Source organism: Sphingomonas sp. R647, from assembly GCF_020177055.1.
Classification (GTDB): domain Bacteria; phylum Pseudomonadota; class Alphaproteobacteria; order Sphingomonadales; family Sphingomonadaceae; genus Sphingomonas.
Genome location: NZ_JAIQXT010000002.1, coordinates 108,818 through 339,503, shown reverse-complemented (window position 1 = coordinate 339,503; position 230,686 = coordinate 108,818). Strand labels below are relative to the sequence as shown.

Genomic DNA, 230,686 nt, shown 5'->3' with positions numbered 1-230,686 from the left:
ACAGCTCCGGCCCCATATTGTCGAGCAACAAGTGGGTCGCTCCCGCCCCCAGCGCCGGTGCGATCTGGTCGATCCGGTCGACCTCGACGATGATCTCGCCGATCCCGGCGCGCACCGCCCGCGCCACCGCTTCCTCCACCGATCCGGCGACGGCGACATGGTTGTCCTTGATCATCGCCGCGTCCCACAGACCCATGCGATGGTTCTTCGCTCCGCCCATCCGCGTCGCATATTTCTCCAGCCGTCGCAGGCCCGGGATCGTCTTGCGCGTGTCGAGCAATGTCGCGCCGCTCCCCGCCATCGCATCGACATAGGCACGCGTCATCGTCGCGACCCCGGACAGATGCTGGACGGTGTTGAGCGCCGAGCGTTCGGCCGTCAACAGCGCACGTGCGTTGCCGCGCAACCGCATCAGGTCGCTCCCCGCCGGGACCGCCTCGCCCTCTGTGGCGAGCAATTCAATCTCGACGGCGGGATCGAGCGCCCGGAAAAAGGCGGCGGCAATCGGAAGTCCCGCAACGATGACCGCATCGCGGCTGTCCATGACCCCGTCGAACACCGCGTCCGCCGGGATCACCGCCGTCGCGGTGACGTCGCCCGACCCGACATCCTCGGCCAGCGTGGCGGCCACGAATGCGTCGAGGTCGAACCCTTCGAGCTGAAAGACGGACATGGCAACTCCTGAACCCTGATGTCCCGCCGCCTACCGCCCCGCCCGATCCGGGGCAATGTCGGTCGCGCTGCGGCGGACCCGTTGCCATGCACGCGGGCCGCGCCTATCTCCCCAACGAGACAATTTTAAGGGTGACGCAGATGACAACCTTTGATGATCGCGAACGCGCGTTCGAGGCCAAATATGCCCGGGACGAGGAAATGGCGTTTCGCGTGACCGCGCGCCGCAACCGCCTGCTTGGCCAGTGGGCAGCAGAAAAGATGGCGCTGACGCCCGAAGAGACCGATGCCTATGCCAAGGCCGTGGTCCAGGCCGATTTCGAGGAATCGGGCGATGACGACGTGATCCGCAAGCTGCTCGGCGACCTCACTGCCGCCGGCATCGAGATCGACGGCACCGCGGTACGTGCAGCGGTCGAAGAGAAGACCATCGAAGCGCGCCGCCAGTTGATGGAAGCGCAGTAAGCATGCCGATGGCGGCAAGCGAGATCGAGGCGCTGATCCGCGCCGGCATCCCCGATGCCGCGATCGAGATCACCGACCTCGCCGGGGATGGCGATCATTATGCCGCCCGCGTGACCAGCGAGAGTTTCCGGGGGCTGCCCCGTATCCGGCAGCACCAGGCAGTTTACGCCGCCCTTGGCGGTCGGATGGGGGGCGTGCTCCACGCCCTCCAGTTGACCACTGCGGTTCCGGCAGGGAGCGAATGACCATGACCGACGACACCAACGCCCGCCTCCAGTCCCTCGTCGATTCGAACGCGGTGCTGCTGTTCATGAAGGGTACGCCGCTGTTCCCGCAGTGCGGCTTTTCCAACCGCGCGGTTTCGATCCTCAGCCATCTCGGGGTCGAATTCGAAAGCGTCGACGTGTTGCAGGATCAGGAAGTACGCCAGGGTATCAAGGCGTTTTCCGACTGGCCGACCATCCCCCAGCTCTATGTGAAGGGGGAGTTCATCGGCGGCTCGGATATCATGATGGAAATGTACGAGAGCGGTGAGCTCGCGCAGCTACTCGAAGACAAGGGCGTCAGCGCAGCATAGGCCGCGTCACGGCGCGAACGCGCGCCGCCGTGGCCGCGCGGGAGATGGCGGCGACAAGTGTCCGTTTTTCCTGCCAGCGTTCCTGAACGGGAAAGGGCGGGTGGCCCGAAAGCCACCCGCCCCTGAAGCGTCACACACGAGGGTGAACACATATGCCGATAGTGTTGCACCGCCCGTGCCAGTTCCCACAATCCACGCAAAACCGCCGATAACCGTGGTTAACCCGATTTAGCCTTTCGCAAAGCTGTCAGAATTTCCGACAGGCGCGCCACCCGATCGCCGCCTGAACATCATTCATCGAGCGTTCAGCCCCTTGACTACAGATGTGATCGTAACGATTACACCCGTAGTCAAAGAGGGACGCGATGACCGAGCGAATCAGCGATGCCGAGCACGCCGTGATGGAAGTGCTATGGGAGGAATCGCCCCTGACGGCGCAGGACGTGGTCGAGCGGGTGACACCCGCCCGCGCATGGAGCGCCAACACCGTCAAGACGTTGCTTGGCCGCCTGCTCGCCAAGAACGTGATCGCCGCCGAAGAGGATGGCCGCCGCTACCAGTACCGCCCGCTCGTCGCGCGTGGCGACTATGTCGAGGGTGAATCGCGCCGCCTTATCGACCGCCTGTTCGGGGGCAAGCTGACCCCGCTGGTCGCGCATCTCGCCGAACGCGATGCGCTGACCGATCAGGACATCGCCGAGATCGAAGCCCTGCTGAAGGAGATCAAGCAATGATCGCCTGGATGGTCGAAACCTGCATCGCCACAACGCTGCTGATGCTGGTGGTCCTCGCGCTGCGCAAGCCGGTGCGCGAGCAATTCGGGCCTAACATCGCCTATGCGCTATGGCTGTTGCCGGTGCTGCGTCTGCTGATGCCGCCGCTGCCCGGCGCGTGGAGCTTCACCGAGTTTCTGGGCGGCCTGAACTACGCTGCCGAGGCACCCGCAGCCGCCCCCAGCACTCAGGCGATCATCGATCAGGCGCTGATCCAGGCACATGCAGATCTCGCGGCCAGCACGAGCGCTACGGTCACCGAGGCAAGCGTCGTGACGGTGAGCGGGCCGAGCCTGTTGCTGGTGATCGGCACCATCTGGGCCGTGGGCGCGCTCGCCTTCCTGCTCTGGCACGTCGTCTCGCATTCCCGCTTCTGCGCCAATCTGATGCGCAAGGCCGAGGTGCGCCGCACCGTCGCGGATGGGCGCGTCCATGTCATCGAGACCGATGCCGCCACCGGGCCGCTCGCCTTTGGCATCTGGCGCAAATATGTCGCGTTCCCGCGGGACTTTGCGGAACGCTACGACCCGGTCGAGCGCAACCTCGCGCTCGCCCATGAACTCGGGCACCATATGCGTGGTGACCTGATTGCCAACTGGATCGCGCTGGTCGTGCTCGCGCTCCATTGGTTCAACCCGGTCGCATGGCGGGCGTTCCGCGCCTTCCGCGCCGACCAGGAACTGGCCTGCGACGCCCTTGTGCTCTCAGGCCGCGCACCGGCGCTGCGCCATGCCTATGGCCGCGCCATCGTCAAGTCCGCGCATGGGGGTGCGGTCTCGGCGGCATGCCACCTACACACCGTCAACGAACTCAAGGGGAGGCTCAAAATGCTCTCGAAACACAATCCCAAGTCGCGTGCCCGTGTCACCACCGGAATCGCCGGCGCCGCGGCGCTGACCCTCGCCGGACTTGCGCTCACAGCCTCTGGCGCGGGTGCTGCCATCAGCCAGCCCGACGCCCCGACCCCGCCTGCTATCCCCGCCGCGCCGCCAGTGCCGGCAGCGGCCTGGATGCCCGATCTGCCGCAGGTGCCGGAAGCGCCGGCCGCACCGGAAGCACCCGAAGACGCCCAGGAAAAGCGCGTCCATCGCATCGTCATGGTCGAGCGCACCGGCAGCAAGGACAAAGACGCCAAGGGCAAGGTCGAAGCCCGCGTCATCCGCCTGAAGGGCGAAGGCAAGGACATAGTGTTTACCGGCGACATGGACGTCGATGTGAAGTCGATGAAGTGCGGCGGATCGAAGGATGATTCGGTCAAGATCGAGAAGCGCGATGGCGACAAGCGGATTGTCGTGCTCTGCACCGACCGCATCGAAATGCGCGCCAAAGCTGCCGACGCGCACGCAAAGGGTGCCGAAGCGCTCGCGCGCCGCGCCGAGGTCTTCGCCATTGCCAGCGCCGACATGGGCAAGCGTCACGCCGTGATGGGCCTCAGAATGGCCCGGCGCTCGATCGAGGAACAGACCGACCTCGGCGCCGAGCAGAAGGCCGCCGCGCTCAAGGGCATCGACGATGCGATGCGCGAGCTGGAAACCGCCGACAAGGACTGATCGCGACGCGGACCATCGCGCGGCTAGTCCATCGCCGCGCGATGTCTCCTCCAGGGCCGGCCGCGACCCCTTCACGCGGCCGGCCCGTTCGCGTGCGCGTCGTTGGCCCGTCTCGCGCAGCGTTCGGGGTTGTGCCCGCGCCGATGAATCGCCATTTCAACACGATGGATGAGGCGACAACCGGCGTGGCGATGCAACTCGAACCGCTGGTGGCGCGGGTTCTCGCCGCCAACCCCTCCCCTTTCACCTATACCGGCACGCAGACCTATCTGGTCGGAACCAGCGATGTCGCGGTAATCGACCCCGGCCCCGACCTGCCCGAGCATCTCGATGCGCTGGTTGCCGCGATCGCCGGTCGGCCAGTGCGCGCAATCCTGTGCACCCACACCCATCGCGACCATAGCCCGGCCAGCCGCCCGCTCGCCGCAGCGACCGGCGCGCCGATCATCGGCTGCGCCGCGCTCACGATCGACGATGATGGCCCGCGTTCCGACGCCGCATTCGACCGCGATTACGCCCCCGACCGCGTGCTGGCCGATGGCGAGCGCGTGTCCGGGGATGGCTGGACCCTCGAAGCCGTCGCGACCCCCGGCCACACCTCGAACCATCTCTGCTTCGCCCTGCTCGAGAGCGGCGCGCTGTTCACCGGCGACCACATCATGGGCTGGTCGACCAGCGTCGTCGCGCCGCCAGACGGCGACATGGGCGCGTACATGGCCAGCCTCGACAAGCTGCTCGCGCGCGATGACCGGGTCTATTACCCCGCCCATGGCCCGGAAGTGACCATGCCCCAGCGGCTGGCACGCGGGATGATGGGCCATCGCAAGCAGCGCGAGGGTCAGATATTGCGCCTGCTCGGCCAGCAGATTGGCGCGATTCCCGACATGGTGACACGCATGTATGTCGGCCTTGACCCGCGCCTGACCGGCGCAGCCGGGCGGTCGGTGCTGGCGCATCTGATCGACCTGCAGAACCGGGGTCTGGTGAGCGAGGAGGCAGGAACATGGCACAGCGCAGCATGACCGACCGCCCCCTGCGCATTCTGCTGGCGACCGCAGCGCTGGCGGTGATCGCGGCGGCCGCCTGGATCTCTTGGGATCGCTTTGCGGAGACCCGCCTCGAAACCCTGCCTGCCGAGGGCGGCGATCCGATCACGCAGATCGTCACCGCGCGCCTCGATGGCGCCGGCACGCTCAAGGTCGCCGAACTCACCGGCACCGTTCAGGCGACCGCCTCGGACACCCGCGGCCTCGGCCTGTTGCGCAGCGATCAGGTCGTGAAGATGCCTTATTCGGTCAGCTATTTCGTTGACCTGTCGCGGCTTGGCTCGGGCGATCTGCAATGGAACGCTCAGACCCGGACGCTGATCGTCGATGCCCCGGATGTGACCGCCGCTCCTGCCAATACCGATGAAGGCCGTCGCACGCTGATCGAGACCAAGGGGCTGTTCGTCACTCGCGACGCCGCCGAGGCGCTGAGCAAGAGCACCTCCGCCCGTGCCACCACCGTCGCAGAGCGCGAGGCGAAGAGCCCTGAGCGTATGGCGCAGGCGCGCGAACTCGGCCGCGCCGCCATTGCCCGCTTGCTTGCCCAGCCGCTGACGGCCGCCGGCATGGGCGAAGTGCGCGTCGTCGTCACCTTCCCGCCCGAACGGACGCTGCGCGACGGCGAACGCTGGGACATGTCCAAGCCGGTCGATCAGGTAATGCGCGAACGCGAACAGCGCGAAGCAGACGCAAACTAGGCGTTCACGCTACGACAGCAATATGGTATTGGCGCCCCACAGACTGGTTGCGGGGGCAGCTTATGGCGACTTTGGCTAACGACGCGGCGTTTGCGCGCACGCGCGATTCGCGTTTCTTTGAAATCAGCGCAATCCTCATGGCGCTTATCCTGGTTTCAGGGTTCAGCATCCATTTGGCGATGGGGCGATCCAACTTCGGCGCGCCGCTGTTCGTCCATGTTCATGGCGTCATCTTCTTTGGCTGGGTGGTACTCTATGTCGCCCAGACCTTTCTCGCGACGCGCGGGTCGCTGGCACTGCACCGCCGGCTCGGCTGGCTCGCGGCTGGCTGGGTCGCGGCGATGGTGGTGGCCGGCTTTGCCGTCATCATCTGGCGTATCCAGCTGGCGCAGGCGCCGTTCTTCTTCCGCCCACAGCACTTTTTGATCGCCAACCCGCTGGTCGTGCTGCTCTTCGCGGGTCTGACCAGCGCGGCCGTCGCGATGCGCAGGCGCACCGACTGGCACCGCCGCCTGCATCTGTGCGCGATGGCGGCGCTGCTTGGGCCGGGCTTCGGGCGACTGCTTCCCATGCCGCTGATGATCCCCTGGTCGTATCAGATCGCGATGGTCTGCGGCCTCGTGTTTCCCATCGCCGGGATGATCCGCGACCTGCGCCGGACCGGGCGCGTCCATCGCGCATGGTTGTGGGGGATCGGAACGATCCTGGCGGTAATGGCGGGGACCGAGGCGATCGTCTATTCGCCAATCGGCGACGCGATCTATGGCTGGGTCACCGCAGGCACGCCGGGCGCAGCGGTTGCACCGCTCGAGTTCGGGCCGATGCCGCCAATGGGTTGAACCTCAACCCCGACAAGGCCATGTGAGGCCCGAATCAGAGGGCATCACGATGAACGCACGCACCGACCTGTCCGGCCTCGACATTCGCGCCGAGATCGACCGCCTGCGCAAGGAGCGCAACGCGGTCATCCTCGCGCATTATTACCAGAAGCCGGAGATTCAGGATCTCGCCGATTTCGTCGGTGACAGCCTTGAGCTCAGCCGCAAGGCGGCGGAAACCGATGCCGAGGTGATCGCGTTCTGTGGCGTGCGCTTCATGGCGGAAACGGCCAAGATCCTCTCGCCCGACAAGACCGTGATCCTGCCCGACATGAACGCCGGGTGCAGCCTGGAGGACAGCTGCCCGCCCGACCAGTTCGCCGCCTTCCGCGCGCAGCATCCCGACCACATCGCGCTGACCTACATCAACTGCTCGGTCGAGGTGAAGGCGCTCAGCGACATCATCGTCACCAGCTCGTCGGCCGAAACGATCCTCAGCCAGATCCCGCAGGAGCAGAAGATCATCTTCGGCCCCGACAAGCATCTCGGCGGCTATATCAACCGCAAGATGGGCCGCGACATGCTGCTGTGGCCGGGCGTGTGCATCGTGCACGAAGCGTTCAGCGAAACCGAACTTCTCAAGCTCAAGGCACAGCACCCGAAGGCCCCCGTCGCCGCGCACCCCGAATGCCCGCCGCACGTGCTCGACCACGCCGATTATGTCGGATCGACCAGCGGCATCCTGCAATATGCCAAGGATTTCGACGGCGACACGCTGATCGTCGCGACCGAACCGCACATCATCCACCAGATGGAAAAGGCGGTCCCGGAGAAGACCTTCATCGGTGCGCCCGGTGCGGACGGCAACTGCAACTGCAACATCTGCCCGTATATGGCGCTCAACACGCTGGAAAAGCTCTACATCGCGCTGCGCGACCTCGAACCGCGGATCGAGATCGCCGAGGATATCCGGCTGAAGGCCAAGAAGAGCCTCGACCGGATGCTGGCGATGGCGAGCGGCACGGTGGGCCTGGGCGACCTGGGGCCGCTGCGCGTCACCGGCGACTGAGCCTCACCGCCAGTCGCGGTGGACCGTCAGCGCGGGCGAATAGAAGTTCACATATTGCGCCATCCGTGGCCGCGTCGCGCGGTTGGGGCTGGCGCCGTGGGGCAGGTCCTGTCGCCAGATCACCAGATCCCCCGCCCCCGCCGCGATCGGCATCGCTTGCGGGTCGAGATGGACCATGCGCGGATCGGTGTCGCCGATCTCCTGCAGCCACGCATCGAGCCGGTGGTGAAAACCGGGAAGCAGCGCGAACGCCCCCTGATCCGCCGCCGTGTCGGTCAGATAGAGGATGCCCTGCGTCGCAAACGGGATCGGCCGGGCGAGGCTGACGTCCCAGTGCATCTTCGGCCCCTGAAACGGTCGGCCGGGGATTTCGGGCGGGTTGAAGCTCATCCGGTCGACGATGCACCACAGGTCGCTGGTGCCCCATAGCTGCGCGAACGCCTTGTGCACGCGCGGCGAGCGGCGCGCGATCTCCAACGCCGGATCTTGAAAATGCTGGACCATGATACCGTTAAGGTCCTGGCCGTACCAGCTCTCGGGCTGCGCCGGATCGGCTTTCAGCAACCGCCACAGCAACGCCTCAACCTGCGCCGCATCGTCGCGCGAGATCGCGCCGCGCAGCGTCACCCAGCCCTCGCGCTCCCAATGCGCCAGATCCTCGGCATCCAGCACATCGGGCATCGCGTCGATCGCATCGAGCCGCGCCTGAACCTCCTCAGGCAGCGGCGCGCCGTCCAGTGCTGCATGGTAGCGCGCCACCGTCAGCGGATCGGGCCGCCCCGCCGTCGCGATCACCCAATCCTCGAACGCATCGAGCTCGGGCCGTTCCCATCCCAGATACTGGATCAGCTGCTCCAGCCCCAACCCGAGCGTGTCGATCAGCATCCGCTCGCTCTGGTCGCGCCGAACGACGCGCGGCGCACGGAACGTCAGCTCCGCCCACAGCGTCTCGAAACCACGGATATCGCGAAGGCTGGAATAGGTCTGCATCGCCGCCACCCTTTCCGGCGCGGCGATGCAGGTCAATGGTGCAATTACCGCGTCAGCTTCTTGTACGCCAAACGCGTAGGACGATCCGCAGCATCGCCCAGACGACGCCGCTTGTCTTCCTCATACGCTTCGAAGTTCCCCTCGAACCATTCGACGTGCGAATTGCCCTCGAACGCGAGGATGTGCGTCGCGAGACGATCCAGGAAGAAGCGGTCGTGGCTGATGACGACGGCGCAACCGGCGAAATTCTCGATCGCTTCTTCCAGCGCGCCCAGCGTTTCGACATCGAGGTCGTTAGTCGGTTCGTCGAGCAGCAGTACGTTGCCGCCCTTTTTCAGCATCTTGGCGATGTTGACGCGGTTGCGTTCACCACCCGACAGCTTGCCGACATTCTTCTGCTGGTCCTGGCCCTTGAAGTTGAACGCGCCGACATAGGCGCGGGTCGACTGGTCGTGGCCGTTGACCTTCATGTAATCGAGCCCGTCGGAGATTTCCTCCCAGACATTGTTGGCCGGATTGAGGTGGTCGCGGCTCTGATCGACATAGCCGAGGCGGACCGTGGTCCCCATCTCGATCGTGCCGCTATCCGGCGTTTCCTGCCCGGTGATCAGCTTGAACAGGGTCGACTTACCCGCGCCGTTCGGCCCGATCACCCCGACGATGCCACCTGCGGGCAGCGTGAAGGACAGGTTCTCGAACAGCAGCTTGTCGCCATAGGCCTTGGACACATTGTCGAGTTCGATCACCTTGCCGCCCAGCCGCTCGGGCACCTGGATGACGATCTGGGCCTTGCCCGGCGTGCGCTGCGATTGCGCTTCAACCAGCTGTTCGAACTTCGAGATACGTGCCTTGGACTTGGTCTGGCGGCCCTTCACGCCGGCGCGGATCCACTCCAGCTCGTCCTTGATCGCCTTCTGGCGACCGGTGGCCTCGCGGTCCTCCTGCTCCAGGCGCTTGGCCTTCTTCTCCAGATAGGTCGAGTAGTTGCCCTCGTACGGGAAGTACTTTCCGCGATCGAGCTCGAGGATCCAGTCCACCACATTGTCGAGAAAATAGCGGTCGTGGGTGATCATCAGCACCGCGCCGGCATATTCCTTCAGGTGGTTTTCGAGCCACTTGACGCTTTCGGCGTCGAGATGGTTGGTCGGTTCGTCGAGCAGCAGGATCGACGGCTTCTGGATCAGCAACCGCGTCAGCGCGACGCGGCGCTTCTCACCGCCCGACAGGCTGTCGACGGGCCAGTCGCCCGGCGGGCATCGCAGCGCTTCCATCGCGATCTCGAGCTGGTTGTCGAGGCTCCAGCCATCGACCGCGTCGATCTTGGTCTGAAGATCGCCCATCTCTTCCATCAGCGCGTCGAAATCGGTGTCGTCCTTGGGATCGCCCATTTCAGCGGAGATCGCGTTGAAGCGCTCGACGAGGTCGGCGGTTTCGCGCGCGCCGTCCTTGACGTTCTCCAGCACCGACTTGGTCGGGTCGAGCTGCGGCTCCTGCTCCAGATAGCCGACCGTGATGTTCTCACCCGGCCAGGCTTCACCGGTATAATCCTTGTCGATGCCCGCCATGATCTTGATCAGAGTCGACTTGCCCGCGCCGTTCGGGCCGACGATGCCGATCTTCGCGCCCTGATAAAATTGCAGGCTGATATTGCTCAGCACCGGCTTTTGCGCGCCGGGGAAGGACTTGGTCATGTCCTTCATGACATATGCGTATTGGGCGGCCACTTGTGGTCTCCGTTCGATCGAACTGGTGGGTCGGGATTTGACGCGCGATGTAGCGATGGCGCGCCCTCAAGGCAATCAGCGCAGCCAGCGTACCATTGCGGGATAGACTGGGTCACTTTCCGGCGCGGTCAGCGCGCTGTGCGCCATGCCCGCCGCAACCAGTTCCGGAAGGCCGATATACAAGCCCATTGCATAAGTCTGCGCGAGCCCCGGGCCGCCGCCTTTGTAGCCGCCTTCGTGAAACACGATTGCAGGATCGATCTTGAGTTCGATCGCCGCCGCATAGGACCACGCCATCGCCGCCAGCTCGAGCACACTGTCATCGGGCACTTCGCCACTCCGCGCTGCCGGCTCCAGCACCGCCAGGTGCCCCGCTTCATGCAGGATATCGCCCGGCCATTGCAGCCGCGCACGGTCCACCACCACGCCACCGCCCGTGACCGTGACTGCAGGCAGAAACGAATCGCCCGCGACCGCATCCTCCGTCACCGGAATGCCGATGCCGCGCACGAATGCGATGATCCGATCAAACATCTCTGAATCGCCGTCCATCGCCATGACCTACCCCAGTTTTTGTCGATCGGAAGGGGTTTCGGCCCATGACGAATGCGTTTCGTGACTTTAGGACGGCGTGCATGACGCATCGCCTCACCCGCCTCGCCGCCGCGACCGCCCTGTTCGCGCTCCCCGCCACCGCCTTTGCGCAAGGGATGGACCCGGCCGCGCTTCGCGACGCCGCGCTCAAGGACGATCTGGCCTATGAGATTACCGAAGGTCTGACCACCGAAGTCGGGCCGCGCCTTGCCGGGACCGAGGCTGAAGCGCGCGCGCGCGCCTGGTCGCTCAAGAAGCTGGCCGCGCTCGGCTTCAAGAACGTCCGCAACGAACCGTTCCAGATGAAAACCTGGGTGCGCGGCGCGGAAACGCTGGAGGTGCTCGCCCCCTTCCCCCAGCCGCTCCACCTCACCGCCCTCGGCAATTCGGGTGCCACCAGCGCCAAGGGGCTTGAGGCGGAGATCGTCTATTTCGCCGACCTCGCCGCGCTTAACGCTGCGCCCGATGGCAGCCTTAAGGGCAAGATCGCCTTTGTCAGCCACGGCATGACCCGCACCCAGGACGGGTCGCAATATGGCGCGTTCGGTGCCGCCCGGCGCAGCGGACCGACCGTCGCGGCACGCAAGGGCGCGGCGGCGATCCTGATCCGGTCGATCGGCACCGACTATCACCGCAACCCGCATACGGGCGTCACCAACTTCGCCGATGGCGTGACGCCGATCCCGGCCGCCGCGCTGTCGCTCCCCGATGCCGAGCAGCTCGAACGCATCGTCAAGCGCGGCCAGCCGGTGAAAGTGAAGCTGACCCTCACGCCGCGCCAGATCGGCACCACCGAATCGGGCAATGTCATCGCCGAAGTGCCGGGCAGCGATCCCGCGGCCGGCATGGTAGTCGTCGCCTGCCACCTAGACAGCTGGGATATCGGCACCGGCGCGTTTGATGACGCCACCGGCTGCGGCATCGTCGCTGCGGCAGCGAAGCGGATCATGGACGCGGGGACCCCGCGCCGCACGATCCGCATCCTGTGGGCCGGGGCCGAGGAAGTCGGCGTGTTCGGCGGCAAGGCCTATTTCGACGCGCACAAGGACGAGAACCACGCCCTCGCCGCCGAATCGGACTTTGGCGCGGACCGCGTGTGGCGGGTCGATTTCAAACTGCCCGACAGCGCCAAGGCGGTTGGCGATCGCGTCGCCACCGCGCTCGCGCCACTGGGAATCAGTCGTGGCCGTGAGCGCGCGGGCGGCGGCGCGGACGTCGCCGCGCTGGTCGCGTCCGGCGTTGCGGGGATAGACCTGCAACAGGATGGCAGCCGCTATTTCGACCTCCACCACACCCCCGACGACACGCTTGACAAGGTCGATCCGGTCCAGCTGCGCCAGAACGTCGCGGCATGGACGGCGATGCTTGCGGTCGTCGCGAACGCGCCCGAGGAAATCGGTCCGGTCAAGTGATGCGCTGCACCATTTCGGCTCGCCGCAAACCTTGCTGACAGATGAATTTCCATTGACGGACGCGTAACGGGCGCTATTCCGACTAACTCGCACGGCAATCGGGCCGGGGCGAACCGAAATAGCTTTGCTTGGGAGCAAACGAATGAAGAAGATTCTCATCGTCGCTGCCGCGACCGGCCTGATGTCGCTCGCTGCTTGCAACACGCCTGCCACGAACAACACCGCCGAGAACGTCGCTGCCGGCCTCGAAGAAGCTGCCGACAACATGGAAATGGTTGCTGACAACGCGACCAACGAAGTCGTCGAAGACGCAGCTGAGAACGCTGCTGACAACCTGGAAGCAGCTGCCGACAACGTCGCTGGCTAATCCGGTTCGTTCTTCGCGGGCCCATGCGGTCCGGTAGAATTGAAAGGGCGTCCCTTCGGGGGCGCCCTTTTTTCATGCCCGCTGCCCGGTGTCGTTCGCCGTCTGTCGACGACGAACGGCGGTTGATGGCCGCGAACGGGCCTTGTCGATGCGACATCGATATCCGTCGAAGGGAAATGGCACCCACGCCGCATGGCGCGTAGCTCCGGACCAGCGTTCAGCCCCCGAACGCATAGAACCCAAAGAGGTCCGTGATGTTTGCCAATCTCGCTCGAGCAGTCACCCTTGGTGCCGTTCTGCTCGTCTCGCTTCCCGCTGCTGCCCGCACCGGCAAGTCGATCGAAGTGTCCTATGCCGATCTCAATCTGTCCGCTGTAGCGGGACAGAAGGCGTTCCAACGCCGGATTTCCCGTGCCGCGATGGCAGTGTGCGGTACTGCCGATATGCGCGACCTGGTCGCGACCGGCTATCGCAACCGCTGTGTCGCCACAGCCCTCGAATCGGCCCGCCCCGCCATTGAACTGGCTGTTCGCAACGCCGCCACCCGGCAACTTGCCGCGCGCGATCAAAGTGTCAGAGTAGCTCCCTGACGATTACCTGCCCCGCCTGGCATAGTGCCGGGCGGGGCTTCTTTGTCGGTTTGGGCCAGGGTCTAGCGGGGCGCGAGGATCGCCTTCGCCGCGGCCTGATAGGTACGCCCGATCCGCACGCTTTCGCCATCGGCCAGCTCGGCATGCCAGGCGCCTAGTCCGTCGTGGCGCAGTTTCACGATGCGGTCGCGCCGCACCATCGTCGACCGATGCAGCCGAATGAAGCGCTCCGGGTCCAGCCGTCGCTCCAGGTCCGTGATCGTCTGGTGGATCAGGTAGCTGCGACCAGCCACGGTCAGCCGCATATAGTCGCGCTCGGCATCGACCCGCTCGATTTCAGCAGCGCCGACCCGCACCATTTCCGACCGGTGCGGGACCCAGAATTCCTCGGCCCAGCGCGACGGCGGTTGCGGCGGCTCGCTCGTCCCCCTTCCGATCGCCTCCGCCGCCCGTCCTACTGCCCGCGCAAGCCGCTCGGCGCTGACGGGCTTCAACACATAATCCACCGCCGCGACGTCGAATGCCGCTACCGCATGCTGGTCGAACGCGGTGCAAAAAATCACCGCCGGGCCACCCGGCGCGGTGGCAAGCGATGCCGCCACCGAAATCCCGTCACAATGCGGCATGGCGATGTCGAGCAGCACAAGATCGGGGTGAAGCGCATCGATCATCCGCAACGCCGCCTCGCCATCGACTGCCGTGCCGATCAAGTCGACCTCCGCGATCCCGGCGCACAGTATCTGCATCCGCTCGACCGCAAGCGGCTCGTCATCCACGATCAGTGTACGAATCCGCTTAGCAGCCATGCGCAACCACCGGGATCCGGATTTTCGCGGCGAAGCCGCCTTGCGCGCGTGGACCGGCCGCAAGCGAGGCCGCATCGCCAAACCGCACGTTCAGCCGATCGCGGACGTTGCGCAAGCCGACACAGGTGCCCTTCGTTTCCTGCGCGGCGTCGCCATCGTCGATTACCTCGATCACCAGCTGGAGGCCGTCGATCCACGCGCGGACCAACACCTCCACCGGTCGCCGCGCCGGGGCAACACCGTGCTTGATCGCATTCTCGACCAGCGGTTGAAGCAAGAGGCCGGGGATACAGGCGCGCTCGGCCTCCGGCGCGATGTCGAACACGCTGCGCAACCGCTGGGGGTATCGAACCGCCTCAATCTCAAGGTACAGGCGCTGCAAGGCAATCTCGTCGGCGAGTGGCACGTCTTCCGTCGGCTCGGCGGCGAGGCTGGTACGGAAGAAGGTCGATAGGTTGAGGATCATCGCCTCCGCATCTGCGTGGCGGCCGCTCATCACCAGTGACGAAATGGAATTGAGCGCGTTGAACAGAAAATGCGGATTCACCTGATACCGCAACGCGCGCAGCTCCGCCGTTTGTGCCGCAGCGCGCAACCGCGCCCCCTCCCGTTCGGATGCGCGCACCGCGCCGGCATAGGACAGTGCCAGATAGAGCACGGCCCATGAGGTAATGAAGAAATACCAGTGGATCGCGTTCTCCGCGATCATATGGCCTGGCCCCTTCTCGATCTTCTTCACCACCTCCGCCTTTGCCGTTGGCGGACCCGGGGCAGGCTCGTGCGGCGTTGGATCATAGACGTAGAAGGACAGGTAGTTGACGCTTGAATAGGCGGTCGCCGCCACGATCGAGAACAGGAACGCCGCCGCAACCCGGATTCGCAGGCTGCGCTGTTCCAGCGGGCGCAGCGCGCGATAGAGCAGATAGGTGAAGCCCACCCCGAACAGCGATACCCAGGCGCGGTTGTCGAGCATGTCCAGATGCCCGGAATAATCCATGATCCACGCGCGCAGCGTCACGCTGGCAAAGTAAAACGCCCAGAACCCGATGATCGATAGCACCGCGACGCGCGGCGACACCGTGAATCGCGATGACAGCGCGTGGGCGGGATCGGACATTTCTGAACCTAACGCGCTCGACCGCCAACAAACCACTCACGACAGCCCCGCTTGTCGAAGCGGATCGACCTTTAGTCGAAAACGGGGCCTTTGCGCGCTATTCGGGCGCGGTCGCGTCGATCGGCGGCTGCCCCTTCATCGACCGGGCGACCGCCTCGGCCCGCTCCATGACGCGCAGCACATTGCCCTGCGCCAGCTTGGCCAGATCGGCATCGCTCCAGCCGCGCCGTGCCAGCTCGGCAAACAGCAACGGATAGCTGTCGACACCCTTCATCTGCACCGGCCCGGTGCCGCTGATCCCGTCATAATCCCCGCCGATGCCAACATGGTCGCGCCCAGCGATCTTGGCGACATGATCGACATGATCGGCAACGTGCGCGACGCTGACCACCGGTTCGGGGTTGGCCTGCTCCCACTCCGCCAGCACTGCGGGGGTCTGGCCGCCATAGAGATTCGCCGGCACGCCGCGTTCCTTGGCAAAGTCGGTGCGCTTGCGGTCCCACGCGCTCCACTCCTGCGACAGAAATCCGGGGTAGAAGGCGATCATCACCACCCCGCCATTCTTCGCGATCCCGCGCAGCAGCGCGTCGGGGACGTTCCGCGGCCGGTCGGTCACCGCGCGCGCAGAAGAGTGCGATGCGATCACCGGCGCTTTCGACACTTCGAACACCGCCGCCATCGTCGCGTCGGAGACATGGCTGACATCGACCAGCATCCCCAGCCGGTTCATCTCGGCGACCACCTGCCGTCCGAAGGGCGACAAGCCGTTGGCGCGCGGTGCATCGGTCGACGAATCCGCCCAGCTCAGGCTCCTGCCATGGGTCAGCGTCATGTATCCGACGCCCAGCTCATGGAACTGGCGCAGTACCGCCAGCCGCCCGTCAATCTGGTGCCCGCCTTCGACCCCGATCAGCGACGCGACCCTGCCCTGCCGCGAAATGCGCCGCACATCGGCGACCGTGCGCGCCATCGCGAAGTCCTGCGGGTAGCGATTAACGATCCGGCGGACGATGTCGATCTGCTCGATCGTCGCCTCCACCGCCTTTGGCCCGGTCATGCTCGCCGGGATATACACCGACCAGAATTGTCCGCCGACCTTGCCCTTGCGCAGCCGTGGAATGTCGGTCTGGAGCGGATTGGCGAGCGACGCCGTATCGGCACCCAGTTCCACGCCCTCGACCCGGGACTCGTGCGAACTGCGGAGCTCCCATGGCAGGTCGTTGTGCCCGTCAATCACCGGGGCACGGGACAGCACCTTGTCGACCCGCTTTTGTGTCGCGGAGTCGGGTGCGGGGGGCAGCTGCGCCTGACCGGCGAGCAGCAGCAACGAAGCGAGGGTCAACATCGACATGGCCCCAGCCTAGCGCGGCGGGCCAGCGATGAAAGGGCAATCAGGTCAGAGCCGCTCCACCGCGCGCTCGATTTTGCGCAGCACCGCGCGGTCGCCCGCAGGCGCATCCGCCGCATCCTGTGCCAGCGCCATCAGCCGGATCGCGCCAAAGCTTGCCGCCAGCCCCTTGAGCCGCAGCGCGGCACCGCGCCACGCCTCGGGATCATCGGCCTTGGCCAGCCCGTCCAGCGCGCGCTTTGCGCTTTCGAGGAACGCCCCGCGAAGCTCCGCGATCAGGCCGGGCTCATCGCCCACCGCCGCCGCCAGAGTCGCATCGATTGCACCGGGATCATACGCCATGCCCGACCCTAGATTCCACGTGCTTAATGAGTGGTTTCACAATGCTAGGCGGCGATGGGGCGATTGTGCTAAACCGGGACAATGAACGGGGGAACGAACAAGATCGGACCGCGTCCGCTTGACGACGAGGACGACGAACTGCTGCTCGTCGAAGAGGCGGGTGAGCCCTTGGCAGCCGCGCCCGAAACGGCGCTTCAGTCCGAAGAGGAGCCGCCGCGCGTGCGCAGCGCATGGCTCGCGGCGACCTTCGCCTTCGGGCTGGTGCTGGCATGGATCGGCGTCGCCGGCTGGCTGCTCCAGCCGGTCTTCGCCGCCCCGCCCCCGCCCGCTGACCTCATCCAGCTGATCGCAGCCTTGTGCATCCCGCCCGCGCTGATCGGCATCCTGTGGCTGCTCCTCCGCCGCAGCAGCACCGCCGAGGCCCGCCGGTTCGGCGACACTGCCCGCGCGATGCGTGCCGAGGCCGCGAGCCTCGAGCGTGTCGTCGCCACGCTGTCGCGCAAGATCGAAGCGAACCGCGCTGAACTCGCCGACCAGACCACCGCGCTTATGGCGATGGGCGACCGGGCAGCCGAACGGCTTCAGGCGATCTCCAACGGCATGGCCGCCGAGGCGCGCGCCGTGTCCGACAGCGCGCAGAAGTTGGTCGATAGCGGTGCCTCTGCCGAGAAGAGTGTCGGCATCGTCCTCGCGTCACTGCCGCGCGCGCATGAGGAAATGACCGGCATGGCCGCGACGCTCGATGCGGCGGGCATGAAGGCGAGCGAACACGCCTCGGCGCTCGACGCGCAACTCGTTGCACTCGGCGAACGCGGGCGCGAGGCGGACAGCATCGCCGGCGGCGCCGCCCAGCGGCTCGCCGCACACATCTCCCGGATGGAAGCGACCAGCGAATCCGCCGGCACCCGGCTTGAAGGCGTCGCCGCCAGCATGTCCGAAACGGTCGACGCCATGCTCGACCGCGCCGCCGCTGCGGTGGACGAGGCGCGCAAGGGCATCGCCGCACAGGGCGAAGCGATGCTCGCCATGCTCGCCGCCAATCAGGCCTCGCTCGACAAGGCCGGGCGCGACAGCATCGACACCGTCGGCACCCGGATCGGCGAGGTCGAAGAGACGATCGGTCGCATCGCCGACCGGCTGGGCGAAGAGCAGACGCGAGTCGATATCCTGCTCGCCTCAGTCACCGGCGGCATCGCCCAGGCCGATGGCCAGTTGGCGTCGCTGCACAGCCACGGCATGGAGCGCACCCAGGCGCTGTCCGCCTCAATCAGCGCGCTCGACAGCTCGGCCAGTGCGATGAGTGCGACGCTGCGCGATGGCGACGAAACCGCGCGCCGCGTGATCGCGACTGCCGAAGAGCTGCTGACCGCGCTCGATGCCTCGGCGCGCGAGATGGACGAGACGATGCCCGAGGCGCTGGTGCGACTCGAACAGCGGATCGGCGCGACCCGTGGCGTCATCGCCGCGTCGAAGCCCGAACTGCTCGCGCTCGTCACCGCCGCCGAAAGCACCCACGACGCGATTGAGGCCATCGCCGATGTCGTGCGCACGCAGCGCGACATGCTCGCCAAGACGCAGGCGGCGCTGCTCGATTCGCTGGAGGATGGTCAGGCCAAGACCGCGCAGCTTGAGGATGTGGTCGACCGCGCCATCGCCAATGCCCGCCGCTTCGCCGAAGAGGCCGCGCCCGAGCTGGTCGATGCGCTGCTCCGCATCCGCGAAACCGCCAACGCTGCGTCGGATCAGGCCCGCGTCGCGCTCGCCAGCCTCGTCCCCGAAGCGACCCGCCAACTCGAGGAGGCGGGCTCCGCCGCGCTGCGCCGCGCACTCGACGCCAGCGTCCGCACCCAGCTGATCGAACTGGGCGAAGTGACCCAGGGCGCGGTCAATGCCGCCGCCCGCGCCAGCGAACGGCTCGCCCACCAGATGCTGTCGATCAACGACGCATCGGCCCAGGTCGAAGCACGCATCGACGAAGCCCGTGCCGAACGCGAAAACGCCGACCGCGACAATTTCGCGCGTCGGGTGTCGCTGCTGGTCGAAGCGCTCAACTCGGCCTCGATCGACATCTCCAAGGCGTTCGCGCACGAAGTGTCGGACAGCGCCTGGGCGGCGTATCTGAAGGGTGACCGCGGCGTCTTCACCCGCCGCGCCGTCCGCCTGCTCGACAGCGGTCAGGCGCGCGAAGTCTCATCGCTGTACGAGGGCGATCCCGACTTCCGCGAGCAGGTCAATCGCTACATCCACGATTTCGAAGCGATGCTGCGTCAGGTCCTCGCCCTGCGCGACGGCGCCCCGCTGGGCGTGACGCTGCTCTCGTCCGACATGGGCAAGCTCTACGTCGCGCTGGCCCAGGCGATCGAACGGCTGCGGGGCTGACGCCTTTCGGACGGGCCGCTTCAGCCGCACTCAATCCTCCCCCTGGGGGAGGATAAGTAACTACTCCTTCACTGCCGCCTGCACCTTCATCGCAAACGCCATCCGCGCCGCCGACAAATCGCGGTCGCTCGCACGCGGCCACGCAGCGCTGGTGACCATCACTAGCTTGTTCGCCGGATCGACAATGATCGATTGCCCAAAAATGCCCTGCGCCGCGAACACACCGCCCGCTGGCACCCACCATTGATAGCCATAGCCGCCGCCGGGGAAGGTCACCTGCGCCTTGGTTGCGTCCGCAAACCAGCCGGCGGGCACGACGCCCTTGCCGCCCTCCAGCGCCATCTGCCCGATCCGCCCATAATCGCGCAGCGACACCGACAGGCAGCATCCCGACACTTCAGCCCCGGTCTGATCGGTCATCCAGAACGCATCACGCTCCATGCCGTATGGCTTCCAGATCTTCTCTTCGAGATAGGCCGAGAGCGACTTGCCCGTCGCCCGGCGCACCAGCACGCCGATCAGATTGGTCTCGCCCGTCTTGTAGACGAACTTGACCCCGGGATCGCTCTCCCGCGGTAGTTTGCGCATGTAGAAGACGGTCGGGTCCACCCCGGCGGGCACCGCCTCGGCGAACATCCGCGCAACGTCGCTATTGGGGTTGGTGTAATCCTCGTTCCACTTCACCCCCGACGTCATCGTCAGCAGCTGGCGGATCGACACCCCGTCATAGCCAGCACCGGCAAGGTCCGGGATATAGCGCGTCACGGGATCGTCGATCGACTTGATATACCCGTCCTTGATCGCCGCCCCAACCAAAGTCGACGTCACCGACTTGGCCACCGAAAAGCTGGTCCAGCGCCCGTCCGGCCCATAGCCGCGCGCGTAACGCTCCAGCCGCACCTTGCCATCCTGCAGCACCAGCAGCCCGGTGATATTCTGCGCGGCCATGAATGCCGACACGTCCGCCTCGGCGATCGGCAATGGCGCGCCCTTTGGCAGCGCGCGGACCTTGCGCCCGGCGCGGGCAGTGGTGCCCGGGAAGACCTTCTCCATCGCCGGGAAGTTGCGGTACCGCTCCTCCTGCGACCAGAACAGTATAGCGGCACCGACCTGACGCAGCTTCGCGACATCGTGCGGAGCGGCTTGAGTGGCGGGCGGCGGCGTCCCTGCTCCTGCTGCGCAGCTCGCCAATGCCAGCGCGCCCAGCGCGACTCCAAATGCCCGCATCATCGCTCTCCCTCAGTCTTTTATCAGCGTGACCTGCGCGACATGGATGCCCCCGCCGCGAAACCCGCCTTCGCAATACATCAGGTAATAGCGCCACAGATCGACGAAATGGGAATCAAATTCTGCGGGCAGTCGCCCCTCCGCCACCGCCGCATCGAACGCCTCGCGCCATATCTTTAGCGTGTCGGCATAATCGACGCCGAAATTCTGCTGATCGCTCCAGCGCAATCCCTGCGCCTGCGCAATCGCGCGGAACCGGCTCTCAGAAAGCAGCATCCCGCCCGGAAACACATAGGCCTGAATGAAATCGACATTGCGCGCATAGGCGTTGAAGATCGCATCATCGATCGCGATATACTGGATCGCCGCGCGCCCGCCGGGCTTCAGCACCCGCGCGATCGTCGCCAGATAGGCAGGCCAGTAATCCTGCCCCACCGCTTCGACCATCTCGATACTCGCCACCGCGTCGAACACGCCCGTCACGTCGCGATAATCGGTCAAGCCAACGGTGACGCCCTTCAGCCCCGCCCGCGCCATCCGCGCCTCGACATAGGCTTTCTGCTCCGCCGACAGCGTAATGCCGTGCACCTGTCGCCCGCCGCGCGCGGCGAGTTCGGCGAAAGATCCCCAGCCGCACCCGATTTCAAGGATCCGGTCGCCCGGCGCAGTCCCGGTCCGCTCCAACACCGCCGCCAGCTTCGCCGCCTGCCCCTGCGCCAGCGACACCACGCCCGGCGCGAACAGCGCGCTCGAATAGGTCATGCTCGCGTCCAGCCACGGCGCGTAGAAGTCATTCCCCAGATCGTAATGATAGGCGATGTTGCGGCGCGAACCCTTGCGCGAATTGCGCTGGAACCAGTGCCACGCGCGCTTGGCGATCCGCCCCACGCCCCCCGCGCGTCCTGCATCGCCCAACGTTGCGCGGTTGCGCACGAACAGGTCGAACAGCGGCACCGGATCGGGGCTGGTCCACTCACCCGCCGCCCACGCCTCATACCAGCCCGCTGACCCGCCGGTCGCCAGTCGCCACAATGCGCGCCAGCTGCGGATCACCACCACCGCCTCCGGCCCCGGCGCCCGCCCGCCCAGCCGACGCTGCATGCCGCCGGGCAAAGTCGCCGCAATCGCGCCCTCGGCCAGCCCCGCATCGATCCGGTCGAGCAGGCGGTGGAGCCACGGCTCGGCAATTCCCGCAATCATCGCGCCGACCGCGCCACGGAGGTTCGATCCGTCACGACGGCCACGGTTGCGGGTACTGGTCTGGGTCACGCGCGCAACAACCATGCGAACCGCGAGTCGGGCAAGGTGCAATTGGCGGGATTAAATCCCCCGCACCGCCGCCAGCGCCCGCTCGCGCGCTTCGCGATGCCCTATGATCTTGCGCGGATAGTCGCTTGGCCGCCGCCCATGCTCCTCCGGATCGTGGATCACATCGTCATGCAGCCGTGCCAGCTCGGGCACCCACTCACGAATATAGCCCGCCGCATCGAACTTATCCGACTGCGACAGCGGCGCCATGATCCGCACGAACATGTTCGAATCGATGCCCGTCCCCGACACCCATTGCCAATTGACCGCATTGCTCGCGTAATCGGCGTCGACCAGCGTATCCCAGAACCAGCGCTCGCCCTCGCGCCAGTCGATCAGCAGATGCTTGATCAGGAAACTCGCCGCGATCATCCGCACGCGGTTGTGCATCCACCCGGTCGCCCACAGCTGCCGCATCCCGGCATCGACGATCGGATAGCCGGTCCGCCCCTTCGTCCAGGCCTCGAAATCCGCGCGGACTGCGGCAGACCCGGTGTCACGCCACGGGATCGCGTCGAACTTCTCCCGCGCATTCTTGGCGGCATAGTCAGGGAATTGCAGGATCACATTCTGCGCATAATCACGCCAACCGATCTCGCTCAGAAACACATCGACCGACCCGCCCGCATCGGCGACCCGGTGCCAGATCGTGGCGGGCGAGACCTCGCCGAAATGCAGATGCGGGCTCAGCCGCGAGCTGCCCTCGATCGACGGCAGGTTGCGCGTGCGGTCATAATCCGCCGCCTTGTCAACGAACGCATCGACCCGCTTGCGCGCGCCCGCCTCGCCCGGATCCCACTCAGCAAAGCCCGTCGCCCAGTCAGGCTTCGTCGGCAATAGCCCCCAATCATCCAGCCGGTCCGACTTCGGCCAACTCGACGGTGCGGGTATCTCGCGCGGCCGGTTTGCGGCGGCAGCGGGCGGCATCCGCCCCTGCAATGCGCGCCAGAACGGCGTGAAAATCTTGTATGGCTCCCCCGCACCGGTCGTCACCGACCCCGGCGGCGCGAGATAGTTTCCGTCATGGCACACCAGCTCCAGCCGCTTGGCCACCGCCCGCTCGGCATTGCGCCACCATGGCTCGTAGTGACGCAGGCAATGCACGCGCCGCGTCCCGACTTCCTCGGCCAGCGCCGCCAGTACCTCGTCCGACTTGCCCCGCTTCAGGATCAGCCGCGATCCCTTCTCTCGCAACGCTGCATCGAGGCTGGCCAGGCTATGGTGCAGCCACCAGCGCGACGCCCCGCCCATCGCGCGATGCTTGGGCGTCTCGTCGTCGAGGATGTAGACCGGCACCACCGGCCCCTCGCCCGCCGCAGCAATCAGCGCCGCCTGATCGGACAATCTCAGGTCACGGCGAAACCACAGGATGCTCGTCATTCAGTTTCCCTGTCGGGCGGGATGCGGACGCTGAATCGTCCGCGCGCCAGTTCGTTGCCGAACCGCTGATCCCCGATCACGATGCTGCCGTCACCCTGTCTCTCGGTGTAGGGCATGCGCGACCAGAACAGGAAAGCGCGCACCTCCGGATCGCGCGCCGCCGCCGCCGCGATGCGCGGATCGTCCATCCCGATCGGCAGCGGCCCGCGCTCCGGCTCGGCGAATAGGCTGGGCAATAGCCCGCCGGTCAGGTTGAGCGACCCGCTCCCGCGCTGTCCTTGGCCGCGCCACAGCGTCTCGCGCTGCCAGAAGGCGATCGGCATCGGATTGGCGACGACCAGTTCGGGCGTGATGCCATAGTCGGCCCGTACCCGCTCCGCCGTCCGCGCTTCGGCGAAACCCGTCAGAACACCATTGCCCAGAATATAGGCGCTCACCGCCGCCACCACGATCCCGCCGCGCCGCCGCCAGTTACCCCCGCGCCGCTCCGCCCGGCGCGACCACAGAAACCCGCCGATCAGCATCGCCCACATCCACACATCGATGATGAAGATGCTGTCGCCATAGAACCAACGCGACGAAAACGGCTCGAGCAGGCGAACGCCATAGCTGTTGAGCCAGTCGAACGCCGGATGGCTGAGGGTGCCGATCAACGCCAGCAGCAACAGATGCCATGGCCGCACCGGCGCGCGCGCCTCAGGCCGCTTGCCCCGCCGCGTTTGCCACCGGTCGAACCCGACCATGATCGCGGTCAACAACACCGGCAGCACCAGCATCGCGATCGGCCCATGCGTCAGCCCGCGCCGCATCTCCAGCGACTGGATGCCATAGACGGTGCAGGCCGCGTCCAGATCGGGAATGTTCGCCGCGATGATCAGCGTCGGCATGCCAAGGCCCGACAGCTTCTTGAGCCCCGCCTGCCCCAGCGCAGCACCGATCATGCTATGAGTTAGGTTATCCATAAGGCAGGTGCCCTATGCTTCGCGCGGTTCCTTGTCGACCTGCCAGGTCTGGCCCTTGCTGACGAGCTTTTGCAGGTCTGGAACCTTGCCCTCACTCGCCGCCCGGTTCTGGGCCACCACCGCGCTTTCGAACGTCGGCGCGGGATCGTCATAAATCACGCCCAGCGCCATCGGGAACGGCCCGAACGGCATCTCGACCAGCATATGCGCAAGCCCGCGATTGGTCTGGTCGTGCACCACCACGCCCGACACATCGCCATCGACAATGTCGATCACCTTGAGCGTCAGTCGCTCGACATCCAGCGCCAGCCCCTTGGTCCCGCCCGCAAACACCAGCGGCTTGCCATGCTCGACCCACAATTGGTGCCCGGCATTGGCCTTGTCCACGAACGACGCGAACACATCGGCGTTATAGACGATGCAGTTCTGGAAAATCTCGACGAACGCCGCGCCCTTATGCGCGTGCGCCGCCTTCAGCACCACGGGAAGATTCTTGTTCACATCGATCCCGCGCGCAATGAACCGCGCGCCCGACCCAAGCGCGAACGCGCACGGCTTGGCCGGGTGATCGACCGACCCGAACGGCGTGGAGGGCGAGCGCGTCCCTTCCCGGCTGGTCGGCGAATATTGCCCCTTGGTCAGGCCGTAAATCTCGTTGTTGAACAACAGGATCTGGCAATCGAGGTTACGACGCAGCAGGTGCATCGTGTGGTTCCCGCCGATGCTCAAGCCATCGCCGTCCCCGGTGATGATCCAGACGTCCAGGTCCGGATTGGCCAGCTTCACCCCCGTCGCCACCGCCGGCGCGCGGCCATGGATGGTGTGGAAGCCATAGGTTTCCATATAATAGGGGAAGCGCGACGAGCAGCCGATACCGCTGACGAACACGGTGTTCTCCGGCGTCGCACCGATCTCCGGCATCGTCCGCTGCACCGCCTTCAGGATCGCATAGTCACCGCAGCCGGGACACCAGCGGACCTCCTGATCGGTCTCCCAATCCTTCGGCGTCGACGGGCGGATGGTGGTGATCTCGTTCATGCTTCTGCCTTCACGCGGATCGGAAGCGCCAGCGCAATGCCCAGCGCGACGCCTCCCAAATAGGTTACTAGAATGTACGAATTTGCGCCGCCGCTCACAGTGCGCCAGCCGCTGATAGGCGACCAACGTACAGCGATCAGATCAGGCGCGAGTTGCGCCATCGCCACTAGCGCGCAACCTGCCACGGCGACCAGTGCCTTGATGACGAGCATGAAGCGCGCTTTGTGACGCGACGAAAGCGCCCACTTAGCCTGAAAATTCGGAATGTTCGCGCGGAGCGCAACGGCACCGATAGCGAACCCCAAAAGAGTGGAGACGTCGTCCCGTCCCAGTACCAGATAGCTGAACACGCCACCGGCGATAACTGCCACAAATGGCCACAGCAGAGGCGCTCCTTCTACTGATCCATTTGGCTCAGACATTACGGTCCCTCATAGCGGCCAGCACTGGTGTTCATTGCAAATCCCTCAATTCGCCTCAGCCGGAGTGACTTGTGCAGTCATCTCGGCACCGCCAAGCAATTGTCGGCGAATGGCATCGAACACCCTGCGGCGGTCATCGGCGGTGTAAATGCTCGCAACCACTGTCGTGCGCACGCCGCCATATTCGGCGACCCAAACCTGCTTCACGCCGTCTTTGGTCAGATAGTCGCCAAAATACGTTCGTGCGTCCGGATCGGCAGGTACGTTGAACTTGCCCTCAAACAGCGTTTCGATCAGCCCGGCTCGCTCAGCCTCGCCCCGTCCGACCCGAGCCAGGTTACGCCACTCGGATGGCTTGGCCACGTCGGCAAACGCTACGGCAACGATCGGCGAAAGGTTCGATCGGCCGAGATAAACGAAGAGCGGATCATTCCGATGATGCGCACGTGTGCGCTCCAATCCTGCCAGCTGGCCTGGCAGGGCAGTCATCCGCGCTTCAGTAGGTCCGACAGCCTCTCCGGCGCCCGGCATCGGCGTCAGCACGAAAGCACTCAGCAGCGCCAGAAGCAATGTCATGCCAGCGCCCCTTCGATCGCCGCCTCAATCTCATGGATCCGGAACGGCTGCCCCGACACCTTGTTCAACGGCCGCGCATCGACCAGAAACTGATCACGCAGCACCGTCTTGAGCTGCCCGGTGTTCATCTCGGGCACGAGCACCTTCTCGTAACCCTTGAGCAAATCACCCAAATTTCCCGGCATCGGCCAGATATGGCGGATATGGATGTGGCTGACATCCAACCCCTTGCGCCGCGCGCGCCGCACCGCCTGGGTGATCGGGCCATAGGTCGATCCCCAGCCGACCACGACCAGTTTTCCGCCCGCCGCGCCCTGCTCGATCACCTGATCCGGGACATCGATCCCCGCCACCTTGTCACGGCGGATATTGGTCATCGCCTGATGGTTGTCCGCCGAATAATCGAGGTTGCCCGTGCCGACCTGCTTCTCGATCCCGCCGATACGGTGGAGCAGGCCCGGCGTCCCCGGCTTCACCCATGGCCGCGCCAGCTTTTCGTCGCGGGCATAGGGCATGAACTTCTCGCCCTCGGCCGGCGCATCCGTCTTGAACGTCACCGGGAACGGCGCATAGCCGCTCATGTCCGGCACCTTCCACGGCTCGGCGGCATTGGCGATATAGCCGTCGGTCAGGATCATCACCGGGGTCATATATTGCGTCGCGATCCGCACCGCCTCGATCGCCACGTCGAAGCAATCGGCGGCGGAGCGCGTCGCGATCACCGGCATCGGCGCATCGCCGTTGCGGCCATAGACCGCCTGATACAGGTCCGACTGCTCGGTCTTGGTCGGCAAGCCCGTCGATGGCCCGCCGCGCTGCGAATTGACGATGATCAGCGGCAGCTCGGTCATGATCGCCAGGCCCATCGCCTCGCCCTTCAGCGCGATGCCCGGCCCGGACGATGAGGTAACGCCCAGCTGCCCGGCATAGGACGCGCCCAGCGCCGACGCGATCGCCGCAATCTCGTCCTCCGCCTGGAAGGTCGTGACCCCGAACTCCTTCAACCGGCTGAGATAATGCAGGATCGCCGATGCTGGCGTGATCGGATAGCCGCCAAAGAACATCGGCAACCCGGCCAGCTGCGCCCCCGCGACCAGCCCCATCGAAATCGCCTCAGCCCCGGTCACCGTGCGGTACAGCCCCGGCTCGACCGGCGCGGCGGGAACATGGACCTGTGCAATCCCCAGCGCGCCCAGCTCCGCCGTCTCGCCATAGGCATGGCCGGCATTCAGCGCGGCGATATTCGCCTCGGCCAGCTCGGGCGCCTTGGCGAACTTGGCCTTGAGCCAGTCGATCAGCGGCCCGCGCTCACGGTCGAACATCCAAAGCGCCAGCCCCAGCGTCCACATATTCTTGCAGCGCAGCGCTTCCTTGTTGCCAAGCCCGAACGGCTTCACGGCATCCAGCGTCAGCTGCGAGATATTGAGTTTGAGCAGCTGCCATTTGGCGAGGCTGTCGTCCTCCAGCGGGTTCGCGGCGTATTTCGCCTTGTCGAGGTTGCGCTTGTTGAACTCACCCTCGTCCGCGATGATCAGACCACCGGGCTTGAGATCGCCGACATTGGTCTTGAGCGCCGCCGGGTTCATCGCGACCAGCACGTCGGGCGCATCGCCCGCGGTCTCGATCGCCGCCGACCCGAAATTGATCTGGAAAGCGGAAACCCCGAACAACGTCCCCTGCGGCGCGCGGATCTCGGCGGGGAAGTCGGGGAAGGTGGCGAGATCATTGCCCGCCAGCGCGGTCGACAGGGTGAATTGCCCCCCGGTCAGCTGCATCCCGTCTCCGGAGTCGCCGGCAAATCGGACGACGACCGCCTCGGGTGGCGGATTGGCGGAAGCCTCTTCGGGCGTGACCTGATGGGCGGCAGTGGCCATTCAGTCTCTTCCTGCAATGTCCCACCCTCTTACGCCTCGGGGTGGGTTGCATGGAAGGTAGAAGGATGCCGGACGGTTGCAACCGGTTCTTTTAGGGGGGGCCGCCCAGCGCCAGGATCGACGCAACATGCCGCGCCGACACCTCCATCGCATCGACGCCATAGCCCCCGCCCAATGCGCTGGCGAGCGGGAGCCCATGCCGCCGCGCCAGCGTCGCGATCCATGAATCGCGCACGACCAACCCCTCCAGGCTCAGCGCCAGCCGCCCCAGCCGGTCGCCCTCCCATGGATCGACCCCGGCCTGATACAGCAGGATCGTTGGCTCAAACGCATCGACCAGCCCCGGCAGGCTAGTGGTCAGCGCGTCCATGTAGCCCGCATCATCCACCGCATCGGGCAGCGCAACGTCGAGCGTCGATCGCGCCTTGCGCACCGGGAAGTTCTTGTCGGCATGGATCGAATAGGTCGCGATGTCGGTGCGCCCGGCGGTCAGCGCCGCGGTGCCATCGCCCTGATGCACATCGCAATCGACGATCAGCACCCGCTCGCCTTCCTCCGCCAGCCGGTGCGCGGCGATGGCGAGGTCGTTGAACACACAGAACCCTGCGCCCGTCGCGTGCAGCGCATGATGGCTGCCCCCGGCGGTATTGGCGGCAAAGCCCCGCTGCTGCGCAATCTTCGCCGCCGCATAGGTACCGCCCGGAACCGCCAGGGCCCGCGCCGCAACCTCCGCCGTCACAGGAAAGCCGATCCGCCGCTCCTTCTCGCGCGGGACGCGGCTCTCGATCACCTCGGCGACATAATCGGGATCATGCACCGCCTCGATCCACTCGCGCGGCATCGGCGCGGGCTCATGCCACTCCAGCGCGTCGCCCAGATCGCGCAGCAGGTCGCGGACAAGGCCGTTCTTGTTCCACTGATACTGGCTGCGCGCAGGAGCCGGCGCGACGTAGAGCGGGTGGTGAACGACGGCGATGGTCACAGGCAGCCCTTAATCCGTTTGCCCTGAGCTTGTCGAAGGGCCGCAGCCCGAACCGTCGAGAAGGTGCTTCGACAGGCTCAGCACAAACGGAGCTCGGCCTATGCCGCCATCCCCTCCAGCGCCTCCTGCGCCTCCATCCACGTCATCTCTGCCGCCTCGATCGCCTTCACCACCGCGCCGCGCTGCTTCATCAGCTCGGTCATCGTCAGTTTGGTGAACTCCGGCGCAGCGCTCGATGGATCGAACATCGCCCGGTCGATCGCACTCAGCTTTTCCTGCAGCTTGACCAGCTCCGCTTCCGCCGCTTTGGCGGCCTTGCGCATCGCATTGCCCTTCTCGCGCGCCTCGGCCGCCTCGCGCCGCGCGTCCTTGCGGTTGCCGCCCTTCGCCGCGCCCTCGGCCTTGGGCTCCTTGGCCAGCACGAAGGCGATGTAATCCTCGATGCTCCCGTCGAACGGCGTCGCGGTCCCGCCATCGACCAGCACCAGCCGGTCGGCGGTCATTTCGATCATATGCCGGTCATGGCTGACGATCACGACACAGCCCTGATAGGCGGTCAGCGCCTGGATCAGCGCCTCACGCGAGTCGACATCCAGATGGTTGGTCGGCTCGTCGAGGATCAGCATGTGCGGCGCGTCGCGCGTGATCAACGCCAGCGCCAGCCGCGCGCGCTCACCACCCGACAGCTTGCCGACCTTGGTCATCGCCTTGTCACCGGCAAAGCCGAACCGCCCAAGCTGGCCGCGCACCGCCGACGGCTTCTCGCCGTCCATCAGCCGCTGCATATGGTCGAACGGGGTCTCGTCGCTGTGCAGTTCCTCGACCTGATACTGGGTGAAGTATCCGACCCGCATCTTCGCCGACGCCGCCTTCTCGCCCTCGATCGGGGTCAGTTGCGCCGCAAGCAGCCGCGCCAGCGTCGTCTTGCCATTGCCGTTGCGCCCGAGCAGCGCGATGCGGTCATCGGGATCGATCCGCAGGTTCAGCCGCGACAGGATCGGCGTGCCATCATAACCGACGCTGGCATGATCGAGCGTGATCAGCGGCGGGCGCAGCTGGTCGGGGTCGGGAAAGCCGAACGCCAGCGTCGGATCGTCCATCACCGCCGCAATTGGCTGCATCTTCGCCAGCGCCTTGGCACGCGACTGCGCCTGTTTGGCAGTCGACGCGCGGGCCGAGTTGCGCGCGACGAAATCCTGCAACTTCGCGCGTTCGGTCATCTGCTTTTCACGCGCGGCCGCCTGCTGCGCCTGTCGCTCGGCGCGCTGCCGTTCGAACGCGTCATATCCGCCGGGATAGAGCGTAAGCTTGCCGCGCTCGAGGTGCAGGATATGGTCGACGACGTTGTTCAGGAAATCCCGCTCATGACTGACGATCACGATCGTCGCGGGGTAGGAGATCAGGAAATCCTCAAGCCACAGCACCGCTTCAAGGTCGAGGTGGTTCGACGGCTCGTCGAGCAGCAGCAGGTCCGGCTGGCTGAACAGCAATGCCGCCAGCGCCACGCGCATCCGCCACCCGCCGGAAAAACTGTCAAGCGGACGATGCTGCGCCTCTTCGTCAAACCCCAGCCCGACCAGAATCCGCGCCGCACGCGACGGCGCGGTATAGGCGTCGATCGCCCCCAGCCGCTCGTGAATCTCGCCCAGCCGGTGCGGATCCTCAAGGCCCTCGGCCTCCGCCATCAGCGCCGCGCGCTCGACATCGGCTTCCAGCACCGTTTCAAACGGCGTCGTCTTGCCCGCCGGCGCCTCCTGCGCGACATAGCCCAGGCGCGCGCCGCGCGGCATGTCGGCACTGCCCTCGTCCGGGTCGATCATCCCGGCGATGACCTTGACCAAAGTGGACTTGCCCGCGCCGTTACGCCCGATCAGGCCGATGCGCCCCTTTGGCGGCAACGCCGCGCTCGCACGGTCGATGATGACGCGGCCACCAAGGCGCACGGTGATTCCGGAAAGATTCAACATGCGCGCCGCCTATCACCGCAGCGCAGCATTCGATAGCCCCCGCTCGATCGCCAGCACACCGCAAGCGGCAGTTACGACAGCCGCCCCTCGAAATCCGCATAGCCGAACGACTTCACGATCCGCAGCTCGTCGCTCCGGCTGTCCCACAGCGCGATGCTCGGCAGCGGCACGCCATTGAACGTCGTCGTCTTGACCATCGAATAATGCGCCTGATCGAGGAACGCGAAGCGCTGTCCCGGCACCGGCCATTCCGGAAAGCGGAAATCGCCGAGGATATCGCCGGCGAGGCACGATGGACCGCCCAGCCGCACCAGCACATCGCCCTCTTCGCCCAGCATCGCGGGACGATAGGGCGCCTCGATCACATCGGGCATGTGGCAAGTGGCGGAGATATCGACGACGCCGATCGGCATGCCGTTGGTGAACACATCGACGAACTCGCCGACCAATATGCCGGTATCGAGCGCGATCGCCTCGCCCGGCTCCAGGATCACCTCCAGCCCGGTCTCGTCGCGCACCTGTTTGAGGAAATCGACCAGATCGTCGCGCTGATAATCGGCGCGCGTGATATGATGCCCGCCGCCGAAATTGAGCCATTTCAGCTGACCCAGATACGGCGCGATCCGCGGCTTCAGCGCCTCCCAGGTCCGGCGCAACGGCGGGAAGTCCTGTTCGCACAGCGAGTGGACATGGATTCCGTCCACGCCCTCCAGATGCTCGGCCTTCAGCTGATCCGCGGGGAAGCCGAGCCGCGAATGCGGCTGGGCGGGGTCGTATTTCTGGACCTCCCCCTCGCTGTGCATCGGGTTCAGGCGCAGCCCGACCTCGAACGTCTCGCCGCGCGCACGCGCCGCCGCCAGCTCGCTCTTCATCGCCGCATGCTGGAACGGCGTGTTGAAGATCACATGATCGGAAATCGCGCAGATCTCGACCATGTCGGACTTTTTGTAACCCGAGCAATAGGTCGCGATCTCGCCATGATAATGGTCCCGCGCGAGCCGCGACTCATACAGGCCCGAGGTCGCGACCCCGTCCAGATAGCGCCCGACCAGATCGCCCAGCGACCACATCGAAAACGCCTTGAGCGCCAGCAGGATCTTCACCCCCGCGCGATCACGGACATCCGCAATGGTCGCCAAATTGCGCTCCACCGCCGCCGCATCGACGACGAAGCAGGGCGACGGTACTCGCGACAGGTCGAACCCGGCGAACGCGCCCGGATCGCCGGCCTTGGTGGACATCACGGGCGACGCTGCACGGGTATCGGCCAAGGGACTAAACTCCGTTTGCCCTGAGCTTGTCGAAGGGCGGTCTTGTATCTGGAAAAAAGGAGCGGTGCTTCGACCCCGGATCAAGTCCGGGGACAAACGAAAGAAGGGAGCCGAAGCCCCCTTCCCCATCAGAATTTGAGCGGCTCCGCCAGCTCATGCACCTGCCACGGCAGACCATGCTGGTTCAGCATGGCCATGAACGGGTCCGGATCGAACTGCTCGATGTTGAACACGCCCTCGCCACGCCACTGGCCATTCAGCATCAGCGCCGCGCCGATCATCGCCGGAACGCCGGTGGTATAGCTCACCGCCTGATTGCCGGTCTCCTCGAACGCGTCCTCGTGGTCGCAGACGTTATAGACGTAGAAGGTCTTCTCTTCCCCGTCCTTCATGCCGGTCGCGATGTCGCCGATATTGGTCTTGCCCTTGGTCGTGGTGCCCAGCGTCGACGGCTCGGGCAGCACGGCCTTGAGGAACTGCAGCGGCACGATCTCGCGGCCTTCGTACATGATCGGCTCGATCGAGGTCAGGCCGACATTCTGCAGAACGCGCAGATGCGTCAGATACTGCTCGCCGAACGTCATCCAGAAGCGGGCCCGCTCCATTTCGGGGATGAACTTGGCCAGGCTCTCCAGCTCCTCATGGTACATGAGGTACATGTTCTTCGCGCCGACCTGATCGAACTCGAACACCTGCCGGGTCGACAGCGCCGGGGTCTCGACCCATTCGCCATTTTCCCAGTGCCGCGCAGGCGCGGTGATCTCGCGGATGTTGATCTCGGGATTGAAGTTCGTCGCGAAATGCTGGCCGTGATCGCCGCCATTGCAGTCGAGAATGTCGAGCGTGCGGATCGTGTCGAGCAGGTGCTTCTTGATGTACATCGCAAACACGCTGGTCACGCCCGGATCGAAGCCCGAACCGAGCAGCGCCATCAGGCCCGCATTCTTGAAGCGATCCTGATAATCCCACTGCCAGCCATAATGGAACCGCGCCTCGTCGCGCGGCTCATAGTTCGCGGTGTCGAGATAGTCGGTGCCGGTGTTCAGGCACGCGTCCATCAGGTTCAGGTCCTGATAGGGCAGCGCCAGATTGACCAGCAGGTTCGGCTTGACCTGCTCGATCAGCTTCGACGTCGCGGCGACGTCGTCGGCATCGACCTGCGCGGTATCGATCGTCACGCCAAAGCGCTCCTTGACCGATTCGGCGATCGCATCGCACTTGAACTGACGGCGGCTGGCGAGCGTGATCTTGCCGAACAGCTCGGGATTCTTCGCCATCTTGTGCACCGCGACCGACGAAACGCCGCCTGCGCCGATTACGAGAACGTCCTTCACGCCTTTGTCCTTCCTCATATGTCCCGGGGGAATGCCGCCCCCATATGGGAGCAACGCCCCGGATGCAAAGGGCGTTGCGCGGGCTGGCCCTTCGCGCCCTCATTCCCCTATGACCGCGACATGAGCATGACGATCGGACGCAGGACATTCATCGGCGGCGCTGCCGCATTCGGGCTTACCGGAACTGCCGCGGCGCAATCCGCGCCAAAGGTGTTCGCCCCCGCCCCGCCCTGGCCCCCGCGCGAAACGCTGATGCTGTGGCCGACCCTCCCGCCCGGCACCCCGCCCGGCATCGCGCCATCGAAACAGCCGGTCCCCCTGCCGCTCGGCACGCCGCAGCGCTGGGAAAAGGGCATCCGCCACCCCTATCTCGGCGTATTCCGCCCGCAACGGCCCGACGGGCGCGCGGTACTGGTGATGCCCGGCGGCGGCTATGTCTTTGTCAGCCTGATCAATGAGGGCGTGAACGTCGCGCGCGTGCTCAACCCGCTCGGCATCACCGTGTTCGTCCTCGCCTATCGCCTGCCCGGCGAAGGCTGGTTCAACCGCACCGACGTGCCGCTGCAGGACGCCCAGCGCGCGATGCGGCTGATCCGCGCCAATGCTGCGCATTATCGCATCGACCCCGCCAAGCTCGGCATCCTCGGCTTTTCCGCCGGCGGCCATCTCGGCGGCACGCTGACCGTCGGCCATGCCGATCCGGTGTACAAGGCCCGCGACACCGCCGACAGCCTGTCGGCGAGGCCCGCCTTTTCCGGCCTGATCTACCCGGTCACCCAGTTTGCCAGCGCCGGCCCCAACAGCCGCTCCGGCCCGAACCTGTTCGGCGGCCCGCCGCCCGCAGGCGCAGCGTCCGCCCGCTTTGACGTCCTCACCCGTGCCAGCGCAGCGATGCCGCCGCTGTTCCTCGCCCACGCAATGGACGACGGCACCGTTTCGGTCGGCCAGAGCATCGCGCTGGTCGAAGCCGCCCGCCGCCACAAGGTTCCGGTCGAGGCGCACTTGCTCGAACGCGGCGGCCACGGCTTCGGCGCGCTCTCGCTCCCACCGACCAACCCCGGCCACAAATGGCTGGAGTGGTTCGCCACCTGGACCGCGACGCATGTAAAGTGATCCAATGCTCCCCGGAACGTGGAGGAGTTGGCGCTAGTTGCACCCCCGCAACAAATCCGTCACCCTCCCACTCAAACAAGGGGGAGGACACACCATGCACAGCGCCATCTTCGGCCCAGTGATCGCACTGATCGGCTGGACCCTCATCATTTGGCTATGGATGTACTTCACCCGCATCCCCGCGATGAAGGCCGCCGGGATCGACGTCGCCAATCTGACCGGCGGCACGGGCAGCGATCTCAAAAAGGTAATCCCGGCCAAACAGCAATGGCCCGCAGACAATTACAACCATCTGCTCGAACAGCCGGTGCTGTTCTACGCCATCTGCATCGTGCTTGCGCTGATGGATCAGGGTGACAATCTCAACGCGCAGATCGCCTGGGCCTATGTCGCGCTGCGCATCGCCCACAGCCTGATCCAGGTCACCACCAACCGCGTCATCATCCGCTTCTCGCTGTTCTCACTCGCGACGATCGTGCTGATCATGCTGACGGTGCATGCGGCGATGGCGTATTGGGGCGTGAGCCTCCACTAAACCCATCGTCGTCCCGGGCTTGACCCGGGACCGGGCTTCTTCTTAATCGGCCCGGAAGGCAGCCCAGCCCCGGCTCAAGGCCGGGGCGACGGGCTAAGGAAACAGCCGCGCCAAACTCCGCTCCAGCATCATCAACTGCCACAGCGTCCGCCCATGCTCGGCGCGCCCGCTGCGATGCTCCTCGGCCAGTCGCGCAATCGCCTTGGGTTCGAACCACCCGCTCCCCGCCAGCACGCGCGACCGCGCTAGCCCCACGGCCTCCTCCGCCAGCGCCTTGCGGAACCACGCCGACACCGGCGTCACGAACCCCATTTTGGGCCGGTACAGCACCTCTTTGGGCAGATACGGCTCCAGCGCCTTCTTCATCAACCACTTGCCCTGCCCGCCCCGGATCCGCATCGATGCGGGCAAGGTCGCGGCGAACTCCACGAAGCGGTAATCGAGCAGCGGTTCGCGCGCCTCCAGGCTCACCGCCATGCTGGTGCGGTCCATCTTGGTCAGGATATCGCCGGGCAGCCAATGCTTGAAATCGGCATATTGCGCGCGGTCCAGCCCGTCACGCGCGGGCGCCTCCCGCATCGTCTCGACATAGCGCGTCTCTGCACGATGCTCCCCCAACGTCGCCCGCGCAGCGTCGGTATAGAGACCAAACCGCACCCCCGGCGTCGTCACCCCCACCGCCTTGGCATAAGCCACCCCGCCCTCGTCCGCCAACGCCAGCAGCGTCGTCTTCGCGCGCAGCGGCCGCGGCGCCCAATCGGCCTTGGGATAAACCCGTCCCAGCGCCCCGAACATGCCGCGCACCGATTCCGGCAGCACCGAGCGCACCCGCTCCTCCGCCGCGTGGAACTTGTACCGCCGATACCCGGCCAGCGCCTCGTCCGCGCCATCGCCCGACAGCGCCACCGTCACGCTTTCCCGCGCCAGCTCGCACACCCGGTACGTCGCCAGCGCCGACGCATCCGCGAACGGCTCATCGAAATGATGCACCAGCGTATCGATCAGCGCATAATCATCCGCCGCGACAGTCTGCACCCGGTGCTGCGTCGCAAAGCGCTCGGCGACCAGCGCAGCATGCGCGGTCTCGTCATAGCCCGCCTCATCGAACCCGATGGTACAGGTCTTCACCGCCGCCCGGCTCGCCTCGGCCATCAGCGCCACCACCGCGCTCGAATCCACCCCGCCCGACAGGAATGCGCCCAGCGGCACATCGGCGATCATCCGCGAGCGCACCGCGCTGCGCAGGTGGTGGATCAGCTCCGCCTCCAGATCGCGCGCAGAACCCTTGGCCCGCTGCGAAAAGTCGATGTCCCACCATTTGACCGGCGCAGGTACGGGCTTGCCGCGCTCCAGCAACAGATAATGCCCGGCAAGCAGCTTCTTCACCCCCGCCAGTACGCTCGCATCGTCGGGGACATAGCCGAGCCCCAGAAAATCCTCGATCGCCGTGAAATCGGGCGTCCGCCGGAACAGTGGATGCGCCAGCAGCCCCTTAATCTCCGAGGCAAACGCCACCGCCCCGTCCGACAGCTCGACATAATGGAGCGGCTTCACCCCCATCCGGTCGCGCGCCAGCAACAGCGACTGCGCGCGCGCATCGTACAACGCGAAGGCGAACATCCCGTTCAGCCGCGCCAGCAGCCCCGGCCCCCAGGCGCGCCAGCCATGCAGCAGCACCTCGGTGTCGCTATGGCTGACAAATGCCGCGCCCTTGGCTTCCAGCTCAGCGCGAACTTCCTGGAAATTATAGATTTCGCCGTTGAAGCTGACGACGACATCACCCTCCGGCGTCGCCATCGGCTGCGCGCCGCCGGCCAGGTCGATGATCGACAGCCGCCGATGCCCGAGGCCAACGCCCGGCGCGGTCCACACGCCGGCTCCGTCCGGCCCGCGATGCACCAGCGCGTCGGTCATCGCCCGCACCCGCGCAGGCTCCACCGGCTTGGGCGTTCCCGGATAGTAAAGGCCAGCTATGCCGCACATCGTGTCGTGAACCCCGCCCCATCAGCCGTCACCCCGCGAAAGCGGGGGCCCATCTCCGGCACTCTCCCAACTTACCACGGTTGGGCTTGTGGCACGTCCGGGAGATGGGCCCCCGCTTTCGCGGGGGTGACGAAAGGTTGCAAGCCCAGCCCGACGAACCGCCTCTATTTCGTCCCCGCCGCCCGATCCGCCAGCTCATCCACCGGCGGCATCGCGCCGAGAAACCGCTTGATCGCCGCCCGAGTCGGCAGATCGGTCTTCTCCGCCGACACCATCACCGCCACCGCGCGCTGCCGCCCACCCAGCAGCTTCGCCCGCAGCGTCTCTGCCTTCACCCGCGACGGGCTGCCCGTCACCGCATCACCGACGCGGTACCAGGTCACGACCTCGCGCTCGACTGGCCCGGGAGCCGTCATCCGCAGCGCGCTTCCGCCCTCCAGCGCCGGCAAATCCTCGATCCGCACCCAGCTGTCATTCTCGCGGATCGCGCCCTGCCCAAATCCGACCAGCTCCTTGCCCTCGCGCTGGCTGGAATAGACCGTCAACACCAGGTCGACCTGCGCCCCCATCCCGTCGGAATAGCGGGTCATCACGAAATGGTCCGCGCCGGGGAAGTTGGGCTTCCACACCGCACGCGTGCTCAGTGGCACCTGCGTCCACCCCGCCACCTGCGGCGCAACGACCCGTGCGGGCAGCGTATCGGCGCGCGCTGCGATCACCCCGGCCCAGGCCATGAACAGGCTCACGATCGTCAGCGAAACCAGCGCCACCACCGCCGGCATCTGCGCCGTCCCCGGCCAGCGCGCCTGCAGCTTCGCCGGATCGAACCACGGCGCATCCGGATCGCGGTCGAACCATTTCCACCCGATCGCCAGCACGCCCGCCATCACCGCGCCAAAGAACACCCAGCCATAAAGGATATGGTCGAACCCCGTCGCCGCCTCGACCGACGTCAGATACGCGGCATAGACCGTCCCGAACGCGCGCACGCCGTTCGCGACGATCGGCACCACCAGCGCCACCGCCATGAACGCCACCCGCCGCGGCCAGCTCGTGTAACAGACATTCGCCACCAGCGCGCCGTACGCGATCATCGCGATCACGAACTTCGCCCCCGAACACGCCTCGGCCACCTCGAAATAACCATTGGGCGTCGTGATCAGCACGCCATCGACATGCGCCGGCACCCCGAACAGGTCGAGCAGCGGCACCAAAATCGCGACCGTCAGATCCTGAAGCGGCTTTTCCAGCCCCTCACCGAACGGCACGAGAAAGATCATATACGCCAGCGGAAACGCCAGCGCCCGCACGACATTCGGCCCCAGCAAGGCAACCACCGCGCCCTGCAGCATCACCACCAGCCCCAGATGCCGGAACAGCGCCACACCCGCCGCATCGCCCAGCAACCACGCCCCAGCGCCGCCCGCAACGATCACCAGTCCCGGCCACCACGCGACCGGCGGCACCTTGGCCAGATCCACCCGCCGCTGCCACACCAGCCACCCGACGACCGGCGCGACAAACAGGCAATGCCCGAACGTCGTGTTGGTCCAGTAAATCGCGGTCAGGTCACCGACATCGCCCCGGAACAGCAGCAACAGCAGCGCCCACACGCCCGCCAGCATCGCCGCATGCCGCTGCCAGCGCGCATCGAACAGCCGCTCTGCCGCAACTGGAATCGCCGCGCTCGCCATGCTCACGCCGCCGCCGGGCGTTCCAGCCGCCGGTCATTGCGACCGCGCAGGCCGATCAGATCGTCCAGCACCGACAGGCGCGCGTCCCAGCTATAATGGTCGATCACCCGCTGCCGCGCGAGCGCACCGAACTCGGCGCCAGTCTTCGGGTCGGACAGGATGCGCGTCACCGCGTCGGCGATCTCGCCCACCGTCTCGCCAACCTCGATCGTACCGCCATGATCGATGCCGGTCGCCGCCGCCCGTGAAGCCACCACCGGCCGCGCCATCGCCATCGCCTCCAGCACCTTGTTCTGCACCCCGCGCGCCAGCTTGAGCGGCGCGACCACCACCGATGCGGCCTGCAGCCAGGGGCGGACATCGGCCACCTCGCCCGTCACGCTGACTCCCGGATGTTTCGCCAGCGCCCGGACCGCATCGGTCGGCTTACGCCCGACAATCGCAAAGCGCGCATTGGGATGGCGCAGCCGGATATGTGGCAGGATCGTCTCGACGAACCAGGTCACACCCTCGATGTTTGGGCGATAATCCATCTGGCCGGTGAACACGATCAGGTCGCCCATCGTGTCGATGCGCTTGAACTGCGCGCCCGGGTCGAACTTCTCGGTGTCGATCCCGTTGCCGACCGCATGGACCCGCTCTGCACCCATGCGCTCGCGGAACAGCTGCGCTTCCTCTTCGCTGACGAACAGGCTGGCATCGGCGCGCGCGGCAACCGCCTTTTCATGCGCGCCGAGCAGCCGCGCCTCGCGCCGCATCATCCACCCGGTAAAGCCCCGGCTGGTCTCGCCGTAACTCGCGAACTTGGCCGAATCCATATCGACAAAGTCCATCACCACCCGCTGACGCGGGCGCAGCGGCACATATTGCGCCATCTGGCTGGAAAAGACGTAGATCGTGTCGATGGCATGCCGCGCCAGCATCGATTCCACCGCACGATGCACCTCGGCATTGTCGAACGCGGTCAGCGACACCGGGCGATGCGACAGCAACGACTGTACCCCGGCCAGCACCTGCGGCTTGCTGCGCCACACGATCTGACGGTTGCCGGTCAGCTTGGACAGTCCCGACTTGCGCTTCAAATCGGCAGGATCGTCGGCGAACGCCACCAGATGCACGCGCTTGCGCTCGCTCAGATAGCGGATGATGTTGAACGCGCGGATCTTGTCGCCACGGTCGGGCGGAAACGGCACGCGATGCGACAGAAACAGGATGTCGCCCATCAGCCCAGCCCCCGCGAAATCCAGGGGCCGACGCGATTGGCGATGGCGAGTGGCAGTTTGCTCCACACCGCCACCTGCATGCGGTACTTGGGGTTCAGCGGATTGGCGTCGCGGATCGCCGCGCCATCGGCGACGCGATCATAATAGGTCAGCGGCTGGGCCTCGAACCCCCAATTCTTCTTGAACGCCGCAGCGCCCGTGCCGACCTTCGACCGGCCGAAATCAAAGCGGGTGCAGCCCCGGTCGCGCGCATGGTGCATCAGGTCGAAATACATGCGGTCATTGGCGCGCAGCCGACGCGCCTCCGCCGTGCCGCCACCCCAATAGGGAAACACCGTCCGCCGCCAATACAGACTCAACACCGCGGACACCGCCTTACCTTCACGTCGCACAACCAGCACGTCGGCGGCGCTACCAAATTCGTGCAACACTTCCGTGAACAGTGCACGCGGAAACACCGGAGTACCCAGATTGCGCACCGATTCCGCATAAACGGCATAATGCGCCGCGACATCGGCCGGGTCGCGCCCGATGGAGACGTCCAGCTCGGTGTCCAGCGCCTTGCGCACCTCGGCGCGCTGCTTGCGCGGGATGGCGAGCAATTCGGCGGCGTCATCCTCAGCCAGCGGGCGGGCAAAGCCCAGATAATGGCTGTCGTCGACGGTCCATTCCGGTCCCGGCCGCGGCCCGCCGCGCACCTCGACACTCGGACAGCTCAGCCGCTCTGCCAGCGCCCAGCACGCCTCCGCCAGCGCCTCTGCCACCATCGGCTTGTCGGCCAGGATACCACCGCCCACGCCAAACCCTGCCGACGCCAGCACCCGCCCGAACAGCGGCGAATGCAGCTCGGTCAGCGGCATCACGCCGACAATCCCCAGCTCGCCGCGCTCGGCGATCAGATAATGGCTACGCTGCCCACACCCCTTGGCCACCGCCGCGCTCCAAGCGGGCAGGTGAAACGGTGTCGCATCGCGATGCTCATGAACATAGGCGCCGATCCGCGCGCGATCGATCGTATCGCCAAGATCAGCGACGCGCAGCGTCAGCGGGCGCAGCTGGATCGGCGCGTTCACGCCGCCGCCTCCAGCACCGGCGCACGATCGAGCAACGCCGCTTCCGCCGCCGCCACCCGATCGGTGCGGTCCCAGCGATGCGCGGTGAACAGCGTCCGCAGCTTGCCCGCCATCGCCCCCAATCGGCTGTAATGCCGCAGCTTCGACTTGAGCGGCGCATTCGCCACGCGCGGCTGGCCGGGATCGACTTCCCACGGGTGGAAGTAGAACACCGCCGGCTGGCCGCCCGCGTTCATCTCGCGGATCGCGCCCTGCACGACGCTGCCCGGCAGCAGGCGGAAGAACCCGCCACCGGTCGTCACTTCACGCCCCAGGAATCGCGCGGTCGTTACCGGCAGCTCGATCAGGCCGCTCCCCGCCACCGGACGATAGGCGCGGCGCGGCGCATCGGCCCAGCCATAATGATCATGCCCGATCGGCGCGACGCTCGACGAGTAGGCATAGCCTTCCTCCGCCAGCACCTGATGCGCCCAAGGGGTGCGGACATCGATCGAAAAGCTCGGCGCGCGATACCCGCTCACCTTCTGCCCGGTCGCATCCTCCAGCACCGCGCGGGCGCGGCCGATATCGGCGCGAAACTGCTCCGGCCCCATCGTGAACACGCGCTGGTGGTCCCAGCCATGGCTGGCCACCTCATGCCCCGCCTCGGCAATCCGCCGCATCAGCGCGGGATAGCGCTCGGCGACCCAGCCCAGCGTGAAGAACGTCGCCTTGACCCCGCCTTCACCGAACAGCGCCAGCACCTTGTCGGTATTCGCCTCGACGCGATGGTCCAGCGCAGCCCAATCGTCGCGCGCGATCACCGTCTCGAAAGCGCCGACCTGGAACCAGTCCTCGACATCGACCGAAAGGGCGTTGGCGACCATCGTCAGGCAGCGGCTCCCCGCCGCGTTGGCCGGGCATCCTCGACCTCGATGAAATCGACCATCAGCGTCAGCACGCGGCGCAGCGCCGCATCCTGTTCCTCGATCCGCGCCTCCAGCCGCGCGAACCGCGCCGCCAGATCGGCATCCACCACCGGCGCGGGCGCAGGGGGCACAGCTCCCGCAGCAGGCGCAGCCGGAGCCGAAACCTCGCGCCGCAACGCCTCACGCGCCGAATGCGCAGCCTCGGCCGGAGCCGGAATCGGTGCCGGACGCGCCGGAGCCGAAGGCGGCATCGCCCCGGACAGATCGCCCTCGAGGTCGGCAATCACCGCCTCGACGTCAGCGCCGGTAAAGCTGGTAATCTCTTCGATCGCGCCGAGCAGCAGCACCCGGCCGGCGAGCAGATTGACCTTGCGCGGGATGCCACCCGACCAGCGATACATCGCCGCGACCGCATCATTGGTGAAGCGCGGCTTGCCCCGCCACCCGACGCACGACAGCCGGTGGATCAGATACGGCTCCAGCTCGTCCGCGCCCATGCCGTCGAGCTGGTGCATCGCGATCACGCGCTGGCGCAGCTGGTCCAGCCGCGGATCGGACAGGCGCGCGCGAAACTCGGGCTGGCCGAGCAGGAAAATCTGCAACAGCGGATAACCACCCGCCTGGAAATTGGAGAGCATGCGCAGCTCTTCGAGGCTCTCGATCGGCAGCGCCTGTGCCTCGTCGGCGATCAGCAACGTCCGCCGCCCCTGCCGCGCCACCGCATGCAGTTGCTTCTCGATGCCGGCGAGCATCTGCGCCTTGGTCAAATGCGTCGCGTCGATGTTCAGCCCCGCCGCAACCATCTGCAACAGGTCTTCGGCCTCGATCTGGGTCGTGACGATCTTGATGACGTGCAGCCGCTCGGGGTCAATCGTCTCCATCAGGTGACCGACCAGCGTCGTCTTGCCTGCACCGGGCGCGCCGGTGATGACGATGAATCCCTCACCCTGGCTCAACCCATAGCCAAGATAGGCCATCGCCTTTTTGTGCGTGGCGGTATCGTACCAGAACGCCGGGTCCGGCGTCAGCTGGAACGGTCGCCCGCTCAGTCCATAATGGTCGTCGTACATCATGCCATCCCTGGACCAAAAACCTTCAGAAACCGTAGCGAAGGCCAAGTTGTGCCTGCGCCTGCGTGTTGCTGCCTTCCCCATCGACCTCGAAGCTCGAGATACCGAGCGACGCGACCGCGCTCAACGGACCGAAATTGTGGTAATAGGAACCGGCAGCGCCGCCGCCCATTACGCCCGGCGCACCGGCAATCCCGCTCTGATAATAGTTCAGGAATACGTTGCCATTGACCCCCGACCGCGCGCTCAGCTCCCGTGCGGCGAACAGCTGCGCATAATAGGTGTCGTCGCTGCTGCCGGCCAGCACCGAGCTGCCCGCCGGGACCAGATAGCGCCGGTTGGCATAGCCCGCGCCCAGCCCCAGCGTCGTGCGGCCCGCATTCATCGCCAGCACACCCGAGACACCGCGCGCGCGGTAATTGGCGCTGGCGACCGATCCCAGCGCGTTGGTCAGGCACCCGCCCGCCGCCGTGCCGCTGTCGCCGAAGATGCAGCCGTCGAACGCATCGCCGAACGAATCGGTCGGAACGTTGAAGCTGGTCGGCAGCGCGGCAAGGTCGCTCGCCAGCTGACGGCCAAAGCTCTGCACCGAATCATACACGCCGATCTGCAGCCCCGACCGGCTCGACATCTGCCACTGCAGCGACCCGGTATAGCTCATCGAATCGTACCGGCGCCCCGCCCGCGCCTCCAGCATCAGCCGCGCGCTCGGCTTGTAGATCACGCCCGCGTCCCAGAAGATGCCCTCGATCTCATAGGCAAGGCGCGGTGGCGATGCCGGATCGGTGACAAACCGCCCCGCCCCATCGCGCACGATCGCGCCAGTCCCGTCGCGCAGCGCGTCCTTCTGCGTAATCTCGATCTTCTCGTAGCCGACGCCACCCACGACCGCGAGCCCGCGACCGATCGGCAGCACCGCATCGACGCGGCCATATTTGCCGTCGAACTTCTGGTCGAGCTGGCTCATCTCCTCGCGCTGCCACGCCCCAGCGACGCTCAGCCCTACCGGCAGGATCGTTCCCGCCTTCACCCCCGCGCGGACCTGCGCGAGGTGGTTGGTCGAGCTGTCGAACACATCGACCGCCGGCGCGGCCGGGTCGATCGACGAAATCGTCGGCGCCTCGACCTTAGTATAGCCAAAGCGATAGGCGGCGCTCAGGCTCGCCGGACCATTACCGGTGTGGAAGGTCGGCCCGCCATAAACCGAATAGACCTGCGCCACGTTGCGGACATTGCCCGCCAGATTGCTCGGCGCATCGCCACGAATGTCGCTGCGCGCCCGCGTCGCCAGCGCCCCGCCCTCGACCGTCAGGCCCGGCGCAACCTTCACCGCCGCGCGCGCAAGGCCGCTATGCGTGTCCTGATCGGCGACGTCATTCTGCCAGTCGAAGCGCCGCTCATATTTGTACGAAAGCTGCACCTCGACCCGGCGCGTCTGGATCGACGCATCGACCCCCGCGCCGATGGTCGAGTAGGTCAACACCTCGCCCCCGCCCGAAAGGTCGGCGACCAGCACCTGCCCCGCATCGACATAGGGGGTGATCGACTTGCTCTTGTCCTTCGCCAGCGCGGGCGCGGAGATCAGGGCAGTGGCGGCAAGTGCCGCGGCGAACAGCCTCATTGGTCGGGCTCCCCGTAATAGGCGCCATAGCTGCCAAAACGGCGCCCGCCCGGCTGGATGGAAACGCTGTTGAGCAACAACTGGATATGGTCGCACCCGTCGAGCAACCCGACCGCGTCGCGCAGCTCGTTCTCACGCGTGCGGTCGGCGCGAACCACCAGCATCACCTGCCCGACATGGCTGGCGAGCGCGCTGGCGGGCGATGCGGCGAGGATCGGGGGCGAATCGAAGATCACGATGCGACGCGGATTGGCAGCCGCCAGCCCGTCGAGGATCGCATGTGCCCCCGCACTGGCGAGCAGCTCGGTATCGGCAACACTGCGCGTTCCGGCGGGCAGCACCGACAGCTGCGGCACATCGGTGTCGATCACACAGTCCTCGGCGCTCGCCACCGCGCCCGCCAGTACATCGAGCAGACCGGGGCCGTCCGGCGCGCCGAGCCGCGCCAGCACATCGGGCTTGGCGAAATCGGCATCGACCAGCAGGATCTCGACATCCTTCTCCGCCGCCATCGACAGCGCCAGGTTGATCGCGCAGAAGGTCTTGCCGTCATTCGGCTTGGCCGAGCAGACCAGGATCATCCGCGAACGGTCGTCAGCGCCCTCGCCACCGCCTGCGCGAATCTGACGCGCAGTGGTCAGCAACTGGCGCTTCACCAGCCGGAATTCCTCGGCCAGCGCAGTCACGGTCGCGCCGGGGACCAGCATGCCATGCTCGGCGAGCTTCTTGCGGTCGATCGCAATACGGCGACGCGCACTCGCCGGCTGTTCGGGCGGGGCAACGGGTGCGGCCTCCGGACGCACCAGCGGCGCGCGCGGCGCCTCAACCGCACCGAATACCGGAAGATCGTGACGCGGCTTGGGCGCAGGAGCCACAGGCGAAGGAGCAGCCGCCTGCTGCGCCGGAGCATGTTGCTGCGCAGCTTGGCGCTGCACGAACGCCTGATGCGCCGCCGCCCGCTCCACCAGCGATCCGCCAAGGCGTCTGGGAGTCTGGTCGTTCATGGCCCTACCCTCACGCGCTCATGCCGCGCTGGAGCATTTCGAGCCCCAACAGCGCCACCCATGCGACGACCAGCCCTGCGGTCGCCGCTGCAAACATCTGAAACCGCTTCCGACGCAGCGCGGTCTGCGCGCCCGTCACGACTTCGCCGATCGATCCGATCACCGGCATCCCGCTCATCTTTTCGAGCCGCGCGGTGGTCGGGAACGTCCCCGCCAGCTGGCTGAGGCCAAACGCCACCGCCAGCCCGCCACCCAGCCCGACAATCAGCACGCCGGTCAGCAACAGCGGCCGGTTGGGCGCAGTCGGCGAACGCGGCGCGGTCGGCGGGTCGATCACGTTGAACTTCACCGCATCGGCCTGGCCCGCAGCCTGACTGCGCAGCTTCACCTGCTCGCGATCGGCGAGCAGCTTGTCGTACGCCGACTTCATCACCTGATAATTGCGGTCGATCTCGGCCTGTTCCTGCGCCGCCGCGGGATCGCCCGCGATCTTCTGATCGATCGCGCCCATATCGGCCTCGATCTGCGCCTTGCGGTTGGTCAGCGCAGCAACTTGCGCCGCCTTGTCGGCCTGCATCGCGCGCAGGCTCAGATACAGCGGGTTGGCGCTCGCGCCACCGCCGCCGCCCGAATAGACCGGCTCGCGCTTTGCCGCGCCCTGCGCCGCCGAAAGCTGGCTCTTGAGCGCGATCACATCGGGGTGACTATCCGTCCACCCGCGCGCCCGCGCTTCCGTCAGCTGTCCCTGAATCGCCGAAAGCCGCGCCCGTGCCGGCCCGGCAACCCCGCCACCGCCGCCCGGACCCGCGACCGTTGCCGAGGTCCCCGCCATCTGGCCATTCACCGCAGCAAGTCCGCTCTGCGCCGCCGCCAGCTCCTGATTGACCTGCGCCAGCTGCGCGCGCGCCGCCGACAACCGCTCCGACAGCGTCCCGGTACCGGGCAGCGAGCCGAGATACCGGTCCTGGAAATCGGCCTTTTTGGCTTCCGCCTCCTGCAGCGCCTTTTGCCGCTGGGCGAGCTGCTGGTCGAGGAACTGGAGCGACTGGCTCGCCTCGTCGCGGATCGTGCCGAGATTGTCCTCGACGAAAATGTCGATCAGCTTCTGGACGATCGTGCGCGACAATTTGCCATTGTCCGCGGTCGCGGTGATCTCGAACAGATTGTCCTGCTGCGCGGTGATCTTGATCTTCTTCTGCAGCCCCGCGACCCGGTCCGCGACATCGCGGTCGGTGGCGACGGTGTTGGCCAGGTCCGTGCCGCGCACCACCTTTTCCAGATTGGTCGCGCTCGCCAGCGTCGTGCGGACGCGGTCGATGTCCTTTTGCTGCTCCTGCTGGGTCGCAATCCCCTCGCCGGGCAGGATCTGGCGCAGCTGCACGAAGATGCGCGCGCGGCTCTCATATTGATTGGGAATCTGCGACACGACGAGCCAGCCCGCCAGGCAGATCGCCCAGGCGACGGCCACGGCGATCCACCGGCGTTGCCACACGCCGTGAAGTGCCGTCCTGATCTCGTCCCACAATCCCCCCACCGGGCGGTCTCCGTCTGGTTAGAACATGCTTTCGGGAATGATGATCACGTCGCCCGGCTCCAGCCGGACGTTCGCGCTCGTGTCCCCGTTTTTGAGAAGGTCCGACAGGCGCACCTTGTATTCGCGCTGCTTGCCCGTCGCCTTGTCGTAGCGCACCAGCCGCGCGCGGTTGCCCGCCGCAAACTCGCTCAAGCCCCCGACCGCGATCATCGCGTCGAGCAGCGTCATGTTGGCGCGATAGGGCAAAGACGCCGGCTTTTCGGTCGCACCGACGATGCGGATCTGCTGGCTGAACGTGCCCGAGAAGCTCTTGACCACGACCGACACGATCGGGTCCTTGATATACTCACCCAGCGCATATTTCAGGTCGTCGGCCAGCATCGCAGGCGTCTTGCCCACCGCCGGCATGTCGCTCACCAGCGGCGTGGTGATGCGGCCATCGGGGCGCACCTGCACCTCCGCCGACAATTCCTGGTTGCGCCAGACAAAGATCTGCAGCGTGTCGAGCGGGCCGATGACATATTCCTCGCCCGGCCCCTCACGGCTCGCGACAAAGTTGGTCGATGGCAGCTCCGGTCGACTTCCGCCGCCCATACAGCCCGAAAGCGCCCCCGCCATCATCAGCGGAAGCGCCACCCTCTTGCCGACCTGTCCCAAACGCATCACTCTCAAACCTCCTGACGTTCGCGCAGTCCCGGCGTCCCGGGACGACATGCACGAACAACCGCTTTGCTATGGCGGCGGGAGGTAAAGATATTGTTAGGAACGACGCCGCTGGCGGCGTGGCGTCAGGGTTTGGAGCGCCTCCGGCGCCGCGGCACCAGCCCGCTCCCCCACCCGGCCACCTAAACAGCGTATCCTAGATGGGTGGCCGAGTGGGGGGAGCGGGCTGGTGCCGCTTCGGCGAAGCTGAAAACGACTCAGGCGACGATTTCCGACGCGGGTCTGTGACCCAGAAAACCAGCCGGACTCGCACTAGCGCCATAGGCTCCGGCGAGAAAAACCGCGACAACATCGCCGACCTGCGCTTCGGGCAGAGCCACCTTGTCGCCCAGCCGGTCGAGCGGGGTACACAGCGGCCCGACCACCGAAACGGTCTCCTCGGGTGCCGCTCCCATCTGCCCTGCAATCGCGATCGGATAGTTGCGCCGCACCACGGTCCCGAAATTTCCCGACGCGGCAAGCTGATGGTTCAGCCCGCCATCACAGATCAGGAAGGTCTCGTCCCCGCTGACCTTCCGGTCGACGATCCGCGTCAGATACACGCCGCATTCCGCCGCGATCCACCGCCCCAGCTCGATCGCATAGGCCTGATCCGAATCGAGCACGTCGCCCAGCCGCGCGCCGACCATCCCGATGTCCACCGGCGTATCGCCCGAGAAATAGGGCACGCCAAGGCCACCGCCGATATTGACCAGCGGCGCCCGCGCGCCGACCGCATCAGCCAGTTCGCGCGCCAGCCCGACGGTCGCCGCCTGCGTCTCGCAGATCGCTTCGCTGTCGAGCGCCTGCGACCCGGCAAAGATATGAAACCCGCGCCAGTCCGCGCCAGCGGCAATCAGCCGTTTGACCAGTTCGGGCACGCGCGCCGCATCGATCCCGAACGGCGAAGGCCGCCCGCCCATCTTCATGCCCGAGCCCTTGAGCTCGAACGACGGATTAACCCGCACCGCCAGCTTCGGCGTCACGCCCAGCCGCTCGCCAATCCCCAGCGCGCGATCCGCCTCGCCCTCGGATTCCAGGTTCAGCGTCGCCCCGGCTACGATCGCTGCCTCCAGCTCGACGTCACGCTTCCCCGGTCCGGCAAAGCTGATGTGCCCCGCATCCTTGACTGCCAGCGCCGTCGCCAGCTCCCCCCCGGACGCCACGTCTAGGCCACCGACCAGCGGAGAAACGATTTCCAGAAACGCCGGCAACGGGTTGGCCTTGATCGCAAAATGGATCTCGACCGCATCCGGCAACGCCGCCCGCAGCTGCCCCAACCGCTCGCGGACGATCGCCGTGTCATAGACGAACAGCGGCGTCCCCGCCTGCGCCACCCACTCGCGCGCGGCGCGTCCGGCGATGTGCAACTCCCCGCTCTGCCCCGCAAAATAGGGGGGGATCGGCCCCATCGGCTTCATGCCGTCATCTCCGCCTTCAGGCCCGACCGGTCGAGCTTCCCGTTCGCATTGCGCGGCAAATCGTCGCGCCAGACATAGCGCGTGGGCTGCATGAACGCAGGCAACTCGCGCCGCAACCGCTCGCGCAGCGCCGCTTCGGCTGTCTCCGCTTCGGCCCGCGCTACCGCGATCACCACCACCGCCTGCCCCAACCGCGGATCAGGGACGCCCAGCGCCACCGCCTCACGCGCCTCGCCGCCGGACAGCACCGCTTCCTCGACCTCGGTCGGACTGATCCGGTTGCCCGAGGATTTGATCATCTCGTCATCGCGCCCGACAAAGCGCAACAGCCCGTCCGCGCCCTCGACCACCGTATCCCCCGAAAACACCGCCATTCCGCCATAAGACGATTTCGCCGGCGCAGGCTTGAAGCGCAGCGCTGTCCGCTCCGCATCCTGCCAATATCCTTGCGCGACCAGCGGCCCGGCATGCACCAACTCCCCCGCCTCGCCCGGATCGGCGCGCGTGCCATCGGACCGCACCACCATGATCTCGGCGAAGGGGATCGCCCGCCCCATCGATTCCGGATGCGCATCGACCAGCGCCGGATCGAGGTAAGTCGACCGAAACGCCTCGGTCAGCCCATACATGGGATACAGGTCAGCCCCCGGAAACCGCGCCCGCAACCCGCGCACCATGCCCACCGTCAGCGCCCCGCCGGAATTGGTCAGCCTCTTCAGCTTCCCCGCGACCTCGACCGGCCACTCCGCCTCCAGCAGCTGCGTCCACAGCGGCGGCACCCCGGCAATCGTGGTGGCGTCATGCCGGTCCACCGCCTTGATCACATCGCGCGCGGTCAGATAATCCAGCGGGATCACCCGCCCGCCTGCGGCCCAGGTCGACAGCAGCTGATTCTGCCCATAGTCGAAGCTCAACGGCAGCACGCCGAGCACGCGGTCGTCCGGCGTCACCTTCAGATAATGCGCCACGCTGATCGCGCCGAGCCACAAATTGGCATGGCTCAGCATCACCCCCTTGGGCCGCCCCGTCGAACCCGAGGTATACAGGATCGCCGCCAGCGCCCCGGGATCGCGCTCCGAAAACGCCAGCCCCTCGCCCACCAGCGGCGCATCCGCATCGAACACGACGCGGCAGCCTGCGGGCACATCGCCATCCTCCAGCGTCCCTGCCCGCGCGCCCTGCGTCAGCAACAGCCGCGCGCCGCTATCCGCTAGAATATGCGCCACCTGCGCGCGCTTGAGCACCGGGTTGACCGGCACATGCACCAGCCCCGCCCGCGCCGCCGCAAGCGGCATCACGCACGCATGCCGCGTCTTGGCCAGCCAGGTCGCAACCCGATCGCCGGGCTCCAGCCCCTGCCCACGCAACCACTGCGCCAGCGCCGCGACCGCGCTCTCAAGCTCGGCATATGTCAGCGTCCCCGCACGATCCTCCAGCGCGACTGCATCGGGCGCACCGCGCGTCGTCAGCGCATCAATCGGGTAAGGGGTCGGGTCGAGTTCCACCATCGCGCCTGCATATCCCGCATCGGTTAACGATCCAGTGTCTATTATCGCTTAGCAGGTGCAGCACTTGGCATCGCGGCGTCCAGCGCGTAACGGGCGCAAAACAACCGGGGATTTGGGGCCGTGCAGCCTGACGGATACAGTGAAGTCGAAGAAACCGTGCGCGGCGTGCTGCGCGACGTGCTGGGGATCGACGCCGCCCGCGCCGCGACCTTCGACGAAGCGACGCCTTTGTTCGGCGCGCTCCCCGAACTCGATTCGATGGCGGTCGCCGGCGTGCTGACCGAGATCGAGGACCGCCTCGGCATCATCATCGACGATGATGAGGTGGATGGCGACATGCTCGAAACGTTCGGCGCGCTGGTCCGCTTCGCCGCGTCCAAGGCGCTGACCTGATCCGCGCCGACGCCTATGACTGGCCGGGCGGCCGCGAAGCGATGCTCCGCTTCGGCCCCGGCACCGGCCCGGTCGTGGTCGTAGCGCTCCCCCTGTTCGAAGAAGCCAACCGCACCCGCGCCTTCGCGGTCACGATCCTGCGCGCGCTCGCCGATCGCGGGATCGCCGGAATACTCCCCGACCTGCCCGGCCAGGGCGAAAGCCTGCTGCCCACCCACGAAGCCACGCTGGCCGGCCTCAGCGAAGCCTTCGCCGCCGCCGTCTCCAGCCTCGGTCGCTCCGCATACAGCCTCGCCATCCGCAGCGGCACCCTGCTCGACGGCTCAGCGCTCGTCGTCGCACGCTACCACCTCTCGCCCGCCACAGGAGCGGACCTGCGCCGCGAACTCATTCGCGCCCGCCAGGCATCCGCGCGCGAATCCGGCGAGCCATTCGACCCGGCGAGCATCGACACCGCGACCGATCCGGTCGAACTCGCCGGCAACCGCATCGCGCCGCAATTGCTCACCGAACTCGCCACCGCCACCCCGGCGACCACCGCCGTCCGCACCGTCCGCCTCGAAACCGAAGCACGCCCCGCCGACGCCAAGATCGCCGGCAGCCCGCTTTGGCGCCGCGCGGAGCCAGATAACGACGCCGATTTCGCCGCGCGCATCGCCGCAGACATCGCTGATTGGGTCGCGACATGCGAAGGCTGACACACTTCCGCTGCGCCGACGAAACCCTCGCCGCCACGCTCGACGAAGCGCCCGGCACCACCGGCCTGCTGATCGTCTCCGGCGGCAATGAAATCCGCATCGGCGCGCATCGCGGCATGGCCGAACTCGCCGCGACCGTCGCAGCCTCGGGCCATCCGGTATTCCGCTACGACCGCCGTGGCATCGGCGATTCAACAGGCGAAAACAACGGCTTCGAATCGACAGCGCAGGATATCTCTGAAGCCGCAGCAGCGTTCCGCCGCGCGGCTCCCCACCTCACGCGCATCGTCGCGTTCGGCAATTGCGACGCCGCCAGCGCGCTCATCCTGTTCCACGCCCAGGCACCAATCGACGCGCTGATCCTCACCAACCCCTGGACGATCGAGCCAAGCGCCGACGGCAACGACCTCCCCCCCGCCGCCGCGATCCGATCGCGCTATGTCGAGAAGCTCAAGAACCCCCGCGAACTGCTCCGCCTTGTCACTGGCGGGGTCAATATTCGCAAACTTGTCAGCGGCTTGGCCAAAGCATCAGGCAAACAATCTCACCCAGCGAGCGGCCTCCCCGCCCGCCTCGCCACGGCGCTGGCAGCCACCAAAGCCCCCACCAAGATCCTCCTCGCCGAACGCGACAACACCGCCCTCGCCTTCGCCGACCATTGGAAAAGCGAGACCTTCGCCCCCGCTCGCACCCGCCACACCCTCATCACCTGCCCCACCGACAGCCACAGCTTCGCCCGGCCAACGGACAAGGCATGGCTGACCGACCAGGTGGGCGCCGCCCTCGCGCCCGAATAAATTAGGGCGGCCCCCGCAAGGGTGCTAAGATCCTCCCGGGCAGCTTTGCCCCACCTTCAATCGTCTGGACGTCGCTACCCGGGGATGGATCGCTCACCGCGAACCTCCGGCCTTTTTGGGCCATGCCAATGAGTTCCGCGCCGTCATCGCTCCCCAACAGTCTGGGGATCGCGCTCGTCATCTCGTCTGCAACGCCGTTGCTGTTGCTGGACAAGGATCTGTGCGTGGAAGCCGCCAGCCGATCCTTCTGCACCGCGTTCGAACTCGACCCGGCAAAGGTGGTCGGCGTCGAATTATGCGCACTCGGCAACGGCGAGTGGTCAGCGCCCCAGCTACGCTCGCTGTTGCGCGCAACCATGGCCGGCAACGCCGCGATCGAAGCCTATGAAATGGACCTGGTCCGCGCTGGCCGCCCCACCTTGTGCCTGATCCTCAACGCCCACCTGCTCGACCATGACGGCGCCGACCAGCGACGCATGGCGCTGGCGGTGCTCGACGTCACAGACGTCCGAAAGGCCCGAAAGGCATGGGCCGCCGCCGAACGCGAAAAGGACGTGCTGCTGCGCGAGTTGCAGCATCGTGTCGCCAACAGCCTTCAGATCATCGCGAGCGTGCTGATGCAAAGCGCCCGCCGCGTCCAGTCGGATGAGGCGCGCCTCCACCTGCACGACGCCCACCACCGCGTGATGTCGATTGCCACGCTGCAGCGCCAGCTGTCGGCGGGCACGCCGGGTGACGTCAAGCTGGGCTCCTATCTCAATGACCTGTGCGAAAGCATCGGCGCATCGATGATCTTCGACCATAACCTGACGCGGATCGACGTCATCGTCGATGACAGCAGCACCAGCGCCGACGTCTCGGTCAGCCTCGGCCTGATCGTCACCGAACTGGTCATCAACGCGCTCAAACACGCCTTCCCCGATCCCGCCAAAGCCGGTTGCATCACCGTCGAATATTGGAGCCGCCCGACGGGGTGGAAACTCACCGTCTCCGACAACGGCATCGGAATGCCGCCCGACGACGAGGCGAAGAAACCGGGCCTCGGCACCGGCATCGTCGACGCCCTGTCCAACCAGCTCGACGCGACCGTCATCGTCACCGACACCGCGCCGGGCACGCGGGTGGCGATCACGCATCTGCAAAAGGTCTAGCCGCCTACCGCGCGCCCGCCTCCGCCGCCGGAATCACTCCCTCCGCCAGCAAGCGGTGCAGCGCATCGATATGCCCGCCCTCGCGCGCCGCATCGGACTGCGACGTCATGACGACCGTCAGCTTCAGGCTCGGCACGATATACAGCATCTGCCCGCCATAGCCCCAGCCATAGCGAACCGCGTGCCCGCCCATCTCGCCGACAAACCAGCCATAGCCATATTGCCCCCCACTCCACGGCGACACGGCGCGCGGGGTCCAGCTTGCCGCGATCCATTCGGCGGGCAGGATGCGCTTGCCGTCGATCACCCCATCAAGGCGGTAGAGCTCACCGAACCGTGCGAGGTCCCGCGGGCTCATCAGCATGTCGTTGCCGCCGAAATACACGCCCTGCGGATCACGCGGCCATGGCGGGATGGTGATGCCCAGCGGCTCGCCCAGCCATTCGCGCGCCAGCTCCAGCGTGCTGCGTCCACTCGCCCGCGTCAGCATCGCCGAGACAAGGTGACTGCTCCCGGTCGAATACAGCATCCCCCCGCCCGGCTCATCGACGAACGGCCGTGACAGCGCAAAGCGGACCCAATTGGGGCTGGTGACCCAGCGCCCGTAATTCGGGCCGGATGTCCGCTCCAACCCCGCCTGCATCGACAGCAAATTGCCGAGCGTCAGCCGTGCTAGCCGCGGATCGGGGTTGGCGGGCGCGTCGGCTTTCAACACCGACACCACCGGCTGATCCGCGCCCGTCAGCACCCCGCGCGCAATCGCAATTCCCGCCAGCGCCGACAGCACCGATTTCGACGCCGATTTGATATTGACCGCCCGGTCCAGCGGCGGACCGCCATTGAAGCGATGCTCCGCCAGCGTCTGCCCATCCCGCAACACCAGCAACGACCGCAAACGCGGCAACCGCTCCGCCGCCGCAACCGTCTGCGCCATCCGTACCGGATCGAGCCCGGTCGTCGCTGGCTGAGCCTGTTGACGGGCATCCCCGGTCGGAGGTTCTACCGGGGCAGGCGCGGCATTGCAGCCGATCAACAGGATCGGGAGCAGAGCCTGCGCGGCAAGCGAAAATCGGGTGCGTGAAGGCATGGCGGTCCAACGCCCCGCTGCCAGACTTGATCCTGCCGGCATCCTCGACGCCCTTTCAGACCTGCTCGACGCCACCATCATCGCCCCGACACGCAGGTCGTGATCACGCATCTGGGCAAGGTTCCGGCGGGCTGCATCTACTGGCCCGGAGAGCCTCGTCCTGGCGGAGATGTTCGATCAAGCGCTGCCAGGCGCGCGTCGTCGGCCATGGACAAGTCAGCCTCACCGATCGCCCAATAGGCGTCGGCGCGCATCAATAACGAAAACCGGTCGTCCGGATCGAGCGTCAGCGCTTCAGACAGATGCGCGATCACACGTCGCTGATCCTTCCGATGTCTCGCAAGAATCGCCCGGCCACGCAGAACGACGATCCAGGCGGGCTCACCCTTCGCAACGCGCGCAAAGTCCGCCTCCGCACGCTTGGGGTCATTCTGCCAGGCATAGGCGATCCCTCGGTTGGCCAGCGGGTATGGGTCGTCGCGTTTGCGTTCATGCGCGATCGTGAAGTCGGCAACTGCCGCCGGCAGGTCGCCCGCGTCCAGCTTTGCAAGTCCGCGTTGGAGATAGGCATCGTCGTCATCTGGACGGAGTTTCAGCGAAGCATCGAAATCCTCGATCGCGCGCCGATAGTTCCCCATCTGGGCGTAGATCAATGCGCGGTTGTAGAGCGTGTAGGAATCGCGCGGGGCTAGCTTGAGTGCCGCCGAATAGTCGGCCAGCGCCTCGTTATTTCGCTCCAGCCGCGCATGCACGCGTCCGCGCGCGGCCAGAATGTCCGAACGGTCTTCGGGGTCCAGGTCCTTGTCGGCGAGCATTGTCGTACAGGTCGTCAGGCTGTCGACCCACTCGGATTCCACATCCGAATCGTCACACCGGGGCGTGATCTTGTCGTGATACAGCGCACCCGACGCCAGGAACATCAGGCCGGCCAGGATGGCATTCCATGTCATCGAGGACCAGTAAGCGATGGGCTGTTCAGCGCGGTCATAGCTGAGCGAAACGCCGCGGAGCAGCGGCTCGGCCCGGCGCTCGCGCCAGCCCTGAACTAACCTGCCCAGCGCAAAACTGGCGAAAACGCCGAGCACGGTCGGCGCGAACCCGGCCCACGCGACCAGTCGTGGTGCCAGGGGCGTGAAACTGAACACGCCAACAGCCAAGATCACGGTAAGAACAAGTACGCTGACCAGCAACTGCCTGCCCGAGCGCCAGCTCAGATCCGGCGCCGGAGCCGTGACGTCACGCACGCTCGTTCCCGCCCGGATATGCTGGACGACATAGGTGGCTGGCCCGACCCCCGCAGCTACAAGAAAGAGAATAAGCCCAGTCTGGGCCGGCAGATCGTCGAACACACCCTGACCGTGACGCAACTTGCCATTTTGGGCAACCGCCACCAAGCGTACGGGACGAGCGCACCCGCCAAAGCGGAGGCTTTCCTACAACACCCCGAAAAGCGCATAAACTGGTCGATGCGCAGCCGACTCGCCCAGCCCTGCAAAAGCCGCCGCGAGCGCCGCCGCGCCGCGCCACATCGCCCCGACAGTATCAGGCGACTGTCAGCTTCGGCGCACTACGCACGTCAGACACCCCGATTTTTGTCAGTTTCGTTAGCCGAAGCTGACAGGATCGCACGCATTGCCCAAAACTTCGTCAGTTTCTCCGGATCACTCCGCGGCCTGTGCAACCGCCTCGAAGTCCGCCCCGGCCAGAAAGCGCTCAGCATCCAGCGCGGCCATGCAGCCGGTGCCCGCTGCAGTAATCGCCTGGCGATAGACCTTGTCCATCACGTCGCCACACGCGAACACGCCGGGCACGCTGGTACGCGTCGTCCCCGTCTCGACGGTGATGTAGCTGTCATCGTCCAATTCCAGATGCCCGCGGAACAGCTCGGTCGCCGGGTGGTGGCCGATCGCGACGAAACCGCCCTCGACATCGATGCGCGATTCCTCGCCAGTCACGCGATCCTTCAGGTTCAGCGCCACCAGCCCCTCGGGGTCGCCGCCGCCGACGAACTCGACCACTTCCTTGTTCCACAGCACCTTGATCTTGGGATTGGCGAACAGCCGCTCCTGCAGGATCTTTTCGGCGCGCAGCGTGTCGCGGCGGTGGATCAGCGTCACGTCATGGCTGTGGTTGGTCAGGTACAGCGCCTCTTCGACCGCAGTATTGCCGCCGCCGATCACCGCGACCTTCTTGCCGCGATAGAAGAAGCCGTCGCAGGTCGCACAGGCCGACGCGCCCTTACCCTTCATCGCCTCTTCGCTCTCCAGCCCCAGCCACTTGGCCTGCGCACCGGTAGCGATCACCAGCGTGTCGCCCGAATAGACGGTGCCGCCATCGCCGATCAGGCGGAACGGGCGCTGCGACAGATCAACCTCGACGATCGAATCATACATCATCTGCGCGCCGACATGCTCGGCCTGCGCCTGCATCTCTTCCATCAGCCAGGGGCCCTGGATCACTTCGCGAAAGCCGGGATAATTTTCGACATCGGTCGTCGTGGTCAGCTGGCCGCCCGGCTGCACCCCCTGCACAACGATCGGGGCAAGCCCCGCGCGCGCGCCATAGATGGCGGCGGACAGGCCGGCAGGGCCGGAACCGAGGATCAGCATGCGGGTCGAGTGGGTGGCGGTCATTCTGAAATCCTGTTGAGCCCCGCAATTGGGGTGGCGGTGCCGCATCTAGGGGTTCGGCACCGCCGATGGCAACATGGGTGGTGTGCCCCGCTCTGCCAGCAAAGCGATTCTGTTGTGGACGAAAGCCGGTTGAAGGGCAGCGCCCGGCTGGGCAGACTGGCGGCATGACACTTCGCCGCACCCTGCTCGCCGCAGCCTTGCTGCTCCCCCTCCCCGCGCTCGCGCAGGAAGCCGTCCCAATGGTGGCACCGCCCCCGCCCAAGCCAGCGACGCAGCGGGTTGCGATCGACACCGGCATGGGCCGCATCGTGCTGGAGATCGAAACGCAGCGAGCCCCCATCACCGCGCGCAATTTCCTGCGCTATGCCGATCAGAAGCGGCTCGACGGCATCGCGTTCTACCGGACGGTGAAGGTCGCGGACAAATTCGGCTTCATCCAGTTCGGGATCGACAACGACCCCAAGCGCATCCTGCCGCCGATCAAGCATGAGCCGACGACGCTGACCGGGGTGAAACACGTCAACGGCGCGATCTCCACCGCGCGGCTGGCGCCGGGCACGGCGCGGGGTGAGTTCACGATCAGCGTGGGGGACCAGCCTTCGCTCGACGCCGACCCGACCAAGCCCGGCGACAATCTCGGCTATGCCGCCTTCGGCAAGGTGGTCGAGGGGATGGAGGTGGTGTGGAAAATCCTGGACGCCCCGACCTCACCAACCGCGGGTGAAGGCGTGATGAAAGGGCAGATGCTCAGCCCGAAGATCCGCATCCTGAAGGTGAGCCGAGTGCCTTAAAACGCACTAAACAGCAGGAGGACGAACAGCCAGAACAGCAACGATCCGCACACGACCATCAGGAAGCCCGAACCCGCCGGCAGCGCATCGTCCATCGCGATCAGGTCGCGGTCATCGGCGCTGGCAATCTCGTGGTAAGAAGACATGGCAACTCTCCGGTCGATGTTGCCATATCTGCCATGTGCCCAACGGGTTGCCCATATCGGGAAAGCCCGATCGGGATTCTACGGATGTCGGGGTTAACCCTTCGGATCACGGCGCCGGCGGGTATTTCTCCGCCAGCGCGGCGCGGACATCGGCGACCTTGATCGCCCGCCACTGTCGCGAAGGCTCCTCCCCGGCGGCCAGACTGATCGGTCGGATCAACAGGCGATACTCGAACCCCTGCGGCGTCCCGCCCCCGGCGCTGTAACCATAGCCATAGGTGACCGTGCGCTCGACCAGCAACGCGCTCTCGATGATGAAGGCATCCTTGCCGAGGCCGCGAACATGGTCCGCCGCGACTAGCATCGCCGCCTCCTCGACCATAGCCGGGCTGGCCGACAGGCTGCCCATCCGCAGATTGACCAATTGGGGATCGTCGCCCTTCATGACCCGATACCCTTCCATATCGGTCCGCCAGAAATTGCTCCCCTCGTCCCGCATCCTGGGCTTCGCCTCGGCATGCTCGCCGCGCGGAAGAAGTTTCACCAGATCATCGAAACCCATCTGCAGCATCTTGGTGGTCCCGACGTCCTGCATCCGCCGGATCTCTTCGATCGTCGCATCAATGGCACGTGCTTCTGCCGGGCCATCGGCACGCAGCTGCGCGATCAGGTCCGACATGACCACCAGTGCCTCGCCGCGCGGCCGCTCGGGCTCGTCGGCGAGCGACTTCATCGTCATCTTGCCGGCACGCAACCGCAACGCGATCGCCCGCGACCAATCGTCGAGCACCTCGGTCGCCTTATCCCCCGCGGCGACGCGCCGCCGAAAGTCCTCCTCGACCCGCTTGGGCTGCTTGCGTCCATCAGGGCGTGGCGGCGGCGGCTCCACGGCAAACGCAACCTCGTCCCGCGCGCCCTTCAGCTCGATCGCCGATTGCTCGGTCTTGCCCGCCGCCAGCAGTGCATAAGCCCGGGCGCCCCGGATCGCGGCACGCCCCTGGATCTCTTCATATTTACGATCCGCATCGCCGCTCAGCGACCATCCACCGCGGTTCTTCGGCAGGTCGAAACTGATCTGTTCGGCGTAGAGTGCGGCATTCTCGAAATCGCCGGTCTGCAGCGCGATCATCAGCATCAGCCGTAGCATGACCGGATTGTAGGAGGCCTGCTCGCGCAACTGGGCGATGCGGATGCCCCGATCGGTATCGAACAACAGCCGGATTGCCGACGCCAGCCGCCGCACACTCGCCGAATAGGGCCGCCGCGCGATGATCGAATCGAGCATCTTCTGCGCGTCGGCAGCCTTTTTGGTGCGGTAGAGCGCGACGGCGCGCAGGGCGTCACTGCCAAGGCGGGTCGCGGCGAGTTCTTCGCGCGTCGCGTAGGTGGCGTGGAAGGCGTCGAACTCGTCGAGCGTCGCCATTGCGGTTTCGTCGCTCTTTTCGGCGAGTTCGTGCAGGGCGCGGGCGCGGAGGAGCGAAAGGCGGCGGTTGCGGAACTCCGGGACCAGCATCGGATCGGCAAGGGTCCGTTCGCACGCCGCGCTGCCCTGGACGCCGAACGATCGCAGGCGGATGCCGTAGTTCGGACCCAGTCCGCCCCAGCCACGGTGTTCGGGCTGTTTTTCGCCGGGCTTGAGCTTCTTTTTCGGGTTCGGGACGGGATAGCCGTCACAGGTCGGATAGTCGGCGGCGACTGCCGGCTGGGCAGCGACCGGGGCCGGCGGTGGCGGCGGGGATGGCACTTCGACCACGTTGGCCTGCCCCGCCTGTGCACCACCCATTGCCCCACCGGTCGCCAATGCGCCGGCCAGCACCGTCCAGAATCCGTTCACCGAAAGCCCCCTTGCGATTCGCAGGATGATAGCTTCGGCAACCGGGGGCAGGAAGCGGCGACGAAACGATCCGCCGCCCTGCCCCGGAGCACAATTTACTCGACCGGCTTCACCTCAAGCCCGGTCCACTTCGCCGCGAAGGCGTAGAGGTCGGACGTCTCCTCGATCACCTTGTCGGTCGGCTTGCCGGCGCCATGCCCGGCCCGCGTTTCGATGCGGACGAGGTGCGGCTTGGGGCCGATGTCCGCCGCCTGCAGCGCGGCGGTGTATTTGAAGGTGTGGCCCGGAACGACGCGGTCGTCGGTGTCGGCGGTCGTCGCCAGGATCGCGGGATAGGTCTTGCCCGACTGGATGTTGTGGTACGGCGAATAGGCGCGCAGCCGCTTCCAGTCAGCTTCCTTCGACGGGTAGCCATAATCGTCGACCCAGTAGCGGCCAGCGGTGAAGCGGTCGAAGCGAAGCATGTCCATCACGCCGACTGCGGGCATTGCCGCCGCGAACAGGTCAGGCCGCTGGTTGACCACCGCGCCGACGAGCAGGCCGCCATTCGACCCGCCCTGGATCGCCAGACCGTCCTTCTTGGTGACGCCCTGAGCGATCAGATATTCGCCAGCAGCGATGAAGTCGTCGAACACATTCTGCTTGTTCGCCAGGCGGCCGCCGTCATGCCACGCCTTGCCATATTCGCCGCCGCCGCGGATGTTGGCGAGGACGAACGCCCCGCCCTGCTCCATCCACGCGACCCGCGCAGCGGAGAAGGCCGGCGTATAGGCGATGTTGAACCCGCCATAGCCCCAGAGGATTGTCGGTGCAGGACCGGTCGTCGTCTTCTTGCGCACCACGAACATCGGCACGCGGGTGCCGTCTTTCGACGTGTAGAACTTCTGGTCGACCACATAATCGGTCGGGTTGAACGCGACCTTGGGCTGCGCCCACACCGTCGCCTTGTCGGTCGCGACGTCGTAGCGGAAGATGGTCGTGGGATAGTTGAAGCTGGTGAAGGCGAAGAACGTCTCATTCTCGTCCGGCTCACCGCCAAAGCCCGATGCCGTACCGATGCCCGGCAGCGTCACCTTGCCCAGCAGCTTGCCGTCGAGCGCATGGCGACGCACTTCGGTCTTGGCATCGACTAGGTAAGACAGGATCAGCTTGCCGCCGACGATCGACGCCCCGCCCAGCACGGCGGCATCCTGCGCCACGATTTCGCGCGGGGTCAGGTCGGCGCTGGCGACGTCGATGGTGACGACGCGGCTGCGCGGCGCATCCTTGTTGGTCGACAGATAGAAGGTCGATCCGACATTGCCGATCACCGACCAGTCATGGGTCAGCGCGCCGATGATCGTCTTCGGCTTGGCGGCCGGGTCCTTAAGGTCGATGACGTGCAGCAGGTTGCGGTTGTCGGTCCCCTCGCTGGTGTAGATCACCAGCCAGCGACCATCGTCGGTCAGGCCCGAATAATGGCTCTGCTTGGGCTGGCTCGGGGTTTCATAGACCAGCCGATCGGCGCTCTGCGGCGTGCCGAGCTTGTGGAAATAGATGCGGTGATTTTCGTTCAGCGCCTGGAACTTGGCGTCCGCAGGCGGCTCGGGATAACGCGAGTAGAAGAAGCCCGATCCGTCCTTGGCCCAGGACGCGGCCATGGTGAACTTGGCCCAGTCGATCTTGTCGTCCAGCACCTTGCCCGTCGCAACGTCGAGGACGCGGATCGTGCGCCAGTCGCTGCCGCCATCCTGGATCGAATAGGCGAGCAACTTGCCATCTTCCGACGGCAGCCATTCACCGAGCGCCGTCGCGCCATCGGCCGCCCAGCTATTGGGGTCGAGCAGAACGCGGCCTTCGCCATTGAGACCATCGCGGACATACAGGACCGCCTGGTTCTGGAGCCCGGAGTTGCGCGAGTAGAAATAGCGCGTGCCCTTACGATACGGCATGCCGAAGCGCTCATAGTCGAACAGCTTGGTCAGGCGCGCCTTGAACGCGTCGCGCCCGGGCAGCGTGTCGAGATAGGCGTCGGTCACCTTGTTCTGTGCCGCGACCCATTCGGCCACTTCCTTGTCGTTGCGGACGTCGTTTTCGAGCCAGCGATAGGGATCGGCGACCTTTTCTCCGAACGCCTCGTCGACGACATCGACGCGGCGGGTGTCGGGATAGGAAAGCGGTGCGGTCATGGTCGGCGCGGACTCCGGGCTGGCAACGGCAATGGGCGAAACGAACAAAAGCGGCAGGGCGAGAATCGACGCGCGACGCATTGGTATCTCCTGAAACGGAAGCGCCTTACCCTATTGCGACACTGCGCAGGGTCAAGCGGGCCGTCCGACGAAGCTGACAGAAAAGCGGGGGTTTTCGGCCGACGCGCCCGGTTTGCGACCGTGACGGCACGCCAACGCGACCGCCGCGACACACCGACGCGACACTCAAGCGCCGTCCGGGCGACAGTGTCAGGCACGGCCCGTGGCGGGCGATCGGGGTTGGAGCGGCGGGGCATCGACCAGTGTAGATCAGAGGAAATCCAACATTTGAAGCCCTGAACGTCACGCGAACGAGATCAGCGCGCTTTCATAGGCCACCCAACTCATCACCATCAGCGGGAGCATTGCAAAGGCGAGTGCCACTGCGTTGCCAGCCCCATGTCCACGCGCATTTTTCATCTGATCCTCCTGCGCCGCAATGTTTGCAGGGCGCGTGCCAAATCGGCGATCGGCGGATTTCCGTCGGTTCTTCCGTTGGGCATTAGATGGGGAGCCGCACTGCGCACCAAAGTTTAGCGATTCTTACGGGGGCGCAACATTAGCTTGGGGCGGCGTACCGTGGCAGGAGGGGGTAGATGATCCTATTTGCCTTGATCCTTGCAGCCACGCCGCAGACCGACCGCGCCGCGGATGCCAGCGCGTGTATCCGCGCGGTGCCACCGGCCAACGGTACGATCGGAACGCTGGAGAATCGCTGCACCGATCGGCTGGTGGTGTTCATGTGCGTGACCGGGCCGCCTTTGCCCGAGCGCGAGACCTATTTCGACTGCGCCAAGGGGCAGGTCGGCAGCTACGACGTCAAGGCAGCGGGCAGCGCGCCCGCGATCTTTGCCGGGGCGCGGCGGTTGCATCTGTTCGCGTGCCGGTTTCCGCAGTTCCTGCCACGTGATGTGCGGTACCATCATGGGCGGGGGTTGAAGGGGGTTTGTCGGTGAAGTGAACACCCCTCTTTCGGGATCACGCTGCGCGTATTAGCCATCGTGAATGAATGAGGAAATGCCCGCATCGCATCTTAGCACTGCATTGGGATGCATCGCGGCCACCCTGCTGTTCATCTCGGTTGGCTTTGTGGTGCTATTTGTCTGGGCGTGGAGCGGCGCGCATTGTCAACCTGCCCCCCAATGTCAGCAGGGCGCCGGGTACTCTGCGCTGGGTGAGGTCGCCCTCCTGCTCGGCATTTCCACGCTGTTGGGCTTCCTTGTGCGGTGGCTGGCGAGAGCAATCGGTCGGGGCAATTCTGAGAGCCCTGCATTTTCTGCAGTCATCAGCACCGTCGTCATGCTGCTCCTCGTGTGGATCGCCTTTAAGGGTACATTGCATCTGATGGTGTATCTGATGGAGCACATTCGCTAGCGACGCTCAGGTGCCATGCCGCAAGGCAGCGCCCAAACGAGAAGGGGCGGCCGCACCGTCGTGCGACCGCCCCAGCTCTGGTCGATGAAACGCCCGAAATCAGGCGGCTTCGTCGAAATCCTCGTCGGTCATCACCGGACCCGAGTCCTGGCCCTTGGCCGAGACGTCGCGGTCGACGAATTCGATGATCGCCATCGGCGCGGCGTCCGAAGCGCGCGGGCCGGCCTTGATGATGCGGGTGTAACCACCGTTGCGGTCGGCGTAACGCGACGCAAGCACGTCGAACAGCTTCACCAGCTGCGCATCGTCGAGCAGACGGGCGTGCGCGAGACGGCGGTTCGAGAGACCACCCTTCTTCGCCAGCGTGACCAGCTTTTCGACGTAAGGACGCAGTTCCTTCGCCTTGGCGACGGTGGTGGTGATCTGCTCATGCTTGATCAGCGCGGCCGACATGTTGCGGAACAGCGCGATGCGATGTGCCGAGGTGCGCTGAAGCTTACGACCGCCGTATTTATGACGCATGGTATTTCCTTCGTTCGTTAAGGGGCCGTCTTACGGAACCCCAGACCAGGCAGCACTTGGGGTGGCTGCCCATCGACCCTTCTTCCAGGACGCCCGCCGCGGCAAAGCCGCGGCGTCAGACGGAGCCTTCGGCCCCGCTGGCCGGGCTGGCGCTGTCTCCGGGTTAGCCTGCGCTAACCCGGTGCAGCTTAGCCCATGATTTCCTGCTCGAGCTTCTTGGCCATCTCTTCGATGTTCTCAGGCGGCCAGCCCGGGATTTCCATGCCGAGGCGCAGACCCATCGACGACAGCACTTCCTTGATTTCGTTCAGCGACTTGCGGCCGAAATTCGGGGTGCGCAGCATCTCGGCTTCGGTCTTCTGGACCAGATCGCCGATGTAGATGATGTTGTCGTTCTTGAGGCAGTTCGCCGAACGGACCGACAGCTCCAACTCGTCCACCTTCTTGAGCAGGTAGCGGTTGATCGTCGCGGTGTCGCTGCTGCCCTCGGTCGTCGTCGACTGGGCTGCAACGCCGACCGGCGCGCTGCGGGTGATTGCCGAATCGTCGAAGTGGACGAACAGCGCCAGCTGGTCCTGAAGGATGCGCGCGGCATAAGCGAGCGCATCTTCCGGCGTGACAGTGCCATCGGTTTCGATCGACAGGCTCAGCTTGTCATAGTCGAGTTCCTGCCCAACGCGGGTGTTCTCGACCTTGTAGCTGACCTGGCGGACCGGCGAGTAGAGCGCATCGACCGGGATCAGACCGATCGGCGCATCGGCCGGACGGTTGGCACTGGCGGGGACATAGCCCTTACCGGTGTCGGCGATGAGTTCCATGTTCAGCACCGCACCATCGTCGAGATGGCACAGCACCAGTTCCGGGTTCATCACTTCGATGTCGCCCGACACGGCGATGTCACCGGCCTTGACTTCCGCCGGGCCGGTTGCGCTGAGCTGAAGGCGCTTGGCGCCCTCACCCTGCATGCGCAGAGCGATCTGCTTCACGTTGAGCACGAGATCGGTGACGTCTTCGCGCACGCCGGCCAGCGAGCTGAACTCGTGCAGGACGTTTTCGATCTTGATCGACGTGACCGCGGCGCCCTGAAGCGACGAGAGCAGCACGCGACGCAGCGCGTTGCCCAGCGTCAGGCCAAAACCACGCTCAAGGGGTTCGGCGACGAACGTCGCCTTGCTCTTGCCGTCACCGCCCTTTTTCTCAAGGCCGTTCGGCTTCTTCAGTTCCTGCCAGTTCTTTGCATTGACAGACACAGGCTTCCCCAAGGTTGGGCAGGATGAGGGGTGCATCCTGCCAGTAGAGAGAACCGCTCCACCCCGGCCCGGCTTCCCGGACCGCAGGCGACGCGGAAAGGTAAATCAGACGCGACGACGCTTGCTGGGGCGCACGCCGTTGTGCGGGATCGAGGTCACGTCACGGATCGACGTGATCTGGAAACCGACCGACTGGAGGGCGCGCAGGGCGCTCTCACGGCCCGAACCGGGGCCCTTCACCTCGACTTCGAGCGTACGTACGCCGTGTTCGGCAGCCTTGCGGCCTGCGTCCTCGGCAGCGACCTGGGCCGCATACGGGGTCGACTTGCGCGAACCCTTGAAGCCCATCATGCCGGCCGACGACCAGCTGATCGCGTTGCCCTGGGCGTCCGTGATCGTGATCATGGTGTTGTTGAAGCTGGCGTTCACATGGGCGACGCCGGAGGTGATGTTCTTGCGTTCGCGACGGCGAAGACGCTGCGGTGCTTGTGCCATTGTTCAGTAATCCTTCGAGTTTCGAAGCAGGCGGGCCGCTGCGAAGCGGCCCAGCGGCTTACTTCTTCTTGCCGGCGATCGGCTTCGCCTTGCCCTTGCGGGTGCGCGCATTGGTGTGCGTGCGCTGACCGCGGACAGGCAGACCCTTGCGATGACGCAGGCCGCGATAGCAGGCGAGGTCCATCAGGCGCTTGATGTTCATTGCGGTTTCGCGACGAAGATCACCCTCGACCGTGTGGTCAGCGTCGATGGTTTCGCGGATCTGCAGCACTTCCTGATCGGTCAGGTCCTGCACGCGACGCTCGAGCGTGATGCCGAGCTTTTCGGTGATCTGCTTGGCCTTTGCCGGGCCGATGCCGTGGATATACTGAAGCGCAATCAGAACGCGCTTGTTGGTGGGCAAGTTAACGCCCGCGATACGTGCCATGAAATAGGTTCTCCCAGCTCCACGGGGCGTGCATGGCAGCATGCCCCATCTCGTCGCGTTGACCCGGAACGCAAGCGCGCGGCAGACATGCACGCACGCCGCCGTTCACCGGTGTTTCGGAAGATGGGCGACATATTGACCGCGGCCCGCACTGTCAAGCGCCGGGTGCGGGGAAAATCTGGTTCTGGTGACATACACCAAATCAGACCCCCGGCCAAGCATGCCGGCCACCATCCGTCTCATTGCCGGACGGACAGATCCCAGGCGGCGGCAACCTGACCGGTGAACAGATCACGCATGCCGTCGATGCGGCCGCGCCCGTCCGCGCTGGTCAGCTCCACCCCCTTAAGGTCCGCCAGGGCGGACCGACCGGCATCGCGAAACAATGTGCGGCGTTCGGCGGGGCTGGTCCACCGCTTGTGCAGAATGCGGGCGAGGTCGCCGCGCAGATCGGCGGCCCATGGGTGACCGGGCGGATAGGCCGCATCGCCAAGCGTAACCGCCTTGCGCAAAGCCGCTTCAGCTTCGACCGGGCGGTTCGTTCGCCCCAACAGCACGCCGTAGTTGCCATAGTCCGATGCCAGATCCGCCCGATCCTCCGCCGTATGCGCCCGCCGTTCTTGTAGCGCGATGGTCTCCAGCAGCAGCTTCTCGGCTTCGCGATACCGATTCTGTTCGATCAATATCGACGCATAGTTGGACATGGCGCTGGGCTGCGCAGGTCCGTTCGGGTCGCAATGACGGCGGCATAGATCGAGCGCACGCGTCATGGTGGCGTCCGCCTCCGCGCCGCGCCCGATCAACCAAAGTGCACCGGCGAGGTCATTCAGCGCCACACGCAACCGGGAATCGTCGGGCGGCAAGGTCCGTTCATACAGGGCGACGAGCTGACGCAGGACGACTGCAGCCTCGCCGGGCCGCCGCTGCATGTTAAGGTTGCGGCCTACCAGGCCCAGCGCCTCCCCGATTGATGTCGGGTCGGCCTGCGATGCCGCCTCGCGGATGGCGAGCGCGCGGGCGAAGATCGCCCCCGCCTCGGTGAACCGCTCCTGCTGGGCGAGCACCTTGCCGAGCGCGATTGTCCGTGCGGACAGGCTGGTCGCATCGGCCGGCGATGCCGCCTCCAGCAGCGCGATGGACCGCCGATACATCGCCTCCGCCTCCGCAAAGCGCCTTTGCTCGTCAAGAACGACCGCCAGCGCATCAACCAGCCCATACAGATCGGCTTCACTAACCTTGGCCCCCGCCTCAACGACTGCCATCGCCGCGCGCAGCTCGATTCCCGCCTCCTCCAATCGCCCCTGACGGTAGAGATTGGTGCCAAGGGCGTAGCGGATCGATACGAGCTCGCGATGACCGGGCGGATAGTGCACGCGGGCCAGCTCCAGCGCTTCGCGCTGTAGCTCCTCGGCTTCCATCCGTCGTCCGATCAATTCGACCGGATAGGCAAGCGCCACCCGCGCGCGGGTGCGGCGGGGATCATTCGAGTTCTCCAGGCGGTCGGCGGTGGCCCGCGCCTCTCGCCCGGTCGCGACCGCCGCGACCAGCTGCGCCGCACGCGTCTGCGACCTGGCGAGCGCGAGCATCAGGTCGAGACAGGGCGCTGGCTCCGGCTCGGCTGCGCGACATGCAGCGAGTGCCGTCGCGGTCTTGGCGGCCGCAGTAACATGGTCGCCCCGCGCGGTAGCCGCGCGCGCTTCCGGGGGCACGCGCAGATGGCCGGTGTCGGCGTCCGCAGGCGTCTGCGCGGTCAAGATCAAAGCGGCAAGCGCGGTAATCATCGCGATGTTATGCCAGTATCACGACCGCGCAACAGCAGACGCTTTCCGACAGATGCGTCAAGGGCGCTCCCCCGCCGCCTTGAGCCCCGGCATCTGCGCGGCGATCACGCCATCGACCGGCGCAGCGAGCGTGGCGAGGCCCGCGGGATGGAAGCCGCCGACGACATAAGTGACCGTGAGCGCGGTTCCGTTCCCCTCCGGCTTGAGCGAAAAGGTCATCGTCGCGGTCACCGCGCCGCTCTGCAGCGGGCCGAACGCGCCCGACAGGCGCAGCGTCTTGCCGCGCACGGCGTAGAGCGTGCGGCCATGTTCGACCGCGCCGCCAGCCAGCGTCTCGCACCAGCAGCCGCCGGGCCGCGTGTCCCAGCTGATGTTGGCGCTATCGCCCGAATAGGTGTGGTCCCTGCTCCACCACAGCGATGGCCGGGCGATGGTGTCCCACACCTTTTCGGGCGGGGCGGCGATGAGCAGCTTGTGGGTCGAGACGAAGGCGGTGGCGTCCGACTGCGTCAACTCCGCCGCTGCGGGTCCGGCGGCCAGCGTCAGTGCGAACGCTGCTGCAACCAGTGCCTTCATGCTCCCCCTCCCCGCCAAATCAGACAGGGAGGGTGCGCCGCCGCCGCAGGGCGGTCAATTCATTTCGCAGGCGGCGCGTCCTTGCCCATGTGCCGGTCGAGGAAGTTGAGGATGGTCGTCCAGAGATGCACGCTGATCCCCGGACCGGCAACGCGATGCGTCTGGCCGGGGTAGAGCATGGTTTCGAACGGCACCGCCGCACTTTGCATCTTCGCCATCATCACGGTCGAGTGCTCGAGCACGACATTGTCGTCGGCCATGCCGTGGATCAACAGCAGCGGATCGGCGATCCTGGTCGCGTCGGCCACGGTGTTGGCCTTGTCATAGGCCGGCTGCACCTGACGCGGGTCGCCCATGTAGCGCTCGGTATAATGGGTGTCGTACAATTCCCACTTGCTGACCGGTGCGCCGGAGATGCCCGCCGCGAAGGTGCCGGGGGCGGCCTGGAGCATCTTGAGCGTCATATAGCCGCCGTACGACCAGCCATAGGTGGCGATGCGGCCTGCATCGACGAAATCGAGGGTCTTGAGATACGCGGCTCCGGCGAGCTGGTCCTCGACCTCGACCCCGCCCATCGCCTGATAGAGGTGATCCTCGAACGCCTTGCCACGATTGGCCGCGCCGCGATTGTCGAGGACGAACCAGATATAGCCGCGATCGACGAGATACTGCTGCAGCGCGCCGCCCCAGGCGCGGCTGACCTGCTGCGAATGCGGGCCGCCATAATGCTGGAAGAAGACGGGATATTTCTTGCCCGGCTCCAGCTTGGGCGTAATCATCTCCCAGTGCAGGATCGTGCCGTCGGCGGCCTTGATCGTGCCGAAGCTCTTTTGCTGATGGCTGGCGAGATAGGGCGCATAGGGGTGCTCGCCCGCGACCGTGTTCTCGTTGACCCAGGCGAGGCGCTTGCCCGCCGCGTCGGTGAGCATGATCTGCGCCGGCTGGTCGGACTTCGAGCGGGTAAGGATGATCTTGCTGGCGGTGCCGTTCGCGCTGGCGCCGTGCCACCAGCCGGGTTCGGTGATGCGGGTGACGACGCCGGGCTTGCCCAAGTTCACCGTGTAGAGGTGGCGTTCGAGCACGCCGTCCTTGTTGCCGGTGAAGGTGATGCGACCGCTGGCCTCATCCACTCCGACGATGTCGGCGACTTCCCACTCGCCCTTGGTCAGCTGAGTCCATTTGCCCGATTTAAAGCGGTAGAGATGGCCATGGCCGTCGCGTTCGGACCACCAGATCAGGCTGCCGTCCTTGAGCGCGCGATAGGCGTCGGACAAATTGACCCAGCTGCGTTCGCCCGACTTTTCGCTGAACAGCACGCGTGACGCGCCGGTGGTCGGATCGACCGCGAGCATGTCGAGGACGGTCTGCGCGCGGTTCTGGCGCTGGACGAGCAGGGTCTTGCCATCGGGCGTCCAGTTGACGCGGGCGAGGTAGATGTCGGTTTCGGTGCCAAGGTCAACCTTGACCCGGCCGGAGCCGTCAGGGTTCATTACATAGAGGTCGACCAGCACGTTCGCGGTGCCCGCCTTGGGGTAGCGCTGGTCGTAGATCTTGGTGCCCTCCGCCCCGATCGCGGCGCGGCTGACAATGCCGACCGGGCTTTCGTCGAAGCGCTGGACGGCGATCCGCTTGTCGTCGGGCGACCACCAGTACCCGGTGCGGCGGCCCATTTCTTCCTGCGCGACAAACTCGGCCTCGCCGAAATAGACGGTCCCCTTGCCTTCGGTCGTCGCCTTCATTTCCTTGGCGGTCGCGAGGTCGAGGACGAAGAGATTCTGGTCGCGGACGAAGCTGGCAAAGCCGCCGCGCGGGCTGATCACCGGGTTCAGCTCGCCGCCCTCGGTCGCGGTCAGGCGGCGGACATTGCCGTCGAGCGTGGCGAGATAGAGGTCGCCGTCGAGGGGCACGAGGATCGACTTGCCATCGGGTGCCCAGTCATAGGCGACGATGCCCTTGCTGCCGCCGATGCGCGCCCGCTCGCGCTGCATCTTTTCCGCTTCGGACAGTTCCGCGCCGGTGCCGAGTTTCAGACTGTCGACCAGCATCCGCCATTGGCCGGTTGCGGTGTCCATCGCCCACAGGTCGAAGCGCTGATTGTCGTCGGGACGGTTGCGCAGGACGGTGACGAGCGTGCCGTCGGGCGACAGGCGGAGCGCGCGCGGGGTAGTGCCAGCCAGATCGGGGCTGGCAAAGACGCGTTCGAGCGTCAGGTCGCCGCCAGCCATCTGCTGTGCCTCAACCGGCATGGCCACACCCGCCGACAACAACGCCATCGCACCCAACGCCGCTTTCCACATCCTGCAACCCGTCCATCATTATGCCTGTCCGCCAGCCTATCGGGCTTCCGAACGAGGAGGTAAAGTCTCATGCGCGACCGCCTCGCTCAACACATAGCGCGGTCCTGCCCCGCTCGCGCCTGCTTCATCGCCGGGATTGTAGAGGCTGCATTTGCGCAGCGACAGGCAGCCGCAGCCGATGCAGGCGTCGAGCTTTTCACGGGTGCGCTCGAGCAGCGCGATGCGGCGATCGATCTCGGCGCGGAAATGGCGGCTGATGCGGTTCCAGTCCGCCAGCGTGGGCGTGCGGCCCTGTGGCAGGCGGTTCAACTCGGTCGCGATCTCCTCAATCGTCAGCCCCAGTTTCTGGGCGATCAGCGCGAAGGACAGGCGGCGGATGTCGGAGCGCAGGAAGCGCCGCTGGTTGCCGCTGGTGCGGATCGGCGCGACCAGCCCCCGCCCCTCGTAGAAGCGGATCGCCGAGACGCTGAGCCCCGTGCGCGCCGCGAGATCGCCGATGGTGAGAAGTTCGTCGCCGCGCATTTTCCGTTTGACCTCAACTTAAGTTGAGGTTGTAGCGGAGCCGGGCAATCACGCAAACCGCAAAGGAACCGCGATGCCCACGACCTTTATCGAACACGCCAACCTCACCGTCACCAGCCCCGCACGCACCGCGAAGCTGATCCAGCACCTGTTCGGCTGGCACATCCGCTGGCAGGGCGCGGCGCGCGATGGCGGGACGTCGATCCATGTCGGCGACGACCGCAGCTACCTCGCGCTCTATGCTCCTCCGGTCGATGGCGAGCGGCGCTATCCCAAGGGACAGCCGCTCAACCATGTCGGCTTCGTGGTCGATGATCTCGATGGCGTCGAGGCCAAGGTCGCAGCGGCGGGGCTCAAGCCGTTCGGGCATGACGATTATGAGCCGGGGCGGCGGTTCTACTTCTTCGACTTCGACGGGATTGAGTTCGAGATTGTGAGCTATGGGTAGGTGCTAATCCTCCCTTCTTCTTGGCCCTCTCCCGCTTGCGGGAAGGGTTGGGTGAGGGTCGTCTTCTTCTGCCTTCTGGTCGGCGGGTTGGAAGGAACAAGAAGAAGAAGGCCCTCCCCTGCCCCTCCCGCAAGCGGGGGGGGTTAGAGTAGGAGAAGAGGGAGCGGGTTTACGTCCGCGCTGCTCTCTGTGCGCACAGGCTGAGCATGCGGCTGGCGATCTCGCGCTCGCCGACCACCACGTCGCCTGCGCCCTTGGCTTCGAGATGCTCGACTTCGGCATCCGAATGCGCGCGGGCGACGATGGCGATGCCGGGGTTGATCTCTCGCGCCGCTTGGACGACGGCACCGCCCTCGAACCCCTCGGGAATCGCGATCAGCAGCTTGGCGGCGCGATCGACGCCGGCAGCCTTGAGCGCTTCGGGATCGACGCCGTTGCCGCGTACGACGTCCAGCCCCGCTTCCTTCGCCGCCTTAGCGATGTCCGGCTGATCCTCGATCAGGATGAACGGGCGTTTGCGGGCCAGCAGGTCGCGCGCGATCAGCTTGCCCACCCGGCCATAGCCGACGAGCACGATATGGCCGGTGCGGTCGCCGGTATCCAAGGGCGGCTCGATCGGATCGGTCTGTTCCTGCCGGCGCGGGACCAGCCAGGTGAAGATGAACGGGTTGGCGAGGATGGACAGCAACGCGCCCGCGAGCACCAGATCGCGACCCTCGGCCGGCAATATCTCGAGCGACACGCCGAGCCCGACGAGAATGAAGGAGAACTCACCGATCTGCGCCAGGCTCGCCGCCGCGGTGACCGCGATGCGATGCGTACGGCCAAGCGCGCGGACAATCGCGTAGGCGACAAGCGACTTGCCAACCACGATGATCAGGAAGGTCGCGATCAGCGGCAACGGCTGCTCGATGATCACCGCCGGGTTGAACAGCATCCCGACCGACACGAAGAACAACACCGCGAACGCATCGCGCAGCGGCAACGTCTCTTCCGCCGCCTGACGGCTGAGCTGGGTTTCGCCGAGGATCATGCCGGCGAAGAAGGCGCCGAGTGCGAAGGACACATCGAACACAACCGCCGCGCCGAACGCGACGCCCAGTGCGATCGCGAGGACGGCAAGGCGGAACAGTTCGCGTGAGCCGGTATGCACGACCCAATGCAGCGCCATCGGGATCAACCGGCGCGCGACGAGCAGCATGACGACCAGGAATCCCGTGACCTTGAACCCGATCTGGGCGAGCGGGACCAGCACCGCGCTCCAGGTCATCGGCCCGTCACCCTTCATGATCTGCGCCAGCACGGGAAGCAGGACGAGCGCCAGGACCATCACCAGATCCTCGACGATCAGCCAGCCGACCGCGATCCGTCCGCGTTCGGTATCGACGATGCCGAACCCTTGCAGGCCGCGCAGCAGCACCACGGTGCTCGCGACCGACAATGCGAGGCCGAAGACGAAGCCCGCAAGCGGATCCCAGCCCAGCATCCAGGAGAGCCCCATCCCCATCACGACGGCCGAGGCGATCTGGCCGATCGCACCCGGCACCGCGATCTTGCGAACGGAGAGCAGGTCGCGCAGCGAGAAATGCAGGCCGACACCGAACATCAGCAGGATGACGCCGATCTCCGCCAGTTCGGCAGCAAGGTTGCCGTCGGCGACGAAGCCGGGGGTAAACGGCCCGACCATGATGCCCGCGAGCAGATAGCCCGCGATCGGCGAAACCTTCAGCTTGTGGGCGATCGACCCCATGATGAAGGCGATGACGAGCCCCGCGACGATCGTGGCGATAAGGGGGGTGTGGTGCATAGGCTGGCGGTCGTCCCTGTTGTGGCCCGGACCGCAACGTGCGGCCCGGGCGATGCGGCTATCCCGTCGTCCCGCCGATCACGAGGGCAGCAGCGGCAGCACTTGCCGCGACCCCACCCCAGACAACCGGCGCGAACCACCAGGGTGGCCGCTTTTTCTTCTGATCCATGACAAAACTCCAAAGACGCCAGGATTGGCGAATTGGCGAAGGGTCAGGCGAGCGGCGGGCCACGCGGGCTGCCGTCGAGGACGGAATGCGGACGAAGGGGAAGCGGTTCCGGCGCCGCGTCGTGCGCGGCGGGAATCCATCGCGGTGCTGCGATCGGCACGACCGCCAGCGATGCCACCGCGATGTCGCTGGCCCCGGCGGCGGGGCCGTCGTCGCGGCGGACGGTTTCGGCCATGATCCGGGGCGCCGGGCGGATCGGCCTGAGCGCGACGACGGTGGTCGCCGGGTTGAATGCCGAACCATAGGCGATGGTGCGCGGCGGGCCGCTGCTGAGCAGCGACGAGGCCAGTGCGACCAGCAGCGCGATCCACAGCGCCGCTGCCCGGACTGGCCGGGCGTCGAGCGCGGATGGGATGGAGCGGGCTGTCACCCGGTCAACTTAGTGTCGCGAGACGCAGAATCAAACGGGGCGCGGAAGCTTTCGCCTCCGCGCCCCGTAGATGTCTTGCCAGCGGGCCGATTACTCGGCGGCGGTGGTCGCCTTGGCCGGACGCGGGTCGCGGCGCTCGGCGATACGCGCCGACTTGCCGGTGCGGCCACGCAGATAATAGAGCTTCGCACGACGCACGACGCCGCGACGGACGACTTCGATGCTGTCGATGTTCGGCGAGTAGAGCGGGAAGACGCGCTCGACGCCCTCACCGAACGAAATCTTGCGAACGGTGAAGTTGCTGCCCATGCCCTTGTTGGCGCGGGCGATGCAGACGCCTTCATAGTTCTGAACGCGGGTACGCTCGCCTTCGACGACCTTCACGCCGACGCGCAGCGTGTCGCCGGGGCGAAATTCGGGGATCGTCTTTTCGGCCAGGAACTTCGCAACGTTCTCGGCTTCGATCTGCTGAAGCAGGTTCATGGATCTTCATCCTTCTGTTGCCGCGCGCCAGAGGGAGACTGGACCCGAGCGCCCTCATGGCGCTCCCAAAGATCCGGCCTCCTTAGCCGTGTATGGGTCTCGGCCTGTTGCTTTCGCCAGGCCGCGATCCGCGCATGATCCCCCGATCGCAGCACTTGCGGGATCGTGCGCCCTTCCCAGTCGACGGGTCGGGTGAATTGCGGATATTCGAGGAGGCCGCTTTCGAAGCTTTCCTCGACTCCGCTGGAAGGCGCGCCCATTACGCCGGGAAGCAGCCGAATGCAAGCGTCGAGCAGGACCAGCGCGCCCATCTCCCCGCCCGACAGGACATAGTCGCCGATCGACACCTGTTCGATCGGCCGCGCGTCGAACAGTCGCTCGTCAAACCCCTCGAACCGGCCGCACAGGATCGACACGCCGGGGCCGGCGGCAAGCGCGCGCACCCGGTCCTGCGTCAGCGGCGCGCCGCGCGGGGTCATCGCGAGCATCGGGCGGTCATAGCCCACGCTGTCACAGGCGGCGGCGAGGATATCGGGCTTGAGCACCATCCCCGCCCCGCCCCCCGCCGGTGTGTCATCGACGGTGCGGTGGCGGTCGGTTGCGAAGTCGCGGATCTGGACGGTGTCGAGGCTCCACTTCCCCTCGTTCAATGCGCGCCCGGCGATCGATGCGCCGAGTGGACCGGGAAACATGTCCGGGTAGAGGGTCAGGATGGTGGCGGCGAAGGTCATGAGAGCCAGTTCTCAACCCGCAAACCGGGCAAATCGGAAAAGTGCCGTACATTGTGCGAGACCAACGTCAGATCGAGCGACAACGCATGTGCCGCAATCAGCCGGTCATAGCTGGCCCGTACGAACGGGAGCGCGGCATAGGCCAGCGCCGCCGCTGCATCAAATGGCAAGACGGCGATATCCTGCAACGCCGTATCCAGGACGTTCAGCGGAGGCGGCTTGCCGTGCGACGATCCGTGCGCCACTTCGGCGTAGACGATCGCCGATGTCACCAGATCGCCTTCGTCGCACGCCTCCAGACGCTCCAGCAGCGTTTCGCTCGATCCCAGTATCGCGGCAATGATGATGTTGCTGTCCAGAAGGTACTTCATGGTTTGCCGTCAACCGACGCGGGCCAGTCTGCATCATCCAACAGCAGCGGACGCCGTTCGAACACGCGGTCGTCATCGGCGATCGGCTTGAGATCCAGGTCCTTGCCGATCCCCCAGATTTTCCCGACATCGAACTTGCGCTTTGGCTGATCGACCGGTTCTATCTTGAAGCCCGAACGCTCCTCGCGGACGATCCGCATCTCGGTGCCCTCGGTAACGCCGAGCGCCTTGGGCAGCCGAAGCGCCATCGAATTGCCCGACTTGAACACTTTAGCGCGATATTCTTCGCTCATCACGGCCTCCGTATATACTTGGTGTATATACACCCCCGGATACAGTCAAGGAACGAACCCGCCCCCGCCGCGCTATGCCGGTCATGGAAGACTGTATCATCGTCGGCGCTGGGCCGGCCGGACTGACGGCGGCGATCTATTTGGCGCGCTATCACCTTTCGATCCGGCTGTTCGATTGCGGGTCGAGCCGCGCCGCGCTGATCCCGCGCACGCATAACCATGCCGGCTATCCCGAGGGGATTGAGGGGGTCGAGCTGCTTCGGCGGATGCTGGCGCAGGCCGAACTGTACGGCGCGGTGCGCGAGCCAGCCAAGGTGACGCGGGTCGAGCCGGTGGCGGACGGCTTTATCGTCCACGCGGGCGAGCGGCGGGTCGCGACGCGGTCGGTGCTGCTGGCGACCGGGGTGGTCAATCACCGGCCCGAAGGGCTGGAGGATGCGGTGCATGATCCGGCGCTGGCACGTGGACTGCTGCGCTATTGCCCGGTGTGCGATGGCTATGAGGTGACCGACAAGCGCGTGGGCGTGATCGGGACCGGCGATCACGGGATGCGCGAGGCGCTGTTCCTGCGCGGCTTTACGCGCGACGTGACGCTGATCGCGCCGAATGTGGAGCATCGGCTGGATGCTGCGTGTGTGGCGGCGCTGGAGGAAGCGGGGATCGCGCGGGTGGATGGCCCGTGCGGCGGCTATGCGATCGTAGGGGATCGGATGGCCGTGGACACCGCGCAGGGGCGGATGGCGTTCGACAGCATCTACCCGGCGCTGGGGTCGCGCATCCGATCCGATCTGGCGGTTGCCGCGGGCGCGGCGGCGACCGACGAAGGATGCCTTGAGGTGGACGACCACCAGCGCACCAGCATCCCCGGCCTGTTCGCGGCGGGCGATGTGGTGAAGGGGCTGGACCAGATCAGCAATGCGATGGGTCAGGCGGGGGTGGCGTCGACGACGATCCGGAATATGCTCAGCGAACAGCGGGCGATTTGGCGGTAGCTGCGCGCAGAAACGCTCCCAGTGGCCGCTCCGAGCGACAAATCAGCAGGTAAGGGGCTTTCCTCCGATCTCGTCGGGCATGTTCCCCGAGAAGTCCAGTGAGCACAGCGCTACGAGTTCGTCCGTCGGCCATCCGGACGTGTACCACACTTGCATGTCTCTACACCCAGCATCATGAATTTCTGGCAATGTGCTGGCGTCAGTCAACCACTTTATCCCCGCACGCTCTCCTGCATCTCTATCAGGCTCGCGGTAGCGGCCGACCAGCAACTCGCTAACGCCAAGACTATTCGAACCACCGAGCAGCCCTTCCAAATCCTTTCCGCGTACAACCGTGTAATATCTTGTATAGCATCGCAGGGGCCCCGCCCCTTTCGGGAGTTTCACGTGCTTCTCGACGGTATCGATCAACGCCTGTTCTTTCGAACTCGGCTGTTGTGTGCAGGCTGCGCACGATACGGTGAGGGCTAACGTAATGAGGCGCATATAGTTGGGGTATCGGCGATAGCTCTGGTCCGCAACCGGCTTTCCAGTTGGCAGCCTGCCCCTAGTTGAGCCCTTCCCTCAGTCGGGTCGCGGCAAGAACCGCAGCGCCTGGATCGTCGGCGGGTTGGTCGGGGCCATCAGGATCTGGCCGTCGAGTTTGCCCTTGGCGCAGTTCCAGCGGAAATTGACCGAGAGGTTGCCGGTCGGGGCGAGCGGTTCGGTGGTGGGGCAGTCGCCGACCACGCCCTTGATCCGCGCGAATTCGGCCCGCCAGTGCGCGGCGTCGCGGTCCATCAGGAAATTCATCGCGAGTTTGCCGTCGAGCGGCTTGAGGTCGCCTGCCGCATAGGCGGCGCGGGCGGCGGCGTGCATTTGCGCCAGTAGCGGATTGAGCGGGGTCGCGCGGGGCTCTGCCGCCCCTGCCCGTGCGAGCGACCACAGCGACTGCCACACCGGCACGGCGGGGGCGGTATAGGTCTTGTTGGTGAAGGCGAAGGCGGCGACGCCGCGCTCCGGCGCCAGCACGACATAGCTGCCATAACCGGGATAGCCGCCGCCGTGCTCCAGCGCGACGCCAAGGTCGCAGTCGCTGGTGATGCGCATGCCCATGCCATAGGCGGTGCCGTGGCGGCAGGTGTCGCTGTCCGGCGCGCCGCGACGCGGGCCGACGCGGACGAAGTTCAGGCCCTGCACCATCTCCCGCACCGTGGCGCGCTTGACCGGGCCGGTCTCGGCACCGTCTCGCGGCGGCCAGGCCGAGAGCAGAAAACCGACCCACTTCGCATAGTCATTGGCTGTAGTGATCATGCCGCCCATCGCCCCGAACGCGCCGTCGCGCATCTCCGGTTCGGCCACCCACTTCTCATCCTCCCAGCGATAGCCAAGCGCGAACTTGTCACGCGGCACCTGTGCGATGTCATAGGTGGTCGCGCTCATGCCGAGCGGCTGTAGGATCGTGCGCGCGATATAGGCCTGATAGGGCTGGCCCGAGGCGTTGGTGATGATCCGGCCGAGCAGCGCATAGCCGTAATTGGAATATTCATGCGCCATGCCGCCGGTGCGGCTCCACGGCACGCCCTTCGCAATCATCGCGCTGAACTGCGCCTCGCTCAGCACCTGTTGCCGGTCGCCCCACGGATCGTCGGTGACCATGCCGCCGACATGGGCGAGCAGGTCGCGGATGCGGATGCGCGGGCTGTCGGTCGTGGGATATGTCCAGCCGCGCATTTCGGGTATGTGCTTTTCGGCGAGGTCGTCGAGCACCAGCTTGCCCTCATCACGCAACCGAAGGATCGCGAGCGCGGTGAACGCCTTGCTCATCGATGCGATGCGGAAGCGGGTGTCGAGTGTGACTGGCGCGCCGCCGGGGGTCTGGGTGCCGACCATTGCGGAGAGCGCGGGCTTTCCGTCCTTGATCACGATATAGACCATGCCGGGGGTCGGGTTTGCCTGCCGGTAGCGGGCGAAATGATCGCTGATTTCGGTGACCTGCGCGGGCGGGATCTGGGCCGCTGACGTCTGGGCGAGGGCGGGCAGCGGGGCGAGCGCGAGGGCGGCGGCGGCTAGGTGCAGCTTCATACGCACAGGCAATCAGAGATTGGCGGCGATGGGAAGCCTAATCCGGTGCTAACCCGGTGCGCAGCGCCAAGGCCCAGTCGTCGCGCCCTTCCCGCTCCGCCTTGGCGGCGGCGGTGGCGTGGTCATAGGCGATGGCGCGCAACTCCACCTGCATGCCGCGCACCAGCGCGTAGCGGGCGCGCGGGTCGCCGGTCTGGACCGCATGGGGAAAGGGCAGATCTTCGCGATAGGCCTGAAGGCCGACGCTTCCGGGATTGGCGGCGGTGCGACCATCGCTCAGCACGCGGACGCCGGGGAGATGCGAGTGGCCGCACAAGGTGAGCATCGCGGGATCATCGCCCAGCCGCGCGGCAATCTCGGCATCGGTGGCCGCGCGCAGGCAGGTCGGCTCGACGGTTTCGAGCAGCTGTTCGACATCGCTGCGGGCGGTGCCGTGGACGAGGCGGATGCCATCGAGGCTGAGTGTCCGGGGCTGTGCAGCAAGCCAGGCGAGCTGCGCATCATCGAGCGCGGCGCGGGCGAAGCGGTCGGAGGCGTTCATGCGCTCGGGCGAGTCGGTGAGCAGCTGCCGCTCATGATTGCCGGCGATGGTCGGCCAGTCGAGGCGCATCAGCAGCGCGGCGGCTTCTGATGGCCAGAGCGGGCCGGACAGGCTGTCGCCGAGGTTGACGAAGCGCGTCGCCCCCGCCGCCTGCGCGTCAGCGATCACCGCTTCGAGCGCAGGGAGATTGCCGTGGATGTCGGACAGGACGGCGAGCATGCCGCCTGCGCTCACCCAGCCCAGCCGTCGGCGATGGTGAGCGTGGTGTCGTCCCAGACGGGCACCGCTTCGGGGCGCATCGGGACCATGAAGCGCTTGGCGCTTTCTGCTTCTTGGGCGGGCTTCTCGATTTCGATCACATCCCCCGCGCCGAAATTCTCGATTGCGACGACGGTGCCGATGGCGTCGCCGCCTTCGGAGACGGCGGTTAGGCCGAGCAGGTCGGCGTGATAATATTCGCCCTCGCCCAGCGGCGGGAGTTCGTCGCGGGTGACGGTGAGTTCGGTGCCGCGCAGCGCCTCGGCCGCATTGCGGTCGGCGACTTCGGCAAAGCGCGCGATCGCGCCATTGTTGCCGGGGCGCACCGATTTGAGCGTCAGCGCGCCGCCGTTGAAGCGGCGGTGCGCGGACAGGTCTTCGGCGAAGACCTTGAGGCGGACCTCCCCCGTCACGCCGTGCGCGCCGATAATGACCGCGAGCGTGACGGGGGTGTCCTTAGCCAAGGATCAGCCCTCGGCCTTTGCTTCGCCAGCGTCGGCAGCCGGAGCTTCCTCGGTGGTCGCTTCTTCGGCAGCAGGCGCTTCTTCAGCGGCGGGCTCTTCGGCCGGCGCAGCGGCGGCGGCTTCGGCAGCGGCCTTGGCTTCGGCGGCGGCTTCCTCGGCGGCCTTCAGCTTCTCGGCCTTCTCCTCGGCGCGCTCGACGGCCTTCTCGCCCGGCTTGCCCTTGTTCGGGTTGCTCTTGGCGGCGCGCTCCTTGACGCCAGCGACGTCGAGGAAGCGGGCGACGCGGTCGGTCGGCTGCGCGCCGACGCTCAGCCAGTGCTTCGCGCGATCGGCGTCGAGGATGATGCGCTTCTCGTCGTCCTTGGCGAGCAGCGGGTTGTAGGTGCCGATCTTCTCGATGAACTTGCCGTCACGCGGGCTACGCGCATCGGCAACGATGATGCGGTAATAAGGGCGCTTCTTCGAACCGCCACGCGACAGACGCATGCTGAGAGCCATCTAATTTTCCTTCTATAAATTCAAAGCGTTGAAACGATTACTTCTTCTTGTTCAAAAACTTGGCGAGTTCAGGCGGAATGTCGCCGCCGCCGCCGGGAAGGCCCGGAAGCCCGCCACCGGGACCGCCGAGCTTGCCCATCATCTCGCCCATGCCCGGGCCGCCCAGCGCATTGCCGAGGCCACCCATGCCGCCCTTGCCGAGCATGCCCAGCATCCCCTTGAGGCCGCCCATCTTCTTGAGCCGCTTCATCGCGCTGGACATTTCCTGGTGCATCTTGAGCAGCTTGTTCACGTCCTGAACGGTCGTGCCCGAGCCCTTGGCGATGCGGATCTTGCGCTTGGCGTTGATCAGCTCGGGCTTGGCGCGCTCCTTCACGGTCATCGAGGTGATGATCGCGTCCATGCGCAGCAGGATCTTGTCTCCGCCGGCCTGTTCGACCGCGCCCTGCGCCTTCTTCATGCCGGGGATCATGCCGGCGAGCGCACCAAGGCCGCCCATGCGGCGCATCTGCGCGAGCTGGCCGCGCAGGTCGTTCATGTCGAACTGACCCTTGGCCAGCCGCGAAGCCATCTTCTCGGCGTCTTCCTGCTCGATCGCCTGCGCGGCCTTCTCGACCAGGCTGACGACGTCGCCCATGCCGAGGATGCGGCCCGCGACGCGCGAGGGGTGGAAGGGTTCGATCTGGTCGAGCTTTTCGCCGACACCCGCGAACTTGATCGGCTTGCCGGTGACGGCGCGCATCGACAGCGCCGCGCCACCGCGCGCATCGCCGTCCATGCGGGTCAGCACGACGCCGGTCAGCGGCACCTGATCGCTGAAGTTCTGCGCGACGTTGACCGCGTCCTGACCGGTCAGCGAGTCGACAACGAGCAGGATTTCCTGCGGGGTCGAGATGTCGGCGACCGCCTTCATCTCATCCATCAGCTGCTGGTCGACGTGCAGGCGGCCCGCGGTGTCGAGCATCAGCACGTCGAAGCCCTGCAGCTTCGCGGCCTGCATCGCGCGGCGGGCGATGTCGACGGGCTGCTGGCCGACCATGATCGGGAGGGTCGTGACCTCGATCTGGGTGCCGAGGACGGCGAGCTGTTCCTGCGCGGCCGGGCGATTGACGTCGAGCGACGCCATTATCACCTTTTTGCCCTGCTTTTTGAGCAGCTTGGACAGTTTGGCGGTGGTGGTGGTCTTACCCGAACCCTGCAGGCCGACCATCATCACGACGGCGGGCGGGGTGACGTCGAGGTGTAGCTCGGCCGTGTCCGGGCCCAGCATCGCGACCAGCGCGTCGTTGACGATCTTGACGACCTGCTGCCCCGGCGTGACCGAGCGCAGCACCTTTTCGCCGACCGCCTGTTCGGTCACGGTCTCGACGAACTGGCGCGCGACTGGGAGCGCGACGTCAGCCTCGAGCAGCGCGATTCGCACTTCGCGCATCGCGGTCCGCACATCGGCCTCGGTCAGCGCGCCACGGCCCTTGAGACGGTCGAATACGCCGCCAAGCCGCTCGCTCAGACTGTCAAACACTCGCTTCTCCCATTGCTCTCAAGTCCGAAACGCATAAAACGCCGGCGGACGAAACCTCGTCAGCCAGCGTTGCCCGATGGGCATATGTCGTCGCGTTCCTGAGAACGGTCGGAGGCGCGCTTAGCCGCAATTAAAGATAAGTGCAACCGCGCCGTTCTTTAACCCCTTCTACACGGTCCGCATGGGATAGCTGCCGCTCGTATGAAGGGGAGCAATTCCGGCATGTCGCTGGACAACGACCACGATCAGCCTGAACGCAACGGAGCCGGATCCGACCTGATCACCGGGGCGATCAGCGTCGCTGCGATCCTGATGTTTGTCGGGACCGGCAGTTCGGTGCTGTCCAAGACGCTGCGTCATTATCTGGAGGGCGCGGCTCCGGCGGACCGCACGTTGGTGATCGCGCTGCTGCTCAACGTCGCGCTGATCCTGTTCGGGTGGCGGCGCCATCAGGGGTTGAGCAACGAAGTGCGCATCCGCACCGCAGCGGAGGAACGCGCGCAGATGCTCGCCAGCCGCGATCCGCTGACCGGATTCCTCAACCGCCGCAGCCTGGCCGAGGAAGGCGCGGCGATGTTCGTGCGCGGGCAGAAGCGGCGCAAAGCGATGGCGATGCTGATCATCGACCTCGACCATTTCAAGACGGTCAACGACATGCACGGTCATGCGGTCGGCGACGCGCTGCTGCGCGCGGCGGCCGGTGAGATCGCGGGCGCGATGCCGCCGATCGCGCTGACCGCGCGGTTGGGCGGCGACGAATTTGCCTGCGCCTTCCTGTTCGATCCTCAGCACCCGGACATGATCGAGCGGATCGCCGAAAAGCTGGTCGGGCAGATGTCGCAGCCGTTCGAGGCCGAGGGTCTGCGGCTGCATGTCAGCTGTTCGGTCGGCATCGCGCGATCGGACTTTGACTGCCAGTCGGTGGATTCGCTGATGCGATCGGCGGACATCGCGATGTATGTCGCCAAGAAATCGGGCCGCAACCGCTATGCCTGGTTCGACCATTCGATGGAGCGCGAACTGCAGACGCGCAACGAGCTGGAGAATGGCCTGCGCACCGCGATCCCGCGTGGTGAGATCGTCCCCTATTTCGAACAGCAGATCGATCTGCAGACCGGCAAGCTGATCGGGTTCGAGGTGCTTGCGCGCTGGGAACACCCGACGCGCGGCCTGATAAGCCCCGAATTGTTCATCCCGATCGCCGAGGAAACCGGCCTGATCGCGGACATGTCGATCGCGTTGATGCATCAGGCGTTCAACGCTGCGCGCGACTGGGACAGTTCGCTGACCCTGTCGGTCAACATCTCGCCGGTGCAGCTGCGCGATGCGTGGCTGGCGCAGAAGATCATCAAGGTGCTGACCGAAACCCGGTTCCCGGCGAGCCGGCTGGAGATCGAGATCACCGAAAGTTCGCTGTTCGACAATCTCTCGCTCGCCCAGTCGATCGTGGGGAGTTTGAAGAATCAGGGCGTGCGGCTTGCGCTCGACGATTTCGGGACGGGCTATTCGTCGCTGGCGCATCTGCGCGCGCTGCCGTTCGACCGGATCAAGATCGACAAGAGCTTCGTCATCTCATTGAACGAGAGCGCGGATTCGGCGGCGATCGTGAATGCAATCGTGTCGCTGGGCGAAAGCCTCAACCTGCCGATCACCGCCGAGGGCGTCGAGGACGAGGCGATCGCTGCGCGGCTCAAGGCGCTGGGCTGTGCCAAGGCGCAGGGCTGGCATTATGGCAAGCCGCTGTCGGTCAGCGGCGCCCGCCGCCTGCTCGCCGAGCGGCGGATGCTGGTGCAGGCTCCTGCTGAACCGACGATCGAGAGCGAGCTCCCGATCGAACGCCCGGGCCGGATGGCGGGTTAAGCCCTACCAGCCTGCATCCGGGCGCTTCAGATATTCCAGCTCTTCCGGCGTCGACTCGCGGCCCAGCGCTTCGTTGCGGCTGGGGAAGCGGCCGAATTGTTCGATCACCACGGCGTGCTCCATCGCGAAGCGGAGATTTTCCGGGCGGCCGAGCGCGGTGAATTTCTCCAGGCACATCCGCTGCGCCTCGACATTTTCAGCGTGCATCAGCGGCATATAGAGGAAGGTCGCGCGCTCCGGCGCCAACTCGCGGTCCCAGTCCTTGCCGATCGCCTCCAGCGTCAGCGCGAGTGCGAGCGGGTCGGCGGCGAACGCGTCGGGCGTCCCGCGATGGATGTTGCGGCTGAACTGGTCGAGCAGGATCACCGCGGCGAGCAGCGTGTCGGCGTCGTCGCGCCACCCCGCTGCGCCGCCCGCGAGTACCATGTTGCGGGCATCGCCGAAGCGGCGCGCAATCTCCGCATCGACCGCATCGTCCTTCGCGAATTGCTGTTCGGGTTTCAGTTCGTCGAACCAATAGTCCAGCACCGCTTTCGCGCATGCATGGACTTCAACCCCGTGCGTCTCTAGATCGCCTGCCATGTCGTCCTCCATTGCCGCACCAGAGGTAATCAGCCTCGGCTGTCGGCTCAACCTTGCCGAACGCGAAACGATCCGCGCGCTGTTGGGGTCCAGCGACGTGGTGGTCGTCAACAGCTGTGCCGTGACCAACGAAGCGGTGCGCCAGACGCGCCAGGCGATCCGCCGCGCGCGGCGGGCGCGGCCATCGGCGCAGCTGGTGGTGACGGGCTGCGCGGCGCAGATCGATCCGGCATCGTTCGGCGCGATGCCGGAGGTGGACCGGGTAATCGGCAATGCCGAAAAGCTGATCCCGGCCTCTTGGGCCAGCGATGACGCGGCTTTGGTGCAGGACATCATGGCCGTGCGCCAGACCGCGCCGCATCTGGCAGCGAGCTTTTCTGCGCATGTCCGCGCCTTTGTCGAGGTGCAGAACGGGTGCGACCATCGCTGTACCTTTTGCGCGATCCCGTTCGGGCGCGGCAACAGCCGGTCGGTGCCGGCGGGCGCGGTGATCGATCGGGTGCAGGCGCTGGTCGATGCGGGGCATCGCGAGATCGTGCTGACCGGGGTGGACCTGACGAGCTATGGCCCCGACCTGCCCGGCGCGCCGTCATTGGGGCAGCTGGTCGAGCGGGTGCTGGCGCATACGGCGGTCGAGCGGCTACGGCTGTCGTCGCTCGACGGGATCGAGATTGACGACCGGCTGTTCGCGCTGCTGACGCAGGAAGCGCGGGTGCTGCCGCATGTCCATCTGTCGCTGCAGGCGGGTGACGATATGATCCTCAAGCGGATGAAGCGGCGGCATTCGCGGGCGCAGTCGGTGGCGCTGGTCGAGCGGCTGAAGGCGGCGCGGCCGGGAATCGCGATCGGCGCGGACCTGATCGCCGGGTTTCCGACCGAGGATGAGGCGATGGCGGCGAACACGCTGGCGCTGATCGACGATTGCGACATCGTGCATGCGCATATCTTTCCCTATAGCCCGCGCGAGGGCACGCCGGCGGCGCGGATGCCGCAGGTTGCGCCGGCCATCGCCAAGGCACGCGCGGCGGCACTGCGCGAGCGGGCGGCGGCGCGGCGGACGGACTGGCTGCGCGACATGGTCGGGACGACGCAGCGGGTGCTGGTCGAGCGACCGGGCGACCGCGGCCATGCGGAGAATTTCGCGGAGGTCATGCTTCCGCAGAGTGACATGGGATCGATACAACAGGTGAAGATCACGGACGTGCAGAACGGCAAACTGATCGGAGTGCCCGCATGAGCGGCCCCAGCTGGCGCGAGCGGTTGCTCGGCGGGTTCAAGAAGACGTCGGACCGGCTGGTCGGCAACCTTGCCGGGCTTGGCACCGGGCGCCTGGACGAGGCGACGCTCGACGAGATCGAGGAGGCGCTGATCGCGTCCGACCTGGGCCCGGCGACGGCGGCGCGGATTCGCGAGCGGCTGGCGGATGAGCAGGTCGAGCGCGGGATGGAGGAGCTGGGCATCCGGCTGGTCGTCGCCGACGAGATCGAGAAGGTGCTGACCAAGGTCGCCAAGCCGCTGATCACCGACAAGGCGCGGCCGCAGGTGATGCTGGTGATCGGCGTCAACGGGTCGGGCAAGACCACGACCATCGCCAAGCTCGCCGCGATCCTGAAGGATCAGGGGCTGAAGGTGATGGTCGCGGCGGGCGACACGTTCCGCGCGGCCGCGATCGGCCAGCTGCGCACCTGGGCCGAACGGATCGGCGTGCCGATCGTCGCGGGGGCCGAGGGCGGCGATGCCGCAGGGGTCGCTCACGAGGCGCTGCGCCGCGCGACCGCCGAGGGGATCGACCTGCTGATCGTCGACACCGCCGGGCGGTTGCAGAACAAGCGCGAGCTGATGGACGAGCTGGCGAAGATCCGCCGTGTGCTCGGCAAGCTCGATCCCGACGCGCCGCACGATGTGCTGCTGGTGCTCGACGCAACCACCGGGCAGAATGCGCTCAACCAGATCGCGGTGTTTCAGGAAGTCGCCGGCGTCACCGGCATGGTGATGACCAAGCTGGACGGCACCGCGCGCGGCGGCGTGCTGGTCGCGGCGGCGGAGAAATATGGCCTGCCGATCCACGCGATCGGCGTCGGCGAGAAGGTCGACGATTTGCGCGGGTTCGACCCGCGCGAAGTGTCGCGGATCATCGCCGGGGTGGAGGCGTTAACCAAGGGCTGACCGCCCCGCGTCCAGTTTTCTTCGACAAGCCCGGCGCCATTTGTAGAGTGAGTGCATGACCGAATCCACGACGTCCCAAAATCCGGGTAAGCCCGCCCCTACCCCCGGCCTGCGCATGCTGATCGATTTCGGTCCGCTGGCGGTGTTCTTTGCGGTCAACAGCTTCATGGGCGGGCCGCAGCTGACCCGGATGCTCGCGGCGACTGCGGCGTTCATGGTCGCGATCTTCCTCGCGATGGGGCTGTCGCTGTGGAAGACCAAGCATATCTCACCGATGCTGTGGATTTCCGGCCTGCTGGTGCTGGTGTTCGGCGGGCTGACGCTGTGGTTCCATGACGAGACCTTCATCAAGGTCAAGCCGACGCTGGTTTATGCGATGTTCGCGATCGTCCTCACCTACGGCCTGATCGCCAACAAGCCGCTGCTGCAAACGCTGCTCGAAAGCGCCTATCCGGGACTCACCGCGCGCGGGTGGAAGCTGCTGACGATCAACTGGGCGGTGTTCTTCGCAGTGATGGCGGTGCTGAACGAGATCATATGGCGCACGCAGAGCTGGGATTTCTGGGTCGCGTTCAAGCTGTGGGGCGTGGTGCCGCTGACGCTGTTGTTCGCGATCGGCAATGTGCCGTTGCTGCTGCGCCATGGGCTGAAGACCGATGGCGAGATCGTCGACAAGGCGTTGCCGCCGGAGCAATAAGCTCACTCCTGCAACTAATCGTCACCCCGGCCCTGTGCCGGGGTCCACTGTGCGGCACGCGCATCGCTCCAGCCTCTTGCTTCGCGCCTGCGGGACCGTGGACCCCGGCACAAGGCCGGGGTGACGCGGGATTGAATCAAAACGGGCCGGAGTTTCCCCCGGCCCGCTTCTTCAATCGATGATCGGTTCGATCAGCCGGCCTGGTCGGCGCGGCTGACGCCTTCGCCGTCGAGGTTGGCGGCGACGAAATCCCAGTCGATGATCTTGGTGATCGCTTCCAGATAGCCCGGACGCGCGTTGCGGTAGTCGATGTAGTAAGCGTGCTCCCACACATCGATCGTCAGCAGCGGCTTGTAGTCATAGACGACAGGCGTGTCGGCGTCGTGGAGCGAGGTCACCTTGATCTCGTCACCGTCGAGCACCAGCCAGCCCCAGCCGTTCGAGAAATGCGCGGTGGATTCGGCGATCAGCTGCTTGACCAGCTCTTCCTTCGAGCCGAACTTCGCTTCGATCAGCTCGGCGAGCTTGCCGGTCGGCTCCTTGGCTTCCGGCGTCAGGCCGAACCAGTAGAAGCTGTGGTTCCAGATCTGCGCGCTGTTGTTGAACAGGCCCTTGTCGCCGGTTTCCTTGGCGTGCTTGATGACCTCGACCAGCGACTTGCCTTCAAGGCCCTTGTCCGCGACGAAACCGTTGGTCTTGTCGACATAGGCCTTGTGATGCTTGCCATAGTGGAAATCGAGCGTCTCGGCCGAGATCGTCGGGGCGAGCGCGTCCTTGGCATAGGGGAGCGTGGGAAGTTCGAACGCCATGGGATGTCCCTCCGTTTTTTGGTTCGCGACCGCCTAACGCATGATCGACGCGAATGCCGCACAAATTTTTCTGCGGATGGGATCGAGTGGGGCGATCAGCCGCCAGCGTTCAGCAGGTCGTGGCGCTTGAGGGCGTGGCGGAGCTGGTCGTAGCTGAGGCCCAGCGCATCGGCGGTGGCGCGCTGGTTGTAGCGGTTTTCGGACAGCGCGCGGCTGAGCAATTCGCGTTCAAAGCGGTTGACGCGGCTCTTGAAGTCGCCGGACAGGTCGTCCTCGCGGCGCGGAAGCGGGCCGGGTTCCTCGGTGGTCAGCTGAACCGGCGCGGCGTTGCCGGGGATGCCGTGCGGCATTGGCCGCGGGCGATAGGGTGAGGCGAACGGATCGACCTGGATCTCGTCCACCGGACCCGACCGGTCCCAGCGATAGACCGAGCGTTCGACCACGTTGCGCAGTTCGCGGACATTGCCCGGCCAGTCGTGATTGGTGAGGCCATCCAGCGCCGTCGGCCCGAACCCTTCCCAATCGCGCCCCAGCTCCGCCGCCATGCGCCGGCCGAAGAACTCGGCAAGCACCAGCACGTCGCCGGCGCGCGCGCGCAACGGCGGCAGCGTCACCACCTCAAAGCTCAGCCGGTCGAGCAAATCGGCGCGGAACGTGCCGCGCTCGACGCGTTCGGGCAGATGTTCGTTGGTTGCGGCGACGATGCGGACATCGACCCGCATCGGGCGCGAGGCGCCGATCCGGGTAATCTCGCCATATTCGACCGCGCGCAGCAGCCGGTCCTGCGCCGCCATGCTGAGCGTGCCGAGTTCGTCGAGGAACAGGGTGCCGCCATCGGCCTCTTCGAACCGGCCTGCCCGCCCCTTGGTCGCGCCGGTGAACGATCCGGCCTCATGCCCGAACAATTCCGCTTCGATCAGCGTCTCGGGCAAAGCCGCGCAGTTCATCACGACGAGCGGCTGGTCCCAGCGCGGGGACAGTCGGTGGAGGCGCTCGGCGACCAGTTCCTTGCCGGTCCCGCGCTCGCCGATCACCAGCACCGGACGGTCGAGCGCCGCGGCACGCGAGGCGTGTTCGAGCGCATCGAGAAAGGCCCCCGACTGGCCAACGACATGGGTGGTCCGCTCCATGCGCGAAGTCTTGGGATATTTTCCCAACCTTTGGCAAGAGTAGAGTTGGCCGATCGCGCGCAAGAGTTAGAAAATGGCGGAAATCTGCGGAAAAATCGAATTGGCACGCCCCGTGCAAAGTTCCTGGCAAGCCGCGAAGGGCGGCGAACGAAACGACGAAAACGAGGGACGGAAACAATGTACAAGGGCAACAACAGCTTTCGCACGACGATCGCGGCGCTGGTCTGCACCCTGGTCGTGAGCACCACCAGCCTGGCAACCGTGGTCGGCCCCGCCGTCACGGCGACCGACGGTGTCACGGTTTCCGCCCCAGCCATCGCGTAAGCGATCCCGCCGGGCGGGCACCCCCTAGCCCGCCCGGCGGCACGAGTTTCCAAGGAGTTAAGTTCAGATGGGCATTTTCTCTCGCACCCGCGACATCATCGCCGCCAACTTCACCGACCTGCTCGACAAGGCGGAAGACCCGGCGAAGATGATCCGCATGATCATCCTCGAAATGGAGGAGACGCTGGTTGAGGTGCGCGCCAGCGCGGCCCGCACCATCGCCGACCAGAAGGAAATGCGTCGCCACATCGCTAAGCTGGAAAATCTCCAGATGAGCTGGACCGAAAAGGCCGAACTGGCGCTGAGCAAGGACCGCGAGGACCTGGCCAAGGCGGCACTGGTCGAGCGCCAGAAGGCGTATGACATGTGCGATCAGCTGAGCGCGGAGATCGCGGTACTCGACGATGCGCTGCGCGCGTCGGAAGAGGATATCGCCAAGCTGCAGACCAAGCTGCGCGACGCGCGTGCCCGCCAGAATGCGATCATGACTCGCCTGGAAAGCGCCAACAACCGCGTCAAGCTGCGCGAGATGACCCACGGGTCGAAGGTCAGCGACGCATTCAGCCGCTTCGACCTGCTCGAGCGCCGCGTCGATTTCGCCGAGGGCCGCGCGGATGCGCTGAACCTGGGCGCGCCGAAGAAGACGCTGGAGGAGGAAATCTCCGAACTCCAGTCGGCCGAGAAGGTCGATGCCGAACTGGCCGCGCTCAAGGCGCGCCTGAACAAAGGGAATTAAGCCATGGAAGAGATCCTGGTCCCGATCGGCGTCGTCGGCATGCTCTTCATCGGCATGCCCTGGATCATCCTCCACTATGTGACCAAGTGGAAGCAGGCCAAGTCGCTCACCGGCGAGGACGAAAGCCTGCTCGACGAGCTGCACTATACGGCGCGTCGCCTGGAGGATCGCCTGCACACCATCGAGCGGATCATCGCCGCCGATAATCCCGAGTTCCGCCTGCGCGGCAATGACACGCCGCCGGCCCGCGAACTCCCCGACTATGAACGCGCACGGAGGAACTGAGATGTCTGTCAGCCGCACGCAACTGTATCGCGACAAGGTCAACGGCAAGTGGCTCGGGATCTGTGAAGGTCTGGGCGAATATACCGGGGTCGACCCATTGTGGATCCGCCTGGGCTTCCTCGCCCTGCTGGTCGCTACCTTTCCGCTGATGTTCTTCGTCTATATCGGCCTCGCCATGGTCGTGTCGCAGAAGCCGATCGGCCTTTACGACAATGCCGAGGAAGCGAAATTCTGGCAGGGGGTGCGCGCCAATCCGCGTCGCTCGACCCAGGAAGTCCGCTCCAAGCTGCGCGACATCGATCGCCGCATGGCCGACATCGAGACCTTCTACACGAGCCGCAACACGCAGCTCGCCGACGAGATCGAGCGCCTCCGCTAAGACCGGGGGGCTCAACAGGAGGGAAATGTTATGAGTTGGGGTGGACCGGGCTTCGTCATCGCCATCATCGCGATCACGACCTTTGGCTGGCTCGCTTCGACCTGGATCCGCGCAAAGCACGGATACCCGATCGAAAACGAATGGATGGGGACGACCACCAAGGAAAATCCCCAGGCGGATCGCAAGATCGAACTGCTGACCAACGAAAATGCGCGACTGACCGGGCAGGTTAGCCGGCTGGAAGAGCGGATCGCGGTGCTTGAGCGCATCGCCACCGACCCCGCCGAGCGGACCGCCCGCGAGATCGACAGCCTGCGCTGAGAAGGACAAGAGAGATGGAAAAGCTGCACTTCTTCACCGCGCTGGCCCCCACGATCGCGATCGTCGGCGTCGCCGGGATGATCGGATGGATGTTCACCACCTGGCTCCGCATCAAGAATGGCTACCCGCTGGACGGGGCCTGGGGTCAGGCGGTCTATCCGCAGAAGAATGACGAGATGGTCGAGCGCATCAAGCTGATCAGCCAGGAAAATGCCCAGCTCCGTGCGGAACTGGGTTCGGTCAAGGACCGCCTGGCCAATGTCGAGCGGATCGTGACCGACAGCAGCCACGCACTCGATCGCGAGATCGAAGCCCTGCGCGTCAGCAAGAACTAAGGGGCAGGACGATGGAAAAAGCGCCTTTCGTAATCGCCTTCTTCTTCATCGTCGTGGGGATCCCGGTGATCCTGGGGGTCGGCGGCGAGATGTTCAAACGCTGGCTGAAGCACAAGGAAAAGATGGCCGAAGTGCTCACCGCCCAGACCGCCGAACGCGCCGCGCAATATGCGGCGCACACCGAACGGCTGGAGCAGCGGGTGCGGGTGCTGGAGCGGATCGTCACCGACCGCGGTGCCGACCTGGCGAACGAGATTGAACGGCTGCGCGACGACCGGCCGGTGAACTGAACGAATTTTGTAAGGGAGTATCTACCATGTTGATCGGATTGTTCGCGGTGCTGGGCGTCATTGGCGCGATCGGCGTCACGATGGCCGAGATGCGCGACCGCCCCGTCCGCCGCGCCGCGCGGCTGGCACGCGAAGTCGCCGTCCAGCCGGCCGAATAGCCCCTCAAGGGCCGACACAAGATCATACGAACAGGAGACAGGTGATGGATTGGGCGTTCATGGTGGTGATGATCGTAGCGATCGTAACCGTCGGCAACATCGTCCGCGCCAAGATGGGCATCCAGAAGGATGGCCGCGGCAACGACTATGTCGCCAACGATCCCGCGGTGAGCGCCGAAGCCCGCCGCCTGGAGCAGGAAGTACGCACGCTGAAGGACCGCATCGCGGTGCTCGAGCGGGTGATCACCGACAATCATTCGACCGTCAGCCTCGACCGCGAGATCGAGAAGCTGCGCGACGGTCGGAACTGAATTCTAACGCAACTGAAGTCCGGCGGGAACCGGAGGAGGATGTGATGACCGACCCCAATTTCTACATGGCCATTGCACTGGCGACCCTCGCGGGGCTGGGCATGGTGACCGGAGCGGGCCTCGCAGGATGGCGCGGCTGGCTGGCACTCAAGCGGCAGGAGCTGTCGCTGGTCCATCAGGGCGACACCGCCCATGCCGCACCGACCAATGCCGGCGCGCGGATCGAGATCGCGGACCTCAAGGAACGCATCCGCAAGCTCGAAGCGATCGCCGCAGGCGTGGATTTGTAAGAGCCCCCGGAGCAGCGGCGGACGGTTGGGAGGCCACCGCCACTGCACCACGGGAGCGGCAGCTGCAGACGCCGCTCCCACCCATCTTCTAAATAAGTTCAGTCGATCACGCGGTGACGCTTCAGGAAGGTCACCGCATCGGCCAGCAGGCGATCCTGCACAACGGGATCGAACTTTCCATGCACCCCGCCGGGGACGACATGGAGTTCGGTCGGCACCTTCGCCCGCTCGAGCGCGGCTTTTAGCGCGATCGATGCGGCGACCGGGACCACCGGGTCGGCATCGCCATGGACGATGAAGACTGGCGGCTGGCCCGGCTTGATGCGGGTGATCGGCGACATGCGGGCGGCCATCGCGGCGCCCGCCTCCCCCTCCCCGACCCATTTGCCGATCGACGGACTGTTCCACGCGCCGAGCGATTGCGGGCGAAGGTCAGTAGGGCCGTAAAAGTCGATCACCGCAGCCGCGCGCGGCGCGGGTCCGCACCCCGCCGGGTCCAGCCCCTCGCTTGCGTCCACATAGGCAGCCATCAGTGCAAGGTGCGCACCCGCCGATGTGCCCATCAGCACGATCCGCTTCGGGTCCAGCCCCTCGCGCTCCGCCGAACGCGCGATCCAGCCCATCACGCAGCGGACATCTTCGACGGCGGCGGGTGCGCGGGCCTGTCCCGACAGTCGATATTGCATGCTGACCACCGCAAACCCCGCCTCGACGAAACGGCGATAGCCGGTCCAGCCCTTAGGCCGCTCGCCCCGCGCCCATGCCCCGCCATGGATCACGACCAGCACGGGGGTGCGTTTGCCCTTCGCGGTGTTCGGGCGGTGAAGGTCGAGGTGCAGCGGACCGGTTTCGGCGGTGCGATAGACGATCTCGCGCTGGCTGGAGACGGCGACTGACGACGAAGGCGCGGACTGCGCGCTTGCCATGCCCGGCGCAGCGAGCAGGGACAGGGCCATACTGAACGTGGCAAAGCGTGACATGGCAATTCCCGAAGCGAAGACGAACACGTTGTGCCGTGCCGACGGCCCTGCGCGCAAGATCAGGTGACGGTGCGCGCCGACGCCGCTAAACGCCCGGCCATGACCAGCCTGTCCGACCTGACCGATGAGTATGAATTTCTCGACGCCGATGACCGCTATCGGCTGTTGATCGACCTCGGCAAGGCGCTGGAGCCGATGCCCGATGCGCTGAAGACCGATGCGACATTGGTGCGCGGGTGTTCGGCAGCGGTGTGGGTCTATCCGACGGTGCGTGACGACGGTGCGCTCCACTTCCTCGCCGACAGCAACGCCGCGATCACCAAGGGGATCATCGCACTCGTGCTGCTGGCGGTGCAGGATCGGAGCCCGGTGGATATTCTCGCGAGCGATATCGAGGGGGCACTGGCGCCGTTCGACCTGCGTAACCAGCTGAGTTCCAACCGGACGCAGGGCATTCCGAACATGATCGCGCTGATCCGATCGACGGCGGAGCGCTACGCCGCGTGAGCCAGGGCCGGTGGCGGGTCGGTCAAACGACCGTACCCGCCCGGCCTGAGAGACAGTGGCCGGGCGGGCGGTAGTCCCGCCGATGGTTAAAGAGGGAAACAACACCGGCGGGGTGTCGCGCGGGGCCGGGTAAAAACCCGCGCGACGGGGGTCAGATCAGGGCAGCAGTACCGAGTCGACGACGTGGATCACGCCGTTCTTCTGCGCGACATCGGCGATGGTGATGTTGGACGTTCCGCCCTTGGCATCGGTGACGATCCAGCCCGAACCGCGCATCGACAGGGTGATCTTTTCGCCCTGAACGGTGGTCAGGTCCAGCTTGCCGCCATTCGCCTTGGCCTTGGCCGCGATATCGCCAGCCATCATCTTGCCGGGCACGACATGGTAGGTGAGCACGGCGGTCAGCGTACCCTTGTTCTCCGGCTTCAGCAGCGTGTCGACGGTGCCGGCGGGGAGCTTGGCGAACGCGGCGTTGGTCGGCGCGAACACGGTGAACGGTCCGGGCGACTTCAGCGTGTCGACCAGGCCCGCAGCCTGCACTGCGGCGACCAGCGTGGTGTGATCCTTCGAATTGACGGCGTTATCGACGATATCCTTGGTCGGATACATCGCGGCACCGCCGACCATCTTGTTCTGTCCGGCGATCGCGACCGAACCAGTGGCCAGCGCGGCACCGGCAAGCGCCAGTGCGAAATGCGAGGTACGAAACTTCATAAATCCTCCTGCTTTCGTGGCAGTGCCCGGACCACTTGGGGCCGGGTTGCGCAGGAGATACGGCGGCGGATGCGCGCCGGATGTCAGATGCCGAAAATTTTTCCTGCAGCCACGCGCGGTCCGGTCGGCGCAGGGTGCGGCGCGGTCGCGCGCGGCTCCATGGTGATGGCCAGCGTCGCGCCATCATGCAGCATCGATCGGTGCCCTTCGGCCACGGCAAGCTGGGTGTCGCCTGCCGGCTGAATCACGCCGAGCGAGCGCGGGATACCATCTTCGGGAATGATCCACAGCTCCGGCACGCGCGGGTCCTCGCCCATGTCCTGCGCGACCAGCCGCAGCTGTGCCGTCGACGGATCATAGCGCGCGGCAACCAGCGGCCCCTCCCCCTCGCCGCGCAGTTGCGCGACGATTGCGGGCTGGGCCGCGGCCTGCGTCGGCGGCGGGATGGTCAGCGGATCGGGGCGCGGGATGACCAGCATGACCGCAAGCGCGGCAGCGACCGCTCCGGCTGCAGCGGTGCCGAACTGCCACCGCCGCAACTGGCGACGCGGCACCAGATCGACGACCGGCGCGGGGCCGGTGCCGTCGATCGCGCGCTCGATACGGCTCCACAATTCGTCCGGCGGCGTTTCGTCGGGCACGTCGAGCGCCATGCCCGCCAGCCGATCGCGCCACGCCTCAACCTCTTCGGCGAAGGCCGCGTCGGTCAGCAGGCGACGGTTGGCCGCAGCCAGCGCGTCGCCCTCCAGCACGCCCAGCGCAAGCTCGGCGGCGAGCAGTTCGCGTTCGTCGGGAAGGTCCATCGGGTCAACCATCGCCCAGGCACGTCCTCAGCTGAAGCAGGCCACGGCGGATCCACGTCTTCATCGTGCCAAGCGGCACCCGGTCGCGCTCCGCCAGCTCGGCATAGGTCAGCCCGCCGAAAAAGGCGGCGCGGATCGCTGACGACGCGCGCTGCTCCAATGCGTCGAGACAGGCGCGCATGCGGCCCTGCTCCTGTGCATCCTCGATCGCGGTATCGGCGGCGGGGGCATCATCGGCAACATAGGCAGCAGCCTCGATCGGCGCGGCGGCCATCGCTGGCCGGGCGCGCAGCCGGTCGATCGCGCTGTTGCGGGCGATGGCGGCAAGCCAGGTGATCGGGCTGGCGCGTTCAGGGTCGAACCGCCCCGCCCGCTGCCACACCTTCACATAGACTTCCTGCACCACGTCCTCCGCTTCCTCCCGGCTTCCGCAGATACGCAGGCAAATGCCGAATAGCTTCGCGCTGGTGAGATTATAGACCTCTGCGAGCGCGGCGCGGTCGCCGCGGCCGACGGAAATCAGCGCATCGGCCAGCCGCTTGCGCGCGAGAATTGCGGAGGGCGATGACGGCGTCACGCGGCGAACCGTAGCGAAGCTGTGGTCCGGCGCAAGCGGGGACGATCAGGAAAGGCCGAGTTCACCGGCGACGGTATCGAGATCGGCACCAGCCGGGACCAGCAGCCACTCCCGACTCGCCGCGCCATTGACCACCGTGACCGCGCCGCGCGGGCACACGCCCAGGCATTTGACGTCGAGGACCCCCGCCGCAGCCTTGCGCCCCTTTTTGAGATGCAGCTGTTTGCGCAGCGCCTTGCCCAGCGACTGCTTGCCCTTTGGCCCGAACCCGCCATCCAGCTTTTTCGAGCATTTGGCGCAGACGAGCACGGCATTCGACCAGTTGGACTGGACGCGGGTCTTCAATCAGGCCGCCACTGCCGCCGCTCCTCGGCAGCGCGCAGCACTTCATAGGCGGTCTGGATCGCCTGAAACCGCTTCGCCGCATCGGCATCGCCGGGGCGGACATCGGGGTGGTTTTCCTTGGCGAGCTTGCGCCACGCCGCACGCACTGCCTCGAAATCCGCATCGGGATCGAGCTTGAGCACGTCGAGCGCGCGCATCTCGTCGCGCGAGCGGCTGCCGTCGCCGGGTCCGGCCCATTCATTGTGGCGGCTTTCGGAGAAATCGCCAGCGTCGCGGCGCTCCTGCGCCTCGCGCTCGGCCGCTTCCTCGGCGGTCAGCCCCTCGAAGTAATTCCAGTTGCGGTTGTATTCGCCGGCATGCGTTTCGCAGAAATACCAGCGCTCCGGGCTGTTGGGCGATTTGGGCGCGGGGCGGTCGCCCGGCAGCTCGCAGCCATGCCGGTCGCACAGGCGCACCTTCACCGCTTCGCGCTCGCTGCCATAGGCACGCCAGCGGGGGAAGCCCCAGTCCATCGATCGGGTAGAACGCGCCATTCGAAGCCAGATAGGGCGCGAATGGCGCGAACGCCACCCCGCCATTTGTTTTCACGCCCCCCGCTTGACGCCCCGCCCGCCCCCCGATAAAGGCGCCGGTTCCGCTCATATGGCCCCTTCGTCTAGCGGTTAGGACGTCGCCCTCTCACGGCGAAAACACGAGTTCGATTCTCGTAGGGGTCACCAGCGATTTCAATGACTTACCGGCACCCAATCTTTATCAGTTTGCAATTTGCTGCAAATTTACTGCAGAACCGTGGCTGGAAATCGGCGAATTTTCATGGATTGTTCCGGACCTGCGGTCCAGTTTGTCGATGCGTGGTCAACGTACTGCGAATGTCTGATTCGCGCCGTAAGCCCAGTTTTTCCTAGGACACACACCTCCAGTCCCAAATGTCGCCATTTCGCTCACGCGGCGTCAAACGGACACCATTGGTGGAAATCAGGTGGACCGATTTGAAGAAGTGGGATCAACAAGCAGCTGTTTGTGCACAGGAGCGTATCACGCTGGAGTGAGCCATCACGGGAGATTGTCTCGGCGACTGCCGTGGCGTCGGTGATCGATGATTCGCTGAAATCGAAGGTGGAGGGCTGCGGCTGAGGTGCGCATCAGGGGGATCAGCTCTATCGCCCGGTGTCATCATCGGATCAAGGGGCCGCATGCCTTCCTCTACTCTCGCAGTCGCCGTGGTCGGACCGTGACCGTAAGCCTAGGAGCCTTATTCGAAAGCTGCCCGTCTAGTTAGTTAGATGACGGCAAAAGATCCCAATCAGGATCTTGCCACCGCCCGGCACGCGATCAGGGTTGAAATGGATCCGATCTCGGTCTGGTTCAATTTTCGTATGCCACCAGAACAGTATCTCTTGACCGTCGATTTCTCGTGCACGCTCTTTCCGCGCAACCTTGTTCTGCTTGGTCTTGCCGTTCTCGTCGGAGAGACTGACCCCCCTCGCGCCGAAGCTCGCCTCCGCGTCGATCCAAGCCGCCTGAAACACTGCCTGCCCATAGTCGGACAACGCCCCCAGATGACGGACAATGTCTGGAGCGATCTGCGGCAGCCCCCGGCTCATGCTTTTGATGCCCGCGAAGCTCCCGTTAACGAACGCCAGTTCCGGGAACGCATCACTTGCGAGCAGCTCGAGATCGGCTGGTGCCCCTGCATGAACAGAAAGCAAATCGCGGAAAAAATTCCGGACGCCCGCCATATCGTTGACGAACCAAATTTTCTCGAGCCCCCCCCCAATCAGCTGAACATCGTTTAACCCGAGGGGCCTTGTCGCAGCGCAGGAGATGCAAGCCGCCGCGCTCAACTTCAGCGACGCACGAGTATGCGCCCACGCGAGCGTTCCAGAGGTCTCCATGGGACCGCCGGATACCGATACGTCGAGCGCGGCCGGCGCCGGACCATTGACATCGTCCCATCTAACGATCGTGGCAAAGTAGGTGGTCGCTGCGATCTGATCCTCAACCGAGAGTCCGACCGTTCCGGCCGTGAACAGCTCATAGAAGCTGAGACCGCCCCAGATCGGCATTGTGAACATGTCTGGGTCGAAGCACACCCTGTGGCCGGCGTTCGTCACTTCGCGCAGCAAGTCTATCAATGCCTTGATAGCCGGCGCGACTTGATCGGCCGGCAAACCAGTAAGTTGAAATGATCGCTCGTCGATAGCGAACCGGAACACGGTCACGGCAGACGGGGGAGCTGGGTCAGCTTAGCGACGTCGATCCGGTACTGGTCAAAGAAACCCGAAGGCCAGTCCAGAAAGCTGCCGCCCCGCGTGAAAGTGAGCTTCTGAGGGGCCTGTTCCCCGTCAGGGAAATAATGGACCACCGCTTGGTCGGAAACAAGCGAAGCACCTCCGCCGATCGCCAGGCGGATGCCGTTCAAGACATGATCCGAATGCGTCTCTACGATTACTTGAAGGCCGCTTGCTGCCATTTGGGCAAGGAAGCGGCCCATCTCGGATTGTCCGCCGGGGTGAAGATGGGCCTCGGGATTCTCGACGATCAGCAGCCCGCCGTCGCTCGCGGTCAGCGCCGCGACGATGATCGGGAGCGCATAGCTGACGCCGAACCCCATATTGGTCGGGCGCACCCAGTCACCTTCCGGAGTTTTAAAGCGCAGCGCGATCACATCGGTGCCTGCGAGTTCGCTGGTATCGAGAGCCGTAGGGCGCACGATATCGGTCAGCCAGAACTCGGTCTGGTCCTTGAGGAGCGTCGGCCCCCTCGATTTATCGCCAGCCAACCGCGCCACCGGGACGCTGTAGGGAATGAGTCGCTCGATGACTTGCGCGACATGTGCGCCGGTATGGCCGACCTCAAGCAGCATTGCAGGCTTTGCCGACGATCGTTGGGTCAGCCGAGGGCCCAAACGTTCAGCGGAAATATACTGAAAGCTGCGAGGGTTAGTGGAAAAAGAAGGGATTCGACCTTCACCGGATCGCTTGACGGCGGCGTAGAGGTTCGTGTCGCCCTTACTGAAGGTCCACGTCGTTTCACCCCCGTCGGCTTCCAGACCGATAACAAACTCCGGGTTCGTGCCAAAGCGATTGATGTTGACCAAATCCTCAAACCAGCCAAGCTCGAGATCATAAGGCCCGTTTAGCTGAGCCGTACCGTCATTACGCCGGATTGCGTTCTCAACGAGAAGCAGGGAATGGATCAGCGATGTCTTACCAGCGCCGTTACGTCCGGCGAGAACGGTGAGGTTGCGGAACTCGAATTCTTCGTTCTCGAAGCGCTTGAAGCCGTCGATGATGACGCGATCGATCATGCGAGTATCATCTCGATCGTCGCCTTGGTGATCCCAAGCCGTCGCTCGATCTTACGCGGGTCGCCCGTCCCGAAACGTACCGCGCTGTCATATTCCTCCAAATCGAAGAGAGAACGGAAGGCGTCCTTGATCACCGCGGCATGGGGGAGCAGTTCGTCTAGCGTATAGTCCGCCAAGGCCACAGCCTGCGATTCGAAAACGGCGCGATTGATAGGGCCTCGACGCGGGGCCGCGGGCCTCCACCGGCGAAATGCGGCATCACCTAGGATTTCCTTGCAGTTCGTCATCGCTCGTTCGAACGCTGCGCTCAGCGCGGTTCGCTCCGCGTCCGTAAGTTCGAAGTCTATCCGGCGCGTGAAGTCGAGGAGAAAACCATCGAGGCTACTCGCGTCTTCGTAATCGGCGATCGTGGACGTCCGGAAGGCGCAAAAGCGAAGGGCAAGCTCCCGATCAGCCATTCGCCGATTGTCCCTGATCCGAGCCCCGGATGGATCGCGTGAAAAGAAGAAATAGCCTGTGGCGGCGTCGAAACTGGGGCGCGTGATGAGATCGTTGAGCAGCAGGCGCGACGGCTCCTTGCTCATGCAATGCCGTATCTCCTGCGGCGAGAGTGGCTCGCCGCCCGTGTTGACGCGATTGAAGATATCGAACTTGAGTTCCGCAGGCGTCTGCGGTTCGATCACGTGAGCAACGATTTGGGTGGCTGAGAAACGACGTTTGATTGGCGCTTCGAGGCTGCCGAAAGTCTGGCCCGTCAAATCCTTCAAGTACGCAAGGTGCGTTTCTTCTAGCGACAGCTCATTTGCCATGAACAGGCGGATCGTTGTCAACCGCTGGACGCCGTCGATGACCTGATAGGCTCCAAATTCGTCCTGATTGAAATAAAACGCTGGCAGCGGGATGCCAAGAATGATCGACTCGATCAGAAGAACCTGCTTCTTCGGCTTCCATACAAAGCTGCGCTGAAAGTCAGGAGCAAGATCGATCTCATGCTCCTCGATCTGATTGAATATCTCGCGGATCGTAAAGGTCTTGGTTGTGATGCGAATCTGCTGCGGATCCCATGGTTTCAGCAGATCAGGCGCGTCGGCGACCTCGTTCTCGAGACCGGAGATATCCTCAATGTCAGGCTCTGCTTCAATCACAAATGGTTCGCTCATCGCCGCTGGTGTCGTTCATCAGTACCGCACGAAACGCCCACACGAAAGTACCATCACGTGAAAGGACCGCCGAGACATAGTGCGGCGACGGACCCGCGAGGGTTGCAATGGATTGAAATGCCCGCTCGTGGGCTGCAACTCAGCCGACATTCCAGACGAGTCGCGGCGTGCGACCATCGTCATAAAGCCTTTGAGCATCGCCGCGGTGCACGGATGGCCGGTTTCGCGCAGCGCGCTACGCCTGAACGAACGTGCGCTTTCGTCAGGCAGCTACACGGCGTTCAACGACCGCATGTGGGGCAACGCGACGCTTGAGGTTTCTTATCGAGCGTCTGCTTCGTGCTGCTGACCGCCCAAAAGCGCTCTGCCCGCAGTCGGCCCAGAAGCGATCATCATTCTGCGCTTGGCCTCGACGGCAGAAAGTAGGCCGGAGGAGAGTGTCGGGTTAGAGGTCGTAGCAAGATGAAAGCAGCCGTCCCTCTCGCGAAGTTGCGCCACAACGGCCGCCACCGGACAGCCGCGAGTTGCACTCCTAATTCCGTTCACAGCGAGGCCTGCGCAACAAGGATGGTTGCCTCCGTAACGAGGGCGTCTAGCACTGCTTCGAGCTTCGAAATGTCGTAGCCTCCGGAGCGCAGCTGCCCATCCGACTGGTCGAAGAAGTGCTTAGCGTACGAGCCCTTGTGCTCCAGCGCGCCTTGCCAGGCATCCACCTCTTTTTTGTAGTTGCTCCAGACGACCTTTGCCGGCGGATAACTCGGAAGCGCCAAATCCAGATAGCATTCGATAGCCGCCGCCCGCCCGTTGATGTCGCCCGACGACATCCCCTGCGGCCCCAGCGAAGGGAAGTCGCGGAGCGACGGATGATCCGGGAGCACCATGGCGCGCATATTAGTCGGCATGCCGAGCGCTTGCAGCCGCCGTTCGGCGTCTCTGCCTTCCGTATCGTTGTCGAGAAGGAACAGGATTTGGTTCTGAACGTCGATCCGGACCAAGCCTTCGGCAAACTTGACAAGGCTCCCGGTCCCCCAGAACGGGTGACTCTCGTTCACATCGATGAAGCGGAAGAAGTCGGCGATGTCGGGACGCAGTGCATCAAGCCCCCGTCGGACGATCCTGGCATCGGACGCCCCCTCTGTCGCGACTAGCACACGCTTGTGGCGAGGTGCCCCGGCGACGAACGATGCTTCCTCCTCCCATCCGTTGTCGACTAGTGTGCCGTAGAGCCACACGAGTTCGGCATCGGCGTTGCGCCCGTCCGCACCGAGGACCTGAAGCATCGAATAAGAATCTAGGATGCAGAAGGTGGTCCCGAAGAAATCCCGCTCCGATCGACCGCCCTCTCTCATCCAAGGATAATAGTCGGGTTCGGAGGGGATGCGGCGGATTTCCTCGGCATGCGCCGCGAAACGCCCGGGCAAGGCCAAGGGCCCGTCTGCTGACTTGATGACCTGATCGCCGAGACTGGCGAGCGGAAATCGACCGCACAAGCTCACGAATTCTTGGAACGACATGAGGTCCGTCGGCAATTCAACCGATGTGATGTCTCTCGCAAGCTCAAGCGCCCGACGAACGGACTCCTCGTAGGCGACCCGCGCACCGGCGATTCCGTGACCGAGCATGTCTAGTCGCGGCAGAACGCGGGCCAGCGGCCGCACGAACGCTCTCTCGGCAGACGTCGTGTCAATGTGGTTTTCCGCGCAATACGCGTAGTCGATCTGACCGGACCGACGATGGGCAAGGTCCCCGGCCTGAAAGAGCGAACCGTAGTCAATCCCCATTGAGTTCTTAGCCCAGTCGAGGGTGATCCCGTCGATCGCCAAGTCAATTTCTGTTCCCATGTCACCCGTCAGCAGCTGAGCGTCGCGACGAGGAAGCGCCCGAGCCTCGTCCAGTAGGTCCTCAGCTCGTTCTCCATCGGCGCGAAGTCCGGCGAGTGGATGTAGCGCTGCATGCTAGCGACCGAGACGAGCTGATCATTCAGCCTAATACGCTCCAACTCGTCGAAGTAGGCTCGATCGATAATCTGACGCTGCAGCAAATCTGCAGCCACCGCACCGACCTTGCGAGAGAGATTGTCCGGGACGTTGAGACCGTGCTCAGCGATGTAGCTCTCGACCGCGAGCTCGAGGAGAATGCGCATCAGCGCGGAGGTGGCGTTTGGATGCTCGCGCAGGGTCACAGATTGCAACTCCTCCCAGATCGCCCGAACCCGTTGCTGCGCAGCGGTCCACTGGATTCGCGGCGCGTCCGCCGGGACAAAGGTCGCCTGAGCCGGGCGTGGCGGAGGCGCGTTTCGGCGGGGACCGCGAGGCGCGCGCGCCACATCGCGGGGCTCGACCAAGCGCTCGTTCTCGACCGGAAGCACTCCTTCGTCCTGAAGGCGGTTCAAGTAGGCCCGCTTCCCTTCATTGTTCCAAAGGTCGCCGAGAGTAACCACTTGGTTCGCGAGGTCGCTGGAGATGCGCTGCAGCGCATCGGCGACGGCCGCATGGTCATGGGTGAGACGAAATCTTCTCCCTGCGGTGCTAATGCCAGCCCGATTTCGGAACTCCTCTGAGGATAGAAGCCGAGTTAAAGTCGACCAAGGAATGACGCCTTCCGGCAGGCGGTCGGCCTCCGCTAGTAGGCGTTCTACCTCGGCTGCGACGTTGATGCCGCCGCCTTGTCCCGTCCGCTCGACGAAATTGAGCTTCGCCCGGTTGTTCCATCCGAGCTGACCGACACCTCGTTGCGAGCCAGTGTGCCGCCGGTAGAGGATACTGTCGATGACGTTCCGGTCTTCCTCGACCTGGCAGGACAGCCGATCAGGGATCGCAGCGGCCGCTTCATTTCTGAGCGCCATGAAGTGCGCGCGCAGATCAGCCGTCGGTGCACGCGCGGGATCCAACAGCAACTTGAGGCACGTCACCCGCCGGTTGCCGTCGAACACAACGAAACCACCATCACTGGGCATGACCAGCGGCGGGTCGTAGACCGCGCCGACAGCTGCTATGTCTGCTGCAAGATTTCGCATCTGCGAGTTATGTAACCTGAACAGCTCCGCGATCGCGAGGTTTTCGCTACCTACTTCGCCATGGCGATCATTCGCCTGGTTTACGCAAAGCTGACCCACCTCTACTTCATCGTATGCCAAGCCGCCCCTCCCTGATTGTTTAGGGGACAATGCACCTCTCTACGGGCGGGCGGAAAGCCCGAATCTGAGGCATGAGAATATAAGCTTAACCCGGCACTGCACCGCTGAACCAGCGACTGCCCTCGTATTGATTTCAGAACAAGGCAAGCGACTGGGACTTGGTGGCAAGGGAGCCCTCAGCAGATTTACAGTTCCGAGGCATATAGCGCTTTGACGATGCAGGCGACGATTGCATCCTCAGCTTTAACTCGCGTCTGTTCGTGCAACGATGAAAGATCGCTCCGGATACCTTGGGGTAAGTTCGTCAGGGCGGCGGTCATGATACCGCGTGCCAGCGTGGAATGCATCGCAGCCTCCAGCCGCCGCGAGAACGCGCTGTCTTCGACTGAACGACCGCGATCAACCAGCGCCCGGATACCGTTAAGCGGGATAAGCGTAATCGCCCCCACCTTGATCGTCTCAATCTCGCCGGCGGCAATGAGCTCATAGAGTTTGGACCGTCCGATCCCAGTGATCCGGCACGCCTCTGCAATTCGGACGGTGAGCGGCTCCATGTCAGCGATCCGCTCGCTCTGAACTTTTGCCATGAGTCTATCCTTCTTTTCGGGGATTGCGGCCGCTCAGGCGCGCATCGTCGCGTGCCAGGATTTGACCAACGAGCTGCACAAACTGGTCGTAGCGAAGCTGGCCGAGTTGCCGCGTCTCCGCGTCGAACGGCGGCTGATGGGCCGTGAGCGTCAGCTGGTGGCGGACAAAAAGGCCGATCACCTCGGTCATGAAATCGACCTTCTGCTCGATGCGATCGGCGCTGCGGCTCTGGCGGTCGAGGCGGGCGCCGAACCGATCGTCGAGCTCGTGACTGGCCCGGCGCTCGAACCACGCGGTGAGCGCGTCCGTGAGGATCACGGTCTTGGACGAGCCGGGCTGCGCCGCCAGCGCATCGAGCTTCGCGGACAGGTCATCCGGGAGATAGAATTGGTGGCGTGTCTTGGCGGTCTGCATAAACGCAGACTCGGCTTTTAGAGGGCGAGCGAACAGGGCCCCTCTGGTGCCAGAGAGTACCTTTGTGGGGCCATTCAGAGCGAACCGACCTCCGGCCCGGCTCGCCCGCGTCCAAACGTCCAGCTGATCGACCCAGCACGGTCGATGCCGGAGACAGGACGCCCAAGCTGCTTGTCGAGCACTGGCCGCCACGGCACGAGCGTGAACTCGCGCGACTTCTCGATCACCGCAAACCTGGCGGAGCCGATCTGCACGGGCTTGCGATAGATGCCCTCGACCCGCCCGCCGCGATGCTCGACAAAGTCGAGACCCAGTTCCCGCGAAAGCTGCGCAGCGACCTGCCGTAGCTCACGCTGACGTAATTCCGCGACCAATCCGGGGTGGAATTGCACGCCCTCCCCTTCCCTCGACGCCAGCCCCTGCTCGATCAACCACTGTTGCCGTAGCGCCAGCGCCTTACGAACTTCGGCTCCGAACCCCGACCCGAGCTTCTCCGGAACCGGGGCGACCAGTTGCTCATCGAGCCAGCTCGCACCTTCGCGGCTCGCCAAGTGGGCGAGCGGCTCAGTCGAAAGCGCGTCGATGCTGACAGGTTTGGCGGCGGCGGCGGCGTGCTCGAAAGCCAGCGCGCGATCGAGATGATCTGGCGCGATGGTCCAGCTGCGGTCCTGCTGACGCTCGACACCTACGCCGGCACGGCGCATCGCTTCGAGCCGCCGCACATGCGCTTCGGCAAAGCGCCGCGTCGCGGTCGGATCGTGGAGCAAGTGCTGCTCCACGCTGTAGCTCCCGCCAGTGCTGGCAGCGACCTCTGCGATGACCCGGTCCGCCGGGCGGAGGGCGACAACTGCCGGGTTCACCCGAACAATCCCCGACGGCTCGGGCATCGACGAGAACACTCCCTCGCCCAGCTCGACGTAATGGCTGCGCCCATCGGTCGCGGCGATAATCGCATACATGCGATCGCTGTGCTCGTCGGCCAGCCCGCGGGTAACGATCCTCCCGATCAACGGCTCGCCCTTCGTAGGGTCGTAGATCGCGTAATCCTGCGGCTGACCTTCGGTCGCATCGCGCTTCATCTGTTCATGCATCAGCGCGATGATATCGCCCCGCCGGCCCATCGCGCGCAGCGTCGGTTCTAGTCCCGCGTCGAGCCGGTAGCGACCGCGTTCCTCCTCGATCGCTAGCCCCATTCGCGCAAGCGTGGCCAGCCGCCCCGCGCGCAGGCTCTGCTCTATGCTGTCGGGATGCCACGCCGTCACGAACCCGTCGGCGTCGCGTGCACGCAGCAACGTGCGATCGATGCCGGTGAATCGCTCCTGGTCGATCTCACGGCGGCTGGCTTCGAGGATTTCCCGGTCGGTGCGGGGACCGAGATCAAGGTTGACCAGTTCGGCCGCGCGCATGGCCAAGCCCCGGCTCATATACTCGCGGGCGATGATGAGATTATGGCCGCGCTCATCGATGCCACGCACCAGCACATGGCTGTGCGGATGACCGGTGTTGAAGTGATCGACCGCGACCCAATCGAGCCGGGTGCCAAGGTCGGCTTCAACCTGCTTCATCCAGCGCCGCACCAGCGGCTTCAAATCCTCGTATTGGGCGCCGTCTTCGGGCGCGACGATAAAGCGGAACTGATGACGGTCCCCCGCACCGCGATCGAGGAACGCCTTGCCGTCGACGGCATCGCGATCGGTGCCGTAGAGTGAACCACGACCGCCCTCGCGCGTCGTGCCGTCGCGCTGGAGATAGCGCAGGTGGGCGACCGCCGCGCTCCCCTTGCCGGCGAGCTTTACGAAGCGTGCCTTGACCACAACGCGGCGCGCGCGCGAACCTGCATAACGATCGGACGAACCGAGCACCCTGCCGATGCCCGAGCCGCGCCCAATCCGGCTGCCGTCGAACCGGCGGCTTCGGGTGTCACCAACGCGCTTGATCCCGCCCGCCAGATTGACAGCCTTGCGCAGCCGGTGCGCGAGCGGCCGATCATGTCCTGCCCGACCCAACCATAGCTCGAATTCATCGTCGGCCATCACCGCTGCCCTCATGCAAAAACAAGCGATGAGGGAGCAGCGAACAGCCAGTTCAAGGGCCTCCAGACCTGTCTCGCGCCAAGGCCCCGCAAATGCTGGCAAAGCGATCGATATGTCTCGCGAGTGGAGGCTAAGCCGCAGTCCGGGGGACGCCTGCCTCCACGAAAAACGACGTGCAGACGCCACTTTGCGCGCCTCTTAGAGGCAGCGCCTTTATCTTGCCTTACACACCCTGCTCGCCCCTTCTGCCCATCCCTGTCCCGGTCGATCCCCGGCACGCAACACGCAGACCGGGCGACCCGGCGGCGAGAACCCGTTTACACGCTTCCAAGCTGGCGGCCCAACTCGTGGTTGCGTGGCCGGAAAATCCGATCACGCACCTTGCTGCAGACTACGTCTTGCCGTTCGCGAAACCGTCAATCATGTCGTGATTGGCCTCGAAAAAATCCGTTTCTGCGCTTCAAATGCGCTCCCGAATCCACCGCAAAGTAGGTTGATCAGCCCGCAATATGCGGGCAGAAATCGTTCGGGTGATGTGCTGCACTGCCGGTGCCAGGTCATGAGCGGTCGGAGGGATATCATCCAATTGCAGACACCGGGTTGGCATCCTTAGAAGAGCAATGTGGACCTGAACTTCGAACATATTCTTGAGCTGATTGACCGCGCGCGGCGGCATTCTCGTCAGGTGTTTGTTGCAATCGATGGGCGAAGCGGTGCGGGAAAATCGACCTTCGCCGCCGCTCTCGCAGCCGCAAGTGGCGCTACCATAATCGAAGGCGACGACTTTTACGCCGGGGGGATCGAGGTCAGGGACGACGCGGTCGAGCAACGAGCGGACGCCTGCATCGACCGCCAAAAACTCTTTGGAGTGCTGCGACAACTTAACTCGGGACTAGCGGCGACATATCGCCCGTTCGATTTTTGACGGAAGCCTGAGGGCGCCAGCTGTGACCGTGCACCCCTCGAATGTCATTTTCGTCGAAAGTGCCTACTCCGCCCACCCGGACCTGCGTAATCTGATGCACGTCAAGATATTACTCGCTGCCCCGGACGATCTTCGAATGCGGCAACTCCTCGAACGGGAAGGTTCAATCGGGCCGTGGGAGGCTAAGTGGCACGAGGCGGAGGAGTGGTATTTCACTCACATATCGCTGCCTACGCACTTCGACGTGATCATCGACTAAGCGGATTGTTTGCCGCCCACTAGGCTCAGTCATTTTGTCGCCAATGCCGGTGAGCCATGCCCGGATTCGGAAACGATCTCTAAACCCTTTCAAAGACCGCATGGCCGAAAGCGACCGTTAGTGGCATCCGCTGTCTAAATCGAAGGAACGGTCAAGGGTAAGCACTTGGCACTGGACATTCACCGATCCAACCGATTTGGTTGCTTAATTTGTTGATCAATACCTCTGCAGACTTAGTCTGGGCTAGCGTTGCGTAGTGCCACGCGAGAAGGTCGAGGGTTCGAACAATGATGAAAGTGACGTGCTTAATTGCTGCAGTATTGGCGTCACCAATTGCGATATTGCCGGCATCTGCTCAGCGCTATCAAGACGAAAGCCCAGTCGGAAATGACTCTTGGGAAGCTGCTCAAGCGTGGGCGGAGGCTTTCTGCAATGTCAACTCACTCGAAGTCACCGGTTATGCCTCAGTCGCCGAGTGTGTCGCCGACGTCGCTATACAGGCGTTCCCTACGGGCGAACCGAACCCGGACATTGGCTATTTAATCGAGTTGCCGAGTGGTGGCCAAGCGTGTCGCTACTATGGTTCGCCAGGAAGGCTTGGTCTGGGTGGTTGCTGAAGAACCATCGCCGAGACTCAACCTCCGATGAGGTTGTGAATCAGGATCGAAGGGGCGGCTGGAAATCTCACGGTTCGGCAAGCACGTCGCGTGAATTTCGGCACTGAATCTGCGCGTTACAGCTTGGGTAGGTCGTGGCGTTGGTGCCGTCAAAACGCGCTGTCTGCATTTTCGTCAAAAGCCGCAAGGCAGCATTCCACCCAGAAGCCGTCGCCCCCGCATGTCCGCTTCGCCGGGTCAGCTCGCGGCGACGGCCTTTTCAAGGTCACCGATATGGCGCTCGCACGATTCCGTGACCAGCTTTTGAAGCAGTTCGATCCGCTCCGCGAGCCATTCCAGTTCCTCCGTCTTGATCCGGTAATGCGGCGAGTAGCGGGCATTTACATAGGCCTGCCGAAGTAACTCGAAACAACGGTTGGCGAAGCGCGTATCGCGTGGCCAAACGTTGATCAGCTCGGGCACCAAGGGCTCAGCCTGGCTGCGAAGAAAGCTCAACTTGTGCGACTTCGGGCTGTAGAGCGACAGCGTCAGCAAGACAGTATGATAAAAGCGTTCCGTTGCTTGATGAAGCTCAAATGCTGCCTTGTTGTCCCATCCTCGATCAGCAGCCTCTTTGCCCTGAACCATGAACTGACCGGCACTTCCGGACCACATGGTGAAGTATGCACGCGCCTCCTTAAGCGCCGCCGCGGGCGTAAGCGGGCGCGGATTATCGAACGGGTGTCCGTCGGCTTCGTACAGCACGATCCCATCGCGCACGATGTCCACGAAGAACGGGCGGCCACGCTGAAGCTGCTCGTTCACGTCCCGCAGGCTGTGCACTATGAAGTTGACGGGCGCTGAAATGCGCTTCGCGATCGTCACCTCGCGCGTGAGATGCTCGTCCGCCTTGGCCCAGAATTCCAGCGTGTCGGTGAGGCGCTCGTCACTCGCCACGACGAGGATGTCGTAGTCGGAGAAATATCCGCCAGCCGGATCCTCGACCCAGTCACCGCGCGCATGCGAGCCGTAGAGAATGATCTTGAGGATGCGCCCCTGCTTCTTCCACTTCTGGGTGGCGAGCGCGGTCGCGTCCTCGAACTCGGCAAACAGAATCTGCACGACGCGTTCGAGATCGCGGCGCTTGCGGTCCGGGAGATGATCGAGGTCGGTCCTCATACGTCCTTCCTAGCGAGCGAGCGCCCGTGCGCAAACACGGACGCTCGACAGGATTACCGAAAACGCCACCAGCGCCTTTGCTGCCGATTGATGCGGCGGGCGATGCTCACAAGCGCCCGCGCAATCTCCCGCTCGACCTGCCCAACAGAGAGGCCGGTGCGCTCGGCGATTTCGACATAGCTCATCTCATCGAGCCGAGCGGCAAGGAAGATTTCGCGCTGTAACCGGGGCAGCTTGCGAACGGCTCGCTCCAACCGCTTCACGGGCGCCGGATCAAGATCATCGGTCATGACGTCCTCCAGCAACAGGGAGGGAAGTCTGGCGACACGGTGCCGCCAGACAGTCAGGCTGCGCGACGCAGCGGCTCGGGTTCGGGCGATCCTGCCAGTTCGGCGACCTTGGCCGCTCGGCTGACGGTCGCGACCCCGCCGCGCTCGGTGTAGGCAGATGGGGGGAACGCCATCCACCTCGGCACCCAGCTTGTCACCTTGGCGCGTCCGTTCTCGCCGGTCAGGCAATCGCGGATGATCGTGCGCTTGACCTTGCCGGTTGCGGCCTCATTCGCTTGCGAAGCGCCCTCGCCCGCCACATCTGTCAGCACATGCTGTAGCACCTCGCGGTCGCGGATCAGATCGAGCAACGCGTCGTCGCTGTGCCAGACCCTGGCCATGTCGGTGCCAAGCACCGGCCCCAGCAGTTCGATCAGCGCACTGCCCGCCTCGAGCGTCTCGCCCATCACGATCGCGAGAATGTCCATCACCGCAGGATCGGGAAGCGCGATCAGCCGCACGAACAGGCCCGCCACACCATGCTGGCCGTCATAGCCGCCCGTCACGGTCAGCGTCTCGGGATCGAACCCGAGTAGCGCCAGTACCGCACGCCGCTTTTCGTCAAACGCAGCTTCGGATGCGCTATTCTCGACGCTCTCGGCAATCGCATCACTGGCGGCGCGCTGCGCTTCGATGCGAACATTCCACAGCGGCGAACCGGCGATGATGTGCGCCACCATCAGGCGCAGTGCGAGCGAAGGACGGCTGGCAAGGTCCGCGCGCACCGCCGCATGCCGGTGCAGATCGATGTAGTTCTGAAGCGGCGCGCTCACCTCGGGCCGGATGGGCTTCTCGACAGCTTCGCCGCGCTCCAGCTTTCGCGCTTCCTTGGTGGGGACGTAACCTTCGTGGAAGGTGACATCGCCCCTATGCCCGACGCTGATGAACACCCTGCCGCCCTGCTTCTTGGACCGGCGCTCATGCTCCCAACTATGGAAATAGTCGCCGCGCTCCAGAACAACTACCTCGCTCCACCCGGCCTCGCGATACGCCTCGACCCGCGCCGCAATCGCCGCCTCCTGCGCGGTCCAGAACGTCTCGATGTTCGCGAAATAGCGCTGGTCGCCGAACAGGTCGGACACGATCTCACCCTTGTAGTCGGCAAGGTCGAACAGTGCCGCTTCGCACAGAATCGACGTGCCCCCGAACAGCCATGATTTGAGCTGCTGCCCGACCGGCGCGCGCTGCTCGGGATCATCGACCAGCGCCAGCCAGTCGCGCTGCTGCGCCTTGCTGGCAAGGGTCAGGTGCCGCACCGTCACCGCGTCGATCTGCTCGTGGCGATAGAGATTGCGGATGCGAGGCAACAGACGGCCGAGCGCCAGCGTCCGCTTCACCTGCACTTCGGTCAGCCCGAAGGTGAGTGCGATATCCTCGGGGCTGCGGCCTTCCCGGATCAGCCGGGTGAACGTCTCCCAGCGCGTTACCTCGTCGGGATCGAGCCGCGCGATGTTCTCGATCAGCGAGGCTTCCAGCGCCGCCGCGTCGTCTCCGGCCTCCATGATCGCGCAGGGCAGAGCGTCACTTCCCCCGCCCTCCTCCGCAACCGCAAGCGCGGCATGATAACGCCGCTTGCCCGCGACGATCTCATAGGTGTCAGCGCTGCCGTTCTGCCGCACGATCAGCGGGACCAGCACCCCGCGCGCACGTACAGACGGCAGGATATTGGTGAGGTCGGGCACCTTCTTCACGCCCCGCATATTGGCGGTCGAGACAGACAGGTTGGCGAGTTCGATATGCTTGAGTTCCATGTCACTGCTCCTTCTTCCTGAACCGCACCGGCCCCGGCGAAGGGGGGTGGGCGGCAAGGAGCGGACTGGCAGTCCCGCCGATCGGAGGCGGGGTGCACCCGCAGGGCCGTAACACCGTGAAGGACCGGCAACGCCGGTTGCTGCCCGCCGCGGCGGGACTAGAAGGCAGCGACGCCCACCCCCCTTGGCCGCGGCCGAAACCAGCAACGCCAGCGCGCAGCGCTGACCGCAGCCCACAAGCGCCACGCGCTTGCCGATCCGCCAGGAGCCCACAAACACGCACTCTCGAAACCGGTCGGCCGTCGCGGCGGCGTGCGCGCGCAGCTGTGCGCCAGCCGCCGCCGCGCCCTCCGGCCGGATCGAGTGTGCCACGCGGCAATCACAACACGCGGCCTCTGGCGGCTCCGCAGGATGCGGCCAGTGTACGCCCCGCTGAACCCGCGTTCCGCGTTGGGCGGCATGCCGCCGCCGCTCGCGTTCGCGATCATCACCCGGAAGGGCCGAGGCACGTCAGGGCCTCGGCGGAGCGCAGCGAAATAGAGCGCGGTCGCGCCGCCCGCGCGGAACGCTGTTCAATCGCTTTGAGTTACCCACTGCTCATCGTCGGACGACCGCAGCTCATGTCCAAGAAATGTGAGGGCAGAAGTATATCGGGCCAATGAATCTGGTGAGCCCGATACCACCACCAAGCTCGCCAACTGGCCGATGTCGGCCCCCGAGAATATCATGCGTAGAGCATCACTCGGATCGCGCGCACGCGGCGCTTTGTGTTCGCTCTTCAAACCGCTCAGCAAATAGGTCGCAAAGTCGACGCTGTCCTCGAGAACGTTGGTTCTATCGTACGTCGTCACTGCCTCGACGGGCTTGACCAGTGGCGGAAGCGGAGCCGGAATCGCACGATCCCCATTTTCGTAAAAGATATAGGCGGACGCACACTCATTCGAGGCGAGCAGGTCGCGCTGATAACCCCTCCGGGAGTTATGCTGCGACACGCTCGCATATGGCCGCTCATACCGTTTGGCCTGAAAGATGAATGGCACAATGCGCTCACGCGCTGAACCTCGTTCGGGTGGTTCGACAGTTCTTCCATCGACCTCAAGGATCAGGCCGAAGTCGCCGCCAGTGGACTGCTCGCCACCAAGCAGTTCAAGGTCGATTTCATGTACCGCAAGCCTGCTTCTGGTCCTCTCTTGGAGCCGAGCCAATAGGGCACCCCAAGTCTTCCCGTGCGACGCCAAGGATTGAAGAAGGTGGCCGGTCAGCCGGTTTTCCCGGTGTGGGCTTACCGAGACCCCGAGCTGAAAATCGATAGACGTCGCGAGGGTCGTGAATAGAAGCCACCACTCGGCTGCATCGCGATGGACAGGAGGCTCGGCAAAAAGCCGGTCGAGCAGCGCGGGCCAAGATTGCAGCGGCGAAGGCTCGCTTCGCCCGGCAAGCACCAAGCTGTATTTTCCCGCTTGAGACAAACCACCCGCGAATGATTCACTTAATAGTGTCTGGCAAATGCGCGAGATAGTTTCGGGCGAGGTCTCTTCCAGTTCGCCGAAAGCGCGCCGCGCGCGTGCACTTGAGACCAGCGCCCTAGCCACCGCCGGAAGCTGCACCAACTCGTCCACGGTGAAGCCAAGCGTTTCAAGTAGAGTGTCCCCCACGTCCTGTTCCTCGTCCGCCATCACAGCCCTTTCTCAAATACACCGCTCTGCAGATCTACCTTTTGTGAGGCGGTCGTTCTTCTGCCAAAGGCCATGTCTGGTTGGTCCTTCCGAATCGCAAACGTCGCGTTTCCCCTATGTTCCGAAAAATCATTGATGGTGAAACACGAAACGCAGATAAGATGCCTACTCGCCGCATCGCGCAGGAGAAGCAGTTGGCTACACTATTCTTTTCATATTCGCACAAGGACGAGGCGCTCCGCGACCAACTTGAAACTCAGCTGGCGATGCTCAAGCGACAGGGTGTCATCGACACTTGGCATGATCGTCGCATCGACGCCGGCCAGGAGTTGCACGCTCAGATTAGCAGTCACGTCGAGAATGACGACATCATCCTTCTGCTCGTCAGCCCTGACTTCCTCGCTTCCGACTACTGCTATGACCAGGAAATGCTGCGAGCTATGGCGCGCCATGATGCCGGGGAGGCAATTGTAATCCCCGTAATTCTGCGCCCATCGGAAGGTTGGACAGGAGCACCTTTCGGGAAGTTGAATGCGGTCCCGGCCGACGGCAAGCCAATTACGCTGTCGCCCGATCGCGATCAGGCCTTCGTCGAAGTCGCCGGGGCAATCCGCAAGGCAGCGGCACGCCTTTTGCCCAAGCCCGCCCCTTTCACTCCAGCGGCCCCACAAATGCGCAGCGTTGCGCAGCCCCCCTCTCTCAGCGTCCCCGCAAGACAAGGCTTTGCACCTCGCTCGAGCAATTTGCGCCTCGCGAAAACATTTTCCGAACGAGACCGCGATCGATTCAAGGACGAAAGCTTCGAGTATATCGCGCGCTTTTTCGACACATCGCTCGCAGAACTGGGGGCCCGTAACCCCGGAATCGAAGGGAGCTTTCGCCGCGTCGATGCGAACCGCTTCACCGCGTCGATCTATCGTGCGGGTCAGGCGGTCTCCCGTTGCACCATCTTCATCGGTAGTTCCATGCTCAGAGACGGCATCGCGTTTGCGTATGGCGAAACCAACTCGAACAACTCTCTGAACGAGAGCCTCTCCGTCGTGGCGGATGACCAATCCATGTTTCTGCGTAGCATGGGGATGGCGAGTTATTCACGTCAGCAAGATGAGGCCGCCAAGCTGTCACAGGAGGGCGCCGCGGAGCTTTATTGGGGATTGCTGATCGCGCCCCTACAGCAGGGACAGCGATAGAAAGTGAACCAGATGCTTTTTCCGGACGAATTTTCGGTCGGCCCGCTGGCCGATGCTTTGCCGCTGACGCTGTTGCTCCCACGGAGCCCGTTCGAATATAGTTTCCTTATAGGCGGCACTTTGGAAGAACCCGTCGCCGTATGTCTCTCCGAGGCACACAGATATGGGGCATTCCGCAGTTCTGGGAACGACGCTCACAAGGGAGTGTTGATTCCGAATGTGGGAATCGAGGTCGATCCTGCCTCGGCGTTTGACCCCAACAGTTACGACGTGCCCCTCGGCGCCATGGTCCGGCGCAACACAAGCTTGGGCATTGCGGCAAAGCTGGATGGGCACGCGTTCTATTCCAGGCAAGTCGTACCTCTCATTTCCGGTTTGGCAGAAGCACGCGAGGACTATGCGGTGGGATTTCGACGTTGGACCGTCACACTCGGCACTGGCGAGAACCGCAGGGTCCTATTCGAAGTCGATCTTGTCCAAACGCAGGATCGCGCCATCCCAGCTCAATGACCGCACCTTAACTTGAAGCACCCCCAACAAAACGGCAGGCTTCAAGATATTGCTCTCGCAGGAGACCGAAGTGATGGAGATAGTCAGGCATAAAAATGGGCACGCTGGGCGGATCGAAGCTCATCTCGTGATGACACGCCGGGGTGACTGGATTCACGCGGTCGTCTCGGTTAAATCGCCAATGCAAGCAACAAGCGAATTCGCGGACCACGACGCGCTGGAGAAGGCGGAAGAATACGGAATTAGGTTCGCCCAACGTCACCACGCGCATATACTCTATATCGACGACCGAACCTGATGCGCTCGCGAGACCGCACTGATCGGGCCGACGCCAAAGATTAGTTCCTGTCAATATTAGGCGCAACTAAATCCAGATGCCCCATTCGTCAAAGTACCTTCAGTGCTTTGCTATTGCGAAAATTCTAGATTCTTTCGATGTGCCGGGGTTCGGTAAATTTTAAGGCCAGAATGAGTACATAGGTAGGGATGTCCGTTGGAGCCAAAGTTCGATCAATTCGCAGGGCGTTTACCTAACGAGACGCAGCCCGACTTGCTTCTGAACAATTCCATAGTCCCCCAGCCCTGCCCGCACCGCATCGCGAACGTAAGACGGGCATAGATGGGCGTAATGCTTGCGGGTAATCCGCTCATCTGCATGCCCGAGCGCTTCCGCGATAACCGCCATCGGCACACCAGCCATTGCCAGCCGTGACCCGTAGGTGTGCCGAAGGATGTGGAAGCCTGCATGCTCAACACCCGCCGCATCGCAAGTCTCGCGCATCGGCCTGATCTGATGCGAGGTGCCAAGCTCCCGGTCATGCTGGTTGAGGAACACGAGTTCGTCGGTTCGCTTGCCCGTGCAGAGCCCTCGCAAGAGCGCGATGCCTTCATCGCTCAGATGCACAAACCGCGGCCGCCCGTTCTTGGTATCTGGGAATGCCAGCACGCCGCTCATCAGATCGACGTCCCGCACGCGCACGCGGTGAATTTCCGACCAGCGCGCGCCAGTTAGCAGCGCGGCCTGGATCAGCGGCCGGAACCAGTCGGGCGCGTGCTCGATCAGGCGATGGATCTCAGGGCCCGTGAAGTATCGAATACGGGGCGCACTGACCTTGGCGTAGGGCTTCACCCGACGCCACGCGCTGTCGTCCGCAACCTTGCCCAGCGCGAATGCGCGATTGAGCGCGGCGCGAAGCGGGGTGAACGCGCGATTGGCGTTCGCCTGTTGGACGCGTGCGGCATCGTCCCGAACTGGCCGCTCTTTGCGGACACCCCTCTTGTTCGCGCGGTAGACCGAGCGCCGCGACGCGATCTTCTCCATGAACGCGCGCAACCGCTCGGTGGTGAGGTCGCTCACCTGCACGTTCAGGAACTCGGGCCGCACGAGCCGGTCGATGACATAGCGGGTCTTATCGAGCGACTTGCCGGAGAAGTTGGCGATATAGTCGTCGAGCGCGTCCTCGACGGTGTAGCGCGGACGCCTTCTGCCCGCGTCCCGATCCAGCGCCTCGAACCAGTCCCGCGCCTTGGCCTGCGCGGCAGCGAAGGTCAGCACGTCGGAAGTCTCGCCATCAAAGGCGTCGTCGGCAGCGCCGAGCAGCAGTTGCTCACGCTTGCCGTCGGCGGTGCGATACTTAGCGATCCAGATCCCGCCCTTTGCTCCTTTACGATAGCCGAGCGCCCTGCCCCGCGTCAGCGGATGCCAATAGGGCGCGTGGCGCTTCGGGAGCAGCGCTCGCGCACTCCTGCTGTCGAGCCGTTGGTTGCGGATGATGCGCGCCATGCTCTGCCTCGCGGACTTACTGCAAATTTACTGCAAAACCGTAGCAGAAATGGGCTGGACGCGGAAGGACGGAAATCTCCATAACAGATTGAATTACAACGGATACATAGTCGTCCATGCGGACCAAAACACCCCCCGTTGCGTGTACTCTCACGGCGAAAACACGAGTTCGATTCTCGTAGGGGTCACCATCGTCAAGCGGAAAATGGCAGAACTGCGCCATTTTCGAAGCTTGGCACTGAAGAGCGCCCACATCTGGTCCCACATTTCCTAGCGGATTTAGTGGCACGTTTTGGCATCTTTCGAATCGCTTAAGCGATCTCGTCGGTTTGGCCGGTTTGCGAACCGCATCCGCTTGCGAATATCGATTGTCGTCTATCCGCACTGTCAGGGCGTGCGAGAACCTGAAAGCAGGAACCGCCATCATGAAGCTCACGGTTGGATCAGGCTGCCCCCTCCAAGCCGCGCAGTCACCTTTCGGGAAAACGTGAGATTCAAACGGAGCAGCAGACGTTCGAAGTTGCGGTCAACCTCTGCAATCAGCTATGTTTGCGCGTGGCGCGACAAGCATTGATCAAGAAGGCCGCCATCGTTCGAGCGGGATTTGACTATCAGGACCTTGCTGGGCTTGAGGTCCTGATCCGACACTTCCGTGATCCCAACCTCTACGCTTGGGTCGAACTCGAAGCAGAAGACCCACAGGTTCAATCGCTGGATGATGTGATCGCCTTTCGCCAAGACGGCCGCATCGACTACGTCCAAGTCAAATTCACGGCGGATGCCGAGAGGTATCCGTTAGATTGGGAGTGGCTGCTTGCGAGCAAAAAGCGAGGTACTTCGATGCTTGCCAAATGGGCAAGCGCCTTCTTGCGCGCGCAATTGCGCGCGCCAATCGCCAGCGCCGGGTTGCGTACAAATCGTCGCCCATCACCCGAATTCGCGGAGTGCCTCAATTCGCACAATGTAGACCTCGATCGCCTCGAAAGCGATCTACGAGCTAGGGTCGAGGATGAGTGCGGCGGCAAGGAAAATGCTCGCGCATTCTTCGACGCCTTTGACTTTGTCAGCGCCCTTCCAGACCTCGCAAAATTTGAGCACTCTCTCCGCGACCAACTTATTCCGAGCGACACCGACGAGGCTGGTTGGCTTCGCTTGCGCGACGAGGTGCGTCGCTGGGCAACGTTTCGTGGATCACCGGCACCCGACGGTAAGATTCTACGTGACCATCTGATCCAGCTCATCACACGCAAACGGCCTTTGCCGATTCGGCAGGATTTTTCTGTCCCCGAGCACTACGCTCCCCCTAGCGTAGCGTTCGATCAGCGTTTGCGCAGGCGTACGGAAACCCCAAGTACCCCACTCACGATCATTTGGGGCAGTCCGGGGCGGGGAAAGAGCACCTATCTAAGTTATCTTACTGCCGAGCTTCATGCGGCGAAAAGCGTCGTGTTGCGCCATCACTATTTTCTGCCAAACGATCAGGCCGGGAACCGTACCTCCTTCTTTGAAATCGCGAACTCTCTCCTTCACCAATTGGGAAGCCAGCGACGCGATTTGCTGAATGACAACGAAGACGCGAGCGCGCTGCGCGAGACGCTGGAACGGGCTGCAGAAACACTCAAAGCAGAGGGCGCGAAACTCTACCTGATTATCGACGGACTTGATCACGTCTGGCGCGATACCGAGCGCGTCGATCAGTTGAACCATCTATTCAACATCATCCTTCCGCTGCCTGACAATGTGGCCATGCTGGTGGGTACTCAGAAAGTACCCGACGCGCAGCTCCCAAAGTCGCTTCTTGAGCGAGCTAACGTAGCCGATTGGCTTGAGATCCCGTCGATGGATGAGGCCGCTGTTCATCGCTGGGTCCGCCACCAGGACTCTGATCGACCCTTGCGACTTGCCTATGAGGCAGGGGACCGGGTGGCCGAGATCGATGCAATCGCCGGCGCGTTGTTCAAGATTAGTGCTGGCCATCCGTTGCATCTGATCTACTCACTTGAGAACCTGCGCCTTACCGGACAGCCGCTCCGCGCCGACTTGGTCGAGGCGCTTCCTCCGTGCCCGGACGGCGATATACGCAACTACTACCGATGGCTTTGGCTATCGCTCAGCGAGAGCGCGCGCGATCTCCTGCACGGCCTCTCCGGTTCCGATTTTTACTGGCCGAGCGAAGGAGTCCGCAGTTGCTTCGGCAACTATTACGAGATCGCCTTCCTTCTCGAACCGCGCGCCTCCGGTCTATCACCATTTCACGCGAGCCTCTTCGCTTGGGTGCGTGAATCCAGCGACCATGACGAAGCGTATCGAGCGTTGCTACCGCGCATCGTTGCGTGGCTGGACCAAGAAGCACCGGCTTATTGGCGCTGGGGCTGGCTCTGGCTGGCGAGAGCGGAGCTAGGCGACGCGACCGATCTACTCGCCGGATGTACGCGGGATTGGGCGGTCGCTTCGCTTGCTGAGGGATGGTCCGAAACTCAAATCGAGAAGATAATTGCAGCCGCTGAACGGGCCGCTTTTAATAGTTACGATTTTGCGCACACCGTGACCTTGCGGGCAATTAGACATCGAGTGACCAGCGCGCGACGGTTTCAGGCGCGTGCTTTTGGCCTTTTCAGGGCGATTGGCCTCGCCGCGCACGGCAATTCTCAGCAGATTGAGAATCTTATCGATGCGCCCGTCGAGCTTGAAGACGACGAATGGACGCAGCTTGTGCTCTATTCGTTACCTGAGAAACGTGGCGCGATCGTCGAAGCGGCGGTTACCGAACTGTGGCGGCGGATTGATGCTTGGATCGTGCTTCGTCACAAGCCGGGCCAAGATTTCGATCAGTTGTCGGCCAGCCTTATCCGATGCTCGGCGCGGGCAGGAGCAGAGGGCTTACCCCAAGTCCTGCGGTTCTTAGCTCGCTATCGAGATCCCCATCCCCACTACGCGCGATTGGTTCAGGCCTTAGGTGCGGCGGGAGAAATCGACGGACTGAAAGAATTGCGGCGGACTCTTCGTGGGAAAGCTCATGGTGAGACGCGCCGACGGGCCCAAGAGGAAATGCTGCGCGCTGCTTGGCGCCAAGGAGGCGATCCGAGGCAGCTTCTTGGTCGCATGCAGGTCCTTTCGCCTTTGCTCGCCGCGCGGGCAGTGTTTTGTGATCCCGCGGCGAAGCCCCGGCTTGACCGGCCGCCAGCTCCGAGTGACATCGTCAAGCGTCGCTATCGAAGTGAGAAAAGCCCAACCTTGGAGCACTTTTTCAGCGACTATTTTTGGACGCGGATTGTACAGCTTAAGACCGACAACGCCGGGAACGGCTATGAAGACCTCGACCGTACTGCGCTTGGATGGGCGGCGACCGCACTCGCCACACTCGATCAGGTTGCCCAAGAAATTGTCGGTAGCAAAGTGCCCCTGTCTTTTTCGACGCCTTTCGTGGCAATGGCCGAACTCGCGCCGGTCACCTTTAACAATGATACCGAGCAAGACTACTTCCAATACATCGCGTTCCGGAAGGCGATCAATCAGATCGCAATCGATCTCAATCACATCGGCTCCGAAGACAGCCGCGAGTGGCGAATTCCGTTTGACGAGTTTGAGATCGCACGGGGCTCCGCACACTGGGTCGATGAGGTTTGGCTTAGTGATAACGCCCACGATGGCGTTCCGTATCTCAGTGCAAATGCGGCAGCGCGGCTCCTAACCGACCTCGCCGAGAAGTTCGCTTCTCAAGTCAGCGATTTTGCAGAGCGTGGTGAAAATTGGACTCAGCTTGCCGCGCTCGCCTGGCTCTATGGCATCCCCGATTCGAAGCAGTGGATCAGCCGTGCGGCCGATTGCTTGCTCGGATACGGCAACCATAAAGATCTGAGCGCCTTGCAAATGCTCGAGGCCATCGATTTCGTGCATTCGGCCGACCCGCTACAGAGCGAGCGCTGGATCCGAGCTGTAGCACCCATCATAGAAAAGATTACTTACTTTACCGATGGCGACGAGACTGACCACGTCCGTTCGTGCCTGATTGATACCGTTGGCATCACGATGCCAGTACGGCTTGGTGCCCTCCACGCGCACCACTTGCACCGGAACGAGTGGCGTTATGCGGATGAATGTGTCGAAGCAGCATTTGGCGCGATCGACTTCGAGACACCGGAGGCGCGGGCTCTTTCGCGCTCGCTGATTGACCGTAAACTCCTGATCCAATTGGAGGCGCGCGGAGCAGCGAGCCTCGCAGCGAAAACGCTCCACGCTGAGCAACTGCTTTATTTGGGCGGAGAGCCGCTCGAAGGGTTAGACCGCCATTCCTCAGATAGCGATTGGGCCGACCGCGAGCCAAATCGTGCCGTGAATCCAACTCGCTTCGCGCCAGCCCGCTTTGAAGCGTTCGTTGAAGAGATCACCAAAGCCGACGTCGGTTACCGCAGAAGGCCCGATCTTTTGCGACAGTGGCTCGATCACTGGGCATCCCAAGGTCGCGCGCTCCAAGCGCTCCGCGCGTTTCAGACCTATCTTGAGGTTAATGATAATGTCTGGTCGATTGAGGAGTTGCTCGACCACGCTTTCCAGATCAGCCTTGCAGCGGAAGGAAAAGATCGAGCCTATAGCTGGTTGGTCCGTGCCCATATCCAACGCCACGGCTGGTCGCGTTTCTTGTCCGGCCGAAAAGATGTCGAAAACCGCCTTGAGATGGCCGCCCGCTACTATCCGGAACGCTGGCGGGACTATATTCGCGACACAAGCGAGCAGACCCTCTACCGCCAGCGTTCTGGCTTATGGTTTTCGATCGGATCGGAGTATTTAGTTCGCTTCCTTGTGCAGGCTGGACAGGTCGAGGAGGCCGTGCGCGTCACTGACGCGCTGGTCCAAACCTTTGTTGCTGAGACGCGCGACCAACCCATTGGGGAGGTGGCATGGCTACCATAGCGCTTCCTACAGATCGCGCTCTGGCGCTTGAGCTATTGCTTAATCGGCTCCTCTGGCCAGTACCGCTCGCGCGTTGGAAAGCTGCGCGAGGTGTCAGGGACCTGATCGAAAATCCCGAAACCCGCGCCGCCTCGACCGATGCGCTTCTCGCTGCTCTCGAACGGGCTGAGTTGGAGTCGGATGTTTGCACTCTCCTGACGATACTGTTGATGGTGGGCAAAGCAGCGCTGCCCGATCTTGCAAGGGTGCGAGAACGAATCCAGCATCCATCAATCTTAGCCGAGGTCATGCTTCAGGCTACGTATGATGAGATCGGCGGGACCGCTTGGTGGCGTGCCCATTCCGGACCGGTGTCGTCAACTTTTGCACCAAGCTCATACTTCGAGCGCCATCAGACACATCATGTCCCCGTCGTCCTTTCGAGCAATCTGGCTAGTCTGGAACGGAAGAGCGGCCTCCCGTTCGTGCGGCAATGGGCCTATGAATGGCAACAGCTATGCGACCGCATCAAGGCGGAGTTTACTGAATACCCGTATTATTTCGGCGATTTTGGTGACGTGCGCGATGGGATAATTGGTCAATTTTCCCCGCGCCAAAGTGAAGTGTATCGGTCAGCCTATCTACGAACCTTCTCGATCGCGGTGGCTGAGTGGGGCTTCGAACAGCGTGAAGCCGGCTTCTATGTAAGCGAACTGTTGCCTTCCATTCGAGGACTGTTTGAGCTTGATCCCCTCGGACGCCCGCCGTGGTTGAAAGATTCGCCTGAGCTTTGCGTCGAGGATCCGGATCAATTCGAATCTATCCTGCGCGCGATGATCGCCAGTCAGCCCGACAATGATCAGGCTCTAGTATCGCTATATGTACCTCTGGACGCCACGGTGGAGCGCTACGGTGCCTTGCGCTTGTCCGCTCATTTGGTCACCACCGACTTTTCGCTGGGAAGCGAATTTCCGCGCGAGCCGACTGATATTTTGCTGGCTCATCGTTCCTTCGCTATCGATCAAGAGCGACCCGACACCCCCATTGAGACTTCTCTGCAAGCAGGACAGACCGGGGACGCGCTACCGGTATGTAGCGCGATTTTTCCAATCCCCTTTGGTTATTGGCAAGCGCATCTACACTCTGCCGGTATCCCGATTCCTGCCAGATATATGTTGCCTGGATATGCCCGGGTCCGTGGAGAGCGGGACCGCATCGCAGTCGATTCGGATCACCGAGAAGTGGCGGCCACTCGATATTGGCAGGACCATTGGAGCCCAAATTATCCTCGTAACGAGGGGCATACTCGATGCGGAACCTGGACCCTTATGGAGCGGCAGCTTCTCGAGAGTCAGGCCTCAGTTTTGGGACGAAAAATTGCGTGGTCCGCTCGGCTGCAAACTTGGCGTCGTGAAAAGGACTATGGGGAGTTTATGCATGCCGAGCGGTCACTGTTTTTCATGATGTGAGATGGCCTGCATTACCGACGCTTCCGTATAAGGAAGCGACATGAAGGCCAGCCAAAGGGCGGCCATCAACATGACAGCCGTCGCCTCCCTCTCTGTATTTACTCGACATTTTTGCTTGGGCGACGGCAGCGCCATTTGAGCGACGGCGCAATTTCTCTATGTTTGACAACCAGATGCACCCAGAGCGACGGCGGTGCTTTTATCTCGCCATCGTAATTTCGCTGCCCCCGACGCGAGGACCGACCATACCATTCTGAAGCTGAGAGCCGTGCCTAGCCAGCGGCCAGCCGACGTTCGCAAACGGCCTTCACGAGGGTCTGTAGTCCAGCGACACGCTCGGCCAGCCAGCGCAGTTCCTCGTCGCTGATCTCGTAGTGGGGCGAGTAGCGGGCGTTCACATAGGCCTGGCGCAGCAGCTCGAAACAGCGGCGGCTGAACTTGTCCGCACGAGGCCAAGCGGCGATCAGTTCCGGCGCGATTTCCTCGGCGTGCGAGCGCAGGAAATTCAGCTTGTGAGATTTGGGGCTGTAGAGGGTCAGCACGAGCAGCGCGCAGTGGTAGAACCGCTCAGCGGACTGGTGCAAATTGAACGCCGCTTCGTTCTTGTCGCCGCGATCGGTCAGAAAACTGGCGGACGCCAGAAATGCGTCGGCGCTCGGAAACCACTTGTCGAAATGCTGCTGAGCCTCGGCGCGGGCTTCCTCCGGCGGCAGGTCGCGCGGTTGCGCAAACGGAAACCCCTCCGCCTCGCACAACGCGATCCCCTGGCTCACAATATCGACGAAGAACGGTCGCCCCTTCTCAAGCTGGGCGTTCACATCGGTCAGCGAGTGGACGATGAAATTGACCGGCGCACTGAGTGCCTTGGTGATGGTCGTATCGCGCATCAACCGGTCCTCGGCCGCCGACCAATATTCGAACTCGGCCAGCCGCTCGTCGTTGACCACGACGAGGATGTCATAGTCGGACTGATACCCCCCGACCGGATCGTCCACCCAGTCGCCGCGCGCGAACGATCCGTAGAGCACGATCTTGAAGATGCGCCGGGCCTTCTTCCAGTCCTTGGTGCCGATCGCATGCGCGGCCTCGAACTCCTCGCACAGCACGCGCGTCACATGGGCAAGCTCGCGCTGCCGGGAGGCTGGAAGATGGTCGAGAGACGTCCGCAACATTGGCTAAACCTGTGGCATGCGCGGACGCGAAGGCAAGGCCTATCGCGTCCGCGCCATTTCAGTCTTCGGCGTCGGCCTCAACAAGCACGACCATCGCCTCGGCAATCCGCCGCTCGACCTCGGCCACCGCGATCCCGAGACGCGCGGCGATCTCGGCATAGCCAAGGCTGTCCAGCCGATGCATCAGGAACACCGCCCGCGTGGTGGCATCCATGCGCCGCACCCGACGCTTCAGCCGGACCAGCTCGGCGTCAACGCCGGATGCCCGCTGCCAGAACTTCCACCGCATCGTCATGCCTCCTTCCTCAAACCGCATTGGCCCCGGGAAAGGGGGTGGGCGGCAAGGAGCGCACCGCAGGCCCGCCGATCGAGGCGGGCCGCACCCGCAGGGCCGCAGCGCAGCGGAGGACCCGGCGCAGCCGGGTTGCGGCATGCCGCGGCGGGACTAAGGGCAGCGACCGACCACCCCCTTTGCCGGGGCCGCAAACAGCGCCGTCGCGCAAAGCGCGGCGTCCGCAGATCCTGCGCGCCAGCGCACGGCTCCAAGGGAGCCCAACCAACACGCACTCTCGAATCCGGACGGCCGTCGCGGCGGCGTGCGCGCGCAACTGTGCGCCAGCCGCCGCCGCGCCCTCCGCCCGGATTGAGTGAGCCACGCGGCAAAGCAAATATGCTGCGGACCCTGGCGGCTTCGCAGAAGTCCGCCAGCGCACGCTCATCCAAATCCGCGTTCAATTTCCCGGCAACGCCGGCGCGTCAGCGATCGCAACCCGGATGGGCCGAGACGCACAGCGACTCGGCGGCGCGCATGCGCCGTAGAGCGCGGCCGCGCAGGACGCCAGGACGCAAACAGTCAACGATCAGCCTACGCCAGAGCCGGTATTCCTTTCCGCTAGTTCGATCACACGGCTCAGGTCTTGCGAATTCCCGCTCGCACGCGCGTGATCCCTGAACGCCACCAGAAAGCACCCACCATGACGGAACCCATCGACCGAATTCTCCGCCTTCCTGCGGTCCTCGACGCCACCGGTCTCAGCCGTGCGACCCTCTATCGGAAGATCAATCAGGGGACGTTCCCCAAGCAGATCGCGATCAGCGTGCGATGCTCTGGCTGGCGCGAGTCAGCCGTAGCGGAATGGCTGCGGAACCCTATCCACTACAGCTGTGCCAGGGAATAATGCCCGTCTCCCGGTCACCTTTGCAACTCGCGAGGTCAAGACGATGACTGACGCAGGTACATGCTTATGGTGACACTTCATCCGCACCCATCCCGTGGACGATGCTCCAGTAGGTTGCGCGCCGATCACCTCGAGGGAGGCGACACCTAATCCAAAGTTGCGCCGCCGCCTTAATACCGAATTTTCAGCACCCATGATCAGAACCCGCCTTAGTTCGCGCCCTCGACGAAGCGAATAAAACGCGCTGTCGCGATGGCGCGCGGCAGCGTGAGTTCGATCGTCCCGACGCCAAATCGGTCGCCACCTTGTCCTGGAGACCACCCTTGAAGCGCTTGCTTGAGACGTGGCAGATCCATTCGATCCCCTAGTTCCGAATCGCACGCAAGCGCGTCAAGCTCCGCCACCAACGCCTCGTGATCCCGCCCCAGCCGCAGCGGTAGATCGGCAGCCTGCATTCCGCGCCGCTTTTCGTTCAGGACCATGGCGGGTACGCGATCGCGCAGCATCCGTCGAGCGAGCCAGCGTGACTTACCCCCGCGGAGATACTGATCGTCGGGAATTCCGATGCAGAACTCGACCAAAGGCCTGTACGCAGTCGGGTCGCGCATGGGCATGCCATGGATCAGCTCCATCGCTTGTCGGATGTCGCCAGCCTCGGTCATCGCGTTGCCGATCATCCGTGCCCGGATGCCTCGCGTCGAACGTGGCGAGCGAAACGCGTTTTCGTGACCCATCGCAATGGCGCGCTCCTGCACCTGCATGCGCTCCGCATATTCGGCGCGGAGCGGGCACCAGCTCTCGAACGGGCGCAGCACGGCGCCTGAGCGCCGGCCAACCCAACGCCGATAGATCGCATCGGGCAGCAGCGGGAGCAGCGCGCGGGACCAGAGCGCACGCGCGAACGGACGGGAGGCGCTCTGAGCACGCAACTCTCGTGCAAGGCGCAGCCAGTTCCCCCCCGCGAGCCAGCCTGGCAACGCCCCAGCGCCGTTGAAGCTGAAGCTGATATTGCCCATCGAGCCCGACAGCAGAACGTCACAATCCTGCGCCTTCGCGCGGGCGCGGAGCGCATGGATCCAGTGCAGGTTCATCGCGTTGCGTGGTACATTTCCGCCCATCAGGAACATCGCGTTGAGCCGATGATCGAACGAGAGGCCGGCAGCGTCGATCGTCTCGGTAGCAAGAGTAGGGTACATCTCGGCCAACGCCGCCACATGGTGTCGCTCATCACCGAAATAGCCGGGCGGGTCCTCGCCTTCCCACCCGGTTTCTGGGACGCCAGTCAACCCGAGCAACGGTCGATCAGGTCCCAGTGCTGCGATGGCGAACGCCGCCACCGCCTGGGAATCAAGGCCTCCGCTGAGGCTAACCGCCGGCTTCGAAAAGCCGGCAAGCGCGGCGTGCGTCCCTTCGGCGAGTAGCGCGTTCGCTGCATCGACATAATCAGCGTCGCGTTTGAGACGGACCGACGGCAGGGTGGCAGGATCGTAATAACAGTGTGAGGTAATGCCGCCAGGATTGATCACGACGCGGTGGCCGGTGGCGACGCGCGTCACACCCCGGTACCAGCCCCGTTCGGCATCGGCATAATTCAGGTAGAGGCTGTCTGCGATCTTCTGTTCGTCGATTTCAGCAGCAACCTCACCGCTCGCAAACAGCACGCGCGCGAGTGAGGCGACGATCATCCGCTTGCGATCGTGCCAGATATGGAGCGGCGGAGCATGAAGCGGCGAGCGGGTGCAACGCACCCCATTCGCATTGGGCAGCAAAAGGATCGTCGCGAACTGGCCGATAACGCGCAGATCGACCGCGTCGCCCCATTGCGCGTAGCCGGCCGCATAGAGCTCCGCCGGGTCAAGGGCGTCGACCCCAAGCTCGCGGCGCAATGCCGGGGCATTGTCGATGAACCCGGTGAACAACAGCCGTCCGCCGGAAGCAGGTTCGGTCGCCCGCCAGCTCCGCGCCGCCGCCTTCGTCGTGCTTAGTGCTGCGAGCAAAGCGCCCCTGATGCACTCATGACCCACCGGTTTGTCGACACCGACGCCAAGCGAGGCCGTGACCCTGCGGGCGACCACGGGATCGACAGGGCGGCCATACCAATTGAGATAAAGTCCGATCATGCGGTTTTGGCCAGCTCTCGCTACGTGACGACGAGTAAGCGCGCCTTCTCAAGTTCACTGATGAACTGGTCCACTTCGCGGGTGCACGTCGAGGGATCCACCGCAAAGCGGTCCGACAGAATTGCCTTGATCGCGGCGAGGTCCGGCTCGCTGTCGAGCAACTTCCAGATCGCCAGCCCAACACCGCGCAGGCCGTGAAACTGGCCAGTCGCGATATTCAAAAGCACCAGTTCGTCATCGATTTCCGCTTCGCTATAGGCGCTGGCATTCTTGGAAAGGTTCATTTGATGGCCCCGGAATTGGCGCAACAGGTCCGCTCTGTTCCGGATGTCGCGCGGGTACGTGCTCTAGGCGGCGGCACGAATATCCGCCGAAATCATGTCAATACCCGCGTTAAAGCGGGAGTGGTCCCGCGACCGGTTAAATCGCCGCATTTCGACACTCCTGCTCAGCCGCACGCCCATCTGAAAATACCCGGCCTGTTCGGCGATCGCGGTGAACAGCCGTGGCCGATAAAAAGCGGAGCGCATCCAGTTGAAGCGCGAGGCCCCTTCGATTGCCGTGAAGCCCGTGGCGGCCTCCGCTCTGCTCTCCAGGAAGTAGAGCCGCCGGACCGGATGCGGCGTGCACGCGAAGGAGAGCCCCGACACATAGAATTTTCGAATGCCCGGGCGAACCGGATGCACTGACCGATGGCCCGTCAACGTCAGCGCATCGTCCCACAGCTTGATTCGCTCAGGCCCGGGCAGCGCGATGATCTGTGCCGGGTCCGCGACGTCCAGCAGCAATACATCATCCGAGCATAGGGTCATCCCGCGTTGCGCCAACGCGGCGGCGAGGGTGGACTTACCTGCCCCCGAATGACCGGTGAACGCAAAGATCCGCCCGTCATGCAGGACGGCGGACGCATGCAGCGGCACATACCCGTTCAGCCACGCGATCGCGCCGACGACCCACCCGTCGAAAAACAGTGCGATTTCATCATCGGTCGTTTCTGCTGAGCGACGATAGGTGGTGCCAATTCCGCGACGATAATAAAATGACAAGCCGCTGGGAAGCGAGAGCAGGAAGGCGTCATCGGAGATCTGATAGGCACCCGCAATTGCCGCCGGGGCGTCCAGCATGGCGGGTACATCGCCCGCGAACAGGTCGAGTTCGTCGCGAAGTCGCGGCAGACCGTAGAAACCGCCACACTCCCCGAGACCCGGACGACGCGACCGCGCGCTTCCAGGCATCATGACGCAGGATCGCTGGGGTCGAACTCGAAGTCGGGGCCGCCCTGAGCGCCACCGGACTGCACATCGTTCATCGTCCCCAACTGCTCCAGTTGGGGCGTGACCCAGGCGAGCTTCTCGCCGCTTTCGGGATTATCATAGGCCGTCATCGTCACGTTCCTCGGTTTCGGTTGCGATTGGCGAGGAACCGCGTCCCTCTTGGGCCAGTCCCGCTGGCAGAGGGTCGGCATCCGGCGTTGGCGCGATCATGCGACCGGCATTCAGCGTTACAGGAGCCAGCCCGCTGCTGGGGGCGCTGGAACCGGTCGGTGCGACCGTACCGCCGCCGACGATCTGTCCGACCAGCCCACCTGCATCGCGCGGAGCCGTCGCGGTTCCGCTCCCGGTGCTGCCGACGATCACACCGCCATCCTGCTTCCCGACCAGCGTGCCGGCCGTGTGGGTCGATGCCGTCACGTCGCCCGTCGCGGTGCTGGACGACACCGATCCGCGGTAGAGATAGCCGAGCAGCCCGCCGACATAGCGGTTGCCCGAGACTGCGCCGGTTGCGTAGGAGCGATCGATGCTCCCCGCCGCATAGCCGATCAGCCCGCCGACATCGTCGGTGCCGGCGACGGTCCCGGTGGCGGTGCTGCCGATAACCGATCCGGCGACCTGATTGCCGACCAGTCCGCCGACCAGCATTGTGCCGGAGACATTCACCGAACTGGTCGAATCGAGGATCGTCCCGTCCTTCTGCATGCCGACCAGCCCACCAATGCCGCTGGCGCCGATCACCGTGCCGCTGACATTCACGCTGTCGATGATCCCCGCCGACACGCCGAACAGGCCGGCATTCTTGATCGTGGCGCGGTTGATGTAGAGGCCGGTCAGATCGTACCCGCCGCCATAGAGCGCGCCGGTAAAACCATAGATCCCGCTAGTGATGCTACCGATGCTGCGGAAGTTGCTCCCGCCCCAGACGTTGCCCGCGCCATCGATGCCGAGCGGAACCCAGCCGCTTGCGCCCCATATGCCCGCCGAGCCGGCAGTGCTGTTGGTCGCCGACAGATCGATGTCGTCGAGCAGCGTGTAGGTGCCCGATAGATTAGCGTTGATCAGCTGAAGCTGGCGCGCGTTGAACACGCCGCTCGTGCCGTCGCTCAGCGTGACGGCTTCGCCGCGCAGGATCGGGCGCATGTCGGCGCCCTGATACCAGACGGAGTTGAAGTTGCTGAAGTTGGCGTAGCTGGCCGGGTTGCGCGCCTGCGCGGTGATAAGGCCGGTGACCAAGAAAATGGAGCCTGATCCAGCGCCCACCGCGGTGGATTGGCCGGTGCTGGTGATGTCCCAATAGGAGAGCGCAAGCGAACCGCGGGATGACTGGTTGCCCGCCAGGCCGCCGGCTTGTTGCGCTGCCGTCACGGAGCCGCTCGCCCAGACGTTGGTTATGGCTCCACTGTCAAGGGTACCGACAATGCCACCCGCGGCGTTTCCGGTGGCGGTAACCGACGCCGTCGAGAAACTCGCGCTCAGGATCACGCCGTTGTCCAGCTGACCGATCACCCCCCCGATCGCCCCAACGCCATTTACCGAGCCCGAGGCCGACAGCAGGCTGGCGTGCGCCCCGAGGCTGCCGAAGATCCCACCAACGTAGTTTACACCCGCGACGGACCCGTCGAAATGTACATTACGTACATTGGTCGCCGCTCCCCCGTAGGCTTCGCCTCCGACGCCGCCGGTCAATGCGCCGCTTGTGCCGACCACGCTCCCACTGACCCAGATATTCGTCAGGGCCTGGGTGGAGTATCCGATCAGGGCACCAGTGGTGCCCCGCCCGGTGACGGTGGCATTGATCAGGCGCAAATTGCTGATCACGGTCGGCGAAGCGCTTAGCTGCCGTGAAAACAGGCCTACATAATCGGTGCCGGGGCGATAGATCGTCAAATTGCTGATGGCGTGATAGTCGCCGTCGAAATTGCCACTGAATGAACTGCCGAGGCCGATCGGGACGAAGCCGCCGCTTCCCCAGATGCCCGACGCGTCCGCCCCGTTTGCCGCCGCTGCGTTGATGTCGTTGGCGAGCCGATAGTTCGCCCCAAGGTTGGCGGACACCAGTTGCAACTGGTTGAGGGACGAAACCGCGATATATCCGTCTGTTCCTGCTGCACCCGCCTCGCTGCGCAGGATCGGTCGCATGTCGGCGGCCTGGAACCAGGTGTCGGTGAAGTCGAGCGCAGCATAGGCCGCCTGGGTCCGGGCCTGCGCGCTCGTCAGACCGACGGCGCCATTGACGCCGAAAAAGACCGCGTCAGTGGCGGTCGTGCTATCGATGTCCCAGTACACGTCGGATCCGATCGTCCCATCGGCCGCGCCGATGACGATAGCGGCCTTCAGACGCTGCGATGTCAGCAACCCCGAAACCCAGGCCGAGTCGATCGACGTGTCGGCATAGTTGACATAGACAATACCCGCCGCCCCGTTGTTGGCGGTGGCCGACGCCGTGACATAGGCGTTGCGGATGGATGACGTGCCATCCAGAATATAGACCATGCCCGCCGCAACGTCGGTGGCCGAAATCGATCCCTGAACCGAAACATTGGTAAAGGTTGCGTTCGTGGCGGTGTGCGCAAGCCCCGCCGCGATCCCGGATTGCCCGCTCGCGGTAAATCGGCCGTCGATATGGACGTTGTCGATGGTGGAATCATTGATGATCGGGGCAAGGCCCGCCACGTGACTGAAGCTCGCTCCACCGGAGTCGATCGTCGTACCGGTCAGCCGCAGGTTACTGATCGTGGCGTTCTGGAGCCTCGTGAAAAGGCCGGAGTAGTAGTAAGAAGGCTGGCGTATATACAGGTTCTCGATTGCGAAACCCCGACCGTCCAGCGTTCCGCCGAAGAACGCCTCCGGAAGCGTGCCGCTTGCCCCGGCGATCGGGCGAAACCCTGCACCACCGTTCCAGTTCACCGTTTCACTGGCGTCGATCGTATTGGCGAGCGCGTAACTCGAGAAACGGCGCGACGTCATCCCCTGCACGCCGTAAATGTCGGTCAACAGCCACGGCGAAGCCCGCGACCCGGCCCCGCCGATAGCACGGAGGTAGCTGCCCCCGTTGATCGCGAAGCTGCCCGCCTCGAAATCGGGAAGCGTGGCTGCCACGGTGCTGAAAAAGCCGCGCGACAGCTCGAAGCTGCCGATGGCGATCGCACCGGTCTGGCTGATCGTCCCCCCGGCCGAGAGGATCAGTCCGCCCGTCCGTGCCGTGATCGCCGAATTGAGTGAAATGTTGTTCGCAGCATCGAGTGTCAGTGTCGCGCTGCTCAACCAGGTAAGCGGAGCGGCGACCGTGATGTTGCCGGCCTGCGCGCCGCCGCTGCCGGTCTGCACGACGACATTGGCCGTCGCCAGCGCGGCGGTGAGTACCGAAGCGTTGAGTACGCTGTTATCGGCGCCCGCCGTAAACCCCGTCATGCCGCTGCTTGGCGCGTTCGAGATGGTGATGTTGTACGGATCGAGCAGCAAGGTGCCGAAGCTGGACCCGGTTAGATCCGCCGAGCCGGAATAGCCGAGCATCCCCTTGGACGAGACCTCGACTTCACCGCCCTTGGCACCGATGCCCCGCGCCGTGATCGTACCGGAAAAGTCGGTCGCCGCGTCCGACCAGAACACGATATCGCCACCGGTGCCCGCACCCGTCGCATCCGCCCGCACGACGGAGGCGGCATCGACCCGCAGCGTATCGGCATGCGCGGTGGTCCCCAGACCCTGGCGATCGCCTCCCACCTTGACCAATCCGCCGCCGTGCGTCCCCGACACGTCGATCGTCGCGCCGGTCAGGGCAATGTCGCCGCCTGTCAGCGTCACGCTCCCGCCTCTCGTCTCAATGCCCCGCGCTTCGATCACGCCGCTGAGGTTCACCGTACTCCGCGCGGCCTCGCGTGCCTGCGCCGCGCTGAGGATCACAGCGCCACCGTCAACTGTGATCCGACCCGACATCGCCAGGTCGGCGCTCTGGCCGGCACCGATCGCGACCTTCAGGAAGCCGTCGCTGGAAAAATCCAGAGCCGCCCGGGTCCCTGCGCCCATCGCCACCTTGCCCAGCGGTGCCAGGATCAGGCCGCTGTTATCGATCCTTCCGCCGATCAGCGCGGCATATCCGCCGCGTGCGATTTCGATGCGGCCTGCGTTGACCACGCTTCCGCCGTTACCGGCGAAATCATATCGGCCCGCGAGGAAGTCCGCATCATCAATGTCGAGCGTCGATCCGACGAAGCCAGCCGCCTTTACGCCGCCGCTCGCGGTGATCAGAATGCCGTTGGGATTGATGATGAACACGCGACCGTTGGCGTTCACCTGCCCCGCGATCGTGCTCGTCGTGTCCCCGGTCACCCGGTTCAGCAACACGGCGGTGCTGGACGGCTGCGCTATGTCCACGCGGTTGCCCTGATCGACGTTGAAGCTCTGCCAGTTGATGATCGCCGAGCCGCTGGTCTGTCGGATCGACAGACTGCCACCCGATCCGCTCCCGATTTCCGCGGACCCCGCCACGACGGTGCCACCGGTCGGCAGCGACTGGGCATGGGCGCTGAGCGGAACGATCGCAGATGTGGTGAGCAGCATGGCAGAGAGGGTGCGGATCATATCGAGGGACCTCTTCAGAATTGCGCGATGATCGAGAAGGTGAGGCGGTCGGTGCTGCCAGCGAAAAGATCGGTGGATGCCCGGCCATATTCGGCCGATGCGGTGACGCCGGCAGGCAGGGTAATCCGCGCGCCCACGCCATAGACCGAGGCATCGGTGCGGCGCCGCTCGAAGAAGCTGGGCTCCTCCAGCAACACGCTGCCCTGCGCGCCAAAGATGTAGGGCGATACGGGCGGGACGGTACGGGCAATTTGAAGCAACGCCCGCAGCTCGCCGCGCACGACATGCCCGCTGTCACCCTGGATCAGGCCGGAAGGAAGCGGGGAAATACCGCGCGCCGTCGCGATGCCGAATTGCTCGGCATTCGACATCGCCTGCCCCAGGCTCGATTGCGCGCGTGCGGTGATGGCGAGCGAAAGATCAGGGACGAGTGGCTGGACGGCATCCAGGGCGAATTCGAGCTTCTGAAAAGCCGCGTCCGATCCCGCGCGCGAAAGCGGCAGGATCGCGCTCGCCTCCTTCGCGGAACGGGCGTTGAGAATATCGAGGCCGACCGACCCCTTCACCGATGCGACGACATAACCGCCGCCGGGCAGGCGCGAAACCAGGTCCAGGCCGGCGCGCAGCACGCGCTGCCGATCCTCGGACACCGGCAAGTCCACCGGATCGAAGATCCGAACCCGCTCGCTCTGCACGTCAAGGGAGAGCTCACTACCCACGGTCAATGACCGGGAACGCACCAGCGGATACTGCACCCGCGCAGACAGGCGCTCGAAGTGGCTGGCGATGCCCGGTCGCGCGCTGTCGTATCGCGGTGCAAGCCGTGCGTCGGTATATTCCGCGCTGACGTTCAACCCGTCCGAGCCAAGCGGTAGCGCAAAGCCTGCCGCCAGCGCGCGATTGCGCGGCGTCGGATCCAAAACGCTGGTTTTACGACCCGTATTGGGCAGCCCGCTTGCGCGCAGATAAATCGTCTCGCCTGCGCCCAGCACCGAGTTGAAATCGACTCCGAATCCGAAACTGAGCCTGCCGAGTTCGCGCGACAGAAGGTTGTCGAACGTCAGAAAGCCGGTGACCGGGCGGTGCCTCCCCTCAATGATCAGCACCGTTCCGCCAGGTTGCGATCCGGTCGCGATCGTCGAGGAAAGCGTAAGGCCCGGCACATCGCTGGCGAGCATCAGGCGACGTTCAATCTGCGCTAGGGTGATGGTCTTATCACCGACCAGCGGCTCCAGGACCGCATCCACCCGCCGACGCACCCGCGTTGGTATGCCGGCTGTGTCGACGCGCTCGATGAAGCCTTCAACCACACGCAGCCGCACCCTCGCGTCGCCGTCGGCATCTGCCAGCGTCTGGGCCGGCACGACAACGCGGGTCAGGATTCGCCCGCTTCGCGCGAACGCGGATTCGAGTTCGGCGGCCGCGGCAAAAACCTCGGCAACCGAAACCCGCTTGCCGACAAGGCTGAACTTGAGGCGATCCACGGCGGCTGCGGGCGCGTCGCCGTCGATTGCGACCGCGACCACCTGCACGAACACCGTTTCCGACCCGGCGGGCGCGACCGCCCCGGCGTTTTCGGGAATCGCCACCGCACCCTCGTCACGAACAACGGGCGGCGCGATGCGAGGCGGAGTCAGCTGGCTCGCCGTTTGCGCATGGGCTCCGGTGGCCAGCAGCAGCAACGTGCTTCCGATCACAGGCCAATCCGACAGTCTCATCGTGTGTATCGCCCCCGGAAAGCCGGGAGCGCGCTCCCTACTCAATCTGGGCAGTTCTATTAGCGACGGGTTTCACGTCGCCAATAGCTGTTTGTCTCACGCGGAAGGCTGGCCCGCCAAACTGTCTCGACGGAGAAAAATATATTGGCGCTGTCGCGCGACTGCGCCAAAAGATCGACAAGTTACGCGCCTTATCAATGGATTGGCGCGAGAACATGCAACGTCGGTCTGCATCCGTGGATCTCGACAGATCGATCCCGCGAGTCGAATACAGGCGCAACGAAGATGAGACACTTCGCGCATATACAACATGGGGCACCATTTCTATTTCGCGCGGCTTTCTGCTCGATCTCGACGAGGTGATCGATCAGCCCGGCTTCACGCTAAGAACACAGACGCGTAAGCAACCAGTCGACACTTTCGCTATCGGAACTCTCCCACGGCGAGGCCGACCGATGTAGTTGGGCGATGTCGTCGCACCTAGACCTAAGTGCGACTGCCCCACATCTTCGGCGCATCCCGCATGCCAGTTTGTCGCGAAGTCGCGGCAGACCGTAAACACCGCCATTGCCGCCCAGGACCGGACGATGCGACCACGCGTTTCCCGGCATCATGATGCAGGATCGCTGGGGTCGAATTCGAAGTCCGGGCCGCCCTGAACGCCACCGGACTGCACATCGTCCATCGTCCCCAACTGCTCCAGCTGCGGCGTGACCCAAACCAGCTTCTCGCTGTTTTCGGGATTATTGTTGGCGGTCATCGTCACGTTCCTCAGTTTCGTTTGAGATTAGCAGGGCGCTCTTTGCAATTTGGTCCAAGTTCGCCGGCAGCGGGTCGGCATCCAGCGTTGACGCGGTCATGCGATCGGCGTTCAGCGGTGTCGAGGTCAGCCCACTGCTCGGGAACGTCGCACCGGTGGCCGCGACCGTACCGCCGCCGACGATCTGTCCGACCAGCCCACCTGCGTTGCGCGGAACGGTGACCGTGCCACTCGCGGTGCTGCCTACGACCGTGCCCCCGTCCTGCTTCCCGACCAGCGTGCCGGCAGTTTGAACCGACGCGATCACGTCGCCCGTCGCGGTGCTGTACGACACCGACCCACGATAAAGGTAGCCGAGCAGCCCGCCGACATAGCGGGTACCCGATACCGCGCCGGTGGCAGACGAACGGTCGATGCTCCCGGCCGCGTAGCCGATCAGCCCCCCGACATCGTCCGTACCGGTGACGGTCCCCGTCGCGGTGCTGCCGATGACGGATCCTGCGACCTGATTACCGACCAGGCCACCGACCAGCATGGTGCCCGAGACATTCACCGAACTTGTCGAATCGATGATCGTCCCGTTCTTCTGCATGCCGACCAGCCCGCCAATGCCGCTGGCGCCGCTCACCGTACCGCTGACGTTCACACTATCAATGAGCCCGGCGGACACGCCGAACAGGCCGACATTCTTGATTGTCGGGCGGTTGATGTAGAGGCCGGTCAAGTTGTACCCGCCCCCAAATATCGCGCCGGTGAAGCCATAGGTGCCGCTAGTGATGCTGCCGATGGTGCGGAAATCGCTTCCGCCCCAGACATTTCCTGCGCCATCGCTGCCCAGGGGGGTCCAGCCGCCCGCCCCCCATATCCCAGCCGAGCCTGCACTGCTGTTGGTGGCGGACAGATCGATATCGTCCAGCAGGGTGTAGTTCCCCGCCAGGTTGGCGTTGATTAGCTGAAGCTGGCGCGCATTGAACACGCCGATGGTGCCGCCGCTCGCCGCCAGCGCCTCGCCGCGCAGGATCGGACGCATGTCGCTGCCCTGATACCAAACCGTGCCGAAATTGGCGAAGTTGGCGTAGCTGGCCCCGTTGCGGGCCTGGGCGGTGGAGAGCCCCGTCAGCAGCGTTCTGGTACCGAGCACGCCGCTCACCGCATTGGCCTGCCCCGTGCTTTCCAGGTCCCAATATGAGTTTTGAATCGTGCTTGAGCCATATTGGTAGCCGGCCAAACCTCCGGTCCGGCCGCCGGACGCCACCGCGCCGCTCGCCCAAACGTCGCTCAACGTCCCAGTATACATGCCCCCTACCACGCCGCCTGCATCGCCTCCGTTTCCGTCGACCGACGCTGTCGAGAAGCCGCTGCTCAGGGTCGCGTTGTTCAACACCGCACCGGCGATGCCGCCGACATTTTGCACGCCTGATACCGATCCGCTCGCGGACAGGTTGCTGGCATTCACATACAGAGCCCCGACCACGCCTCCGACATCGGCGCTCGTACCCCGGACGGACCCGTCAAAATGCAGATTGGTGAGCCCGCCGACCACAGCCTCGCCGACAATTCCTCCGACAAAGCCAGCGCCGTTCACAGTGCCGGTGGCCCATATGTTTGTCAGCGGCGACCAAGACAGTCCGACGACTGAGCCGGTAGACTCTCCCCCGGTAACCGACGCGTTGATCAGGCGCAGGTTGCGGATAGAGCGCCCCGTGGTACTTTGAAAATTCGATATAAGGCCGATATAGCTTGTCGTCGGGCGATTGATGGTGAGATTGCGGATCGCGTAATTGGCACCGTCCAGACCGCCGTTGAAGGCGCTGCCCAGACTGATCGGCACAAAGCCGCCGCTGCCCCAGATGCCGGCGGCATTCGCGCCGTTTGTGACCGTGGCATCGATATCGCCGGCAAGACGATAATTGCCCCCCCGATTGGCGGACATCAATTGTAACTGGTTAAGCGACGAAATGGCGATAAAGCCATCCGTCCCCGCCGTCGCAGCCTCAATGCGCAGGATCGGCCGCATGTCGGCGGTCTGGAACCAGATATTGGTAAAGTCGAATCCGGCATAGGCGGCCTGGGTTCGCGCCTGCGCGGTGGTCAACCCGACTGCGCCAAATGATCCAGTTCCAAGCCATACTCCATTTGGAGTGTCGGTGGTCTCGACATCCCAAAAAACATCCGCGCCGACGGTGCCCCGATTCACTCCTACGATGCCCGCTCTGGATCCCGTCAATCTGCCGGACACCCATGAGTTGCGGATGAATGTCCCGGTATCGGTGGCGTAGGTGATGCCGTATGCTTGGGCTGACGAGACCGACGCGGTGACATAGGCTTGGCCGATGGTAGAAGTGTCTCTTAGCGCGGCCGTGACTCCGCCGGCTATGTTGGTCCCCGATACCGATCCGGCGATCGATATGTTGGAAATGACGGAAGCGCCGCCAATACGCGCGGCAAGCCCCCCCGCTTCTCCAAGGTTCCTGGGCGAACTGATCGTCCCGTCGATATGAACATTGTCCACGGTCGAACCAATAAGCCAGCCAGCCAAGCCACCGGCCAAAGTGGCACCGGCGGTCGAATAATCGATTATTACCGTCAGGCCGGAAAGGCGTAGGTTGCGAACCGTTGCCGCCTCAAGCCTCGTGAACATCCCTGCCGCCGAATAGAAAGGCTGATTAACGTACAGCGCCTTGATCGCGTTTCCGCGACCGTCCAGCGACCCCATGAACGCTGCGTCCGGCAAGGAACCGCTAGCCCCGCCGATCGAGCGGAATCCCGCGCCCCCATTCCAATTGACCGTTCCGCTGGCGTCGATATCATTGGCGAGCGCGAAGTGTGACGTACGGAGCGACGTCATGCCCTGGACGCCGTAGATATCGGTCAACAGCCAGGGTGTTGCCGTCGTGCCGGCGCCGCCGAGTGCGCGAAGGAAGCTGCCGCCGTCAATCGTAAAGCTGCCTGCCTGGAAGCCCGGAAGCGTGGCGCCGATGGTGGTGAAATTGCCGTTCGACTGTCTGAAAATGCCGATGTCGATCGCGCCGGTCTGACTGATCGTCCCGGTCGCCACGAGCGTGAGGCCACCGGCTCGCGCGGTGATCGGCGCGTTGATCGCGATATTGTTCGCCGCTTCGAGAGTCAGCGTCGCACCGCTCGACCAGATGAGCGGCGCAGCCACGGTGATGTTGCCCGCCTGAGCGCCGCTGCTGCCCGTCTGAACGACGACATTGGCGGTTGCCAGGGCTCCGGTCAGCACCGATGCGTTGAGCACGCTATTGTTGGCGCCTGCGACAAAGCCGGCCATGCCGCTGCTGGATGCGTTCGAAATGTTGATGTTGTACGGATCGAGCAGCAAGGTGCCGAAGCTCGATCCGGTCAGGTCCGCCGTCCCGGAATAGCTGAGATAGCCCCGCGACGAGACTTCCGCATCGCCCCCCGCTGCACCGATACCCCGCGCGCTGATCGTACCGGCGAAGTCGGTGGCCGAATCCGACCAGAACACGATGTTGCCACCCGATCCGGCCCCGGTCGCATCGGCGCGGATGCGGGTCGCGGCGTCGACCTGAAGCGTATCGGCATGGGCGGTACTACCTACGCCCCGGCGATCGCCCCCCACCTTGACCGATCCGCCGCCGTTGGTCCCCGACACGTCGATCGTTGCGCCGGTCAGCGAAATGTCGCCGCCGGTCAGTGTCACGCTGCCGCCACGGGTGTCGATCCCACGTGCTTCGACGATGCCGCTCATGTTTACGGTGCTGCGCGCCGCCTCGCGCGCCTGCGCCGCGCTCAGGATCACCGAGCCGCCATCTGCCGCGATATGCCCCGACATCGCGAGCTCTGCGCTCTGATCTGTGCCGATCGCGACTTTCAGGAAGCCGTCGCTGGAAAAGTCCAACGTGGCCCGGCTGCCCGCACCCATCGCAACTTTACCCAGCGGCGCGAGGATCAGGCCACTATTGTCGACCCGACCGCCGATCAGCGCTGCATATCCGCCCCGCGCGATTTCGATGCGGCCTGCGTTGACCACGCTTCCGCCGGTACCGGCGAAATCATATCGGCCCGCCAGAAAGTCCGCATCATCGATGTCCATCGTCGATCCGACAAAGCCGGCCGCCTTCACGCCACCGGTCGCGGTGATCAGGATGCCGTTGGGATTGATGATGAACACGCGACCATTGGCGTTCACCTGCCCCGCGATCGTCGTCGTGGTGTCGCCGGTCACGCGGTTGAGCAACACTGCGGTGCTGGACGGTTGCGCGATATCCACCCGGTTGCCCTGATCGACGCTGAAGCTCTGCCAATTGATGATCGCCGCGCCGCTGGTCTGTCGGATCGACATGGTGCCGTCCGCACCGCCGCCAATCTCCGCAGACCCGGCCACGACGGTGCCGCCAGTCGGCAGCGACTGCGCTTGAGCGCTGAGCGGGACGATCGCTGACGTGGTCAGCAGCATGGCAGAGAGCGTGCGGATCATATCGAGGGACCTCTTCAGAATTGCGCGATGATAGAGAAGGTGAGGCGGTCGGTGCTGCCAGCGAGAACATCGGTGGATGCGCGGCCATATTCGCCGGACGCTGTTACGCCCGCAGGCAGGGTGGCCGAGGCATCGGTGCGGCGGCGTTCGAAGAAAGTGGGCCGATTGAGGAACACGCCGCCCTGCGCGCCAGAGATGAGTGGCAATACGGGAGGAACGGTGCGTTCCGAACCGGCAACCGCACTGTCACAACGAACAACCGGCGGGGCGATGCTAGGCGGAGCTAGTTGATTTGCCGATTGCGCATGGTTCCCGGTGGCCAGCAGCAGCAACGTGCTACCGATCACAGACAAAGCCGACAATCTCATGGTATGTATTGCCCCCCGGAAAGCAGGAAGCGCGCCCCCTGCTCAAGCTGGGCATTTCTATTAGCCACGGGTTTCACATCGCCAATAGCAGTTTGTCTCACGCGGCAGGCTGACCCGCGAAACTGTCTCGACAGGAAAAAAAATATTGGCGATGTCGCCCAACTGCGCCAACAGGTCGAGAAGTTACGCGTCTTATCAATCGATTGGAGCGAGAACATGCAACGTTGGTCGGCGACCGTCGATCTCGACAGCGCGATCCCGCGGGTCGAATACCGACGCAACGAAGATGAGACGCTTCGCGCATATATGACGCGGGTCGCCGCTTCGATTTCATTCGCCTTCCTGCTCGATCCTGACGAGGTGGTCGATCAGCCCGACTTCACGCTCGAGACGCAGATGATCGTGCTCCCCGAAGGGCTTGTCTCCCGCACCGCTTCAAGTGGCAGCTTCACCTTGAGTCGCGACAAAAAGCGGATCGAGGCGACCTCGACCGATCACCTGCTCGTCTATTTCATCGAGCAGGGTGTCGTCGAAGTGACCCCAACCCGATCAAGCAGGCTTCTTCAGCCGGGCGATATCCTGCTTCTGGATCTCAATCGTCCCGGCGCGCTGTTGCAGCATAATATCCGCAATATCCGGATCATCATGCCGCGGTCCGGGCTGAGCGGCGATATCGACGAACAGGATTTGCATGGATGTGTCATCCCGGCCGGCCACCCGCTGGCGGGACTGATGCGCGATTGTGTCAAGCGACTGATCGATGACGCGCCCCGCATGACGCAGCGCCACGGATCTGTGACATTGCGCATGATCTTCGAATTGCTGAGCACCGCGCTTGCCGACCGCATTGAGATCGCCAGCGCGGATTTGCCACTGAAAACGCGGATCGATCTGCTGATCAATCACAATCTTAACCGACAAGAACTGACGCCAGGATGGATCGCGGACCGGCTCGGTATTTCGCGCGCGACCCTCTATCGTACGATCCAGTATAACGGTGGTGGCGTAAAGGATCTGATCACGGACCGCCGCCGTCTGCGGGCCTGGTCCATGCTAACGGATGTCGAAGGCGACTCATTCGCTGACATCGCGCGGCGATCAGGCTTCGGTACCCGTGCCAAGCTCGCGCAGAGCTTTGCGAAGCTGCTGGGAAAGTCTCTGGATGAAATTCGCTTCAGTGATCCAGACACAAAGGCAAAAATGAATGCCGCAGTATCGGAAATGCTGCTCGGCAATTGGGAAAACCGCATCGGGAGACGTTAGGCACGAGCAGTCGGAATGGCAGGCCAATAGCGCGCTTGTACGATCTGCAGTCATGTATCGGTTATCCATGGCGCCACGTCGGAGCTGACCAAAGCAGACCCAGACCGGCTTGCGACGAACTCATCCAAGCAGGAACTCTGCCCACTCGTTCATCAGCACCCGGCGACGATCGAAGAAATCGGTCCGCCGATATGCAGCTTCGACCGCATTCGGAATTCGGTGTGCCAACGCCTTGTCGGCGACCTCCTTTGGCACGTTGGTGCACTCTGCCACCCAATCGGTGAAGGTGTTTCGGAACCCGTGCACAGTCGCGTCGACGATATTCATGTCGCGCAAGACCTTGAGCATGGTCATGTCACTGATCGGCTTGCCGCGTGAGACACTAAACAGGAACCCGTCTGGATTGACCGTTCCGTGGAGCTCAAGATGGCGGCGATGGATCGATCGCAGCAGGTTCACGGCGGCGGGAGCCAGCGGAACTACGTGTGCCTCTTTCATCTTCATCCGGGCTGCAGGGATTGACCAAACCGCCTTGTCGAGGTCGAACTCACCCCAGGTCGCTTTCCGCGTCTCATTCGAGCGAACGGCTGTCAGGATAGTAAGCCGCAATGCGTCGCGGCCCAAAGTCGAGGGAAGCGCCCAAAGTGCCTTCATGAAAGCGGGCACGGCTTCGTGCGGCATCGCTGCTCGGTGAGTAACCCGGTGGTTCTGGCGCGGCAGGCCTCGCGTCACCGATCGAAGTGAGACCTCCTCTGGCACCAGCCCCTTGATGTGCGCGAAGTCGAGAACGGTTCCGATACGCTGCAATACGCGCTTCGCGGTGTCGGGTATCTTGAGCCAGATCGGCTCCAGCACGGTCAGAACCGCCGCGCTATCGACGGCGGTAACTGGCTTACTGCCGATGTGCGGGAACACATGTCGCTCGAAACTGAATATCCAGGACGCATGCCGCTGATCCTTCCAGCCGCCCTTCATCGCCTCGTAGCAGTCCCGCGTCACCTTCTCGAAGGTCGGGACCGACTTACGCGCCCTTCCCTTCCTCGCGCTGAGATCGACACCAGCACGGACCGCCTTTCGCAGGTCGGCGGCGAGCAACCGCGCTTCTGCCAAGGAAACATCATGCGCGGCACCCAATCCAAAGTCTCGCCGCTCGCGCTCGTGCTGGATTCTGAGCGCCCAGGATCGCGTCCCGCTTTCGCGGACGAATAAACGAAGTCCATGAACATCCGCATGGCTGCCCGGCCTGGCATTTTTGACTTTAAGAGCGGTCAACGCCATCCGAGACCTCGTTCTGAAGTCCCACATCACGTCCCACGTTTTGATCCAGATTTTGCGAGAAACTGTGGGACCGATTGGTCCGACGAATTTCAAATACGCTATTCTAAATCAATAAGTTGAGACGTCATGAGTGTTACTGGAATTTCAGAACGATGCCCGTAGGGTCACCAGCGACTAAACGACACGGGAGAGAGTCGCTGGTTTTGGCGACGGGGCTGATGATATCCCAGGACCCGTCTTTTATGGTGGCGTGACCTGCATTAGGCCCGATCCGATGGCCTGCGCATCCATTCCAGAACGTGCACGACCGGTCCCCTTCCGGAACGTCCTCTGGCGACCCCGGGAATCGATCAGGCCGTAGACTTCGCGCAAAGGAGAGGTACCGCATCCACCGACAGCGCGGATGAGTTGGTGTCGAGAACCATGTCGATTTCTTCGACGGGCACCATGTTGATCGCCGTTGCCGTTTCAGCGCCCAGCTTCATAAATGGTACACCATCAGCATACCCTCATTCTTGAGGGGAGCTTCGACCAGGTCCATCCCGCGTTTTCGCGGCGCTTGCGGGTGCCGGCATGGCAGCCTTCGACGAAGTGCAGCGCCACCCCGTCATCGATCGTGAAGACCGGGCCGGTCGCGCGCGGGTCGTCGAGAAAGGCCGCAAGCGCCTCAGGACGGCGCGGGTGGGAATCATGGTGGATGCCGATCGTGCCCGGCAGAATTCCCAGACCCGCGATCGGATCGATGCGCGTGCGCACCGAGTCGGTCAGCCCCCATTCGAACATCATGTTCGCGCCGGCACTTGCTCCAGCGAGCACGATGCCGCGGTCATAGGCGCTGCGGATTGCGCGATCGGCACCCCATTCGCGCAGCAGGACCATGAGGTTCCGCGTCGACCCGCCATCGACATAGATGATGTCCGCTCCCGCGAAATACGCGTCCGGGTCGTCGGTGGTCGGGGTGAACAGGTTCAGCGTCCGGGGGGTAAAGCCGACCCGCTGCGCCAGTTGGTAGAAGGCCAGGATGCGTTCGGGTTGATCGCCCTTGGCCGCGCCGACATAGCAGATGGCCGGACTGGCCTTGGTTGCCAGTGCCACCAGCGCGCGGGCAAGCACCGGCTCCTCCCATTCGGGGACGAACAGGGAGAGCGAATCGCTGATGCAAAAAGCCTGACGGACCGTTGGCGTGGCGGGCATTGAATCAGCCTATCGAACGGAACTTAGGTGAGCGGGTGTCGGGCATATCAGGGCGCGACCATCTGCATCAGCTGGGCGCTGATGATCGCCCCATAGGTGCCGAGCGCATAGCCCAGCACCGCGAGCAACACGCCGACCGGCGCCAGCGCAGGGTGGAACGCGGCGGCGACCACGGGCGCGGATGCCGCCCCGCCGATATTCGCCTTGCTGCCCACCGCGACGAAGAAAAAGGGCGCGCGGATCATCTTGGCGACGATCAGCAGCAAGATGACATGGATTGCGATCCAGATCAGACCGACCAGGAACAGCATCGGGGTGTCGAGCAGCTTGAAGACGTCCATCCGCGTGCCAATGATCGCGACGAGCAGGAAGATCGTCACCGACCCGAATTTCGACGCACCCGCCCCTTCCAGTCTCCGCGCGGGTGTGACGCTGAGCATCAGGCCAAAGCTCGTCGCGATGACGACGACCCAGAAGAACTTGCTCGCCAGCACACCGCCGGCCCAGCCGGGGATGCTATCGATCGCTGGCGCCAGGAGATCGGCGCCGAGATGCGACAGTCCCACGCCGCCAAAGGTCACGGCTAGCAGGACCATTAACCGCGGCAGCGTCGGCACGCCCTCTACCGACAGGCTGAACTCCGCCATCCGCTGCTGTAGGCTGTGAACCGCGCTGGCATCGGCATTGAGCCAGCGGTCGATCCGCTCGGCCATGCCCGCTCCATAGAGCAGAACTGCCATCCAGATATTCGCGACGACGATATCGACCGCGACCATCGCCGAATACAGATCCGGGTTATAGCCATAGATTTCGAGCATCGCGGTTTGATTGGCGCCCCCGCCGATCCAGCTGCCGGCCAGCGTCGCCAGCCCGCGCCAGGTCGCGTCGGCGCCGCTGCCCCCGACCGTCTCGGGGCTGAAGCTGCCGACGATCACCATCGCCAGCGGCCCGCCGATGATCACGCCGACAGTTGCGGTCAGGAACATGATCAGCGCCTTTGGCCCCAGGCCCCAAATCCCCTTCATGTCGATGCTGAGCGTCAGCAGGATCAGCGCAGCCGGCAGGAAATAGTCCTTCGCCACCGGCCACAGGCCGTCCTCACCCGGCGCGATGACCCCGAAACTCGCGAGCAGCGAAGGGATCAGGTAGCAAAGCAGGATGATCGGCACGAAGGTGAAGAACCGGTCCCAGAACCCGCCCCGCGCCTTCAATGCGAACAGGCCACCCAGGATCGCGCACAGGATGCCGAACGTCACGATGTCATTGGCAATCAGGGGCCGGGTCATGTGCTGGTCCTCATGCGCCGATCAGCGCGCCTTTGGCTTTGCGCTGCTCGCCGGAAGTTCCGGAAGCACTGCACGATAGGGTGTGCCGGTGACGTAGCGCCCGAACCACTCAAGCTCTGCATTGATCTTGAACAACTGGTTCGACGGCTTTTTGAAGTTATGCGGCTCGCCCTCGGCCAGATAAAGGCGGGTCGGGGCGCCCGCCGTCCGCACGCCGCGATACATCAGGATCGCCTGGGTCGGGGGAACGCGCACGTCCTTGCTGCCGCCGAAGAACAGCGTCGGGGTCTTCACCCGCCACGCGTCCTTGAGCAGCGACTGTTCGACGAAGTTGGCGAGCGGCGCATTCTCCTGCCACGGCGAGCCACCGAACCAGGCGGCGCGATAGTCGCGCACATCGCTTTCGCCATAAAGCGAGATCCAGTCCGCGCCCCCGGCGCCGGACGACGCCGCCTTGAACCGGTCGGTGATGGTGATGAGCTTGTTGGTCATGTGACCGCCCGCGCTCCACCCCGTCGCAGCCAGCCGGTCGGGATCGGCCAGCCCCTTTGCGACCAGCGCATCGACCCCGTCGAGCACGTCGAGATGGGCGTTGTTGAAATATTTGCCGACCATGTCGCGCATGAACGCATCGCCATAGCCCGTCCCGCCGCGATGATTGGGCAGGAAGATGCCATAGCCTTGTCCGGTGAACACCGGCACCGCGCGCGACAGGTTCCACGACCCGAATTGCGATGAGGACCGCGGTCCGCCATGGGTGATGGTGATCAGCGGAAAACGCGTGCCGGGGCGGTAATCGACCGGATAGATGATCAGCCCCTCGAGCGGCTGGCCGTCCCGCCCCTTCCAGCTGAACGCCTCCTGCCGCGGGAGCCGGAAGCGTTTAGGCAAGTCGGCATAGTCGCGCGTAACCCGCCGCATTGCGGTATCGCCGGAGCGCATCACCGCGATCTCGCCCGGGCTCGCCGCATCGGTGATCACCGCGACATGCGCTTTCGATTGCGGATCGTAGCGCCACTCGCTGAGGCTGTGATCGCCCCGGGTCAGTCGCTCCGCCCGGTTCGCAGAAACCGTCACGCGGAACAGCTCACTGCGCAGGCCGATATTGGCGAGCAGCGTGATCGTGTTGCCGGTGTCGCCCCAGGCGAAATCACCCACCTCCATCGGCACGTCCGCCAGCATCAGGCGCGGCTCCGCCTCACCGATCCGGTGGACGAACAGATTGTCCTCATAATAGGTGTCGCCCGCCTGGTTGACCGTGGCGATATAGGCGAAGCTCTTGTTATCCGGGGCCAGCTGCGCGCGCACCTCGGCATAGCGATTGCGCGTCAGCCGTTGGGTCGATCCGCCAGCGATGTCGTGCAGCCAGATTTCGCGCTCGGTGCTGCCATATTGCGGCCCGTCGGGGACGATGGTCAGCAGGATCTTGGTCCCGTCGCGCGACAGCGAATAATCGTCGATCGAGATGTCGCCGCCCAGCACCCGGTGCGACTTCCCGTCCTTGCGGTCGTGCCGCCACAGTTCATAGGGCAGGTCGGTATCGAACGGCGTGATCTGGAACTTGCGCACCCGCGTCGACGCGGGATCGGGCCGGCGCGCGCGGAAATAGATCGCGCGACCGTCCGGGCTCCAGTTCAGGTCGGTAACCCCGGTCTTGTGCGCGGTGAGTTTGGCGACGCTGCGCGCCTTGATGTCGTAGAGATAGATTTGGTCGCGCTTGTCGCCCTTCCCCTTCATGGTGAAGGCGACGCTGGTGCTGTCCGGCGACCAGTTCACCATCGACAGCGAGTCATCCTCGTGCACCCAATCGGACATGCGCTGCGCCTGGCCGGTCGCGAGGTCGAGCAGCATATAGTCGTCGCGGTGCTTGTTCTTGACCCAGTCGACCTGCGACCGGACATAGATCAACTTGCCTCCGTCCGGCGACAGTGACGGCTTTCCCAGCTGGGGCAGCGCCACGAAGTCGACCGCGCCCATCGGCACCGGCCCGGTCTGCGGCAATGCGGGCGCCGGCTGTTGCGCAATGAGGGCGGTCGGTACCGTCATCGCCACACTGGCGAAAAACAGGCGCAAAATCAGGGGTGTCCGGGTCATGGTCGAAACTCGCACGCAAGGGAACCACGACGGCCGAAGCCGTCGGGGGGAAGCGGCAGGCACTCCTCGAAATGAGGAGCGCCTGCCGGAACAAGGGCTAAGCGTCGGACAGGCCCGTGCGTCAGAAGCGCGCGCGCAGGCCCATGTAAAACTCGCGCCCTGCAGGGTCGTTGAGCGCGCTCACGATATTGCGTGAATCGCCGTTGTTCAGACCATCGGGCATGAACGGCCCGAACTCGTTGAACAGGTTGTTCACGCCGCCATAGATGCGGAACTGATCCTTCTTGCCGAAGTCGTACGACAGGTAGATGCGATGATAATCCTGCCCGTCGACGCGATAATAGCGATCGTCGGTCGGGTTCGGCGCGCCGACCAGATCATCGACCCCGCCCCCCACATAGGTCATCGTATAGGTGAAGCGGAAATCGCCGAGGCGATAGCCGACCTTGAGCCGCAGCTCGTCATTGGGCGAGCCGATTTCACCCAGCGGCGAGGACGTCAGCACTTCGCCGCCAATGCCGGTGAACTCCACATCCTGAGTCAGATAGTGCGAGTAGCGGACGTCGATATCGAACCGCCCCGGAATGAAGCCCGGACGGAATTTGTAGAACAGGCTGGCGTCGATCCCCTCAGCCCGTTCGCGGTTGAGATTCTCCTGATAGTTGATCACCTGCACCACCTCGCCATTGGCGGGGTTGCGCGTGATCACGTCGCAGAATTTGTTGTTGGGGAAGTCCGTCGCCGAATAGCAGAGATCGACGGTATCCTGCGTCTCGATCGAGGTAATCGCGTCCTTGATCGAGATGCGATAATAATCGACCGCCAAGGTCAGGCCCGGCAGGAAGCTCGGCGACGCGACCACGCCAAAGGTGAAGGAGTCGGCGGTTTCTTCCTTGAGGTCCGGATTGCCCGCATTGGGCCCCTGCACCGAACTGCTGCCGTCGTCGAACGCGAGGCCGGCATTGGCCGGATCGGCGAAAAAGGCCTGGATCCCCGGCGTGGCGAGGCAGTTGGCGCTGACCACCGCGAGATCGGCATTGGCACCGCCGACGCTGGCCGGGGTTCGGATGCCCGATCCGTCCGCCATCAGGCCCTCGCACGGATCGATCAGATCGTCCGAATCCGGACGCGGCATCGAGAAGAACTCGGTGAGATTCGGGGCGCGCTGCGACCGCGAATATTGGCCACGGATGGTGAGGCCGCTGGTCGGGCGGAAGACCAGGCCGGCATTGTAGCTGAAGATCGTGCCGACCGTATCATAATCGGCGACGCGCGCCGCCAGCTGCAGGTTCAGCTTGTCGCGCCACAGCGGCACGTCCAGCTCGCCATAGGCTTCCTTGACGCGATAACTCGCCTCGATGCTGGGGAAAGTCGCAAGGCTGGTCTGATCGATATCGTCAGTCAACGGATTGCCGTCGAGGCCGCCGACCAGATCGCCATCGCGGTCGCCGATCGTGTTCTGGCCCTCGTACCGATACTCGGCACCGAACACCATTTTCACCGGCCCCGCCCACAGGTCGAACAGATCACCGCTGACAAAACCGCCCGCAGTGAATTGCGTACGTGTCTGGCTCGCCTGCCCGGTGTAGCGGATGTAGTCGGCCGCCGCTTCCGAGATCGTGCCTTCGCCGAAGATATTCATCGGCGCGCAGCCATCGGCCCGCGCGGCGGCGTTGCGGCAGCGGATCACGCCACCAACCGTTTCCACATCGAGCGCCCATTGCGCCTTTTGGTGGTTATATTCGTTGGTGTTGATCTGGTTCTGGTAGAAGTGACCATAGGTCGAATAGACCTCATACTTCCACGTATCGCTCAGCTCCCCGCTCACGTCGCCGATGAAGCGGACAGTCTCGCGCTTGTTCAGCCGCTGCTGAATGCCAAGCTCGACCAGCGCGCGGTCGAAATCGACGCTGCCCGATCGCGTGACATTCACTTCCGGCGGAATGAACGGGTTGGTTGCCGCGATGTTGCCGATCGTCTGGGCGGTCGAGCCGAAGGTGTCGCTGTCGTTCAGCGTCTCATAACCACCCGACGTGTCGGAATCGACCGCCGAGTAGAGGCCGATCAGCGAGACGTTGACCGCCGACGAAAACTCATAGGTCAGGTTCGCGCCAACGTTGAACATGGTCCGCGCGCCGACCATCGACTGGCCGATCCGCGTGTTATAGCCGTCGTAATCGGCGTAGAAATCCTGCCCCGCCGCGCGATCCGCGGGAAGACGACCATTGGGGTTGGTCCGCGCAATGTCGTTGAACCACTGGCCGTCGCGGTACCAGGCGTCGCCGCCCTCGAACGCGCCACCCGGCGTGCTGCCGCTATAGGATCCGACCATGCAATGCCGCTCGACATTGCTCGGGTCGCATCCTGGCTGACCCAGTTCGTTGGCAAAGCTGTTCGACGCCAGAATATCGGGATCGTCGAATTCGAGCGCCAGGATCGACATGGGGCGGGTCGAATCCGCGAGGATCGCCTTCACGTCGCGATAGCTGCCCGCAAGCATGGCATAGCCGCGGCCATCGTTGAACTTGGTGCCGACCATCGCATTGAACTCGCGGTCCTCACCGCCGCTCGCTTCCGGCGTCAGATAGCGGGCGTCGAATTCGAACCCCTCGAAGCTGTCCTCCAGCACGAAATTCGCGACGCCGGCAATCGCGTCCGACCCGTAGATCGCAGACGCGCCGCCGGTCGACACCTCGACCCGCTTGACGAACCCGGAGGGCAGGGTCGAGAGGCTGACGCGATCCGAGTTGCCCGAGTTGGACACCGCGCGCTTGCCGTTGATCAGCACCAGCGTCCGGTCATCCCCCAACCGGCGCAGGTCGATCGTCGAGAGGCCGGCAGTCTGGATCTGGTCGTTGCTGTTCTGGGGCGAAATCGATGCCGACACGCCGGGAAGTTCGCTCACCGCCTCGGCGAGGTCCGCGGTACCGCTTTCCTCGAGGTCCTCGCTTGTGAGAAGCTGCAGCGGTACCGCCGAATCCTCGATCGAGCGCTCGATGCGCGATCCGGTAATCACGACCAGGCTATCGGAGGGGTCTTCAACCTGCGGATCGGCGCCACCGCCGACCTCCTGGGCAAGCGCGGGCGTCGCCGCGACCAGCGCTGCAGCGAGCGATGCCCGGCACGTGAAACCCAACAATCTCCGATGGCGAAACGTCATAAAATTACCCCCACTGTGCAATTGCAGCATTCTTCATGCTGTCACAACTTGTTTCGGGGCCAATTCATAATTAGAAAGATCCTATGCAATTTCTGCATAGTATTGAAATATAGAGTTTTTATGGAACTTAAATGGCTGGAGGACCTGTTGAGCGTTGCCGAGATCGGCAGTTTCTCACGTGCAGCAGAGGTACGGCATGTCACGCAGTCCGCGTTGAGCCGCCGCATCCAGTCGCTTGAGTTGTGGATCGGCGCCGAACTGCTCGATCGGTCACAGCACCCCATTTCGCTGACGGCAGAGGGCCAGAATTTCATCGCCGTCGCACGCGACATCATCGCCCAGTCCCATGATGCAAAGCGCCGCGCCATGGCAAGTTCGCGCATCGCAGACACCGGCGTACGGATTGCGTGTCTTCATACGCTGGCGCTCTATTTCCTGCCCGATCTGTTCACCGAGTTGCGCCGCCGGGTGGGGCCATTCGAAGCTGCGATCGTTGCCGAGACCCGGACGATCGAAGAATATCTGACCGCGCTGGCGAACGGGGGCAGCGACTTCTTCATCAGCTACGATCACCCCTCGGTGACGTTCGACATCGATCCGGTCGACTTCCCCAGCAAGGTAATCGGCACGGACCGAATGCTGCCCTTCCATGCGGGCATCCCTGCTGCAGACGTCATTCGCGATGCCGGGGGCAAGCCTATTCCGTTTCTCGAATTTTCGAAGACGTCCTACATGTCGCACGTCGTCGGCAGCGTTCTCGACGCCGGACCGGCGAAGCTCAATCTGATGCCCATCTTTCGCGCCTCGCTTGCGGAGAGCTTGTTCACGGCCGCGCGCGCGGGCCTTGGAATCGCCTGGCTGCCCGAGAGCATCGTCAACGGTGGGTTCGGCGCCCGAGCAACGCCTCAGTCCGATGGTCCGTGGAGCACCACGATGAAGATCCGAGTGTATCGGGCGGCCCGAAACAACATTCGAACCGTCGAAGCAATCTGGGCGGCGCTCGATGAGCCGGAGATCGTTTAAGACGCGCGCTGCTGATCCGCCGGATCATTCTTGAAGAGATCGCCAGAGCGATGCGTAGAGGCTCGGATTTGCGCTCAGTTAACGATCATGGAGTTTTGACCGACGTCCAATGCGGTTTCAGGTCACTGACAGAGTTGATGTTATGCAGGTCGAGCGCGGAATCATCTTCAGCCTCAGCGCCGCTCGATGTGATCCACCCACGGATTGAGCGCTCACCCGAGGCCAGATACCGGTCGAGCAGAGGCGCCAGTGCGGTCGGCCAATAGCCGATGGCATGTTGCCGCAAAAGCGTCCGCGGCGACCCACCTGCGAGGCGCGCGCGCAGATCAAGCGGCAGAGGAAATATGTCGACCGGCGCGCTCAGAACACCGTCATGCCCATGGACCAGCGCATAGTGGAGCGCCGCATTCAGGCCAGCCAGTGGCCCCAATCCCGGGTCAGGTCGATCAGGGAGACTCCTGAGATCGCGCCACGATCGGCCGCACACGATCAGCGCATCGACCTGCGGCGTCAGGGCAGCGACGACGTGATCGATCAGCTTGATGCCGTCGATCGTCGCCAGCGCCTTGTCGCTTCCGAATCGGCGCGATTTGCCTCCTGCGAGGATGGCGCCGAGAATGGAGTCCACCACCTCTTAAAACCTCAGTGTCGGAACAAGCGTGCCGACCGGCAGAGCGGGTCCTGATCCGGGTAGCCGCACCAGGCGATCCGCGCGAGCGAGCAGAGCCTGCGACCCGGCGGATTGGCGCTCGAGAATCCGCACGGCACCCCCGTCGGTCGCTCCACACAGAAAACGCTCCCGTCCGGTGCCGGGCGGCGCGGCGGCCGCCAGCGGCTGATCGCTCCACGCAAGCCCGGCATCCGTTCCGCGACCGCCAAGTCCGGTCAGCAGGGGGACCAGCAGCAACCGGGCCACGGTCATTGCTGCGGTCGGATTGCCGGGCAAGCCGATGACGTGTCGCTCGCCGACGCGCCCGTACCAGACCGGCTTTCCCGGCTTGATCGCAAGCTTTGCGAACTGAAGCTCGAGGCCGAGCGGCTCCAGCGCCGCCCGGGCAAAATCGCGACGCCCGCGTGAGGCACCGCCAACCAGGACCAGGACGTCGCAATCGGCCAGAAGGCTGGCGGCTTCGCGGGCGATCGTTTCGACATCGTCGGGGGCACGCCTGTGCTCGACCGGCTTGGCGGCCCATTGATGGCATAGCAGCAGGACCGCCTCTGACAGGCTGTCGGGGATCGCATAGGGCGAGTCGGCGTCCGCAGCGGTGCCCGGCGCGACAAGCTCGTCGCCGGCTGCGAGAAGCGACACGCGCGGCCGTTTCCACACTGTGACCATACCGGCGTCGGCAGCCCCGGCGGCCAGCAGCGCGCGCGGGTCGAGGATGCGGCCAGCGCTGAGGATCGGTTCGCCGCTGGCGAAATCGGATGCGCGCCGCCGCACGTTGCGGTTCTGCGATAGCGGTCCGGCGAGCGTCAGAATGTCCTGCGCCTCGGTCGCATCCTCGCTCATCACCACACAGGTCGCACCCTCCGGCATCGGCGCGCCGGTGGTGATGCGGACTGCTTCGCCCATCGCAATGCTGCGCCCGAACGGCGCGGCCGGAAAGCTGGTACCGACGAGACGAAAATGGGTGCGCCCCGCTTCCACGTCCGATACGCGCAGCGCAAAGCCATCCATCGCCGCATTATCGGCGCGTGGAGCATCGATCGCAGCATACACCGGTGCCGCCAACATGCGCCGACCCGCCTTGGCCAACGCGATCATTTCCTGCCCCAGCGGGACGGCGTGCGATGCCAGCACCTCCAATGCCGCATCAAACGTCATCTCGGCGGCCGCCGGAAGCCCTGGTTCGGCGTCGGAAGTCATTTAATCGGGGCCAGCAAAGCGTCGCTCCGAACCAGTACGCGCAACGGCAGACCCGCCGCCTCGGCACGCTGCATCGCCAGCGTGGTCGGTGCCGAGATCGTCGCGAGCAGCGGGCACCCCGAAAGCACCGCCTTCTCGACCAGTTCATACGAACAACGCGAAGTCAGCAGCGCAAAACCCCCGTCCCAGCCGCTTCCGGCACGAAGCATCGCGCCGATCAGTTTGTCGAAGGCATTGTGCCGCCCGACATCCTCGCGCACCAACAATGGCTCGCCCCGTGCCGAACAGGCCGCAGCGCCGTGTACCGCCCGCGTCTCACGATTGAGCGGCTGGTGATCCTCCAGCGCCGCGAACGCACGAAAGATTGCGGCGTCGTCACCCTGCCAGATCGCCGACACGCGCGGGATCGGTCGCAGCGCCTGTTCAAGATTTTCGATGCCGCACAGCCCGCATGACGATTCCGAAATGCGGTGCCGAACCCGTTCGACCACGCGATCCGCGACGGGTTGCGCCAGGGTCACGCGAAGCAGGATCCCGTTCTCGGCAGGATGCGTATCGACATCCAGCACGTGAGCGGCACGATCAATCAACCGCTCGCACAATGCAAAGCCATAAGCGAGGTCGGCCAGATCGGCGGGCGTCGCCATCAACACCGCATAGCCAATGCCGTTGAACTCGATGGCGATGGGTGTCTCGCTGGCGATCGCACGCTCAATCGCCATCGCCTCGCCACCCGATCGCACACGATCGAACGGCAATCGCGCGCGCTCGGACAGGGCGTCAGTCAGCGCGGGTCGCCGATCGGCTATCGATGAATTGAACGGCCATTGGGCGCCTCCCTTAGACAAACCATGTCCCTGGTAGCAAACGGAACGCCAACCGGTTTGTTCACGCAGCCGAACTGGCTAGGGTCGGATCGTCTTCCCTTGTCAATTCTTGCACCGTGGCGGAACCGAACCGCAGCGGGTTATTTACCCTTAAAGCCAGTACAGCGGAGCAGGCCATGACCGACCAGCCTAAAACAGTCGAGTATAAGAGCGCGACGGGAGGCTGGGGCTCGCTGCGCGGCATGGGCCTGACGGCGCTGAGCGAGATGCCGACGCCGGGGGTGCTCGGCACCTTGCTGAGTCAGAACAAGACCGGCGGTTTCATGTGCACCAGCTGCGCGTGGGGCAAACCCAAGCACCCGCATGCGTTCGAGTTCTGCGAGAATGGCGCGAAGGCGACGATGTGGGAGCTGACGTCGCATCGTTGCACGCCAGAGTTTTTCGCCAAACACACCGTCTCCGAATTGCGGAGCTGGAGCGATCACGATCTTGAGCATGAGGGCCGGCTGACGCATCCGATGCGCTACGACGCCGCGAGCGATCATTATGTCGAGTGTAGCTGGGACGAGGCGTTCACCGCGATCGGCGGGGAGCTCAAGGCGATCGATCCGAAGTCGGCGATCTTCTACGCCTCGGGCCGCGCCAGCCTTGAGACCACCTATCTCTATGCGCTGTTCGCGCGGCTCTACGGGCACAACAACCTGCCCGACAGCTCGAACATGTGTCACGAGACCACGTCGGTCACGCTGAACAAGCTGATCGGCTCGCCGGTTGGCACCTGCACACTCGACGATTTCGAAGAATGCGACGCGATCTTCTTCTTCGGCCAGAATACCGGCACCAACAGCCCACGCTTCCTGCACCCGCTGCAAAAGGCGGTGGAGCGCGGCTGCAAGATCGTCACCTTCAACCCGATCCGCGAGAAGGGCCTGATCGAGTTCATCAGTCCGCAGAACCCGGCCCAGATGATCACGCGCAAGGGAACGCCGATCAGCTGTCAATATCTGCAGGTGCGGGCGGGCGGTGACATCGCCGCGATCATGGGCCTGTGCAAATTCGTGCTCGCCGAGGACGAGCGGCGCGGCGGCACACTGCTCGATCGGGCCTTCATTGCCGAGCATTGCACCGGCTTCGATGGATTCCGCGCCACGGCGGATGCGACCAGCTGGGAGCGGATCGAGCAGGAATCGGGGTTAAGCCGCACCGACATCGAGGCCGCCGGCAAAGTCTATGTCGAGGCCGAGCGCGTCATCGGGGTCTACGGCATGGGCCTGACCCAGCACGTCCATGGCTTCGAGAATATCGCGATGCTGCTGAACCTGCTGCTGATGCGCGGACATATCGGTCGCCCCGGCGCCGGGATTTGCCCGGTACGCGGCCATTCCAACGTTCAGGGCCAGCGTACCGTCGGTATGTCGGAGAAGCCCGAACTGGTGCCGCTCGACAAGTTCGCCGAGCAGTTCGGCTTTGAGCCGCCGCGCGATACTGGGATGACCACGGTGGATGTATGCGAAGGCATTCTGGACAACAGCGTGCAGGCGTTCATCGGACTTGGTGGCAATTTCCTGCGCGCGATCCCCGATCAGGGGCGGGTCGAACCGGCATGGGAGCGCATGCGCCTGACGGTGCAGATCGCCACCAAGCTCAACCGTAATCACCTGTTCAACGGCAAGACCGCCTATCTTCTGCCCTGCCTCGGTCGCAGCGAGGAAGATCTGCAGGCCGGCGGTCCGCAGACAGTGACGATCGAGGACAGTTTCAGCCACATCCACGGCTCGCTCGGCCACCGCAAGCCCGCCAGCGAACACCTTAAATCGGAGCTGGCCATCGTCGCCGGCATTGCCATGGCCACCCTGCCCGCCAACCCAAAGGTGCGCTGGGAGGAATGGACCGGGGATTACGGCCTCGTCCGCGATCTGATCGCGGAAACCTATCACGCGCAGTTCCACGACATGAATGCGCGGATGTTCGAGCCCGGCGGCTTTTATCGCGGCAACAGCGCGCGCGAGCGGATCTGGAAGACCGAGAGCGGCAAGGCCGAGTTTACCGCGCCCGAGATGCTGTCGGCCACCGACGTCGCCGATGCCGAGGGCCGCTACCGCCTGGTTACGGTCCGCTCGAACGATCAGTTCAACACGACCATCTATGGCTATAGCGACCGGCTGCGCGGGATTGAGGGCAAGCGCGACGTCGTGCTGATCAACCCCAACGATATGGCGCGCGCAGGGCTGTCCGCAGGCCAGCGCATCACGCTGGTCGGCGATGCGGAGGATGGACATGTCCGCCGGATCGAGCGCCTCGAAATCGTGCCCTTCGATCTGCCCGACGGCACCATCGTCGGCTACTATCCCGAGCTCAACCCGCTGATCCCGATCCAGCACCATGATCGCAATTCCAAAACCCCTGCGAGCAAGGCCGTTCCGGTCCGTATCGAGGCCAACTGATGACGGAGGAGGCGACAGTGGAGGATCCCAGCGGCGAGGCGATCGCAGGTGCGGCGCCTGAACTGCTGGTCGCCAAGGCTGAACAGCCGTGGGCGCGGATGTTCGTGCTGGCGATCCTGGCCGGCGCCTTCATCGCCTTCGGGTCGGTCGCGGCATTGGTGGCGCAGGCGAATATGGGTGACGGCGGCGCAGTGCGGCTGCTGTCGGGCGCGGCCTTTTCGGTCGGGCTGATGATGGTGATGATCGTCGGCGCGCAGCTGTTCACCGGCAACACGATGATGCTGCTCCCGTGCGTTACCGGCGATCTGACGGCCGGGCGGCTGGCGTCCGCCTGGACGATTGTGTGGCTGGGCAATCTGGTCGGTGCGGTCGCGGTTGCATTGCTGTTCGCTGCCAGTGGCGGATTGGGCGATGGTGTTGGCGAGGCCGCCATCGCGCTGGCCGATGGTAAGCTCGCCAAGACACCCGGCGCCGTGTTCTCCTCCGCAATTCTGGCGAACACTCTGGTCTGCCTTGCGGTGTGGATGTCGATGGCCGCGCGCACCGTACCCGCCAAGATCCTGGCGGTGTTCGGGCCGGTGACGATCTTCGTTGCGGCGGGGCTGGAGCATTCGATCGCGAACATGTCGATCCTGCCGCTCGGCTGGCTTGCCGCGCCCGCCCCAGTCCCCGACCTCGCGTCGGGTGCGCTCAATCTGTTGTTCAGCACGCTCGGCAACATTGTCGGCGGGGCCGCGCTCGCGATCGGCATTGCCTATGGCCATGACGCGCTGGCCCGGCAAAGTGGTTCGAAATGAGCAGTTATTGCGGGGAGCCCCCCCTGCCCCACGACTGGCTGCTGCGCTGGAACCTTGATCCGGTCCTGCTGCTCGGCCTTGCGATCTGCGCCGCGATCGCGCTGCGCTCGGAACGTCCACGTCTCGCGCTCGGCGGCGTCGGGGTGCTCGCGATTGCCTTCGTGTCGCCGTTATGTGCGCTGAGCGTCGCTCTGTTTTCCGCGCGGGCGGTTCATCATATCGCGCTTGTCGCCATCGCCGCGCCGCTGATCGCGCTTGCTTTTCCCGCCCGCCGTTCCGGGCAGCTGGCGGTGGCGCTGCTGGTCGCGACCATCACGCTGTGGTTGTGGCACGTCCCGACATTCTACGATCGGGCGCTGGCCAATACGCCCATGTACTGGCTTATGCAGTTCAGCCTGATGGCGAGCGCGATCTGGATGTGGCGCAACGTGTTTGCGGCGCCACCGGTACCGGCACTGCTCGCGGCGATCTTCGCCATGGCGCAAATGGGGATGTTGGGGGCATTGCTCACCTTTGCCCCCGACGCGCTTTACGCGGCGCACGCCGGCACAACATTGGCCTGGGGTATCGGGCCGATTGCCGATCAGCAGCTTGCCGGACTGATCATGTGGGTCCCGGGGGTCTTTCCTTATGCCATACTCACGGCAATGTTAGCGCGGCGCTCCTGGATGCAGGCGGCGAGCGCAGCATGATCGTTGCGGTCAAGCTGTTGCACATCGCTTCCTTGTCGATCTGGTGTGCCGGGCTGGTGGGCTTGCCGCTTCTGCTCGCCAAACACGAGGCGGGCGACGAGCAGGAAGACTATGCGCGCCTGCGGATGCTCACGCACCATGCCTATATCCGCGTCGTCACGCCCGCCGCAGTCATCGCCATCGCGCTGGGAACAGCGCTGATCTTCATGCGCGGCGTGTTCGTGCCATGGATGTTCGCCAAGCTGGTGCTGGTCGGGGCGCTGGTCCTGCTCCACGCCTGGATCGGGCATGTCACCGTCAATATCGGGGAAAGCCGTGGCGGCTACACCCCGAAACGGGCCTGGCCGTTTCTCGCCGCCGCGCTCGCGGCGATGCTCATCATTCTCGTGCTGGTGCTCGGGAAACCGGTTCTCGACGGTGAACTGCTGCCGTCGTGGCTTGGCGCACCGCAGGATCAGCCCTTGCCGGTCGACGAGGTGCCGAGGTGATAGTCGAAGACCAGCTTGCCCCCATGCCATCCGGTCACCGCAGTGAACCCGGCTGCAAAGGCCGACAGCAAGATGCCCCAGGGCAACACCGCCTGCTCATAGCCGGACGTCAGGCGGTAGCCCCAGTTCGCGCCGAGGATCGACAGCAGCATCACCGCGATCACGAAATGCGTCCAGCTCGCAGCGCGCGCGCGAATGCCCGGAACGAGCAGCAGTTCGACGGTGCCCGACAGCCCCGCGAGCAGACCGAACAGGAAGGCCATGCCGCTCGCCCACAGCGCCGCGCGCGCCCAGAAGACGTCGCCGGTCCACCAATAAAACCCGTCGGCGCCCAACGTGCACATCGTCAGTGCGATCGGAAACGCGACCAGCATCGCATGGATCGGATGCCCGGCGATCGCAATCTGCGATTCGGTTCGGTGAAAACTGGGTTCTGCCGAGATCGGATCGACCAGCGCGCCCGTGTTTTTGGGTTCGTCATCCATTCCCGGGTCTTGCACCGAAGCGCAGCAATGATGCCAGCCCTGATTGCAGGGGGATGCGCCGGACCGCTGTCGACGCTGGACACGGCAGGACCCGGCGCGGACGATGTCGCGACCCTCTGGTGGGTCATGGCGGCGGGGGCAGCCGTGCTGGCGCTGTTCACCTGGAGCCTGCTCGCGCTGGCCTTTCGCCGTCGGACCGCGACCGGCGCGCGCGGCGTAACGCTTTGGATCGGCTGGCTCGGCCTCGCCATGCCGGCCGTCGTCCTGACCGTACTGCTTGGCTATGCGTTGATCCTGGGTGAGCATCACCTCGCCCGCCCCGCGCCCGACGTGGTGACGGTCGAGGCGACCGGGCACCAATGGTATTGGAGCTTCCGTCAGCCCGGCGCTGCAGGCGTGATCGAGACCCGCGATATCCTTCACATCCCCGCCGGCCGGGCGATCGACGTGCGGATCGCGTCCGCCGATGTGATCCACAGTTTTTGGGTGCCGCGGCTCGGGGGAAAAATGGACGCCATTCCAGGACAGGTGAACGTGCTGCGGATCGAGGCGGGCAGGCCTGGGATCTATGAGGGCCAGTGCGCCGAGTTTTGCGGGCTGAACCATGCCAGCAACCGCTTCCGCGTCGTGGCGCATGACGCATCGAGCTGGTCCGCGTTTCAGCGCGGAGGCGGGCAATGAACACGCTCCAGCGCCACCGTGCGTTGACCGCCATCTGGGGCAGCCCAAAAGGCTGGCGCGGGACGATCGTCTCGGTGAACCACTCCGATATCGGCCGGCGCTTCATCCTCACGGCCTTTGCCTTTTTCGCGATCGGCGGCGTGCTGGCGATGCTGATCCGCGCGCAGCTGGCGACCCCCGACAGCGCGTTCGTCGGTCCCGCAATCTACAACCAGCTGTTCACGATGCATGGCAGCATCATGATGTTTTTGTTCGCCATTCCGATGTTCGAAGGGTTGGCGCTCTACATGCTGCCCAAGATGCTGGGCAGCCGTGACATGGCATTCCCGCGGCTCTCCGCCTATGGCTGGTGGTGCTATCTGTTCGGCGGGAGCGTCCTGATTGCGGCGCTGGCGTTCGGCGTCGCGCCCGATGGCGGATGGTTCATGTACACCCCGCTCTCGTCCAAGGCGTTCACTCCGGGCATCAACGCCGATGTCTGGCTGCTCGGCATCACCTTTGTCGAAATCTCGGCGATCTGTGCGGCGATCGAGATCACAGTCTCCATTCTCAAGCTGCGCGCGCCGGGGATGCGGCTCGACCAGATGCCGCTGTTCGCCTGGTATCTGCTGATTACCGCCCTGATGATGATCCTTGCCTTCCCGCCGCTCATCCTCGGCTCGATCCTGCTCGAGGTCGAGCGCGCATTCGGCTGGCCGTTCTTCGATCCCACGCGGGGGGGCAGCCCGATGCTGTGGCAGCATCTGTTCTGGCTGTTCGGTCACCCTGAAGTCTACATCATCTTCCTGCCCGCCGCCGGTGTGGTTTCGACGGTGCTGCCGGTGATGGCCCGCAACGCGATCCTTGGTTATGGCTGGATCGTTGCCGCGTTGCTGGCGCTGGCGTTCCTCAGCTTCGGGCTGTGGGTCCACCACATGTTCACGACCGGCATCCCGCACATGGCGCTCGGTTTTTTCTCCGCCGCCTCGGCGCTTGTGGCGATCCCGACGGCGGTGCAGATCTTCGCCTGGATCGGCACGTTGTGGAGTGGACGCCCCGAGCTCAAGCTGCCGATGCTCTATCTGCTCGGCTTTTTCGTGGTGTTCGTGCTGGGAGGACTGACCGGGGTCATGCTGGCGATGGTGCCGTTCGACTGGCAGGCGCATGACAGCTATTTCGTCGTCGCGCACCTCCACTATGTGCTGGTCGGCGGGTTCATCTTTCCTATGCTGGCCGGTGCCTGTTACTGGCTGCCGCATTTCACGGGCCGGGCGCGCGTACCGCGGCTGGGCGAGGCGGCGTTCTGGCTGATCCTGATCGGGTTCAACCTCACCTTCTTCCTGATGCACCTCACCGGCCTGCTCGGTATGCCGCGCCGGATCTATACCTATACCGAAGAGATGGGCTGGACCTGGCTCAACCTGCTCTCTTCGGTGGGCAGTTTCATCATGGCGTTCGGCTTTGCGCTGTTTGCCGTCGATGTGGCGCTGCAGATCTTCTTCTCGCGGCGCAGTCGCCGCAACCCGTGGCGTGCCGGTACCCTGGAATGGGCGATGCCGACCCCGGCAGCAGCCTATAACATCGCCAGCCAGCCGCATGTCGAAAGCCGCGAGCCGCTCGCCGACGATCCCGAACTCGCCGTCAAACTGGCGCGCGGCGAAGGCTATTTGGGCGAGCCGCGTCACGGCTGGCGCGAGACGATGGCGGTGAACTCGGCCAGCGGCGCAGTCGACTATGTCGTGATCCTGCCCGGCAATACCCGCCTGCCGGTCGCGACAGCAGTGGTCACGGGCGGCTTCTTCCTGTCATTGCTGTTCGGCTATTACTGGCTGGCATTGATCCCGCTGGCGGGAGTGGCAGCTCTCGGCTGGCGCTGGGCGTGGGCTCTGGGCGCGCGCAACGATGTTGGTCCGGTAGCGATCGGACGGGATCAGACTGCGCCGATCCACCGCGAAGCCCCCGGCGCACCCGGCTGGTGGGGCACGGTGCTGTTGCTGGTCGCCGACGGCACCCTCTTTGCCGCGTTGCTGTTCGGCTACGCGTTCCTATGGGTGATCGCGCCGAACTGGCCTCCGCCCGAACAGATAGAGGGCGGCACGATCACCGCGCTGATCGCGGCCCTCGGGTCGGTTACAGGCATAGTCCTGGCACGCGGTGCGGGCCGCGCGATCAGCGCTGGATCACCACGCGCGAGTGGGCAGATGGCTTTGGCCAGCGCTGTGGCTCAGGCCGTTTCTGTCGCAGCGCTGGTCGCGACGGGCGCTAGCGCGCTGCCGATACCGGACACCCACGCCTACGCAGCCGCGAGCTGGGCGTTGATTGCCTATGCCGCCATTCATGGCTTCATCTCGCTGTTATGCACCGCATTTGCCTGGGCGCGGATCGGCGCCGGCTTCGTCTCGGTCGCGCGCGCTCAAGAACTGGCGGTCGCGCGCCTGTTCGCCGACTATTCGGCAGCCGCGACGATCCTGGTGCTGCTGTGCCTGTTCGTGCCGGGACTTTTGGCATGAGGTTCCTGGTTCGCGCCAGCGCCGGTCTATGGCTGTGGGCTCTAGGCTTCTCACTGCTCTATGGCCTTCATGGCATCGGGTGCGCGCGAGAATGGAACCGCCTCCCGCTCCTTGGCGGAACGGTCTTCGGATGGAGCATGATCGCCCTGTGGCTCATCCTCGTTGCAACCGCAGCCGCGATGATCATGTGGGCCCGTCACAGCCCAGAGGGACTGGAACGCCGCCTCACCCTGTGCTCGACAGTCGTCGGCTTCGTCAGCATCGTCGTTACCGGAGCGCCGGTAATCGCTACCACCGCATGCCTCTGAGCCAAGGGGGCGAGGATGGTCCATTCGATGCGGCCGGCTCGCGATCCTCCCGCCGCGGACCCTGTGTCCCCGCAGATCACCACGCTCGGCGCTCCCCGGGGGCGGACGACTTTGACGAATCTTCGGCCGGTTCAGCTTTGCTGAGGTGAGCGCAGGTTACTTGAACTTCAGTTCGAACATCGCCTTGCGGACTTCAGCGATTTCCAGAGCGGCCTGCCACGCGATTCCAATGTCGCGCCGCCGCGCGCCCGGCCCACGCGACCGGATCTCGGCAAAGCGGGAGTCCTGCGGACGGAAGATCGCCGTCTTTGTGCCATCGCGCGCCGTTCCCGGCATGCTGGCCCAGCCGTCGCGATGGATATGCGCATCCATGTGACAATCGATGAACACCGCCTGCCCCACTGCCGCCGGATCGGCATAGCGGCCATCCGGAAACACGGTTGTCGGATGCCAGGGCCGGCCAAGCGCCACTGACCCATCGGCAACCCCCCGCTCTCGCGTCAGGCGTGAGCGATAGATCACGATGCCGATCGGCTGCTGCTGATTGGTCGAAGGAGCGGTGACGAATGAGGCGAAGGGCTCGCCATCGGTTGCGGCACCGCGCCGCCGGGTACGCACCTCGCTGTGCTCGATCAGCAGCATGCCATTACCAAAGATGAAATCAACATTGCCCGCGATCAGGCTGTTGCGAACGATCGCTCGCTTGCCGCGCGTGAACAGCGTATCCTGATAGCCGAGGATCGCCACCCGATCGAACAGCACGCGGTCGCTCGCCGTGTCGAGCGTCACCGCAACCGCCTGACTGTTCGATATCTTGCGCGGATCGCCGTCAGCAAGCGCGTCGTTGGCAAGATAATCGAAGTCATTCTCGATCGTCATGCCCGAAACCAGCACTTCGTCGGCTGCGACGGTCAGCGTCGCCGACCCTGCGGTGCCCCAGCGGCCACGATCATAGTGCGCGGAATGTTCGGCGACCGCGTCGAAATGCAGCCGCGTCCGGCCGACACCCCGCCCGATCAGGCGCGTGCGGGCACGGCGGATCGTTGGCTTCTCCCGAAAATTGCCCGCGCCGACCTCGATCGTAACCCATCGCCCCGATGTATCGGCCTCGGCAGCCTCCAGCGCGCCGACGATCGTGGTGTAGCAGCGCGGCTGGGCGGCACAGGATGTACGCACCTTCAGGTTCGTCTGGGCGGAGGCTGGTGCAGGTGCCGCACAGAGCAGCGATAGCGCAACGGCGGCAAAGGCGGTTCTCATCAACGTCCCCGAAGAAAGCGGTCGATCTCCGCCGCGACGCGCGGAAGATACGGGTCATAGAGCCAGAAGGTGTGCGGCGCGCCGTCCAGCTTCACGAAGCGATTGCGGATGCCATGGCGGTCCAGAGCCGCCTGCACGCGCATCCGGCCCCCGGTAAAGCGCGGATAACCGCTGCCCAGGATCAGCGTCGGCGGCGATTGCGCATCGACATAGGTTGCGGCACTTGCCGCACGCCAGCGCGCGGTCTGGCTCGCATAATTGCCGCCGACCCAGCGCGCAAAGGGCGACGCGGGACGCGCGGCGTCTTCATGTTCCAGCACCAGCGAATCGGTCATGTCGAGCACGCCATCGAGATCGATCAGCGCGCGCACGCGCGTATCGGCACCCGCTTGCGGGGCGAACGGCCCCGCCGCCGCCGAATAGGCGAGCAACGCCGCCATCTGCCCGCCCGAGGAATCACCGCCCAATGCAAGACCGTCCGGTCGCAGTCCGAACTCCGCCCCCCGCGCCTTCACCCACAGGATCGCCGCGTTCACGTCGATCAGCGCGGCGGGGTAAGCCGCCTCGGGCGACAGGCGAAACTCAGGCATGAACACCGCATAGCCGCGCTGGGCGAGCAGATTGGCGAGCGGGTAGCTATGCGACTTGTTCCCCGAAGCCCATGCGCCGCCATGGATCAGCAGGATCCCCAGACCGTTCGATCGACCCACGGGCGGAAGGAATACGTCAAGGTGCAGGTCGCGGCCATCGATCTGCCGATACCGTTGGTCGAACAGCATGCGCTGCCCCGCCCCTGTCCGTACCTCCGGCAGCCGGATCTCGGGATGCGCGATCCGGTCGGCTTCAAAGCGCCGTGCGACGTTGAAGCTGTCATCGACCGGGAAAAGGCTCTGCGCCGCCACAGGATTGGCGACGGCGCAGAGCAGACCTGCGGAGAGGGCCGCTGGTTTAAAAACGGAGGCGAGCACCGACAAACCACTGCGCCCCGGTGTGCGTATATTCGCGGGTAAGGTCCTGTGTGCCGTAGCCGGTGCCATAGATGCGCTCGACCTCATCGGTGATGTTGATCCCCTCGACCGTCAGCGTCAGCTGCGACGTCAGGTTGTAGAAGGCGGAGAAGTCGACATGCGTCGGCCCGTATTTCCGCTCCTGAACGTTGCCGTTGCTGCCCGGCTGGACCAACAGATAATCGTCGCGCTTGTTCGCCGACAGCCGCGCCCCGAACTTCTTCGAGTCATAATAGACCGTCAGATTGTACGAATTGCGGGACAGCCCCCTTGAATCGCGCGCCGAGACGAAGGTGTAGTTCGACGCGACACCCAGGTTGCGGAGCAAGCCGGGCAGGAAGGTGAAAGGCTGGTTATAGGTCAGCTCGATCCCCTTCACGCTGTTGCCGCCGTCCGCATTCACCGGGATGGTGAAGGTGTACGGCACCAGCGCGGGGTCCGCATTGTAGGACGGATCATATTGCGGGTCGGCATAGATCGCCGGCCAGAACGCCGGATCGATCATCTGTGACACCACCCGCGTCGTCAGCGAGGTCGTGATGTCCTTGTTGAAGAGGTTGACCGCCAGCAGCCCGCCCTTGCCGAAATACCATTCCAGGCCGGCATCGATGTCGTTCGACTGATACGGCTTGAGGTCCGGGTTGCCGAGATTGCCGACGGTACGCGTCGTATAGCCGAACACCGGCCCGGCGATGTTGAGCGTGCTGAGGCCCGGCCGCGTCATGCTGCGCGCATAGGCAAAGCGCGCGACCAGCCGGTCGGTGATGTCCAGCGCCAGGTTCATCGAGGGCAGATAGTTGTCGTAGCTGCGCGTCACCTCCACCGGCTGTCCGGCGATCGTCGCCTGCGAGCTGAGGTTCGTCTTCACGTAGCGCAGGCCGGTGTTCGCGCGCAGCTGCATGCCGCCAAGGTCGAAGGTGCCATTCAGCTCGACATAGCCGGCCAGCGTCTCCTCGCCCACTTCCCAGCCGGCGCCGACGTTGGTTGTATAGCCGCCGGGGATGAGCCCGCTGCTGGCGACCTTGTCGAAATCGACGACTGCGAACGGGTTCAGCCCGACGCCTTCGAACCCGCGCCCGAAATTGGGATAGGGAAAGGCGCGCATATAGGTCGAGGGGTTGAAGTTGACGTTGGCCCCCGCCCCTTCGCCATAGCGCACCTTGCGGTTGTTATAGGCAAAGCCGGTCTTCGCCGAAAAACCGCTGTCATCGGCATAGGTCAGGCCGAGCTTCCCGGTGTAGTTTTCCTTGAGCACCGTGTTGATGCGGTTCGCCGCAGTCAGCGCGTCGATATAGTTGCTGAACTGGTTGGGATCGTAGGAGCCGAAGCTGACCACGGGAACGTTCGGGTTGTTCCTGAAGTCGTACGAGAAAGGATGCGGCACCGACCGCGCATAGAAGCGCAGCTCCGTCCGGTCGGCATCATCGCTCGCCTTGCCCAGCAGCCCCTCGACCTTCACTCGGTCGGAAAGCTCGTACGTGCTCGACAGCACGAATTGCTTGAACTCCGACGTCGATTGCTGGTGACGGCTTTCATACCAAGACGTCACGTCGTTGAACCGCGCCGCGATCAGCTGACGGCCATCGGGCGCGATCGTGAAGGCGACCGGGGTCTGCCCGACAAAGCCGCCCGCCGGCCCGTGGGTCAGCAGCCACTCCATCGAATTGTAGCTGTACCGGTCATTCTCCAGCCGTGAGTAGAGCGCGTCGAACGTCACCAGCAACCGCTCAGTCGGCTTGAACTGCAACGACGCCGTCAGGCCGAGCCGCTTCTGGTCATTCCCGAAAAAGTCCGCGCGCGGCAGGCGCGGAGCCCACAGGCAGTCGAGCGGATCGGCCGCCCCGCACGCCTGCGGTGTGCCGGTGACGGTCGGATTGGTGTCGGCCCAGGAATCGCCGTTGATATAGGGGCTGGTCCACAGGACGCTCGAATAGCCTTCCTGATACACCGTGCGCTGCGAATAGGCGGCGGACAGCAGCACGCCGATCGTATCGTCAGCGAAGGTATTGCTGACCACCGCGGCGACGCGCGGATCGACCTTGCGGGTCAGCGAATTATAGCCGCCCTGCCCCGACACGAAGACGTTGAAGCCCGGATTGTCGAGCGGCTTGGACGAATAGAGATCGACCGTGCCGGCGATGCCGCCTTCCTCGATCGAGGCGGTCTGGGTCTTCTGGATATCGATCCGGTTGAACAGTTCGGACGCGAAGACATGGAAGTCGAATGCGCGACCGGCGTTGACCGTGAAGCCGCCCGAATCCAGCCCGTCGCTGCTTGCCGGAACCTCCATCCCGTTCAGCGTCGTGCGGGTGAAATCCGGCGCAAAGCCACGCAACGTGATGTTGCGGCCCTCGCCCCCTTCACGCGAGATGGCAACGCCGGGCAGGCGCTGAATGGATTCGGCAAGATTAAGGTCGGGCAGCTTGGCGATATCCTCCGCCATGATGCTCTCGATCGTGTTGACGGCGCGGCGCTTGTTTTCCTGCGCGCTCTGCAGCGATTGGCGGAAACCGGTTACCACGATTTCTTCGCCCTGACCGGTGTCGGCGTCGGCGACCGGCGCTGCGTCCTGGGGCGCAGGCGCGGCCTCGCCGCCATCGGCCTTGCCAAGCGATGCCGAGGCGACGACTGCGGGAGTGGCGACTGCCTGCGCGCTCGCCGGGCGGCGCTTGACCACCATCGCGCCACCGACATCGACCGCGACCAGATCGGTGCCGGCGAACAGTTGGCGCAGCGCGACCGCGACATGCATCGTACCCTTGACCCGATTGACCTTCAGCCCGTCGACAATCGACTTGGGGGCCAGGATCTGGATGCCGGCCTGGCGCGCGAACTGGGGAATGCCGGTTTGCGCCGATTGCGCCGGCACGTCGAACCGGCGGATCTGTGCAGCAGCCTCAGCCGGCGCAATCGCCAGCACCGCAACCGCAGCCACACTGGACATAAGAATGTGATTCATCGTGCGCATTCGCACTCCTCCCCCGTTAATTCGCGCTCGCCTTGTGCGATGCTGCGATCAAGGGGGAAGAGCGGCACTCCCCCGAGTTTCCGTCACTTGGCGACGTTTTTATTTCGCGACAGGCTGATTTCGCTCGACGTGACCGTCACCTCGACGTCCAGCGTCGCCTCGAGCGTCGTGGCAAAGCCGACCGGATTGTTTAGCTGAAACAGCCCGACCAGCCGCTCCCGGCCAAGCGCCGCGTCGCGGACGACCAGCTGCTGCTGATTGTACCGGTTGAACGCAGCCACCGCCTCGTCGAGCGTCTCGCCCTCGAGCGCGATCTCCCCCTCGCGCCAGGCAAGCGAGCGCTCGATCGCACTCGGCGCACTGCCGGTCACGGGAGCCGTCCCATCGCTGCGAAACGCCGCAAATTCGCCAGCGTCCAGAATACTGACCGCGCCGCTGGCATCCGATGCCCAGATCGCAACGCGCCCCTCGGTCACCGCAATCCGCACGCCCGCGCTGGTGCGCGTCACCGAAAAGGCGGTGCCCACCGCCTGAACCTTGGCAATGCCCGCATCGACGATGAACGGACGCTGGCGGTCCTTGGCCACCTGAAACCACACATGCCCGCGCCTCAGGTCGATCCGGCGTGCGTCCTTCGCCAGCGCGATGCGCAATTCACTCTCGGCATCCATCGCCGCGATCGATCCATCGGCGAGCGGCATGCGCCGGATCTCGCCGGGGCCGGTCGCAACGCGATCGGGGGATGGACCGCGCAGACCGATGGCCGCAGTCACCGCAGCAGCGGCAGCGATGCTTCCCGCACCCGCCAGGATCCAGCGCCGGCTGGGCGTCGCTGGCGCAGGCACCTCCTCCGCAACGGGCGCTGTCGCGGGTGCAATGGCGCGATCAATGCTGCTCAGTGCCGCCTGCGCACGCAACAACGCGCCCGGGTGGTGCGGATGTGCCGCCAGCCACGCCTCAAGCGCCACGCGCTCCTGGCCTGACAGCGGGTGCCGCAGCGCCCAGCGCGCCGCTTCGGTTTCAATCGCCTCACGCATTGCGGCGTTTCCCGCCGCGAACGCCACGATCGGACTCGACGTCCGGGTCGGTCAGCAGCTGCAGGATCGCGCGCAGGCTGCGGCTCGCGTCATTCTCGACGACCGCTTCCGATACGCCCATCGCCTGCGCGATCTCCCGCTGTGACATGCCCTCTACCCGACGCATGACAAAGATCGACCGTGCGCGCTCGCTCAGCGTGGCGAGCGCGGCTTGCACGCGCCCCAGCTCGCTGCGCGCCATAACGACATCCTCCGGCGACGGATCGTCGGAGCGCCACTCCATATCGAGTTCCGCAATCGCCTCGAGCCTGACCACGCGCGCCGCCTTCAACTGGTTCTGCAACAGATTGCGCGCCACCGCGTAGAGATAGGCGCGCGGCTGGGTAATGTGCGACACGTCGTGCAATCGCGCCAATCGGCAATAGCATTCCTGCACGATGTCCTCGACGTCAGTTGGGGTGGCGACGCGGCGCCGCAACCAGGATCGCAGGTCGCGCTCCAGGGGAAGGATCTCGCGACCGACCCATTCAGCTAACTCCGCGCGCGTCGTGACGATCTCTCCCCTCGATACCATAAGAGTCGGGTCGGGGGCGTTTCCGTCAACCGCGCGAATAATTTATTGCGCTGTTCCTCGATCCTCGTTCGACATGCGCAGATCGCGGCCCCCAAGTCACTCCGGCGGGGTGACTCAACAAGGACGCAAGCGCGGACTGCGCGGGCAACCGCCGCAGGGGCTGGCCGCGTCGCCGTTCAGTCCGCCAGCGGCTCGACCTCGATCGCCGAGACGATCGCCTCACCCCGACGCGCAACGAACTGCAGGTCGAGCATGCCGCCGGTCACGTCAGCGTCGAACTGTTCGCGAACCGCCGTCAGCGGCGCGCCAGCCTTTGCATGAATGTCGAAATCCTTGAGCGCCACGGTGCCATTGGCGGTCACGTCGAACACCCGCGCGCCCTGCGCTTCCTTGGGCTCGATGAAGCTCAGCGTCACGCGATAGCGGCCATTGGCAGCGGGGATGCGGTAGCCGAACGCGCTGCCGCTGCGGAAGCTGGCGACGACATCGCGACGATTGGTCCCGGCGATCGCGACCAGCACCGGCTGGCGCCCGCGACCGCCCGGCGTATCGGCGGTGCCCGCCGCGCCGCCGACGAAGAAGTTGTCCGACCCAAAGCGCTTGTCCGCCTTCGCCGCGACGATTGCGCCGCTGTCGATGCGGAAGCTGCGCGCCTGCGCCGTATCGAGCATCCAGTCGATGCGGTCGGCAACCGTGCCGGACGCGAACGCGCCTATCGCTTCGATCCGGTTCGCGCCGGGCTTCAGTCGTACGTCGCTCCACACGCAGACGCGGTCGGGGCAGTCGGTCATCCGCCCAATCTCGCGCCCGTTGACGCTCAGCACCGTCTGGGGTGCGTTGCTGTACACGCGCACCTCGGTCACCGGATAGGCGCGGTCGACATAGCGTCGGCCGGTCACATGCACGGTGGGCTTGTCCGACCAGTTGGCGCGATAGAAGTAGAAGGCGTCCTTTTTGATCTTGCGATCATAGGTCACCACGCCCTTCGTATTGATGTCCTGCGCATCGCCTTCGCGCCGCACGGTCGATCCGAAATCGAACCCGTTCCACAACCAGATTCCCCACAGGTCGCGGCGGTCCTTCATCACCTTCCAGCTTTCCTCATGGTACCAGGAGAAGAACGCTTCGGGCTGGGTCCGTCCGGCGGATTCGATCGGGCCGCCGGTGGGATTGTCGGACTGCATATTGGGCGCCCCGCCCGCCCCGATCTCGCTGATCGACACCGGCTGGTTCGGCCGCTTGGCGCGCAGCGCGTCGAGATGGGCGCCAAGCTCGTGCGGCTTGCCGTAATACCAGCCATAATAGCGGTTCGCGCCGACCGCATCGACCGTATCGGCGACCGGCGGCACGTCGCGCAGCCCGCGCTCTTCACAGCATTGCGCGAGCACCACCGGGCGCAGCGGGTCGATCGCCTTCGCTTGCCCGTACAGGTCCTTGAGCAGCGGCAGCGGATCGGCCAGCACTTCGGGCGGGCGACCCAGGAAATCGGGGCGACCGGGACCAAAATCGACCTCGTTGGCGATACCCCACACCCCGACTGAGGCGTGGTTGTAATTCTGCTTGATCAGATCCTCCAACTGCACCCGCGCATTGCGACGGATGCCATCGGGGGTTTCGACCTGATCCTTGGCATTGGTCCAGGCGGTGACGAGGCCAATCTCATCCCACAGTACGATGCCGTGGCGATCGGCGAGTTCGTGGATCGGCTGGCCATGCTGATAGTGCGCGAGCCGGATGCTGTTCGCGCCCATGTCGCGCAGGATATCGACCGTCTCGGCGACATCGTCATAGCTGACTGCCCAGTCTGACGCCTCGGTGTCCTGGTGGATACCGACGCCGACCAGCGGCACGCGCTTGCCGTTGAGGATGAAGCCTTCATTGGCGTCGAGCCGCATCGTGCGGATCCCGAAGCGCTGATCAAGCGCGTCGAGCAACGCGCCGTCCGCGCCGCGCACCTCGACCCGCAACGTGTGGAGATAGGGGTCGGCGGTGCCATTCCACAGCCGGGGATTGACGACGCTCAGCGCGCCCTTGATCTCCGCTGGAGCTCCTGGCGTCACCTGCCCGGCATGGCGCCAGCGCGCGACCGCCTTGCCCGTATCGTCGAGCAGTTGCACGTCCACGGTGACGTCGCGCGCGGCGCCGCTATCGTTCCTGAGCCGCGCCACCAGATCGATCGTCGCGCTGCCCGCATCGGCGCTGCGGGTGGCGGCATAGACGCCCGGTCCGCCCGAATCGAGCAGGTCGATATGGACCGGGTTGGCCAGCACGAGGCTGACCGGACGGTACAAACCGCCGCGAACAAAGAAGTCGCCGGTCATCGGCAGCACATCGGCCGTGCTGTTACCGAAGCGCGGCTGAGTGTTGTCGACCTTCACATACAGCGAATTGGCCTGCCCGAAGCGGATCGCGTCGGTCGCGTCGAGCCGGAAGCGGCCAAAGGGGTTGCGATGCTCGCCCAACCGGACGCCGTTGAGCCAGACTTCGGCAGTACGGCTCGCCGCATCGAACTCGAGAAACGCACGCTTGCCCGCGCCATCCGCAGCCGGGGTAAAGGACAGATGATACCAGCCCACTCCCTGCGCCTTGTTGACGCCCTGCGCGCTGTTCACATGGGTTTGCGGATCGGACAGGTAATAGCCGACCCGGTTCCAGGTGTGCGGGACCGAAACCTGCTGCCAGTTCTCTGGCTTGGGATTGTGCGCGTCCGGCCCAGCTTCGCCGACGAAGTTGAACTGCCAGCCCTCGGCCAGCACGGTGCGCGCACGCGGCCCCGCATCCGCAGCCACCGCCGGATCGCGCGGCGATGCAGCGGCGACCGAACAGGCGGAGGACAGGATCGCAATCGCGGCCGCTGTCGTCATCACGGTCTGGACCCGTTTGCGCATAGGAACCTCAATCATCGCATGGGAAGCGGGGATTTGTCCGCTCCGTCTGGCCGAACAGGCAACGGGCCAGACGGCAAGCGCCCGGCCCGTTATCCGTATCAGAAGCCGATGCGGGCGCGCACGCCGACATAGCGCTTATAGTTGCGCGGGACCTGTTGGTAGATGATGTACGGCGCGTCGCGCGTCGTCGTATTGTCGATCAGTGAGGTCACATAATCCTGATCGAACAGGTTGTTGACGAAGAAGCTGACGCGCCAGTCGCCATCCTTGTCCTGCACCCCGATCGACGCATTGGCGATGCCATAGGCATCGATCACCGAGCGCGGATTCTGGCTCAAGGCACCGACCGAGCTCTGCCACACATAGTTGCCGTCGGTGACCAGTTCGAGGCTCTCGGTAAGCGGCGCTTCGTATTTGAACCCGAAGTTGAACTTGAAGTCGGGCGAATTGGCCAGCTTCTTGCCCGCCAGATCCTGCCGGAACTGACCGCTGGCGGTATCGAGGACGCAGCCCTCGGCGACCGTCTGCCCGTAGTAGCATTGGGCGTTGGGGAACTCACGGATCCGCGCGTCGATATAGGCAGCCGACCCGAACAGGGTCAGGCCATCGGTCGGATTGACCGACGCCTCGAACTCGACGCCGCGTGAGCGCAGCTTGCCGACATTGGTCAACTCGAACTGCTGCGGCACCACATCATTGTTGATGCCCTGTGCCTGAAAGTCGTCATAGTCGGTCCAGAACGCGACCAGCTGGAACTGCGCGCGCCGATCGAACGCGCGGCCCTTGAGCCCGATTTCATAGTTCATGCTGGATTCCGAACGGATCGGATTGCTCGCGCGGCGCTGGTCGAAGCCCGACGCGACGTCATAGGCCTGGCCCTTATAGCCGGTCGCGACCGAGGCGAACGCCATCAGATCATCCGAAAAGTCGTGCTGCAACGCGACCTTCCAGGTGAAGGCAGTTTCCGAATCGTCTCCGCTGTATACCACTGGCGTGGCGGTGCGGTTGTCCTGGAAGCGGATGTCGATCTTCTCATGGTTGATGCGCGCGCCGCCGGACAGCTTAGTCGTCGGAGACAGGTCGAAGCCCAGCTGGACGAAGCCGGCATAGCTGCGGCTGTTACCGGTCGACGCCCAGTTCTGGCGCAGCGGCGGGGTGTTCGGCGCGAGGCGGACGAAGGTGCGATCGGTACCGCCATCGCTATAGTACAGGCCGACCATATATTCGAACGGCTCGCTCGGCGCCGAGGTCAACCGCAGCTCCTGCGTCACGCTCTTCACGTCATAGCCTGAGAGCTGCAAGATCGACGGGCTGGGCGTCAAATCCTGATCATTCTCGATATAATAGTTCCAGTTCTGGTAGCTGGTGATCGAGGACAGGGTCGCAAAGCCGAGATCGAGGTTCAACTTGGCTGCGAGGAGCAGCTGGTCGCTATCATTGACCTGCTCGTCATTGATACGGACGTTGACGTTGTCGGGTCCGGGGGTGATCCCGGTGAGGTTGTAGCTGGTGTTGACCGGATTTCCGGCTGCGTTGCGCTGATCGAGACGGCGGAAGGTGTCGACGCCGCCATTGCCGTAAGAGTCGCCGTAGTCGGCGATCAGGCTCAGGTCGAGCGCGCCGATGCGATAGTCGAACTTGCCCCGCACGCCCCAGGTTTCGAGCTGGCCAAGCTTGTTACCCGTGTGCAAATTGTTGATATAACCGCCGAAATCGGAATAATAACCCGACAGGCGAAAGCCGCCATCCGGTCCGATCGGTCCCGACAGGCCCGCCTGGACCTTATATTCGTCGTCGGCCGTGGCCATCAGTTCGGCCGAACCCGTCAGCGTGCTGGTCGGAGCCTCGGTCGTGATGCTGATGACGCCCGCCGAGGCGCTCTTGCCGAACAGCGTGCCCTGCGGTCCGCGCAACACTTCGATCCGTGCCACGTCGGTCAGGTTGCCGAACGCCTGTCCCGGCAAAAGCAGCGGAATTTCGTCGACCATCACCAGAACCGACGGCTCGACCGACGTCGAGAAGCTGAACGTGCCGATGCCGCGCAGCGAGACGGTGTTCTGGTTCTGGTTGCCGCTGGCGGTGATGGTCAAAGACGGCGACACATTGGTCAGGCCGGAAAAGTCCGTAACCTGAGCGGCATCCAGCACGGTCTGGTTGACGACGGAAACTGCAACCGGAACGTCGAGGACATTCTGTTCGCGCTTTTGTGCGGTGATGACGATTTCGTCAGAAGCCGCACCATCGTCGGCGGGCGCAGCGTCCTGTGCGAGCGCAGGAACCGTGAGGCCCGCGCATCCAACCGCCAAGGCGATCCGCGCGACCGAGCTAACCAACTTTACAGAATTCATCTTTCAACTCCCTCCCTCGATGCGCGCCCTCTTTTCCGCTTGGTCAGGACGCTGCGATGAAATTGGTCATGCCACAAGCTGATTGGCGTTGGAAGAGTAATTTGTACGTGATGCATCCATCAACGCTCTGAGGGGGTTTACCGAGACGAGGAAATGCGACCTCCATATCTCCATGTTTGACAGAGGTCTGGCCAATTGGCGCGCATCACGATAGCAGTATCCACACCGCCCCAAGGCGATCAGAACCGAGAGTAAAGATGGCGAACGAAAGCGACAGCGGCAGAGATCGGCTTTACCAGGCAATTGCGCGGCGATTGCTGGAGGTGTTCGCAAGCGGCCGATATCAGCCGGGCGACCGCCTGCCGACCGAACGCGAACTGGCGATCGAGTATAATGTCAGCCGACCGACCATCCGCGAAGCGATCATCGCGCTGGAGGTTCAGGGCATCGTCGAGGTTCGGGTCGGCTCGGGCGCCTATCTGCGCGGATTGCCCAGCGCTGCAGGTCAGGCGGAGTTCAACGTCACCGCGTTCGAGCTGACCGAAGCGCGGCTGTTGATCGAGGGGGAAGCGGCGGCACTCGCGGCGTCGCACATCACCGATGAGGAGCTCGACACGCTGGGAAAGCTGATCGACGAGATCGCGCGCGAGAATGAGCGCAATGCCGGAACTGAGGATGCCGACTACCAATTCCACCTGACGATTGCGCGCGCGACGCGGAATGCGGCGATGGTGAACCTGATCGACACGCTGTGGTCGCTGCGCGCCAAGTCACCGGAAAGCGCGCTGCTTTATGCGAAGGCGCGGTCGGCCAACGTCAAGCCTGTGGTCGACGAGCATCAGGTAATCCTCGACGCGCTGCGCACCCGCAATCCGGTGACCGCACGGGCGGCGATGCGCGCGCACCTGTCCGCGGTGCTCGACAGCCTGTTGTTCGCGACCGAGGAGCGCGCGATCGAGGAAGCGCGTAAGCTGTCAGCATCGAAGCGCGCGCGTTACGCCCAGGCGCTTGGCTGAGTTTGTTTCAGCAAAGCTGGAACGTGCAGCACCAGCCCGCTCCCGCCTCAGCGATAGGTTAGGCCGAAACCATAGGGGTAGAGCGTCCCCTTCGCAGTCTCGCCATAGCCGGGCGCGTCGGAATGCTGGCGATCAACCGCAGTCAGTGACGCGGGCAGCGCGAACGGCAACCGCCCCGCGGGTGCCCGCCGCCCGGTCAGCACATCGATCTGCGCCGCATCGCTCGCGCCGAAGCTCGCCAGGATCGCCCCGGTGCCGCGCAGCCCGCTCTCCGCATCCAGCACATAGGGCTGGCGGAAATAGATGTTGAGGATCACCCGGCGCGGGTCGCCGATCTCACGGATCACGCCCTGAATATCGGCGAGCGAGGGGTAGACCGACCAGCTCTGGGCCTGCGCCATCGCCGAGAAGGACAGCATGCCCGCCTCCCACGGAAAGCTGCCTCCGAAGATCAGATTGTCGTCGACACATTCCCGCTTCGGATCCGCGTCTGGCGCGGCGCAGGGATCCTGTTCGCTCCAGCTTTGCTGACGCTTGCCGGTGGCGCGGTCGAGGATCTTCACCGACGGGTCGATCGTACGGCGGCCGGTCTGGGCATCCTTGCTCGAATACCGGCGCGCGGGGTTGTTGTTGACGCGGACGTTGATGACCGCGAACTGCGTCCCCTCCGGCACGCGCGGGCGCGCCTCACCCTTCGCCGCATCGTAATTGCCGTCGGTCGCGACAAAGCCGCGTTTGGTGAAGTCCGCGCCGGCAAAGCCCATCGTATAGATCCGGCTGTTCGCCGCGAGCGGCAGCACCGGTGCGCCCTCGATCGCCTGATTCTGGAGCAGCACCAGCGAGCGGCGCTGCATCTCCAGCCCCAATTCGCGGTTCGCCGCCGTGCCGATCGCACCTGCCGCAGCATCGGCATCGACATAGGGGCTTTCGAACAGACCCAACGCGAATTGCTCGGTCAGCAGCCGCTCCACCGCCGGGTTCAGGTCACGCGCCTCGTCCAGCGCACCGGCGCAGACCAGATCGATAATCGTGTCCTTATTGCGAAACTCTGACAGCACATCGGTGCCAGCGCGGATCGCCAGCGCGGTGCGGTCGGCGACGGTGTAGTTACGCCCGGTCGCGGGGTTGATCCGGCTGTCCTCCAGCCCCCAGCCGCGTTCCTCGATGATCCCGCTGTCGGAGTTCACATAGCCCTTGAAGCCCAGCTCATCGCGCAGGATGCCGGTGACGATCTGGCGCGAAAAGGCCATGCCGATGCTCTCGACGTCGCGGCGCTTGTGCCGGGCGTCCACCGGCACGCCATAATAGGGCATGATCGACCCCACCCCGGCGGCAATCGCGCGCTCGAACGGGCGGAGGTGATAGTCGAAGCCATAGCGACCGCTCGGGTCGGTGTAGAACTGGTCCTTGCCGAAGCTGTAATGCGCATCGAGCCCGAGCTGTTGCGGCCCGCCGCCCGGGAAGTGCTTGAGCGTCATGCTGACATGGGTCGCGGGAGACAGGGCGAGACCGTTCGCCTGCTTGCGGCCCTGAAGCCCCTCGACCAGCGATGACGCGATCTCGCCGACCAGATCGGCATCCTCGCTGAACGTTTCGTGGAAGCGCGACCAGCGCGGTTCGGTGCCGAGATCGGCCATGTATCCGTACATGCCGCGCAGCCCGATCGCGCGCCATTCCTGGCCCATCACGCGGGTGAAATCGCGGATGACGCCCATGTCGCCGCGCAGCCCGGCAGGCGGCGCACCGACATCGGCGCGCGGTGGCGCAGCAACGCCGAGCGCAGCGGCGGCGAGGCCCGCCTCCTTGGGGAATTCGGTAAAGGCCCCCGCCCCCTGCCCGATGCCAAAGGTCGGGCTGACCTCGACATGGTTGCGGGCATTATCCTTGAACAATGCCGGGATGCCGAGCCGCGTCCCCTCACGCAATTCCTGCACCGCATTGGTGAAGCGCGCCATCTGCTCGGGCGTCTGGCGATAGCCGCCGCGCAGGCGGAAACCGGTCAGCTTGACCGAACAATCGGCCGGCTGGGTCGAGACGGTCGCGCGCAGGATGAAGCGGCTCATCTCCTCCTTCTCGATCAGCGCGCGCCCGTCCGCCGTGACCGACCCGTCGCAATCGGGATTGTGCGTCGCGATCAGCATCATCCCGGCTTTTTCAGCCAGCGTCATCCGCGCAACCAGATCGCGCGCGCGCAACTCGGGCGCGATCCGCCAGTCCTCATAGCGATCGAGCGTGCCCGATGCGTTGAGGTCCTTGAACCGCAGCCCGGCGACCGTGAGGATCGGCTTACCCCGCGCCGCGACCACCGGCTGCGCTGGCGCCTGTTCGGCGTCGCGCGTCGCTGCGCACCCGCCCAACGCAGCGCCGGCCGCCAGGATTGAGGTAGCGAGGCGGAGCGTTCGGGTCGTGGGCATGGTCAGCGTCCTGTCATCATGGGGTCGGTGTCGAACGGTCCCTCACCAGTTCCACATGCTGCCATCTTCGAGCCGCGCGACCGGGAGATAGGCCGGCTTGTAGGGATATTTCGCCGCCAGCTCCTCATTGATGTCGACGCCGTGACCCGGGGTTTCGCCACAGAACAGGTAGCCCTTGTCGAAGTGATAATCGTGCGGGAACACCGCATCGGTCTCTTCGGTGTGGCGCATATATTCCTGGATTCCGAAGTTCGGCACCCAGGTGTCGAAGTGCAGCGCGGTGCCCATCGTCACCGGCGACAGGTCGGTCGCGCCGTGGCAGCCGGTCCGCACCTGATAGAGCGACGCGAGGTCGGCGATGCGGCGCAGATGCGTAACGCCGCCCGCGCCCACGATGGTGGTGCGGATATAGTCGATCAGCTGGTTCTGGATCAGATCCTTGGCGTCCCAGATCGTGTTGAAGATCTCGCCCACTGCCAGCGGTGTCACCGTGTGCTGACGGACGAGCTTGAACACTTCCTGATTCTCTGCCGGGGTCACATCCTCCAGCCAGAACAGCTGATAGGGTTCGAGCATCTTGCCGAGATTGGCGGCTTCCTGCGGGGTGTAGCGGTGATGGCCGTCGTGCAGCAGATGATGGTCGAAGCCATAGGTCGCACGCACCTTGTCGAACATCTTGGGGATGTAGTTCAGCGCCTTGCGCGTATCCCAGCCGGTCACTGAAGGGAGCGCCGCATCGGCGGGCTCGTAATACATCGTGCCGCGACCGACGCCGTACGCGTCCTTGATGCCCGGCACGCCGGTCTGGGCGCGGATCGCCTTGTAGCCCATGTCGATATACTGGCCGACCGCATCGACGGTTTCTTCGATGTCAGACCCGTTGGCATGACCATAGACCATCACCCCGTCCCGGCTGCGTCCGCCGAGCAGCTGGTAGAGCGGCATGTTCGCCATCTTCGCCTTGATGTCCCACAGCGCGACATCGACCGCGGCGATCGCGCGCATCGTCACCGGGCCACGCCGCCAATAGGCGCCGCGATACAGATACTGCCAGATATCCTCGATCCGCCGCGGGTCCATGCCGATCAGGCACGGCGCGACATGATCCTGAAGATAGGAGACGACCGACAGTTCACGCCCGTTCAGCGTGGCGTCGCCGATGCCGTACACGCCCTGATCGGTCTCGATCTTCAGCGTCACGAAATTGCGTCCGGGGCAGGTCACGATGACCCGAGCGGCGGTGATCTTCATTTCAGGCTTAACTCCCCTCCGGTGCCCCATTCGGCATCGTCTTACAATCGATAGTAGATTGGTCAGACATTGTATGGCAAGGGGCGATTTCACGAACATGGAGAGGGAAATGAACCCGCTGAATTTGCATCCCGACCGCCTGTTTCCGGCGGATGCGACCACCCGGGACATCGCCCGCACGCTCTATGCGCAGGTCGCGAACCTCCCCATCATCAGCCCGCACGGTCATACCGACCCGCAATGGTTTGCGGACGACCAGCCCTTTACCAACGCCGCCGAACTGCTGCTGATCCCCGACCATTATGTCCTGCGCATGCTCTTCAGCCAGGGGGTGCCGATGGAGCAGATGGGCGTGACGCCGCGCGGCGAACAACCGCAGGTAACCCCGCGCGAAGCATGGCGCACCTTTGCCGCGCAGTATCACCTGTTCCGGGGCACGCCGTCGCGGCTGTGGCTCGACTGGGTGTTTGCCGAAGTGTTCGGGATGCAGCAGCGGCTCGATCCCACCAGCGCCGACGCCTATTTCGACGCGATCGGCGAACAGCTGGCGCAGGACCAGTTCCGCCCGCGCGCGCTGTTCGACCGGTTCGGGATCGAGGTGATCGCGACCACCGAATCGCCGCTCGACCCGCTCGACCACCATCGCAAGATCGCCGCGAGCGGCTGGTCGGGCCGGGTCATCACCGCCTATCGCCCCGATCCGGTGATCGACCCGGAGTTCGAAGGGTTTCGCGCCAATCTGCGCCGCCTGTCCGACCTGACCGGTGAGGATTGCTTCGCCTATGACGGCTATCTCGCCGCGCACCGCAATCGCCGCGCCTATTTCGCGGCGATGGGCGCGACCTCGACCGATCACGGCCACCCGACCGCAGCCACCGCAGACCTGAGCGATGCCGAAGCGCGCGCGCTTTTCGACCGAGTGACCGGCGATTCTTTGAGCGCCGCCGACGCCGAGCTGTTCCGCGCACACATGCTGACGGTGATGGCGGGGATGAGCATCGAGGACGGGCTGGTCATGCAGATCCACCCGGGATCGTTCCGCAACCACAATCCGGCGCTGTTCGGGCGATTCGGTCGCGACAAGGGCGCGGACATCCCGGTGCAGACCGAATATGTCCGCGCGCTGCGCCCCCTGCTGTCGAAATATGGCAACGACCCGCGCCTGTCGGTGATCGTCTTCACGCTCGACGAAACCAGTTACAGCCGCGAACTCGCGCCGCTCGCCGGCCATTATCCGGCGCTGAAGCTCGGCCCGGCCTGGTGGTTCCATGACAGCCCGGAAGGGATGCGCCGCTTCCGTGAGCAGGTGACCGAGACCGCCGGGTTCTACAACACAGTCGGGTTCAACGACGACACCCGCGCCTTTCTGTCGATCCCGGCCCGCCACGATGTCGCGCGCCGCGTCGATTGCGCGTTCCTCGCCCGGCTGGTCGCCGAACATCGCATGGAGGATTGGGAGGCTGCCGAGTTGGCGCAGGACCTGTCCTACAGTCTCGCCAAGGCGGCGTACAAGCTGTGAGGCTGTCCCAAGCGACGGCAGCGACGCTTCCCGATAGCGTGCGCCGGGTCGATTATGACCGCGACAGCGCGGCGCATCAGATCGTCCATCTCGGCATCGGCGCGTTCACCCGTGCACATCAGGCGGTGTTGACCGAGGATGCGATTGCCGCGTCGGGCGACGTCTGGCGCATCATCGGCGTGTCGATGCGCAGCGCGACGGTGCGTGACCAGCTTGCGCCGCAGGACCATCTGTTCACCGTGACCAGCAAGGGCGAGGGCGCGCCGGTCACCCGGCTCGTCCGCTGTGTCGGGGACGCGATCGTCGCGCCCGAACATCCCGAGCGGGTGGTCGCGGCACTGGCCGATCCGCGCACCCGGGTGGTGACGCTGACCGTCACCGAAAAGGGCTATCACCTCGTTCCCGCCGACGCCGATCTCCCGGCGCTGATTAGCGAGCATACGGCGCGCGCGACCCCGCAGACGATCTACGGATATTTTGCGCAGGGACTGGAGCAACGGCGCGCGAACGGGCTGTCGGGCCTGACGATCCTGAGCTGCGACAATCTCGCCGAAAACGGCATGCGGCTGCGGGAGATGCTGCTGCGCGTGCTGGCGGCGCGCGACCCCGTGCTGGCCGAGTGGTGCGCCGTTCACTGCACCTTCCCCAATTCGATGGTCGACCGCATCGTGCCTGCAAGCCAGCCCGCCGACCTCGATGCGCTGGAGGCACAACTCGGGCTGCGCGACGAAGCGGCGGTGTTCACTGAGCCATTCCGGCAATGGGTGATCGAGGACAGCTTCGCCGGCCCCCGCCCCGCCTGGGACGCCGCCGGAGCGCAGATCGTCGCGGATGTCCGCCCCTATGAAACCGCGAAGCTGCGGATGCTCAACGGCGCACATTCGGCGCTGGCCTATCTCGGCCTCGCCAAGGGGCTCGAACTGGTCAGCGAGGCAGTCGCGGATCCGGAGATCGGTGCGCTGGTCGGTCGGCTGATGCGCGACGAGGCTGCCGACAGTTTCACCCCCGCGTCCGAACAGGATCTGGCGGCCTATGCCGATTCGCTGATCGCGCGCTTTGCCAACCCGGCCCTGCCGCACCGGCTGGCGCAGATCGCGATGGACGGGTCGCAAAAGATCCCGCAGCGCTGGCTGGCGACGCTCGCCGACCGGCAGGCGCAGGACAAGGCGTCGCCGGCGATCCTGCAGGCGCTGGCCGCCTGGATCGTTCATGTCCGCGGCGACACGCCGCATGTCAGCGATCCGCGCGCCGAGCAGCTTACGGCGCTGTGGCGGACGGCGGGGGCCGAGGGGATCGTCGCCGCGCTGTTCGATGCCGGCGGGCCGATGGCCTCGCCCTGGTCTCCGACGGCCGAGGATCGCGCGGCGCTGGACCGCCACATCGCGGCACTGGGCTGAAACCAGCCCTTAGCAACAATTTACGGGGAGAGCGGGCGTGAACGAGCGGAGGCGCATGCCGATCATGGGGCTGCGGTGGTGGATCATCACGCTGGTGACGGTCGGCACGATCCTGAACTATCTGGCGCGCTCGTCGCTGTCGGTCGCCGCGCCGACGCTGATGCAGGTGTTCGATATGAACACCCAGCAATATAGCTGGGTCGTCTTCTCGTTTCAGGCCGCCTACACCGTCATGCAGACGTTCAGCGGCGCGATCCTCGACTGGCTCGGCACGCGGGTCGGCTTTGCCATCTTCGTCGTGGGCTGGGGCGTCGCCAATATGTGCCACGCCTTTTCAACCGGCTGGTTCAGCCTCGCCTTCTGGCGCGGTCTGCTCGGCAGTTTCGAGGCGGCGGCGATCCCCGGCGGGCTCAAGGTCGTATCCGAATGGTTCCCCCCGCGTGAGCGCACCGTGGCGACCGGCGTGTTCAACATGGGGTCGTCGATCGGCAACATGATCGCCCCGGCGCTCGTCGCCTTCTGCATCCTCTATTTCGGATGGCAGTCGGCGTTCCTGATCACCGGCGGCCTCAGCCTGATCTTCGCGTTCGTGTGGTACTTCGTCTACCGCAGCCCGGAACAGAGCAAGCGGCTGAGCCAGGCCGAACTCGCGCATATCCAGATGGCGGGCGACGATGCCGGCGTGGTCGCGCGCCCCGCGCATTGGCGCGACGTGGTGCGGACGCGCGGCTTCTGGTCGATCGCGATCCCGCGCTTCTTCGCCGAACCGGCGTGGCAGACGTTCAACTTCTTCATCCCGCTCTATCTCGTCACGGTCTGGGACTTCAATCTCAAGGATCTGGCGCTGTGGGCGTGGTTGCCCTTCCTTGCGGCAGACGCGGGGTCGATGATCGGCGGCCTGACCGCCCCGGCGCTAATCCGCTGGTTCGGGGTCGATCTGCTCACCTCGCGCAAGCTGACGGTGACGATGGGCGCGGTGCTGATGGTCGGGCCGGCCTGTATCGGGCTGGCGACGTCCCCAGCGGTCGCCATCGCGCTGTTCTGCGTCGGCGGGTTTGCGCACCAGATGCTGTCGGGCGCGCTGCTCACCTTGTCGGCCGACCTGTTCGACAAAAAGGCGGTCGGCACCGCCACCGGCATGGCGGGGTCGATCGGGTGGATCGGCGGCGCGATCTTCACGCTGATTGTCGGCGGCCTGGCTGAAGTGATCGGCTATAGCCCGTTGTTCGTCATGCTCGCCGCGTTCGACCTGATCGGCGTCGTCGTGCTGTGGGGACTGTTGCGGTCCGAAAAGCCGAAAATGACGATCACGTAACAGCGGGCGAGGTGCCCCGTAACTGCGGACCTCCCTCGCCGGCCCAGTGCGACAGCGCATCGATCATCACCAGATCGGCCTTCAGGCGAAGGCCGATCTGGCTGTACGCCTCACTGTCAGCGATGCTGTGGACGCAGAAGAAAATCGCCGCGGGGTTACCACGTTTGACTCGATTTGCAGATCGCGCTCCACGTCGTGAATCATCCCTACGGCAGCGTTGCGCGCCCAACCAGGAGGCCGTCCGCCTGCCCGCGATGCACCCGGCTGGCGGGGTCGCAAACCGAAGCTGAGACGGACGGCTGTGACGGTACGGCAATTGCCTGGTCAGATCAGCCGTTTGAGCTTCTCCAGCGCGACCTTCTGGTCCTCCTTGTGGTCGATCGTCGCGACGAAGCGGCCTTCTCCGTCCATCAGGAACACCGATGCGGTGTGGTCGATCGTATAGTCACCGCCCGCCACCGGCACCTTGGCGTAATAGACGCGATACGCCTTGGCGATCTGTGCGATCTGCGCGTCGGTGCCGGTCAGGCCGATGATCGGCGTGCCGAACAGATCGAGATAGCCGCCGATGTCCTTGGCCTTGTCATGTTCGGGATCGACCGAGACGAAGACGATGTCGAACTTGTCGCCATCCGCGCCCATCTGCTTGCGCAGCGCCGCCATGCGGCTAAGCGTCGTCGGGCAGACATCGGGGCAGCGGGTAAAGCCGAAGAAGATCACATAGGGACGGCCGCGCAGGGTTTGGTCGGTGACGGTGCGCCCGGTCTGGTCGACCATTTCGAACTTACCACCAAACGCGCTGGCATAGCTTTGCGCGGGCGAGAGCGCGGGTTCGCGCTCTCGCAGCAGATACAGCGCACCGCTGGTGATCGCCGCAATGGCGACACCGACCCACAGCACGATCCGAAGCCGCGCCAGTCCCGACCTAGTGGTGTTTGTGGACATCGCCCGCCCCCGTGCCATGGCTGATCGCTTCGACCTTGAGCTGGACCGTCACCGCGCCGCCGCGCTGGAACCGCAAGGTCAGCGGCACGGTGGTGCCCAGCTTCAGTGGCGCTTTCAGCCCGATCAGCATGATGTGATAGCCGCCGGGCTTCAGCTGGAGCCGGCCCCGCGCCGGCACCGCCAGCCCGTCGGGCAGCGGACGCATCCGCATGATGCCCCCGTCCATCGACATGGTGTGGATCTCGACCTTGGCCGCCGCTGGGGAGCTGCCGCCGACCAGCCGGTCGGCCTGGCCCCCGGCATTGGTGATGGTCATGAAGCCACCGCCATTCGTCTGACCCGGCGCGGTCTGGCGCGTCCACGCCGTCGCGATGCTGAGGTCGCCGCGCTTGACGCTTTGCGCAACGACCGGGGTTGCCGCGGCCAGCGCCAGGGCGCCGGCCACGAGGGTGCGGGAAATGCTCATGCGTGCCCCCTGCATGTCAGCGTGCCGTCGCGGCGGCGTAGCGGTCGGACACGGTCTTCCAGTTCACGACCTGCCACCAGCCGTCGAGATAGTCGGCGCGGCGGTTCTGATATTTGAGGTAATAGGCGTGCTCCCACACATCATTGCCGAGGATCGGGGTCCCCTTCACCTCTGCCACGTCCATCAGCGGATTGTCCTGATTAGGGGTGGACGTGATGGCGAGATTGCCGTCCTGACCGACAATCAGCCAGGCCCAACCCGAACCGAACCGGCCGGTCCCCGCCGCCTTGAACGCCGCCTTGAACTTGTCCATCGATCCGAAGCGCGCATCGATCGCGCGGGCGAGTTCGGGCGACGGCGCGCCGCTCTGGGCGACGGGTGCCATCGTCTGCCAGAAGAAGCTGTGGTTCCAATGCCCCCCGGCGTTGTTGCGGACGACCGGCGCCAACGTACCGGCCTTGGCCACCAGCTGCTCGAGGGTCTGTCCGGCGAGTGCCGGGGTCTCGTTCACCGCCTTGTTCAGCGTGTCGACATAGGCCTGATGATGCTTGCCGTGATGGATCGTCATCGTCTGGGCATCGATCGCGGGATCGAGTGCGTCGGCGGCATAGGGCAGCGGCGGCAGCGTGAACGCCGCGCGTTGTGCAGTTGCTGGCGCGGCTTGCTGCGCCAGTGCTGCGCCGGGCAGGGTGAATGCCATGATGGCGGCGAGGCCGGTCAAACGGATGGACATGGAACTTCTCCTCATTGCACTCAGGAACGCGGTGACCGGGCAGCGCGGCCCGATCGGATGAAGCGGATGATCCGCTCCACGGCGAGGATCGCGATGAGCGATGCGCCGAATAGCGGAAGTAGGAAGCCGAGCAGGACGATCGCAACCACCATTGTGCGCGGCATCCGCATATCGCTGGCGGGTGGCGCGCCCAGCGTGCCGGCGGGCCGTCGCCTGAGCCACATCAGGACGCCGAGCACGCTGATCGCAATCAGCGCCAGCGTCGTGGCGACACCGATCAGCTGATTGGCGAGGCCGAACAACTGTCCTTCATGCCAGGCGATGCCGGTATTCACGACGCGATCGATGACATGGCGATCGGCAAAGCCGCTGCGCCCGGTTTCGGTGCCGGTGACCGGGTCATAGGTCACCTGCCGCGCCAGCGGGCGGTTCTGGGTTTCGGTCTTGACCGTCCAGACATTGCCGGTTGGCGGCCCGAACCGCTGCGGCGCGTGCGGCGGGATCACCAGCACCGGGAACGCCATTCCCTGTGCGTCCGCCCGCGTGACGAAGGTCGATAGCGGCAGGGTCGTTGGGCGCGGGGCCGCGGCGGCGCGCAGCATCGCTTCATGGTCGTGGTCGTGCGCAGCATGATCGGCGCCTGCCCCCACTTTCCAGTTCTGGCCGCCCTGCACCCAGCCCATCTGCGCGCGGACCGCCTTGAACGCGCTGCCCCATACACCGGCCCAGGGCAGGCCGCTGGCCAGCATCACCAGCACCAACCCCGCGATCCAGAAGCCGGTGACGCGGTGGATATCCTTGAGCAGCGGCCGGCCGCGCAGCGAAAGCCGCGGCCAGAAGGTGCCCGCCGCGCGGAACGGGCGCGGCCACCACAGATACAGGCCGGTCAGGATCATCACGATCGTCCAGCTTGCCGCGAGCTCGACCAACCAGTCGCCCCATTTGCCCAGCAACAGGCTGCCATGGATCATCGCGACGATGTCAGAAATGCGAGTCCCGGCATCGATGCTGCCCAGCACCGCGCCCTGCGGCGACACGAACACCTCGGTCACGCGACCATCGGGAAGGCCGAGCTGAACCATCGCCGCATCGCCCGGCTCACGCGGCAGGCGGTAATGGTTGAAGCGCGCATCGGGATAGGCGGCGAGCGCAGCCGCGAGCTGGCGGTCGGGCGACACCGCGCCCTGCACGCCCTGCGCCAGATAGGCCCGCTCCTCCCACCGATCGATCTGCGGCTTGAACAGGTAGATCGCGCCGGTGACCGACAGGATTAGGATGAAGGGCAGCACGAACAGGCCGGCGTAGAAATGCCAGCGCCACAAGGTGCGGTACAGCGCGCCGCGGGCCGCCTTTACGGGGCTTACCATGCCAAGCGCGCTCCATCACGGTCAGCGCTCGGCGCGATTAGCGCGGGTGTCGCATGGGCGGGTGCATGCAAGGCAGCCTCGCCCACCTGGCCAACAATGCAGATCAGGGTCAGCAGCCAGGCCAACCGGCGCACGCGTCGCAGCCTGAGAGTTCGGGCACTCCCTGCCCGGTTGAACATCGACATGTTGAATTCCATTCGCCGTGCGCCGGTCGCGGATGCGATGGCGCGGGAGCGCGAGGCGTCAGGCGCCCCGCACGGTCAGGCGGCAGACTGATGTCGGCCGCGCGGCTGTCAGGCGCGCGCGGGTGGCCCTTGGGACGGCGGTGGTGGGGCCGCGAGGCGATGGACGGTGCGGTGGGCGGGAGCGCGCGATGCTACGCCCGCATAGGCCGGTGCGATCGCCAGCATGGGATCGCCCGTGGCTGGCGCGAGCAGCCCGCCACCAAGGCCGGCGGCAAAGGTGCACGGACTTTCGGCGTTGCTGTGGCGGTCCTGATCGCCGGGCTTCTCGATCGGCAGAAACGCCTTGGCCTCGCCCATCCCGGTGCACACCGAAATGACGATGCCGTTCGGCGCGTGGGTCGGCATGAAGCCGGTCGGGATCGCCACGCGGATCGCCAGGACGAGCGCGAACAGCACCACAAGGATGCTGCGTGCGCCGCGCGCGTTCCGGATCCAGCCCGCCATGCCGACGCCTGTAGCGGCGCGGGATTTGCGTGTCATGCGGTTTGACGCGCGAACGCCTCCGGCAATGCGCTCATCGCCCGCTTTTCGGTTGCCGCGCCGGTGTGATCGCGTGCATCGGTAAATGCCCATTGCCGCTGAGGAAAACCGCGTGACGCTGCCCGACCTGATCATCCCCACCTATGTCCAGATGCTGGCCGCGCTGTCCGATTGGCTGCGCAAGGCCGAGGCGCAGGACGGCGTCACCGACGCGCTGATGTCTGCACGGCTGGCGCCCGACATGTTCCCGCTCGCGACCCAGATCCGGTTTGCCTGCGTGCAGGCGCAGGAGGGGGTGTATCGGCTGCGCGGCGAGGCGTTTCCCGCATCCATCGCCGAATTGCTGGATGAGGGCCGCACCGCTGGAGATCGCCCCGGCACGATCGCCGATGCCTGCGCCCGCATCGCCCAGACGCTGGCGCTGCTCGATCAGGTTCGCGGCGACATGCCCGCGATCGATCCGGCTGCGCCGATCGCGCACACCCTGCCCCAGGGCATGGTGTTCGATCTGACGGCGGAGCAGTTCGTGCGCGACTGGGCGCTGCCGCAATTCTATTTCCACCTGATGACCGCTTACGCGATCCTGCGCGCGCAGGGAGTGGAACTGGGCAAGGTCGATTATGTCGCGCACATGTTCGCCTATCTGCGCCCCGGCACCGCGCCCGGCGCATAAACGCTAGCGCAACCATGATATAAAGAATCCTTTATATAAGGCTTGCCGGAACCCCGATGCGGGCGTAGAGGCCCGCTCGAGACACGGGGGCGACCCCGTGTTTCATGATCGCGCCGGTGCCCCGAAAGGGGCTTAAACGGGAATGCGGTGCGGGCGGCCTTTGCCGTCCAAATCCGCAGCTGTCCCTGCAACTGTAAGCGGTGAGCGCGATGCACCGGCTCCTTTCGGGGGAGCAGCCACTGGACATTCGTCTGGGAAGGCCGTGCATCAAGCCCTGACCCGCGAGCCAGGAGACCTGCCGGCGCATGGTCGCTCTTGCCTTGGTCCAGGGAATGGCCGCGGCACGGTCCTCCGTCTGAGCGACGAACCAAGCGGCGGGGGCCGCGTCGGTGTCGTGCGTCAGGCGTTCATGCGCCCGGCTGGCGCGTGCATACCGGCCGTTCGGACTGGACGGCAGGCCCCTGCCCTCGTTGCACGGCGCCGGGGGTAGAGTTTCCCATGTTGAAGTTGTTGTCCGTTTCCACGCTCGCCATCGCTGCGGCATCGCCCGCCTTTGCGCGCGAGACCGTCATTGCCGAAGACGCCAGCGAGATGGTGGTCGTCACCGCATCGCGTTCGGGCGAAGGCGTTCCGATCTACGAGGTCGGCGCGTCCGTCACCGTGATCGACGCCGAGGCGCTGGAGCAGCGCCAGACCCGCACATTGTCCGACGTCTTGCGCGACGTGCCGGGCGTTGCGGTCAGCCGCCAGATCGGCGGGCTGACGCAGATCCGTATTCGCGGGACCGAGGGCAATCACGTTCTGGCGCTGATCGACGGGATCGAAGTATCCGACGCGTTTCAGGGCGAGTTCGATTTCAGCGGGCTGCTCGCCGACAGCGCGGCGCGGGTCGAGGTGCTGCGCGGGCAGCAATCCTCGCTCTATGGCTCCGACGCGATCGGTGGCGTGATCCACTATCTGACGCTGTCGGGCCGTGAGGCGCCGGGGTTCAGCGCGCGGATCGAGGGCGGTTCGTTCGGCACGGTCAGCGCGGCAGCACGCGCGGCGGGCGTATCGGGTGACTTCGACTATGCGCTGTCGGCGACCGGCTATCTGACCGATGGCACCCCCACCGCACGTGGCGGCACCCGCAGCGTCGGATCGGAAAGCGGCGCATTGAGCGGCAAGTTCAACTGGACGCCGACCGACAGCCTGACGCTGACCGGCGTGCTGCGGTATAGCGTCAGCGATTCCGATGCGAACGCCAGCGACGGCAACCCCGCCAGCCCGACCTTCGGCTACACCGTCGACACGCCCGGGATGCACCAGCGCAATCACGGCCTGTACGGCCTGCTGAGCGCCGCATTCACCGCGCTCGACGGGCGCTGGACGACGACACTGTCGGGCCAGTTCGCCGACAGCGAGCGCACGATGTACCGCAACGAAGACGATGTCGATTTCGGCAGCGAGGCGCAGCGCTACAAGGGCTCGCTGGTGTCGAGCCTGCGCTTTGGTAGCGACGCGGTTACCCATCGCGTGACCGGCGCGGTCGATGTGGAACGGGAAGAGTTCCGCAACACGACGCCGGGCAGCGGATCGCCGTTCGACGCCTTTACCGGCAAGCGCAACACCGACAATCTCGGCCTGGTCGCGCAGTATGAGCTGACCGCTGGCGGCTTTGCGGCGGGTGCATCGGTGCGGCACGACGACAATAACCGCTTTGACGACGCCACCACCTGGCGCGTGCAGGGCAGCTATCGCCTGCCCACCGGCACGCGCGTGCGCGGCGCCTATGGCACCGGCGTCAAGAACCCCGGCTATTACGAGCTCTACGGCTTTTCGGACGGGCGCTACATCGGCAACCCGAACTTGAAGCCGGAAAAGTCGGAAGGCTGGGAAGCCGGGATCGAGCAGAGCTTTGCCGACGATAGCGTGACCCTCGGCGCGACCTACTTCGATTCCACGCTGAAGGGCGAGATCTACACCACCTACCCCGCCCCGACCTATGTCGCGACGCCGGCCAACCGCACGACCCTGTCCAAGCAGCATGGCGTTGAGCTGTTCGCGAGTGCGCGGCCGATCCCGCAGCTGCGGCTCGACGCGAGCTACACGCATCTCAATGCCAAGGAGAATGGCATCGAGGAAGTGCGCCGTCCGGGCGACATTGCGAGCTTCAACGCGACCTATATCTCCAGCGACGAGCGGCTTTCGACCACGCTGACCGTGCGGCATAACGGGCGGATGACCGACGTGGCCTTCACCGACCCCAGCTACAACCCGGTGCGGGTGTCGATGAAGCCGTACACACTGGTGAACCTCAACGTCGCGTTCGATGTGGTGGAGAAGGTGCAGCTGTTCGGCCGGGTCGAGAATCTGTTCGACGTCGATTACGAAGAGGTGTTCAGCTTTGCGACGCCTGGCATCGGCGCGTTCGCCGGCGTGCGCGTAAAGCTGTGATGCGACGCGCCGGCATCCTGCTGGCGATCGCGGTATTGGCGCTGCCGGTTTCGGCCGGCAGCGCTCCGCCGCCGCGTGCGCAAGACGCTGTGCCGATGCGGGTGATGTCGATCAACCAGTGCACCGACCAGCTGGTGCTGATGCTGCTCCCGCCCGAGCGGATCGCGTCGGTCACCTGGCTGTCGCGCGATCCGTTGCTGTCACTGATGGCATCGCGGGCGCGCGACGTGGCGGTCAATCGCGGCGAGATCGAGGATGTGGTGCGGCAACAGCCGGACCTGATCGTCGCCGACAGCTTTGGCTCTGCGGCAACCCGCGCGGCGCTGCGCCGCTTCGGCTTTCCGATGATCGAGGTGGCGCAGCCGCAGAGCTTCGACGAGATCCGTGCGACCGTCCGCACGCTCGCCGCGCAGTTTGGCACCGTCGAACGCGGCGAGGCGCTGATCGCCGGGATGGATGCGCGGCTCGCCGATCTGGCGCGCCGCCCGGCCCTCAATTTGCGCGTCGCGTCGTGGAGCGGCGATGGGCTCTCGCGCGGCGAGGGCGCGCTGTATGACGCGGTGCTCGACGCGGCGGGGGCGCGCAATGCGGTGAAGGAAGGCGTGGCAGGCACCGATGTCGAGGCGCTGCTGGCGCTGAACCCCGATATTCTGGTCGCGCCCGTTGGCGGCGTGGTCGGGCATAGCCTGCGCGATCGCGTTGCACGGCATCCGCTGGTGCGCAAGCGCTGGGCCGGACGGCAGGTCAGCGTCAGCCCGCGCGCCTATATCTGCGGCACGCCGCTGATCGCCGGGGCGGCGGCGGAGTTGCGCGATCAGCTTGAGGCGGCGCGATGAGCGGGCGGTTGCTGATCCCGGTGCTGGTAGTGCTGACCCTCGTGCTGGGCCTGATCTCGCTCGGCATCGGCACGTTGGGGCTCGATTATGCCGGATGGCTGGGCCGGGAAGCGACCGGGACCGCGCGGCTGACCGGCGTGGTGATCACCGAAATCCGCCTGCCACGGATGCTGCTCGGCGTGCTGACCGGCGCGATCCTTGGGCTGTCGGGCGCGGTGCTGCAGGGGTTGCTGCGCAATCCGCTGGCCGAGCCGGGGCTGCTCGGCATTTCGGGCGGCGCGTCGCTCGGCGCGGTGATCGCGATCTATTACGGGCTGGCAGCGGTGGCTCCGCTTGCTGCACCACTGGCGGGGCTGGCCGGAGCGATGGCGGCGGGGTTTGCGGCGCTGCTGCTTGCCCGCGGCGGGGGGACGTTGGCGCTGATCCTCGCTGGCGCGGCGATTTCGAGCCTTGCGGGCGCTGGCATCAGCCTCGCGCTCAACCTCGCGCCCAATCCCTATGCGGCCTATGAGATCATGACCTGGCTGATGGGTTCGCTCGCCAATCGCGGTTGGGAGGAGATCATGCTGGCCGCGCCGCTGATCCTGCTCGGTGGTGGCGCACTGCTTGCCACGGCGCGATCGCTCGACGCACTGGCGCTGGGCGAGTTGCAGGCCGAAAGCCTTGGCGTCGATGTGCGGCGGACGCGGCTGCTGGCGCTTGCGGGCACCGGGCTGGGTGTTGGCGCAGCGACCGCCGTGGTCGGCACAATCGGCTTTATCGGGCTGGTCGCGCCGCATCTGGTGCGGCCCTTCGTCGGGCATCGCCCCGCCGCGACGCTGGTCCCGGCAGCATTGGCGGGGGCGGCGTTGCTGACTGCCGCCGATATCGCGACGCGGCTGATCCGGCTCGACAGCCCGATCCATTTGGGCGTGTTCACCGCGCTGGTCGGGGCGCCCTTCTTCCTGTGGCTGGTGCTGCGGATGCGGAGTCGGACGCCATGACCGTACTCACCCTCGAAGCGATCACGCTGCGGCGCGGCGGTCGGCTGGTGCTGGATGGCGTCGACGCGCGGTTTGCGGCGGGGCGCTTGACTGCGGTAATCGGCCCCAATGGCGCGGGCAAGTCCAGCCTGCTTGAGGTCGCGGCGGGGCTGCTGACGCCGGAGCGCGGCAGCGTCCGGCTGGGTGACACCACCCTGCCCGCGCTGCGGCGGCAGGAGCTGGCGCGGCGGCGCGCCTATCTGCCCCAGCGGGTTGGGGTGGACTGGCCGATCAGCGTTGAGCGGGTGGTTGCGCTCGGCCTGCTGCCCCAGCTTCCGGCATTTGGCGGGCTGCCCGCTGCGTTGCTGCCCGCGATCGAGCGTGCGCTGGAGGACTGCGACCTGCTGGCGTTGCGTGATCGCCCGGCGACCGATCTGTCGGGCGGCGAGCTGGCCCGCGTGCTGCTCGCCCGCGCGATCGTGGGCGATCCCGAGCTGCTGATCGTCGATGAGCCCACCGCCGATCTCGACCCACGCCACGCGATCGACGCCGCCCGCCGGCTACGCGCGCGCGCCGATGCGGGGCGGACGGTGGTGATGGCGATCCACGACATCGACCTCGCCTTCCGCTTTGCCGATGACGTGGTGGCGGTTCGTGAGGGGAAGATCATCGCCGCCGGGCGGACGGACGAGGTGATGCGCGATCAGACGCTGTCGGCGCTGTACGATGTGCAGGTGCGGATCGTCCGCGACGAATATGGGCCGACGATCCGCTTCCTGGATTAACCCCGCAGCGTCTGGACGAGCACCCAGATGCCGATCGCGAGGAACAGCAGCGCCGCGACGATCCGCACGGTCTTCATCGGCACGCGCTTGACCAGTTCGTTGCCGAGATAGACCGCAGGCACATTCGCCAGCATCATCCCAAGCGTGGTGCCCGCCGTGACCCAGCCGACCTCGGCAAAGCGCGCGCCAAGCGCGACGGTCGCGATCTGAGTCTTGTCGCCCATTTCGACGAGGAAGAAGGCGACGGTGGTGGTCAGGAACGGCCCGAAGCGCGCGGGTTTGTCCTCAAGATCGTCGATCTTGTCGGGGACCAGGGTCCATGCCGCCATCGCGATGAAGGATGCGGCGATCAGGTAGCGGAACCAGACCCCCTCCAGCAGCGCCGCCGCCTGTTGCCCGACCAGCGCCGCGAGGAAATGGTTGGCGAGGGTGGCGACGAGGATGCCCGCCACGATCGGCAAGGGCCGCTTGAACCGCGTTGCCAGCAGGATCGCGAGCAATTGCGTCTTGTCACCGATTTCGGCGAGCGCGACGACGGCGGTGGAGGTGAGAAAGGCTTCCAAGATCGTCTCCGGGCCGGGCGCGAGAATTTCCAACGACACCACAGCTTCCCGCCCGGCCGGACGGAAACTATGGCGCCATTGGTCTCGCCCGAACCGTTTCCGGCTCCCCTCGCACCATGGTCTCTCGACCAAGTATGTTGACGCGAAGGCCCGTCCGAAGACGGCTGGCTACTCCCCAGATGACTGTTGCGGCCCCTAGCCCATGCTGCGCCGCAGCGCAAGTTGCCCTGAAGCATCCGATCATGGCATACATACCGCAACCACGAAAAATGGAGAGGATCATGGCTACTGCCGCTGCTGCGCCCCGCGTGATGTCTGACGCCGAGTGGGAGGCGCGCCAGCAGCTCGCCGCCGCCTATCGCGTGTTCGATCATCTTGGCTGGTCGGAGATGATCTACAACCACATCACGCTGAAGGTGCCGGGCGAGGATCACAGCTTTCTGATCAACCCGTTCGGCCTGCATTTCAGCGAGGTGAAGGCATCGAACCTGGTCAAGATCGACATTGACGGCAACAAGCTCGACGACAGCCCCTATCCGGTCAACCGCGCGGGGTTCGTCCAGCATGCGGTGTTCCATCGCAACCTGCCCGATGTGCATTGCATCATGCATACGCACACCACGGCGGGGATGGCGGTGAGCAGCCTCGAAGGCGGGTTGCAGCCGATCAATTTCTACGCGTGCAACTTTGCCGGGCAGATCGCCTATCATGATTTCGAGGGTGTGACGGTGCGCGACGAAGAGGGCGCGCGGCTGGTCGCGAATTTGGGCGACAAGCGGATGCTGCTGCTGCGCAACCATGGCATCGTCGCGATGGGACGGACATTGCCCGAGGCGTTCATCAAGCATTGGTCGCTGCAGCGCGCGTGCGAGATCCAGCTGGCGACGCTGTCGATGGGCACGCCGCTGACCGTGTCGCCGGAGGTGGTCGCGGTGCACCAGCGCGACCTGCATATGGCGCAGGTTCCGGGCGGGCCGGGCGCGGCGGATTTTGCGGCGATGGTGCGGTTGGTGGATCGGGTGGACCGGAGCTGGCGGGAATAGGCGACATGTGTGAACATTCTCATTTTCGGTTGGTTTGTGAGAGTGTATTTTAGCCAAATGGGTTCTTGTAGGAAAGGTGTGGGGCTGTAGGCCGCAGTTTTCTGCGGGTTTTTGGCGGTTGCGGGCGGGGTGTTTGGATCGCTTGTTCGGCGTGGCGGGGTGATTCGGCGCTGGGTGGTTGAATCGGCGATGCGAACATGTCGCGGGGGAACGCGCCGTGGGTCTCGGGCGGCGTGTTTCTTTTGCTGTGGGGAATGTCGGAGGTTTGCAGGCGCTGGTTAGGCAGCCCGCCGTCGCCCCGGCGCAGGCCGGGGCCGCCAGAAGGATAGCGATACGCGCCAAACTTGGCGGCCCCGGCCTGCGCCGGGGCGACGGCTATTGGTTATGCGTTGACCTAAGCGGCTGCTATTCCGCCTTCACCACCTTCGCCAGCAGCGTATCGACCTGGACCTGCGCGCCGGGGGTTGCGGTGAGCGTTTCGACCACGCCGTCGAACGGGGCGAGTAGCGCCTGTTCCATCTTCATCGCTTCGAGCACCAGCAGCTTCTGGCCGGCGGTGACTGCCTGCCCCTCAGCGACCTCGACCGAGACGATGCGCCCCGGCATCGGGGCGAGGATTGCGCCGTCGCCGGCGGAGCCGATGGTTTGGGACGCGGCGGAGAGCGGGAACGAAAAACGATGCCCCGCAACGCCATCTTCGGCCTGAACCCAGACGCTATCGCCATCGATGTCATAGCGGCTGGGCTCGACCGGCCCCGTGGCATCCAGGTCGATCTCCATGGGCCGGCCGTCCACGGCGAGACGCACGGTGCGCTTTGCCGCCGCATTCAAACGGAAGCCGAAGAGCGGATTCCACTGCGTGCCCGAGGACACCACCCATTCGCGGTTTCCCTTGCCGGAAAGCAGCGGCTGTGCGGCCAGCCCCTTATCCGGTGCGGCGAGCAGAAGCAGCGCGCCAGCCGAAAGCAGCTGCGCATCCGGCGCTTCGCGTTCGACAAGCGTATCGAGGTTGCGCTCGATCAGGCCGGTGTCGATCTCCGCGTCCACGAAGGCCTGCGACTCCAACAGACGCACCAGGAACTCCGCATTCGTCCGGACAGGCTGTACCCGGATGTTCTTGCAAGCTTCGGCGAGTTGCTCGCGCGCCGCATCGCGGCGGTAACCGGTCGCGATCAGCTTGGCGATCATGGGATCGTAGAACCGGCTGACCGTCGCCCCTTCGGCGACGCCGGTATCGACACGGATGCCGTGCGGCAGCGCGAAATAATCGAGTGAGCCGGTGCTCGGCAGAAATCCCTTTTCCGGGTCTTCGGCATAGAGCCGCGCCTCCATCGCCCATCCCTCCATCGAAATTTCGAACTGCCGCTTGGGCAGCGGTTCTCCGCTGGCGACGCGCAGCTGCCATTCGACCAGATCGACGCCGGTGATCGCCTCGGTCACCGGATGTTCGACCTGCAGCCGGGTGTTCATTTCCATGAACCAGATGCGGTCGGCGCGCAGGCCTTCGGAAGCGTCGGCGATGAACTCGATCGTGCCGGCGCCGACATAGTTGACCGCGCGGGCGGCCTTGACCGCCGCGTCGCACACGGCGGCGCGGGTTAGCGAGTCCATGCCGGGCGCGGGGGCTTCCTCGATCACCTTCTGGTGGCGGCGCTGCATCGAGCAGTCGCGTTCGAACAGATGGACGATGTTGCCGTGGCTGTCGCCGAACACCTGCACCTCGATATGGCGCGGGGCGAGGATGTATTTTTCGATCAACACCTGGGTGTTGCCAAACGAGGACGCGGCCTCGCGCTGGCAGCTGGCGAGTGCGTCGGCGAAGTCGGCGGCGGCGTCGACGCGGCGCATCCCCTTGCCCCCGCCACCCGCGACCGCCTTGATCAGCACGGGGTAGCCGATGCGGTCGGCTTCGAATTGCAGGCGGTCGGGCGACTGGTCTTCGCCGAGATAGCCGGGGGTGACGGGGACGCGGGCGTCCTGCATCAGCTTCTTGGCCGCGTCCTTGAGGCCCATGGCGCGGATGCTGTCGGGGTTGGGTCCGACCCAGATCAGGCCGGCGGCCTGCACGGCTTCGGCGAACTCCGCATTTTCGGAGAGGAAGCCATAGCCGGGATGGATCGCCGCGGCGCCGGTTTGCTTGGCGGCGGCGATGATGCGTTCGCCGATCAGATAGGAGTCCCGCGCGGGGGATGCGCCGATATGCACCGCTTCATCCGCGCTGCGGACGTGGAGCGCGTTGGCGTCGGCGTCGGAATAGACCGCGACGGTGCGGATACCGAGTTGCCGGGCGGTGCGGATGATGCGGCAGGCGATCTCGCCGCGGTTGGCGATGAGGAGGGAGGTGATCATCCCGGAAAAGCCTTTTGATTTAACGGCATGTCCAGCAGGCGCTGGCCTGCTTCGGTCCAAGTTGCGGAGCGCGCGTCGCCTTCGATCAAGCCGAATGCGGCCAGGACTTTGAACGCTTCCTCGCCCGCCCCCATGCACTGATTGTCCAGAACGCCTGTGTCGAAGTCTTCGAGATACTGGCCGACCATCAACGCCAAAGCGAACAACATGTGGCGCTCGCGCTCGGTCAACGTCGATAGGTCGTCGGCCATCCTCACATCCGAAACACGCCGAAGCGCGTCCCCTCTTCCACCGGCGCGTTGAGCGTTGCCGCGAACGCCAGGCCCAACACGTCGCGGGTCTGGGCCGGGTCGATGATGCCGTCGTCCCATAACCGCGCCGTCGCGTGCCACGGGTTGCCTTCGTCTTCGTAGCGTTGGCGGATGGGGGCCTTGAAGGCTTCGGCTTCTTCGGGCGACCAGTTCGCGGCGTCGCGGTGGACGGTGGCGAGAACCGATGCCGCCTGTTCGCCGCCCATCACGCTGATGCGGCTGTTGGGCCAGCTGAACAGGAAGCGGGGGGAATAGGCGCGGCCGCACATGCCGTAGTTTCCGGCACCGAATGACCCGCCGATCAGCACGGTGATCTTGGGCACGCTGGCGGTGGCGACGGCGGTGACGAGCTTGGCGCCGTGCTTGGCGATGCCCTCCGCCTCATATTTTCCGCCGACCATGAAGCCGCTGATATTCTGGAGGAACAGCAGCGGGATGCGGCGTTGGCAGGCGAGTTCGATGAAGTGTGCGCCCTTGACCGCGCTTTCGCTGAACAGCACGCCGTTGTTGGCGAGGATCGCGACGGGGATGCCCCAGATATGCGCGAAGCCGCAGACGAGCGTGGTGCCGTATAGCGCCTTGAACTCGTGAAATTCGCTGCCGTCGACCAGCCGCGCGATGACCTCGTGGACGTCGTATGGCGCGCGGACGTCGGTGGGGACGATGCCGTACAGCTCCTCCGCGTCGAATTTGGGCGGGCGCGGGTCGCGGAGTTCGATGTCGGGCTTGCGGTCGGCGGGGAGGTGGCTGACGATGTCGCGGACGATGGTCAGCGCGTGTTCGTCATTATCGGCGACATGATCGACCACGCCCGATTTGCGCCCGTGCAGGTCGCCGCCGCCCAGATCCTCGGCGCTGATTTCCTCACCTGTCGCGGCCTTCACCAGCGGCGGGCCGGCGAGGAAGATCGTGCCCTGTTTGCGCACGATCACGCTTTCGTCGGACATCGCGGGGACGTATGCGCCGCCCGCGGTGCAGCTGCCCATGACGCAGGCGATCTGGGGGATGCCCTTGGCGCTCATATTCGCCTGGTTGAAGAAGATGCGGCCGAAATGGTCGCGGTCGGGGAAGACTTCGGCCTGGTGCGGCAGGTTCGCGCCGCCGCTGTCGACGAGGTAGATGCACGGCAGCCGGTTGGCCTCCGCAATCTCCTGCGCGCGCAGATGCTTCTTTACCGTCATCGGGTAATAGGTGCCACCCTTTACCGTCGCATCGTTGCACAGGATCATGCAGGTCCGGCCGGAGACGCGGCCGATGCCGGCGATCACGCCCGCGCCGGGGACTTCGCCATCATACATGTCGCAGGCGGCGAGCTGGCCGATTTCGAGGAAGGGCGCGCCGGGGTCGAGCAGGCGCTCGACGCGCTCACGCGGGAGCAGCTTGCCGCGCGCCGTGTGGCGTTCGCGGCTCTTTTCGTTGCCGCCCAGTGCTGCCGTGGCGACATCGGCGCGGAGCTTGTCGGCCAGCGCGCGGTTGTGCGCGGCGTTGGCGCGGAAGGCCTCGTCCTCAGGGGAGAGGATCGACTTGAGGACCGGGCCGCTCATCTTGCGCCTCCCGCGTGCTGCGCGCAGAGCGGGGCGAAGGGAGTTTTCATGGCGACTATCCTGCTGCTGATCGCGTCGAATATATTCATGACGATCGCGTGGTACTGGCATCTCGGCAAAGGCGGGCTGGAGAAGCCGTTGCTGACGGTGATCCTGATTTCATGGGCGATCGCCGGGTTCGAATATTGCCTGGCGGTGCCGGCGAACCGGGTCGGCTTTCTGGCCGGGTGGACGCCGGGCCAGCTGAAGATCGCGCAGGAGGCGATTGCGCTGACCGTGTTCGGCATCTTCATGGTCGCGGTGCTGGGCGAGGCGCTGCACTGGCGCCACTTCGCCGCGTTCGCGTGCATCATGGCCGCCGTCGCGTTTCTGTTTGTGGGGAAATAGCTCACGCGGGCAGCCAGCGGTCGTGCATCCATGCGTCGGCGGCGGCGCGGATGCGGTCGGGATAGTCGGGGAGGTCGGGGCCGACGAGCGGGAGGCCGAAGCCGGCGATGACCTGAGCTACACCGGCAGCGTCGAGGTCGATTCCGGCGGCGCGGGCGTGGCGGGCGATCTCCATTTCCTGCCCCCAGAAATAGACTTTGCTGGCCGCGACATTGGCCTGCATCTGGCGGACCTCTTCGACCCGGCCGTCGCTGACCAAGGGGAGCCAGATATCGGGCATCAGCAGATCGACCGGGGCGTCGGGGCGCCAGGCGAGCGCGTCGCCCTCAACGATGCGGATCTTGTCCCCTGCCCCTCCCGGCAGGCGGGCGAACAGGTCGAGTTCGGCGTGGAGCGCGATTACGTCGGGGTCGCGCTCAACCACGGTTACCTGCGTCACGCTGTCGCGCAGCGCGGTCGCGGCGGCGACCCAGCCCATGCCGAGACCGAAGATCGCGACATGGCCGGTGGCGTAGTGGACGCCGATCGCCTGGCTTTCGAATTCCAGCGGGGTCAGCGACATCCAGGTGTCGCCGTCGCGGGTCAGCGCGCGGACATTGTTGACCAGAGCCGGCGGGCTCCAATAGCCGCGCGTTAGCACCATCGCCGGGGGGTGTAGCGACCAGCGGCCGCTGTCGAGCGGGCGGTACAGATCCTCGAACAATGCGGTGCCGAGGTCGAGCAGCGGGTCGGCGGTGGCGCTCATTGGGCGGTGCCGGTGGGCGGGGCGTAGAACACCCCTGCCCCCGGCCCGAGCGGCAGATCGAGCGCGACCCAGGCGATGACCATCGAGATACCGAGCGTCATGAAGGTCAGCGCATAGGGCAGCATCAGCGCGAGCAGCGAGCCGACGCCGAACGAGCCGTCCCAGCGCCGCGCAAAGGCGAGGATCAGCGGGAAATAGCTCATCAACGGGGTCATGATGTTGGTGTAGCTGTCGCCCATGCGATAGGCGGCGGTGGTCATTTCCGGGCTGATGCCGAGCAGCATGAACATCGGCACGACGACCGGCGCGAGCGCGCTCCATTTGGCGCTGGCCGAGCCGATGAACAGGTCGAGGAAAGACGACAGCAGCAGCACGCTGACCAGCAGGATCGGCGCGGGAAGCGCGAAGGTCTGGAGTGCTTCGGCGCCGTTGATCGCGATGATCGGGCCGACATTGGACCAGTTGAACATCGCCACGAAATGCGCGGCGAAGAACACGAACACGATATAGGGCGCGAGGCTGGCGATGCCTTCGCGCATCATGCGGGTGACGTCGTCGGCGGACTTGATCGATCCGGTGGCGGTGCCGAAGGCGATGCCGCAGCTGACGAACATCAGGAAGAAGCCGGCGATCAGCGCGCCGTAAAAGGGCTGAAGCTGTGCCGTCCCCTCCGCCGCCTCGTTGATCAGCGGGGTGTAGCCGGGTGCGAGGGTGAGGATCGCGTAGAGCGCGATGACCGCGAGCGCGGCGAGGCCGGCGCGGCGCAGGCCGCGGCGTTCGTCGGCGGTGACTTCGGAGCGGGCGAGCTCGGCCTTGACCTCGGCATCCGCCTCCCCGCCCCAATTGCCGAGGCGCGGTTCAACCACCTTGTCGGTGATGAACCAGATGGCGGGGGTGAAGACGATGACGATCGACAGGATGAACCACCAGTTGCCGACCGGATTCATCATCCAGCCCGGCTCGACGATCCGCGCCGCTTCCTGGGTGAAGCCGAACAGCAGGACGTCGATCTGGCCCGGCGTGATGTTGCCGGCATAGCCGCCCGACACGGCGGCAAAGGCGGCGGCTAGCCCTGCGACGGGGTGACGCCCGGCCGCGGCATAGACGATCGCGGCGAGCGGGATGAACACGACATAGGCGGCGTCGGAGGCGTGGTGCGACACCATGCCGATGATCGCGACGATCGGCGTAAGGATCGCGCGCGGCGCGTTGGCGAGGCTGGCGCGGATGAGGGCCGAGAACATGCCCGACCGCTCCGCCACCGCTGCGCCGAGCATGATCACGAGGATCAGGCCGAGCGGCGCGAACCCGCTCATCGTGCGCGGCATGTCGACCAGCAGGCGGCCGATATTGGCTTCGGAGAACAGGCTGGCGGCGGTGTAGGTGAGCACCCCGCCCTCCAGCGTCGCGCCGGTCGGCGCTTCGTCGCCGGTATAGGGGAGTGACGCCGACCATCCGGCCCAGTCGCCGATCGCGCTGACGGCCATCAGCGCCATGATGAGGTAGACGAAGATCATCGTTGGTTCGGGCAGCAAATTGCCCGCCCGCTCGACAAAGCCCAGGAAACCGCGCTGGCGGCGCGAGACGGCGTCGTCGGTGGCGGCGATGTCAGTCATGTCGTCTCCAGATCAGAATAAAGGCGCAATGGTAGGGCGATTTATGAGGCTTGGCCAAGCCGTCTCTTTTCCACCATTTCTTCGTGTTCGATCATCTCCAAGACTTGTTTGGCTCGCTCTCGCACTGTCTCTTCCGCGTCGCGCAGCCCTGCCTCGATAAATGGCTCGGCCTCATGCAGTTCAATCACGCCCTGGGCGATAAGCAGGTGGTCCACGATTCCGATGCCCCAAGCGCGGACAAGAGCATTTGGGCTAGAAAGAACCTCTGGAAGCCACTCAACAGCACTGCGATCCGCAATGCGCTGTAACAGCCAGATCGCTCCTGCTGCCGTCTCAGGGTCAGTCGATGTTCTGAAAACCTCTATGCACCGCGCCATCGCTGCCCGTGGCTGGAGCAAACTGAGCACGGATACCGCGAGCTCTGATCCAGGCGCTAAGGTGACGGCATGATCAACGGCGTTTACCAGCACGTCCTCGCCAAGAATTTCGATCAGCGCCCTCTTGGCAACGTCCGTTCCACCCCGTTCGGTCCACCCGCCACGCGTCTGGCAGATGGTCTCAAGGTCGGTCGCAAGTTGGCACCAATCGACCTTCTTCACGCTCCCACAAGCTCCCGTCCGATCAGCATGCGGCGAATTTCATTCGTCCCCGCGCCGATGTCCAGCAACTTGGCGTCGCGCAGGAAGCGTTCGACCGGCCAGTCCTTGGTATAGCCCGCGCCGCCGAGTGCCTGCACCGCCTCACCCGCGACCTTGAAGGCGTTTTCGGAGGCGAGCAGGATCGCGCCGGCGGCGTCGAAGCGGGTGGTCTTGCCCGCATCGCATGCTTTGGCCACGGCATAGACATAGGCGCGGGCGGAATTGAGCGCGACATACATGTCGGCGACCTTGGCCTGCATCAGCTGGAAGCTGCCGATCGCCTGGCCGAATTGCTGGCGTTCGCGCAGGTATGGCAGGACGACGTCGAGGCAGGCCTGCATGATGCCGAGCTGGATGCCGGCCAGCACGGTGCGTTCGTAATCGAGGCCGCTCATCAGCACGCCGACGCCGCCGTTGAGCGGGCCCATGACGTTTTCTTCCGGCACTTCGCAATCGGTGAAGACGAGTTCGGCGGTGGGCGACCCGCGCATGCCCATCTTGTCGATCTTTTGCCCGATCTCGAACCCCTTCATCCCCTTTTCGATGATGAACGTAGTGATGCCGCGCGACCCTTCGCCGGTCTTGGCATAGACGACCAAGGTGTCGGCATAGGCGGCGTTGGTGATCCAGAATTTGGTACCATTGAGGACGTAGCGGTCGCCCTTGTGCTCGGCGCGCAGCTTCATGCTGACGACGTCACTGCCCGCGCCGGCTTCGGACATGGCGAGGCTGCCGACATGTTCGCCGCTGATCAGCTTGGGGAGGTATTTCGCCTTCTGCTCCGCGTTCGCCCAGCGGCCGATCTGGTTGACGCACAGGTTCGAGTGCGCGCCGTAGGACAGGCCGATCGAGGCCGAGGCGCGCGAGACTTCCTCACACGCGATGACATGTTCGAGATAGCCGAGGCCGAGGCCGCCATCTTCCTCCGCGATGGTGATGCCGTGCAGGCCGAGTTCGCCCATCGGCGCCCAGAGTTCTTCGCGCGGGAACCAGTCGTCGGCGTCGATCTTTGCGGCGAGCGGCGCGATCTGTTCGCGCGAAAAGCGTTCGGTGGTTTCGCGGATCATGTCCGCGGTTTCGCCGAGTGCGAAATCCATCTGGGGCAGGCTCATGGCGCTCTCCTGAACATATTTTGCGCCATCCTAGCGCCCGATGCGCGCTGCGGGAAATTGAAAGGCGGCGCGGGACAGCATAGACGGTATCTATGATCGAACGCTATTTGCTGCGCTATTTCCTCGCCGTCATCGATAGCGGGACGTTCACCGCCGCCGCCGCGCAGATGGCGGTGTCGCAACCCACGCTGTCGGCCGGGATCGCCAAGCTGGAGCGCGAGGCTGGCGCGAAGCTGCTCCGCCGGTCGAGCCAGCGGATCGAGCTGACCGAGGCGGGGTCGCAATTTGCGGTCCATGCGCGGCGGATTGAGCGCGAGTTCAACCTGGCGGCAGCAACGGTCGGCGGGATCGCGCAGCCCGCGACGCTGCGGCTGGGCGTGCTGACGACGATCGCCAGTGGCGAGCTGGCGGCGTTGGTCGCGCGGATTGCCGCCGAGGCGCCGGGGCTGGCGGTCGAGCTGGTCGAGGGCAATGCCACGGTGCTGGCGCAGCATATCGCACGCGGGCGGGTCGATCTGGCGCTGACCGCGGTGCAGGGCGATGCCGTGGGCGATGGCGAGGCATTGCGCAGCGAACCCTATCTGCTTGCCCTGCCGGTCGGGCATCGGCTTGCCGGCGAAGCGGCGCTGCCCGGCGAGGCGCTGGCGGGCGAGACGATGATCGTGCGGCGCAGCTGTGAGGCGCTGCCGGAAACGAGCCGTTACTTCACCCGGCGCGGCATCCGCCCGAGCTTTGCGCTGCGTACGCCCAACGACGACCGCGCGCTGGCGATGGTCGCGGCGGGGCTGGGCGCGACGGTGGTGCCGGCGTCGCACCAGCATGCGGGCGTGGCCAATCCGGCGCTGATCGGGTTCGATCTGCGGCGGACGCTGGTGCTGGTGCGGGGGGAGGATGCGCGCGAGGGGATGGCGGCGGTGGTGGACGCGGTGCGCGGGGTATTTGGGGGGAGCGGGGTTGAGGGTCTGTTGTCTGTTCTTGGGTGGGAAGCGGACGTAAGTTAGCCGGCCGCAGGTTGTAACGAGACGGCCATCTCCAAAGCCACTTTGGAGTAAGGTGAGCCGCCATTTATGGCTGCCTGAGGCTTCAACTCGTCAAGCGCGTAAGTTATTGTGGCGACGTGTCCGGGCAGGAACAGCGCCACGTCCTTCGGATCGTTCAAGTAAATACCGACCGCGTGGACAGGGCCATCATCGCTCAAAAGATCGATGGTGTTGTTTGGGCCCGAGCTATCCTGCCCTGATCGGTATGCACGGGAGATAATGCCTGAATGCCGCTGGAGAGGCATCTTGCCGTCCGCAATACCAGCCCACCATTCGTCGGAGCCAAAGAGCCCGTATCTACCCGATAGTCCCATCTGCGGCTTCGTGGGGTTCAGTGTTAGAGCCTGCGTGAGTGCGACGCGCTCAGGATTTCGCTCCAAATCGATTTCCAATCGATAGACTGTTTTCATCCCGGCGCTTTCGGCTTTCAAATAGGCGGCCATACCTGTCCTTGCGTCTGCGTCGCCAAGCTATCGGAAACACCGGACCGTCTGCAACGGGGCTCTATGCCGATAGTCTCCTTCTATGAGAAGCGGATGCGTTATGGCCGCCTGCGCGGGCGGTGAGCGAGGCAATGCGTGAGGTCTTTGGAAGCTGAATCCTCCCCGGAACGGGGAGGTGGCAGCGCGTAGCGCTGAGGGAGGGGCCCCGAGGCAGCGGACTTCCTTGCCTCGGGCCCCCTCCACCATCCTTCGGATGGCCCCCCTCCCTCCCCGCCTTCGCGGGGACAGGCTGGGGAGGATTTTTTGGGGGCCTGACAAAATGAGAGCACGCGTTAAGTGGGGCGGTAGAGGGAGACGGTGATGGCGGGACGCTATTTCGATCAGTGGCAGGTGGGCGACCGGATCGTGCATGATCTGCGCCGCACGGTGACCGAGACGGACAATCTGCTGATCTCTACCCTCACCCATAATCCGCAGCCGCTGCACCTCGACGCCGAATTTGCCGGCGCGACCGAGTTCGGGCGGATCGTCGTCAATGGCACTTTCACATTCGCGCTGATGGTCGGGATTTCGGTCGGCGACACAACGCTGGGCACGCTGGTCGCCAATCTGGGCTATGACGAGGTGCGGATGCCGAGTCCGGTGTTTATCGGCGACACGCTGCGCGCGGAGACCGAGGTGGTGGCGCTGCGCCCGTCCAAGTCGCGGCCGGGACAGGGCGTCGTTACCTTTCGCCATGTGATGCTCAACCAGCGCGACGAGACGGTGTGCACCTGCCTGCGCAGCGCGTTGTTGCATGCTAAAGCGGTGGCATGACCCGCTTTACCGTCAACAACCAGCCGGTTTCCTACAAGCTCGACCCGGCCACGCCGCTGCTGTGGGCGTTGCGCGATGCGTCGAACCTGACCGGCACCAAATATGGCTGTGGCACCGGCGATTGCGGCGCGTGCACGGTGGATATCGACGGGGCGGCGGTGCGGTCGTGCCAGGTGACGATCGGCGCGGTCGAGGGGACGTTCGTCACCACGATCGAGGGGCTGTCGGCCGAGGGCAATCATCCGGTGCAGCAGGCGCTGATCGCCGAGAATGTCGTCCAGTGCGGCTATTGCATCCCCGGCATCGTGATGAATGCGGCGGCGCTGCTGCGCAAGAATCGCAACCCGTCGGACGACGAGATCATGGGCGCGATCACCAATTTGTGCCGCTGTGGCATCTATCCCCGGCTGGTCGAGGCGATCGGGCGCGCGGCGCGGGTGGCGCGCGGTGAGGAAGAGATCACGATCGACAGGGGCATTCCGGTCGAGACCGGCGAAGAGGGATGAAAGCTTTCATTTGGCTGTCAGTCCAATTCAGAAGTGTGTCAGCCGACTCGATGTAAATCCGCGTTAGTCTGAACGCCGGCGCTTTGTCGGGGAGCGGAGGAAAGCATGAAGAAGATAATTTTGGCAGCGCTGATCGGCGCAACCATTCTGACCCCCGCTGCGGCAATTGCGCAGGACCGGGGCGGACGTGAAGGCCGTGGTGGCGGTCAGGCGCGCGAGCAGCGCCAGCAACAGCGGCAGGAAGTCCGGGCCCAGCGGCAGGAGCAGCGCCAGGAACGCCCGCAGGTCCAGCGGCAGGAGCGCCCACAACCGCAGCAGGTTCAGCGGCCGCAGCGCCCTGCCGCGGCAGTGGCACCGCAAGCGCGCGACCCGCGCCGTGAATTCCGTCAGGAGCGGCGCGACGACCGCCAGGATTTCCGGCAGGAACGCCGTGAGGACCGCCGCGACCTTCGCCAGGGCCAGACGAGCCCGCAGCAGTTTCGCCGGGACCGCCGCGATGATCGCCAGGATTACCGGGCCGACCGCCGTGACGATCGCCAGGATTTCCGGGGAGACCGCCGCGACGGGCGACAGGACTATCGTCAGGGCCAGCGTCGCTATGGCGACTGGCGCGACCAGCAGCAATATCGCCGCGGCTGGGACGATAACCGCAACTGGAACCGTGGCTGGCGGGGTGATCGCCGCTATGACTGGAGCGACTATCGCGCGCGCAACCGGCATGTCTATCGCCTGCCGCGCTATTACGCGCCACAGGGCTACCATTATGGCTATCGCCGCTTTTCGATCGGCCTGACCATTGGTTCGATGCTGTTCGCACCGGATTACTGGATCAACGACCCGTTCTACTACCGCCTGCCGCCGGCTTATGGTGGGTATCGCTGGGTGCGCTATTACAATGACGCGCTGCTGGTCGATGTCCGCTCCGGCTATGTCGTCGACGTGATCCACGACATCTTCTGGTAAGCGGCGCCCAGGTCACGCAGGGAGGTCCGGCCGGCAACGGTCGGGCCTCTTGCGTTTCGCGGGCCTCGCGGCAAATTGGCGGGCATGAGCATCTTTTCGCGTTTCAGGGCCCCGGCCGAATCCAGCAGCCGTGCCCGCCTGAGCCAGGCGGTGACTGCACGGGTCGAGGCCAATCCCGCGATGCGCCGGGCGAAGGTCGATGCGGCGCAGGTCTATTACCATCCCGATTTCCTGACCGGCGCCGAGTGCGATTCGCTGATCCGGCTGATCGACGCCAATCGCCGGCCCTCGACATTGCTGTCGCAGTCGGAGGACCCGAATTTCCGGACCAGTGAAAGCTGTGACCTCGACCGCTGGTCGGCGGACGTCCAGCCGATCGACGAGCGGATGGCGGCGTTGCTCGGGATTCCGCCGGAAAATGGCGAGACGATGCAGGGCCAGCGTTACGCGCCGGGTCAGCAGTTCCGCGCGCATTATGACTGGTTCAACGAACAGCAGGATTACTGGCCGGCGATGAAGGCATCGGGCGGGCAGCGGACCTGGACCGCGATGATCTACCTCAACGATGTCGAAGAGGGCGGCGCGACCTGGTTCCCGCAGGCGGGCGTGCGCGTCGCGCCCAAGCGCGGGTTGCTGCTCGCGTGGAACAACATGAAGCCCGATGGCTCGCCCAATATCGGCACGCTGCATGAGGGGACGCCGGTGGTGAAGGGCGTCAAATACATCATCACCAAATGGTTTCGCGAGCACGCCTGGATCAACATGCCGATCCGGACGTACTGATACCGTCCCCTAGCCTCTCCCCTTCAGGGAGCGTTGGGCGTTAGAGGATCATATCGTCGCCGCTACGCAGCGCGAGCACGCGGCCGATCGTGTCGAACAGCGCGTCCATCGCGACTGGCTTGAACAGCACTTCGTCGGCACCGGCGGCCAGGCAGCGTTCGCGCAGGTCGACCGCGGTGTCCGCAGTGACCACGATGACGGGAAGCTCCGCCTTCGTATCGCCGCGCGCGCGGATGCGCTCGATCGCCTCGATCCCGTCCATGCCCGGCATGCGCAGATCGACCAGCACCACGTCGTAATCGCCCGCCCCGATCATGGTCAGGCCCTCTTCCGCATGCGCGGCTTCGGCCATCGTGGCACCGGCGACATTGAGCATGTCGCGCACCACGCGGCGGTTCATCGGATCGTCCTCAATGAAGAGGATATTCATTGTGCGATCATCTCGACGAGGGTGGCGGTCAGGACCGGGGATTTCATAGGCGTGCTATCACCCTAAGCCGCTTGTGATACAAGCGTTGTGCGACGGGATGTCGCACAAATTTCAGTACGCGCCGCCGTGAGTGCCGCGACCAGCGCGGGTCCTTTCACAGGCTTAACGATAATCATGTCGATCCCGGTGTCGCAGAGCCGCTGCTCGACCTCCGGCTCCGGCTTGCTCCACAGCGCCGCAGTGCGCGCGTCGGAGGGCGCTGCGGCGGCAAGTTCGGTCAGTTTTTCAACGGGATCGGCCTCACCTGCCGCCAGCGTTCCCTGATCCGCGAGGATCAGCGCAGGGCCGGCGTCGCGCGCAAGCGCCACCGCTTCGTCGATCGAGGCGGCGAAATGGACCGCGGCGAAATGCGGGGTGAACAGCGCGCGCATCATGCCGCGAACGATCGGGTTGCGATCGAGCACGACGATGGTTTCACCCTCCCCCGTCACCTCGATCGCCGAATCGGGTACCTCGGCCGGGCGAAGTGGGAGATCGACGGTGAAGGTCGATCCCTCGCCGACCACGCTGGCGACCGAAACGGTGCCCCCGAGCGCATGCGCAAGATTGCGGACGATGGCGAGGCCAAGGCCGGTGCCGCCGAACTGGCGGGTGGTGCCGGCATCGACCTGCTTGAAGGATTCGAATACCTCGTCGAACTTGTCGGCGGGGATGCCGATGCCGGTGTCGCGGATCGCGACCCGCAACCGCTCACCCGCGGCCTCGACCACGACCGACAATGCGCCGTGTTCGGTGAACTTCACCGCGTTCGACAACAGGTTGAAGACAATCTGGCGCAGGCGGCCCGGATCAGTTTCGATCCAGCGCGGCGTCCCGTCATGGCTCAGAGTGAAGGCGAGGCCCTTGGCGCGGGCCTGCTCCTCCCAGATCCGGGTCACGTCGTGCAGCGTGGTGTGGAGGTCGGTCGCGGTCATTTCGACCGTCAGATTGCCCGTCTCCATCTTGGCGACGTCGAGGATGTCGTCGACCAGCGCGCGCATCGTCATGCCGGCGCCATGGACGATGTTGATGCGGTCGCGCGTCTCCTCCGGCACGCTGGCGTCGCGCAGCATGATCTGGGTCATGCCGAGGATGCCGTTGAGCGGGGTGCGGATCTCGTGGCTGGTGGTCGCGAGGAATTCGGTCTTGGCCTTGAGCGCTTTTTCGAGTGCGACATTGGTTTCGGCGAGGACGGTGTTCGCCTGACGGACCTGGTTGCGGCTGCGGCGGATCGTGAACAGGCCGATGCTCAGCAAGGTCACGATGACCAGCGACGCGCCGCCAAGGCCGATGAACAGCGTGCGCTGAAACTCCGCTTCGCGCCGCAATTCTTCGGCCTGGAGGTTGGCGATGCGCAGTTCCTGGTTCGCATAATCGAACCGCGCCGCCATCAGCGCGGTGCTGGCCGAGATCGCGAGTTTCGAGGCATCGTCGTTCAGCGCGCGCAAGCGCTCAAGATTCGTCAGAGCCGATGCTGTGTTCCCCTGCGCGCTGTAGATCTTATAGGCAGTGTAATGTGCATCGCGCATCGTGAACGTGGTCGTCGCAATATCGACGCCGTCAAAAGCGCGCTCGATCAATGCCCGCGCTTGGTCGAGCTTTCCCTGAAGCCGCGCGGATTCAGCGGCGACCGCGAGTAATCGAACCTCTCCCTGATGGGTCGGATCGCTTTGGATGATCCGGGTCGCTTCGGCCAATGCCGTGTCAGCGTCCGCGTAGCGCTTCTGGTCCAGCAGTGCGCGGGCGATGTTGACGAAGATGTTCGGGATCAGGTTTGTCGAGCGCTCCGCGCGGGCAACTGCCAAAGCCTTGCGATACTCTGCTTCGGCCCGACGCGGCTCTCCGAGCTGGATCAGCACATTCCCGCGGTTATTGAGCAGGAAAAGCTGAAGCCGCGGATCACCGGTGAACGTCTCGGCGGCCTGCTTGTAATATTTTTCAGCGCTGCGCAGATCCTGCGCCTTGTTGTAGAGCGCTGCGATCATTTGCAGCGCGAGCGACTGGCTGCGCTTTTCACCGATCTTGGCGAAGATATTATGTGCCTCTTGCAGCGAGGCGAGCGCTTCGGCAAAGCGCATCTGCCCTTCCTGCACCCCCGCCCGCGCGCTCAGCAAGTCGCCACGCAGCTTGGTCGGCGACTGATCCCCGCTGATGAGGCGCAGCGCGCGCGCGATGCGCGGCGCGGCGTCAGCAGGTTTGCGCAGCCGCACCAGTGCTTCGCTTTGAAGCCACAGGGCTGTGGCCTTCGCAGTTGCGGAGGCACCCGCGTCAGGAATGGCGCCAGCGCGACGCTGCGCCTGTTCAGCGTAGCTCAGCGCGGCCTGGGGATTGTCGACCATCGCCGTCTTGGCGTTTTCGATCAGCGTATCGGCGGCACGCTGCTGCGCGGCCGCAGGCGCAGCGAACCCGAGTGCCAGCCAGCAAAGAAAAAGGGCAAGGCCCCTCATCATCATCCGCTCTTGCGCCAGAAATTCTCGGCGCGGCCAAAGCTGGGCCGCATGGTTGCGACCGACTTGAAACCTTCTTCGTCGAGATAGCGGACGAATGCGTCGAGCGCGATCGGGCGGCTGATCAGATAGCCCTGGACCATGTCGCAGCCCATGACGCTGAGCAGCGCGAGCGCGGCTGGGGTTTCGACACCCTCGGCGGTGACCTCCATCTCCAGTGCGTGCGCCAGGTCAATGGTGGAGCGGACGATCAGCGGGTCGCGGTTGCTGCTGGTCAGCTGCATCACGAACATCTTGTCGATCTTCAATTCGGTCGCGGGGAGCTGTTTGAGATAAGCGAGCGAGGACAGGCCCGCGCCATAATCGTCGATCGCGAGGGGGATACCGATCCCCGCGAAGGTCTGGAGATGGCGGATCGCGCTGTCGGGATCGCGGATCACCGCAGTCTCGGTGATCTCGAACCCGATCTTTGCGCCGGATTCGGTGATGATCCGGCACGCCTCGGCGACGAACGCGTCGTCGGCCAGCAAGACGCCCGAAATGTTGATGAACACCGGCATGTCATGGCCATGCGCAGCAAGTACCTGTTGGTCGGCGATCACTTGGCGCAGCGTCCACAGCGTCAGGCCGACGATCTCGCCGCCATCCTCCGCCGCATTGATGAATTCGCCCGGCAAGATCAGGCCGCGCACGGGGTGATGCCAGCGCACCAGCGCCTCAGCACCGGTCACCATTTCGCGGCGGACATTCACTTTGGGCTGATATTGCAGGAACAGCTGACCCGCCGCGATCGCGCGCGGCAATTCGCGGACCAGCGCTGCGCCGTCGAATGCGGCGTGGGCCTGCGACAAGTCGATCGAGACGATTCCGGCATCGGTGCGCGCTTGCTCGAGCGCGGCCTCCGCGCCCTCGGTCAGGCGCACTTCGTCGTCATCCCCGAACGGCGCGACCGCGATGCCCCAGACCAGCTGGATCAGATGGCGTTCGCCGTCGAGATCGACCGAACGGGCAAAGAATTGCGCAAGTCGCTCCACCAGCGCGCGCGCGGCGACCGGGCTCTCCGCCTCAAAGCCAAGCTCGATCAGCGAGCGACCGGCGGTCACGCTGCGTACGCCCGCCTCCAGATCGCTCATACGATCGGCAAGGTCGTGGATCAGCGTGTCGGCGCGCGGTCGACCGAGGTGGCGCCGCAGCGACTGAAAATTGGCAATCTCGCACAACGCCAGTACGCGCCAGCGAGTGCATGCCGCGCCACCTGCGCCGCGTGCGACCGCGATGCCCGATTGGTCGCCGGGCGCGTCGCCCTCGACCTCAGCGCCGTCATTCATGGCGATACGCCCCGCCTCGAAAGGCGAACCGCGAAAACCGGCGGGGTCGAAACGGTCATACATGCGACCGGCCTAACACCCAGTGCTGAAGGAAGTTTTAAGGAAGCCGCCGCGCCGGGATCACCGATCTAGGTAATTTTCCTATGGTCCCTACCATTTGATTCATCATGAATTTTCAGTTAATCAAAATGGGTGCACCCAGTGTGCACAATGGGAGAAAAGATATGTTTGCACTCTTTTTCCGGGACACCGGCGGCGAAGATCTGCGCCCCTGGTAACCCTTTTACGGCCCGGGCTGGCGGCGTGATGGATGGTCCCTCACGCTAGACCTGCCCGGGCTGACCTCCTTAAGAATGGCCGCCATCCGATTGGGATTGCGGCCTTTATTTTTCGCATCCGTTTCCGATGCGAAACTATCGGCTGACACCCCGCAGCGCGGCTCAGCACGCGCAAATGCCTCCATCACCTCAGCTTGACTCCCTTTTGTCGCGATCCCCACGCCGCGAATCGAATCGGCGCGACTCGCGGAGTCACCGCGAGTCGCGCTTTGACGCGCGAGTCGGAACACGGTAAATGAATCCCTAATCAGGGGGTTTTATGACGGGCGATGTCTGGTTTCTGATCGCGATGACGTTCAGCTTCGCCGCTTATGGCGTGTATCTGCTGGGCCTGCGCCGCGCGACCGTCCGTCCCAACCGCGCCTCGTGGTTGATCTGGAGCGCATCCGCCGCTGCCGAGGCGCTGACCTATGCCGCGGTCAATCCCGGATCGCCGCAGGGCTGGGTCTTCATCCTCTCGGCGGGCTGCTGCCTGATCGTCACCGCATTTCTGTGGCGCGGCTCCAACTGGGCGCCGCCGACGACCATTGAAGCCTTTTGCATGGCCGCCTGCCTGATCGCGTTGCTGATCTGGGTGGCGTTCCGCGAAGCCTATTGGGCGCATATGCTGGTGGTTGCCGCCGTCCCGGTGAGCTTCTGGCCGACCTGGGTCAGCGTGTGGAAGGATCGCAGCGCCGAACGCTCACCCGCCTGGGGCCTGTGGACCGTCGGCGACCTCGCGACGTTGCTGGTCGCAGCGCGCGCCGGCGGGTCGGGACCGGACGAGTTCGCGTATATCTTCGTCGAGCTCGCCTGCCATGCCAGCATCTGGTTCATGATCGGCCTTGCCACGATCAATCCGCTGCGCTCGTTCGGTTGGGCGCGCGGCGGGCTGGTAGTGCTCGACCGCTACCGCCACCAGCGGAACCTGTTCACGGTCGGCGAGAATCATCTGGGCAAGGCGGTCTATGCCACCTGTCGCTTTGCCGAGGGCGCGGAGCTGATGCGCTTCACCGGGCGTCGGTTTCATGTCGACGACATCCCCAGCCTGATGCGCGGCAGCGACGACCGCTTCGTCCAGGTGACGCCGGATCATTATATGGGGCCGTCAGGACAGCTCGACGATCTGGTCAACCATAGCTGCGACCCCAATGCCGGGCTGCGCTTCACCGATGATGGCGTGATCCTCGTCGCGCTGCGCGATATCGTGTCGGGCGAGGAGATCAGCTGGGATTATTCGACGACGCTCGCGCAATCCAACTGGCACATGATCTGCCAGTGTCGCGCGCCCGAATGCCGCCGCGTGATCGGCAATTTCGATACGCTCGCCCCCGAACGGCAGGAGTTTTTCCGCGCCCGCAACCTCGTCGCGCCGTATCTGCGCCGCAAGGATGCGGTGATGCCGGTGCGGCGGGCGAGCTAACCCCATCTGCGTGAAGGAGCGACCATGAACGGAACGAGCGGCACCATCCTCAAGCTGGCGGCGTCGCTGGCGATCCTGTTGCTGGTGATCGTCGGCGGCGGGCTCGGCTCGTGCGCGGCCTATAATTCGGTGCGGGTGTGGAACGCCGAGACTGCGGGCGAGGCCGAGCTGGCGCAGGCGACGCAGAACCGGAAGATCAAGGTGCTGGAGGCGCAGGCGCGGATGGACTCAGCGTCGCTGGAGGCCAATGCCGAGATCGCACGCGCCAGGGGTCTGGCCGAGGCAAACCGGATCGTCGCGAACAGCCTGGGCGGGCCGGAGGGGTATCTGCGCTACCTCTACATCCAGAATCTGGAGCAGTCGAAGGGGCAGATCATCTACGTCCCGACCGAGGGCGGTCTGCCGATCCTGGAAGCCGGGCGGTTGCAGCCGGCACCGCCGCCCGCGGCGGACTGAGTCAGCGTTCCCTGATCGGGTCGAAAGCACCCTTGGTCGCCAGCAACCGGCGCATGTCGCGCGCGATTGCCCGCTCATCGACATTGCCGCGCGCCAGTTCGTCCGCCCGCTTGCGCATCGCCGAGCGGCGCGCGGCGGCGGGAAGGCGGGCGATGGCGATATGCTCCCGGACTGCGCGTACCCAGCGGCTGTTGCCGGAGGGGACATCCTCCGACACGCGCGCGAACGGATAGCTCATGAAGCGCCACTGGCCCTTGTCGCGCTTGTAAAAGACCAGAAGCGTCATGCCGCGCGCGAAGATGTAGCGCGTGCAACCGCCCATCAATGCGTCGTCATTGGGCTCAACCAGTTCGGTCGGATCGCTTCGCGTCGGCGCAGGCAGAGTGTAGTTCTCAATCACTGTGCCCTGCATCCAGCCGTCAAGCGTGAGCCGGGAAGGGAGCGCCGTACCCTTGAGCAACACGGTCGGCTTCAGAATAGCCGTGGACTCCCTACCCTTTCTGTCTGCACCCTCTACCCGCGCCAGCACGACCAAGTCGGCGGCTTGCGCCAGTTGCTGCGTATTCGGCACACGATAGGGCGGCGCGACGCTGCATGCCAGCGCCGGGGGCATTGCCAGAAGCAGGGCGACGAAAGTCAGTCGAAGGAACATCTTCGCAGGATAGTGGATCGACAAAATGCTGGCGAGCGATTTGCCGTTCAGGCCGCGACATCCTCCCGCACCAGATCCGATGCGGCCAGTTCGAGCACTGCGCTCGCCCCGATCCCAACGCCTTCGCTGAGCAACGTCAGGCTGCCGCCCATCGCGACCATCGTGTTGGCGCACCAGTGCAGGCCGAGCCCGCCCGATTTGTTGACGCGGGTCGAAAAGCCGCGCTGGAACAGCTGCGGTGCCTTTTCGGGGTCGAAGCCCTCGCCGTCGTCGGTGATGCGGATTTCCATGCGTCCGCCGGTCTCGCGGATCGACACGGCGATACTGCCCCCGCCCCGGCCGGTCGCGGCAATCGCCTCGGCGGCGTTGGAGAAGAGGTTGCCGACCACCTGGCTCAGCAGCACGCGGTTGGCGAGCACCCAGTGCGGCGTCGAGGGAAAGTGGAACGCGATCGAGCTAGCCCCCGAATAGCGCGCGATCGTGGCGTTGCGCGCGACGATATCGGTGACGTCGCAGGTTTCGAGCGGCGGGCGTTCATGCGCCTGTTCCTGCTGGCGCCCGATGATTTCGAGCACATTGTGGAGCGCGTCGCGGCCGATGCCGAGCTGTTCCTTGCGCGCTTCCCGCGCCTGCATCTCGCTCGACAGCGCGGCGGCGACGAACGCGACGAGCTTGTGGCGGCGGGCCAGCGGGATGCTGTCGTCGGCGAGCTCGCCCAGGGCGCGGTCGAGCAATGCGCGGTCGGTAGCCGGTCCTTCGCCCAGCCCCTGGCTCAGCACCGTGCTGATCGGATTGAGCGCGTTGCGGACATTGTGCATCACCGCGACCGCGCTTTCGGACTGGCCGAGCTTGAACGACTGCGCCTCGACCTGTTCGCGCAGGTCCTTGAGCTGGCTCAGCATCGCGTTGAAGCTGACCACGAGGCTGCCGATTTCGTCGCGGCGCGGCGTGTCGGCGAGCGGGACCAGATTACCCGATCCGCGCACCACCCCCATATGCTGCTCGACCCGGTTGAGCGGGCGTAGCACCAGCCGACCGATCATCACGCTGAGCACCGCCATCACCAGCAGCATCAGCGCGGTGGTGCCGATGACCGCGAGCTGGAGCATGTTGCGGCCAAGCTTCGACAGGTCGCGCGGGACGCGGAAGGTGGCGCTGGCGACGCTCCCGCCGCCCTCCCCCGGCACTGGCACCGCCACGGCGATGTCGCGCTCGCCCGCATCGACGCGCGGCGCGGAGACGGGGGCGTCGAGCGCGATCCCGGCGCGCAACTGGAGCAGATTGCCGAGCTGCTGCGAGGTGATCATGCGCGCCATCACGACATGGCCGCGCGGGTCGCCGGTGCCGTCGGTGCGCCGGACCTGCGCGATGCCGATCGCGGCGATGCGGTTGCCGAGCCGCGCGTAGAAACTCGCGCTGTTATCCTTGGCCAGTGCGCGGCGGAAATCGATGCGGCGGATTTCGGCGAGCAATTGCGCGCGCATCTGCGGCGAATCGGTGCTGGTCTCCAGATCCAGCCAGCGGGCGATCACGACTTCGCCGTCCGGGCGGACATAGGCCATGCCGTTGACGCCGAGATTGACCATCGCGGACGTGGCGAAGCTGTCCTCCTCGAACGCGCGGTTCGGCGCGCCCATGTAATCGTAGCTTTCGTTCCAGTCGCCATAGTCGCGCACCGACGCCTCGACCTTCGAAGCATATTCGGTCAGCGCGGCGCGGGTGCGTTCGACATGGCCGTCGATCGCCTGCGCCTCCAGCCGGTCGAAATTGGGGGTGATGACGAGGGCGAGCAACAGCGTGATGCTGGCAGCACCAAGCAGCGCGACCCCGGTCAGGATCGCGACAAGCTTGGCACCCAGCGAACGCGGGATGCGGGACTGGAAGCGTTGCAACATCGATCGCGCCACGGTCACCCGAAGGTGCCGGTGCTCGGCATGACGGTTGGCGCCTCGAGTTCATCGTCGCCCATGAACCGTTCGTGCGCAGCGCGGATCGCGACATCGGCTTCGAGCGGGCGGGCGAGGTAATAGCCCTGGATATGGCTGCACCCGGCGAGGCGCAGCGCCTGAAGATGCGCGGCAGTCTCGACTCCCTCGGCGACCACTTCCAGCCCCAGCGCGCGGCCGAGATGGATGATCGAATTCACGATCGCCGCGCTCTCACGCTCCTTGCCCATGCCGTCGATGAAGCTGCGGTCGATCTTGAGGCAATCGAGCGCGAATTTGCGGATGTTGTAGAGCGACGAATAGCCGGTGCCGAAATCGTCGAGCGCGATGCGGAAGCCCATCTGGCGCAGGCGATAGAGGGTGTCGGCGGCGCGCTCCGCATTGTCGAAGATCGCGGTTTCGGTGATTTCGATCTGCACGCGGCGCGGCTCGATCCCGGCGCGCTGCACGCGTTCGACGACATGGCCGACGAAATTCTGGCGGCGGAACTGGCGCGGCGAGAAATTGACCGAGACATATTGGCCCGGCCATTTCTGCAGCATCTTGAGCGATTCATCGAGCACCCAGTCGCCGAGCTCGTGGATCAGGTTCGATTCCTCGGCGATCGGGATGAACATGCCGGGCGAGATCGGGCCATATTCGGGGCTGTTCCAGCGCAACAGCGCTTCGAACGCGACAATCTCCAGCTGGTCGCGCGCGACGATCGGCTGATAGACCAGCCGCAGTTCGCCATTGGCGATCGCGTGCGACAGGCCACCTTCGATCTGGCGGCGGAAGCGGATCGATTCGTCCATGCTCTCGTCGAACACGCGCACGACACCGCGACCGGCGCGCTTGCTTTCGTTGAGCGACAGGTCGGCGCGGCGCATCACGTCGATCGGGTCATGCTTCATGCCCGGTTCGATGATGACGAGGCCGGCCGAGGCCGAACCCTGCACCGAATGGCCGAACACGGTGAAGGTCTTGGTACAGGCAAGCAGCAGCCGTTCGACCGCCGCGATCGCCTCGCCCTCGCCCGCCACCTTCATCAGCACCGCAAACTCGTCGCCGCCCAGCCGCGCGACAAAGCCGCCCGGCGGCACCGCGCCCTCGATCGTGGAGCAGACCATGCGGATCAGCTCGTCGCCGGCGAGATGGCCGAACGTGTCGTTGACCAGCTTGAACCGGTCGAGGTCCATCATCGCCATCGCGAAGGTATCGGGACCGCGCACATGATCGGTCAGCGCGCGCATGAAGGCGAGCCGGTTGGGCGCGTCGGTCAGGCTGTCGTGATTGGCGAGGTGGCTGGCCTTGCTCTCGTTCGCGGCGAGCTCGGCCTTTTGCTCTTCGAGCAGCGCCATGGCGCGCGCGAGCTGTTGATCGACTTCCCAGCGCTTGCCGAGTGCGGTTGCGGTCTGGACGACCTCTTCCACCTGAAACGGCTTGGCGATGTAGAAGATTTTGTCGGCGGGGCCGGCGGCACGGCTGATTTCGAGCGGGGAGAAATCGGAATAGCCGGTGACGATGACGATGTTGATATCGGGGTCGATCGCGCGGATCCGCTTGGCGGTTTCCTTGCCGTCGATGCCGGGCGGCATGCGTACGTCGATGAACGCGACCGAGAAGCGATCCCCGCTGGCATTTGCCTGAGCGACGGCGTCGACGCCGTCCAGCCCCTGCATGCAATGCACCGTCACGAACTCAGGGGCATCCTCGACCGGTGCGCTTTCGACCTCGTCATCGCCGAACAATTCGGCGGCCATCGCGTCGAGCGCAGCGCCCTGCGCCGCCCCGATCCCGCTGCCCTTGAAGCACTGGCGATAGGATTCGTGCATCCCTGCTTCATCGTCCACGATCAGAATGCGCAAGGCAAAGTCCCCTCTAACCACTTGCACCCCGCGTAAGCGCTCAGGGTTAAGGCGAGGTAAAAGGGTTAACGCTGCGTTCCCCATCGGCTCCGGGACTTGCCCTAAAAAAAATGGGGCGCCGCGGACTGGCCGGGCGCCCCGTCGAGTTCAGGAGGGGAATGCGTCTCCGCACACCGGCTTTATGCGGCGGGCGCGGCGTGCCGACCACGGTCAGACTCTGACGCCTATCGCTGGGCGAGTTGCCATGCTGCCTCGACCTGCCCTGCAAAGGCGTCGCGATACAGGCCGATCTCGTCGCGATAGCTGGCCGTATAGTCGGGCGAAGCGAGGCGCGCGAAGATGTCGCGCCGCGAGTCGCGGTACAGTGTCAGCGCCGCATCCGCCCGTCCCCGATCCAGGTGAAAATGGGCGAAGTTGATCCGCGCGCGGATGCTCTGCGCATGCGTGGCACCGAGCACGCCGCGCGATCCCGCAACGGCTTCGCGGTACAGGTTTTCCGCCTCGCTGATGCGGCCCAGCCGGGCATAGGCCGACGCCAGCTGGCCGCTCGCCGAAGCGATCTCGGGATGCCCCGGGGGTCGCAGCCGGAGACGGATCGCTCTGGCCGCCTCGAGCTGCGACGCCGCTTCCACGAGCGCCGCGCGCCCACGCCCCTCGGACAACAGGTAACGCGCAAAATTCGCGCGGATCGTCGCCGCGAGCAGATGATCGCCGTGGGACTGCGACGCCATGAGTTCGCTGGCCGCGCGAAGCACCGCCCCAGCTCCCGCGCGGTCCCCGCCATCGTCCAGAGCCACCGCGAGATTATTGTATCCGGTCAGGATCGCGGTGACAGACTGGCGGCTCGCAAGGCGAATGCGCAGGGATTCACGCAGATAGACCACTGCCTCGTCGAACCTCCGCAGATCGTTCAGGATGAGGCCGTAGGTGCTGAAGCCAACCCCCGTCCCGGGATGCTCGGGCCCCAGAGTGTCGCGCCAGATACGCGTGGCTTCCCGCGCGAAATTCTCGCCCGCCTGAGGATAGCCGATCTCGCGCAAGAAGGTGGCGTAGTCGTTGTAAAGACGGGCAAAGTCCTGCTGCTGGGCTGCCCATTGCGCTGGTGTTGCCCGCTGCATGTTGCGCTGTGCCGCCCCGACCGCCTCCTTGTAGCTCAACGATGCCGCGTCGATGAGCCCGAGTTCCCATGCAGCCTCGGCCTCTCCCGCCCGCGCATCGACCACCGCCGGATCGTCCGGACCAAGGATCGATCGGTACAGCCCGGCGGCAGCGCGGGCCGCGTCATAGGCGGCCTGAAACCGGCTCTGTGCGCTCAGCGCTTCGGCAAGGGCACGCTGCGCGCGCGCCGCATCGATGCTGCGTGGCCCGGACGCCGCAACCCCGATCGCGAGCGCACGCCGGGCATGCGCTTCGGCCTCGTCGGCGCGATCGACGCGGATCGACAGGTTGCCCATCGCATGGAGCAGGTCGAGGCAATCGGACTGCCGCGCGGCCGTTTGCAGACAGGCCGTGAGCTGCTGCCCGACAAGGCGATGACCCAAGGCGAAATCGCCCGCCGCGATCACCGTCTCGGGCACCACAGGCTGAACGCGCGCGCTGTCCTGGGCGTGTACCGAGGTAACGGTCAGCACCGCCAGCGTGGCAAAGGCGGTCCGAGACGCCCGCCCCGAGCTGCGACGAAGAAGCCCCCGTTCCCATGTCGACGAAGCGCGCATCGATCTTCTCCGTCCCGACTTTGCCGGGCTCAGCAAATACCAGAATAGGGCATGCCGCATATCGCCAAAGTGGCACCACCCGGTCCATCCGGCAGCGGATGCGCGCGATCCACCGCGCGCGCCACGGCCAAACTCTGACGACGGAACCACGAGCCAGATTCCCGATCGTGCCCAAAAATGCGGCCCGGAACTTTTTCTATACACTCGCCATGAAACCGGTTACAGTTTTCGCGCCAAGAACATAATAGGCGGGCCGTCGAGTCGCCCCATGCGGGTGCTCGACTGTTCTCAGGGTAAACGTTGTCAAACCTCCAGGGGGGATGCTGTGAAGTCTTCACGTTCCGCAAATAACGGTCTCATTCGCGGCTCGCGCCTGCGCGCCGCCGCCGCTGCACTCGCATGGTCGAGCGCCGGCACTGTTCTCGCCATCGGTCTTGCCGTCCCGGCGCAGGCGCAGGTCAATGCGTCGCTGCGCGGCAAAGTCACGGCCGAGGGCGGTGTCAGCCTGGTGACGATCGTGAATGTCGACACCGGCTTCACCCGTACCAACACGCCGTCGGCCGACGGCAGTTATCAGTTCACCTCGCTCCCGCCCGGCAACTACCGGCTTGAGGTGACCACCCCTGCAGGCGTTCGCCGCACCGATGAGTTCAACATCGCAGTGGCGCAGAACGCGGTGTTCGATTTCGACCTGGCGACGCCCGACATCACGACGGCCGATGGTGGTGAGGAGGTCATCGTCACAGGCAACCGTATTCAGTCGATGCAAGGTGGTGAGGTCGGCACGACGATCTCGAGCCGCCTGCTCGAACAGCTGCCGCAGAACAACCGCAACTTCCTGGGCTTTGCCGATCTGGCGCCCGGCGTGCAGTTCATCGAAGATCAGAACGGCCAGAATCGGCTGCAGGGCGGCGCGCAGGACAGCCGTACGATCAACGTGTTCATCGATGGCGTCGGTCAGAAGGACTATGTCCTCAAGAACGGCATCGCCGGTCAGGATTCCAGCCAGGGCAACCCGTTTCCGCAGTTGGCGGTCGGCGAGTATCGCGTCATCAGCTCGAACTATAAGGCAGAGTTCGACCAGGTAAGCTCGGTCGCGATCACTGCGGTGACCAAGTCGGGCACGAACCGGTTCGAAGGTTCCGGCTTCATCGATTTCACCAGCCAGGATTTGCGCGAGGCGCGCCCGTCGGAGATCTTCCCGACAAACGCGACCGGGAAACAGCGGAGCCGGGATCTCCAGTTCGGCGGATCGCTCGGCGGCCCGATCATCAAGGACATGCTGCACTTCTTCGTCACTTACGAAGGCAAGCGCCGCCTGTTCCCGGCGGACATCGAAGCCGGCCTGAGCCTGCCGGCGACGTTCTTCCCCGCCGAATATCAGGGCGTGTTCGGCCAGTCGAACAACGACTTCAATTCCGACCTGTTCTTCGGGAAGCTCAGCTTTTCGCCGACCAGCCGGGATCTGTTCGAGCTTTCCGGCACGTATCGCGACGAAACCGGAAATTCCGGTACGGGTGGGATCAATACCTATGAGACCCGCACCCTGTTGGACGTCAAGGTTCGCCGGGGCCTTGCCCGGTGGCAGCATAGTGCGGACAACTGGACCAACGAATTCAAGGTCGCCTATGAGGACGTATCCTGGAATCCGCGTCCGGCGACCGAAGCGCCGCGTTTCGTTTTTCGGACTCAGATCCGCAATCCGAACAACTCGCTGTCGACTGGAGACATCCTGAGCGTTGGTGGCGGTCGGAACTTCCAGGACAAGGGGCAGACCGGCTGGGAAGTTTCGGACAACTTCACCTATACCGGCTTCAAGGGGCATACCCTGCAGTTCGGCGTGAAGGCGAAATGGGTCGAGTTGAACACGATCCAGCTGAACAGCTTCAACCCCGAATTCCGGTTCTTCACGCCGCTCAATGCGCCGTTCAACCAGACGCTGCCGTACACGATGAACTTTCAGGCGTTGCTTGATGGCTTCGATCCGCAACTGCGTTCGAACAACTTCCAGTTCGGCGCCTATGTGCAGGACGAATGGGTCGTCAATGATCGCCTGACGCTCAACCTCGGCATTCGTTGGGACTTCGAGCGGACCCCGGCGTTCGAGAATTATGTTCACCAGGCCGATCAGGTCGCGGCCGTCCAGCCCAACCGCTACCCCAACCTGAACAACGCGAATTACGACATCAACGACTATATCTCGACGGGCACCGAGCGGAAGCCGTTCCTGGGCGCGTTCCAGCCGCGTGTCGGATTCACTTACGACCTCGACGAGGAGGGGCGCTTCGCGGTCTTCGGTGGCTATGGCAAGTCGTACGATCGCAACCAGTTCGATTTCATTCAGCAGGAACTGACCCAGGGCATCGCCTCGGGCCGCACGTTCAACTTCAACGTGCCGGGTGACACGATCAACGTCTGCACCCCGAGCGCGACCTGCATTCCGTGGAATCCGGCATATCTGACGGCCGAGGGCCGCGAGGCGCTGGTGCGTGGACTGCCGGCTGGCGCGGGCCGAGAGGTGCGCTTCATCAACAACGATCTGAAGACGCCCTATTCGCATCAGTATAGCCTCGGCGTTCGCGGTCAGTTCAACCTGTTGAACCTTGAAGTCGGCTATTCGTACGTCACGAGCCATGACGGGTTCGTCTATCTGCTCGGCAATCGCCGTGCCGACGGCAGCTTCTTCCCGGCGACTGGCAACGCGGCGTCTCCCTTCGGGATTAGCCCGGCGCCGTTCGGCAACATCATCATTGGTGACAACGGGATCGAGACCCGCGCGCATACCGGCTTCTTCAAGCTGCAAAAGCGGTATACGGCGGCGTCGCGGTGGAGCTTCGACGCGACCTATACCTGGACACGCGGTACCGAGAATCGGCAGTTCGGCGAGACCTTCTCGCTCGATTACCCGTCGATCGACGACTATCCCTTCACCCGTTCGAATGGCGTTCGCACGCATCGACTGGTGATGGCGGGTACGGTCGATATTCCGTTCGACATCACGCTGGCCGGCAAGTTCCAGATTTCGTCGCCGCGCTGGTTGAAGTCGTTTACCTCGATCGCGGGCGACCCCTTGTCGCGTGACGTTGTGGCGGTGGAAACCGAAGGAAATGGCGATCGCTGGGGCTATCGCCAGATGGATCTGTCCGCGACGAAGTACTTCAAGTTGCCGATCTTGACGGATCGCACCCGCGTTTGGGCGCGGATCGACATTCTGAACCTGTTCAACGACCGCAACTATAACAGCTTCAACACCGTCACAGGTGCTCGCAACCTGAACGCTTTCGGCACTGACGGTCCGCCGCGGACGATCAAAGTCGCGACCGGCTTCAACTTCTAACGACTGCCTTGTTGATGGCGCGCGGACGGATTTCTCCCGTCCGCGCGCCTTTTTTTGTGTAAAGGAGTATCCCCATGGGCTTTCGCCTGCCTTCGCTCGGTCTTGCCATGCTGCCGCTTGCAGCCGCCTGTTCGACGATGCCGACGGCGGTCAGCCCCCCTCCCCCCGCGCCCGTCGCGGGTCAGGCGGCATTCGTCGAGGATCTCTCGCGCCGCACCTTCGATTATTTCTGGGAGACGACCAGCGTAGACACCTGCCTCGCGCCGGACCGCTGGCCGTCCAATCCCTTTTCCAGCATCGCCGCGACGGGCTATGCGCTGACCGCTTATGGCATCGGCGCCGAGCGTGGGTATGTGACTCGCGACGCCGCCGCCGAGCGCACGCGCAAATGCATGGAATTCTACTGGAATGCGCCGCAGGGTCCCGCAGTCAGCGGCACTGCCGGGCATAAGGGCTTTTTCTACCACTTCCTGAAGAACGGCGACGGCACGCGCTATCGCAATACCGAACTGTCGACGGTCGACACCACCCTGCTGCTGGGCGGCGTGCTGTTCGCGCAAAGCTATTTCGACCGCGACACGCCTACCGAAACGGCGATCCGCGACCTTGCGGAGAAGATCTACGCCCGCGTCGACTGGACCTTCGTCCAGCGTGAGCGCAGCACGATCCCGTCGGCGAACAGCACGGGCGGCAAGGCGATCGCGATGGGATGGTACCCCGAGCGCGGCAAGGGTGGCGATTTCGGGACGCATGACTGGGTCGGCTATGACGAGGGGATGCTGGTTTATATCCTCGCGCTCGGCTCCCCCACCCATCCGGTGGGCAAGGATGCGTGGGACACCGGCTGGTCGGCCAAGCTCGGCAAGAGCTGGGGCACTTACTATGGGCAGGAGCATCTGCAGTTCGAGCCGCTGTTCGGCCACCAGTATAGCCATGTCTGGGTCGATTTCCGCGGCATCCAGGACGCGTTCATGGCCGGCAAGGGCATCGATTATTTCGAGAATAGCCGCCGCGCGACGCTCGCCCAGCGCGCTTATGGCGCCGACAATCCGGGAAAATGGACCGGCTATTCGGGCGACATCTGGGGCTGGACGGCGTCGGACGGTCCGGGATCGGGCGGCAATGGCCGGGTCGTCAATGGCACGGCGCGCGAGTTTCAGGGCTATGCCGCGCGTGGCGTGAGCAGCGGGCGCGTGGTGGATGATGGCACGGTGGTGCCGACTGCTGCGGGCGGATCGGTCGCGTTCGCGCCGGAGATCGCCCTGCCCGCGCTGATGGCGATGCGCGCCAAATATGGCGACAAGCTGTACCAGCGTTACGGCTTCAAGGACGCGTTCAACCCGAGCTACACCTTCACCGATGTCGGCAGCCGCGACGGCGTGGTCGATGCGAAGGACGGCTGGTTCGCGCGCGATTACCTCGGCATCGATCAGGGGCCGATCCTGGCGATGCTGGAAAACCACCGCAGCGGGTTGGTGTGGAAGACGATGCGCAAGAACCCGCATATCCGCCGCGGGCTGGAGCGTGCCGGGTTCAAGGGCGGGTGGCTGGAAAAGGCGGGGGAGGCGGACGCCTTCCGCTCCCCTCCCTGAAAGGGAGGGGCCAGGGGTGGGTTTAGCGGCAAGCGAGGCTCGATGCCTCGATTGCCGCTTTTTTGTCGGGCGATCGGTCGGAGTCTTCGGGCGCGCAGACGCGCGCACCCACCCCCAACCCCTCCCTTTCAGGGAGGGGAGAAGGGTTATTCCTCGCCCATCCGCAGCGCAGCGATGAAGGCTTCCTGCGGGATGCTGACCGAGCCGTACTCGCGCATCTTCGCCTTACCCTTTTTCTGCTTGTCCAGCAGCTTGCGCTTGCGGGTGGCGTCGCCGCCATAGCATTTGGCGGTCACGTCCTTGCGCATCGCGCTGATCGTTTCGCGCGCAATCACCTTGCCGCCGATCGCCGCCTGGATCGGGATCTTGAACAGATGGCGCGGGATCAGTTCCTTGAGCCGCTCGACCATGCCGCGCCCGCGCACTTCGGCGGTGGCGCGGTGGACGATCATGCTGAGCGCATCGACCGGCTCTTCATTGACGAGGATGCCCATCTTGACGAGGTCGCCCTCGCGATAGCCGATCTGTTCATAATCGAAGCTGGCATAGCCCTTCGACAGCGACTTCAGGCGATCGTAGAAATCGAACACCACTTCGTTGAGCGGTAGTTCATAGGTCGCCTGTGCGCGGCCACCGACATAGGTCAGGTTCTTCTGGATGCCGCGCCGGTCCTGACACAGTTTCAGGATCGAGCCGAGATACTCGTCGGGAACGTAGATCACCGCCTGAATCCACGGTTCGGCGATGCTTTCGATCTTGTTCGGATCGGGCATGTCGGCGGGGTTGTGCAGCTCGATATGCCCGCCGCCATGGGTCAGCTCGATCTGGTACACCACCGACGGCGCGGTGGTGATCAGGTCGAGATCGTACTCGCGCATCAGCCGCTCCTGGATGATCTCCAGATGCAGCAGGCCGAGGAACCCGCAGCGGAAGCCGAAGCCGAGCGCAGCGGAGGTTTCCATCTCGAAGCTGAACGATGCGTCGTTGAGGCGAAGCTTGCTGATGCTCTCACGCAGCTTTTCAAAGTCGTTGGCGTCGACCGGGAACAGGCCGCAGAACACCACCGGCTGGACTTCCTTGAACCCCGGCAGCGCTTCGGCCGCAGGGCGCTTGGCGTCGGTCAGCGTGTCGCCGACGCGCGCCTGTGCCACTTCCTTGATCTGCGCGGTGATGAAGCCGATTTCGCCGGGGCCAAGGTCGGGCAGTTGCTCGATCTTGGGGCGGAAGGCGCCGACGCGATCGACCAGGTGGGTCGTGCCGGCGGCCATGAACTTGATCTGCTGGCCCTTTTTGATCGTGCCGTCGATCACGCGGATCAGGATGACGACGCCGAGATAGGGGTCGTACCAGCTGTCGACCAGCATCGCCTTGAGCGGCGCGTTGGCATCGCCCTTCGGCGCCGGGATGCGCTCGACGACGGCGTTCAGGATCTCGTCGATGCCGATGCCCGACTTGGCCGAGGCGAGCACCGCGCCCGAGGCGTCGATGCCGATCACTTCCTCGATCTCGTTGCGGACCTTTTCCGGCTCGGCGCTGGGCAGGTCGATCTTGTTGATCACCGGCACGATCTCATGGTCATGCTCGATCGACTGATAGACGTTGGCGAGCGTCTGCGCCTCGACCCCCTGCGCCGCGTCCACCACCAGCAGCGCGCCCTCGCACGCGGCGAGGCTGCGGCTCACCTCATAGGCGAAGTCGACATGGCCCGGCGTGTCCATCAGATTGAGGACATAATCGAGCCCATCCGGCCCTTTCCAGTCGAGGCGCACGGTCTGCGCCTTGATCGTGATGCCGCGTTCCTTCTCGATGTCCATGTTGTCGAGCACCTGTTCGGACATCTCACGCGCGGTGAGGCCGCCGGTGCGCTGGATCAGGCGATCGGCCAGAGTCGACTTGCCATGATCGATATGCGCGATGATCGAAAAGTTACGGATGCGGGAAAGGTCGGTTGCCATAGACCGCGCGCGTTAGCAGGGGTGCGGCACTTGCGGAAGATACCCCGTGGGACCAGTGTGCGGCAATGCGCCTGACCCTAATCGCCCTCGCCGCCCTTCTCCCCGCCCCCGCGCTTGCCGTGCAGGAGCCGCCAACGATCCATGTCGTCCGCCATTTCGACACGCCCAAGGGCGAGAAGGACCCCGATCTGCTGCCGCAAGGCGTCGCCCGCGCCGAGGCGCTGGCGCGGTGGTTTCGCGGCAAGCGGCTGTGTGCGATTCTGGTGACGCAGTATAAGCGCACGCGCCAGACCGCCGCGCCGACTGCCGCCGGGCGCAGTATCGCGATCCAGAGCTATGACGCAGCCGACATCGCCGGCGCGGTCGCGCGGGCGAAGGCGGCGGCGTGCCCGGTGCTGATCGTCGGCCACAGCAACACCGTTCCTGACATTGTCGAGAAGCTTGGCGGCTCGCGCCCCGGCGACCTTGCTCATGAGGA

206 protein-coding genes, 1 tRNA gene and 2 riboswitches (2 of these 209 cut by a window edge) are annotated in these 230,686 nt (G+C 64.7%); of the genes, 76 read left to right on the top strand and 131 right to left on the bottom strand.

What is annotated here, in order from left to right:
- Window positions 1–673, bottom strand: partial view of a carboxylating nicotinate-nucleotide diphosphorylase gene (gene nadC, locus K9B35_RS05520; protein WP_224920810.1) — the 5' portion only. Its footprint begins 173 nt before the window's first position; the window shows 673 of its 846 coding nt (coding positions 1–673); the start codon lies at window positions 671–673; its stop codon lies beyond the left edge, outside the window.
- 140 nt (window positions 674–813) lie between these two features.
- Between nadC and K9B35_RS05515 the strand changes: the two genes are divergently transcribed.
- The 9 genes from K9B35_RS05515 (at window position 814) to nadA (ending at window position 7,668) form a co-directional block, all read left to right on the top strand.
- A complete protein-coding gene (locus tag K9B35_RS05515) occupies window positions 814–1,137 on the top strand; it encodes a DUF1476 domain-containing protein (protein WP_224920809.1) in 324 nt (107 codons plus the stop codon).
- Window positions 1,138–1,139: 2 nt separating this feature from the next.
- The gene (locus tag K9B35_RS05510) at window positions 1,140–1,382 is read left to right on the top strand and encodes a BolA/IbaG family iron-sulfur metabolism protein (protein WP_224920808.1); all 243 of its coding nucleotides are present in this window, start codon (window positions 1,140–1,142) and stop codon (window positions 1,380–1,382) included.
- Window positions 1,383–1,384: 2 nt separating this feature from the next.
- Window positions 1,385–1,714 (top strand): Grx4 family monothiol glutaredoxin, encoded by a 330-nt coding sequence (grxD, locus tag K9B35_RS05505; RefSeq protein ID WP_224920807.1) that lies wholly within the window; start codon window positions 1,385–1,387, stop codon window positions 1,712–1,714.
- Window positions 1,715–2,079: 365 nt separating this feature from the next.
- Window positions 2,080–2,448, top strand: coding sequence for a BlaI/MecI/CopY family transcriptional regulator (locus K9B35_RS05500; protein ID WP_224920806.1), 369 nt, complete (start codon window positions 2,080–2,082; stop codon window positions 2,446–2,448).
- Window positions 2,445–4,037: a M56 family metallopeptidase gene (locus K9B35_RS05495; protein WP_224920805.1), complete on the top strand. Its 1,593-nt coding sequence runs from the start codon at window positions 2,445–2,447 to the stop codon at window positions 4,035–4,037. Before K9B35_RS05500 ends, K9B35_RS05495 begins: the two co-directional genes overlap by 4 nt.
- Before the next feature lie 164 nt (window positions 4,038–4,201).
- Window positions 4,202–5,059 (top strand): MBL fold metallo-hydrolase, encoded by an 858-nt coding sequence (locus K9B35_RS05490; protein ID WP_224920804.1) that lies wholly within the window; start codon window positions 4,202–4,204, stop codon window positions 5,057–5,059.
- Complete coding sequence (locus K9B35_RS05485; RefSeq protein WP_224920803.1) at window positions 5,041–5,781, top strand: DUF4230 domain-containing protein; 741 nt, start codon at window positions 5,041–5,043, stop codon at window positions 5,779–5,781. The genes K9B35_RS05490 and K9B35_RS05485 overlap by 19 nt, the downstream gene beginning before the upstream one ends.
- 179 nt (window positions 5,782–5,960) lie before the next feature.
- Window positions 5,961–6,620: a hypothetical protein gene (locus tag K9B35_RS05480; protein ID WP_224920802.1), complete on the top strand. Its 660-nt coding sequence runs from the start codon at window positions 5,961–5,963 to the stop codon at window positions 6,618–6,620.
- A 49-nt stretch (window positions 6,621–6,669) separates the two neighbouring features.
- Complete coding sequence (nadA, locus tag K9B35_RS05475) at window positions 6,670–7,668, top strand: quinolinate synthase NadA (RefSeq protein WP_224920801.1); 999 nt, start codon at window positions 6,670–6,672, stop codon at window positions 7,666–7,668.
- A 3-nt stretch (window positions 7,669–7,671) separates the two neighbouring features.
- Here the strand turns inward: nadA and K9B35_RS05470 are convergent, their stop codons facing one another.
- The 3 genes from K9B35_RS05470 to K9B35_RS05460 form a co-directional block, all read right to left on the bottom strand.
- Window positions 7,672–8,658, bottom strand: coding sequence for a phytanoyl-CoA dioxygenase family protein (locus K9B35_RS05470; protein WP_224920800.1), 987 nt, complete (start codon window positions 8,656–8,658; stop codon window positions 7,672–7,674).
- A 44-nt stretch (window positions 8,659–8,702) separates the two neighbouring features.
- Window positions 8,703–10,382: an energy-dependent translational throttle protein EttA gene (gene ettA, locus K9B35_RS05465; protein WP_224920799.1), complete on the bottom strand. Its 1,680-nt coding sequence runs from the start codon at window positions 10,380–10,382 to the stop codon at window positions 8,703–8,705.
- A gap of 75 nt (window positions 10,383–10,457) precedes the next feature.
- Window positions 10,458–10,916, bottom strand: a complete 459-nt coding sequence (locus tag K9B35_RS05460) for a hypothetical protein (protein WP_224920798.1) — start codon at window positions 10,914–10,916, stop codon at window positions 10,458–10,460.
- Window positions 10,917–11,017: 101 nt separating this feature from the next.
- On the opposite strand from K9B35_RS05460, the gene K9B35_RS05455 reads away from it, so the two are divergent.
- The 3 genes from K9B35_RS05455 to K9B35_RS05445 all read left to right on the top strand — a co-directional run bounded on the left by K9B35_RS05455 (window position 11,018) and on the right by K9B35_RS05445 (window position 13,345).
- Window positions 11,018–12,388 carry a M28 family peptidase gene (locus K9B35_RS05455; protein WP_224920797.1) on the top strand — a complete coding sequence of 457 codons (1,371 nt, stop codon included), beginning with the start codon at window positions 11,018–11,020 and terminating at the stop codon, window positions 12,386–12,388.
- A gap of 142 nt (window positions 12,389–12,530) precedes the next feature.
- Window positions 12,531–12,755 carry a hypothetical protein gene (locus tag K9B35_RS05450; RefSeq protein WP_224920796.1) on the top strand — a complete coding sequence of 75 codons (225 nt, stop codon included), beginning with the start codon at window positions 12,531–12,533 and terminating at the stop codon, window positions 12,753–12,755.
- Between the two features lie 254 nt (window positions 12,756–13,009).
- Window positions 13,010–13,345 carry a UrcA family protein gene (locus tag K9B35_RS05445; RefSeq protein WP_224920795.1) on the top strand — a complete coding sequence of 112 codons (336 nt, stop codon included), beginning with the start codon at window positions 13,010–13,012 and terminating at the stop codon, window positions 13,343–13,345.
- 62 nt (window positions 13,346–13,407) lie between these two features.
- Here K9B35_RS05445 and K9B35_RS05440 read toward each other — a convergent pair whose 3' ends face one another.
- The 4 genes from K9B35_RS05440 to K9B35_RS05425 all read right to left on the bottom strand — a co-directional run bounded on the left by K9B35_RS05440 (window position 13,408) and on the right by K9B35_RS05425 (window position 16,958).
- Window positions 13,408–14,151, bottom strand: coding sequence for a LytR/AlgR family response regulator transcription factor (locus K9B35_RS05440; protein WP_224920794.1), 744 nt, complete (start codon window positions 14,149–14,151; stop codon window positions 13,408–13,410).
- Entirely contained in the window at window positions 14,141–15,268 is a 1,128-nt protein-coding gene (locus K9B35_RS05435; protein ID WP_224920793.1) for a sensor histidine kinase, read from the bottom strand. The genes K9B35_RS05440 and K9B35_RS05435 overlap by 11 nt, the downstream gene beginning before the upstream one ends.
- Window positions 15,269–15,365: 97 nt before the next feature.
- Complete coding sequence (locus K9B35_RS05430) at window positions 15,366–16,619, bottom strand: dipeptidase (protein WP_224920792.1); 1,254 nt, start codon at window positions 16,617–16,619, stop codon at window positions 15,366–15,368.
- Window positions 16,620–16,664: 45 nt separating this feature from the next.
- Window positions 16,665–16,958, bottom strand: coding sequence for an Hpt domain-containing protein (locus K9B35_RS05425; protein ID WP_224920791.1), 294 nt, complete (start codon window positions 16,956–16,958; stop codon window positions 16,665–16,667).
- Between the two features lie 81 nt (window positions 16,959–17,039).
- Here K9B35_RS05425 and K9B35_RS05420 point away from each other — a divergent pair, with 81 nt between their 5' ends.
- Window positions 17,040–19,337 (top strand): hypothetical protein, encoded by a 2,298-nt coding sequence (locus K9B35_RS05420; RefSeq protein ID WP_224920790.1) that lies wholly within the window; start codon window positions 17,040–17,042, stop codon window positions 19,335–19,337.
- Window positions 19,338–19,397: 60 nt separating this feature from the next.
- Here K9B35_RS05420 and K9B35_RS05415 read toward each other — a convergent pair whose 3' ends face one another.
- From K9B35_RS05415 to K9B35_RS05360, 12 genes are all read right to left on the bottom strand, one after another.
- Entirely contained in the window at window positions 19,398–20,564 is a 1,167-nt protein-coding gene (locus K9B35_RS05415) for a serine hydrolase domain-containing protein (RefSeq protein ID WP_224920789.1), read from the bottom strand.
- 12 nt (window positions 20,565–20,576) lie between these two features.
- A complete protein-coding gene (locus K9B35_RS05410; RefSeq protein WP_224921109.1) occupies window positions 20,577–21,764 on the bottom strand; it encodes an SAM-dependent methyltransferase in 1,188 nt (395 codons plus the stop codon).
- 120 nt (window positions 21,765–21,884) lie between these two features.
- Window positions 21,885–23,252 carry a cryptochrome/photolyase family protein gene (locus K9B35_RS05405; RefSeq protein WP_224920788.1) on the bottom strand — a complete coding sequence of 456 codons (1,368 nt, stop codon included), beginning with the start codon at window positions 23,250–23,252 and terminating at the stop codon, window positions 21,885–21,887.
- Complete coding sequence (locus tag K9B35_RS05400; RefSeq protein WP_224920787.1) at window positions 23,249–24,214, bottom strand: metal-dependent hydrolase; 966 nt, start codon at window positions 24,212–24,214, stop codon at window positions 23,249–23,251. Before K9B35_RS05400 ends, K9B35_RS05405 begins: the two co-directional genes overlap by 4 nt.
- A gap of 12 nt (window positions 24,215–24,226) precedes the next feature.
- Entirely contained in the window at window positions 24,227–25,252 is a 1,026-nt protein-coding gene (locus tag K9B35_RS05395; protein ID WP_224920786.1) for a 2-oxoacid:ferredoxin oxidoreductase subunit beta, read from the bottom strand.
- Window positions 25,249–25,674: a hypothetical protein gene (locus K9B35_RS05390; protein WP_224920785.1), complete on the bottom strand. Its 426-nt coding sequence runs from the start codon at window positions 25,672–25,674 to the stop codon at window positions 25,249–25,251. Before K9B35_RS05390 ends, K9B35_RS05395 begins: the two co-directional genes overlap by 4 nt.
- A gap of 45 nt (window positions 25,675–25,719) precedes the next feature.
- Complete coding sequence (locus K9B35_RS05385) at window positions 25,720–26,250, bottom strand: hypothetical protein (protein ID WP_224920784.1); 531 nt, start codon at window positions 26,248–26,250, stop codon at window positions 25,720–25,722.
- Window positions 26,247–28,124 carry a 2-oxoacid:acceptor oxidoreductase subunit alpha gene (locus K9B35_RS05380; RefSeq protein WP_224920783.1) on the bottom strand — a complete coding sequence of 626 codons (1,878 nt, stop codon included), beginning with the start codon at window positions 28,122–28,124 and terminating at the stop codon, window positions 26,247–26,249. Before K9B35_RS05380 ends, K9B35_RS05385 begins: the two co-directional genes overlap by 4 nt.
- Window positions 28,125–28,215: 91 nt before the next feature.
- Complete coding sequence (locus tag K9B35_RS05375; protein WP_224920782.1) at window positions 28,216–29,106, bottom strand: histone deacetylase; 891 nt, start codon at window positions 29,104–29,106, stop codon at window positions 28,216–28,218.
- 98 nt (window positions 29,107–29,204) lie between these two features.
- Entirely contained in the window at window positions 29,205–31,073 is a 1,869-nt protein-coding gene (locus K9B35_RS05370) for an ABC-F family ATP-binding cassette domain-containing protein (RefSeq protein ID WP_224920781.1), read from the bottom strand.
- 71 nt (window positions 31,074–31,144) lie between these two features.
- Window positions 31,145–32,314: a carboxynorspermidine decarboxylase gene (locus tag K9B35_RS05365; RefSeq protein ID WP_224920780.1), complete on the bottom strand. Its 1,170-nt coding sequence runs from the start codon at window positions 32,312–32,314 to the stop codon at window positions 31,145–31,147.
- A 158-nt stretch (window positions 32,315–32,472) separates the two neighbouring features.
- Window positions 32,473–33,678, bottom strand: coding sequence for a saccharopine dehydrogenase family protein (locus K9B35_RS05360; RefSeq protein ID WP_224920779.1), 1,206 nt, complete (start codon window positions 33,676–33,678; stop codon window positions 32,473–32,475).
- 120 nt (window positions 33,679–33,798) lie between these two features.
- On the opposite strand from K9B35_RS05360, the gene K9B35_RS05355 reads away from it, so the two are divergent.
- Both K9B35_RS05355 and K9B35_RS05350 read left to right on the top strand, forming a co-directional pair.
- Window positions 33,799–34,791: an alpha/beta hydrolase gene (locus K9B35_RS05355; protein ID WP_224920778.1), complete on the top strand. Its 993-nt coding sequence runs from the start codon at window positions 33,799–33,801 to the stop codon at window positions 34,789–34,791.
- Between the two features lie 94 nt (window positions 34,792–34,885).
- Complete coding sequence (locus tag K9B35_RS05350) at window positions 34,886–35,326, top strand: MAPEG family protein (RefSeq protein ID WP_224920777.1); 441 nt, start codon at window positions 34,886–34,888, stop codon at window positions 35,324–35,326.
- Between the two features lie 93 nt (window positions 35,327–35,419).
- On the opposite strand, the gene K9B35_RS05345 is transcribed toward K9B35_RS05350, so the two are convergent.
- The 12 genes from K9B35_RS05345 to K9B35_RS05290 all read right to left on the bottom strand — a co-directional run bounded on the left by K9B35_RS05345 (window position 35,420) and on the right by K9B35_RS05290 (window position 51,067).
- Window positions 35,420–37,309 carry an XrtA/PEP-CTERM system amidotransferase gene (locus K9B35_RS05345; protein ID WP_224920776.1) on the bottom strand — a complete coding sequence of 630 codons (1,890 nt, stop codon included), beginning with the start codon at window positions 37,307–37,309 and terminating at the stop codon, window positions 35,420–35,422.
- A 164-nt stretch (window positions 37,310–37,473) separates the two neighbouring features.
- Window positions 37,474–39,003 (bottom strand): exosortase A, encoded by a 1,530-nt coding sequence (gene xrtA / locus K9B35_RS05340; protein WP_224921108.1) that lies wholly within the window; start codon window positions 39,001–39,003, stop codon window positions 37,474–37,476.
- A 2-nt stretch (window positions 39,004–39,005) separates the two neighbouring features.
- Entirely contained in the window at window positions 39,006–40,226 is a 1,221-nt protein-coding gene (locus K9B35_RS05335; protein WP_224920775.1) for a TIGR03087 family PEP-CTERM/XrtA system glycosyltransferase, read from the bottom strand.
- Window positions 40,226–41,299 (bottom strand): FemAB family XrtA/PEP-CTERM system-associated protein, encoded by a 1,074-nt coding sequence (locus K9B35_RS05330; RefSeq protein WP_224920774.1) that lies wholly within the window; start codon window positions 41,297–41,299, stop codon window positions 40,226–40,228. Before K9B35_RS05330 ends, K9B35_RS05335 begins: the two co-directional genes overlap by 1 nt.
- Window positions 41,296–42,165 (bottom strand): XrtA system polysaccharide deacetylase, encoded by an 870-nt coding sequence (locus K9B35_RS05325; protein ID WP_224920773.1) that lies wholly within the window; start codon window positions 42,163–42,165, stop codon window positions 41,296–41,298. Before K9B35_RS05325 ends, K9B35_RS05330 begins: the two co-directional genes overlap by 4 nt.
- 2 nt (window positions 42,166–42,167) lie before the next feature.
- Window positions 42,168–43,277 carry an AAA family ATPase gene (locus K9B35_RS05320; protein ID WP_224920772.1) on the bottom strand — a complete coding sequence of 370 codons (1,110 nt, stop codon included), beginning with the start codon at window positions 43,275–43,277 and terminating at the stop codon, window positions 42,168–42,170.
- 25 nt (window positions 43,278–43,302) lie between these two features.
- Window positions 43,303–44,898 carry a hypothetical protein gene (locus tag K9B35_RS05315; RefSeq protein ID WP_224920771.1) on the bottom strand — a complete coding sequence of 532 codons (1,596 nt, stop codon included), beginning with the start codon at window positions 44,896–44,898 and terminating at the stop codon, window positions 43,303–43,305.
- The gene (locus tag K9B35_RS05310) at window positions 44,895–45,902 is read right to left on the bottom strand and encodes an AAA family ATPase (protein WP_224920770.1); all 1,008 of its coding nucleotides are present in this window, start codon (window positions 45,900–45,902) and stop codon (window positions 44,895–44,897) included. The genes K9B35_RS05315 and K9B35_RS05310 overlap by 4 nt, the downstream gene beginning before the upstream one ends.
- A 10-nt stretch (window positions 45,903–45,912) precedes the next feature.
- Window positions 45,913–47,436 carry an XrtA system polysaccharide chain length determinant gene (locus tag K9B35_RS05305; RefSeq protein ID WP_224920769.1) on the bottom strand — a complete coding sequence of 508 codons (1,524 nt, stop codon included), beginning with the start codon at window positions 47,434–47,436 and terminating at the stop codon, window positions 45,913–45,915.
- Window positions 47,437–47,454: 18 nt separating this feature from the next.
- Entirely contained in the window at window positions 47,455–48,099 is a 645-nt protein-coding gene (locus tag K9B35_RS05300) for an XrtA/PEP-CTERM system exopolysaccharide export protein (RefSeq protein ID WP_224920768.1), read from the bottom strand.
- A 257-nt stretch (window positions 48,100–48,356) separates the two neighbouring features.
- Entirely contained in the window at window positions 48,357–49,559 is a 1,203-nt protein-coding gene (locus tag K9B35_RS05295; RefSeq protein ID WP_224920767.1) for a pyridoxal-dependent decarboxylase, exosortase A system-associated, read from the bottom strand.
- On the bottom strand, window positions 49,556–51,067 hold the full coding sequence (locus K9B35_RS05290; protein ID WP_224920766.1) for an acyl-CoA ligase (AMP-forming), exosortase A system-associated: 1,512 nt from the start codon (window positions 51,065–51,067) through the stop codon (window positions 49,556–49,558). Before K9B35_RS05290 ends, K9B35_RS05295 begins: the two co-directional genes overlap by 4 nt.
- A 120-nt stretch (window positions 51,068–51,187) precedes the next feature.
- On the opposite strand from K9B35_RS05290, the gene K9B35_RS05285 reads away from it, so the two are divergent.
- The 4 genes from K9B35_RS05285 (at window position 51,188) to K9B35_RS05270 (ending at window position 54,106) form a co-directional block, all read left to right on the top strand.
- Window positions 51,188–51,460 (top strand): acyl carrier protein, encoded by a 273-nt coding sequence (locus K9B35_RS05285; RefSeq protein WP_224920765.1) that lies wholly within the window; start codon window positions 51,188–51,190, stop codon window positions 51,458–51,460.
- A gap of 41 nt (window positions 51,461–51,501) precedes the next feature.
- The gene (locus tag K9B35_RS05280; RefSeq protein ID WP_224920764.1) at window positions 51,502–52,158 is read left to right on the top strand and encodes a hypothetical protein; all 657 of its coding nucleotides are present in this window, start codon (window positions 51,502–51,504) and stop codon (window positions 52,156–52,158) included.
- A complete protein-coding gene (locus tag K9B35_RS05275; RefSeq protein WP_224920763.1) occupies window positions 52,146–52,955 on the top strand; it encodes a hydrolase 1, exosortase A system-associated in 810 nt (269 codons plus the stop codon). The genes K9B35_RS05280 and K9B35_RS05275 overlap by 13 nt, the downstream gene beginning before the upstream one ends.
- A gap of 128 nt (window positions 52,956–53,083) precedes the next feature.
- Window positions 53,084–54,106 (top strand): sensor histidine kinase, encoded by a 1,023-nt coding sequence (locus K9B35_RS05270; protein WP_224920762.1) that lies wholly within the window; start codon window positions 53,084–53,086, stop codon window positions 54,104–54,106.
- Between the two features lie 4 nt (window positions 54,107–54,110).
- Here the strand turns inward: K9B35_RS05270 and K9B35_RS05265 are convergent, their stop codons facing one another.
- The 3 genes from K9B35_RS05265 to trxB all read right to left on the bottom strand — a co-directional run bounded on the left by K9B35_RS05265 (window position 54,111) and on the right by trxB (window position 57,826).
- Window positions 54,111–55,193 (bottom strand): serine hydrolase domain-containing protein, encoded by a 1,083-nt coding sequence (locus tag K9B35_RS05265; RefSeq protein WP_224920761.1) that lies wholly within the window; start codon window positions 55,191–55,193, stop codon window positions 54,111–54,113.
- Window positions 55,194–55,330: 137 nt separating this feature from the next.
- On the bottom strand, window positions 55,331–56,542 hold the full coding sequence (locus tag K9B35_RS20270; RefSeq protein ID WP_224920760.1) for a tetratricopeptide repeat protein: 1,212 nt from the start codon (window positions 56,540–56,542) through the stop codon (window positions 55,331–55,333).
- A 312-nt stretch (window positions 56,543–56,854) separates the two neighbouring features.
- Complete coding sequence (trxB, locus tag K9B35_RS05255; RefSeq protein WP_224920759.1) at window positions 56,855–57,826, bottom strand: thioredoxin-disulfide reductase; 972 nt, start codon at window positions 57,824–57,826, stop codon at window positions 56,855–56,857.
- A 164-nt stretch (window positions 57,827–57,990) separates the two neighbouring features.
- Here trxB and K9B35_RS05250 point away from each other — a divergent pair, with 164 nt between their 5' ends.
- Window positions 57,991–58,617 (top strand): peptidylprolyl isomerase, encoded by a 627-nt coding sequence (locus tag K9B35_RS05250; protein WP_224920758.1) that lies wholly within the window; start codon window positions 57,991–57,993, stop codon window positions 58,615–58,617.
- Here the strand turns inward: K9B35_RS05250 and K9B35_RS05245 are convergent.
- The 3 genes from K9B35_RS05245 to K9B35_RS05235 all read right to left on the bottom strand — a co-directional run bounded on the left by K9B35_RS05245 (window position 58,614) and on the right by K9B35_RS05235 (window position 62,846).
- Window positions 58,614–58,763, bottom strand: a complete 150-nt coding sequence (locus K9B35_RS05245; RefSeq protein ID WP_224920757.1) for a hypothetical protein — start codon at window positions 58,761–58,763, stop codon at window positions 58,614–58,616. The two genes, K9B35_RS05250 and K9B35_RS05245, sit on opposite strands and share 4 nt — an antisense overlap.
- A gap of 106 nt (window positions 58,764–58,869) precedes the next feature.
- Complete coding sequence (locus K9B35_RS05240; RefSeq protein WP_224920756.1) at window positions 58,870–60,597, bottom strand: hypothetical protein; 1,728 nt, start codon at window positions 60,595–60,597, stop codon at window positions 58,870–58,872.
- Window positions 60,598–60,692: 95 nt separating this feature from the next.
- Window positions 60,693–62,846: a prolyl oligopeptidase family serine peptidase gene (locus K9B35_RS05235; protein WP_224920755.1), complete on the bottom strand. Its 2,154-nt coding sequence runs from the start codon at window positions 62,844–62,846 to the stop codon at window positions 60,693–60,695.
- A 575-nt stretch (window positions 62,847–63,421) separates the two neighbouring features.
- Between K9B35_RS05235 and K9B35_RS05230 the strand changes: the two genes are divergently transcribed.
- Both K9B35_RS05230 and K9B35_RS05225 read left to right on the top strand, forming a co-directional pair.
- Complete coding sequence (locus K9B35_RS05230) at window positions 63,422–63,781, top strand: hypothetical protein (protein WP_224920754.1); 360 nt, start codon at window positions 63,422–63,424, stop codon at window positions 63,779–63,781.
- A gap of 49 nt (window positions 63,782–63,830) precedes the next feature.
- Window positions 63,831–64,199 (top strand): hypothetical protein, encoded by a 369-nt coding sequence (locus tag K9B35_RS05225; protein ID WP_224920753.1) that lies wholly within the window; start codon window positions 63,831–63,833, stop codon window positions 64,197–64,199.
- A gap of 99 nt (window positions 64,200–64,298) precedes the next feature.
- Here the strand turns inward: K9B35_RS05225 and rplQ are convergent, their stop codons facing one another.
- From rplQ to soxR, 8 genes are all read right to left on the bottom strand, one after another.
- A complete protein-coding gene (gene rplQ / locus K9B35_RS05220) occupies window positions 64,299–64,721 on the bottom strand; it encodes a 50S ribosomal protein L17 (protein ID WP_224920752.1) in 423 nt (140 codons plus the stop codon).
- 188 nt (window positions 64,722–64,909) lie between these two features.
- The gene (locus K9B35_RS05215; RefSeq protein ID WP_224920751.1) at window positions 64,910–65,971 is read right to left on the bottom strand and encodes a DNA-directed RNA polymerase subunit alpha; all 1,062 of its coding nucleotides are present in this window, start codon (window positions 65,969–65,971) and stop codon (window positions 64,910–64,912) included.
- A gap of 105 nt (window positions 65,972–66,076) precedes the next feature.
- Complete coding sequence (gene rpsK, locus K9B35_RS05210) at window positions 66,077–66,466, bottom strand: 30S ribosomal protein S11 (protein WP_224920750.1); 390 nt, start codon at window positions 66,464–66,466, stop codon at window positions 66,077–66,079.
- A 58-nt stretch (window positions 66,467–66,524) separates the two neighbouring features.
- Window positions 66,525–66,893, bottom strand: a complete 369-nt coding sequence (gene rpsM, locus K9B35_RS05205) for a 30S ribosomal protein S13 (protein WP_224920749.1) — start codon at window positions 66,891–66,893, stop codon at window positions 66,525–66,527.
- Window positions 66,894–67,132: 239 nt separating this feature from the next.
- The gene (locus K9B35_RS05200) at window positions 67,133–68,674 is read right to left on the bottom strand and encodes a tetratricopeptide repeat protein (protein WP_224920748.1); all 1,542 of its coding nucleotides are present in this window, start codon (window positions 68,672–68,674) and stop codon (window positions 67,133–67,135) included.
- A 57-nt stretch (window positions 68,675–68,731) separates the two neighbouring features.
- A complete protein-coding gene (locus K9B35_RS05195) occupies window positions 68,732–69,250 on the bottom strand; it encodes an SRPBCC family protein (protein WP_224920747.1) in 519 nt (172 codons plus the stop codon).
- Between the two features lie 59 nt (window positions 69,251–69,309).
- Complete coding sequence (locus K9B35_RS05190; RefSeq protein WP_412103438.1) at window positions 69,310–71,547, bottom strand: DPP IV N-terminal domain-containing protein; 2,238 nt, start codon at window positions 71,545–71,547, stop codon at window positions 69,310–69,312.
- Between the two features lie 36 nt (window positions 71,548–71,583).
- A complete protein-coding gene (soxR, locus tag K9B35_RS05185) occupies window positions 71,584–72,069 on the bottom strand; it encodes a redox-sensitive transcriptional activator SoxR (RefSeq protein ID WP_224920746.1) in 486 nt (161 codons plus the stop codon).
- A gap of 73 nt (window positions 72,070–72,142) precedes the next feature.
- On the opposite strand from soxR, the gene K9B35_RS05180 reads away from it, so the two are divergent.
- Entirely contained in the window at window positions 72,143–72,517 is a 375-nt protein-coding gene (locus tag K9B35_RS05180; RefSeq protein WP_224920745.1) for a VOC family protein, read from the top strand.
- Between the two features lie 169 nt (window positions 72,518–72,686).
- Here K9B35_RS05180 and ybaL read toward each other — a convergent pair whose 3' ends face one another.
- From ybaL to K9B35_RS05150, 6 genes are all read right to left on the bottom strand, one after another.
- On the bottom strand, window positions 72,687–74,324 hold the full coding sequence (ybaL, locus tag K9B35_RS05175; RefSeq protein ID WP_224920744.1) for a YbaL family putative K(+) efflux transporter: 1,638 nt from the start codon (window positions 74,322–74,324) through the stop codon (window positions 72,687–72,689).
- Between the two features lie 212 nt (window positions 74,325–74,536).
- Complete coding sequence (locus K9B35_RS05170) at window positions 74,537–74,923, bottom strand: hypothetical protein (RefSeq protein ID WP_224920743.1); 387 nt, start codon at window positions 74,921–74,923, stop codon at window positions 74,537–74,539.
- Window positions 74,924–75,013: 90 nt separating this feature from the next.
- Window positions 75,014–75,406: a 50S ribosomal protein L19 gene (gene rplS, locus K9B35_RS05165; protein WP_224920742.1), complete on the bottom strand. Its 393-nt coding sequence runs from the start codon at window positions 75,404–75,406 to the stop codon at window positions 75,014–75,016.
- Entirely contained in the window at window positions 75,403–76,137 is a 735-nt protein-coding gene (gene trmD, locus K9B35_RS05160) for a tRNA (guanosine(37)-N1)-methyltransferase TrmD (protein ID WP_224920741.1), read from the bottom strand. Before trmD ends, rplS begins: the two co-directional genes overlap by 4 nt.
- Window positions 76,134–76,508: a type II toxin-antitoxin system VapC family toxin gene (locus K9B35_RS05155; RefSeq protein WP_224920740.1), complete on the bottom strand. Its 375-nt coding sequence runs from the start codon at window positions 76,506–76,508 to the stop codon at window positions 76,134–76,136. Before K9B35_RS05155 ends, trmD begins: the two co-directional genes overlap by 4 nt.
- Complete coding sequence (locus K9B35_RS05150) at window positions 76,505–76,801, bottom strand: AbrB/MazE/SpoVT family DNA-binding domain-containing protein (RefSeq protein ID WP_224920739.1); 297 nt, start codon at window positions 76,799–76,801, stop codon at window positions 76,505–76,507. Before K9B35_RS05150 ends, K9B35_RS05155 begins: the two co-directional genes overlap by 4 nt.
- Window positions 76,802–76,884: 83 nt before the next feature.
- Here K9B35_RS05150 and K9B35_RS05145 point away from each other — a divergent pair, with 83 nt between their 5' ends.
- Window positions 76,885–77,793: an NAD(P)/FAD-dependent oxidoreductase gene (locus K9B35_RS05145; protein WP_224920738.1), complete on the top strand. Its 909-nt coding sequence runs from the start codon at window positions 76,885–76,887 to the stop codon at window positions 77,791–77,793.
- 564 nt (window positions 77,794–78,357) lie between these two features.
- Here the strand turns inward: K9B35_RS05145 and K9B35_RS05140 are convergent.
- From K9B35_RS05140 to ffh, 5 genes are read right to left on the bottom strand one after another with little or no spacing between them, the layout of a single operon-like run.
- Window positions 78,358–79,857 (bottom strand): serine hydrolase domain-containing protein, encoded by a 1,500-nt coding sequence (locus K9B35_RS05140; RefSeq protein WP_224920737.1) that lies wholly within the window; start codon window positions 79,855–79,857, stop codon window positions 78,358–78,360.
- A gap of 37 nt (window positions 79,858–79,894) precedes the next feature.
- Window positions 79,895–80,632: a metallophosphoesterase family protein gene (locus K9B35_RS05135; RefSeq protein WP_224920736.1), complete on the bottom strand. Its 738-nt coding sequence runs from the start codon at window positions 80,630–80,632 to the stop codon at window positions 79,895–79,897.
- Entirely contained in the window at window positions 80,629–81,120 is a 492-nt protein-coding gene (rimM, locus tag K9B35_RS05130; protein WP_224920735.1) for a ribosome maturation factor RimM, read from the bottom strand. Before rimM ends, K9B35_RS05135 begins: the two co-directional genes overlap by 4 nt.
- A gap of 3 nt (window positions 81,121–81,123) precedes the next feature.
- A complete protein-coding gene (gene rpsP / locus K9B35_RS05125) occupies window positions 81,124–81,618 on the bottom strand; it encodes a 30S ribosomal protein S16 (protein WP_224920734.1) in 495 nt (164 codons plus the stop codon).
- Between the two features lie 37 nt (window positions 81,619–81,655).
- Window positions 81,656–83,140, bottom strand: coding sequence for a signal recognition particle protein (gene ffh, locus K9B35_RS05120; protein ID WP_224920733.1), 1,485 nt, complete (start codon window positions 83,138–83,140; stop codon window positions 81,656–81,658).
- Between the two features lie 222 nt (window positions 83,141–83,362).
- Here ffh and K9B35_RS05115 point away from each other — a divergent pair, with 222 nt between their 5' ends.
- A complete protein-coding gene (locus K9B35_RS05115; RefSeq protein ID WP_224920732.1) occupies window positions 83,363–85,000 on the top strand; it encodes a putative bifunctional diguanylate cyclase/phosphodiesterase in 1,638 nt (545 codons plus the stop codon).
- A 3-nt stretch (window positions 85,001–85,003) separates the two neighbouring features.
- Here K9B35_RS05115 and K9B35_RS05110 read toward each other — a convergent pair whose 3' ends face one another.
- Entirely contained in the window at window positions 85,004–85,582 is a 579-nt protein-coding gene (locus tag K9B35_RS05110) for a DUF924 family protein (protein ID WP_224920731.1), read from the bottom strand.
- Between K9B35_RS05110 and mtaB the strand changes: the two genes are divergently transcribed.
- The 3 genes from mtaB to K9B35_RS05095 are packed head-to-tail and all read left to right on the top strand — an operon-like array spanning window position 85,581 to window position 88,445.
- On the top strand, window positions 85,581–86,819 hold the full coding sequence (mtaB, locus tag K9B35_RS05105; RefSeq protein WP_263622337.1) for a tRNA (N(6)-L-threonylcarbamoyladenosine(37)-C(2))-methylthiotransferase MtaB: 1,239 nt from the start codon (window positions 85,581–85,583) through the stop codon (window positions 86,817–86,819). The two genes, K9B35_RS05110 and mtaB, sit on opposite strands and share 2 nt — an antisense overlap.
- A complete protein-coding gene (gene ftsY / locus K9B35_RS05100) occupies window positions 86,816–87,748 on the top strand; it encodes a signal recognition particle-docking protein FtsY (protein WP_224920730.1) in 933 nt (310 codons plus the stop codon). Before mtaB ends, ftsY begins: the two co-directional genes overlap by 4 nt.
- A gap of 55 nt (window positions 87,749–87,803) precedes the next feature.
- Window positions 87,804–88,445, top strand: coding sequence for a septation protein A (locus K9B35_RS05095; RefSeq protein ID WP_224920729.1), 642 nt, complete (start codon window positions 87,804–87,806; stop codon window positions 88,443–88,445).
- Between the two features lie 191 nt (window positions 88,446–88,636).
- Here the strand turns inward: K9B35_RS05095 and K9B35_RS05090 are convergent, their stop codons facing one another.
- Window positions 88,637–89,254: a superoxide dismutase gene (locus tag K9B35_RS05090; protein WP_224920728.1), complete on the bottom strand. Its 618-nt coding sequence runs from the start codon at window positions 89,252–89,254 to the stop codon at window positions 88,637–88,639.
- Between the two features lie 95 nt (window positions 89,255–89,349).
- Window positions 89,350–90,384 (bottom strand): phage shock protein operon transcriptional activator, encoded by a 1,035-nt coding sequence (gene pspF, locus K9B35_RS05085; RefSeq protein WP_224920727.1) that lies wholly within the window; start codon window positions 90,382–90,384, stop codon window positions 89,350–89,352.
- 177 nt (window positions 90,385–90,561) lie between these two features.
- On the opposite strand from pspF, the gene K9B35_RS05080 reads away from it, so the two are divergent.
- The 10 genes from K9B35_RS05080 (at window position 90,562) to K9B35_RS05040 (ending at window position 93,813) form a co-directional block, all read left to right on the top strand.
- The gene (locus K9B35_RS05080) at window positions 90,562–90,708 is read left to right on the top strand and encodes a hypothetical protein (protein ID WP_224920726.1); all 147 of its coding nucleotides are present in this window, start codon (window positions 90,562–90,564) and stop codon (window positions 90,706–90,708) included.
- A gap of 67 nt (window positions 90,709–90,775) precedes the next feature.
- Window positions 90,776–91,444, top strand: a complete 669-nt coding sequence (pspA, locus tag K9B35_RS05075; protein WP_224920725.1) for a phage shock protein PspA — start codon at window positions 90,776–90,778, stop codon at window positions 91,442–91,444.
- Window positions 91,445–91,447: 3 nt separating this feature from the next.
- A complete protein-coding gene (pspB, locus tag K9B35_RS05070) occupies window positions 91,448–91,729 on the top strand; it encodes an envelope stress response membrane protein PspB (RefSeq protein WP_224920724.1) in 282 nt (93 codons plus the stop codon).
- Between the two features lies 1 nt (window position 91,730).
- A complete protein-coding gene (gene pspC / locus K9B35_RS05065; RefSeq protein WP_224920723.1) occupies window positions 91,731–92,108 on the top strand; it encodes an envelope stress response membrane protein PspC in 378 nt (125 codons plus the stop codon).
- A 30-nt stretch (window positions 92,109–92,138) separates the two neighbouring features.
- Window positions 92,139–92,429 carry a hypothetical protein gene (locus K9B35_RS05060; RefSeq protein WP_224920722.1) on the top strand — a complete coding sequence of 97 codons (291 nt, stop codon included), beginning with the start codon at window positions 92,139–92,141 and terminating at the stop codon, window positions 92,427–92,429.
- A gap of 77 nt (window positions 92,430–92,506) precedes the next feature.
- The gene (locus K9B35_RS05055) at window positions 92,507–92,764 is read left to right on the top strand and encodes a hypothetical protein (protein ID WP_224921105.1); all 258 of its coding nucleotides are present in this window, start codon (window positions 92,507–92,509) and stop codon (window positions 92,762–92,764) included.
- An 11-nt stretch (window positions 92,765–92,775) separates the two neighbouring features.
- Window positions 92,776–93,054: a hypothetical protein gene (locus K9B35_RS05050; protein WP_224920721.1), complete on the top strand. Its 279-nt coding sequence runs from the start codon at window positions 92,776–92,778 to the stop codon at window positions 93,052–93,054.
- A gap of 26 nt (window positions 93,055–93,080) precedes the next feature.
- Window positions 93,081–93,212, top strand: a complete 132-nt coding sequence (locus K9B35_RS20150; RefSeq protein WP_263622336.1) for a hypothetical protein — start codon at window positions 93,081–93,083, stop codon at window positions 93,210–93,212.
- A 44-nt stretch (window positions 93,213–93,256) separates the two neighbouring features.
- Entirely contained in the window at window positions 93,257–93,523 is a 267-nt protein-coding gene (locus K9B35_RS05045; RefSeq protein WP_224920720.1) for a hypothetical protein, read from the top strand.
- Between the two features lie 44 nt (window positions 93,524–93,567).
- A complete protein-coding gene (locus K9B35_RS05040; RefSeq protein WP_224920719.1) occupies window positions 93,568–93,813 on the top strand; it encodes a hypothetical protein in 246 nt (81 codons plus the stop codon).
- Window positions 93,814–93,911: 98 nt separating this feature from the next.
- On the opposite strand, the gene K9B35_RS05035 is transcribed toward K9B35_RS05040, so the two are convergent.
- Window positions 93,912–94,769: an alpha/beta hydrolase gene (locus K9B35_RS05035; protein WP_224920718.1), complete on the bottom strand. Its 858-nt coding sequence runs from the start codon at window positions 94,767–94,769 to the stop codon at window positions 93,912–93,914.
- Between the two features lie 123 nt (window positions 94,770–94,892).
- On the opposite strand from K9B35_RS05035, the gene K9B35_RS05030 reads away from it, so the two are divergent.
- Complete coding sequence (locus K9B35_RS05030) at window positions 94,893–95,300, top strand: SufE family protein (RefSeq protein WP_224920717.1); 408 nt, start codon at window positions 94,893–94,895, stop codon at window positions 95,298–95,300.
- Window positions 95,301–95,456: 156 nt separating this feature from the next.
- Here the strand turns inward: K9B35_RS05030 and K9B35_RS05025 are convergent, their stop codons facing one another.
- The 5 genes from K9B35_RS05025 to K9B35_RS05005 form a co-directional block, all read right to left on the bottom strand.
- Complete coding sequence (locus K9B35_RS05025; RefSeq protein WP_224920716.1) at window positions 95,457–96,014, bottom strand: fasciclin domain-containing protein; 558 nt, start codon at window positions 96,012–96,014, stop codon at window positions 95,457–95,459.
- A gap of 83 nt (window positions 96,015–96,097) precedes the next feature.
- Window positions 96,098–96,829 carry an anti-sigma factor domain-containing protein gene (locus tag K9B35_RS05020; RefSeq protein ID WP_224920715.1) on the bottom strand — a complete coding sequence of 244 codons (732 nt, stop codon included), beginning with the start codon at window positions 96,827–96,829 and terminating at the stop codon, window positions 96,098–96,100.
- A complete protein-coding gene (locus K9B35_RS05015; RefSeq protein ID WP_224920714.1) occupies window positions 96,822–97,394 on the bottom strand; it encodes a sigma-70 family RNA polymerase sigma factor in 573 nt (190 codons plus the stop codon). The genes K9B35_RS05020 and K9B35_RS05015 overlap by 8 nt, the downstream gene beginning before the upstream one ends.
- Before the next feature lie 45 nt (window positions 97,395–97,439).
- Complete coding sequence (locus K9B35_RS05010; RefSeq protein ID WP_224920713.1) at window positions 97,440–97,739, bottom strand: (2Fe-2S) ferredoxin domain-containing protein; 300 nt, start codon at window positions 97,737–97,739, stop codon at window positions 97,440–97,442.
- Window positions 97,736–98,272: a J domain-containing protein gene (locus K9B35_RS05005; RefSeq protein ID WP_224920712.1), complete on the bottom strand. Its 537-nt coding sequence runs from the start codon at window positions 98,270–98,272 to the stop codon at window positions 97,736–97,738. Before K9B35_RS05005 ends, K9B35_RS05010 begins: the two co-directional genes overlap by 4 nt.
- 111 nt (window positions 98,273–98,383) lie before the next feature.
- On the opposite strand from K9B35_RS05005, the gene K9B35_RS05000 reads away from it, so the two are divergent.
- Window positions 98,384–98,458 (top strand) — tRNA-Glu (locus K9B35_RS05000).
- Between the two features lie 552 nt (window positions 98,459–99,010).
- Here K9B35_RS05000 and K9B35_RS04995 read toward each other — a convergent pair.
- From K9B35_RS04995 to rlxS, 8 genes are all read right to left on the bottom strand, one after another.
- Window positions 99,011–99,961: a hypothetical protein gene (locus K9B35_RS04995; RefSeq protein WP_224920711.1), complete on the bottom strand. Its 951-nt coding sequence runs from the start codon at window positions 99,959–99,961 to the stop codon at window positions 99,011–99,013.
- On the bottom strand, window positions 99,958–101,049 hold the full coding sequence (locus K9B35_RS04990; protein ID WP_224920710.1) for an AAA family ATPase: 1,092 nt from the start codon (window positions 101,047–101,049) through the stop codon (window positions 99,958–99,960). Before K9B35_RS04990 ends, K9B35_RS04995 begins: the two co-directional genes overlap by 4 nt.
- Window positions 101,046–102,209, bottom strand: a complete 1,164-nt coding sequence (locus tag K9B35_RS04985; RefSeq protein ID WP_224920709.1) for a DUF262 domain-containing protein — start codon at window positions 102,207–102,209, stop codon at window positions 101,046–101,048. Before K9B35_RS04985 ends, K9B35_RS04990 begins: the two co-directional genes overlap by 4 nt.
- 542 nt (window positions 102,210–102,751) lie before the next feature.
- The gene (locus tag K9B35_RS04980) at window positions 102,752–104,050 is read right to left on the bottom strand and encodes a HEPN/Toprim-associated domain-containing protein (RefSeq protein ID WP_224920708.1); all 1,299 of its coding nucleotides are present in this window, start codon (window positions 104,048–104,050) and stop codon (window positions 102,752–102,754) included.
- Between the two features lie 8 nt (window positions 104,051–104,058).
- Window positions 104,059–105,345, bottom strand: a complete 1,287-nt coding sequence (locus tag K9B35_RS04975; protein WP_224920707.1) for a hypothetical protein — start codon at window positions 105,343–105,345, stop codon at window positions 104,059–104,061.
- A 185-nt stretch (window positions 105,346–105,530) separates the two neighbouring features.
- A complete protein-coding gene (locus K9B35_RS20335; protein ID WP_412103437.1) occupies window positions 105,531–105,932 on the bottom strand; it encodes a helix-turn-helix domain-containing protein in 402 nt (133 codons plus the stop codon).
- A 4-nt stretch (window positions 105,933–105,936) separates the two neighbouring features.
- On the bottom strand, window positions 105,937–106,347 hold the full coding sequence (locus tag K9B35_RS04965) for a CopG family transcriptional regulator (protein ID WP_224920706.1): 411 nt from the start codon (window positions 106,345–106,347) through the stop codon (window positions 105,937–105,939).
- 74 nt (window positions 106,348–106,421) lie between these two features.
- The gene (gene rlxS, locus K9B35_RS04960) at window positions 106,422–108,395 is read right to left on the bottom strand and encodes a relaxase/mobilization nuclease RlxS (protein WP_224920705.1); all 1,974 of its coding nucleotides are present in this window, start codon (window positions 108,393–108,395) and stop codon (window positions 106,422–106,424) included.
- A gap of 607 nt (window positions 108,396–109,002) precedes the next feature.
- Between rlxS and K9B35_RS04955 the strand changes: the two genes are divergently transcribed.
- On the top strand, window positions 109,003–109,305 hold the full coding sequence (locus K9B35_RS04955) for a (d)CMP kinase (RefSeq protein ID WP_224920704.1): 303 nt from the start codon (window positions 109,003–109,005) through the stop codon (window positions 109,303–109,305).
- 1,113 nt (window positions 109,306–110,418) lie between these two features.
- Here the strand turns inward: K9B35_RS04955 and K9B35_RS04950 are convergent.
- From K9B35_RS04950 to K9B35_RS04935, 4 genes are all read right to left on the bottom strand, one after another.
- Window positions 110,419–111,339, bottom strand: coding sequence for a nucleotidyltransferase and HEPN domain-containing protein (locus K9B35_RS04950; protein ID WP_224920703.1), 921 nt, complete (start codon window positions 111,337–111,339; stop codon window positions 110,419–110,421).
- A 53-nt stretch (window positions 111,340–111,392) separates the two neighbouring features.
- Window positions 111,393–111,629 carry a sigma factor-like helix-turn-helix DNA-binding protein gene (locus K9B35_RS04945; protein WP_224920702.1) on the bottom strand — a complete coding sequence of 79 codons (237 nt, stop codon included), beginning with the start codon at window positions 111,627–111,629 and terminating at the stop codon, window positions 111,393–111,395.
- Window positions 111,630–111,682: 53 nt separating this feature from the next.
- Window positions 111,683–113,419 (bottom strand): ParB/RepB/Spo0J family partition protein, encoded by a 1,737-nt coding sequence (locus K9B35_RS04940; protein ID WP_224920701.1) that lies wholly within the window; start codon window positions 113,417–113,419, stop codon window positions 111,683–111,685.
- A gap of 572 nt (window positions 113,420–113,991) precedes the next feature.
- On the bottom strand, window positions 113,992–115,095 hold the full coding sequence (locus K9B35_RS04935) for a hypothetical protein (RefSeq protein ID WP_224920700.1): 1,104 nt from the start codon (window positions 115,093–115,095) through the stop codon (window positions 113,992–113,994).
- A 116-nt stretch (window positions 115,096–115,211) separates the two neighbouring features.
- On the opposite strand from K9B35_RS04935, the gene K9B35_RS04930 reads away from it, so the two are divergent.
- Both K9B35_RS04930 and K9B35_RS04925 read left to right on the top strand, forming a co-directional pair.
- Window positions 115,212–116,285 carry a toll/interleukin-1 receptor domain-containing protein gene (locus tag K9B35_RS04930; protein ID WP_224920699.1) on the top strand — a complete coding sequence of 358 codons (1,074 nt, stop codon included), beginning with the start codon at window positions 115,212–115,214 and terminating at the stop codon, window positions 116,283–116,285.
- Between the two features lie 3 nt (window positions 116,286–116,288).
- Window positions 116,289–116,795, top strand: a complete 507-nt coding sequence (locus tag K9B35_RS04925; protein WP_224920698.1) for a hypothetical protein — start codon at window positions 116,289–116,291, stop codon at window positions 116,793–116,795.
- 526 nt (window positions 116,796–117,321) lie between these two features.
- Here K9B35_RS04925 and K9B35_RS04920 read toward each other — a convergent pair.
- On the bottom strand, window positions 117,322–118,578 hold the full coding sequence (locus K9B35_RS04920; RefSeq protein WP_224920697.1) for a tyrosine-type recombinase/integrase: 1,257 nt from the start codon (window positions 118,576–118,578) through the stop codon (window positions 117,322–117,324).
- Window positions 118,579–119,016: 438 nt separating this feature from the next.
- Here K9B35_RS04920 and K9B35_RS04915 point away from each other — a divergent pair, with 438 nt between their 5' ends.
- Both K9B35_RS04915 and K9B35_RS04910 read left to right on the top strand, forming a co-directional pair.
- Entirely contained in the window at window positions 119,017–123,489 is a 4,473-nt protein-coding gene (locus K9B35_RS04915; protein WP_224920696.1) for an ATP-binding protein, read from the top strand.
- Window positions 123,477–124,937, top strand: coding sequence for a hypothetical protein (locus K9B35_RS04910; protein WP_224920695.1), 1,461 nt, complete (start codon window positions 123,477–123,479; stop codon window positions 124,935–124,937). Before K9B35_RS04915 ends, K9B35_RS04910 begins: the two co-directional genes overlap by 13 nt.
- Before the next feature lie 272 nt (window positions 124,938–125,209).
- Here the strand turns inward: K9B35_RS04910 and K9B35_RS04905 are convergent, their stop codons facing one another.
- Window positions 125,210–126,106, bottom strand: coding sequence for a HEPN domain-containing protein (locus tag K9B35_RS04905; RefSeq protein WP_224921104.1), 897 nt, complete (start codon window positions 126,104–126,106; stop codon window positions 125,210–125,212).
- A 61-nt stretch (window positions 126,107–126,167) separates the two neighbouring features.
- Window positions 126,168–126,404 carry a sigma factor-like helix-turn-helix DNA-binding protein gene (locus K9B35_RS04900; protein ID WP_224920694.1) on the bottom strand — a complete coding sequence of 79 codons (237 nt, stop codon included), beginning with the start codon at window positions 126,402–126,404 and terminating at the stop codon, window positions 126,168–126,170.
- Between the two features lie 679 nt (window positions 126,405–127,083).
- On the opposite strand from K9B35_RS04900, the gene K9B35_RS04895 reads away from it, so the two are divergent.
- Window positions 127,084–127,287: a helix-turn-helix transcriptional regulator gene (locus K9B35_RS04895; RefSeq protein ID WP_224921103.1), complete on the top strand. Its 204-nt coding sequence runs from the start codon at window positions 127,084–127,086 to the stop codon at window positions 127,285–127,287.
- 209 nt (window positions 127,288–127,496) lie between these two features.
- On the opposite strand, the gene K9B35_RS04890 is transcribed toward K9B35_RS04895, so the two are convergent.
- From K9B35_RS04890 to K9B35_RS04850, 9 genes are all read right to left on the bottom strand, one after another.
- Window positions 127,497–129,206, bottom strand: coding sequence for an asparagine synthase family protein (locus tag K9B35_RS04890; RefSeq protein WP_224920693.1), 1,710 nt, complete (start codon window positions 129,204–129,206; stop codon window positions 127,497–127,499).
- A 221-nt stretch (window positions 129,207–129,427) separates the two neighbouring features.
- Window positions 129,428–129,691, bottom strand: coding sequence for a PqqD family protein (locus K9B35_RS04885; RefSeq protein WP_224920692.1), 264 nt, complete (start codon window positions 129,689–129,691; stop codon window positions 129,428–129,430).
- 63 nt (window positions 129,692–129,754) lie between these two features.
- A complete protein-coding gene (locus K9B35_RS04880) occupies window positions 129,755–130,645 on the bottom strand; it encodes a hypothetical protein (RefSeq protein ID WP_224920691.1) in 891 nt (296 codons plus the stop codon).
- A complete protein-coding gene (locus tag K9B35_RS04875) occupies window positions 130,642–130,791 on the bottom strand; it encodes a hypothetical protein (protein WP_224920690.1) in 150 nt (49 codons plus the stop codon). The genes K9B35_RS04880 and K9B35_RS04875 overlap by 4 nt, the downstream gene beginning before the upstream one ends.
- Window positions 130,778–135,262, bottom strand: coding sequence for a beta strand repeat-containing protein (locus K9B35_RS04870; RefSeq protein ID WP_224920689.1), 4,485 nt, complete (start codon window positions 135,260–135,262; stop codon window positions 130,778–130,780). The genes K9B35_RS04875 and K9B35_RS04870 overlap by 14 nt, the downstream gene beginning before the upstream one ends.
- Before the next feature lie 14 nt (window positions 135,263–135,276).
- The gene (locus tag K9B35_RS04865) at window positions 135,277–136,944 is read right to left on the bottom strand and encodes a ShlB/FhaC/HecB family hemolysin secretion/activation protein (protein WP_224920688.1); all 1,668 of its coding nucleotides are present in this window, start codon (window positions 136,942–136,944) and stop codon (window positions 135,277–135,279) included.
- Between the two features lie 646 nt (window positions 136,945–137,590).
- Window positions 137,591–137,740: a hypothetical protein gene (locus K9B35_RS04860; RefSeq protein ID WP_224920687.1), complete on the bottom strand. Its 150-nt coding sequence runs from the start codon at window positions 137,738–137,740 to the stop codon at window positions 137,591–137,593.
- Complete coding sequence (locus K9B35_RS04855) at window positions 137,724–142,181, bottom strand: beta strand repeat-containing protein (RefSeq protein WP_224921102.1); 4,458 nt, start codon at window positions 142,179–142,181, stop codon at window positions 137,724–137,726. The genes K9B35_RS04860 and K9B35_RS04855 overlap by 17 nt, the downstream gene beginning before the upstream one ends.
- 35 nt (window positions 142,182–142,216) lie before the next feature.
- A complete protein-coding gene (locus K9B35_RS04850) occupies window positions 142,217–142,534 on the bottom strand; it encodes a hypothetical protein (RefSeq protein ID WP_224920686.1) in 318 nt (105 codons plus the stop codon).
- Between the two features lie 252 nt (window positions 142,535–142,786).
- On the opposite strand from K9B35_RS04850, the gene K9B35_RS04845 reads away from it, so the two are divergent.
- The gene (locus K9B35_RS04845; protein ID WP_224920685.1) at window positions 142,787–143,833 is read left to right on the top strand and encodes a helix-turn-helix domain-containing protein; all 1,047 of its coding nucleotides are present in this window, start codon (window positions 142,787–142,789) and stop codon (window positions 143,831–143,833) included.
- A 120-nt stretch (window positions 143,834–143,953) separates the two neighbouring features.
- On the opposite strand, the gene K9B35_RS04840 is transcribed toward K9B35_RS04845, so the two are convergent.
- The 6 genes from K9B35_RS04840 to K9B35_RS04820 form a co-directional block, all read right to left on the bottom strand.
- Window positions 143,954–145,111 carry a tyrosine-type recombinase/integrase gene (locus tag K9B35_RS04840; protein ID WP_224920684.1) on the bottom strand — a complete coding sequence of 386 codons (1,158 nt, stop codon included), beginning with the start codon at window positions 145,109–145,111 and terminating at the stop codon, window positions 143,954–143,956.
- 350 nt (window positions 145,112–145,461) lie between these two features.
- Window positions 145,462–145,596, bottom strand: coding sequence for a hypothetical protein (locus tag K9B35_RS20145; protein ID WP_263622335.1), 135 nt, complete (start codon window positions 145,594–145,596; stop codon window positions 145,462–145,464).
- A 13-nt stretch (window positions 145,597–145,609) separates the two neighbouring features.
- Complete coding sequence (locus K9B35_RS04835) at window positions 145,610–146,305, bottom strand: Type 1 glutamine amidotransferase-like domain-containing protein (protein WP_224920683.1); 696 nt, start codon at window positions 146,303–146,305, stop codon at window positions 145,610–145,612.
- A gap of 47 nt (window positions 146,306–146,352) precedes the next feature.
- The gene (locus tag K9B35_RS04830; RefSeq protein ID WP_224920682.1) at window positions 146,353–147,591 is read right to left on the bottom strand and encodes a DUF819 domain-containing protein; all 1,239 of its coding nucleotides are present in this window, start codon (window positions 147,589–147,591) and stop codon (window positions 146,353–146,355) included.
- Window positions 147,592–147,612: 21 nt separating this feature from the next.
- A complete protein-coding gene (locus K9B35_RS04825; protein WP_224920681.1) occupies window positions 147,613–149,685 on the bottom strand; it encodes a S9 family peptidase in 2,073 nt (690 codons plus the stop codon).
- Between the two features lie 121 nt (window positions 149,686–149,806).
- Window positions 149,807–152,845, bottom strand: a complete 3,039-nt coding sequence (locus K9B35_RS04820) for a TonB-dependent receptor plug domain-containing protein (RefSeq protein ID WP_224920680.1) — start codon at window positions 152,843–152,845, stop codon at window positions 149,807–149,809.
- Here K9B35_RS04820 and K9B35_RS04815 point away from each other — a divergent pair.
- Window positions 152,831–153,868: a LysR family transcriptional regulator gene (locus tag K9B35_RS04815; RefSeq protein ID WP_224920679.1), complete on the top strand. Its 1,038-nt coding sequence runs from the start codon at window positions 152,831–152,833 to the stop codon at window positions 153,866–153,868. The two genes, K9B35_RS04820 and K9B35_RS04815, sit on opposite strands and share 15 nt — an antisense overlap.
- An 85-nt stretch (window positions 153,869–153,953) precedes the next feature.
- Here K9B35_RS04815 and K9B35_RS04810 read toward each other — a convergent pair whose 3' ends face one another.
- From K9B35_RS04810 to fdhD, 3 genes are read right to left on the bottom strand one after another with little or no spacing between them, the layout of a single operon-like run.
- Complete coding sequence (locus tag K9B35_RS04810) at window positions 153,954–154,496, bottom strand: molybdenum cofactor guanylyltransferase (RefSeq protein WP_224920678.1); 543 nt, start codon at window positions 154,494–154,496, stop codon at window positions 153,954–153,956.
- 6 nt (window positions 154,497–154,502) lie between these two features.
- Window positions 154,503–155,735, bottom strand: a complete 1,233-nt coding sequence (locus K9B35_RS04805) for a molybdopterin molybdotransferase MoeA (RefSeq protein WP_224920677.1) — start codon at window positions 155,733–155,735, stop codon at window positions 154,503–154,505.
- Window positions 155,732–156,457, bottom strand: a complete 726-nt coding sequence (gene fdhD / locus K9B35_RS04800; RefSeq protein ID WP_224920676.1) for a formate dehydrogenase accessory sulfurtransferase FdhD — start codon at window positions 156,455–156,457, stop codon at window positions 155,732–155,734. Before fdhD ends, K9B35_RS04805 begins: the two co-directional genes overlap by 4 nt.
- Window positions 156,458–156,738: 281 nt before the next feature.
- Between fdhD and K9B35_RS04795 the strand changes: the two genes are divergently transcribed.
- Genes K9B35_RS04795 through K9B35_RS04780 form a run of 4 tightly spaced genes read left to right on the top strand, consistent with a single transcriptional unit; the run spans window position 156,739 to window position 160,983 of the window.
- Complete coding sequence (locus K9B35_RS04795) at window positions 156,739–159,006, top strand: FdhF/YdeP family oxidoreductase (protein WP_224920675.1); 2,268 nt, start codon at window positions 156,739–156,741, stop codon at window positions 159,004–159,006.
- A 17-nt stretch (window positions 159,007–159,023) separates the two neighbouring features.
- Complete coding sequence (locus K9B35_RS04790; RefSeq protein ID WP_224920674.1) at window positions 159,024–159,803, top strand: formate/nitrite transporter family protein; 780 nt, start codon at window positions 159,024–159,026, stop codon at window positions 159,801–159,803.
- The gene (locus K9B35_RS04785) at window positions 159,800–160,495 is read left to right on the top strand and encodes a cytochrome c oxidase assembly protein (RefSeq protein WP_224920673.1); all 696 of its coding nucleotides are present in this window, start codon (window positions 159,800–159,802) and stop codon (window positions 160,493–160,495) included. The genes K9B35_RS04790 and K9B35_RS04785 overlap by 4 nt, the downstream gene beginning before the upstream one ends.
- A complete protein-coding gene (locus K9B35_RS04780; protein WP_224920672.1) occupies window positions 160,492–160,983 on the top strand; it encodes a CopD family protein in 492 nt (163 codons plus the stop codon). The genes K9B35_RS04785 and K9B35_RS04780 overlap by 4 nt, the downstream gene beginning before the upstream one ends.
- On the opposite strand, the gene K9B35_RS04775 is transcribed toward K9B35_RS04780, so the two are convergent.
- Window positions 160,950–161,468, bottom strand: coding sequence for a DUF2231 domain-containing protein (locus K9B35_RS04775; protein WP_224920671.1), 519 nt, complete (start codon window positions 161,466–161,468; stop codon window positions 160,950–160,952). The two genes, K9B35_RS04780 and K9B35_RS04775, sit on opposite strands and share 34 nt — an antisense overlap.
- A 30-nt stretch (window positions 161,469–161,498) precedes the next feature.
- Here K9B35_RS04775 and coxB point away from each other — a divergent pair, with 30 nt between their 5' ends.
- Genes coxB through K9B35_RS04760 form a run of 3 tightly spaced genes read left to right on the top strand, consistent with a single transcriptional unit; the run spans window position 161,499 to window position 164,946 of the window.
- Complete coding sequence (gene coxB, locus K9B35_RS04770; protein ID WP_224920670.1) at window positions 161,499–162,149, top strand: cytochrome c oxidase subunit II; 651 nt, start codon at window positions 161,499–161,501, stop codon at window positions 162,147–162,149.
- Window positions 162,146–164,638, top strand: coding sequence for a cytochrome c oxidase subunit I (gene ctaD / locus K9B35_RS04765; RefSeq protein WP_224920669.1), 2,493 nt, complete (start codon window positions 162,146–162,148; stop codon window positions 164,636–164,638). Before coxB ends, ctaD begins: the two co-directional genes overlap by 4 nt.
- Window positions 164,635–164,946 carry a hypothetical protein gene (locus K9B35_RS04760; RefSeq protein WP_224920668.1) on the top strand — a complete coding sequence of 104 codons (312 nt, stop codon included), beginning with the start codon at window positions 164,635–164,637 and terminating at the stop codon, window positions 164,944–164,946. The genes ctaD and K9B35_RS04760 overlap by 4 nt, the downstream gene beginning before the upstream one ends.
- Window positions 164,947–165,102: 156 nt before the next feature.
- On the opposite strand, the gene K9B35_RS04755 is transcribed toward K9B35_RS04760, so the two are convergent.
- From K9B35_RS04755 to K9B35_RS04725, 7 genes are all read right to left on the bottom strand, one after another.
- Window positions 165,103–166,203 carry a pectinesterase family protein gene (locus K9B35_RS04755; protein WP_224920667.1) on the bottom strand — a complete coding sequence of 367 codons (1,101 nt, stop codon included), beginning with the start codon at window positions 166,201–166,203 and terminating at the stop codon, window positions 165,103–165,105.
- Window positions 166,203–167,105 carry an alpha/beta hydrolase fold domain-containing protein gene (locus K9B35_RS04750; protein ID WP_224920666.1) on the bottom strand — a complete coding sequence of 301 codons (903 nt, stop codon included), beginning with the start codon at window positions 167,103–167,105 and terminating at the stop codon, window positions 166,203–166,205. The genes K9B35_RS04755 and K9B35_RS04750 overlap by 1 nt, the downstream gene beginning before the upstream one ends.
- A gap of 46 nt (window positions 167,106–167,151) precedes the next feature.
- A complete protein-coding gene (locus tag K9B35_RS04745; RefSeq protein WP_224920665.1) occupies window positions 167,152–170,178 on the bottom strand; it encodes a TonB-dependent receptor in 3,027 nt (1,008 codons plus the stop codon).
- An 83-nt stretch (window positions 170,179–170,261) separates the two neighbouring features.
- The gene (locus K9B35_RS04740) at window positions 170,262–171,215 is read right to left on the bottom strand and encodes a FecR family protein (RefSeq protein ID WP_224920664.1); all 954 of its coding nucleotides are present in this window, start codon (window positions 171,213–171,215) and stop codon (window positions 170,262–170,264) included.
- Window positions 171,208–171,789, bottom strand: a complete 582-nt coding sequence (locus K9B35_RS04735) for an RNA polymerase sigma factor (RefSeq protein ID WP_224920663.1) — start codon at window positions 171,787–171,789, stop codon at window positions 171,208–171,210. The genes K9B35_RS04740 and K9B35_RS04735 overlap by 8 nt, the downstream gene beginning before the upstream one ends.
- A gap of 176 nt (window positions 171,790–171,965) precedes the next feature.
- Complete coding sequence (locus K9B35_RS04730; RefSeq protein ID WP_224920662.1) at window positions 171,966–174,653, bottom strand: glycoside hydrolase family 2 TIM barrel-domain containing protein; 2,688 nt, start codon at window positions 174,651–174,653, stop codon at window positions 171,966–171,968.
- Between the two features lie 122 nt (window positions 174,654–174,775).
- Window positions 174,776–177,025: a TonB-dependent receptor gene (locus tag K9B35_RS04725; protein ID WP_224920661.1), complete on the bottom strand. Its 2,250-nt coding sequence runs from the start codon at window positions 177,023–177,025 to the stop codon at window positions 174,776–174,778.
- Between the two features lie 257 nt (window positions 177,026–177,282).
- Between K9B35_RS04725 and K9B35_RS04720 the strand changes: the two genes are divergently transcribed.
- The gene (locus tag K9B35_RS04720; RefSeq protein ID WP_224920660.1) at window positions 177,283–178,041 is read left to right on the top strand and encodes a FadR/GntR family transcriptional regulator; all 759 of its coding nucleotides are present in this window, start codon (window positions 177,283–177,285) and stop codon (window positions 178,039–178,041) included.
- A 47-nt stretch (window positions 178,042–178,088) separates the two neighbouring features.
- Here the strand turns inward: K9B35_RS04720 and K9B35_RS04715 are convergent, their stop codons facing one another.
- Window positions 178,089–180,455, bottom strand: a complete 2,367-nt coding sequence (locus K9B35_RS04715; RefSeq protein WP_224920659.1) for a glycoside hydrolase family 3 protein — start codon at window positions 180,453–180,455, stop codon at window positions 178,089–178,091.
- A 42-nt stretch (window positions 180,456–180,497) separates the two neighbouring features.
- Entirely contained in the window at window positions 180,498–181,706 is a 1,209-nt protein-coding gene (manD, locus tag K9B35_RS04710; RefSeq protein WP_224920658.1) for a D-mannonate dehydratase ManD, read from the bottom strand.
- Window positions 181,707–181,815: 109 nt separating this feature from the next.
- Between manD and uxaC the strand changes: the two genes are divergently transcribed.
- Genes uxaC through K9B35_RS04695 form a run of 3 tightly spaced genes read left to right on the top strand, consistent with a single transcriptional unit; the run spans window position 181,816 to window position 185,937 of the window.
- Window positions 181,816–183,225 carry a glucuronate isomerase gene (uxaC, locus tag K9B35_RS04705; RefSeq protein WP_224920657.1) on the top strand — a complete coding sequence of 470 codons (1,410 nt, stop codon included), beginning with the start codon at window positions 181,816–181,818 and terminating at the stop codon, window positions 183,223–183,225.
- Window positions 183,222–184,622, top strand: a complete 1,401-nt coding sequence (locus K9B35_RS04700; protein ID WP_224920656.1) for a mannitol dehydrogenase family protein — start codon at window positions 183,222–183,224, stop codon at window positions 184,620–184,622. Before uxaC ends, K9B35_RS04700 begins: the two co-directional genes overlap by 4 nt.
- A 37-nt stretch (window positions 184,623–184,659) precedes the next feature.
- Complete coding sequence (locus K9B35_RS04695) at window positions 184,660–185,937, top strand: MFS transporter (RefSeq protein WP_318245952.1); 1,278 nt, start codon at window positions 184,660–184,662, stop codon at window positions 185,935–185,937.
- A gap of 324 nt (window positions 185,938–186,261) precedes the next feature.
- Here K9B35_RS04695 and K9B35_RS04690 read toward each other — a convergent pair whose 3' ends face one another.
- The 5 genes from K9B35_RS04690 to K9B35_RS04670 all read right to left on the bottom strand — a co-directional run bounded on the left by K9B35_RS04690 (window position 186,262) and on the right by K9B35_RS04670 (window position 190,173).
- Window positions 186,262–186,882 (bottom strand): SCO family protein, encoded by a 621-nt coding sequence (locus K9B35_RS04690; protein ID WP_224920655.1) that lies wholly within the window; start codon window positions 186,880–186,882, stop codon window positions 186,262–186,264.
- A complete protein-coding gene (locus tag K9B35_RS04685) occupies window positions 186,863–187,348 on the bottom strand; it encodes a copper chaperone PCu(A)C (RefSeq protein ID WP_224920654.1) in 486 nt (161 codons plus the stop codon). Before K9B35_RS04685 ends, K9B35_RS04690 begins: the two co-directional genes overlap by 20 nt.
- 16 nt (window positions 187,349–187,364) lie before the next feature.
- On the bottom strand, window positions 187,365–188,081 hold the full coding sequence (locus tag K9B35_RS04680; protein WP_224920653.1) for a superoxide dismutase: 717 nt from the start codon (window positions 188,079–188,081) through the stop codon (window positions 187,365–187,367).
- Between the two features lie 20 nt (window positions 188,082–188,101).
- Window positions 188,102–189,448 carry a PepSY-associated TM helix domain-containing protein gene (locus tag K9B35_RS04675; protein WP_224920652.1) on the bottom strand — a complete coding sequence of 449 codons (1,347 nt, stop codon included), beginning with the start codon at window positions 189,446–189,448 and terminating at the stop codon, window positions 188,102–188,104.
- 293 nt (window positions 189,449–189,741) lie between these two features.
- Window positions 189,742–190,173, bottom strand: a complete 432-nt coding sequence (locus tag K9B35_RS04670; RefSeq protein ID WP_224920651.1) for a hypothetical protein — start codon at window positions 190,171–190,173, stop codon at window positions 189,742–189,744.
- 112 nt (window positions 190,174–190,285) lie between these two features.
- On the opposite strand from K9B35_RS04670, the gene K9B35_RS04665 reads away from it, so the two are divergent.
- The 5 genes from K9B35_RS04665 (at window position 190,286) to K9B35_RS04645 (ending at window position 195,865) form a co-directional block, all read left to right on the top strand.
- Window positions 190,286–190,846, top strand: a complete 561-nt coding sequence (locus tag K9B35_RS04665; protein WP_224921100.1) for a DUF1993 family protein — start codon at window positions 190,286–190,288, stop codon at window positions 190,844–190,846.
- A gap of 97 nt (window positions 190,847–190,943) precedes the next feature.
- A riboswitch (cobalamin riboswitch) is annotated at window positions 190,944–191,164 on the top strand.
- Between the two features lie 180 nt (window positions 191,165–191,344).
- A complete protein-coding gene (locus K9B35_RS04660; RefSeq protein WP_224920650.1) occupies window positions 191,345–193,282 on the top strand; it encodes a TonB-dependent receptor plug domain-containing protein in 1,938 nt (645 codons plus the stop codon).
- Window positions 193,282–194,118 carry an ABC transporter substrate-binding protein gene (locus tag K9B35_RS04655; RefSeq protein WP_224921099.1) on the top strand — a complete coding sequence of 279 codons (837 nt, stop codon included), beginning with the start codon at window positions 193,282–193,284 and terminating at the stop codon, window positions 194,116–194,118. Before K9B35_RS04660 ends, K9B35_RS04655 begins: the two co-directional genes overlap by 1 nt.
- Window positions 194,115–195,101: a FecCD family ABC transporter permease gene (locus tag K9B35_RS04650; protein WP_224920649.1), complete on the top strand. Its 987-nt coding sequence runs from the start codon at window positions 194,115–194,117 to the stop codon at window positions 195,099–195,101. The genes K9B35_RS04655 and K9B35_RS04650 overlap by 4 nt, the downstream gene beginning before the upstream one ends.
- Complete coding sequence (locus tag K9B35_RS04645; protein ID WP_224920648.1) at window positions 195,098–195,865, top strand: ABC transporter ATP-binding protein; 768 nt, start codon at window positions 195,098–195,100, stop codon at window positions 195,863–195,865. Before K9B35_RS04650 ends, K9B35_RS04645 begins: the two co-directional genes overlap by 4 nt.
- Here K9B35_RS04645 and K9B35_RS04640 read toward each other — a convergent pair.
- Window positions 195,862–196,428, bottom strand: a complete 567-nt coding sequence (locus tag K9B35_RS04640; RefSeq protein WP_224921098.1) for a TMEM165/GDT1 family protein — start codon at window positions 196,426–196,428, stop codon at window positions 195,862–195,864. The genes K9B35_RS04645 and K9B35_RS04640 overlap by 4 nt on opposite strands.
- A 10-nt stretch (window positions 196,429–196,438) precedes the next feature.
- Window positions 196,439–196,618, bottom strand: a riboswitch (yybP-ykoY riboswitch).
- Window positions 196,619–196,709: 91 nt separating this feature from the next.
- Here K9B35_RS04640 and K9B35_RS04635 point away from each other — a divergent pair.
- Complete coding sequence (locus K9B35_RS04635; RefSeq protein ID WP_224920647.1) at window positions 196,710–197,471, top strand: class II aldolase/adducin family protein; 762 nt, start codon at window positions 196,710–196,712, stop codon at window positions 197,469–197,471.
- A 405-nt stretch (window positions 197,472–197,876) separates the two neighbouring features.
- Here the strand turns inward: K9B35_RS04635 and K9B35_RS04630 are convergent, their stop codons facing one another.
- Genes K9B35_RS04630 through K9B35_RS04620 form a run of 3 tightly spaced genes read right to left on the bottom strand, consistent with a single transcriptional unit; the run spans window position 197,877 to window position 201,675 of the window.
- Window positions 197,877–199,820: an acetyl/propionyl/methylcrotonyl-CoA carboxylase subunit alpha gene (locus tag K9B35_RS04630; RefSeq protein WP_224920646.1), complete on the bottom strand. Its 1,944-nt coding sequence runs from the start codon at window positions 199,818–199,820 to the stop codon at window positions 197,877–197,879.
- A complete protein-coding gene (locus K9B35_RS04625; RefSeq protein WP_224920645.1) occupies window positions 199,817–200,071 on the bottom strand; it encodes a hypothetical protein in 255 nt (84 codons plus the stop codon). The genes K9B35_RS04630 and K9B35_RS04625 overlap by 4 nt, the downstream gene beginning before the upstream one ends.
- Before the next feature lie 2 nt (window positions 200,072–200,073).
- A complete protein-coding gene (locus K9B35_RS04620) occupies window positions 200,074–201,675 on the bottom strand; it encodes a carboxyl transferase domain-containing protein (RefSeq protein ID WP_224920644.1) in 1,602 nt (533 codons plus the stop codon).
- Between the two features lie 48 nt (window positions 201,676–201,723).
- On the opposite strand from K9B35_RS04620, the gene K9B35_RS04615 reads away from it, so the two are divergent.
- A complete protein-coding gene (locus K9B35_RS04615; RefSeq protein ID WP_224920643.1) occupies window positions 201,724–202,062 on the top strand; it encodes a DMT family protein in 339 nt (112 codons plus the stop codon).
- Between the two features lies 1 nt (window position 202,063).
- Here the strand turns inward: K9B35_RS04615 and K9B35_RS04610 are convergent, their stop codons facing one another.
- From K9B35_RS04610 to K9B35_RS04595, 4 genes are read right to left on the bottom strand one after another with little or no spacing between them, the layout of a single operon-like run.
- The gene (locus K9B35_RS04610; protein ID WP_224920642.1) at window positions 202,064–202,807 is read right to left on the bottom strand and encodes a hypothetical protein; all 744 of its coding nucleotides are present in this window, start codon (window positions 202,805–202,807) and stop codon (window positions 202,064–202,066) included.
- Entirely contained in the window at window positions 202,804–204,423 is a 1,620-nt protein-coding gene (locus K9B35_RS04605) for an AbgT family transporter (RefSeq protein WP_224920641.1), read from the bottom strand. The genes K9B35_RS04610 and K9B35_RS04605 overlap by 4 nt, the downstream gene beginning before the upstream one ends.
- A gap of 41 nt (window positions 204,424–204,464) precedes the next feature.
- Entirely contained in the window at window positions 204,465–205,022 is a 558-nt protein-coding gene (locus tag K9B35_RS20265) for a HEAT repeat domain-containing protein (RefSeq protein WP_224920640.1), read from the bottom strand.
- Entirely contained in the window at window positions 205,019–206,173 is a 1,155-nt protein-coding gene (locus K9B35_RS04595; RefSeq protein WP_224920639.1) for an isovaleryl-CoA dehydrogenase, read from the bottom strand. The genes K9B35_RS20265 and K9B35_RS04595 overlap by 4 nt, the downstream gene beginning before the upstream one ends.
- Window positions 206,174–206,265: 92 nt before the next feature.
- Here K9B35_RS04595 and K9B35_RS04590 point away from each other — a divergent pair, with 92 nt between their 5' ends.
- Window positions 206,266–207,174: a LysR family transcriptional regulator gene (locus K9B35_RS04590; protein WP_224920638.1), complete on the top strand. Its 909-nt coding sequence runs from the start codon at window positions 206,266–206,268 to the stop codon at window positions 207,172–207,174.
- Here the strand turns inward: K9B35_RS04590 and K9B35_RS04585 are convergent.
- Complete coding sequence (locus K9B35_RS04585; protein WP_224920637.1) at window positions 207,171–207,656, bottom strand: hypothetical protein; 486 nt, start codon at window positions 207,654–207,656, stop codon at window positions 207,171–207,173. The two genes, K9B35_RS04590 and K9B35_RS04585, sit on opposite strands and share 4 nt — an antisense overlap.
- A 360-nt stretch (window positions 207,657–208,016) precedes the next feature.
- On the opposite strand from K9B35_RS04585, the gene K9B35_RS04580 reads away from it, so the two are divergent.
- From K9B35_RS04580 to K9B35_RS04565, 4 genes are all read left to right on the top strand, one after another.
- Complete coding sequence (locus K9B35_RS04580) at window positions 208,017–208,472, top strand: MaoC family dehydratase (RefSeq protein ID WP_224920636.1); 456 nt, start codon at window positions 208,017–208,019, stop codon at window positions 208,470–208,472.
- Window positions 208,469–208,978, top strand: coding sequence for a (2Fe-2S)-binding protein (locus tag K9B35_RS04575; RefSeq protein WP_224920635.1), 510 nt, complete (start codon window positions 208,469–208,471; stop codon window positions 208,976–208,978). The genes K9B35_RS04580 and K9B35_RS04575 overlap by 4 nt, the downstream gene beginning before the upstream one ends.
- A gap of 105 nt (window positions 208,979–209,083) precedes the next feature.
- Window positions 209,084–209,941: an RcnB family protein gene (locus K9B35_RS04570; protein WP_224920634.1), complete on the top strand. Its 858-nt coding sequence runs from the start codon at window positions 209,084–209,086 to the stop codon at window positions 209,939–209,941.
- An 84-nt stretch (window positions 209,942–210,025) separates the two neighbouring features.
- Window positions 210,026–210,724 (top strand): prolyl hydroxylase family protein, encoded by a 699-nt coding sequence (locus K9B35_RS04565; RefSeq protein WP_224920633.1) that lies wholly within the window; start codon window positions 210,026–210,028, stop codon window positions 210,722–210,724.
- Window positions 210,725–210,764: 40 nt separating this feature from the next.
- Here the strand turns inward: K9B35_RS04565 and K9B35_RS04560 are convergent, their stop codons facing one another.
- The 3 genes from K9B35_RS04560 to K9B35_RS04550 form a co-directional block, all read right to left on the bottom strand.
- Entirely contained in the window at window positions 210,765–211,154 is a 390-nt protein-coding gene (locus K9B35_RS04560; RefSeq protein WP_224920632.1) for a response regulator, read from the bottom strand.
- 62 nt (window positions 211,155–211,216) lie between these two features.
- A complete protein-coding gene (locus tag K9B35_RS04555) occupies window positions 211,217–213,640 on the bottom strand; it encodes an ATP-binding protein (RefSeq protein WP_224920631.1) in 2,424 nt (807 codons plus the stop codon).
- 2 nt (window positions 213,641–213,642) lie between these two features.
- The gene (locus K9B35_RS04550) at window positions 213,643–215,031 is read right to left on the bottom strand and encodes a GGDEF domain-containing phosphodiesterase (RefSeq protein ID WP_224920630.1); all 1,389 of its coding nucleotides are present in this window, start codon (window positions 215,029–215,031) and stop codon (window positions 213,643–213,645) included.
- 534 nt (window positions 215,032–215,565) lie between these two features.
- Between K9B35_RS04550 and K9B35_RS04545 the strand changes: the two genes are divergently transcribed.
- Both K9B35_RS04545 and K9B35_RS04540 read left to right on the top strand, forming a co-directional pair.
- The gene (locus K9B35_RS04545) at window positions 215,566–216,708 is read left to right on the top strand and encodes an SET domain-containing protein (RefSeq protein ID WP_224920629.1); all 1,143 of its coding nucleotides are present in this window, start codon (window positions 215,566–215,568) and stop codon (window positions 216,706–216,708) included.
- Window positions 216,709–216,732: 24 nt separating this feature from the next.
- On the top strand, window positions 216,733–217,164 hold the full coding sequence (locus K9B35_RS04540) for a membrane protease subunit (RefSeq protein WP_224920628.1): 432 nt from the start codon (window positions 216,733–216,735) through the stop codon (window positions 217,162–217,164).
- A 1-nt stretch (window position 217,165) separates the two neighbouring features.
- On the opposite strand, the gene K9B35_RS04535 is transcribed toward K9B35_RS04540, so the two are convergent.
- The 4 genes from K9B35_RS04535 to K9B35_RS04520 all read right to left on the bottom strand — a co-directional run bounded on the left by K9B35_RS04535 (window position 217,166) and on the right by K9B35_RS04520 (window position 223,324).
- Window positions 217,166–217,816: a hypothetical protein gene (locus K9B35_RS04535; protein WP_224920627.1), complete on the bottom strand. Its 651-nt coding sequence runs from the start codon at window positions 217,814–217,816 to the stop codon at window positions 217,166–217,168.
- 47 nt (window positions 217,817–217,863) lie between these two features.
- Window positions 217,864–219,711, bottom strand: a complete 1,848-nt coding sequence (locus K9B35_RS04530) for a CHASE4 domain-containing protein (protein ID WP_224920626.1) — start codon at window positions 219,709–219,711, stop codon at window positions 217,864–217,866.
- 14 nt (window positions 219,712–219,725) lie between these two features.
- A complete protein-coding gene (locus K9B35_RS04525) occupies window positions 219,726–221,576 on the bottom strand; it encodes an EAL domain-containing protein (RefSeq protein ID WP_412103443.1) in 1,851 nt (616 codons plus the stop codon).
- Window positions 221,577–221,833: 257 nt separating this feature from the next.
- Window positions 221,834–223,324, bottom strand: a complete 1,491-nt coding sequence (locus tag K9B35_RS04520) for a tetratricopeptide repeat protein (RefSeq protein ID WP_224920624.1) — start codon at window positions 223,322–223,324, stop codon at window positions 221,834–221,836.
- Window positions 223,325–223,649: 325 nt separating this feature from the next.
- Between K9B35_RS04520 and K9B35_RS04515 the strand changes: the two genes are divergently transcribed.
- Window positions 223,650–226,661 carry a TonB-dependent receptor domain-containing protein gene (locus tag K9B35_RS04515; protein ID WP_224920623.1) on the top strand — a complete coding sequence of 1,004 codons (3,012 nt, stop codon included), beginning with the start codon at window positions 223,650–223,652 and terminating at the stop codon, window positions 226,659–226,661.
- Between the two features lie 74 nt (window positions 226,662–226,735).
- The gene (locus K9B35_RS04510) at window positions 226,736–228,253 is read left to right on the top strand and encodes a glucoamylase family protein (protein WP_224920622.1); all 1,518 of its coding nucleotides are present in this window, start codon (window positions 226,736–226,738) and stop codon (window positions 228,251–228,253) included.
- Between the two features lie 146 nt (window positions 228,254–228,399).
- On the opposite strand, the gene lepA is transcribed toward K9B35_RS04510, so the two are convergent.
- A complete protein-coding gene (gene lepA / locus K9B35_RS04505; protein ID WP_224920621.1) occupies window positions 228,400–230,208 on the bottom strand; it encodes a translation elongation factor 4 in 1,809 nt (602 codons plus the stop codon).
- A 65-nt stretch (window positions 230,209–230,273) separates the two neighbouring features.
- Between lepA and K9B35_RS04500 the strand changes: the two genes are divergently transcribed.
- On the top strand, window positions 230,274–230,686 hold the 5' portion of the coding sequence (locus tag K9B35_RS04500) for a histidine phosphatase family protein (protein ID WP_224920620.1). The gene runs 61 nt beyond the window's last position; the window shows 413 of its 474 coding nt (coding positions 1–413); its start codon is at window positions 230,274–230,276; its stop codon lies off the right edge, out of view.

Coding starts and splice junctions, on each gene's coding strand:
- K9B35_RS05485 (WP_224920803.1), top strand. CDS start 5,041: ATGGCACAGCGCAGCATGACCGACCGCCCCCTGCGCATTCTGCTGGCG.
- K9B35_RS04560 (WP_224920632.1), bottom strand. CDS start 211,154: ATGAATATCCTCTTCATTGAGGACGATCCGATGAACCGCCGCGTGGTG.
- K9B35_RS05245 (WP_224920757.1), bottom strand. CDS start 58,763: ATGTCTTCTTACCACGAGATTGCCAGCGCCGATGACCGCGACCTGATC.
- rlxS (WP_224920705.1), bottom strand. CDS start 108,395: ATGAGGGCAGCGGTGATGGCCGACGATGAATTCGAGCTATGGTTGGGT.
- K9B35_RS04610 (WP_224920642.1), bottom strand. CDS start 202,807: ATGAGCGCCACCGCCGACCCGCTGCTCGACCTCGGCACCGCATTGTTC.
- K9B35_RS04675 (WP_224920652.1), bottom strand. CDS start 189,448: ATGGTAAGCCCCGTAAAGGCGGCCCGCGGCGCGCTGTACCGCACCTTG.
- K9B35_RS04935 (WP_224920700.1), bottom strand. CDS start 115,095: ATGGCGGACGAGGAACAGGACGTGGGGGACACTCTACTTGAAACGCTT.
- K9B35_RS05425 (WP_224920791.1), bottom strand. CDS start 16,958: ATGGCGTATGATCCCGGTGCAATCGATGCGACTCTGGCGGCGGCGGTG.
- K9B35_RS05495 (WP_224920805.1), top strand. CDS start 2,445: ATGATCGCCTGGATGGTCGAAACCTGCATCGCCACAACGCTGCTGATG.
- K9B35_RS04965 (WP_224920706.1), bottom strand. CDS start 106,347: ATGCAGACCGCCAAGACACGCCACCAATTCTATCTCCCGGATGACCTG.
- K9B35_RS04580 (WP_224920636.1), top strand. CDS start 208,017: ATGGCGGGACGCTATTTCGATCAGTGGCAGGTGGGCGACCGGATCGTG.
- K9B35_RS04735 (WP_224920663.1), bottom strand. CDS start 171,789: ATGGTATCGAGGGGAGAGATCGTCACGACGCGCGCGGAGTTAGCTGAA.
- manD (WP_224920658.1), bottom strand. CDS start 181,706: ATGAAGATCACCGCCGCTCGGGTCATCGTGACCTGCCCCGGACGCAAT.
- K9B35_RS05155 (WP_224920740.1), bottom strand. CDS start 76,508: ATGAAGTACCTTCTGGACAGCAACATCATCATTGCCGCGATACTGGGA.
- K9B35_RS05480 (WP_224920802.1), top strand. CDS start 5,961: ATGGGGCGATCCAACTTCGGCGCGCCGCTGTTCGTCCATGTTCATGGC.
- K9B35_RS04745 (WP_224920665.1), bottom strand. CDS start 170,178: ATGCGCACGATGAATCACATTCTTATGTCCAGTGTGGCTGCGGTTGCG.
- K9B35_RS04930 (WP_224920699.1), top strand. CDS start 115,212: ATGTTCCGAAAAATCATTGATGGTGAAACACGAAACGCAGATAAGATG.
- lepA (WP_224920621.1), bottom strand. CDS start 230,208: ATGGCAACCGACCTTTCCCGCATCCGTAACTTTTCGATCATCGCGCAT.
- K9B35_RS05345 (WP_224920776.1), bottom strand. CDS start 37,309: ATGTGCGGCATAGCTGGCCTTTACTATCCGGGAACGCCCAAGCCGGTG.
- K9B35_RS04545 (WP_224920629.1), top strand. CDS start 215,566: ATGACGGGCGATGTCTGGTTTCTGATCGCGATGACGTTCAGCTTCGCC.
- K9B35_RS05005 (WP_224920712.1), bottom strand. CDS start 98,272: ATGGCGCGTTCTACCCGATCGATGGACTGGGGCTTCCCCCGCTGGCGT.
- K9B35_RS05225 (WP_224920753.1), top strand. CDS start 63,831: ATGAATGAGGAAATGCCCGCATCGCATCTTAGCACTGCATTGGGATGC.
- K9B35_RS04720 (WP_224920660.1), top strand. CDS start 177,283: ATGGCGAACGAAAGCGACAGCGGCAGAGATCGGCTTTACCAGGCAATT.
- K9B35_RS04785 (WP_224920673.1), top strand. CDS start 159,800: ATGAGCAGTTATTGCGGGGAGCCCCCCCTGCCCCACGACTGGCTGCTG.
- K9B35_RS05500 (WP_224920806.1), top strand. CDS start 2,080: ATGACCGAGCGAATCAGCGATGCCGAGCACGCCGTGATGGAAGTGCTA.
- K9B35_RS05490 (WP_224920804.1), top strand. CDS start 4,202: ATGGATGAGGCGACAACCGGCGTGGCGATGCAACTCGAACCGCTGGTG.
- pspA (WP_224920725.1), top strand. CDS start 90,776: ATGGGCATTTTCTCTCGCACCCGCGACATCATCGCCGCCAACTTCACC.
- K9B35_RS04575 (WP_224920635.1), top strand. CDS start 208,469: ATGACCCGCTTTACCGTCAACAACCAGCCGGTTTCCTACAAGCTCGAC.
- K9B35_RS05435 (WP_224920793.1), bottom strand. CDS start 15,268: ATGTCCGATCCCGCCCACGCGCTGTCATCGCGATTCACGGTGTCGCCG.
- K9B35_RS05055 (WP_224921105.1), top strand. CDS start 92,507: ATGATCGGATGGATGTTCACCACCTGGCTCCGCATCAAGAATGGCTAC.
- K9B35_RS04605 (WP_224920641.1), bottom strand. CDS start 204,423: ATGACTGACATCGCCGCCACCGACGACGCCGTCTCGCGCCGCCAGCGC.
- K9B35_RS05090 (WP_224920728.1), bottom strand. CDS start 89,254: ATGGCGTTCGAACTTCCCACGCTCCCCTATGCCAAGGACGCGCTCGCC.
- pspB (WP_224920724.1), top strand. CDS start 91,448: ATGGAAGAGATCCTGGTCCCGATCGGCGTCGTCGGCATGCTCTTCATC.
- rpsK (WP_224920750.1), bottom strand. CDS start 66,466: ATGGCACAAGCACCGCAGCGTCTTCGCCGTCGCGAACGCAAGAACATC.
- K9B35_RS04940 (WP_224920701.1), bottom strand. CDS start 113,419: ATGGAACTCAAGCATATCGAACTCGCCAACCTGTCTGTCTCGACCGCC.
- K9B35_RS04950 (WP_224920703.1), bottom strand. CDS start 111,339: ATGAGGACCGACCTCGATCATCTCCCGGACCGCAAGCGCCGCGATCTC.
- K9B35_RS05460 (WP_224920798.1), bottom strand. CDS start 10,916: ATGTTTGATCGGATCATCGCATTCGTGCGCGGCATCGGCATTCCGGTG.
- K9B35_RS04855 (WP_224921102.1), bottom strand. CDS start 142,181: ATGCTGCTGACCACGTCAGCGATCGTCCCGCTCAGCGCTCAAGCGCAG.
- K9B35_RS04870 (WP_224920689.1), bottom strand. CDS start 135,262: ATGATCCGCACCCTCTCTGCCATGCTGCTCACCACATCTGCGATCGTT.
- K9B35_RS05350 (WP_224920777.1), top strand. CDS start 34,886: ATGCACAGCGCCATCTTCGGCCCAGTGATCGCACTGATCGGCTGGACC.
- K9B35_RS05190 (WP_412103438.1), bottom strand. CDS start 71,547: ATGTGGAAAGCGGCGTTGGGTGCGATGGCGTTGTTGTCGGCGGGTGTG.
- rplS (WP_224920742.1), bottom strand. CDS start 75,406: ATGAACCTGCTTCAGCAGATCGAAGCCGAGAACGTTGCGAAGTTCCTG.
- K9B35_RS04510 (WP_224920622.1), top strand. CDS start 226,736: ATGGGCTTTCGCCTGCCTTCGCTCGGTCTTGCCATGCTGCCGCTTGCA.
- K9B35_RS05280 (WP_224920764.1), top strand. CDS start 51,502: ATGCTCCGCTTCGGCCCCGGCACCGGCCCGGTCGTGGTCGTAGCGCTC.
- K9B35_RS05150 (WP_224920739.1), bottom strand. CDS start 76,801: ATGAGCGAAGAATATCGCGCTAAAGTGTTCAAGTCGGGCAATTCGATG.
- K9B35_RS05445 (WP_224920795.1), top strand. CDS start 13,010: ATGTTTGCCAATCTCGCTCGAGCAGTCACCCTTGGTGCCGTTCTGCTC.
- mtaB (WP_263622337.1), top strand. CDS start 85,581: ATGTCGTCCTCCATTGCCGCACCAGAGGTAATCAGCCTCGGCTGTCGG.
- K9B35_RS04885 (WP_224920692.1), bottom strand. CDS start 129,691: ATGAACCTTTCCAAGAATGCCAGCGCCTATAGCGAAGCGGAAATCGAT.
- K9B35_RS05275 (WP_224920763.1), top strand. CDS start 52,146: ATGCGAAGGCTGACACACTTCCGCTGCGCCGACGAAACCCTCGCCGCC.
- K9B35_RS04830 (WP_224920682.1), bottom strand. CDS start 147,591: ATGACCCGGCCCCTGATTGCCAATGACATCGTGACGTTCGGCATCCTG.
- K9B35_RS05470 (WP_224920800.1), bottom strand. CDS start 8,658: ATGCAGACCTATTCCAGCCTTCGCGATATCCGTGGTTTCGAGACGCTG.
- K9B35_RS04630 (WP_224920646.1), bottom strand. CDS start 199,820: ATGATCACCTCCCTCCTCATCGCCAACCGCGGCGAGATCGCCTGCCGC.
- K9B35_RS04555 (WP_224920631.1), bottom strand. CDS start 213,640: ATGAGGGGCCTTGCCCTTTTTCTTTGCTGGCTGGCACTCGGGTTCGCT.
- K9B35_RS04775 (WP_224920671.1), bottom strand. CDS start 161,468: ATGGATGACGAACCCAAAAACACGGGCGCGCTGGTCGATCCGATCTCG.
- K9B35_RS04730 (WP_224920662.1), bottom strand. CDS start 174,653: ATGACGACAGCGGCCGCGATTGCGATCCTGTCCTCCGCCTGTTCGGTC.
- K9B35_RS04660 (WP_224920650.1), top strand. CDS start 191,345: ATGTTGAAGTTGTTGTCCGTTTCCACGCTCGCCATCGCTGCGGCATCG.
- rpsP (WP_224920734.1), bottom strand. CDS start 81,618: ATGGCTCTCAGCATGCGTCTGTCGCGTGGCGGTTCGAAGAAGCGCCCT.
- trmD (WP_224920741.1), bottom strand. CDS start 76,137: ATGACCTTCGCCGCCACCATCCTGACCCTCTACCCGGACATGTTTCCC.
- K9B35_RS05290 (WP_224920766.1), bottom strand. CDS start 51,067: ATGGTGGAACTCGACCCGACCCCTTACCCGATTGATGCGCTGACGACG.
- K9B35_RS04920 (WP_224920697.1), bottom strand. CDS start 118,578: ATGGCGCGCATCATCCGCAACCAACGGCTCGACAGCAGGAGTGCGCGA.
- K9B35_RS05195 (WP_224920747.1), bottom strand. CDS start 69,250: ATGAAGGCACTGGTTGCAGCAGCGTTCGCACTGACGCTGGCCGCCGGA.
- K9B35_RS04525 (WP_412103443.1), bottom strand. CDS start 221,576: ATGCACGAATCCTATCGCCAGTGCTTCAAGGGCAGCGGGATCGGGGCG.
- K9B35_RS04760 (WP_224920668.1), top strand. CDS start 164,635: ATGAGGTTCCTGGTTCGCGCCAGCGCCGGTCTATGGCTGTGGGCTCTA.
- K9B35_RS04805 (WP_224920677.1), bottom strand. CDS start 155,735: ATGACTTCCGACGCCGAACCAGGGCTTCCGGCGGCCGCCGAGATGACG.
- ftsY (WP_224920730.1), top strand. CDS start 86,816: ATGAGCGGCCCCAGCTGGCGCGAGCGGTTGCTCGGCGGGTTCAAGAAG.
- K9B35_RS05115 (WP_224920732.1), top strand. CDS start 83,363: ATGTCGCTGGACAACGACCACGATCAGCCTGAACGCAACGGAGCCGGA.
- K9B35_RS04530 (WP_224920626.1), bottom strand. CDS start 219,711: ATGTTGCAACGCTTCCAGTCCCGCATCCCGCGTTCGCTGGGTGCCAAG.
- K9B35_RS04690 (WP_224920655.1), bottom strand. CDS start 186,882: ATGTCCACAAACACCACTAGGTCGGGACTGGCGCGGCTTCGGATCGTG.
- K9B35_RS05040 (WP_224920719.1), top strand. CDS start 93,568: ATGACCGACCCCAATTTCTACATGGCCATTGCACTGGCGACCCTCGCG.
- K9B35_RS05060 (WP_224920722.1), top strand. CDS start 92,139: ATGAGTTGGGGTGGACCGGGCTTCGTCATCGCCATCATCGCGATCACG.
- K9B35_RS04945 (WP_224920702.1), bottom strand. CDS start 111,629: ATGACCGATGATCTTGATCCGGCGCCCGTGAAGCGGTTGGAGCGAGCC.
- K9B35_RS04860 (WP_224920687.1), bottom strand. CDS start 137,740: ATGACCGCCAACAATAATCCCGAAAACAGCGAGAAGCTGGTTTGGGTC.
- K9B35_RS04985 (WP_224920709.1), bottom strand. CDS start 102,209: ATGAGCGAACCATTTGTGATTGAAGCAGAGCCTGACATTGAGGATATC.
- K9B35_RS04570 (WP_224920634.1), top strand. CDS start 209,084: ATGAAGAAGATAATTTTGGCAGCGCTGATCGGCGCAACCATTCTGACC.
- K9B35_RS04740 (WP_224920664.1), bottom strand. CDS start 171,215: ATGCGTGAGGCGATTGAAACCGAAGCGGCGCGCTGGGCGCTGCGGCAC.
- K9B35_RS04655 (WP_224921099.1), top strand. CDS start 193,282: ATGCGACGCGCCGGCATCCTGCTGGCGATCGCGGTATTGGCGCTGCCG.
- K9B35_RS05420 (WP_224920790.1), top strand. CDS start 17,040: ATGAACGGGGGAACGAACAAGATCGGACCGCGTCCGCTTGACGACGAG.
- K9B35_RS04520 (WP_224920624.1), bottom strand. CDS start 223,324: ATGCGCGCTTCGTCGACATGGGAACGGGGGCTTCTTCGTCGCAGCTCG.
- K9B35_RS05050 (WP_224920721.1), top strand. CDS start 92,776: ATGGAAAAAGCGCCTTTCGTAATCGCCTTCTTCTTCATCGTCGTGGGG.
- K9B35_RS04550 (WP_224920630.1), bottom strand. CDS start 215,031: ATGTATGACCGTTTCGACCCCGCCGGTTTTCGCGGTTCGCCTTTCGAG.
- K9B35_RS04725 (WP_224920661.1), bottom strand. CDS start 177,025: ATGAATTCTGTAAAGTTGGTTAGCTCGGTCGCGCGGATCGCCTTGGCG.
- K9B35_RS04535 (WP_224920627.1), bottom strand. CDS start 217,816: ATGTTCCTTCGACTGACTTTCGTCGCCCTGCTTCTGGCAATGCCCCCG.
- K9B35_RS04585 (WP_224920637.1), bottom strand. CDS start 207,656: ATGGCCGCCTATTTGAAAGCCGAAAGCGCCGGGATGAAAACAGTCTAT.
- K9B35_RS05355 (WP_224920778.1), top strand. CDS start 33,799: ATGAGCATGACGATCGGACGCAGGACATTCATCGGCGGCGCTGCCGCA.
- K9B35_RS05095 (WP_224920729.1), top strand. CDS start 87,804: ATGACCGAATCCACGACGTCCCAAAATCCGGGTAAGCCCGCCCCTACC.
- K9B35_RS05455 (WP_224920797.1), top strand. CDS start 11,018: ATGACGCATCGCCTCACCCGCCTCGCCGCCGCGACCGCCCTGTTCGCG.
- K9B35_RS05390 (WP_224920785.1), bottom strand. CDS start 25,674: ATGTCTGAGCCAAATGGATCAGTAGAAGGAGCGCCTCTGCTGTGGCCA.
- uxaC (WP_224920657.1), top strand. CDS start 181,816: ATGAACCCGCTGAATTTGCATCCCGACCGCCTGTTTCCGGCGGATGCG.
- ybaL (WP_224920744.1), bottom strand. CDS start 74,324: ATGCACCACACCCCCCTTATCGCCACGATCGTCGCGGGGCTCGTCATC.
- K9B35_RS04615 (WP_224920643.1), top strand. CDS start 201,724: ATGGCGACTATCCTGCTGCTGATCGCGTCGAATATATTCATGACGATC.
- K9B35_RS05440 (WP_224920794.1), bottom strand. CDS start 14,151: ATGGCTGCTAAGCGGATTCGTACACTGATCGTGGATGACGAGCCGCTT.
- K9B35_RS04875 (WP_224920690.1), bottom strand. CDS start 130,791: ATGACGGCCTATGATAATCCCGAAAGCGGCGAGAAGCTCGCCTGGGTC.
- ctaD (WP_224920669.1), top strand. CDS start 162,146: ATGAACACGCTCCAGCGCCACCGTGCGTTGACCGCCATCTGGGGCAGC.
- K9B35_RS04840 (WP_224920684.1), bottom strand. CDS start 145,111: ATGGCGTTGACCGCTCTTAAAGTCAAAAATGCCAGGCCGGGCAGCCAT.
- K9B35_RS04815 (WP_224920679.1), top strand. CDS start 152,831: ATGGCGAAACGTCATAAAATTACCCCCACTGTGCAATTGCAGCATTCT.
- K9B35_RS05365 (WP_224920780.1), bottom strand. CDS start 32,314: ATGTCCACCAAGGCCGGCGATCCGGGCGCGTTCGCCGGGTTCGACCTG.
- K9B35_RS05230 (WP_224920754.1), top strand. CDS start 63,422: ATGATCCTATTTGCCTTGATCCTTGCAGCCACGCCGCAGACCGACCGC.
- K9B35_RS05045 (WP_224920720.1), top strand. CDS start 93,257: ATGGATTGGGCGTTCATGGTGGTGATGATCGTAGCGATCGTAACCGTC.
- K9B35_RS05370 (WP_224920781.1), bottom strand. CDS start 31,073: ATGTTGAATCTTTCCGGAATCACCGTGCGCCTTGGTGGCCGCGTCATC.
- K9B35_RS05385 (WP_224920784.1), bottom strand. CDS start 26,250: ATGACATTGCTTCTGGCGCTGCTGAGTGCTTTCGTGCTGACGCCGATG.
- K9B35_RS05200 (WP_224920748.1), bottom strand. CDS start 68,674: ATGATTACCGCGCTTGCCGCTTTGATCTTGACCGCGCAGACGCCTGCG.
- K9B35_RS04590 (WP_224920638.1), top strand. CDS start 206,266: ATGATCGAACGCTATTTGCTGCGCTATTTCCTCGCCGTCATCGATAGC.
- K9B35_RS20145 (WP_263622335.1), bottom strand. CDS start 145,596: ATGAAGCTGGGCGCTGAAACGGCAACGGCGATCAACATGGTGCCCGTC.
- K9B35_RS05270 (WP_224920762.1), top strand. CDS start 53,084: ATGAGTTCCGCGCCGTCATCGCTCCCCAACAGTCTGGGGATCGCGCTC.
- trxB (WP_224920759.1), bottom strand. CDS start 57,826: ATGACCGCCACCCACTCGACCCGCATGCTGATCCTCGGTTCCGGCCCT.
- K9B35_RS05180 (WP_224920745.1), top strand. CDS start 72,143: ATGCCCACGACCTTTATCGAACACGCCAACCTCACCGTCACCAGCCCC.
- K9B35_RS05400 (WP_224920787.1), bottom strand. CDS start 24,214: ATGGATAACCTAACTCATAGCATGATCGGTGCTGCGCTGGGGCAGGCG.
- rplQ (WP_224920752.1), bottom strand. CDS start 64,721: ATGCGTCATAAATACGGCGGTCGTAAGCTTCAGCGCACCTCGGCACAT.
- K9B35_RS04650 (WP_224920649.1), top strand. CDS start 194,115: ATGAGCGGGCGGTTGCTGATCCCGGTGCTGGTAGTGCTGACCCTCGTG.
- K9B35_RS04835 (WP_224920683.1), bottom strand. CDS start 146,305: ATGCCCGCCACGCCAACGGTCCGTCAGGCTTTTTGCATCAGCGATTCG.
- K9B35_RS04645 (WP_224920648.1), top strand. CDS start 195,098: ATGACCGTACTCACCCTCGAAGCGATCACGCTGCGGCGCGGCGGTCGG.
- K9B35_RS04825 (WP_224920681.1), bottom strand. CDS start 149,685: ATGACCCGGACACCCCTGATTTTGCGCCTGTTTTTCGCCAGTGTGGCG.
- pspF (WP_224920727.1), bottom strand. CDS start 90,384: ATGGAGCGGACCACCCATGTCGTTGGCCAGTCGGGGGCCTTTCTCGAT.
- K9B35_RS04880 (WP_224920691.1), bottom strand. CDS start 130,645: ATGATGCCTGGAAGCGCGCGGTCGCGTCGTCCGGGTCTCGGGGAGTGT.
- K9B35_RS04670 (WP_224920651.1), bottom strand. CDS start 190,173: ATGACACGCAAATCCCGCGCCGCTACAGGCGTCGGCATGGCGGGCTGG.
- K9B35_RS05380 (WP_224920783.1), bottom strand. CDS start 28,124: ATGGCCACTGCCGCCCATCAGGTCACGCCCGAAGAGGCTTCCGCCAAT.
- K9B35_RS05265 (WP_224920761.1), bottom strand. CDS start 55,193: ATGCCTTCACGCACCCGATTTTCGCTTGCCGCGCAGGCTCTGCTCCCG.
- K9B35_RS04595 (WP_224920639.1), bottom strand. CDS start 206,173: ATGAGCCTGCCCCAGATGGATTTCGCACTCGGCGAAACCGCGGACATG.
- K9B35_RS04635 (WP_224920647.1), top strand. CDS start 196,710: ATGGCTACTGCCGCTGCTGCGCCCCGCGTGATGTCTGACGCCGAGTGG.
- xrtA (WP_224921108.1), bottom strand. CDS start 39,003: ATGGCGAGCGCGGCGATTCCAGTTGCGGCAGAGCGGCTGTTCGATGCG.
- K9B35_RS04755 (WP_224920667.1), bottom strand. CDS start 166,203: ATGAGAACCGCCTTTGCCGCCGTTGCGCTATCGCTGCTCTGTGCGGCA.
- K9B35_RS05080 (WP_224920726.1), top strand. CDS start 90,562: ATGTACAAGGGCAACAACAGCTTTCGCACGACGATCGCGGCGCTGGTC.
- K9B35_RS04625 (WP_224920645.1), bottom strand. CDS start 200,071: ATGGCCGACGACCTATCGACGTTGACCGAGCGCGAGCGCCACATGTTG.
- K9B35_RS05020 (WP_224920715.1), bottom strand. CDS start 96,829: ATGGTTGACCCGATGGACCTTCCCGACGAACGCGAACTGCTCGCCGCC.
- K9B35_RS05415 (WP_224920789.1), bottom strand. CDS start 20,564: ATGCGGGCATTTGGAGTCGCGCTGGGCGCGCTGGCATTGGCGAGCTGC.
- K9B35_RS05335 (WP_224920775.1), bottom strand. CDS start 40,226: ATGGGCGACATCCTGTTTCTGTCGCATCGCGTGCCGTTTCCGCCCGAC.
- K9B35_RS05325 (WP_224920773.1), bottom strand. CDS start 42,165: ATGGTCGCCAACGCCCTTTCGGTCGATGTCGAGGACTGGTTCCAGGTC.
- K9B35_RS04820 (WP_224920680.1), bottom strand. CDS start 152,845: ATGACGTTTCGCCATCGGAGATTGTTGGGTTTCACGTGCCGGGCATCG.
- K9B35_RS04565 (WP_224920633.1), top strand. CDS start 210,026: ATGAGCATCTTTTCGCGTTTCAGGGCCCCGGCCGAATCCAGCAGCCGT.
- K9B35_RS04780 (WP_224920672.1), top strand. CDS start 160,492: ATGATCGTTGCGGTCAAGCTGTTGCACATCGCTTCCTTGTCGATCTGG.
- K9B35_RS04540 (WP_224920628.1), top strand. CDS start 216,733: ATGAACGGAACGAGCGGCACCATCCTCAAGCTGGCGGCGTCGCTGGCG.
- K9B35_RS05405 (WP_224920788.1), bottom strand. CDS start 23,252: ATGACGAGCATCCTGTGGTTTCGCCGTGACCTGAGATTGTCCGATCAG.
- K9B35_RS05515 (WP_224920809.1), top strand. CDS start 814: ATGACAACCTTTGATGATCGCGAACGCGCGTTCGAGGCCAAATATGCC.
- K9B35_RS05145 (WP_224920738.1), top strand. CDS start 76,885: ATGGAAGACTGTATCATCGTCGGCGCTGGGCCGGCCGGACTGACGGCG.
- K9B35_RS04990 (WP_224920710.1), bottom strand. CDS start 101,049: ATGATCGATCGCGTCATCATCGACGGCTTCAAGCGCTTCGAGAACGAA.
- K9B35_RS04845 (WP_224920685.1), top strand. CDS start 142,787: ATGCAACGTTGGTCGGCGACCGTCGATCTCGACAGCGCGATCCCGCGG.
- K9B35_RS04795 (WP_224920675.1), top strand. CDS start 156,739: ATGACCGACCAGCCTAAAACAGTCGAGTATAAGAGCGCGACGGGAGGC.
- K9B35_RS05035 (WP_224920718.1), bottom strand. CDS start 94,769: ATGGCCCTGTCCCTGCTCGCTGCGCCGGGCATGGCAAGCGCGCAGTCC.
- K9B35_RS20150 (WP_263622336.1), top strand. CDS start 93,081: ATGTTGATCGGATTGTTCGCGGTGCTGGGCGTCATTGGCGCGATCGGC.
- K9B35_RS05030 (WP_224920717.1), top strand. CDS start 94,893: ATGACCAGCCTGTCCGACCTGACCGATGAGTATGAATTTCTCGACGCC.
- K9B35_RS05110 (WP_224920731.1), bottom strand. CDS start 85,582: ATGGCAGGCGATCTAGAGACGCACGGGGTTGAAGTCCATGCATGCGCG.
- fdhD (WP_224920676.1), bottom strand. CDS start 156,457: ATGGCGATTGAGCGTGCGATCGCCAGCGAGACACCCATCGCCATCGAG.
- K9B35_RS04980 (WP_224920708.1), bottom strand. CDS start 104,050: ATGGGAACAGAAATTGACTTGGCGATCGACGGGATCACCCTCGACTGG.
- K9B35_RS05250 (WP_224920758.1), top strand. CDS start 57,991: ATGACACTTCGCCGCACCCTGCTCGCCGCAGCCTTGCTGCTCCCCCTC.
- nadA (WP_224920801.1), top strand. CDS start 6,670: ATGAACGCACGCACCGACCTGTCCGGCCTCGACATTCGCGCCGAGATC.
- grxD (WP_224920807.1), top strand. CDS start 1,385: ATGACCGACGACACCAACGCCCGCCTCCAGTCCCTCGTCGATTCGAAC.
- K9B35_RS05450 (WP_224920796.1), top strand. CDS start 12,531: ATGAAGAAGATTCTCATCGTCGCTGCCGCGACCGGCCTGATGTCGCTC.
- K9B35_RS05430 (WP_224920792.1), bottom strand. CDS start 16,619: ATGTCGATGTTGACCCTCGCTTCGTTGCTGCTGCTCGCCGGTCAGGCG.
- K9B35_RS05320 (WP_224920772.1), bottom strand. CDS start 43,277: ATGTACGACGACCATTATGGACTGAGCGGGCGACCGTTCCAGCTGACG.
- rpsM (WP_224920749.1), bottom strand. CDS start 66,893: ATGGCACGTATCGCGGGCGTTAACTTGCCCACCAACAAGCGCGTTCTG.
- K9B35_RS05140 (WP_224920737.1), bottom strand. CDS start 79,857: ATGAAGCTGCACCTAGCCGCCGCCGCCCTCGCGCTCGCCCCGCTGCCC.
- K9B35_RS05295 (WP_224920767.1), bottom strand. CDS start 49,559: ATGAAGCCGATGGGGCCGATCCCCCCCTATTTTGCGGGGCAGAGCGGG.
- K9B35_RS05300 (WP_224920768.1), bottom strand. CDS start 48,099: ATGCGTTTGGGACAGGTCGGCAAGAGGGTGGCGCTTCCGCTGATGATG.
- K9B35_RS04910 (WP_224920695.1), top strand. CDS start 123,477: ATGGCTACCATAGCGCTTCCTACAGATCGCGCTCTGGCGCTTGAGCTA.
- pspC (WP_224920723.1), top strand. CDS start 91,731: ATGTCTGTCAGCCGCACGCAACTGTATCGCGACAAGGTCAACGGCAAG.
- K9B35_RS05310 (WP_224920770.1), bottom strand. CDS start 45,902: ATGAACGACCAGACTCCCAGACGCCTTGGCGGATCGCTGGTGGAGCGG.
- K9B35_RS04900 (WP_224920694.1), bottom strand. CDS start 126,404: ATGACGATGCGGTGGAAGTTCTGGCAGCGGGCATCCGGCGTTGACGCC.
- K9B35_RS05235 (WP_224920755.1), bottom strand. CDS start 62,846: ATGCGTCGCGCGTCGATTCTCGCCCTGCCGCTTTTGTTCGTTTCGCCC.
- K9B35_RS04620 (WP_224920644.1), bottom strand. CDS start 201,675: ATGAGCGGCCCGGTCCTCAAGTCGATCCTCTCCCCTGAGGACGAGGCC.
- K9B35_RS04895 (WP_224921103.1), top strand. CDS start 127,084: ATGACGGAACCCATCGACCGAATTCTCCGCCTTCCTGCGGTCCTCGAC.
- K9B35_RS05410 (WP_224921109.1), bottom strand. CDS start 21,764: ATGATTGCGGGAATTGCCGAGCCGTGGCTCCACCGCCTGCTCGACCGG.
- K9B35_RS04680 (WP_224920653.1), bottom strand. CDS start 188,081: ATGTCCATCCGTTTGACCGGCCTCGCCGCCATCATGGCATTCACCCTG.
- K9B35_RS05025 (WP_224920716.1), bottom strand. CDS start 96,014: ATGAAGTTTCGTACCTCGCATTTCGCACTGGCGCTTGCCGGTGCCGCG.
- soxR (WP_224920746.1), bottom strand. CDS start 72,069: ATGCGCGGCGACGAACTTCTCACCATCGGCGATCTCGCGGCGCGCACG.
- K9B35_RS20335 (WP_412103437.1), bottom strand. CDS start 105,932: ATGGCAAAAGTTCAGAGCGAGCGGATCGCTGACATGGAGCCGCTCACC.
- K9B35_RS05395 (WP_224920786.1), bottom strand. CDS start 25,252: ATGAACGAGATCACCACCATCCGCCCGTCGACGCCGAAGGATTGGGAG.
- K9B35_RS05510 (WP_224920808.1), top strand. CDS start 1,140: ATGCCGATGGCGGCAAGCGAGATCGAGGCGCTGATCCGCGCCGGCATC.
- K9B35_RS05315 (WP_224920771.1), bottom strand. CDS start 44,898: ATGAGGCTGTTCGCCGCGGCACTTGCCGCCACTGCCCTGATCTCCGCG.
- K9B35_RS04715 (WP_224920659.1), bottom strand. CDS start 180,455: ATGCCCACGACCCGAACGCTCCGCCTCGCTACCTCAATCCTGGCGGCC.
- coxB (WP_224920670.1), top strand. CDS start 161,499: ATGCCAGCCCTGATTGCAGGGGGATGCGCCGGACCGCTGTCGACGCTG.
- K9B35_RS04685 (WP_224920654.1), bottom strand. CDS start 187,348: ATGAGCATTTCCCGCACCCTCGTGGCCGGCGCCCTGGCGCTGGCCGCG.